Annotated in this window: 214 protein-coding genes, 1 tRNA gene and 1 pseudogene (2 of these 216 only partly in view); 84 read left to right on the forward strand and 132 right to left on the reverse strand. The window is 67.7% G+C overall.

Annotation, left to right across the window (positions count from 1 at the left end; all coding sequences use genetic code 11):
• Window positions 1-1,849, forward strand: the 3' portion of a protein-coding gene (locus tag V9K99_RS14140) for a serine/threonine-protein kinase (protein ID WP_337001462.1). It extends 227 nt beyond the left edge of the window; the window shows 1,849 of its 2,076 coding nt (coding positions 228-2,076); its start codon lies beyond the left edge, outside the window; the stop codon is at window positions 1,847-1,849.
• Window positions 1,850-1,876: 27 nt separating this feature from the next.
• Here the strand turns inward: V9K99_RS14140 and V9K99_RS14145 are convergent, their stop codons facing one another.
• From V9K99_RS14145 to V9K99_RS14160, 4 genes are all read right to left on the reverse strand, one after another.
• Window positions 1,877-2,284 carry a PIN domain-containing protein gene (locus V9K99_RS14145; RefSeq protein WP_337001460.1) on the reverse strand — a complete coding sequence of 136 codons (408 nt, stop codon included), beginning with the start codon at window positions 2,282-2,284 and terminating at the stop codon, window positions 1,877-1,879.
• On the reverse strand, window positions 2,281-2,553 hold the full coding sequence (locus tag V9K99_RS14150) for a hypothetical protein (protein WP_337001458.1): 273 nt from the start codon (window positions 2,551-2,553) through the stop codon (window positions 2,281-2,283). The genes V9K99_RS14145 and V9K99_RS14150 overlap by 4 nt, the downstream gene beginning before the upstream one ends.
• Before the next feature lie 76 nt (window positions 2,554-2,629).
• Window positions 2,630-3,910, reverse strand: coding sequence for an adenylosuccinate synthase (locus V9K99_RS14155; protein ID WP_337001456.1), 1,281 nt, complete (start codon window positions 3,908-3,910; stop codon window positions 2,630-2,632).
• Between the two features lie 322 nt (window positions 3,911-4,232).
• Complete coding sequence (locus tag V9K99_RS14160; RefSeq protein WP_337001454.1) at window positions 4,233-4,718, reverse strand: VOC family protein; 486 nt, start codon at window positions 4,716-4,718, stop codon at window positions 4,233-4,235.
• 57 nt (window positions 4,719-4,775) lie between these two features.
• Here V9K99_RS14160 and V9K99_RS14165 point away from each other — a divergent pair, with 57 nt between their 5' ends.
• Window positions 4,776-5,594: a helix-turn-helix transcriptional regulator gene (locus tag V9K99_RS14165; RefSeq protein ID WP_337001452.1), complete on the forward strand. Its 819-nt coding sequence runs from the start codon at window positions 4,776-4,778 to the stop codon at window positions 5,592-5,594.
• Between the two features lie 34 nt (window positions 5,595-5,628).
• Here the strand turns inward: V9K99_RS14165 and V9K99_RS14170 are convergent, their stop codons facing one another.
• From V9K99_RS14170 to V9K99_RS14185, 4 genes are all read right to left on the reverse strand, one after another.
• Window positions 5,629-9,930, reverse strand: coding sequence for a rhamnogalacturonan lyase family protein (locus V9K99_RS14170; protein ID WP_337001450.1), 4,302 nt, complete (start codon window positions 9,928-9,930; stop codon window positions 5,629-5,631).
• Between the two features lie 106 nt (window positions 9,931-10,036).
• Window positions 10,037-11,254, reverse strand: a complete 1,218-nt coding sequence (locus V9K99_RS14175) for an MFS transporter (RefSeq protein WP_337001448.1) — start codon at window positions 11,252-11,254, stop codon at window positions 10,037-10,039.
• Between the two features lie 151 nt (window positions 11,255-11,405).
• Window positions 11,406-12,152, reverse strand: coding sequence for a 2-phosphosulfolactate phosphatase (locus V9K99_RS14180; RefSeq protein WP_337001446.1), 747 nt, complete (start codon window positions 12,150-12,152; stop codon window positions 11,406-11,408).
• A gap of 42 nt (window positions 12,153-12,194) precedes the next feature.
• Window positions 12,195-12,602: a DUF3151 domain-containing protein gene (locus V9K99_RS14185; protein ID WP_337001444.1), complete on the reverse strand. Its 408-nt coding sequence runs from the start codon at window positions 12,600-12,602 to the stop codon at window positions 12,195-12,197.
• A 145-nt stretch (window positions 12,603-12,747) separates the two neighbouring features.
• Here V9K99_RS14185 and V9K99_RS14190 point away from each other — a divergent pair, with 145 nt between their 5' ends.
• Together V9K99_RS14190 and V9K99_RS14195 are read left to right on the forward strand one after the other, a co-directional pair.
• Window positions 12,748-13,197 carry an HNH endonuclease gene (locus V9K99_RS14190; RefSeq protein WP_337001442.1) on the forward strand — a complete coding sequence of 150 codons (450 nt, stop codon included), beginning with the start codon at window positions 12,748-12,750 and terminating at the stop codon, window positions 13,195-13,197.
• A 93-nt stretch (window positions 13,198-13,290) separates the two neighbouring features.
• Window positions 13,291-14,256, forward strand: coding sequence for a type IV toxin-antitoxin system AbiEi family antitoxin domain-containing protein (locus V9K99_RS14195; protein ID WP_337001440.1), 966 nt, complete (start codon window positions 13,291-13,293; stop codon window positions 14,254-14,256).
• Between the two features lie 67 nt (window positions 14,257-14,323).
• Here the strand turns inward: V9K99_RS14195 and fbaA are convergent, their stop codons facing one another.
• A complete protein-coding gene (fbaA, locus tag V9K99_RS14200; protein ID WP_337001438.1) occupies window positions 14,324-15,349 on the reverse strand; it encodes a class II fructose-bisphosphate aldolase in 1,026 nt (341 codons plus the stop codon).
• A gap of 183 nt (window positions 15,350-15,532) precedes the next feature.
• Window positions 15,533-16,252, reverse strand: a complete 720-nt coding sequence (locus V9K99_RS14205; protein WP_132156117.1) for a GntR family transcriptional regulator — start codon at window positions 16,250-16,252, stop codon at window positions 15,533-15,535.
• 139 nt (window positions 16,253-16,391) lie between these two features.
• Between V9K99_RS14205 and V9K99_RS14210 the strand changes: the two genes are divergently transcribed.
• The 3 genes from V9K99_RS14210 to V9K99_RS14220 all read left to right on the forward strand — a co-directional run bounded on the left by V9K99_RS14210 (window position 16,392) and on the right by V9K99_RS14220 (window position 18,281).
• Window positions 16,392-17,411: an SIS domain-containing protein gene (locus V9K99_RS14210; protein WP_337001432.1), complete on the forward strand. Its 1,020-nt coding sequence runs from the start codon at window positions 16,392-16,394 to the stop codon at window positions 17,409-17,411.
• Between the two features lie 114 nt (window positions 17,412-17,525).
• Window positions 17,526-17,942 carry a VOC family protein gene (locus tag V9K99_RS14215; protein WP_337001430.1) on the forward strand — a complete coding sequence of 139 codons (417 nt, stop codon included), beginning with the start codon at window positions 17,526-17,528 and terminating at the stop codon, window positions 17,940-17,942.
• Window positions 17,943-18,092: 150 nt separating this feature from the next.
• Window positions 18,093-18,281: a hypothetical protein gene (locus V9K99_RS14220; protein WP_337001428.1), complete on the forward strand. Its 189-nt coding sequence runs from the start codon at window positions 18,093-18,095 to the stop codon at window positions 18,279-18,281.
• 24 nt (window positions 18,282-18,305) lie between these two features.
• Here the strand turns inward: V9K99_RS14220 and V9K99_RS14225 are convergent, their stop codons facing one another.
• Both V9K99_RS14225 and V9K99_RS14230 read right to left on the reverse strand, forming a co-directional pair.
• The gene (locus V9K99_RS14225; protein ID WP_337001426.1) at window positions 18,306-19,559 is read right to left on the reverse strand and encodes an IS701 family transposase; all 1,254 of its coding nucleotides are present in this window, start codon (window positions 19,557-19,559) and stop codon (window positions 18,306-18,308) included.
• 161 nt (window positions 19,560-19,720) lie between these two features.
• Window positions 19,721-20,572, reverse strand: coding sequence for an alpha/beta fold hydrolase (locus V9K99_RS14230; RefSeq protein WP_337323581.1), 852 nt, complete (start codon window positions 20,570-20,572; stop codon window positions 19,721-19,723).
• Between the two features lie 222 nt (window positions 20,573-20,794).
• On the opposite strand from V9K99_RS14230, the gene V9K99_RS14235 reads away from it, so the two are divergent.
• Entirely contained in the window at window positions 20,795-20,971 is a 177-nt protein-coding gene (locus V9K99_RS14235) for an aldo/keto reductase (RefSeq protein WP_337001421.1), read from the forward strand.
• Between the two features lie 26 nt (window positions 20,972-20,997).
• Here V9K99_RS14235 and V9K99_RS14240 read toward each other — a convergent pair whose 3' ends face one another.
• Window positions 20,998-21,780, reverse strand: a complete 783-nt coding sequence (locus tag V9K99_RS14240; protein WP_337001419.1) for an IclR family transcriptional regulator domain-containing protein — start codon at window positions 21,778-21,780, stop codon at window positions 20,998-21,000.
• A gap of 61 nt (window positions 21,781-21,841) precedes the next feature.
• On the opposite strand from V9K99_RS14240, the gene V9K99_RS14245 reads away from it, so the two are divergent.
• From V9K99_RS14245 to V9K99_RS14265, 5 genes are read left to right on the forward strand one after another with little or no spacing between them, the layout of a single operon-like run.
• Complete coding sequence (locus V9K99_RS14245; protein WP_337001417.1) at window positions 21,842-22,672, forward strand: CoA transferase subunit A; 831 nt, start codon at window positions 21,842-21,844, stop codon at window positions 22,670-22,672.
• Window positions 22,665-23,420, forward strand: coding sequence for a CoA-transferase subunit beta (locus V9K99_RS14250; RefSeq protein WP_337001415.1), 756 nt, complete (start codon window positions 22,665-22,667; stop codon window positions 23,418-23,420). The genes V9K99_RS14245 and V9K99_RS14250 overlap by 8 nt, the downstream gene beginning before the upstream one ends.
• On the forward strand, window positions 23,413-24,441 hold the full coding sequence (locus tag V9K99_RS14255; protein ID WP_337001413.1) for a maleylacetate reductase: 1,029 nt from the start codon (window positions 23,413-23,415) through the stop codon (window positions 24,439-24,441). Before V9K99_RS14250 ends, V9K99_RS14255 begins: the two co-directional genes overlap by 8 nt.
• Complete coding sequence (locus V9K99_RS14260) at window positions 24,438-25,628, forward strand: thiolase family protein (protein ID WP_337001411.1); 1,191 nt, start codon at window positions 24,438-24,440, stop codon at window positions 25,626-25,628. The genes V9K99_RS14255 and V9K99_RS14260 overlap by 4 nt, the downstream gene beginning before the upstream one ends.
• Window positions 25,629-25,638: 10 nt before the next feature.
• Window positions 25,639-26,508, forward strand: a complete 870-nt coding sequence (locus V9K99_RS14265; RefSeq protein WP_337001409.1) for an intradiol ring-cleavage dioxygenase — start codon at window positions 25,639-25,641, stop codon at window positions 26,506-26,508.
• Between the two features lie 11 nt (window positions 26,509-26,519).
• Here the strand turns inward: V9K99_RS14265 and V9K99_RS14270 are convergent, their stop codons facing one another.
• The 3 genes from V9K99_RS14270 to V9K99_RS14280 all read right to left on the reverse strand — a co-directional run bounded on the left by V9K99_RS14270 (window position 26,520) and on the right by V9K99_RS14280 (window position 28,638).
• On the reverse strand, window positions 26,520-26,708 hold the full coding sequence (locus V9K99_RS14270; RefSeq protein ID WP_337001406.1) for a hypothetical protein: 189 nt from the start codon (window positions 26,706-26,708) through the stop codon (window positions 26,520-26,522).
• Between the two features lie 128 nt (window positions 26,709-26,836).
• Window positions 26,837-28,015 (reverse strand): alpha-amylase family protein, encoded by a 1,179-nt coding sequence (locus V9K99_RS14275; protein WP_337001404.1) that lies wholly within the window; start codon window positions 28,013-28,015, stop codon window positions 26,837-26,839.
• A 2-nt stretch (window positions 28,016-28,017) separates the two neighbouring features.
• The gene (locus V9K99_RS14280; protein WP_337002313.1) at window positions 28,018-28,638 is read right to left on the reverse strand and encodes a TrmH family RNA methyltransferase; all 621 of its coding nucleotides are present in this window, start codon (window positions 28,636-28,638) and stop codon (window positions 28,018-28,020) included.
• Between the two features lie 72 nt (window positions 28,639-28,710).
• Here V9K99_RS14280 and V9K99_RS14285 point away from each other — a divergent pair, with 72 nt between their 5' ends.
• The gene (locus tag V9K99_RS14285; protein WP_337001402.1) at window positions 28,711-29,436 is read left to right on the forward strand and encodes a DedA family protein; all 726 of its coding nucleotides are present in this window, start codon (window positions 28,711-28,713) and stop codon (window positions 29,434-29,436) included.
• An 11-nt stretch (window positions 29,437-29,447) separates the two neighbouring features.
• Here V9K99_RS14285 and V9K99_RS14290 read toward each other — a convergent pair whose 3' ends face one another.
• The 6 genes from V9K99_RS14290 to V9K99_RS14315 form a co-directional block, all read right to left on the reverse strand.
• The gene (locus V9K99_RS14290; protein ID WP_337001400.1) at window positions 29,448-29,837 is read right to left on the reverse strand and encodes a hypothetical protein; all 390 of its coding nucleotides are present in this window, start codon (window positions 29,835-29,837) and stop codon (window positions 29,448-29,450) included.
• Window positions 29,838-29,966: 129 nt separating this feature from the next.
• On the reverse strand, window positions 29,967-32,942 hold the full coding sequence (locus V9K99_RS14295) for an AfsR/SARP family transcriptional regulator (protein ID WP_337001398.1): 2,976 nt from the start codon (window positions 32,940-32,942) through the stop codon (window positions 29,967-29,969).
• A 215-nt stretch (window positions 32,943-33,157) separates the two neighbouring features.
• The gene (locus V9K99_RS14300; protein WP_337001396.1) at window positions 33,158-34,006 is read right to left on the reverse strand and encodes a LemA family protein; all 849 of its coding nucleotides are present in this window, start codon (window positions 34,004-34,006) and stop codon (window positions 33,158-33,160) included.
• Between the two features lie 56 nt (window positions 34,007-34,062).
• Window positions 34,063-34,800 carry a hypothetical protein gene (locus tag V9K99_RS14305; RefSeq protein ID WP_337001394.1) on the reverse strand — a complete coding sequence of 246 codons (738 nt, stop codon included), beginning with the start codon at window positions 34,798-34,800 and terminating at the stop codon, window positions 34,063-34,065.
• A complete protein-coding gene (gene pyrE / locus V9K99_RS14310; RefSeq protein ID WP_337001392.1) occupies window positions 34,800-35,345 on the reverse strand; it encodes an orotate phosphoribosyltransferase in 546 nt (181 codons plus the stop codon). The genes V9K99_RS14305 and pyrE overlap by 1 nt, the downstream gene beginning before the upstream one ends.
• 27 nt (window positions 35,346-35,372) lie before the next feature.
• Entirely contained in the window at window positions 35,373-35,999 is a 627-nt protein-coding gene (locus V9K99_RS14315) for a class E sortase (protein ID WP_337001390.1), read from the reverse strand.
• A 108-nt stretch (window positions 36,000-36,107) separates the two neighbouring features.
• On the opposite strand from V9K99_RS14315, the gene tdh reads away from it, so the two are divergent.
• The 5 genes from tdh to V9K99_RS14340 all read left to right on the forward strand — a co-directional run bounded on the left by tdh (window position 36,108) and on the right by V9K99_RS14340 (window position 39,760).
• A complete protein-coding gene (gene tdh / locus V9K99_RS14320) occupies window positions 36,108-37,157 on the forward strand; it encodes an L-threonine 3-dehydrogenase (protein ID WP_337001388.1) in 1,050 nt (349 codons plus the stop codon).
• Complete coding sequence (locus tag V9K99_RS14325) at window positions 37,157-38,338, forward strand: glycine C-acetyltransferase (protein WP_337001386.1); 1,182 nt, start codon at window positions 37,157-37,159, stop codon at window positions 38,336-38,338. Before tdh ends, V9K99_RS14325 begins: the two co-directional genes overlap by 1 nt.
• A gap of 50 nt (window positions 38,339-38,388) precedes the next feature.
• Window positions 38,389-38,664: a ribbon-helix-helix protein, CopG family gene (locus tag V9K99_RS14330; RefSeq protein WP_337001383.1), complete on the forward strand. Its 276-nt coding sequence runs from the start codon at window positions 38,389-38,391 to the stop codon at window positions 38,662-38,664.
• On the forward strand, window positions 38,664-39,074 hold the full coding sequence (locus tag V9K99_RS14335; RefSeq protein ID WP_337001381.1) for a type II toxin-antitoxin system VapC family toxin: 411 nt from the start codon (window positions 38,664-38,666) through the stop codon (window positions 39,072-39,074). Before V9K99_RS14330 ends, V9K99_RS14335 begins: the two co-directional genes overlap by 1 nt.
• 275 nt (window positions 39,075-39,349) lie before the next feature.
• Complete coding sequence (locus V9K99_RS14340; protein WP_337001379.1) at window positions 39,350-39,760, forward strand: hypothetical protein; 411 nt, start codon at window positions 39,350-39,352, stop codon at window positions 39,758-39,760.
• Here V9K99_RS14340 and V9K99_RS14345 read toward each other — a convergent pair.
• Entirely contained in the window at window positions 39,751-40,695 is a 945-nt protein-coding gene (locus tag V9K99_RS14345) for a hypothetical protein (RefSeq protein ID WP_337001377.1), read from the reverse strand. The two genes, V9K99_RS14340 and V9K99_RS14345, sit on opposite strands and share 10 nt — an antisense overlap.
• Window positions 40,696-40,766: 71 nt before the next feature.
• Between V9K99_RS14345 and V9K99_RS14350 the strand changes: the two genes are divergently transcribed.
• The gene (locus tag V9K99_RS14350) at window positions 40,767-41,852 is read left to right on the forward strand and encodes a winged helix DNA-binding domain-containing protein (protein ID WP_337001375.1); all 1,086 of its coding nucleotides are present in this window, start codon (window positions 40,767-40,769) and stop codon (window positions 41,850-41,852) included.
• Between the two features lie 62 nt (window positions 41,853-41,914).
• Complete coding sequence (locus V9K99_RS14355) at window positions 41,915-42,739, forward strand: aldo/keto reductase (RefSeq protein ID WP_337001373.1); 825 nt, start codon at window positions 41,915-41,917, stop codon at window positions 42,737-42,739.
• Window positions 42,740-42,890: 151 nt separating this feature from the next.
• Here the strand turns inward: V9K99_RS14355 and V9K99_RS14360 are convergent, their stop codons facing one another.
• Window positions 42,891-43,784 carry a LysR family transcriptional regulator gene (locus tag V9K99_RS14360; protein ID WP_337323580.1) on the reverse strand — a complete coding sequence of 298 codons (894 nt, stop codon included), beginning with the start codon at window positions 43,782-43,784 and terminating at the stop codon, window positions 42,891-42,893.
• A 101-nt stretch (window positions 43,785-43,885) separates the two neighbouring features.
• On the opposite strand from V9K99_RS14360, the gene V9K99_RS14365 reads away from it, so the two are divergent.
• Window positions 43,886-44,146, forward strand: a complete 261-nt coding sequence (locus V9K99_RS14365; protein ID WP_337323579.1) for a hypothetical protein — start codon at window positions 43,886-43,888, stop codon at window positions 44,144-44,146.
• The gene (locus V9K99_RS14370) at window positions 44,103-44,996 is read left to right on the forward strand and encodes a LysR family transcriptional regulator (RefSeq protein ID WP_337323578.1); all 894 of its coding nucleotides are present in this window, start codon (window positions 44,103-44,105) and stop codon (window positions 44,994-44,996) included. Before V9K99_RS14365 ends, V9K99_RS14370 begins: the two co-directional genes overlap by 44 nt.
• 12 nt (window positions 44,997-45,008) lie before the next feature.
• Here V9K99_RS14370 and V9K99_RS14375 read toward each other — a convergent pair whose 3' ends face one another.
• The 3 genes from V9K99_RS14375 to V9K99_RS14385 all read right to left on the reverse strand — a co-directional run bounded on the left by V9K99_RS14375 (window position 45,009) and on the right by V9K99_RS14385 (window position 46,755).
• Complete coding sequence (locus tag V9K99_RS14375) at window positions 45,009-45,137, reverse strand: hypothetical protein (protein WP_337323577.1); 129 nt, start codon at window positions 45,135-45,137, stop codon at window positions 45,009-45,011.
• Window positions 45,138-45,176: 39 nt separating this feature from the next.
• Window positions 45,177-45,917: a hypothetical protein gene (locus V9K99_RS14380; RefSeq protein WP_337323576.1), complete on the reverse strand. Its 741-nt coding sequence runs from the start codon at window positions 45,915-45,917 to the stop codon at window positions 45,177-45,179.
• A 70-nt stretch (window positions 45,918-45,987) separates the two neighbouring features.
• On the reverse strand, window positions 45,988-46,755 hold the full coding sequence (locus tag V9K99_RS14385; RefSeq protein ID WP_337323575.1) for an SDR family NAD(P)-dependent oxidoreductase: 768 nt from the start codon (window positions 46,753-46,755) through the stop codon (window positions 45,988-45,990).
• Between the two features lie 52 nt (window positions 46,756-46,807).
• Between V9K99_RS14385 and V9K99_RS14390 the strand changes: the two genes are divergently transcribed.
• Window positions 46,808-47,485: a pyrimidine 5'-nucleotidase gene (locus V9K99_RS14390; protein ID WP_337323574.1), complete on the forward strand. Its 678-nt coding sequence runs from the start codon at window positions 46,808-46,810 to the stop codon at window positions 47,483-47,485.
• Here V9K99_RS14390 and V9K99_RS14395 read toward each other — a convergent pair.
• The 3 genes from V9K99_RS14395 to V9K99_RS14405 are packed head-to-tail and all read right to left on the reverse strand — an operon-like array spanning window position 47,443 to window position 50,546.
• The gene (locus V9K99_RS14395) at window positions 47,443-48,279 is read right to left on the reverse strand and encodes a carbohydrate ABC transporter permease (protein WP_337323573.1); all 837 of its coding nucleotides are present in this window, start codon (window positions 48,277-48,279) and stop codon (window positions 47,443-47,445) included. The genes V9K99_RS14390 and V9K99_RS14395 overlap by 43 nt on opposite strands.
• The gene (locus V9K99_RS14400; RefSeq protein WP_337323572.1) at window positions 48,276-49,229 is read right to left on the reverse strand and encodes a carbohydrate ABC transporter permease; all 954 of its coding nucleotides are present in this window, start codon (window positions 49,227-49,229) and stop codon (window positions 48,276-48,278) included. The genes V9K99_RS14395 and V9K99_RS14400 overlap by 4 nt, the downstream gene beginning before the upstream one ends.
• Before the next feature lie 3 nt (window positions 49,230-49,232).
• Window positions 49,233-50,546 carry an ABC transporter substrate-binding protein gene (locus tag V9K99_RS14405; RefSeq protein ID WP_337323571.1) on the reverse strand — a complete coding sequence of 438 codons (1,314 nt, stop codon included), beginning with the start codon at window positions 50,544-50,546 and terminating at the stop codon, window positions 49,233-49,235.
• A gap of 195 nt (window positions 50,547-50,741) precedes the next feature.
• Between V9K99_RS14405 and V9K99_RS14410 the strand changes: the two genes are divergently transcribed.
• From V9K99_RS14410 to V9K99_RS14420, 3 genes are all read left to right on the forward strand, one after another.
• On the forward strand, window positions 50,742-51,446 hold the full coding sequence (locus V9K99_RS14410; protein ID WP_337323570.1) for a FadR/GntR family transcriptional regulator: 705 nt from the start codon (window positions 50,742-50,744) through the stop codon (window positions 51,444-51,446).
• Between the two features lie 82 nt (window positions 51,447-51,528).
• Window positions 51,529-52,332: a helix-turn-helix transcriptional regulator gene (locus V9K99_RS14415; protein ID WP_337323569.1), complete on the forward strand. Its 804-nt coding sequence runs from the start codon at window positions 51,529-51,531 to the stop codon at window positions 52,330-52,332.
• Window positions 52,333-52,362: 30 nt separating this feature from the next.
• Window positions 52,363-53,514 carry a pyridoxal phosphate-dependent aminotransferase gene (locus V9K99_RS14420; protein ID WP_337323568.1) on the forward strand — a complete coding sequence of 384 codons (1,152 nt, stop codon included), beginning with the start codon at window positions 52,363-52,365 and terminating at the stop codon, window positions 53,512-53,514.
• Window positions 53,515-53,646: 132 nt separating this feature from the next.
• Here V9K99_RS14420 and V9K99_RS14425 read toward each other — a convergent pair whose 3' ends face one another.
• From V9K99_RS14425 to V9K99_RS14460, 8 genes are all read right to left on the reverse strand, one after another.
• Window positions 53,647-53,913, reverse strand: coding sequence for a hypothetical protein (locus V9K99_RS14425; protein WP_337323567.1), 267 nt, complete (start codon window positions 53,911-53,913; stop codon window positions 53,647-53,649).
• A 70-nt stretch (window positions 53,914-53,983) separates the two neighbouring features.
• The gene (locus tag V9K99_RS14430; protein WP_337323566.1) at window positions 53,984-54,337 is read right to left on the reverse strand and encodes an ArsC/Spx/MgsR family protein; all 354 of its coding nucleotides are present in this window, start codon (window positions 54,335-54,337) and stop codon (window positions 53,984-53,986) included.
• A gap of 17 nt (window positions 54,338-54,354) precedes the next feature.
• On the reverse strand, window positions 54,355-54,957 hold the full coding sequence (locus V9K99_RS14435; RefSeq protein WP_337323565.1) for a proline-rich domain-containing protein: 603 nt from the start codon (window positions 54,955-54,957) through the stop codon (window positions 54,355-54,357).
• A 63-nt stretch (window positions 54,958-55,020) separates the two neighbouring features.
• Entirely contained in the window at window positions 55,021-55,638 is a 618-nt protein-coding gene (locus tag V9K99_RS14440; RefSeq protein WP_337323564.1) for a hypothetical protein, read from the reverse strand.
• Between the two features lie 60 nt (window positions 55,639-55,698).
• A complete protein-coding gene (clpB, locus tag V9K99_RS14445; RefSeq protein WP_337323563.1) occupies window positions 55,699-58,281 on the reverse strand; it encodes an ATP-dependent chaperone ClpB in 2,583 nt (860 codons plus the stop codon).
• A 218-nt stretch (window positions 58,282-58,499) separates the two neighbouring features.
• The gene (locus tag V9K99_RS14450; RefSeq protein ID WP_337323562.1) at window positions 58,500-59,720 is read right to left on the reverse strand and encodes a hypothetical protein; all 1,221 of its coding nucleotides are present in this window, start codon (window positions 59,718-59,720) and stop codon (window positions 58,500-58,502) included.
• Between the two features lie 121 nt (window positions 59,721-59,841).
• Window positions 59,842-60,516, reverse strand: coding sequence for a response regulator transcription factor (locus V9K99_RS14455; protein WP_337323561.1), 675 nt, complete (start codon window positions 60,514-60,516; stop codon window positions 59,842-59,844).
• Window positions 60,489-62,381: a sensor histidine kinase gene (locus V9K99_RS14460; RefSeq protein WP_337323560.1), complete on the reverse strand. Its 1,893-nt coding sequence runs from the start codon at window positions 62,379-62,381 to the stop codon at window positions 60,489-60,491. The genes V9K99_RS14455 and V9K99_RS14460 overlap by 28 nt, the downstream gene beginning before the upstream one ends.
• A 167-nt stretch (window positions 62,382-62,548) precedes the next feature.
• On the opposite strand from V9K99_RS14460, the gene V9K99_RS14465 reads away from it, so the two are divergent.
• Window positions 62,549-63,730 carry a glycosyltransferase 87 family protein gene (locus V9K99_RS14465; protein ID WP_337323559.1) on the forward strand — a complete coding sequence of 394 codons (1,182 nt, stop codon included), beginning with the start codon at window positions 62,549-62,551 and terminating at the stop codon, window positions 63,728-63,730.
• Window positions 63,731-63,830: 100 nt separating this feature from the next.
• On the opposite strand, the gene V9K99_RS14470 is transcribed toward V9K99_RS14465, so the two are convergent.
• The 4 genes from V9K99_RS14470 to dnaK are packed head-to-tail and all read right to left on the reverse strand — an operon-like array spanning window position 63,831 to window position 68,052.
• The gene (locus tag V9K99_RS14470; protein WP_337323558.1) at window positions 63,831-64,286 is read right to left on the reverse strand and encodes a heat shock protein transcriptional repressor HspR; all 456 of its coding nucleotides are present in this window, start codon (window positions 64,284-64,286) and stop codon (window positions 63,831-63,833) included.
• Entirely contained in the window at window positions 64,286-65,455 is a 1,170-nt protein-coding gene (gene dnaJ / locus V9K99_RS14475) for a molecular chaperone DnaJ (RefSeq protein ID WP_337323557.1), read from the reverse strand. The genes V9K99_RS14470 and dnaJ overlap by 1 nt, the downstream gene beginning before the upstream one ends.
• A gap of 27 nt (window positions 65,456-65,482) precedes the next feature.
• On the reverse strand, window positions 65,483-66,193 hold the full coding sequence (grpE, locus tag V9K99_RS14480; protein WP_337323556.1) for a nucleotide exchange factor GrpE: 711 nt from the start codon (window positions 66,191-66,193) through the stop codon (window positions 65,483-65,485).
• Window positions 66,190-68,052 carry a molecular chaperone DnaK gene (dnaK, locus tag V9K99_RS14485; RefSeq protein WP_337323555.1) on the reverse strand — a complete coding sequence of 621 codons (1,863 nt, stop codon included), beginning with the start codon at window positions 68,050-68,052 and terminating at the stop codon, window positions 66,190-66,192. Before dnaK ends, grpE begins: the two co-directional genes overlap by 4 nt.
• A 254-nt stretch (window positions 68,053-68,306) precedes the next feature.
• On the opposite strand from dnaK, the gene V9K99_RS14490 reads away from it, so the two are divergent.
• From V9K99_RS14490 to V9K99_RS14500, 3 genes are all read left to right on the forward strand, one after another.
• On the forward strand, window positions 68,307-68,777 hold the full coding sequence (locus V9K99_RS14490) for a GNAT family N-acetyltransferase (protein ID WP_337323554.1): 471 nt from the start codon (window positions 68,307-68,309) through the stop codon (window positions 68,775-68,777).
• A gap of 190 nt (window positions 68,778-68,967) precedes the next feature.
• Window positions 68,968-69,360 (forward strand): phosphoribosyltransferase family protein, encoded by a 393-nt coding sequence (locus V9K99_RS14495; RefSeq protein WP_337323553.1) that lies wholly within the window; start codon window positions 68,968-68,970, stop codon window positions 69,358-69,360.
• A 149-nt stretch (window positions 69,361-69,509) separates the two neighbouring features.
• Window positions 69,510-70,424 (forward strand): type IV toxin-antitoxin system AbiEi family antitoxin domain-containing protein, encoded by a 915-nt coding sequence (locus tag V9K99_RS14500; protein WP_337323552.1) that lies wholly within the window; start codon window positions 69,510-69,512, stop codon window positions 70,422-70,424.
• 21 nt (window positions 70,425-70,445) lie between these two features.
• Here V9K99_RS14500 and hutI read toward each other — a convergent pair whose 3' ends face one another.
• From hutI to hutH, 9 genes are all read right to left on the reverse strand, one after another.
• Complete coding sequence (gene hutI / locus V9K99_RS14505) at window positions 70,446-71,612, reverse strand: imidazolonepropionase (RefSeq protein WP_337323551.1); 1,167 nt, start codon at window positions 71,610-71,612, stop codon at window positions 70,446-70,448.
• Window positions 71,609-72,919 (reverse strand): formimidoylglutamate deiminase, encoded by a 1,311-nt coding sequence (locus V9K99_RS14510; protein ID WP_337323550.1) that lies wholly within the window; start codon window positions 72,917-72,919, stop codon window positions 71,609-71,611. The genes hutI and V9K99_RS14510 overlap by 4 nt, the downstream gene beginning before the upstream one ends.
• Window positions 72,916-74,088, reverse strand: coding sequence for an allantoate amidohydrolase (locus V9K99_RS14515; RefSeq protein ID WP_337323588.1), 1,173 nt, complete (start codon window positions 74,086-74,088; stop codon window positions 72,916-72,918). The genes V9K99_RS14510 and V9K99_RS14515 overlap by 4 nt, the downstream gene beginning before the upstream one ends.
• A gap of 11 nt (window positions 74,089-74,099) precedes the next feature.
• A complete protein-coding gene (locus V9K99_RS14520) occupies window positions 74,100-75,029 on the reverse strand; it encodes an ABC transporter substrate-binding protein (RefSeq protein WP_337323549.1) in 930 nt (309 codons plus the stop codon).
• Between the two features lie 99 nt (window positions 75,030-75,128).
• The gene (locus V9K99_RS14525) at window positions 75,129-75,779 is read right to left on the reverse strand and encodes an ABC transporter permease (RefSeq protein WP_337323548.1); all 651 of its coding nucleotides are present in this window, start codon (window positions 75,777-75,779) and stop codon (window positions 75,129-75,131) included.
• Window position 75,780: 1 nt separating this feature from the next.
• Complete coding sequence (locus V9K99_RS14530; protein WP_337323547.1) at window positions 75,781-76,440, reverse strand: ABC transporter permease; 660 nt, start codon at window positions 76,438-76,440, stop codon at window positions 75,781-75,783.
• The gene (locus tag V9K99_RS14535) at window positions 76,437-77,435 is read right to left on the reverse strand and encodes an ABC transporter ATP-binding protein (protein WP_337323546.1); all 999 of its coding nucleotides are present in this window, start codon (window positions 77,433-77,435) and stop codon (window positions 76,437-76,439) included. The genes V9K99_RS14530 and V9K99_RS14535 overlap by 4 nt, the downstream gene beginning before the upstream one ends.
• A gap of 137 nt (window positions 77,436-77,572) precedes the next feature.
• A complete protein-coding gene (gene hutU, locus V9K99_RS14540; protein WP_337323545.1) occupies window positions 77,573-79,228 on the reverse strand; it encodes a urocanate hydratase in 1,656 nt (551 codons plus the stop codon).
• 16 nt (window positions 79,229-79,244) lie between these two features.
• Window positions 79,245-80,837 (reverse strand): histidine ammonia-lyase, encoded by a 1,593-nt coding sequence (gene hutH / locus V9K99_RS14545; protein ID WP_337323587.1) that lies wholly within the window; start codon window positions 80,835-80,837, stop codon window positions 79,245-79,247.
• A gap of 60 nt (window positions 80,838-80,897) precedes the next feature.
• Between hutH and V9K99_RS14550 the strand changes: the two genes are divergently transcribed.
• From V9K99_RS14550 to V9K99_RS14570, 5 genes are all read left to right on the forward strand, one after another.
• Window positions 80,898-81,794 carry a GNAT family N-acetyltransferase gene (locus V9K99_RS14550; protein WP_337323544.1) on the forward strand — a complete coding sequence of 299 codons (897 nt, stop codon included), beginning with the start codon at window positions 80,898-80,900 and terminating at the stop codon, window positions 81,792-81,794.
• Entirely contained in the window at window positions 81,794-81,985 is a 192-nt protein-coding gene (locus V9K99_RS14555) for a hypothetical protein (RefSeq protein WP_337323543.1), read from the forward strand. The genes V9K99_RS14550 and V9K99_RS14555 overlap by 1 nt, the downstream gene beginning before the upstream one ends.
• A gap of 23 nt (window positions 81,986-82,008) precedes the next feature.
• Entirely contained in the window at window positions 82,009-82,767 is a 759-nt protein-coding gene (locus V9K99_RS14560) for an IclR family transcriptional regulator (protein WP_337323542.1), read from the forward strand.
• Between the two features lie 72 nt (window positions 82,768-82,839).
• On the forward strand, window positions 82,840-83,352 hold the full coding sequence (locus V9K99_RS14565; protein ID WP_337323541.1) for a DinB family protein: 513 nt from the start codon (window positions 82,840-82,842) through the stop codon (window positions 83,350-83,352).
• A 109-nt stretch (window positions 83,353-83,461) separates the two neighbouring features.
• Window positions 83,462-84,982, forward strand: coding sequence for a carboxylesterase/lipase family protein (locus V9K99_RS14570; RefSeq protein WP_337323540.1), 1,521 nt, complete (start codon window positions 83,462-83,464; stop codon window positions 84,980-84,982).
• Here the strand turns inward: V9K99_RS14570 and V9K99_RS14575 are convergent.
• Window positions 84,957-85,742: a helix-turn-helix domain-containing protein gene (locus V9K99_RS14575; protein WP_337323539.1), complete on the reverse strand. Its 786-nt coding sequence runs from the start codon at window positions 85,740-85,742 to the stop codon at window positions 84,957-84,959. The genes V9K99_RS14570 and V9K99_RS14575 overlap by 26 nt on opposite strands.
• A gap of 114 nt (window positions 85,743-85,856) precedes the next feature.
• Here V9K99_RS14575 and V9K99_RS14580 point away from each other — a divergent pair, with 114 nt between their 5' ends.
• From V9K99_RS14580 to V9K99_RS14590, 3 genes are all read left to right on the forward strand, one after another.
• A complete protein-coding gene (locus tag V9K99_RS14580; RefSeq protein ID WP_337323538.1) occupies window positions 85,857-86,216 on the forward strand; it encodes a VOC family protein in 360 nt (119 codons plus the stop codon).
• A gap of 45 nt (window positions 86,217-86,261) precedes the next feature.
• Complete coding sequence (locus V9K99_RS14585) at window positions 86,262-86,678, forward strand: SRPBCC family protein (protein ID WP_337323537.1); 417 nt, start codon at window positions 86,262-86,264, stop codon at window positions 86,676-86,678.
• Window positions 86,679-86,955: 277 nt separating this feature from the next.
• Window positions 86,956-88,161 carry an SGNH/GDSL hydrolase family protein gene (locus tag V9K99_RS14590; protein WP_337323536.1) on the forward strand — a complete coding sequence of 402 codons (1,206 nt, stop codon included), beginning with the start codon at window positions 86,956-86,958 and terminating at the stop codon, window positions 88,159-88,161.
• On the opposite strand, the gene V9K99_RS14595 is transcribed toward V9K99_RS14590, so the two are convergent.
• From V9K99_RS14595 to V9K99_RS14605, 3 genes are all read right to left on the reverse strand, one after another.
• Entirely contained in the window at window positions 88,162-89,583 is a 1,422-nt protein-coding gene (locus V9K99_RS14595) for an aromatic amino acid lyase (protein WP_337323535.1), read from the reverse strand. It abuts the gene before it with no gap.
• Window positions 89,584-89,822: 239 nt separating this feature from the next.
• Window positions 89,823-90,068 carry a type B 50S ribosomal protein L31 gene (locus V9K99_RS14600; RefSeq protein WP_337323534.1) on the reverse strand — a complete coding sequence of 82 codons (246 nt, stop codon included), beginning with the start codon at window positions 90,066-90,068 and terminating at the stop codon, window positions 89,823-89,825.
• Complete coding sequence (locus V9K99_RS14605; protein ID WP_337323533.1) at window positions 90,065-91,171, reverse strand: CobW family GTP-binding protein; 1,107 nt, start codon at window positions 91,169-91,171, stop codon at window positions 90,065-90,067. Before V9K99_RS14605 ends, V9K99_RS14600 begins: the two co-directional genes overlap by 4 nt.
• Window positions 91,172-91,246: 75 nt before the next feature.
• On the opposite strand from V9K99_RS14605, the gene rpmG reads away from it, so the two are divergent.
• Window positions 91,247-91,414: a 50S ribosomal protein L33 gene (gene rpmG, locus V9K99_RS14610; RefSeq protein WP_132156214.1), complete on the forward strand. Its 168-nt coding sequence runs from the start codon at window positions 91,247-91,249 to the stop codon at window positions 91,412-91,414.
• A 3-nt stretch (window positions 91,415-91,417) separates the two neighbouring features.
• A complete protein-coding gene (rpsN, locus tag V9K99_RS14615) occupies window positions 91,418-91,723 on the forward strand; it encodes a 30S ribosomal protein S14 (protein WP_337323532.1) in 306 nt (101 codons plus the stop codon).
• A gap of 93 nt (window positions 91,724-91,816) precedes the next feature.
• Here the strand turns inward: rpsN and V9K99_RS14620 are convergent, their stop codons facing one another.
• From V9K99_RS14620 to kdpF, 7 genes are all read right to left on the reverse strand, one after another.
• Window positions 91,817-92,659, reverse strand: coding sequence for a hypothetical protein (locus tag V9K99_RS14620; protein ID WP_337323531.1), 843 nt, complete (start codon window positions 92,657-92,659; stop codon window positions 91,817-91,819).
• A gap of 62 nt (window positions 92,660-92,721) precedes the next feature.
• Window positions 92,722-93,399 (reverse strand): response regulator, encoded by a 678-nt coding sequence (locus V9K99_RS14625; protein ID WP_337323530.1) that lies wholly within the window; start codon window positions 93,397-93,399, stop codon window positions 92,722-92,724.
• Entirely contained in the window at window positions 93,396-95,978 is a 2,583-nt protein-coding gene (locus V9K99_RS14630; RefSeq protein ID WP_337323529.1) for a sensor histidine kinase, read from the reverse strand. The genes V9K99_RS14625 and V9K99_RS14630 overlap by 4 nt, the downstream gene beginning before the upstream one ends.
• A 12-nt stretch (window positions 95,979-95,990) precedes the next feature.
• Window positions 95,991-96,620, reverse strand: a complete 630-nt coding sequence (kdpC, locus tag V9K99_RS14635) for a K(+)-transporting ATPase subunit C (RefSeq protein WP_337323528.1) — start codon at window positions 96,618-96,620, stop codon at window positions 95,991-95,993.
• Between the two features lie 14 nt (window positions 96,621-96,634).
• Complete coding sequence (gene kdpB, locus V9K99_RS14640) at window positions 96,635-98,713, reverse strand: potassium-transporting ATPase subunit KdpB (protein ID WP_443137102.1); 2,079 nt, start codon at window positions 98,711-98,713, stop codon at window positions 96,635-96,637.
• Complete coding sequence (gene kdpA, locus V9K99_RS14645) at window positions 98,710-100,371, reverse strand: potassium-transporting ATPase subunit KdpA (protein ID WP_337323527.1); 1,662 nt, start codon at window positions 100,369-100,371, stop codon at window positions 98,710-98,712. The genes kdpB and kdpA overlap by 4 nt, the downstream gene beginning before the upstream one ends.
• Window positions 100,371-100,460, reverse strand: coding sequence for a K(+)-transporting ATPase subunit F (kdpF, locus tag V9K99_RS14650; protein ID WP_130442715.1), 90 nt, complete (start codon window positions 100,458-100,460; stop codon window positions 100,371-100,373). Before kdpF ends, kdpA begins: the two co-directional genes overlap by 1 nt.
• 320 nt (window positions 100,461-100,780) lie before the next feature.
• Here kdpF and V9K99_RS14655 point away from each other — a divergent pair, with 320 nt between their 5' ends.
• Complete coding sequence (locus V9K99_RS14655; protein ID WP_337323526.1) at window positions 100,781-101,410, forward strand: hypothetical protein; 630 nt, start codon at window positions 100,781-100,783, stop codon at window positions 101,408-101,410.
• On the opposite strand, the gene V9K99_RS14660 is transcribed toward V9K99_RS14655, so the two are convergent.
• The 8 genes and pseudogenes from V9K99_RS14660 to V9K99_RS14695 form a co-directional block, all read right to left on the reverse strand.
• Window positions 101,407-102,216, reverse strand: coding sequence for a PhzF family phenazine biosynthesis protein (locus V9K99_RS14660; RefSeq protein ID WP_337323525.1), 810 nt, complete (start codon window positions 102,214-102,216; stop codon window positions 101,407-101,409). The two genes, V9K99_RS14655 and V9K99_RS14660, sit on opposite strands and share 4 nt — an antisense overlap.
• Window positions 102,217-102,275: 59 nt before the next feature.
• Window positions 102,276-102,671, reverse strand: a complete 396-nt coding sequence (locus V9K99_RS14665) for a RidA family protein (RefSeq protein WP_337323524.1) — start codon at window positions 102,669-102,671, stop codon at window positions 102,276-102,278.
• A gap of 184 nt (window positions 102,672-102,855) precedes the next feature.
• Window positions 102,856-103,452 carry a GNAT family N-acetyltransferase gene (locus V9K99_RS14670; RefSeq protein WP_337323585.1) on the reverse strand — a complete coding sequence of 199 codons (597 nt, stop codon included), beginning with the start codon at window positions 103,450-103,452 and terminating at the stop codon, window positions 102,856-102,858.
• Between the two features lie 27 nt (window positions 103,453-103,479).
• Window positions 103,480-103,746: pseudogene (locus V9K99_RS14675) on the reverse strand (MarR family transcriptional regulator); the annotation flags it as partial.
• Between the two features lie 13 nt (window positions 103,747-103,759).
• The gene (locus V9K99_RS14680; RefSeq protein ID WP_337323523.1) at window positions 103,760-104,275 is read right to left on the reverse strand and encodes a hypothetical protein; all 516 of its coding nucleotides are present in this window, start codon (window positions 104,273-104,275) and stop codon (window positions 103,760-103,762) included.
• Window positions 104,268-105,080, reverse strand: coding sequence for a class I SAM-dependent methyltransferase (locus V9K99_RS14685; RefSeq protein ID WP_337323522.1), 813 nt, complete (start codon window positions 105,078-105,080; stop codon window positions 104,268-104,270). Before V9K99_RS14685 ends, V9K99_RS14680 begins: the two co-directional genes overlap by 8 nt.
• A gap of 144 nt (window positions 105,081-105,224) precedes the next feature.
• Complete coding sequence (locus V9K99_RS14690; protein WP_337323521.1) at window positions 105,225-105,788, reverse strand: cysteine dioxygenase; 564 nt, start codon at window positions 105,786-105,788, stop codon at window positions 105,225-105,227.
• Window positions 105,785-106,690 carry an amidohydrolase family protein gene (locus V9K99_RS14695; protein WP_337323520.1) on the reverse strand — a complete coding sequence of 302 codons (906 nt, stop codon included), beginning with the start codon at window positions 106,688-106,690 and terminating at the stop codon, window positions 105,785-105,787. Before V9K99_RS14695 ends, V9K99_RS14690 begins: the two co-directional genes overlap by 4 nt.
• Window positions 106,691-106,797: 107 nt before the next feature.
• Here V9K99_RS14695 and V9K99_RS14700 point away from each other — a divergent pair, with 107 nt between their 5' ends.
• Window positions 106,798-107,808, forward strand: a complete 1,011-nt coding sequence (locus V9K99_RS14700; protein WP_337323519.1) for a LacI family DNA-binding transcriptional regulator — start codon at window positions 106,798-106,800, stop codon at window positions 107,806-107,808.
• Window positions 107,809-107,977: 169 nt separating this feature from the next.
• Here the strand turns inward: V9K99_RS14700 and V9K99_RS14705 are convergent, their stop codons facing one another.
• The 4 genes from V9K99_RS14705 to V9K99_RS14720 form a co-directional block, all read right to left on the reverse strand.
• A complete protein-coding gene (locus V9K99_RS14705) occupies window positions 107,978-110,881 on the reverse strand; it encodes a M36 family metallopeptidase (protein WP_337323518.1) in 2,904 nt (967 codons plus the stop codon).
• Window positions 110,882-110,974: 93 nt separating this feature from the next.
• Window positions 110,975-111,976, reverse strand: coding sequence for a hypothetical protein (locus tag V9K99_RS14710; RefSeq protein WP_337323517.1), 1,002 nt, complete (start codon window positions 111,974-111,976; stop codon window positions 110,975-110,977).
• A 148-nt stretch (window positions 111,977-112,124) separates the two neighbouring features.
• Window positions 112,125-113,327: a S53 family peptidase gene (locus tag V9K99_RS14715; RefSeq protein WP_337323516.1), complete on the reverse strand. Its 1,203-nt coding sequence runs from the start codon at window positions 113,325-113,327 to the stop codon at window positions 112,125-112,127.
• 285 nt (window positions 113,328-113,612) lie between these two features.
• Entirely contained in the window at window positions 113,613-114,833 is a 1,221-nt protein-coding gene (locus V9K99_RS14720; RefSeq protein ID WP_337323515.1) for a sialidase family protein, read from the reverse strand.
• A gap of 285 nt (window positions 114,834-115,118) precedes the next feature.
• On the opposite strand from V9K99_RS14720, the gene V9K99_RS14725 reads away from it, so the two are divergent.
• Window positions 115,119-115,604 carry a hypothetical protein gene (locus V9K99_RS14725; protein ID WP_337323514.1) on the forward strand — a complete coding sequence of 162 codons (486 nt, stop codon included), beginning with the start codon at window positions 115,119-115,121 and terminating at the stop codon, window positions 115,602-115,604.
• 46 nt (window positions 115,605-115,650) lie between these two features.
• On the opposite strand, the gene V9K99_RS14730 is transcribed toward V9K99_RS14725, so the two are convergent.
• Complete coding sequence (locus tag V9K99_RS14730) at window positions 115,651-116,031, reverse strand: DUF779 domain-containing protein (protein ID WP_443137101.1); 381 nt, start codon at window positions 116,029-116,031, stop codon at window positions 115,651-115,653.
• A 2-nt stretch (window positions 116,032-116,033) separates the two neighbouring features.
• A complete protein-coding gene (adh, locus tag V9K99_RS14735; RefSeq protein WP_337323513.1) occupies window positions 116,034-117,557 on the reverse strand; it encodes an aldehyde dehydrogenase in 1,524 nt (507 codons plus the stop codon).
• A gap of 83 nt (window positions 117,558-117,640) precedes the next feature.
• Here adh and V9K99_RS14740 point away from each other — a divergent pair, with 83 nt between their 5' ends.
• Window positions 117,641-119,092, forward strand: coding sequence for a GAF domain-containing protein (locus tag V9K99_RS14740; protein WP_337323512.1), 1,452 nt, complete (start codon window positions 117,641-117,643; stop codon window positions 119,090-119,092).
• A gap of 81 nt (window positions 119,093-119,173) precedes the next feature.
• On the opposite strand, the gene V9K99_RS14745 is transcribed toward V9K99_RS14740, so the two are convergent.
• Entirely contained in the window at window positions 119,174-119,722 is a 549-nt protein-coding gene (locus V9K99_RS14745; RefSeq protein ID WP_337323511.1) for a hypothetical protein, read from the reverse strand.
• Between the two features lie 186 nt (window positions 119,723-119,908).
• Between V9K99_RS14745 and V9K99_RS14750 the strand changes: the two genes are divergently transcribed.
• The 5 genes from V9K99_RS14750 (at window position 119,909) to V9K99_RS14770 (ending at window position 126,307) form a co-directional block, all read left to right on the forward strand.
• Window positions 119,909-122,062 carry a (Fe-S)-binding protein gene (locus V9K99_RS14750; protein ID WP_337323510.1) on the forward strand — a complete coding sequence of 718 codons (2,154 nt, stop codon included), beginning with the start codon at window positions 119,909-119,911 and terminating at the stop codon, window positions 122,060-122,062.
• A gap of 92 nt (window positions 122,063-122,154) precedes the next feature.
• Complete coding sequence (locus V9K99_RS14755; RefSeq protein ID WP_337323509.1) at window positions 122,155-122,961, forward strand: LppX_LprAFG lipoprotein; 807 nt, start codon at window positions 122,155-122,157, stop codon at window positions 122,959-122,961.
• Entirely contained in the window at window positions 122,958-123,737 is a 780-nt protein-coding gene (locus V9K99_RS14760; protein ID WP_337323508.1) for a hypothetical protein, read from the forward strand. The genes V9K99_RS14755 and V9K99_RS14760 overlap by 4 nt, the downstream gene beginning before the upstream one ends.
• A 120-nt stretch (window positions 123,738-123,857) precedes the next feature.
• On the forward strand, window positions 123,858-125,435 hold the full coding sequence (locus V9K99_RS14765) for an alkaline phosphatase D family protein (RefSeq protein WP_337323507.1): 1,578 nt from the start codon (window positions 123,858-123,860) through the stop codon (window positions 125,433-125,435).
• An 11-nt stretch (window positions 125,436-125,446) separates the two neighbouring features.
• Window positions 125,447-126,307, forward strand: coding sequence for a discoidin domain-containing protein (locus tag V9K99_RS14770; RefSeq protein WP_337323506.1), 861 nt, complete (start codon window positions 125,447-125,449; stop codon window positions 126,305-126,307).
• On the opposite strand, the gene V9K99_RS14775 is transcribed toward V9K99_RS14770, so the two are convergent.
• A complete protein-coding gene (locus tag V9K99_RS14775; RefSeq protein WP_337323505.1) occupies window positions 126,304-127,098 on the reverse strand; it encodes an SDR family NAD(P)-dependent oxidoreductase in 795 nt (264 codons plus the stop codon). The two genes, V9K99_RS14770 and V9K99_RS14775, sit on opposite strands and share 4 nt — an antisense overlap.
• A 100-nt stretch (window positions 127,099-127,198) precedes the next feature.
• On the opposite strand from V9K99_RS14775, the gene V9K99_RS14780 reads away from it, so the two are divergent.
• From V9K99_RS14780 to V9K99_RS14800, 5 genes are all read left to right on the forward strand, one after another.
• Window positions 127,199-127,960 carry a hypothetical protein gene (locus V9K99_RS14780; RefSeq protein ID WP_337323504.1) on the forward strand — a complete coding sequence of 254 codons (762 nt, stop codon included), beginning with the start codon at window positions 127,199-127,201 and terminating at the stop codon, window positions 127,958-127,960.
• Window positions 127,957-128,787: a DUF4097 family beta strand repeat-containing protein gene (locus V9K99_RS14785; protein WP_337323503.1), complete on the forward strand. Its 831-nt coding sequence runs from the start codon at window positions 127,957-127,959 to the stop codon at window positions 128,785-128,787. The genes V9K99_RS14780 and V9K99_RS14785 overlap by 4 nt, the downstream gene beginning before the upstream one ends.
• A 113-nt stretch (window positions 128,788-128,900) precedes the next feature.
• Window positions 128,901-129,116, forward strand: a complete 216-nt coding sequence (locus V9K99_RS14790) for a hypothetical protein (RefSeq protein ID WP_337323502.1) — start codon at window positions 128,901-128,903, stop codon at window positions 129,114-129,116.
• Between the two features lie 201 nt (window positions 129,117-129,317).
• Window positions 129,318-130,802 (forward strand): hypothetical protein, encoded by a 1,485-nt coding sequence (locus tag V9K99_RS14795; protein WP_337323501.1) that lies wholly within the window; start codon window positions 129,318-129,320, stop codon window positions 130,800-130,802.
• Between the two features lie 227 nt (window positions 130,803-131,029).
• On the forward strand, window positions 131,030-132,475 hold the full coding sequence (locus V9K99_RS14800) for a hypothetical protein (protein ID WP_337323500.1): 1,446 nt from the start codon (window positions 131,030-131,032) through the stop codon (window positions 132,473-132,475).
• A gap of 39 nt (window positions 132,476-132,514) precedes the next feature.
• Here the strand turns inward: V9K99_RS14800 and dcd are convergent, their stop codons facing one another.
• Together dcd and V9K99_RS14810 are read right to left on the reverse strand one after the other, a co-directional pair.
• The gene (dcd, locus tag V9K99_RS14805) at window positions 132,515-133,090 is read right to left on the reverse strand and encodes a dCTP deaminase (protein ID WP_337323499.1); all 576 of its coding nucleotides are present in this window, start codon (window positions 133,088-133,090) and stop codon (window positions 132,515-132,517) included.
• Between the two features lie 219 nt (window positions 133,091-133,309).
• On the reverse strand, window positions 133,310-133,750 hold the full coding sequence (locus V9K99_RS14810) for a MarR family winged helix-turn-helix transcriptional regulator (RefSeq protein WP_337323498.1): 441 nt from the start codon (window positions 133,748-133,750) through the stop codon (window positions 133,310-133,312).
• A gap of 380 nt (window positions 133,751-134,130) precedes the next feature.
• Between V9K99_RS14810 and V9K99_RS14815 the strand changes: the two genes are divergently transcribed.
• A tRNA-Gly gene (locus V9K99_RS14815) sits at window positions 134,131-134,204 on the forward strand.
• Window positions 134,205-134,369: 165 nt separating this feature from the next.
• Here the strand turns inward: V9K99_RS14815 and V9K99_RS14820 are convergent.
• Window positions 134,370-134,954, reverse strand: coding sequence for a TetR/AcrR family transcriptional regulator (locus V9K99_RS14820; protein ID WP_337323497.1), 585 nt, complete (start codon window positions 134,952-134,954; stop codon window positions 134,370-134,372).
• Window positions 134,955-135,136: 182 nt separating this feature from the next.
• Here V9K99_RS14820 and V9K99_RS14825 point away from each other — a divergent pair, with 182 nt between their 5' ends.
• Window positions 135,137-137,158, forward strand: coding sequence for a hypothetical protein (locus V9K99_RS14825; RefSeq protein ID WP_337323496.1), 2,022 nt, complete (start codon window positions 135,137-135,139; stop codon window positions 137,156-137,158).
• An 87-nt stretch (window positions 137,159-137,245) separates the two neighbouring features.
• Window positions 137,246-139,777, forward strand: coding sequence for a polysaccharide lyase family 8 super-sandwich domain-containing protein (locus V9K99_RS14830; RefSeq protein WP_337323495.1), 2,532 nt, complete (start codon window positions 137,246-137,248; stop codon window positions 139,775-139,777).
• Here the strand turns inward: V9K99_RS14830 and V9K99_RS14835 are convergent.
• A complete protein-coding gene (locus tag V9K99_RS14835; protein ID WP_337323494.1) occupies window positions 139,755-140,231 on the reverse strand; it encodes a MarR family winged helix-turn-helix transcriptional regulator in 477 nt (158 codons plus the stop codon). The genes V9K99_RS14830 and V9K99_RS14835 overlap by 23 nt on opposite strands.
• Window positions 140,231-140,833 (reverse strand): DJ-1/PfpI family protein, encoded by a 603-nt coding sequence (locus tag V9K99_RS14840; RefSeq protein ID WP_337323493.1) that lies wholly within the window; start codon window positions 140,831-140,833, stop codon window positions 140,231-140,233. Before V9K99_RS14840 ends, V9K99_RS14835 begins: the two co-directional genes overlap by 1 nt.
• A gap of 84 nt (window positions 140,834-140,917) precedes the next feature.
• Between V9K99_RS14840 and V9K99_RS14845 the strand changes: the two genes are divergently transcribed.
• Window positions 140,918-141,454, forward strand: a complete 537-nt coding sequence (locus V9K99_RS14845; RefSeq protein ID WP_337323492.1) for a GNAT family N-acetyltransferase — start codon at window positions 140,918-140,920, stop codon at window positions 141,452-141,454.
• 62 nt (window positions 141,455-141,516) lie between these two features.
• Here the strand turns inward: V9K99_RS14845 and V9K99_RS14850 are convergent, their stop codons facing one another.
• The 5 genes from V9K99_RS14850 to V9K99_RS14870 are packed head-to-tail and all read right to left on the reverse strand — an operon-like array spanning window position 141,517 to window position 145,732.
• Window positions 141,517-141,690: a hypothetical protein gene (locus tag V9K99_RS14850; RefSeq protein WP_337323491.1), complete on the reverse strand. Its 174-nt coding sequence runs from the start codon at window positions 141,688-141,690 to the stop codon at window positions 141,517-141,519.
• Window positions 141,687-142,706, reverse strand: a complete 1,020-nt coding sequence (locus V9K99_RS14855; RefSeq protein WP_337323490.1) for a DNA polymerase III subunit beta family protein — start codon at window positions 142,704-142,706, stop codon at window positions 141,687-141,689. The genes V9K99_RS14850 and V9K99_RS14855 overlap by 4 nt, the downstream gene beginning before the upstream one ends.
• Before the next feature lie 49 nt (window positions 142,707-142,755).
• Window positions 142,756-143,274, reverse strand: a complete 519-nt coding sequence (locus V9K99_RS14860) for an AAA family ATPase (protein ID WP_337323489.1) — start codon at window positions 143,272-143,274, stop codon at window positions 142,756-142,758.
• 15 nt (window positions 143,275-143,289) lie between these two features.
• Window positions 143,290-144,444 (reverse strand): anhydro-N-acetylmuramic acid kinase, encoded by a 1,155-nt coding sequence (locus V9K99_RS14865; RefSeq protein WP_337323488.1) that lies wholly within the window; start codon window positions 144,442-144,444, stop codon window positions 143,290-143,292.
• Window position 144,445: 1 nt separating this feature from the next.
• Window positions 144,446-145,732 carry an MFS transporter gene (locus tag V9K99_RS14870; protein WP_337323487.1) on the reverse strand — a complete coding sequence of 429 codons (1,287 nt, stop codon included), beginning with the start codon at window positions 145,730-145,732 and terminating at the stop codon, window positions 144,446-144,448.
• Between the two features lie 167 nt (window positions 145,733-145,899).
• Between V9K99_RS14870 and V9K99_RS14875 the strand changes: the two genes are divergently transcribed.
• On the forward strand, window positions 145,900-146,802 hold the full coding sequence (locus tag V9K99_RS14875; protein WP_337323486.1) for an endo-beta-N-acetylglucosaminidase H: 903 nt from the start codon (window positions 145,900-145,902) through the stop codon (window positions 146,800-146,802).
• On the opposite strand, the gene V9K99_RS14880 is transcribed toward V9K99_RS14875, so the two are convergent.
• Entirely contained in the window at window positions 146,799-147,320 is a 522-nt protein-coding gene (locus V9K99_RS14880) for a histidine phosphatase family protein (RefSeq protein WP_337323485.1), read from the reverse strand. The two genes, V9K99_RS14875 and V9K99_RS14880, sit on opposite strands and share 4 nt — an antisense overlap.
• 192 nt (window positions 147,321-147,512) lie before the next feature.
• Here V9K99_RS14880 and V9K99_RS14885 point away from each other — a divergent pair, with 192 nt between their 5' ends.
• The 6 genes from V9K99_RS14885 (at window position 147,513) to V9K99_RS14910 (ending at window position 154,013) form a co-directional block, all read left to right on the forward strand.
• The gene (locus V9K99_RS14885) at window positions 147,513-149,372 is read left to right on the forward strand and encodes an acyl-CoA dehydrogenase (RefSeq protein ID WP_337323484.1); all 1,860 of its coding nucleotides are present in this window, start codon (window positions 147,513-147,515) and stop codon (window positions 149,370-149,372) included.
• A 200-nt stretch (window positions 149,373-149,572) separates the two neighbouring features.
• A complete protein-coding gene (locus V9K99_RS14890; protein WP_337323483.1) occupies window positions 149,573-150,787 on the forward strand; it encodes a hypothetical protein in 1,215 nt (404 codons plus the stop codon).
• Complete coding sequence (locus V9K99_RS14895) at window positions 150,784-151,440, forward strand: hypothetical protein (RefSeq protein ID WP_337323482.1); 657 nt, start codon at window positions 150,784-150,786, stop codon at window positions 151,438-151,440. The genes V9K99_RS14890 and V9K99_RS14895 overlap by 4 nt, the downstream gene beginning before the upstream one ends.
• Complete coding sequence (locus V9K99_RS14900; protein WP_337323481.1) at window positions 151,437-152,663, forward strand: hypothetical protein; 1,227 nt, start codon at window positions 151,437-151,439, stop codon at window positions 152,661-152,663. The genes V9K99_RS14895 and V9K99_RS14900 overlap by 4 nt, the downstream gene beginning before the upstream one ends.
• A 109-nt stretch (window positions 152,664-152,772) precedes the next feature.
• On the forward strand, window positions 152,773-153,555 hold the full coding sequence (locus V9K99_RS14905; protein ID WP_337323480.1) for a DUF4097 family beta strand repeat-containing protein: 783 nt from the start codon (window positions 152,773-152,775) through the stop codon (window positions 153,553-153,555).
• Between the two features lie 209 nt (window positions 153,556-153,764).
• The gene (locus V9K99_RS14910; RefSeq protein WP_337323479.1) at window positions 153,765-154,013 is read left to right on the forward strand and encodes a DUF6458 family protein; all 249 of its coding nucleotides are present in this window, start codon (window positions 153,765-153,767) and stop codon (window positions 154,011-154,013) included.
• Here the strand turns inward: V9K99_RS14910 and V9K99_RS14915 are convergent.
• The 7 genes from V9K99_RS14915 to V9K99_RS14945 all read right to left on the reverse strand — a co-directional run bounded on the left by V9K99_RS14915 (window position 154,003) and on the right by V9K99_RS14945 (window position 163,011).
• The gene (locus V9K99_RS14915; protein WP_337336393.1) at window positions 154,003-155,823 is read right to left on the reverse strand and encodes an NHL domain-containing thioredoxin family protein; all 1,821 of its coding nucleotides are present in this window, start codon (window positions 155,821-155,823) and stop codon (window positions 154,003-154,005) included. The genes V9K99_RS14910 and V9K99_RS14915 overlap by 11 nt on opposite strands.
• Before the next feature lie 382 nt (window positions 155,824-156,205).
• Entirely contained in the window at window positions 156,206-157,840 is a 1,635-nt protein-coding gene (locus V9K99_RS14920) for a hypothetical protein (RefSeq protein ID WP_337323477.1), read from the reverse strand.
• Between the two features lie 237 nt (window positions 157,841-158,077).
• Complete coding sequence (locus V9K99_RS14925; RefSeq protein WP_337323476.1) at window positions 158,078-158,983, reverse strand: carbohydrate ABC transporter permease; 906 nt, start codon at window positions 158,981-158,983, stop codon at window positions 158,078-158,080.
• Window positions 158,984-159,098: 115 nt separating this feature from the next.
• Window positions 159,099-159,998 carry a carbohydrate ABC transporter permease gene (locus tag V9K99_RS14930; protein WP_337323475.1) on the reverse strand — a complete coding sequence of 300 codons (900 nt, stop codon included), beginning with the start codon at window positions 159,996-159,998 and terminating at the stop codon, window positions 159,099-159,101.
• A 43-nt stretch (window positions 159,999-160,041) separates the two neighbouring features.
• Window positions 160,042-161,316 carry an ABC transporter substrate-binding protein gene (locus V9K99_RS14935; RefSeq protein WP_337323474.1) on the reverse strand — a complete coding sequence of 425 codons (1,275 nt, stop codon included), beginning with the start codon at window positions 161,314-161,316 and terminating at the stop codon, window positions 160,042-160,044.
• Window positions 161,317-161,534: 218 nt separating this feature from the next.
• Window positions 161,535-162,566 (reverse strand): zinc-dependent alcohol dehydrogenase family protein, encoded by a 1,032-nt coding sequence (locus V9K99_RS14940; protein WP_337323473.1) that lies wholly within the window; start codon window positions 162,564-162,566, stop codon window positions 161,535-161,537.
• A 4-nt stretch (window positions 162,567-162,570) separates the two neighbouring features.
• Window positions 162,571-163,011 (reverse strand): deazaflavin-dependent nitroreductase, encoded by a 441-nt coding sequence (locus V9K99_RS14945; protein ID WP_337323472.1) that lies wholly within the window; start codon window positions 163,009-163,011, stop codon window positions 162,571-162,573.
• Between the two features lie 60 nt (window positions 163,012-163,071).
• Here V9K99_RS14945 and V9K99_RS14950 point away from each other — a divergent pair, with 60 nt between their 5' ends.
• On the forward strand, window positions 163,072-163,536 hold the full coding sequence (locus tag V9K99_RS14950; protein WP_337323471.1) for a MarR family winged helix-turn-helix transcriptional regulator: 465 nt from the start codon (window positions 163,072-163,074) through the stop codon (window positions 163,534-163,536).
• Here the strand turns inward: V9K99_RS14950 and V9K99_RS14955 are convergent.
• From V9K99_RS14955 to paaN, 3 genes are all read right to left on the reverse strand, one after another.
• Window positions 163,521-164,039, reverse strand: a complete 519-nt coding sequence (locus tag V9K99_RS14955; protein ID WP_337323470.1) for a flavin reductase family protein — start codon at window positions 164,037-164,039, stop codon at window positions 163,521-163,523. The genes V9K99_RS14950 and V9K99_RS14955 overlap by 16 nt on opposite strands.
• 135 nt (window positions 164,040-164,174) lie before the next feature.
• Window positions 164,175-165,551, reverse strand: coding sequence for a serine hydrolase domain-containing protein (locus V9K99_RS14960; protein WP_337323469.1), 1,377 nt, complete (start codon window positions 165,549-165,551; stop codon window positions 164,175-164,177).
• Window positions 165,544-167,211, reverse strand: a complete 1,668-nt coding sequence (gene paaN / locus V9K99_RS14965) for a phenylacetic acid degradation protein PaaN (protein WP_337323468.1) — start codon at window positions 167,209-167,211, stop codon at window positions 165,544-165,546. Before paaN ends, V9K99_RS14960 begins: the two co-directional genes overlap by 8 nt.
• Before the next feature lie 95 nt (window positions 167,212-167,306).
• Between paaN and paaI the strand changes: the two genes are divergently transcribed.
• The 3 genes from paaI to paaK are packed head-to-tail and all read left to right on the forward strand — an operon-like array spanning window position 167,307 to window position 170,254.
• Complete coding sequence (gene paaI, locus V9K99_RS14970) at window positions 167,307-167,735, forward strand: hydroxyphenylacetyl-CoA thioesterase PaaI (RefSeq protein ID WP_337323467.1); 429 nt, start codon at window positions 167,307-167,309, stop codon at window positions 167,733-167,735.
• Window positions 167,732-168,937, forward strand: a complete 1,206-nt coding sequence (gene pcaF, locus V9K99_RS14975; protein WP_337323466.1) for a 3-oxoadipyl-CoA thiolase — start codon at window positions 167,732-167,734, stop codon at window positions 168,935-168,937. Before paaI ends, pcaF begins: the two co-directional genes overlap by 4 nt.
• A 15-nt stretch (window positions 168,938-168,952) precedes the next feature.
• Complete coding sequence (gene paaK, locus V9K99_RS14980) at window positions 168,953-170,254, forward strand: phenylacetate--CoA ligase PaaK (protein ID WP_337323465.1); 1,302 nt, start codon at window positions 168,953-168,955, stop codon at window positions 170,252-170,254.
• An 83-nt stretch (window positions 170,255-170,337) separates the two neighbouring features.
• Here the strand turns inward: paaK and V9K99_RS14985 are convergent, their stop codons facing one another.
• Window positions 170,338-171,033 (reverse strand): DUF433 domain-containing protein, encoded by a 696-nt coding sequence (locus V9K99_RS14985; RefSeq protein ID WP_337323464.1) that lies wholly within the window; start codon window positions 171,031-171,033, stop codon window positions 170,338-170,340.
• A 236-nt stretch (window positions 171,034-171,269) separates the two neighbouring features.
• Here V9K99_RS14985 and V9K99_RS14990 point away from each other — a divergent pair, with 236 nt between their 5' ends.
• The 3 genes from V9K99_RS14990 (at window position 171,270) to V9K99_RS15000 (ending at window position 173,099) form a co-directional block, all read left to right on the forward strand.
• Window positions 171,270-171,806: a DinB family protein gene (locus V9K99_RS14990; protein ID WP_337323463.1), complete on the forward strand. Its 537-nt coding sequence runs from the start codon at window positions 171,270-171,272 to the stop codon at window positions 171,804-171,806.
• Complete coding sequence (locus V9K99_RS14995) at window positions 171,803-172,300, forward strand: DinB family protein (RefSeq protein WP_337323462.1); 498 nt, start codon at window positions 171,803-171,805, stop codon at window positions 172,298-172,300. Before V9K99_RS14990 ends, V9K99_RS14995 begins: the two co-directional genes overlap by 4 nt.
• Window positions 172,301-172,472: 172 nt before the next feature.
• The gene (locus V9K99_RS15000; protein ID WP_337323461.1) at window positions 172,473-173,099 is read left to right on the forward strand and encodes a TetR/AcrR family transcriptional regulator; all 627 of its coding nucleotides are present in this window, start codon (window positions 172,473-172,475) and stop codon (window positions 173,097-173,099) included.
• On the opposite strand, the gene V9K99_RS15005 is transcribed toward V9K99_RS15000, so the two are convergent.
• Window positions 173,086-176,334: an AfsR/SARP family transcriptional regulator gene (locus V9K99_RS15005; protein ID WP_337323460.1), complete on the reverse strand. Its 3,249-nt coding sequence runs from the start codon at window positions 176,332-176,334 to the stop codon at window positions 173,086-173,088. The genes V9K99_RS15000 and V9K99_RS15005 overlap by 14 nt on opposite strands.
• A gap of 73 nt (window positions 176,335-176,407) precedes the next feature.
• Between V9K99_RS15005 and V9K99_RS15010 the strand changes: the two genes are divergently transcribed.
• Window positions 176,408-177,757 carry a serine hydrolase domain-containing protein gene (locus V9K99_RS15010; protein ID WP_337323459.1) on the forward strand — a complete coding sequence of 450 codons (1,350 nt, stop codon included), beginning with the start codon at window positions 176,408-176,410 and terminating at the stop codon, window positions 177,755-177,757.
• A 39-nt stretch (window positions 177,758-177,796) separates the two neighbouring features.
• Here V9K99_RS15010 and V9K99_RS15015 read toward each other — a convergent pair whose 3' ends face one another.
• From V9K99_RS15015 to V9K99_RS15030, 4 genes are all read right to left on the reverse strand, one after another.
• On the reverse strand, window positions 177,797-178,606 hold the full coding sequence (locus tag V9K99_RS15015) for an ABC transporter permease (protein ID WP_337323458.1): 810 nt from the start codon (window positions 178,604-178,606) through the stop codon (window positions 177,797-177,799).
• Window positions 178,603-179,592 (reverse strand): ATP-binding cassette domain-containing protein, encoded by a 990-nt coding sequence (locus V9K99_RS15020; protein WP_337323457.1) that lies wholly within the window; start codon window positions 179,590-179,592, stop codon window positions 178,603-178,605. Before V9K99_RS15020 ends, V9K99_RS15015 begins: the two co-directional genes overlap by 4 nt.
• 99 nt (window positions 179,593-179,691) lie before the next feature.
• Window positions 179,692-181,008, reverse strand: coding sequence for an MFS transporter (locus tag V9K99_RS15025; RefSeq protein WP_337323456.1), 1,317 nt, complete (start codon window positions 181,006-181,008; stop codon window positions 179,692-179,694).
• On the reverse strand, window positions 181,005-181,727 hold the full coding sequence (locus tag V9K99_RS15030) for a GntR family transcriptional regulator (protein WP_337323455.1): 723 nt from the start codon (window positions 181,725-181,727) through the stop codon (window positions 181,005-181,007). Before V9K99_RS15030 ends, V9K99_RS15025 begins: the two co-directional genes overlap by 4 nt.
• 319 nt (window positions 181,728-182,046) lie before the next feature.
• Between V9K99_RS15030 and V9K99_RS15035 the strand changes: the two genes are divergently transcribed.
• The gene (locus V9K99_RS15035; protein ID WP_337323454.1) at window positions 182,047-183,462 is read left to right on the forward strand and encodes a S8 family peptidase; all 1,416 of its coding nucleotides are present in this window, start codon (window positions 182,047-182,049) and stop codon (window positions 183,460-183,462) included.
• 574 nt (window positions 183,463-184,036) lie between these two features.
• On the opposite strand, the gene V9K99_RS15040 is transcribed toward V9K99_RS15035, so the two are convergent.
• The 6 genes from V9K99_RS15040 to V9K99_RS15065 all read right to left on the reverse strand — a co-directional run bounded on the left by V9K99_RS15040 (window position 184,037) and on the right by V9K99_RS15065 (window position 196,436).
• The gene (locus V9K99_RS15040; RefSeq protein WP_337323453.1) at window positions 184,037-185,587 is read right to left on the reverse strand and encodes a serine/threonine-protein kinase; all 1,551 of its coding nucleotides are present in this window, start codon (window positions 185,585-185,587) and stop codon (window positions 184,037-184,039) included.
• Between the two features lie 91 nt (window positions 185,588-185,678).
• Complete coding sequence (locus V9K99_RS15045) at window positions 185,679-187,817, reverse strand: AIPR family protein (protein WP_337323452.1); 2,139 nt, start codon at window positions 187,815-187,817, stop codon at window positions 185,679-185,681.
• Window positions 187,814-191,035, reverse strand: coding sequence for a type I restriction endonuclease subunit R (locus tag V9K99_RS15050; RefSeq protein ID WP_337323451.1), 3,222 nt, complete (start codon window positions 191,033-191,035; stop codon window positions 187,814-187,816). Before V9K99_RS15050 ends, V9K99_RS15045 begins: the two co-directional genes overlap by 4 nt.
• Window positions 191,032-192,228, reverse strand: a complete 1,197-nt coding sequence (locus V9K99_RS15055) for a restriction endonuclease subunit S (protein WP_337336395.1) — start codon at window positions 192,226-192,228, stop codon at window positions 191,032-191,034. Before V9K99_RS15055 ends, V9K99_RS15050 begins: the two co-directional genes overlap by 4 nt.
• Before the next feature lie 77 nt (window positions 192,229-192,305).
• The gene (locus tag V9K99_RS15060; protein ID WP_337323449.1) at window positions 192,306-194,294 is read right to left on the reverse strand and encodes a type I restriction-modification system subunit M; all 1,989 of its coding nucleotides are present in this window, start codon (window positions 194,292-194,294) and stop codon (window positions 192,306-192,308) included.
• Between the two features lie 96 nt (window positions 194,295-194,390).
• Window positions 194,391-196,436, reverse strand: a complete 2,046-nt coding sequence (locus V9K99_RS15065) for an N-6 DNA methylase (protein WP_337323448.1) — start codon at window positions 196,434-196,436, stop codon at window positions 194,391-194,393.
• A gap of 155 nt (window positions 196,437-196,591) precedes the next feature.
• Here V9K99_RS15065 and V9K99_RS15070 point away from each other — a divergent pair, with 155 nt between their 5' ends.
• Both V9K99_RS15070 and V9K99_RS15075 read left to right on the forward strand, forming a co-directional pair.
• Window positions 196,592-199,081 (forward strand): AAA family ATPase, encoded by a 2,490-nt coding sequence (locus V9K99_RS15070; protein WP_337323447.1) that lies wholly within the window; start codon window positions 196,592-196,594, stop codon window positions 199,079-199,081.
• Window positions 199,078-199,449, forward strand: a complete 372-nt coding sequence (locus tag V9K99_RS15075) for a hypothetical protein (RefSeq protein WP_337323446.1) — start codon at window positions 199,078-199,080, stop codon at window positions 199,447-199,449. The genes V9K99_RS15070 and V9K99_RS15075 overlap by 4 nt, the downstream gene beginning before the upstream one ends.
• Before the next feature lie 84 nt (window positions 199,450-199,533).
• Here V9K99_RS15075 and V9K99_RS15080 read toward each other — a convergent pair whose 3' ends face one another.
• The 6 genes from V9K99_RS15080 to V9K99_RS15105 form a co-directional block, all read right to left on the reverse strand.
• A complete protein-coding gene (locus V9K99_RS15080; RefSeq protein ID WP_337323445.1) occupies window positions 199,534-200,364 on the reverse strand; it encodes a DMT family transporter in 831 nt (276 codons plus the stop codon).
• Window positions 200,365-200,594: 230 nt separating this feature from the next.
• Complete coding sequence (locus V9K99_RS15085; RefSeq protein WP_337323444.1) at window positions 200,595-202,058, reverse strand: dihydrolipoamide acetyltransferase family protein; 1,464 nt, start codon at window positions 202,056-202,058, stop codon at window positions 200,595-200,597.
• Window positions 202,058-203,035, reverse strand: coding sequence for an alpha-ketoacid dehydrogenase subunit beta (locus V9K99_RS15090; protein WP_337323443.1), 978 nt, complete (start codon window positions 203,033-203,035; stop codon window positions 202,058-202,060). Before V9K99_RS15090 ends, V9K99_RS15085 begins: the two co-directional genes overlap by 1 nt.
• Window positions 203,035-204,201, reverse strand: a complete 1,167-nt coding sequence (gene pdhA, locus V9K99_RS15095) for a pyruvate dehydrogenase (acetyl-transferring) E1 component subunit alpha (RefSeq protein WP_443137100.1) — start codon at window positions 204,199-204,201, stop codon at window positions 203,035-203,037. Before pdhA ends, V9K99_RS15090 begins: the two co-directional genes overlap by 1 nt.
• 341 nt (window positions 204,202-204,542) lie before the next feature.
• The gene (locus V9K99_RS15100) at window positions 204,543-204,725 is read right to left on the reverse strand and encodes a phytase (RefSeq protein ID WP_337323442.1); all 183 of its coding nucleotides are present in this window, start codon (window positions 204,723-204,725) and stop codon (window positions 204,543-204,545) included.
• Window positions 204,685-205,743 (reverse strand): phytase, encoded by a 1,059-nt coding sequence (locus tag V9K99_RS15105; protein ID WP_337323441.1) that lies wholly within the window; start codon window positions 205,741-205,743, stop codon window positions 204,685-204,687. Before V9K99_RS15105 ends, V9K99_RS15100 begins: the two co-directional genes overlap by 41 nt.
• Before the next feature lie 211 nt (window positions 205,744-205,954).
• Between V9K99_RS15105 and V9K99_RS15110 the strand changes: the two genes are divergently transcribed.
• Together V9K99_RS15110 and V9K99_RS15115 are read left to right on the forward strand one after the other, a co-directional pair.
• Entirely contained in the window at window positions 205,955-206,908 is a 954-nt protein-coding gene (locus V9K99_RS15110) for an EamA family transporter (RefSeq protein ID WP_337323440.1), read from the forward strand.
• Between the two features lie 493 nt (window positions 206,909-207,401).
• Window positions 207,402-207,998 (forward strand): hypothetical protein, encoded by a 597-nt coding sequence (locus V9K99_RS15115; protein WP_337323439.1) that lies wholly within the window; start codon window positions 207,402-207,404, stop codon window positions 207,996-207,998.
• A gap of 248 nt (window positions 207,999-208,246) precedes the next feature.
• On the opposite strand, the gene V9K99_RS15120 is transcribed toward V9K99_RS15115, so the two are convergent.
• Both V9K99_RS15120 and hisC read right to left on the reverse strand, forming a co-directional pair.
• Window positions 208,247-208,993, reverse strand: coding sequence for an SDR family NAD(P)-dependent oxidoreductase (locus V9K99_RS15120; protein WP_337323438.1), 747 nt, complete (start codon window positions 208,991-208,993; stop codon window positions 208,247-208,249).
• Window positions 208,990-210,069: a histidinol-phosphate transaminase gene (gene hisC, locus V9K99_RS15125; RefSeq protein ID WP_337323437.1), complete on the reverse strand. Its 1,080-nt coding sequence runs from the start codon at window positions 210,067-210,069 to the stop codon at window positions 208,990-208,992. Before hisC ends, V9K99_RS15120 begins: the two co-directional genes overlap by 4 nt.
• Before the next feature lie 274 nt (window positions 210,070-210,343).
• Between hisC and V9K99_RS15130 the strand changes: the two genes are divergently transcribed.
• The gene (locus V9K99_RS15130) at window positions 210,344-211,216 is read left to right on the forward strand and encodes a dimethylarginine dimethylaminohydrolase family protein (protein WP_337323436.1); all 873 of its coding nucleotides are present in this window, start codon (window positions 210,344-210,346) and stop codon (window positions 211,214-211,216) included.
• Between the two features lie 120 nt (window positions 211,217-211,336).
• On the opposite strand, the gene V9K99_RS15135 is transcribed toward V9K99_RS15130, so the two are convergent.
• Window positions 211,337-211,939, reverse strand: coding sequence for a PEGA domain-containing protein (locus V9K99_RS15135; protein WP_337323435.1), 603 nt, complete (start codon window positions 211,937-211,939; stop codon window positions 211,337-211,339).
• The gene (locus V9K99_RS15140; protein WP_337323434.1) at window positions 211,939-213,531 is read right to left on the reverse strand and encodes a phage tail tip lysozyme; all 1,593 of its coding nucleotides are present in this window, start codon (window positions 213,529-213,531) and stop codon (window positions 211,939-211,941) included. Before V9K99_RS15140 ends, V9K99_RS15135 begins: the two co-directional genes overlap by 1 nt.
• A gap of 194 nt (window positions 213,532-213,725) precedes the next feature.
• Here V9K99_RS15140 and V9K99_RS15145 point away from each other — a divergent pair, with 194 nt between their 5' ends.
• The gene (locus V9K99_RS15145) at window positions 213,726-214,394 is read left to right on the forward strand and encodes a GntR family transcriptional regulator (RefSeq protein WP_337323433.1); all 669 of its coding nucleotides are present in this window, start codon (window positions 213,726-213,728) and stop codon (window positions 214,392-214,394) included.
• Window positions 214,395-214,489: 95 nt separating this feature from the next.
• Here V9K99_RS15145 and V9K99_RS15150 read toward each other — a convergent pair whose 3' ends face one another.
• The 8 genes from V9K99_RS15150 to V9K99_RS15185 are packed head-to-tail and all read right to left on the reverse strand — an operon-like array spanning window position 214,490 to window position 223,437.
• Complete coding sequence (locus V9K99_RS15150; protein WP_337323432.1) at window positions 214,490-216,544, reverse strand: hypothetical protein; 2,055 nt, start codon at window positions 216,542-216,544, stop codon at window positions 214,490-214,492.
• On the reverse strand, window positions 216,541-217,755 hold the full coding sequence (locus V9K99_RS15155; RefSeq protein ID WP_337323431.1) for an enolase C-terminal domain-like protein: 1,215 nt from the start codon (window positions 217,753-217,755) through the stop codon (window positions 216,541-216,543). Before V9K99_RS15155 ends, V9K99_RS15150 begins: the two co-directional genes overlap by 4 nt.
• A 32-nt stretch (window positions 217,756-217,787) precedes the next feature.
• Window positions 217,788-218,546, reverse strand: coding sequence for an SDR family NAD(P)-dependent oxidoreductase (locus tag V9K99_RS15160; protein WP_337323430.1), 759 nt, complete (start codon window positions 218,544-218,546; stop codon window positions 217,788-217,790).
• Window positions 218,547-218,555: 9 nt separating this feature from the next.
• Entirely contained in the window at window positions 218,556-219,365 is an 810-nt protein-coding gene (locus tag V9K99_RS15165; protein ID WP_337323429.1) for a carbohydrate ABC transporter permease, read from the reverse strand.
• Window positions 219,352-220,281 (reverse strand): carbohydrate ABC transporter permease, encoded by a 930-nt coding sequence (locus V9K99_RS15170; RefSeq protein WP_337323428.1) that lies wholly within the window; start codon window positions 220,279-220,281, stop codon window positions 219,352-219,354. Before V9K99_RS15170 ends, V9K99_RS15165 begins: the two co-directional genes overlap by 14 nt.
• Entirely contained in the window at window positions 220,278-221,564 is a 1,287-nt protein-coding gene (locus V9K99_RS15175) for an ABC transporter substrate-binding protein (RefSeq protein WP_337323427.1), read from the reverse strand. Before V9K99_RS15175 ends, V9K99_RS15170 begins: the two co-directional genes overlap by 4 nt.
• A gap of 17 nt (window positions 221,565-221,581) precedes the next feature.
• Window positions 221,582-222,289 (reverse strand): FadR/GntR family transcriptional regulator, encoded by a 708-nt coding sequence (locus V9K99_RS15180; RefSeq protein ID WP_337323426.1) that lies wholly within the window; start codon window positions 222,287-222,289, stop codon window positions 221,582-221,584.
• Entirely contained in the window at window positions 222,286-223,437 is a 1,152-nt protein-coding gene (locus V9K99_RS15185) for a DUF4185 domain-containing protein (protein ID WP_337323425.1), read from the reverse strand. The genes V9K99_RS15180 and V9K99_RS15185 overlap by 4 nt, the downstream gene beginning before the upstream one ends.
• A gap of 150 nt (window positions 223,438-223,587) precedes the next feature.
• On the opposite strand from V9K99_RS15185, the gene V9K99_RS15190 reads away from it, so the two are divergent.
• Together V9K99_RS15190 and V9K99_RS15195 are read left to right on the forward strand one after the other, a co-directional pair.
• Window positions 223,588-223,971, forward strand: a complete 384-nt coding sequence (locus V9K99_RS15190) for a phage holin family protein (protein WP_337323424.1) — start codon at window positions 223,588-223,590, stop codon at window positions 223,969-223,971.
• A gap of 2 nt (window positions 223,972-223,973) precedes the next feature.
• Window positions 223,974-224,399, forward strand: coding sequence for a low molecular weight protein-tyrosine-phosphatase (locus tag V9K99_RS15195; protein WP_337323423.1), 426 nt, complete (start codon window positions 223,974-223,976; stop codon window positions 224,397-224,399).
• Window positions 224,400-224,403: 4 nt separating this feature from the next.
• Here V9K99_RS15195 and V9K99_RS15200 read toward each other — a convergent pair whose 3' ends face one another.
• From V9K99_RS15200 to V9K99_RS15210, 3 genes are all read right to left on the reverse strand, one after another.
• Window positions 224,404-225,615, reverse strand: coding sequence for a pyrophosphate--fructose-6-phosphate 1-phosphotransferase (locus V9K99_RS15200; protein ID WP_337323422.1), 1,212 nt, complete (start codon window positions 225,613-225,615; stop codon window positions 224,404-224,406).
• Window positions 225,616-225,736: 121 nt separating this feature from the next.
• Window positions 225,737-226,825 (reverse strand): serine hydrolase domain-containing protein, encoded by a 1,089-nt coding sequence (locus tag V9K99_RS15205; RefSeq protein ID WP_337323421.1) that lies wholly within the window; start codon window positions 226,823-226,825, stop codon window positions 225,737-225,739.
• Between the two features lie 30 nt (window positions 226,826-226,855).
• On the reverse strand, window positions 226,856-227,527 hold the full coding sequence (locus V9K99_RS15210) for a DUF4097 family beta strand repeat-containing protein (RefSeq protein WP_337323420.1): 672 nt from the start codon (window positions 227,525-227,527) through the stop codon (window positions 226,856-226,858).
• 222 nt (window positions 227,528-227,749) lie between these two features.
• Between V9K99_RS15210 and V9K99_RS15215 the strand changes: the two genes are divergently transcribed.
• Window positions 227,750-227,906, forward strand: partial view of a helix-turn-helix domain-containing protein gene (locus tag V9K99_RS15215; protein WP_337323419.1) — the 5' portion only. Its footprint extends 584 nt past the window's final position; only the first 157 of its 741 coding nucleotides appear in the window; the start codon lies at window positions 227,750-227,752; its stop codon lies off the right edge, out of view.

Raw genomic sequence — 227,906 nt, forward strand, 5'->3', positions numbered from 1 at the left:
GAGCCACCCTGGCGTGGCCGGCATTCTCGACCACGACCTGGAAGGCGACCAGCCATACCTGGTGACGCGGTTCGTACCGGGCCGGCCGCTGGACGAGCAGGTGGACGATCGCGGACCGCTGACGCCGCGCAAGTGGTTGCCGGTGGCCGGGTGCCTCGCGGAGTCGCTGCAGGCGATTCACCAGGCCGGAGTCATCCACCGGGACCTCAAGCCGGGCAACGTGATGATGTTCAACGGCAGACCGGTGATGATCGACTTCGGCATCGCTCAGGCCGCTGACGACCTGCGACTCACCCAGACCGGCCTGGTGATCGGTACACCGGGTTACCTGGCACCCGAGCTCATCGAGGGCGAGACGGTGTCGGAGTCGGCGGACTGGTGGGGCTGGGCGGCCACCGTGGCGTTCGCGGCGACCGGACGGCGTCCGTTCGGCAAAGGACCGTTCGAGGCCGTGCTGCACCGGGTGCACAGCGGCCAGGCCGACCTGGAGGGGCTGGACCCGCGGCTGAAGCCACTGCTCGCCGCGGCGCTCTCGCCAGACCGGCGCGACCGGCCGACCCAGGAAGAGATCATGACCGGCCTCAACCGGTACGCCGAGGGACGAGACGCCCTGCCACCCCGTGAGAAGCCCACGGTGCTGGTCGCTCCCCCGACCATTCAGCTCAACCCACCTACTGCGCAGATGACTCGGGTCATGCCGGAGGAGGACGGCTCGGGCTCTGATCCGTCGCCAACTGACGTTGCGCAGCTCATTCCGCCGGTGATCCCGCCACTGTCCGCCTTCGCACCGATCCGGGACAAGCTGCGCGACGCCGCAGCGGCACGGAAGGCTGCGGGTGCTGGTGCCGGCGCGGCGCTCGGTGGTGCGGCTGGTGCTGGTGCTGGTGGTGCCGTGCTGGGTGGTGCGGGGGCTGGTGGGGCTCTTGGCGGACCGGCGGCCAGTCATCCGGCGATCTACAGTCCGGCGCCGAATGCGGCTGCGCCGGCTGCGATGCCGCTGCCTTACCAGGGCTCGCCGGGCTACGCGGCTCCGCCGACTTCGCCGTACCAGCGTCCAGCGCCGTACCAGGGTCCGTCGCCGTACCAGGGTCAGCCTCCCGCGCCGTACCAGCAGCCCGGTCCGCCGCAGCCGCAGGAGCGTGGCGACGGCTCGCCGTACCAGGTGAATCCGTACCAGGGGAAGCCGCAGCGGGCTCCTGCCACCGGCAAGCGCACTGCTGTGGTCGTGGGCCTGATGGTCGCGCTGACCGGGCTTGTTGCGCTCTATCCGGGTCTCGGCTCGCTGGTGGCGATCGTGCTGTTCGTGATCGCGCGCACTGTCGACCGTTCCAGCACCGCCCTGATGCGCCGTCGTCAGATGCGCGGCCGCTCCGGTCGCTCCGACGGTGTGGTCGCCGCGGCCTCCACACCGCTGCAACTCGTCACCGCGGCACTCATCACCCTGCCGTGCCTGATCCTGCCGCTGCTCACCGGAGTCGTCGTCGGAGGCATCGTCACCGGAGTGGTCGCCACCGCGAACGGCCTCGACTGGCAGCCGCTCTCAGCGGTCGGCTTCGGCAGCGCGGCACTCACCGCACTCTTCTTCGCCTGGTGGGGCCCCGGCGGCAGCTCACTCCGCCGAGGAGCCCACATCGCCGCCCGCACAGCCTTCCGCCCCCACTGGCTCTCGGCCACGGTCGCCGCCGTACTCCTGGCCCTGGGCGCCGCGGCCTTCTACAGCGCCACCCAAGGCGACGGCTCTACCTGGGCCCGCACCCCCATCCAGACCCCCGACCTCAACAACCGCCCCACCCTCGACGACCTCCGCGACGCTCCCTTCATCCGAGACCTCCCCTTCATCGGCCGCTGAAGCAAGCAGAGACGCAGGTGCTTGCGGTCAGAGCGAGACGATCGGCACCTTCCACCGCGTGTTGCCGCGCCATGCACCGGTGCGCGCCGCCTCCGCCAGATGCGCGATGTCCCCTCGATCCGAGGTCACGCAGGTCGCTGCCGACGCGAAGCAACAAGCCACGACCTGGGCGTCGACCACATCGGCCCGATCGGCGACGGCCAGCAACTCACCGACCCTGGTCGCAAGGTCCTGAGTGAGCGGTACGACGTCGCATCCGTCGATGAGCCGCCGAAGACCACGTTGCTTGTGACCCCGCCAGACCTGGGCCAGCACTGCGGCGGGAACGCTGGGCTCAATGCCGCGCATCAGTGCTCGTAGGTGGATCGCCCACAGCCGAGGGTCGTCTCGCTCGGCGGCGATCAGCGCACCGGCGTCATAGACCAACTGCGTCACGCGTTCGGACTCCCCGCACCCTCATCGTCGGCAGCCTCGCGCTGAGCGTCCGCCAGCGCCCGGTCCGCCCAGTCGAGCTGGTCCGCGGACAGTGCGCCGTGCTCGGACTCCCAGTCCGACACTGCCTGCAGCCCCCGGTACAACCGCTCGCTCTTGGCCACCAACTCGTTGATGTAGGCCGAGGGTGTCGTCTCCGCCTCGCGAGCCCGCCGCTCGACGGCTGCCCACAGGTCCTCGTCGAACGACAGAGTCTTCTTCTTCACGGCCATACGCCGATGGTATGACCACGGTATGACCAAAGCCAACCACCCGGGCGTGACACCCGGGTGGTTGGCGTGAGTGCTGTCAGAGCATGACTATTTGGGTGCGTTCCCGGCCTACGCCGATGGCGGAGATGCGGGCGCCGCTGAGGGACTCGACGGCGCGGACGTAGGTCTGGGCTTCCTTCGGGAGGTCGTCGAAGGTGCGGCAGCCGGAGATGTCCTCGGACCAGCCGTCGAACTCCTCGTAGACCGGGACCGCGTGGTGGAAGTCGGTCTGGGTCATCGGCATCTCGTCGTGCCGGACGCCGCCGACGTCGTACGCGACACAGACCGGGATCGTCTCGCGGCCGGTCAGGGTGTCGAGCTTGGTGAGGACGAAGTCGGAGACGCCGTTCACGCGGGCGGCGTACCGGGCGATGACCGAGTCGTACCAGCCACACCGGCGCGGCCGGCCCGTCGTCGTACCGAACTCGGCGCCCTGCTGGCGCAGCCACTCGCCGTCGGCGTCCAGCAGCTCGGTCGGGAACGGACCTTCGCCGACGCGGGTCGTGTACGCCTTGACGACCGCCATCACGCGATCGATGCGCGTCGGCGGGATACCGGAGCCGGTGCACGCGCCCGCGGAGATCGCGTTCGAGGAGGTGACGAACGGATAGGTCCCGTGGTCGACGTCGAGCAGGGTCGCCTGACCGGCCTCCATCAGCACGGTCTTGCCCTCGTCCAGCGCCTTGTTCAGCAGCAGGCTGGTGTCGGCCACCATCGGCCGGAGGCGCTCGGCGTACCCGAGCAGCTCGTCCATCACCTCGGCGATCTCGACCGCGCGCCGGTTGTAGACCTTCACCAGCAGCTGGTTCTTCTGCTCCAGCGCGCCGGTGACCTTCTGCTCGAGGATCTTCTCGTCGTACAGGTCCTGGACCCGGATGCCGATCCGGTTCATCTTGTCCGCGTACGTCGGCCCGATGCCACGACCCGTGGTCCCGATCTTCCGGCTGCCGAGGAACCGCTCGGTCACCTTGTCGAGCGTCCGGTTGTACGGCGGGATCAGATGAGCGCTCGCACTGACCACGAGACGGGAGGTGTCCACCCCGCGGGCCTCCAGCGCGTCGAGCTCCACGAACAGCACACTGAGGTCGACCACGACCCCGTTGCCGATCACCGGGGTGACCCCGGGGGTGAGGATCCCGCTCGGCAGCAGGTGGAGTGCGTACGTCTCGGAGCCGATCACGACCGTGTGGCCGGCGTTGTTACCGCCGTTGAACTTCACCACATAGTCGATGACCTCGCCCGTGTTGCCGAGCAGATCGGTCGCCTTGCCTTTGCCCTCATCGCCCCACTGGGCGCCGACGAGCACGATTGCGGGCATCTCAGCCCTCCTCTTCACGCGCCGGCCGACGACCTCACGAGTCCGCGACAGCCCGACGCTGGAAACGGTGAAGCCCGGAGACGTTCACCGGACATTCATCCGGCAACGCATCCGAGCTCTTGCGACCAAAGCCTACCGGAACCGGGTCCACCGGTCCGCTCACCGTCCACAGGACTGAAACGATCACTTGAAGTATATGTTTCATCACCTAACGGGTTGCCATTTTCCGTGATCGCGTGCACACTCTTAGTCAGCGGCCCGCCGAAACTGCCGCAGGGGACGGTTCCGGCGGGCCGCTTCCTTGTTCTCAAGGAAACCGGGCCTACTGCAGGTCTGCGGGGTTCGAGGCCAGCCACTCCTTCACCCGGCGATCGGCCTCTTCACGCGAGACGTCCTCGACCTTCGTCAGGATCGCCCACCGGTGCCCGAACGGGTCGATCACCGTCCCGTACCGGTCGCCGGTCATGAACGTCTGCACCTCTTCCACCGGCGTCGCCCCCGCCTCCACTGCCTTCGCGAACGTCGCGTCCACGTCCGGCACGTAGTGCACCAGCGAGGAGTGCACCCACTCGCCGTTCGGGGCCCGCAGCCCGATCTGCGGCATCTGGTCGCTCAACTGCAGCATCGAGTTCCCGAACTTCAGCTCCGCCTGACCGACCCGCCCGTCCGGCATGTCCTGCCGGCTGATCACCTCGGCCCCGAACACCGACTGGTAGAACTCGATCGCCTTCGGGCCGTCCGGTACGGCGAGGTACGGGGTCAGCGAGTGATAACCGTCGGGGATGGGGTTTACCGTGTTCGTCGTCATACCCCTTAGTCAACGTGCAGACCGTCGTACTGGTCTTGTAAGAAAGCGACAGGCAGATTGAGCACGCCGTCGGAGAGCGAGAAGGGCATCCTGCATCCGCGGGAACAGGCCCGGCACCGGACGCTGAGCCGGCTCGCCGCCGGGCCCGAGGTCGGCCGGTTCGTCGAGTGGTACTGGATCGTCGAGTGGGATCTGGACGAGCCGTACACGGCCGAGGTGCTGCCGTTCCCGAGTGTCAACGTCACGTTCGAGCAACCGGGCGGCGCGTTCGTGAACGGGGTCTGCACCCGCAAGTTCGAGCGCGAGCTGGTCGGCCGGGGACGCGCGTTCGGGGTGAAGTTCTGGGCCGGCGGGTTCGGTGCGGTGACCGGGCTGGACGTCGCGTCGTTCCGCGACCAGGTGCTGCCGTTGACCGCGGTGTTCCCGGACGGCGATCGGCTCGCGGACCTGATGTTCGCGGCGGATTCCGACGTACGGCGTCGCGCCGTGTTCGAGGCCTTCTTGCGCGATCACCTCGCGCCGCCGGATCCGTCGTACGAGCTCGTCCGGGAGATCGTCACGACGATGGCGGCGGACCGTTCGGTGGCCCGAGTCGACCAGATCACCGAGCAGTTCGGCGTCCCGATCCGCACGCTGCAACGGCTCTTCCGGCGGTACGTCGGTGTCGGTCCGAAATGGGTCCTTCGCCGCTACCGCCTCCACGACGGCGCGGAACTGCTGGCAAACGGCGAGGCCGCCGAGCTGGCCGAGCTGTCGACATCGCTCGGGTACTTCGACCAGGCCCACTTCTCCAAGGAGTTCAAGCAGCAGATCGGCCTCACCCCAGCCGAATACGCCGCCCGCGCCGCCGCCGAACGCCAGATCACCTACCGGTGACGCGCCTCCCTTTCGAGAGGCGCGCCACCGGATATCAGCGTGCGTACACGATGTTTGGTGGCTTGGGCTGGGTCATGCCTTCGCCGATGAAGAAGCTCGTGTGCGGAGGCTGGTTGTAGGCGGTGTTCTGCCACGCGACGCCGAGGCGGTAGACCGGGTCGTGCATCAGTGTGTGGATACGCCGATCGGTCTGGTACGGCGTGCTGTAGATGCGCAGCTCCGAGCTGTCCGCACTGCGCCAGGCGATCTCCTCACGCCAGTCACCGAACAGATCGGCCTGGATGGCCGGCGTTCCCTTGGTGCCGTTGTTCGATCGTGCACCGACGTCCGACAGCAGCACTCCGACGGTCTGCGTCTGCCAGTCCCACTTGGCGATCGTCGGCGTACCTGTCGAGGTGGTGGGATTCCAGTCGTGGTCGACGATCTCGCGCAGCGGGTCGCCGTCCCACCAGGCCAGGAAGTTCGCCGCCGGGATGGTTGTCGACAGCAACTCACCGGTGGACGACTTCAGCTGTCCGACGCGCGAGTTCCAGGCCGCATCACCACCGACCGCCCAGCCTTCCGCACCTGGGTACCGCGAGTCGATGTCACCCGCCGCGGCCCGGCCGGTGTCGCGGTCAGCCGGGATGTCCCACAGGATCTCGCCGGTCCGGGCGTCCCGCATCGTCGCACCCCGGTTGCCACTGCGCCCCATGTCCTCATGGGCGGCGAACACCTCGAGACCTGGCCGTGCCGGGACCAGATCGGACACGTGCAACGCGTCGCCGTGCCCGAGACCGGTGCTGTAGAGCAACGACCCGTCGTCGTCGACCGCCATCGAGCCGAAGATGATCTCGTCCTTGCCGTCGGCATCGACATCGGCGACGGACAGGTTGTGGTTGCCCATCCCGTAGCCGCCCTCGCTGCCTTCGTCGTTGGAGTCGAAGACCCACCGCTGCTTCAGCTTCCCGTTGACCAGGTCGTACGCCGCCAGTACGGCGCGGGTGTAGTAGCCGCGTGAGAACACCACACTCGGGTGCTCGCCGTCCAGGTAGGCCACACCGGCCAGGAACCGGTCGACCCGGTTGCCGTAGGTGTCACCCCACGCCCCGACGTCACCACGCGGTGGGGTGTATTCGACGGTGTCCAACGCCTTGCCGGTGAGTCCTTCGAACACGGTGAGGTACTCCGGTCCGGTCAGCACGTAGCCGGAGCTGTTGCGGTAGTCGGCGTTCGGGTCGCCGATCACGGTGCCGGCGCCGTCCGCCGTACCGTCGGCCGTCTTCATCGTCACCTCGGCCCGGCCGTCGCCGTCCAGGTCGTACACCTGGACCTGCGTGTAATGAGCACCTGCCCGGATGTTCGGACCCAGGTTGATGCGCCACAGCCGCGTCCCGTCCAGTTTGTAGGCGTCGAGGTACACGATGCCGGTGTAGCCGGCCTGTGAGTTGTCCTTGGCGTTCGACGGCGACCAGAGCTGGATGATCTCGTACTTGCCGTCGCCGTCGACGTCACCCACGCTGGCGTCACCTGCGCTGTAGCTGTAGGGCTGACCGTCCTTCGTGTAGTCGTCGGCCGGCTTGTCCAGCGGCACGGAGAAGTAGTTCTTCGCCCACGTGCCGAACACGGTGGTGACAGGCCACTCGCGCTCGTCGTCGATCGCAGTCACCACGTACTTCGAGGTCGCCGTACCGCCCGCGTCGAGGAAGTTCGTCGACGTCTTGATCGGCTTGGGGTTGATCCGGACGCCGTTGCGGTACACGTTGAACCCGAGCTCCGGACGGTCCGTCCCCAGCAGCCGCCAGCCGAGGAGCACCTTGCCATCAGCAGTCGGTACGGCGGACGGCGCCCGGTCGAGGTACTCCGCCTGACGCTTCAGCACCGTCACCGCAGGAGTGACCAGTGTCGTGGACGGCGCCGAGACACCGCCCGCGTTGACCGCCGAGACACGGTAGTAGTACTTGATCGTGGTCAGGACGTCCTTGTCAGTGAAGGACTTCCCCGTGGTCAGGCCGATCACCTGGTACACGCCATCCGCGGTTTCGGAACGAGCGACCAGGTACGTCGATGCGGAGTCCACCAGCTGCCACTGCAGGGTGAGCTCGGTCTTGTCGATGTCGTGCAGCATCAGCAGCCTCGGCGCAGCCGGCACCGGTACCGCCTGGTCGATGACGGCTGCCGTCACCGTGGCCGAGGGCACTGACTCCAGGCCAGTGTTGTCGATGGCTGTGACGGAGTAGTCGTAGGTGAGACCTGCGACGACTGTGGTGTCCACGAATCCTGGTGTGGTCGTGTCTGCGATCTTGACCGGCTTGGGGTTCTCCGGGCCTTGGCGGTAGACCCGATAGCCGGCTGCGTCGTCGGCTGCGGTCCAGGAGATGGTCACGGCCTGGGGCGTCGCGTCCACCTTGACACCGGTCGGCGCGACCAGCAGTGGGGTGACCTCGATGCCGTTCAGCCGGGAGCCGGCGCCGCCGATGACCACGTTCAGCTGGCTGTCGCCGATGGAGACCGGTCCGTGCAGTCGCTCGGTGACGCTGGCCCGGCCGGCGTTGCCGTTGCCCGAGGCCCGGCCTTCGATGGTGAAGTCGGTCCGGGTGGTGCCGATCCAGTCGCCGCTGTAGGTCTTGACCATGTAGGTCCCGTTCGGCACGTCGAGCTTGAACTCGAACGGGCTGCCGGACAGCACGAAGTCGCGTTGCAGGTCGTTGGGGACTCCCGCCGTACTGCCGCGATCCCTGTCGCCCAGCGCCTCAGGGGCCTGCGTGAAGCCGAAGCCACGCTCGGATGTGTACGTCATGAACCGGGTGACCTCGGTATAGCCGGCTGCCACCGGTGAGCCGGCCGGACCGAAGTCGAACTTGTACTTGGCGCGCTTGGTGGTGAACGTGACTTCCGCCGAGGGTGCGGACTCGCCGCGGCCGTTGACGGCTGTCACGCGGTAGGAGTACGTCTGTCCCTCGGCGAGGCCCTGTACGACCGAACTGGCGGTTGTCGTCGTGCCGACCAAGGTCGAGTCGCGGTAGATGCGGTAGATGTCAGCACCCGCCGCGGCCGTCCACTTCAGCGTCGCGCCGGCGTTGGAGATGCTGGTGGCGATCAGTCCGGTCGGTGCGGCCGGCACGGTCGCGGGCGGCTGCACCTCGACCACCTGGTCGGCGATCGGGATGTCCAGCGCGGCAACGTCGGTCGCGACCAGTCTGGCCATCTGGATGGCGCCGTACTCCTGGAAGTGGGTGTCGTCGACGGTTCCGGCCGGGCGGCCCGGGTAGATGCCCGGATCGACGTGCAGGAAGACCGCCTTGGCGGCCTCGGGACCGATCTGGTCCAGGTAGGCGCGGCTCGAGGCGGACAGGTCGACCAGTGCGACGTTCTCCTCGGTGGCGAGCTCCTTCATCTTGTCGACGTACTCCGGGAAGCTCACGTTGAACTTCAGCGTCACCGGGTCGAAGCTGCGGCGGGACACCGGCGTCACCAGGACCGGGATCGCTCCTCGCTGCCTGGCGCCGTGGACGTACGTCCGCAGGTACTCCTTGTAGTCCGCGGGCGAGGCGTACCGGTCGTCGACACCCTGGGTCGCGTCGTTGTGGCCGAACTGGACGAACAGGTAGTCGTTCGGCCGGATCGCGCCGAGAATCTCGTCCAGACGGCCCTGGCTGATGAAGTTCTTCGAGCTGCGGCCGCCGATCGCCTTGTTCACGAACAGCACGTCGGTGTCGAAGAAGCGGTTGATCATCTGACCCCAGCCGGCCTGCGGCGCGAAACCGGGGTCGTACGTCTGCACGGTCGAGTCGCCGGCGATGAAGACGGTCGGCTTCGCGCCCGCAGTCCGGGCCGGCTGGCGACTGATCACGAGCGAGTTGAGTTTGGCCGCCGTACCGCTGAAGTCCAGGTTCAGCTGGCCGTCGACGAGCGAGATCGGGAACGTCATGGTGAGGTACTCGCCGGCCGGTTTGGCGGTCAACTGGACCTTGGCCATCTTCTCGGCGGTGATGGCGATCTCGCTGGCCTCAGCGGCATCGCCTGCGGTGAGGGAGACGGTGTAGTCGCCGTTCGGCAGGTCCACGAGGTACGACGTACTGCCGACGGTCACGAAGTCCTGCCGGATCGGGTCGCTGCCGCCGCGATCGGTCGTGGTCACCTTGGTCGGGTCGGCAAACCCGTAGCCGCGGGTGGCGTCGTACTGCAGCGCTCCGACTCCGGTGTAGCCCTCGGCCACCGGACTGTCCGGCGTACCGAAGTCGAACCGATGGACTGTCTCAGCAGCATGCGCTGGGACTGGCAGTAGCGTGGCCAGCGCTACTGAGACCAGTACGGCGACCAGTCGGCGCATGCGTCTGGGCGGTGGTGCGGTCATGGGGAACTCCTGGCGGGGACGTAGGCGGACGGGCCTGCGGAAAGCGTTCTCCAACAGCTGGACACCGAGTATCCAGATCACCCGTCAGGTGGAACAGACCTCGCGGTCAGTCGCGGTGGCCAGATCCGGACACCCTGACGACCAGTGCCATCCCCGTTGCGACCAGCGTGGCCAGCACGGCGACCGCGAAGCCGTAGTGCGGGTCGTTCGTGTCCACCACGCGGCCGGCGAAGGCGGCGCCGAGGGCGATGCCTGCGGCACTCCCCGAGTTCAGCCAGGTGAAGGCCTGCGTCAGTACGGCGGACTCCACCTCCGACTCGGCCAGTACGGCGGACAGAGTCTGGAACGGAGCGATGGCCAGGCCAGGCAGGGCTAGCGCAATCCCCATGGCCACAGGGGATTCGACGGCGAGGAGTGGGAGAGTCCCGATGGTCAGTGCGACCAGGATGACGACGAACTGGTTGCGGGCCGGCATTCGCCATCGCCTTGCACCGTAGGCGAATCCGGCGACCAGACCGACCAGACTGGTGATGCTGTAGAGCGGTCCGGCCAGTGAAGGGGTGCCTCGATCGACGGCGTACGCGGTGACCGCAACCTGCATGCTGCCGAAGAAGATCCCGATACCGATGTTCGTGGCAACCAATGCCAGGAAGCCCTTGTGTAGCAGTCGATCCGGGATCGCACTGCGATCACGCTTGGCCGGCGGTGGCGCCGTACTGCGTTGCAAGGCCAAGGAGAAGCCGCCGGCCAGTACCAAGCTGGTAGCGAGCGCGGATCCGAGCACTGGGCTTGCGAGTGAGCTGACCAGGCCGATGAGCCCGGGGCCGACCATGAAGGCGATTCCGACGCTCAAGGATTCCAGTGCGAACGCGGATGAGAGCAGTGGCGTGCCCCTGAGCGCCTGAGACCAGCGGGCCGCGGTCTGTGCACCTAGTTGCGGCAGTGACCCACCTGCCAAGACTCCTGCGGTGAGGAGCGACCACACCGGTGCGTGTGCCACCGCGAGGCCGATCAGGAGGGCAGCAGCCATCGCATGCGCCAGGAGGATGATCGGCAGCATGCGGGTCTGGCCGAAGCGGTCGATGAGTCGGGCGACTTGTGGGCCGGCCAGTGCCTCGGCGACTGCGAAGCCGCCGGTCACCGTGCCCGCCGCGGCGTAGGAGCCAGTGGATCCGTGGACCAGCCAGACGATGCCCAGGCTGGTCATTGCGATACCGACTTTGGCCGCAGCGGCGGCTAGGTAGAACTTCCACGCCCCGGGGGTACGCAGTACCGCCGCGTAGTTGGTTGTGGGCGTGCTGATCCGTCCGGTGAGTGCCGGCACGGTGAGACCTTCCGCTGCCCGCTGGGGCGGGGACCGACCGTGGGCGTCCAGCTTCACCGGTCTGTCGAGTCCGCCTGTAACCGTCCATGTTCGGCAGGAAGCGGGGACGCGCGCCGCCTGCCGGCTCTGTCAACGGGCAGAACCTCAGGGTTCAGGTTGACGCGATCAGCTTACCGTCCCGCAGGACAGGCACCGATCGGCTGCTGTCCAGCTCGGCCGCGATCGCCACATCCTGCGCGAAGCCGTACTGCGTCAGTTCGCGGCCGCCGGCGCAGTCGTGCAGCAGGGTCTGGAGGTCCTGTTCGGCGTCCTTGTAGGCCGCCGCGGCGGCTCGGGCCTCCGGGGAGAAGCCGTCGACGTCGAGTGCGGCGAGGAACCCGCCGGCACCCCACAGGTCCTCGACAGCAGGCCGGAGCGACCCGTCCTTCCAGCGCTCCCCCGCTGCGATCGCGACCACGGTGAGCTGCGGGTCTTCGGCCAGGCGCTTGCTGACCCACTCGGCGGCCGCAGCTCGGTTACGCAGTGAGACCGCGATGACAGTAGTTCCGGCGTCACTGAGTTGCTGGGAGATCGTCGACCCGTTGGGTGACGGCAGTACGAGTCGCTTGATCCCTCGGGCCTGACGGACGGTGACTGGCGACAGGCTCACCTGACCCGGGCCGGCCTCGGACCTTCCTACTGCGAGCGCAGCGTCGTACTGCTTCGCGTAGGCAACGGCGCTCTCGTCACGCCAGCGGTAGGGGTATACCTCGATGCCGAGGTCGGCTGCCACTGTCACGGCCGTTGTGAAGGACAGCACGTCGACGACAGCTGTGATGCTGCCGGGTACAGCAGCCGCTCCGGTGGTCGCCCAGTCGAAGCCGACCCGGAATCCGTCTTGCGCATAGGGGCTCGTCACCCGACGGATCATGCCGTCGGGTGGCCAGCCCCACAACCAGTTTCAGCTCAGCGCGTCGGCAGCGGTCGGTGAGGAGTCGCGCAGGAAGGTCGCGCAGCGCTCGGCCTCCTCCTTCTCCTCGATGATCGCGGCCGCCTTGCCCAGTGCGGCCAGGCAGCGCAGGAACCCGCGGTTCGGCTCGTGCTCCCACGGGACCGGGCCGTGGCCCTTCCAGCCGTTGCGGCGGAGCAGGTCGAGACCGCGGTGGTAGCCGGTCCGGGCGAAGGCGTACGCCTCGATCGTCCGGCCGTCCGCCAGCGCCGCCTCGGCCAGCTCACTCCAGGCCAGTGACGACGTCGGGAACTTGGCCGCGACGTCCACCGCAGCGGCCCCGGCGGCGAGTTCCGCCGCGGCGGGGTCTACGGGGAGTAGTGTCTCGGGTGGACCTGAGAGCAGATTGTTCAATTCCATAAGCACATCTTCGCCGATCACGCAGCCGAACCGGCACGTGACCGTCTGGCGAAATCCGTTGACCGTTCACCGATCGGCCACGGATGCTTGAGACCCTGCGTGATAGCCGCCGTGGTTCCCAGCTACGGCCGGAAGGAGGCACCGGATGAGCGTCATAGTCCTGAACGCGTCATACGAGCCGCTGCACACCGTGTCGATCCAGCACGCCATCCGGATGCTGGTCCGCGAGGTCGCAGTGGTGGAAGAGGCGCACGGCGAACGGACCATCGGCCCTTTTCCGGTTCCACGGGTGCTGCGCCTGGTCCGGTATGTGGTGACGCACTGGCGCTACGCGGCCGGCCGGATGAAGTACAGCAAGCACGGAGTGTTGCGGCGGGACAAGTTCCGGTGTGCGTACTGCGGTCTGGACAACGCCGACACCATGGACCATGTCCAACCCAGATCCAGGGGCGGCCGCACCGAGTGGCTGAATGCCGTGGCCGCCCATGCCTCCTGTAACGAGCGGAAAGGCAACCGCACCCCCAGCGAGGCCGGCATGCCGCTCCTCTGGCAACCCTGGGTTCCAACCCGCGCGGAGCTCGTCATACAAACATGACGGGCTTTTTTCATGCCCACTTTCCACAGCCTGGCTGTCCACAGGTTTGAAGTGACGGTCGGATCGAGGGTCTGATCACGGCACTTTCTAGGCATGAACCCTCAACTCGCTGTGATGGCCACCATCCGCGGCGGGGTGTTCACCCGTGCCGATGCGCGCGCCTGTGGCTACCCCGACCCGGACATCGACTCTCTGCTGGACACCGGCGGCTGGCGCCGGATCCGGCCGGGCACCTATGCCGCGCACCGGGCGCTCACGCTCGTCACCGATGAGGTCCTGCACCTGCGCAAGGTGTACCGCGTGCTCCGCACCGGCGGCCCGGCCGTCTTCGCGAGCCACCAGTCCGCGGCGGCGCTGCACGCTCTGCCGCTCTGGGGCCTCGACCTGTCCCGTGTGCACGTCACCGCGCCGCACGGCCGGGGCGGCTGCGTCGGCGGCGTGCACCGTCACATCCGCGATCCAGTCGGCCCCGGCATCCAGGTGTGGAACAAGCTGCGAATGGTGTCACCGGCGCGTGCCGTCGTCGAAGTGGCCGCGACCTCCCCAGCCGCGCCCGCGGTCGTCCTGACCGAGGCCGCTCTGTACGCCGGTCTCGTCACCAGCCGCTCGCTGAAACGCGCGGTGGCCGATCACGGCAACGAGCGGGCGATCGCCGCGATCTCCAGAGCCGGCGCGGAATCCGCCTCGGTCGCCGAGTCCCGCCTCCGCCTCATCCTCGCCGACCAGGGACTGCCTGCTCCGGCTCGACCTCCGGACGTGGATCCCTTGGAGCCGGCCGGGCCCGAGATCGCGTCCTTGTGGTTCCCCGACGAGCGGACCGTGGTGGAGTTCGAGCCGCGTTTCCCCTTCTGGTACGAGGATTCCGAGCCCGACGAGGAGCCGATCGCAGCCTCGGCGGTGCCCGATCCGGCCGCACCCGAGCCGCTCGAGCACTGCTGGATCTCCTGGCGTGACCTCGACGATCCACCCCTGGTCATCGACCGGATCCGCGCCAGCTTCACCCGAGCCGCCCGCCGTACCGGCGTCCGGCACTTCGACCTCGCCCGTGCCCGGATGTGAGTGAGGGGCCCACCGCAACCAGCGGTGAGCCCCTCGAAGTCCCCAGCTCTGTCAGGAGAAACAGATGTCAGGCGTTCAGCGACGTACCCGTGGAGCGGAGGCTCTCGCAGGCCTCGGCGACCCGCTCGGCCATGCCGGCCTCGGCCAGCTTGCCCCACGCCCGCGGGTCGTAGGCCTTCTTGTTGCCGACCTCGCCGTCCACCTTCAGCACACCGTCGTAGTTGGTGAACATGTGGGCCGCCGCCGGCCGGGTGAACGCGTACTGCGTGTCGGTGTCGACGTTCATCTTGATCACGCCGTTGTCGACCGCGGCCCGGATCTCCTCCAGGGTCGAGCCGGAGCCGCCGTGGAAGACCAGGTCGAACGGGCTCTCCTTGCCGACCTTGGCGCCGACCGCGTCCTGGATCTCCTTCAGGATCTCCGGCCGCAGCTTGACCGCACCCGGCTTGTAGACGCCGTGCACGTTGCCGAAGGTCAGCGCGGTGATGTAGCGGCCGTTCTCGCCGGTGCCGAGCGCCTCGACCGTGGCCAGGCCGTCCTCGACGGTGGTGTAGAGCTTCTCGTTGATCTCGTGGGCGACACCGTCCTCCTCACCGCCGACGACACCCACCTCGATCTCGAGCACGATCTTGGCCGCGGCCGTCTTGGCCAGCAGGTCCTTGGCGATCTCGAGGTTCTCCGCCAGCGGCACGGCCGAGCCGTCCCACATGTGCGACTGGAACAGCGGGTTCTCGCCGCGGGCGACCCGCTCGGCGGAGATCTCCAGCAGCGGCCGGACGAAGCCGTCCAGCTTGTCCTTCGGGCAGTGGTCGGTGTGCAGCGCGATGTTCACCGGGAAGTTCTTGGCGACCTCGTGCGCGTACGCGGCCAGCGCGACCGAACCGGTCACCATGTTCTTCACGGTCGACCCGGACAGGTACTCGGCGCCGCCGGTGGAGACCTGGACGATGCCGTCCGAGCCCGCTTCGGCGAAACCGCGGATCGCGGCGATCAGCGTCTGCGAGGAGCTGACGTTGATGGCCGGGTAGGCGAAGCGGTTCTGCTTGGCCTTGTCCAGCATCTCGGCGTAGACCTCAGGGGTGGCAATAGGCATGTCTCGCGGTACTCCTCACAACACAGTTCACGTGGGTTGAGCTCCAGTATCACCGCCGGGAACCTCGTCGTCCTCGGCGGCCCGCCTGCCGGACCGGCCAGGTGGCCGGGGAGCTGTCGGCAAGGATGCAGACCAGTTGATGAACAGGACCGGTCCAGTTCGTTGCGACCAGATGACGCCGGCTCAGGCCGATCCGGACCTCGGGCCGCGCGGGGTCAGGGCCATGTGCAGCCGGTAGCGATCGGCCCGGTAGGCCGACCAGGACAGTTCGACGACCTTGCGGCCGGCGAAGGTGGTGCGCTCGAGGACCAGCAGGGGTGCCCGCCTGGCCACGCCGAGAACCCGGGCGACATGACCGTCGGCGTTGTCCGCCCGGACGGTCTGCTCACCGGAGGTGACGACGACGTCGTACTCGCTCGCGAAGACGTCGTACAGGGTGCCGAGCTCACGGCCGAGCAGGCCGGGGAAGAGCGCGGACGGGTAGTAGCCGACCTCGTACGCCATCGGCGAGGCGTCGGCGGTGCGAAGCCGTTCGACCCGGATCACCTTGGTGCCCTTGGCGACCCGCAGTCCCTTCGCGGTCTCGTCGGACGCCTCGATCTCGGTGGCCGACAGCACCACCGTGCCGGGCTCCAGGCCGCGGGCCCGCATCTCCCGGGAGAACGAGGTGAGGTGCAACTGGGAGTCGACCTGTGGACCGGTGACGAACGTGCCCTTGCCGTGCACGCGTTCCAGCGCGCCGGACTCGACCAGGTCGCTGATCGCCTGCCGGACGGTCACCCGGGAGACGTTCAGCTTGTCCACCAGGGCGCGTTCGGAGGGGATCGGGTCCCCGGGGTGCAGCTCGACATCGATCAGCCGTTCCAGTACCGATCGGACCTGGGCCCGCTTGGTCGCCACCATCGAATCTCGATCCTCCAGACCTGGGCGGGTCTCGGGGGTGCCCCGGGACGCCGCTCACTGCTATCGTGCGCAGCATACCTGTTAAGACCAGATAGGACCAGTGATCGTAGTGGTGTCTGTCCCCGCCCCGGAAACCCAGATGGCGCGCGAGATCGCCGAGCAGCCGGCCGCGCTGGCGGCCACGTTCGAGCACGTTCTGCCACTACGGCACGACATCACGCGACTGGCCGCGGGGCGCCGGCACGTGATCTTCGTGGCGCGCGGATCGTCCGACAACGCGGGTGTCTACGGCCGCTACCTGACCGAGATCCACGCCGGCCGGCAGGCCTCCCTGGCCGCCCCCTCGGTAGCCACCCTGTACGGCGCGAACCTCGACCTCTCGAACTCGCTGGTCGTCGCGATCAGCCAGTCCGGCGCGACCCAGGAGATCGTGGACACCGCCGAATGGGCCAAGCGCAACGGCGCCGCGATCGTCGGCATCACGAACGACGGCAACAGCCCGCTGGCGTCGACGGCCGACGTCGCGCTGATCACGCAAGCGGGCCAGGAGCTCGCCGTACCGGCGACCAAGACCTACACCACGCAGCTCGCGGCGATCACGGTCGCGGTCGACGCGCTGGCGCAGAAGCCAGGCACGCTGGACGGCGACATCGCCCGCGTTCCGGACGCCGCTTCGCAGATGCTCGAGGGTTCGGTCGAGGAGGCCGCGGAGCTCCTCGCGGGCGCGCACGACGTGCTGGCGAGCGGTCGCGGCCTGACGTTCGGTACGACGCTGGAGGTCGCTCTCAAGCTGGAAGAGACCTGCCTGCAGCCGGTCCGCGGTCTCTCGTACGCCGACCTGAAGCACGGACCGATCGCGGTCGTCGACGCGGACCTCGTCACCATCCTGGTCGCGGCCGGCGAGGGTCCGGCCCTGCCCGGTATGACAGAGCTGGCCGGCATCGTCCGGGAGAAGGGCAGCAAGATTCTCGGCATCGGCGGCGACCCCGCCTTCGCGAGCCGCTGCGACGTCAACCTGGCCGGCCCGGACCTGCCCGAAACCCTCGCTCCCCTCGCGCTCGTCATCCCCGCCCAACGAGCCATCGAGGCCCTCGCCCGCAAACTCGGCCTGAACCCCGACGCGCCGCGGGGCCTCCGCAAGGTCACCCAGACCGACTGATCCGGGTCGGAACCTGCGGTGTCGAAAGTCGCCAGTCAAAGTGCTCATTTGGTGAGCACTTTGACTGGAATCGTGGTGGTCATCAACCGGGAACACCGAGAGAGGACCACCGACATGTTGCGAGGATTCGCCACCGTCAGCTTCTACGCCGCCGACCTGCACGCCGCCCGGGAGTGGTACACGGAACTGCTCGGCATGGAGCCGTACTTCGCCGTACCGACTCCGGAGGACCCGGCGTACATCGAGTTCCGCTTCGGCGACTTCCAGTGCGAACTGGGGATCATCGACGCGAAGTACGCGACCCATCCGGTCGGCAACGGACCGGCGGGCGCGGTGATGCAGTGGCACGTCGACGACCTGGAGGGAGAACTCGAGCGTCTGCTGTCCCTGGGCGCAACTCTGCTCGAGCAGATCACCGACCGCGGCGACACCGGCTTCCGGACCGCGCTGGTGGTCGACCCCTTCGGCAACATCATCGGCATCATGAACAACCCCCACTACCTGGAAATCCTGGCCGAGCTGAAGGGCTGATCGAGAAGCGCCTTGACCTGGAGTGCACTCCAGGGGGAAGTCTGGAGGACGTGAACGATCAATCACCGGGCGAGGAAACCTGCGGGGTCGACGAACTCGTTCCGGACGTCGACGAACCGCTCACCGTCGGGCAAGTCGTGGCCCAGTCCGTTGGCGCAGGACGGACTCCAACGTCTCGGCAGCCCGCATTTCCCGGACGCCGGGGTAGAGCATTTCGACTACCTCAACGAGCATCGCGACCTGACGCTGGTGGCGTACAGTCCGCTGCTGGCCGGCTCGTACAGCCACCCCGAGCGTCCGTTTCCGGCCGAGCGCGGGTATGCGCATCCGACCGCCTAGTACGGCAGCCGGACTTCGTGATCGTCATGTCGGGATGGCCTGTCGGCGGTGGTAGTGGCTGGTGCGGGCGCGGTGTTGGTGTCGGCGTCTGCGGATCGACCAGCGCAGCTGGTGTCGCAGGTCGCGCATCGGCTGGTTGATGAAGGTGTTGAACAGGCGCTTGATTTCGTTGCAGGTCAACGCGATCAGCGAGTGTTCTTGTGGGACTGGGTTGTCGGCCTTCTCGGTCACGGCGACGACGGCCAAGAAGGCGTAGGCGAGCATCGCGAGGAGAGTCCAGCGTCGCCAGCTGGTCCAGCGGCGGACCTGGTGCTGATCGAGACCGGCGAGAGTCTTGCTGGCCTGGAAGCTCTCTTCGATGGTCCAGCGACGCCCGGCCACGCGCACGAGCTGGCGTAGTGGCATGGGCGCGGGTGCCCAGCACCGGTAGTAGGCCAGCTCACCGGTGGTGTTGTTGCGGCGGATCAGTAGCCACCACTGCCCCTCGACCTTGGCACGCTCGGGTTGGATGCTGATCCAGGCCCAGTCGTAGTAGCGCGGGCCCTTCGACCCGTTGCCGGCGGACAGTCGTTGCCATGCCTTGCATGGCAGGCTCGCGGCGAGTTCGTCGGCACGGAACTTGCCGGCGTCAGTGCGGACCTGGTGGTTGCAGGCGACCGCGAGCACGTAGCCGACGTCGCGGTCTTCCAAGGTCTCGCGCAATGTTGGGTCGGCGCCGTAGACCTCATCACCTGCCACCCAGCCCGCCTTCACGCCGGCGTCCAGGGCGCGGGTGATCATCTCGGCCGCCAGCGCCGGCTTCGTAGCGAACTCCACCTCGGCCGGAACACCGGCCTGGCTGCGCCGGTCGGCATCGTCGGCCCAGACCTGTGGCAGGTAGAGCTCGCGGTCGATCAACGCGTGACCCGACAAGCTGGCATAGGTGAGGTAGACCGCAACCTGGGCGTTCTCGATCCGGCCCGCGGTGCCGGTGTACTGGCGCTGAACACCGACGGTATGCGTGCCCTTCTTCACGTCGCCGGTCTCATCCACGACCAGCAGCGCGTCCAGGCTGCCGAGCCGATCGACGACGTAATCGCGCAGGTCGTCACGCATCCCGTCATCGTCCCATTTCGCCTTGCACAGCAAGTGTTGCAGCCCATCCGGCGACTCATGGCCGGCATGCTCGGCCAGCGTCCAGCAGTTCTTCACCGCCACATCCGACATCGACCCCCGCACCGCATCACCCGCCAGCCGCCGCGGCTCCACCCGCGCGAACCGGCCCGCGAACCGCGTCATCAACGCATCGAACTCCGCCCGCCATCGACCCGGGTCTATGCTGTGCCCCGCGGCCACCGCCACATCATCTGGTTTCCACACAACTCCGGATCATCGAGCGGTGGCCGCCCTCACTCACGCCGCCGCGCGGTCGCCTACTCGTGAGAGATGTCGTCGGTGTCTCAGCGCAGGAACGTGAGCACGCGCCCCGCGAACTCCTCCGGAATCAGGTCGATCGCGATGTGCTGCTGGCCGTCCATGACGGTGACCCGCGCATCCGGAAGGGCGGCGGCGACGGTCTCGTAGTCGGCCTGCATCGCGGGCGGGCTGTCGCCGCCGACCATGAGCAACACCGGCACCGTGATCTTCTTCGCCTCCTCGGGATCGAAGGTTCGCTCGGCATGCCCCCAGTCCTCACGGGTGATCGTGTGCGCCGCGGCGATGCGCGCCTGCCAGGCGGGCAGGGCGCGATACCGCTCGAACTCGTGGTCGGGCATTCGCACGATCTCGCGGAAGAACACCTCCAGCGCGCGCTCGGGCTCGCCCTCGGCCAGCAACGCGTCCATCCGCTCCTGAAGCTCCGGTGCGATGGCCAGCACGTCCGGGGCCGGGGCGGGCCAACCCTCGTACAGCACCAGCTTGCGAATGTTCGAGGTCAGCGTCGCCGCGCCGAACGCGCAGAACCCGCCGAAGGAGTGGCCGAGCAGGTCGACCGCCGAACCGGAGGTATCGGCCACGGCGTCCACCACGGCGGCGACGTCCTCGAACTCGCGCACCACGTCGTACTCGGCCGCGTCGCCGCTGCCACCTCGGCCGCGGCGGTCCATGGTGTGCACCGTGACGTGCGGCTCCAGGTACTTCAACACGGGCGCCCAGCGAGTGTGGTCGGCCGTCGTGCCGTGCACCAGCACGAGCGGAGGCCCGTCGCCGCTCGTCCAGTAGGCGATCTCGGTGCCGTCGCGGGACACCACTCGCGCGCTTGTAAGTTCCTCCGTGCGTGTCATGGCAACCACCCCTTCGTCCAGTGCTGCCACGCTCCCGCGGCGGCGCCTAGGCCCGCATCGGTAGACCTACCCATCCTTGTTCGCAAGCAGGTTGCTGCACCGCCGCGAACAGCGCAGCCGCCGCAGTGCCGGACACGGCGATCTTGGTGCAGATCTGCTGGATCAGATCACGAGACCGCCGCCGCGGCTCCACACACGCGAACCGATCCCTCATCCGGCCCATCAGGTCACGAAGTCCGGCTGCCGAACTAGATGCGTTTCGAGGTTTTGCGCCAGGTCGCGCAGGAGCTGGGGGCGACACCTAACCAGGTCGTGCTGGCGTGGATGCTGCACCAGGATCCGGCCGTCATCCCACTGTTCGGAGCCTCGTCCCTGGGTCAGCTCGATGAGGCACTGGGCGCGTCGAGCTCCGCCCCGACGCCGACGTGATGGACCGGCTCAACAACGGTTAGTGGTCACAGGTGGCCGCGGTGGGTCAGGGCGGTGGTGATCTGGGCGGCGGCCGCGCGGAGGTGCGGGAGAACCTCGGAGCAGAGGGACGTGGGGGTGGAGCGGGATGCGTGGGCGGAGACGTTGAGGGCGGCGATGGTCCGGCCGCGCGAGTTGTGGATAGGCGCCGCGATCGAGCGGAGACCCAGTTCGAGTTCCTGGTCGACCAGCGCGTAGCCGTCGGAGCGGGCGCGGACGATGACCTCGCGGAGCTCGTCAGGTGACGTCACGGTGTGGTCGGTCAGCGGTTCAGCCTTGACCGACGACAGGTACGTGGTCAGTTCGTCGTCAGGCAGGTCGGCGAGGAGGACGCGGCCCATCGAGGTCGCGTACGCCGGTAGCCGGGCACCCACCCCGAGGGCGACGGTCATGATCCGGCTGGTCGGGACGCGGGCGACGTACACGATGTCCGGTAGGTCGAGGGTCGCGATGGAGCAGGACTCGCGGGTCTTCGCGCTGAGCTCCTCCATGAACGGTCCGGCGAGCTCACCGAAGTCCAACGACGACAGGTAGGCCCAGCCGAGCGCCAGCACCCGCGGCGTCAGCGAGAACCGGCGGCCATCGCTGCGGACGTACCCGAGCTCCGAAAGCGTGAGCAGGATCCGCCGCGCCGTCGCGGGAGTGATGCCGACGTCACGGGCCACCTCGCTGAGCGTCAGCGCCGGCGCGTCCGCCGAGAACGCACGGATCACCGCGAGCCCGCGATCGAGCCCCTGCAGGAACGTGCCTGTGGACGCCCCACCGGCCATCGGCTAGCCTTTTCGTTGAAAGAAGAAGTTTTCGCTCAGCGAAATCCTAGCGGAGCAGCGCATGCCAAGTCCAGTTCCCCTCGGCGAAGCGATCGCGGCGCACGTGCACGACGGCGACACCGTGGCGCTCGAAGGCTTCACTCACCTGATCCCGTTCGCCGCCGCCCACGAGATCGCCCGGCAAGGTCGCCGGCATCTGACCCTCGTCCGGATGACCCCCGACCTCGTCTACGACCAGCTGATCGGGCTGGGTGTCGCGGACGAGTTGGTGTTCTCGTACGGTGGCAATCCGGGCGTCGGCTCACTCCACCGGCTCCGGGACGCGGTGGAGAACCATTGGCCACACCGCCTCGTCGTCCACGAGCACAGCCATGCCGGGCTCGCCAACGCGTACGTCGCCGGTGCCGCTCGACTGCCGTTCGCCGTACTGCGGGGATATCGCGGGACGGATCTCGAAGAGCAGGAGGCCATCATCAGCCGGGTCACCTGCCCGTTCACGGGTGAGGAGCTGGCCGCGGTGAAGGCGGTGAACCCGGATGTGGCCGTGATCCACGCTCAGCTGACGGATCGCGAGGGCAACGTCATGCTCTGGGGGATCACCGGCGTGCAGCGGGAGGCGCTGCTGGCGGCGAAGCGGGCGATTGTCACGGTCGAAGAGGTCGTGGACGAGTTCCCCGAGCGGACCGGCGCGGTCGTGCTGCCGAACTGGGTGCTGTCGGCGGTGTGCGTCGTACCGGGTGGGGCGTGGCCGTCGTACGCGGCTGGGTACTCCGTGCGCGACAACGACTTCTACAAGCAGTGGGACACGGTGTCGCGAGATCGCTCCAAGTTCCTGGAATGGGCCCGCGAGAACGGGCTTCCGGCCGTGCAGGAGGTGAGCGCCAATGCCTGAGACCTGGGACAGCGCGGACATGATGAACGTCGCGGCGGCACGGGAACTGCATGACGGCGACGTGTGCTTGGTGGGCGTGGGACCGCCCAACCTGGCGGCGAACCTGGCGCGACGAACGCATGCGCCCGGCTGCCGGCTCGTCTACGAATCCGGTGCGATCGACGCGAAGCCACGCAGGCTGCCGCTGTCGATCGGGGACGACGATCTGGCCGCAACCGCGACCGCGGTGGTGTCGGTGCCGGAGATGTTCAACTACTGGGTCGGTGCAGGCCGGATCGATGTCGGGTTCCTCGGGGCCGCGCAGATCGATCGGTACGGGAACATCAACACGACCGTGATCGGCGATCACAGCGATCCCAAGACCCGCCTGCCAGGTGCGGGCGGCGCACCGGAGATCGCGGCCGCGGCCGGTCGGGTGATCGTTATCGTGAAGCAGTCACCGCGCACCTTCGTCGAGCAGGTCGACTTCGTCACGTCCGTCGGGTACGGCCCGACCGGCCGCGAGCGCGAGGCCCGCGGCGCCGGTCCGACCCTCGTCATCACCGACCACGGCGTACTCGAGCCAGACCCGGAGACCAACGAGCTGACCCTGACCAGACTGCATCCGGGTGTGACCGTCGAGCAGGCCCGGCAGGCCACGGGGTGGAAGCTGAAGGTCGCCGACACTCTCGAGCAGGTAGCAGAGCCGACCGAGGTCGAGCTCGCCGCCCTGCACCGACTGCGCAACCGGGAGCCGGCCGATGCCTGAGTTCGTTCACACGTTCCTGCCCGGCCGGGTCGTGTTCGGGGCAGGCAGCCTCGACCAGGTGGCAGCGGAAGCGGAGCTTCTCGGGGTACGACGAGTGTTGCTGATAGCAACCAACTCGGTCCGGGACGCGGCGGATGTGGTCGAGGTCGAGCTCAAGGATCGATTCGCCGGCCGGATCGACGGCGTCACACAGCACGTGCCGACCGAGGTCGCGGCTGCAGCACGCGCCAAGGCGCAGGAGACCAGCGCCGACGGCCTGGTGGCGATCGGCGGTGGATCCGCGATCGGGCTGGCGAAGGCAGTCGCGTTGACGAGTGGGCTTCCGATCATCGCCGTACCGACGACGTATGCGGGATCGGAGATGACACCGGTCTGGGGTGAGACGGCAGGCGGCAGCAAGTCGACGGGCACGGATCCGAACGTGCTGCCGAGGACGGTGGTCTACGACCCCGTGCTCAGCCAGCACCTCCCGATGAAGGTCACGGCGGCCAGTGTCGCCAACGCGATCGCCCATTGTGTAGAAGCGGTCTGGACCCCGAAGGCCGATCCGATCACCGAGACGACGGCGGTCGAAGGCGCACGGGCGCTCGCCACCGGACTGCGCCAAGTCCTCCAAGCCCCCACCGACTTGGATGCCCGGAGCAACCTTCTGTACGGCGCCTGCCTCGGCGGATCGGCCCTGGCCACTGCCGGGACAGACCTGCACCACAAGATCTGTCACCTGCTCGGCGGCACCTACAACCTCCCCCACGCGGAGACCCACGCCGCCGTACTCCCCCAGGTGACCCGGATCAAGGCACCCGCCGTACCGCAGGCCAAAGCCCGCCTGGAGGACGCGCTCCAGACCGACGACCTGGCGACCGGCCTGTACGACTTGTTCACCGAGGCCGGCATCCCGACCAATCTGAAGGATCTCGGCCTCACCCAGGAGCAGGCGCACGAAGCGGCCCGACCCTTCGACGCCGACGAGATCCTCGCCCGTGCCTGGGCCGGCACCAGGCCCGAAGGAGCGAACCGATGAGACCCGCCTACATCCTGGACGCGGTCCGGACCCCGGTCGGCAAGCTGGGCGGCGCATTGGCCTCCGCCCGTCCCGACGATCTCGCCGCCGCAACGCTCAAGGAACTCGCAAGCCGCACCAACGTCGATCCGGCAGAGCTCGACGACGTCTTCCTCGGCAACGCGAACGGCGCCGGCGAGGAGAACCGCGACGTCGCGAGGATGGCCGCACTGCTCGCCGGTTTCCCCACCAGCGTCCCCGGTACGACGGTCAATCGCCTCTGCGGATCCGGACTCGAAGCCGCGATCCAGGCGGCCCGGGCGATCGAGACGGACGACGCCGACCTGGTCATCGCCGGCGGTGTGGAGTCGATGAGCCGGGCACCGTGGGTGCTGCCGAAACCGGATCGCGCCTTCCCGCACGGCAGCCTGACCGCGGAGTCGACGTCACTGGGCTGGCGGCTGGTCAACCCGAAGATGCCGAAGGACTGGACGATCTCCCTCGGTGAGGCAACCGAGCGCCTGGCCGAGCTCCACAACATCACGCGGGAGGCCCAGGACCTGTTCGCACTCGAGAGCCACGAGAAGGCGGCGAAGGCCTGGGCGGCCGGCACGTTCGACGCAGAGCTCGTGCCTTGGGACCGTCTCGAGGTCGCGGGACCGCCGCTCACCAGGGACGAGTCGATCCGCGACGGCGGCACGCCCGCAACGATGGCACGACTCAAGCCGGCCTTCAGACCGGACGGCACCGTCACCGCAGGCAACGCGTCCACGCTGAATGACGGTGCATCCGCCGTACTGATCGGGTCAGCGGAGGCGGCCAACCTCCTGAACCTCACACCGATGGCGCGGATTGTCAGCCGGGCGGTTCATGCGGTGGATCCGCAGTACTTCGGCATCGGGCCGGTCGAGGCGTCACGAAAGGCTCTCGCCAAAGCCGGTATCGGCTGGGACGACCTGACTCTGGTCGAGCTCAACGAGGCGTACGCCGCCCAGAGCTTGGCGTGTCTCGGTCAGTGGCCGGAGCTCGACCGCGACAAGGTGAACGTGAACGGTGGAGCGATCGCCCTCGGACATCCGCTCGGCAGTTCCGGCACCCGCATTCTCACCACTCTCGTCCACGAGCTGAGGCGGCGCGGCGGTGGCTTCGGGCTGGCGACGCTCTGCATCGGCGTCGGCCAGGGCCTGGCGATGGTGATCGAGGCATAAGGAGCAACTGATGGACCTGCAGGGAGACGAACTCACCCAGGCCGTGGTGGCCAGTTTCGACACCAGCACGGATCCGCGCACCAAGACCCTCATGACCGCACTGGTTCGTCATCTGCACGCCTTCGCGCGCGAGGTGAACCTGACCGAGGACGAGTACTTCACCGCGATCGACTTCCTCACCCGGACCGGGCAGATCTCGACCGGGACCAGACAGGAGTTCGTGCTGCTGGCCGACGTACTCGGGCTGTCGATGCTCACCGTCGGCCTCGGCAACCCGAAACCGCCGGGCGCCACCGAGTCGACCGTCTTCGGGCCGTTCTTCGTCGAAGGATCTCCCGAGATCCAGCTGTACGGCGACATCGCGAACGGCGCGCCCGGACAGCCCTGCCTGGTGACAGGGCGGGTCCTGAACACCGAAGGCGAGCCGATCGCCGGAGCACTGGTCGAGACCTGGCAGGCCGACGACGAAGGTTTCTACGACGTCCAGAAGGATCTCGACGGACCGCAGAACCGCGGCCACCTGACGACCGATGCCGAGGGCAACTACGCGTTCTGGGCGGTGAAGCCGGTGGCCTATCCGATCCCGGACGACGGCCCGGTCGGTGAGCTGCTCCGAGCCGGCGGTCGGGGCTCGATGCGGCCGGCCCACGTGCATTTCATGGTCACCGCACCCGGGTACGCCCGGCTGATCACCCACGTGTTCGCGGCCGGCGACGAGCACCTCGCGGACGACGCGGTCTTCGGCGTCAAGGACTCCCTGATCGCCGACTTCACCGAGCACCCGGCCGGCACCCCTGCCGCCGACGGCACGACACCTGACCAGCCGTATTACACCGTCCACTACGACTTGGTGCTCGCCACGACCGACCAGATCCAGTGATCACCACGCTGCTAGGCCGCTGAGGACTGGTGTGCCTCCCTCAGGATCCGGTCCAGGATCGCCGAGATTTCGGCGGTCTCGGCGTCCAGCAGGGTGATCAGCGCGACCCGGGAGGTTTCCGTGCGCGCCTCCAGAGCCGCCGCGCTCAAGGCGCGCACGGTCCCCAGCTCGTAGATCAACTCGTCCCACAGAGAACTCATCAACTACCCCCTTTCCCGTCACAAACCCAGTACGACATGCACGATGCACGCCGCCCCGCCCGAGTTGGGGCTGACTTTGGTCGAGAAGCCTCACTTACATCTCAACAACGCGGGAGCAGCCGAAGAGGTTACGGACCTGTCAGCAATCTCCAGTTGTGCGCCGGCACGTCGACGCCCTGGAGCTGCTGAGCATCATCCGAAATGTTCAGCAGCAGGACCAGCTCCGAATCACCCCCGGTCGACCGGAGGACGACCGTCTCGTTGGTCAGGTCCTCGACCTTCGTCCGGGCCCGGGTGAGCCAGGCGTTCCGCCGCCGTACACCGATCAACTCCTGATGCAGCCGGTACGTCGGCCGGCCGGACGACGCCAGCCCGTCCGGCGTCTCCGGGAACTCCGGCCGGATCGCGTCGTCTCCACCGACCCGGTCCTCTTTCACGCCCTGGAACGCCTGCTCATCGCCGGAGTAGATGCTCGGCACGCCGCCGACCATGAACAGGATCGCCAGCGCGTGACCGAGATGCCGCTCGTCCTTCAGTTGAGTCGCGATCCGGGTCACATCGTGGTTGCCGACGAACGTCTGCGGCACGAACGTGTCCAGCAGCGCGTCATGCCGGCCGAGGGCGTAGGCGAGCTCGAAGAAGTTGCCGTCGTTCAGTGAGCTCCAGATCGCTTTCCACAGCTCGTACTGCGTGACGGAGTCGAGCCCGCTCTCGGCGACGTACCCCGCATAGTCACCGTGAATGACCTCGCCGAAGAACCAGGCCTCAGGGAACTGCTCGCGTGGCAGCACAGCCCGCCAGAACTCCGGCGGTACGGCGTACGCCACATCGAGCCGCCACGCGTCGACCCCACGATCCAGCCAATGACACAGCACATCCCGGACGTACTGCGCCACCGCCGGCTCACTGTGATCCAGCAACACCAGTTGGTCGTGTCCTTCGAACGTGTCGAGCGAACCGTCGTCGCGACGGCGGAACCACTCCGGCGGCGCGTCGAACGACCGGGCGACATGGTTGAACACCCCGTCGAGCGCGATCCGTAACCCGCGCTGCTTCGCTTGTGCGACGAGCCGGTCGAAGTCCTCGAGATCCCCGAGCCGCGGGTCGATGCGGAAGTGGTCCACGGTGTCGTAACCATGCGTCTCCGAGGCGAACACCGGGCCAAGTAGTAGCCCTGAGCAACCAAGTTCGACCGCGTAGTCCAGCCAGTTCTCCAGCCGGCCGAGTCGATGCACGAGCGCCGTACCCGAAGCACCGGTGAAGCCGAGCGGATACACCTGCCACCAGATCGCGTGATCAGCCCACATGACTAGGGCTTCTGACCGAAGGTGTGGCGGCGGATCCAGGCGTGCAGGGCGATCGCGGCCGCGGCGCTGGCGTTGATCGAGCGGGTGGAGCCGAACTGGGCGATGGACAGCACGTCGGTGCAGATCGCGTGCGCGTGGGCGGTCAGGCCCGGTCCCTCCTGACCGAACAGCAGGACGCAGGCCGCGGGCAGTTCGTACGTCTCCAGCGGGACCGAGCCGGGCAGATTGTCGATCCCGATCACGGGCAGTCCGTGCTCGGCGGCGTACGACGCCAAGTCCTCGAGGCGCGGGTGGTGGCGGACGTGCTGGTAACGGTCGGTGACCATCGCACCACGGCGGTTCCACTTCCGGTTGCCGACGATGTGGACCTCGGCGGCGAGGAACGCGTTCGCAGTCCGGACGACCGAGCCGATGTTCAGGTCGTGCTGCCAGTTCTCGATCGCGACGTGGAACGGGTTCCGCTGCTCGTCCAGGTCGGCGACGATCGCCTCGAGCCTCCAGTACCGGTACTTGTCGACCACGTTCCGTCGATCACCGTGCGCGAGCAGTTCCGGGTCCAGCCGCGGATCGTCCGGCCACTCGCCCTGCCACGGACCCACGCCGACCTCGTTCGGACCGACCATGTCGGCACCGATCAGGTCCCGTTTCTCCTCGCTGCTCAGCTCACGCACAGGTTGGGACGCTACCCTGTCCGCGTGCTCTCTCTTGTCGCGATGCTGATGCCGAACTGGATGGACCCCGAATACCTGCTGACCTGGCTGGGTGACTGGGCCCTCTGGGGTACGGCCGCGGTCGTGTTCATCGAGTGCGGGCTGCTGTTCCCGATCCTGCCCGGCGACTCGCTGCTGTTCGCCGTCGGCCTGTTCATCGCGCACGGCACGATCGACGTACCGCTGTGGCTGGCCTGCGTGATCCTGACCGTCGCGGCGTTCCTCGGCAACGTGTCCGGCTACTACATCGGCCGGGTGCTCGGGACCACGCTGTTCACCAACCCGAACGCGCGGTTCCTGAAACCGAAGTACATCGAGGAGACGCACGCGTTCTTCGAGAAGTACGGCCCGCGGGCGCTGGTGCTTGCCCGGTTCGTCCCGATCGTCCGCACCTTCATCACGATCGTGGCCGGCGCGGGCAAGATGGACCCGAAGAAGTTCTTCGTCTGGACCGGCGTCGGCGCGGTCCTGTGGGCCACCGGCCTGACCCTGCTCGGCCACGCCCTCGGCCAGGTGAAGTTCATCCATGAGCACCTCGAGTCGGCCATCCTGCTCATCGTGCTCATCTCGGTGGTGCCGATGTTCGTCGAGTGGTTCCTGGCCAAGCGCCGCAACCGCGCCGCCGCCCTCGCCACCCCGGCCGACACCGCCGAAGCGGACGCCCCGGCCGCCCCGAAGCACGCGGCCACCACGAATCACCTCAACGACTGACCTCGCGAGGGCTACTGGCCGAAGGGGAAGTGGGGGTTGGACCAGACCCAGTCGGTGGTGAGGTCGCTGAGGGGGGCTACTTCTACCGGGCCGCGGAGGAGCGGGCCGACCACCTGACCGGAGCCGAGTGAACAGGCCACCCGGATCCGGTCTGCCGCCTGGTACCAGACCAGCGCCCCCCGTGGCGCCGCCCCCTCCTGCAACAGGGCGTGATGGTCGAGCCAACGCACCGCGTCGGCCGGATCGTGCCAGCCGCTGTCCTGGGCATAGCCGAAGGCCATCCGCTGGAACTTCAGCGGCCATTCCTGCCAGGCCGTCGATCCCACCCGTTCCAGTTGCCAGTTCAGCGCCGCCTCGGTATCGCGCGGGTTCGCCACCCGCGCCGCGATCCGGCGCTCCACAACAACCTCCCCCCAGGCCATTAGCGTTTCTCTCCCCGTTTCCCCCGAAACCGCCAGGCCTGTTGCCGTGGCAGGACAAATCTTGTCCGACCGGAATACACCCGCCGTACATTCACAACCGGGACAGAATCAGCCTGCTGCTGTCGTGGTGTCGAAGGCGGCGAGTTCGCGGCGGCACTCGGCCGCGCGGACGTCGTTCCCGGCCTGCTGCCAGACTCGCGCGGCCCGGTCGAGGGTACGGCGGGCCGAGTCGAGGTTCCCGGTCGACAGGTAGAGCTGCCCGAGGTGCTGCGCGGCCTGACCCTCGACGCTGCGGTCGCCGAGCCGGTGGCCGATGTCGATCGAGTCGATCAGCATCTTCCGCGCCGCGGCCACCTCGCCGCGCTCCGCCAGCGCCTGTCCGAGGTCGGCCCGCGTGTACGCCGCACAGTGGTCGTCGCCGATGCCGTTGAAGATCGCCAGGGCCTTCCGCAACTGCCGGACGGCCTGGTCGTAGCGCCCTTGGTGGGCCCGGAGCGCCGCGATCCGGCGCCGTACCTTGGCCTCGCGGTGGCTGTCCACCCGCCGTACGGCGAGCAGGAAAGCCTCGGCCAGATAGCGGCCGGCGGTCACCGTGTCGTTGCGGGCCAGCCAGACGTTCGAGATCGCGGTCCGGGCCAGTGCTTCCGCGTTCGCGTTGCCGACCTCGACGAACGCCTCGACGGCCTTCTCGTACTGCTTCAGTCCTTCGTCCGGCCGGCCGCGTTCGCGCAGCCAGGTCCCGAGACCGACCGCCGCGATGCCCTCGCCAAGCCGCTCCCCGACCTCAGCCGACAGGTGCGCCGCCGCGTCCAGATGGCGCCAGGCCGCGTCCCAGTCGTCCTGGTACAACGCGAGCTGGCCGAGGTTCCGGTGCATGATCGCCTCGCCACGCCGGTCGCCGCAGGCCATCGCACTGAGCAGACCCTGCTGGTGCGAGCTGTTCCAGTCGTCGAAACCGGCCCGCATGTCCAGGTACGGCGCCCACGCGGAGGCGATCCGCCAGGCCTGGTCGTGCAACCCGTTCTGCGCGGCCGCCCGGATCGCGGGCACGAACGTACTGCGCTCACTGTCGAACCACGCGATCGCGTCGGTCTCGGTGAACGGCGCCGGATCGGGCTCGGTCAGCGGCCCGGTGTGCTCCATCACGCCGAAGTACTCGAAGGCGAGCGCGGCGTTGGCCCGGCGCATCTTGTTCAGGATCGCGTCCAGCACGGTGGTCACGTCCCGGACCGCCTGCGCCTTCTGCTCCTCGTCGCCGACCCCGAGCGCATGCAGCCGCAGCAGGTCGTGGACCCGGTAGCGCGCCGTACCGCGGTGGTCGACCGAGCTGATCCGGACCAGGTTGGCCTCGATCAGGCTGTCCAGACTGCGCCGTACGGCGGCCGGCGACGCGACCGCCTCGAGCGCACGAGCCGAGAACACCCCGACCGCGAAGTGGCCGATCAACCGGTAGAGCCGGGCCTCCTCCGGGCTGAGCGAGTCATAGCTGAGATCGGCACTCTTGCGTACGGCGAGCTCGCCGATGCTCAGCTCGTCCAGCCGCGAGGTCTCGTCGCGCAATCGCCGGGCCAGCTCACGGGGACTCAGGTCCGGCCGCTGGGCCAGCCGGCTGCCGACGATCCTGATCGCGAGCGGCAGGTTCCCACAGGCAGCCAGGATCTCCTGGGCCTCACGCGAGGCGGGGTCGACGCCCGCCACCTGCTTGAGGAGTGCGGCGGCCTCGGCATCACCGAAGGTGTCCAACGGCAGGCTGTCGGCCCCGCCGAGATCCATCAACCGGTTGCGGCTGGTGACGACGACCGCGGACGCGCCCGTACCTGGCATCAGCGGCGTCACCTGGCTCGCCGTGGCCACGTCGTCCAGGAGGATCAGCACCCGGCGGCTGGCCAGCTCGGACCGCAGCATCGCCGACCGCCGCTCAGGGTCGGTGGGGATCGCGTAGTCAGGCAGGTTGAGGCTGAGCAGCAGATCGGTGAGTGCCGCGGCCGGATCCCGGGGCTGCGTCGCGCCGTGCATGTCCAGATAGATCTGACCGTCCGGGAACGACTCCCTGACCAGATGCCCCAACCGGACCGCGAGCGACGTCTTCCCGGTGCCAGGCGCGCCCGAGATGACCGCGATCGGCGGACGGACCGGGTCGCGGCCGCAGACGAGGTCTCGCAGTTGCTCGAGGTGTTCCTGCCGACCGCTGAAGTCGGCCAGGTCCAGCGGTAGCTGGCTCGGCGGACGCAGGGGGTCCGTCAGCTCCGGCGCTGCCATCGGGCCTGGCGGTACGACGTCCGGCGCTTTGCGTTCCGTCGTACGCGCGGCTGGGATGCCCGGGTTCGGCCAGTTGGCTGAGCGGCCGTTCTCGGCGCGGGCACCGGCCGCCTCGAGCTCGGGGCCGGGCTTGATGTCGAGCTCGTCGGCGAGGGTCTGCACTGCCCTGGCGTACGCGGCCCGGGCTTCACCGACCCGTCCGGCGGCCAGGAGCGCGTCGACCAGTCGCCGCCAGAGCTGCTCGTCGTACGGGTCCTCGGTGAGGCGTGCACTGAGCAGGACCGCCGCACCACTCGCGTCTCCGTGCTCCAGCCGGAGGTCCAGGAGTACGTCGACCAGACCGCGGTGCTGGGCTTCCAGCCGGGCGAGAGAGCCCTCCCACGCGGCCGGGATCGGGAGGTCCTCCAGCGGGCGGCCACGCCAGAGCGAGTAGGCCCGGGATAGCACCTGCATCGCCTGGCGGCCGTCACCGGCGTCGCGGAGGTGACCGCCTTCCGCGAGCAGGGACTCGAACAGGCTGGCGTCGAGCTCGTCGACCCCGACCTCGATGCTGTAGCCGGCGGCCGACGTGTCGATCGGCGCCGGCAGCCCGGCCTCCTGCAGGACGCCGCGGAGGGCCCGGACGTAGGTGCGGATGTTTGCCGTCGCGGAGCGGGGCGGATTGTTCTCCCAGAGGGCGTCCGCGATCAGATCGGTCGAGACGAACCGGTTCGGGTGCAGCAGCAGGGTCGCCAGCAGCTGACGCGGTTTGGCGGCCCGGAGCGGCTGGCCCTGGACGTGGACGAGGCGCAGTGGTCCGAGGATTGCGTACCTCAGACTGTCCACTCGCCTGCCCTCCACTCTCGAACCGACCTATCGTGGCATCCCGCTGTACCCACCCGGAAGCCCGATGTACGCCGGATGTATCTCACTGCGGCACTGTTGACACCGGTACCGGGGGGAGGGCAGGTCCGGGCGTGGCGACTGACCGCCGTCGCACCCGGGCCTGGCACTGGAGGGAGTTCGGGGTCGGGGGGCCCGAGCCACGGGAATCCGGTGCCCTATTGGCCACCGGTGAACGGCGGCTGTCCGTCCTGCGGGCTGGGGGAACTCGCAGGCGGGCCGCCCACCGGTGGCTGGCCCTGGTACGGCGGCTGGCCCTGGTACTGACCCGGCTGGCCCTGGTACGGCGCCTGGCCCGGCTGCTGCTGGTAGCCCGGGAACTGCGGCTGGGCCTGATAGTTGCCCTGGTCACCCGGAATCTGCGGGTGGATCTGCCCCGACGAGTGCGGCCCGGCCTGCATCTGCGGCGGCGCCTGCTCACCGGCGACCGAGCCGATGGTGCCGAACGAGACCTGCGGGACCGAGCGCACCTGCTCGTCGTTGACCTCGAAGTAGCCGGCCTTCTCGAACTTGAACCCGTTCGCGATCAGGTTCGACGGGAACGCCTCGACCCGGGTGTTGTAGTCGCCCACGTTGGCGTTGAAGAACCGCCGGCCGGCCGCGATCCGGTCCTCGGTGTCGGTCAGCTCACGCTGCAGGTTGAGGAAGTTCTGGTTCGACTGCAGCTGCGGGTACGCCTCGACCGAGATCATCATCTGACGCAGCGCACCGGACAGCTCGCTCTCCGCTGCCGCCCGCTGCTCGGGCGGCGCGCTCTGCACGTTGACCGCCTGGGTCCGCAGCCGGGCGACCTCCTCGAACACGTGCCGCTCGTGCGCGGCGTACGCCCGGACGGTCTCGACCAGGTTCGGGATCAGGTCGTAGCGACGGTGCAGCTCCACGTCGATCTGGCGCCAGGACTCCTGGATCAGGTTCCGCTGCTTGACGAACCGGTTGTACGACACGATCAGCGCGATTCCCACAATCACGACGACCGCGACGACCGCGATGATGACGAAACTCAGCATTCCCCTGCTCCCGAGTGTTGGCGATGCTCAGGAGCGACTCTACGGGCCCTCGGGTCCTAGTAGTTCTGCGGCGGCTGCTGCGCCTGCTGCTGTGGCTGCTGCCGCGGGTCGACGCCGGCGTAGTCGCGCCAGACGTACGGCGGGACCTGCTCGACCACGTGTTGCAGCAGGGTCAGCCGGTTCATCACCTCGGCCGGGTTGTGCGCGCCCTTGTCCCAGCCGACCAGCGAGTTGCCCTCGATCCGCCAGCCGATCTCGCCCCGGGTCAGCAGCAGTTCCATCATCCGGGGCGTCACCACCGCGTGCCCGAACCGCTCGTCGTCCGCCTTCACCCGGAACTTCCGGTTGAACTGGTCGCTCTCGAACTGGATGTCGCGGAAGCCGAACGCGTTCGCCACCGCCCCGCCGAAGATCCCCTCGTGGGTGACCTCCAGGTGCGGCAGCGCCCCGGGCAGTTGCAGGACGACGACGCCGAACTTGTGCGTGGTCGTCGTACGACGGCCCTTCGAGTCGGTCGAGTGCGTCTGGTAGCTGTAGTCGAAGGCAACCATCTGGTGACCGTTGAACGCACCCGACAGCACGTTCACCGCCCGGCGGTTGTCACCGGTCTGGAACGGCGTACCACTCCACTGCCCGGCCAGCGAGTACCTGGCCTGCTCGTACGTCCAGCCGTTCTGGGCCGCGAAGCCGGCGAACATCTCCCGCCGCTTCTTCTGGGCCATGTAGTTGAAGTAGAAGATCCCGACGCCGACAACGATCGCGATCGGGATCATCACCGCGGGATTGAGATCCATCAGCCAAGCTCCAGGTCCTCGAGACCGAACACGGCCCGGTACTCCAAGCCCTCCGACTCCACCTTCTCCTTGGCGCCGGTCGCCCGATCCACGATCACCGCGACCGCGACCACCTCGGCCCCGGCCTCGCGGAGTGCCTCGACCGCGGTCAACACCGAGCCGCCGGTGGTGGAGGTGTCCTCGACCGCGAGCACGCGGCGGCCCTTCACGTCCGGCCCCTCGATCCGCCGCTGCAGACCGTGCGTCTTCTCGGCCTTGCGTACGACGAACGCGTCGAGCGTGCGGCCCTGTTGCGCGGCCGCGTGCAGCATCGACATCGCGACCGGATCCGCACCGAGAGTCAGTCCGCCGACCGCGTCGTACTCGAGATCCTTGGTCAGCTCGAGCATTGCGGGGCCGATCAGCGGAGCCGCCGCGGCGTCCAGCGTGATCCGGCGGAGGTCGACGTAGTAGTCGGCTTCCTTCCCCGACGCCAGCGTCACCCGGCCGTGCACGATGGCCTTGGATTTCACCTGCTCCAGCAGACCGTCCCGATCAAAGCTCATGGAGCACAAGCCTAGATCACGCGGCGTTCACGCCTTCTTGCTGACCTTGACCAAGTGGCCGAAAGCCACTGACCTGTCCGGGGAGCGGAACAGGTCCTGGCAGGTAGTGAGGGTGATGATCGACTTCGTCGGGGTCTCCTGGGTTTTGCCGGGGACGGGTTCCAGCACCCAGTTGTCGGTCGGCTTCACGGTCAGGTCGCGGGGAGACCCGTCCAGCTCGTAGGTGTAGACGGCGTCGCCCGTCTCGACGATGACCTGGTCGCCCTTGCGCAGCTCCAGCAGCTTGCGGAACGGCGAACCGTGCGTGACCCGGTGCCCGGCGATCGCGAAGTTCCCCGGCCGGCCCGGCATTTGGGTCTGCGGATAGTGCCCGATCCCGCGGGCCAGATCGTCCTTGCCGACCCCTTCCAGGACAGGTTTCTCCCAGTCCTTGCCGAACTTCGGGATCCGCAGCAGCACGATCGGCGTACCGGTCGAGGGCGCGGTCTCGGCCGGAACCGGCTTCTTCCACTGCTCGCGCAGCGCGTCCTCCGCCTCGCCCATCTTCTGGTTGGAGGTGATCCCGGTACCGAAGTACTGCCACCCGACCCACCCGAGCAGCCCGACCCCCGCCACCAGCAGGACGATCCCCAGCCCCCGCGCTACTCCTCGCATGCGGATCAGTATGCAGATGATCTGCAAAGGCTGTGTACGACGTGTCGATGGACGCCGGTGGTTGCCCGGGACGACGATGTGGACGATCGTCGAAGGTGGAGGTGTGCCGTGAAGGCACTCGTGAAGGCCGAGGCCAAGCCCGGCCTGTGGTTGCAGGACGTCCCGGAGCCGAAGATCGAGGCCGACGAGGTTCTGATCAAGGTGCTCCGCACGGGGTTGTGCGGCACCGATCTGCACATCCAGAGCTGGGACCACTGGGCGCAGAAGAACGTGCCGGTGCCAATGGTGACCGGGCACGAGTTCTGCGGTGAGGTGGTCGAGATCGGCGTCGGTGTCCGCGACATCGCGGTCGGTGACCTGGTCAGCGGCGAGGGTCACCTTGTCTGCGGCCGCTGCCGCAACTGCCGGGCCGGCCGCCGGCACCTGTGCATCAAGACCCGCGGACTCGGAGTCCACGTACCGGGCGCATTCGCCGAGTACGTCGCCCTGCCCTCGAGCAACGCGTGGGTGCACAAGGACCCGGTCGACCTGGATGTCGCCGCGATCTTCGATCCGTTCGGCAACGCCGTACACACCGCACTGTCGTTCCCGCTGGTCGGCGAGGACGTGCTGATCACCGGCGCCGGGCCGATCGGCGTGATGGCGGCGGCGGTCGCGCTGCACGCCGGCGCGCGGAACGTGGTGATCACCGACCTGTCGGAGTACCGGCTGGATCTGGCCCGCAAGATCGGCGTCACCCGCGCGGTGAACGTGGGCTCGGAGAGCATCGCGGAGGCGCAGCAGAGCCTCGGCATGCGCGAGGGGTTCGACGTCGGGATGGAGATGTCCGGGCAGCCGGCCGCGCTGCGGGACATGCTCGCGAACATGACCCACGGCGGCCGGATCGCGATGCTCGGGCTGCCGTCGGACGAGATCGCGATCGACTGGAGCACGGTGGTGCTCAACATGCTGACGATCAAGGGCATCTACGGCCGGGAGATGTTCGAGACCTGGTACTCGATGTCGGTGATGCTGGAACGCGGACTGGACCTGACCCCGGTGATCACCCACCGGTTCGGGTACGGCGATTTCGAGCGCGCCTTCGACGTGGCCCGGCAGGGGCAGTGCGGCAAGGTGATCATGGACTGGACGACGGAATCCCTGGAGGAGAAGCACTGATGTTCGGGCGGATGCGGGACGACCTGACGGCGACCATCGGCGAGATCAGGGGCGCCGGGCTGTACAAGTCCGAGCGGGTGATCACCTCACCGCAGCAGGCGCTGATCTCCGTTGCTTCAGGCAAGGAGGTGCTCAACTTCTGCGCCAACAACTACCTCGGTCTGGCCGACCACCCAGCGGTGATCGCAGCTGCGCGGGACGCACTCGACCAGTGGGGCTTCGGGATGGCGTCCGTCCGCTTCATCTGCGGGACCCAGCAGATCCACAAGGACCTGGAAGGTGCCTTGAGCAACTTCCTCGGCGCCGAGGACACCATCCTCTACAGCTCCTGCTTCGACGCGAACGGCGGCCTGTTCGAGACCCTGCTCGGCGCCGAGGACGCGGTCATCTCCGACGAGCTCAACCACGCGAGCATCATCGACGGCATCCGGCTGTCCAAGGCCCGTCGCTTCCGCTACAAGAACCGCGACATGGCCGACCTCGAGGCCCAACTCAAGGACGCCGCCGACGCCCGCTACCGGCTGATCGCCACCGACGGCGTCTTCTCGATGGACGGGTACGTCGCCCCACTCGACGAGATCTGCGACCTGGCCGACCGGTACGACGCCCTGGTCATGGTCGACGACTCCCACGCGGTCGGCTTCGTCGGCCCGGACGGAGCCGGCACCCCGTCGCTGTTCGGCGTGAAGGACCGGGTCGACGTACTCACCGGAACCCTCGGCAAGGCCCTCGGCGGCGCCTCCGGCGGCTACGTCTCGGGCCGCCGCGAGATCGTCGAACTGCTCCGGCAGCGCTCCCGCCCGTACCTCTTCTCGAACTCCCTGGCCCCGTCCGTCACCGCCGCGTCCCTGAAGGCGCTGGAGCTGATCGGCGGGTCGAGCGACCTGCGCGACAAGCTCAAGGCCAACACCACCCTCTTCCGCACCAAGATGACCGAGGCCGGCTTCGACGTCCTCCCCGGCGACCACCCCATCTCCCCCGTCATGATCGGCGACGCCGCCGAAGCCGGCCGCCTGGCCGACAAACTCCTCGACCTCGGCGTCTACGTCATCGGCTTCTCCTACCCGGTCGTCCCCCACGGCAAGGCCCGAATCCGAGTCCAACTCTCCGCCGCCCACTCCACCGACGACGTAGAACGCGCCATCGCCGCCTTCATAGAAGCCCGAGCCGCCCTCAGCTGACCTCTCAGGATTGGTGCCAACCGTGGTACCAATCGCGGTACCATAGGTTCATGGCCATGAATCTGAGACTCAGCCCCGAGACCGCGTCGGCGCTCCAGGCCGAGGCTGAGCGCACCGGCAGGTCACAGCAGGAGATCGTCCGGGAAGCTGTCACACGTCATCTCCACTTGGTCGAGGACGATTCCTCCGCAAGCGATCGCGAACGGGCCAGGGCAGCGCGAGAAGTACGTCCGGCGCGGGTCGCCTATCGGAAGGTGACGCCACGAATCCGCCTCCCGAAGGGCACCGACAGTCTCAGCCTGCTCGATCGGGACGACCGCTTCTGATGCGCGTCTACGTGGACAGCAGCGCCTTGATCAAGCGAGTGATCGTGGAGCAGGAATCCGCCAACCTGGTGGACTTCCTCGATACGCACTACCAGCAGGCCGACCTCTTGGCATCCTCTTCGCTCGCCTGGGTCGAGGTGTCCCGCGTCGTCCTGGCGCGGGCCAAGGCCCCGGCGAGCGCCGGAGAGCTGATCGACGGGGCAATGTCCGGTATCGACGAGCGGCCGATGACAGCCGAGGTCGTCAGCGTCGCTCGCCGGATCGAGCCGCTGGTGCTTCGGAGCCTCGATGCCATCCACCTTGCAACAGCAGTGCTGATCGACGCCGACCTGGTCGTCACCTACGACGACCGGCTGGCGGACGCCTGCCGCCGTAACTCCCTAGCCGTCGCGTCACCCGGCCGCGAGTAACGCCGCTGCGCCGGCCTGGCCGCGAGACGTGTGGAGAGCTCTGCAGTTCGTCCGCTGTAGCTGCGTGTCCAGCGGGGGCTAGGGTGATGCGTTTCGTCCGGGTGAGGAGTGTTATGCGTCGGGTGCTGATTTTGGTTGGAGTTGTGGGGTTGTTGGGCGTGGCGGGGTGTGGTGAGGAGGAGCCTGTTGCGGCTACCTCGCCTAGTCCGGCTACCGCGACGCCGAGTGCGGTGACGCCTGGTGTGGGGGCTCCCAGTGTGGAGCGGAGTGTTCCCGTGGTGACTCCGAAGCCGGTGCAGCTGAGTTTGGCTGCGGCGGGGAAGAAGTACCTGGAGGTGACTCGGCCGTACAACGTGGCGCTGGAGCGGTTCGAGAAGGCGGCCAACGGTGGCGCGTCGGTGGCGACGCTTCAGGCGCGAGCCCGGGCCGTGGCGGCGGCGAATCTGGCTGAGTCACGGCAACTGCTGACGATCGCGTGGCCGACCAAGGTCGCCACACAGATTCAGGCCCTGGCGAAAGCAGACGCCGCAGCCCGGCCCCACTGGCTGCAGGTCGCCGAGGCCGACAGCCTCTCGGCGATGGCAAAGCACATCCGCCTCGCCTCAGCCGAGAGCGGCAAAGCTCCAGCCGCCGAAATCCGCCGCCTCCTGGCCCTCCCGAAGTACGACGAGAAGGACTACAGCTGACTCAGGTCGGCGAGATCCACGCGGCACCACTGACGGTCGACGATCACGTGCACGCTCGATCCTCGACCCAGTACGGCGGTGGCTCCGAGCACCGGATCGCCGTTCGGGAGGGTCAGGCGATACTCGCGGTCGCGCTCCAACACGCTGTCGCCGAGCCTGCCGATCACCAGCCGATCGCGGTCGTCGCCGTACCCGCCGTACAGCGCGATCCGGCCTCGGTGGACAGCGAGCGCCTGAGCGCCCTTGACCGAGTTCTGCCACGAACGGACAGCGTCTGGGCTCACTTCGACGACCGGGAAGTCGGTGTAGTAGCAGGTCCAGGCAGTCTCGTCGGTGACGATGAGGGCATAGCAGTCGAGGATGTACGGCAGGCCGAGGTCGAAGAAGTTCCACTCCTGTTCGAGTTCGGGCGAGAAACGAACCAGGCCGGATGCGCCGATCGGCGTCGTACCCGGTCCCTGGCCCCAGCCGAGGTTGCCGACCACACCTTCGTCGAAGTAGCCGACCCAGACGGCACCCGAGGTCGTGGTCTGCAGGTGCTGGATGCCATCGCCGAGAAGCCCTTCGGCGGTCTGGTTCCCCTCGGCGTCGTAGATCGCGGCGTTGGGCGGCGCACTGTCGCCCCGGCGGTACACCCGAGGAGCGACGAGTAGGAAGCCGCCACCCGGCATTGGTTGCACTTGCGGGTAGGCGAGCCGGAAGTTGGAGATCGAGGCGACGTGCACCAGGTCGGGTGTGTGCCGCGTCGCCCGAACTGAGACCGGCCGGTCGAGCCCGTCCCAGCGAGCATCACCGAAGGCCGCGACGTCCTGGGCTGACGCCCACAGCGCGACGGCCTCTCCGTCGGGACCGATCGAGGCGGTCACGAGTTCGTCGTCCTGCTGTGGCCGCTCGAGATCGGCGTAGTGGTCCAGAGCGAGCGTGGGGCGCGTCATCACGGTCCAGGATGGCAGGGACTGCCTGGTGGTGCAGGTGGTTTGTCGGTGGGGTGCGCGAGGATGCGGGTATGGCGGTCTTGAGTGCGAGGGCTATCAACCGGGCGACGCTTGCTCGGCAGCTGTTGCTGGAGCGGAGCGACGCGTCCGTGGTGGAGGCTGTGGGGCGCCTGGTCGGGATGCAGGGGCAGGAGCCGAAGCATCCGTACGTCGGGCTGTGGTCGCGTCTCGCCGGGTTCGAGGAGCAGCAGCTCGATCAGGCGGTCGAGGATCGGGCGGTGGTGCGGGCGACGTTGTTTCGGGGGACGTTGCATTTGGTGACCGCTGAGGACTACCTGCGGTTCCGGACGACGTTGGCACCGGTGCTCGAGGCGGGGCTTCGGATGTTGAAGGAGCGGGGTGAGGGGCTCGAGCCGGCGAAGGTGGTGAAGGCGGCGCAGAAGTTGCTGGCGAAGGAGCCGTTGACGTTCACCGAGGTGCGGGACGCGTTGCAGAAGGAGTTCCCGGCGGTGAACGAGCGGGCGCTCGGGTTCTGCACCCGGATGATGGTGCCGCTGGTGATGTACCCGACCGGCACCCGCTGGGGCTGGCCGGCGAACGCGCGGTTCACCCCGGCCGAGACGTGGCTGGGCGGGAAGCTGCACGCGAAGGCGCTGCCCGAGGAGCTCGTCGTCCGCTATCTGGAGGCATTCGGTCCGGCGACCCCGGCCGACTTCCAGACCTGGTCCGGGTTGCCGAAGGCGAAGCCGGTGTTCGACGGGCTCGAGCTCGAGCAGTTCACCGATGAGGCCGGCAAGACGCTGTACGACGTACCGGATGCACCGCGGCCGGATCCGGACACCCCGGCGCCGGTGCGGTTCCTGCCCGAGTTCGACAACCTGCTGCTCGCGCACGCCAAACGCGAGCGGATCATCGCCGACGAGCACAAGCCGGCCGTGTTCACCAAGAACCTTCGTGTCAAAGCGACGTACACGGTCGACGGTCTGGTCGCGGGCCTGTGGACGGCGGAGAAGAAGCGCGGTGTGGCGACTCTCACGCTGACCCCGTTCGGGCGTACGACGAAGAAGACCGGGGCGGAGCTGGAGCGGGAGGGAGCGGGGCTGCTGCGGTTCCTGGAACCCGATGCGAAGACCTCTGCGGTGGTTACGGCGAGTTGATGAGGTTGTTGTCACACGTCGGATGACTGGGCCGGAACCCTTCGGCCCGGTGGAATAGACGAATGAGCACAGTCCCCACCATCACTCTGGACAACGGTGTCGAGATCCCGCAGCTGGGCCTGGGGGTCTGGCAGATCGAGGACGACATCGTCACCGACGTCGTGACGACCGCGTTCGAGGCCGGCTACCGGCACATCGACACCGCGGCCATCTACGGCAACGAGGCCGGCGTCGGGCGGGCGATCGCCGCGTCCGGCCTCCCCCGCGACGACCTCTTCATCACCACCAAGCTGTGGAACAGCGACCAGGGCTACGACACCACCCTGGCCGCGTTCGACGCGAGCCTGGAGCGGCTCGGGCTCGAGTACGTCGACCTGTACCTGATCCACTGGCAGTCGCTGAAGAAGGACAAGTACGTCGACACCTGGAGGGCGTTCGAGCAGTTGTACGCCGACAAGCGGGTCCGCGCGATCGGGGTGTCGAACTTCCACGAGCCGGCGCTGCGGCGGCTGTTCGAGGAGACCACGATCCGGCCGGCGGTGAACCAGATCGAGCTGCACCCGGCACTGCCGCAGGACGAACTGCGCGCGTTCAACGCGGAGAACGACATCGTCACGCAGGCGTGGAGCCCGCTGGCGCAGGGCGAGCTGCTGACTCAGCCCGCGCTGCAGACGCTGGCCGGGAAGCACGGCAAGACGCCCGCGCAGGTGGTCATCCGCTGGCACCTGCAGCTCGGCAACGTGGTGATCCCGAAGTCGAAGACGCCGAGCCGGATCCAGGAGAACTTCGAGGTCTTCGACTTCCAGCTGGACAACGACGACATGGCCGCCATCGCCGACCTCGAAACCGGCATCCGCACCAGCGGCGACCCCGACACCTTCGGCTGACCCCACCACCCTGCGCCGCCACGCCACCTGCCATTTGAGGGGTCAACCCCGCAGCTTGTGGGTTGCGGACCCAAAATTCGGCGGCCAAACCCACCACCTCAGGGGTTGACCCCTCAAATGGGGGTGGGCCGACGAGGTGGGTGGGGTGGGGTCAGAGGAGGTCTAGGAAGCGGGCCAGGACTGGGGAACGGTTGTCGGGGGACCAGGCTACGGAGAGTTGCCAGGGTGGTAGGTCGTCGGACAACTCGCGGTAGACGACCGCGTCCGGGTTCGACGGTGGGGTCGGGCCGATCAGCAGCGAGACGCCGAGTCCGGCGGCCACCAGCGACACGATCGTCTGGACGTCGGCCGCCTCCTGCTCGATCCGCGGTGTGAAACCGGCCGCCCGGCAGTAGGCCACGATCGTGTCGTGTACGACGGGCCCGCTGAGGCGCGTGTAGAACACGAACGGGTCCTCGGCGAGCTCCTCGAGCCGGATCCGCTTCCGCCGTACCAGCCGGTGTCGCGCCGGAAGCACCGCCACCAGCGGGTCGTTCGACACCACCCGGGTCAGCAACCCGTTCGTGCGGCCCACCGTGGTCCGCGCGCCCTCCGGGGTCGACGGGCGCATCAGGCCGACGTCGATCCGGCCGTCGCGCAACGCCTCCGTCTGCCGGATGGTCGTCACGCTCTCCAGATCGAGCACCACCTCCGGGTACGCCTGCCGAAAGGAACCCAGCAACCGCGGCAGCACCTCGAACGTCGCGGACTGGACGAAGCGCAACCGCAGCGTCCCGAGCTCGCCGCGCTGGGTCCGCTGCGCCGTGCGGACCGCCTCGTCGGATCGTCGCAACAGGTCCTGCGCGTCGGCCAGGAACGTCTCCCCGGCCGCGGTCAGCACGAACCGGCGTCGTACCCGGGCGAACAGTTCGACGCCCAGGTCGTGCTCGAGGGCGGCGATCTGCCGGCTGAGCGACGGCTGGGTGAGGTGCAGCCGGGTCGCGGCCCGGCCGACGTTCATCTCCTCGGCCACCACCACGAACGATCTGAGTTGGCGGAGTTCCATGACCTAGATCATGCACCAAACACATCAACTCTGCGAAGAACTTTCATTGGACGCATCAAGGTGCGAGTTCCTACTGTCGAAGGGTCGAAAGGAACCACCTGATGTACATCTTCCCGTTCACCGTGATCGACAAGGTCGCCCGCGAGTCCCGCTCCGGGATGGCCGACGCCCCGACCGTCCCGTACGAACCACCCCGCCACCGCCTCCGCGCCGTACGTCGCCTCCTCCGCGCGGAGGAGGCGCCGGAGCCGGCCGCCGCTCGTCCCACGCTGACGCTGCTGCCCGGCGCCGGTCGCGAGCTGTGCGAAGCTGAGGTTCGTGATCGAGGTACGACGGCTGCGAGTGCTGCGCGCGCTTGCTGATCACGGCACCGTGACCGCGGCCGCCGAGGTGCTGCATCTGACGCCCTCGGCGGTCTCGCAGCAACTGGCGGCCCTGGAGTCCGAGGTCGGCCAGGAACTGCTCGAACGCCGCGGCCGCCGGGTCGCCATCACCTCGGCCGGCCGCCTGCTGCTCGCCCACACCGACACGATCCTCACCGAGGTCGAACGCGCCGAAGACGCCATGCGGCTGCACGCGAACGGCGCAAACGGCGAGGTCCGGATCACCGCGTTCGCCACCGCGATCAGCCTGCTCGTCGCGCCGACTCTCGCTCGCCTCCGCGACACCAACCCGGGCCTCGACCTCGTCATCCGCGATGCCGAAGGCCACCAAGGCATCACCCAGCTGCTCGACGGCGACGCCGACATCGCGATCGCCGTCGAACACCGCGGTTCGCCTCGCCCGGACGACCAGCGCCTGATCCGAATCCCCTTGTACGCCGAGCCTTTCGTCGCCGTACTCCCGCCAACGCACCCAGCCGCCGCGACCGACACGATCGAGCTGCCGATGCTCGCGGCGGACGACTGGGTGATGCCGTCGCCCGGCAACCCGATCCGCGACGTCGTCCTGCTGGCCTGCGAACAAGCCGGTTTCCAGCCGCGAGTCGTCCATCAGTCCGACGACTTCCGCGCCGTCGCGGCGCTGGTCGCGGCCGGCGGCGGTGTCTCGCTCGTCCCGCGTCTCGCCGTACCGGCGCTCGCAGTGACCCGTCCGCTGACTGAGCCGGTCCCCACCCGACGCGTGTACGCCGCCGTCCGTCAGAGCCGGGCCGATCACCCGCTCGTCACCGCGACACTCGCCGTACTGACCGAGGTCGCCGAGAAGCTGTGATCAGCGGCTCCCTCAGTCGCCCCAGAGTTCCTGCCAGCGCTCCTGCAACAGCTCGGCGAGCGTGGCCGCATCGGACAGGTATTCCTCGGCCAGTCGCCGCGCCGGGGCCTGGTGTGCGTCGGTCAGTGCGCAAAGGATCACTGCAGAGACTTAACAAGAAGTCGGCGGAGCCGTCGATGATCAGCCCAGTCGGCCGGCGGCGGCGCGGGTGAGTTTCTCGAAGTTGGCCGGCGCCACGCCGTCGCCCATTTCGCGGAAGGCCAGGACGGAGACGACGTTGCCCTTGCGGGTAACGGCGTACGGGAAACCACCGGGCTCGCTACCGGGGTCGGACGGGAGCGGGTAGTCGTACCAGCGCAGGATCGTGGTCGCGTCACCGAGCGGCAGTGTGCGGTACTCGGTCAGCTTGCGCGCGTGGGTCGCCGCGGGATCGAGCGCCTTGCAGGACTTGATCGTCGCGACGATCTTGTCGTACGCCGTCTTGGCCGCGCGCGCGTCGTCGTACCGGGTCAGCCAGTGGCCGCCGGACGCGTCCAGTCCCGTGGTGAAGTTCCGGTTCAGGCTCCCGCGGGCACCGTTGCCGCGGGTCGACGACGGGCCGCAGATCGGGTCGGCGGAGCCGGTGGTCGCGTGCCATCCACGCTTCGGATCCGCCTTGGCCACGTCGGCCCCGGTCAGCAACATCGAAGTCGTCAGCCGCGCAGGCTTCGGCACCGGACTCGGCGTCTTCCGCTGCTCCGGAATCGACACCTGCACCGGGCTCGGCGTGGCATTCGGTCCGCCGGTCTGGGTCGAGCTCGGCGTCGTACTCGCGTTCCCCGCCGGCGTCCCCCCGCCAGTTTCGTTGCCACAAGCCACCAAAAACGTGCCGGCCAGCAGCAGCCCCACTGTGACCGACAGCTTCCGCCCCCGTGTGTTCATGTCCCCCCACTTTCTCGTTGTGATGTGCCCCCTTGGACGCACGCCACAGCGAATTGGTTGGGTTCTGATGTCAGGCGCGGCGGCGGCCGTCGAGGCCGATGGTGGAGACGCGGGCGATCAGGGTGCGGGGGGTGTAGCGGGCCGCGGCGGTGAGGAGTTTGTAGCGGCGGGACGGGATCGAGATCGCCTTGCCGCGCATCAGGTCCTTCCAGGCGGCGTCGACCATGTCGGCCGCGTCCAGCCACATGAACGACGGGATGATCGTCTTGTCCATCCCCATCCGCTCGTGGAACTCGGTATGCACGAACCCCGGGCACAACGCCATCACCGCAACGCCCTTGGCGTGCAGCTCGACCGCGAGCCCGGCAGAGAAGTTCGTCACCCAGGACTTGTGCGCGCTGTAGCTCCCGCGCTGCAGGAACCCCGCCACCGAGGACACGTTGATCACCGCACCCGAACCGCGTTCGATCATCGGCAGTACGGCGGCATGGGTCAGCCGAAGCACGACCCGGACCAGCAGGTCGAGCTGCTTCTCCTCGACCTCGACCGGGTTCGCCCAGAACGGCTTCTTCTGCCCGAAGCCGGCGTTGTTCACCAGCACCTCGATCGGCCCGGTCCGGAACCGTTCCTCCACCCGGGCGAGGTCGTCGGGGTCGGTCAGGTCCGCCGCGAGGACCTCGCAGGCGACCCCGTGCACGCGGGTGATCTCGGTCGCGGTCTCCTTCAGCGCCGCCTCGTCCCGCGACACCAGCACCAGGTCGTAGCCCTCCAGCGCCAGCTTGTCCGCGAACGCCCGTCCGATCCCGGTCGCCGGCCCGGTGATGAGCGCAGTCGCCACGTTTCCGTCCTCCCGTAGATTCCCAGCCCCAGTCTGTCATTACTCTGGACGGGTGCTGGCGGACATCGACACTTGGGTGCTGGATCTCGACAACACGCTCTACCCGGCCGGCTCGGCGCTGGCCGAGCAGGTCACGCACGGCATCTTGTCGTCGGTGGCCGAGTTGTACGGCACCGATGTCGTCGGCGCCCGGCAGATCCAGGCCGAGCTGGTCGCGCAGTACGGCACCTCGCTGCGCGGTGCGATGACGACGCGGAACATCGACCCGCACGACTTCCTCAGCTTCGAGCGGCGGATCGACTACTCGGTGCTCAGCCCGGACCCCGGCCTCGCCACCGCTCTCAGTGCCCTCCCGGGTCGTCGCTTCGTCTACACGAACGGGTCGGAGTACCACGCCGAACAGGCGCTCCGGCAGCTCGGCCTGACCGCCTGCTTCGACGGCATCTTCGACATCCTCGCCGGCGACCTGATCCCGAAGCCGTACGAGGAGAGCCTCGACGCGTTCCTGACCCGCTTCAGCGTCGACCCCGGCCGCGCGGCCATGTTCGACGATCTCCCGGTGAACCTCGAGGTACCACGGGCGCGCGGCATGGCGACCGTTCTGGTCGGTGGATCGCCTGGCGACGGAACGCCGTACCAGGAGATCGGGAAGCGGCACTGGCAGGTCTGGGATCTGCCCGCTTTCCTTCACTCCTTGACGGCGCCGGCGGTCAATCCCTCAACGATGTAGCGGCTGGCGACGGCGAACAGGATCATCGTCGGCACGATGCTGAGCACCGCAGCGGCCGACATCGAGCCCCAGTCGATGTTGTAGCTGCTGATGAAACCGTTCAGTGCGGCTGGGATGGTCTTGTTGCTGTCGCTGTTCAGCAGCGTCACCGACAGGAACAACTCGTTCCAGCAGTTGACGAAGTTGAAGATGTACGACGCCGCGATCCCCGGCGTCATCACCGGCACCAGCACCCGGAACAACGCGGACAGCCGCGAACAGCCGTCCACCATCGCGGCCTCCTCGAGCGAGGCCGGCACGTTCTCGAAGAATCCGCGCAGCATCACTGTGCACAGTGGAATCGACATCGCGACGTACACCAGGACCAGGCCCCAGCGATTGTCGACCAGGTACATCCGGGTCATCAGGATGTAGAGCGAGCCGAGCGCGATGAACCCGGGGATCATCTGCGTCACCAGGAACGCGCCCATCACCGCGCCCTTGGAGACGAATTCGAACCGGGCCAGCACGTACGCCGACAGCAGTGAGACGACCGTGGCCAACGCCGCGGCGACGGTCGACACGATCAGGCTGTTGCCGAGGAAGACGGCGAAGTTCGACTGGTCGAACAGGCCGCGATAGTTCTCCAGCGACCAGGTGCCGGGCCAGTACTTCAACGGATACGCGAAGATCGTGCCCGGATCCTTGAAGGACGTGATCAGGATCCAGTACAGCGGGAACACGGTGACGAGCAGGCAGATCCCGAGCCCGCCGAACTTCACGATCCGGCCGGCCAGGGTTTCGGAGCGGATCATGCGAGTCCCTTCCGGGGCCGGATCGCCAGCAGGTAGAAGACCGCGAACAGCATCAGCACGAACACGACCATCAGGCCCATCGCCGAGGCACGGCCGTAGTCGCCCTCCTGGGTCACCTGGATCATGTACGACGTGACGATGTGCGTCTCGTTCGCCGGGCCGCCACCGGTCATACCGAAGATCAGTTCGGGCGAGTTGAAGATCCAGATCACCCGGAGCAGCACGGTCAGCGCCAGCGTGGTCCGGATCGACGGGATGGTGATGCTGAACAGGGTCCGGACCTTGCCGGCACCGTCGATCGCGGCCGCCTCGTACAACTCCTCCGGCACCCCCTGCAGGGCAGCGAGGATCATGATCGCGAAGAACGTCACGCCGTACCAGACGTTCGCGATGATGACCGAGACCATCGCGTAGCGGGCATCGGCCAGCCACGGCACCGGGGTGTCGATCAGGTGCGTCTTCATCAGGAGGTCGTTGACCACGCCGAACTCGCCGTTGAACATCCAGCGGAACAGGATGCCGATCAGGAACCCGGACACCGCCCAGGGGAAGAAGACCAGCGCCTGATAGGCCCCGCGGAAGCGGAACTTCCGGCGCAGCCACATCGCCATCGTGAAACCGATCAGGAACTGCGGGACGAGCGAGCCGACCACCCAGACGATCGAGTTCCACACCGTGCCGCGGAACATCTGGTCGTCCAGCAGGGTGCGGAAGTTGTCCAGGCCGACCCACGAGGTGTCCGTCAGGTCGTTCAGGTTGTAGTTCCGGAACGCCATCGAGATCCCGTTGAGCAACGGGTAGTACGTGAACAATCCGACGAAGACGATCGCCGGCAACATGAAGGCCAACAGGACCAGGGCCGTTCGTCCGGACCACCGTCGCCTGCCGGTGACCGGCCGCCTCATCGCGGGTGGCCGCTGAGCCGGCCGGTCCGTTTCAGTCAAAGCCATGGATCAGTTCCCGGCCCACTTCTTCGTCCAGTACTCGTCCCAGCTCTTCAGGATCTCGGCCGGTTGCGCCTTGCCGGTGATGAGTTTCTGTACGTCGGCATCGGCCTTGTTGCCCCACTCGGTCGACCACGGGACACCGCGCGGCTGGGTCACCACGATGTAGGTGTCGGGCGACTCGTTCATCGCCACGTACGACGCCCACGGGCCGTCCTTGAAGAACGGGTCGTCGGCGGCCGACTTCAGGATCGGGACCAGGCTGTTCTCCTTGGAGAACGTCATCGCGGCGTCACCGGAGGTCAGGAACTTGACCAGCTTCACGGCCTCGGGCTTGTGCGTGCTGCCTTGTGCCACACCCCAGCCCGCGTTCGCCAACGGTTGAGCGGCCTTGCCGGTCGGTCCGACGGGCAGAGGCGCCGTACCCCACTGGTCTTCCTTGATCGTCTTGGACTGCTTGACGGTCGCGATCACCTCGGGGTCCTGGAGCAGGAAGCCCGTCGTGCCGGAGGTGAAGCCCTGCACCATCTCCGGGTAGCCCCAGCTGACCGACGACGGCGGCGAGGCGGTCTTGAACAGGTCGACGTACTCGTTCAGCGCGTCGACCGCCTTCGGTGACGAGAAGATCGTCTTGCCGTTGGTCAGCTTGAACGCGTTGTCCCGGTTGATCTCGTCGATCACGTAGCCGGAGATGATCGCGATCGCGTTGCCGCCGGCGCCGAGGCCGCCGCGGAACGAGTAGCCGTAGACGTTCTTTGACGGGTTGTTGATCTTCTTCGCCTGCTCGATCATCTCCGACCAGCTCTTCGGCGGGCCGCTGAAGCCGGCCTGCTGGACCAGGTCCTTGCGGTAGAACAGCGACAGGCCGTAGAAGCCGTACGGGACCATGTACGACTTGCCGCCCTCCTGGGCGACCTTGAGCGCGTTCGGAGTGAGCGCCTGCAGTCCGTCCCAGCCCTTCAGGTCGGGCGCCATGTCGTAGATCCACTTGTTGGTCGAGAACGGGCCGACGGTGGTGTCCCGCACCTCCAGTACGTCGACGCCCTTGCCGGACTGCAGCATCTGCTGAATCTTCTGGTCCGCCTGGTTGGTCGGCGGCGAGATCAGCTGCACCTTGATACCGGAGTTCTGGCCCTCGAAGTCGGCGATCAGCTTCTTCAGCAGCGTGGTCCGGGTCGGGTTGGTCAGGCTCTCGACCATCTGCAGCGTGACCTGCCCGTCAGCCTTCTCGGCCGGGCCGGGGCCGCAGGCCGACAGCAGCAGCGCGGCGGCCGTCGCAGCGGCGGCGAGAGATGCGAACATCGTGCGTGGTCGGTGGGGCATGGCGCTTTCTCCTCAGCGGATGTAGGCCCAGGGGATGGCATCAGAGGTGGGCGCGGACATCTGATGACTCGGTCAACCGCTCCCCGCACCCTAGTGACCGACGCGCGGGAATGACAAGGTTTCGGCGACAATGTGACCACAAGAGGTCTGAGGACTTACTCTTCCACTGAGTGGTCCGCCGACGAGGAGGTACTGATGGCAGCCACGGACAAGGCGCTGGCCGGCCTGCGCCAGATGATCGCGTCCGGCGAGCTCGGACCGGGTGCGAAGTTCCCGCCCGAGCCCGAGCTGTGCGACCACCTCGGCGTGTCCCGCAGCTCCCTGCGGGAGGCGGCCCGCTCGCTGGCGGCGCTCGGCGTGATCGAGTCGCGGCACGGCTCCGGCACGTACGTCTCGGCGCTCGACCCGGCCGAGATCATCAGCCGGTTCTCGTTGTCGGTCGAGCTGATCCCACTCGAAGGCGTCCTCGAACTGATGGAGGTACGGCGGGTGCTCGAGGCGCACGCGACCGCCGGAGCCGCCGCCCGGCAGGATCCGGACCTGCAGAAACGGCTCAGCGAGATCCTCGACCGGCTGGAGGAAACCACCGACGCGACGGAGATCCAGCAACTGGACGCGGAGTTCCACGGCGCCATCTGCACGGCCGGCGGAAACCCGACCGTCACCGCGCTCACCGGAGTCATCCGCGGCCGCGGCGGTCACTACCGCATCTTCGAGCCGGGTGACGACTTCAACGCCATCAAACAGACCAGCGACCGCGGCCATCGCGCCATCCTGGCCGCCATCGCCCGCCGCGACCCGGCCGCGGCCGCCACCGCCGCCTCCGCCCACATCGCCCAAACCGAACTCTGGCTCCGGGCCCTCCGCCCCGAACCCCAGGTCGACCTACCGGCCGAGTGAAAGCTGATCGTGTCGCTGCGGTGACCCGCCGTACATGAGAGGATCCGCTTCTGAGGATCTGAGCCACGGGGGGGTGGTGGGGATGCGCGAAATCGTTCATGTCCCGAGTCGGCAGGTGGTGCTGGATGCTTCGCTCCGGCTCCAGGTGGTGCGGGCGCGGCACTGCGATGAGTGGCTGGCGGGCAGGGGTACGGCGGAGGTGCGCGTCTTCGGCACCGACGACGAGGCGCTGCGCGACTGGTTGCAGGCTTTGTGCTGGAGCTCCGAGGAACTGATCGCCGTCACGTCGACGCGGTGTCAGACTCTGGAGGGGTTCGCGGCCAGTCACCGGTTCAACCAGTCGCTGGTCGAGCGCGGCGTACGGATGACCAGCTACTTCGATCCCAGCGGCGGCGCGGATCAGGTCACCGATTTCATCATCGCCGCAGACGACATGCCGTACTACCTGGCCTGCGGCGCCCTGCAGGTCAAGCTGCTGGACGGCGAACGTGTCGTGGTCGAAGGGCCGGTCGTCGACGGCCGGCGGAGCCTGATGCTGCTGCGTGGCATCGAGGTGGTGAACGCGACGCGCCAGTACCTGAAGGCCGTCCGGGACACCGCTGTCCGCGCGTGCGAGTTCCGCGACCGCACGATCGAGCTGACCGCGCGCCAGCACGTGATCGCCCAGCAACTCGAAGCGGGCCACACCGACGAGGAGATCGCGGCGCGGCTCGGGCTGAGCGTGCGTACGGTGCGCTACGAGGTCGCCCGCCTGATGGAGGTACTCGACGTCGGCACACGGTTCGCCGCCGGCGTCCGGTACGCACGGGTCAAGGCCTCGAGCGACCGCTCACTGGCCGGAACGTGCACCGTCTTCGCGCCCTCCTCCGGCTCCCGCCGACGCTGAGCCCGACCGGGCGGGCGTTAGGGTCGGGTCATGCGCGAACACGCAGAGCGGTTGAACGGACTCGGGACGACGATCTTCGCCGAGATGTCCGCCCTCGCGGTGGCGACCAACTCGGTCAACCTCGGCCAAGGGTTCCCGGATCAGGACGGGCCCGACTCGCTGCTCGAGGACGCGATCACCGCGATCCGCGCCGGCGCCAACCAGTACCCGCCGGCCCGCGGCGTCCCCGCCCTGCGCCAGGCGATCGCCGACCACCAGAAGCGCTTCTACGACCTGTCGTACGACCCCGACACCCAGGTCCTCGTCACCACCGGAGCGACCGAGGCGATCGCCGCCGCACTGCTCGCGTACGTCGAGCCCGGCGACGAGGTGATCGCGCTGGAGCCGTACTACGACTCGTACTCGGCCGGCATCGCGTTCGCCGGCGGCCGCCGCGTCCCGGTCACCCTCCGCGCCCCTGACTACCGCCTCGACCTCGACGAACTCCGCGCCGCCGTCACCCCGCGCACCAAGGTGCTGCTGATCAACTCCCCGCACAACCCGACCGGCACCGTCCTCACCGACGACGAACTCCGCGGCATCACCGCCGTCGCCGTCGAACACGACCTGATCGTCATCACCGACGAGGTCTACGAACACCTCGTGTACGACGGACGCCAGCACAAGCCACTCGCGTCGTACGACGGAATGGCCGAACGCACCGTGTCGATCAGCAGCGCCGGCAAGACCTTCTCCGTCACCGGCTGGAAGATCGGCTGGGTCACCGGCACCCCCGCGATGGTCACCGCGGTGACCACCGCCAAACAGTTCCTCACCTTCACCTCCGGCGCCCCGTTCCAGCCCGCCGTCGCCGGAGCACTTGCCCTGGGCAACGACTACTTCGACGCCCTGCGCGCCGACCTGCAGGCCCGCCGCGACCTCCTCTGCGACGGCCTCGAGGACCTCGGCTTCGGCGTCCACCGCCCGCAGGGCACCTACTTCGTCACCACCGACATCCGCCCCCTCGGCCACACCGACGGCATCGACTTCTGCCGCCTGCTCCCCGAACGCACCGGCGTCGTCGCCATCCCCCACCAGGTCTTCTACGACAACCCCGAAGCCGGCCGCCCCCTGGTCCGCTGGGCCTTCTGCAAACAACCCCCCATCCTCCAAGAAGCCCTGACCCGCCTCCAAAAACTCTGACCCCTGAGCGTGTGGAGAGCGCACGACAGCCGTCGGTTGCTTGTGGCATACTCGAGGTAGCTCGCCACGCGCTGCTTGGTGAGAAGTGAGGCTGGGATTCCCACCGGATGATGGGGCCCAGCTTTCGCGCTTCTAGCGGACTGTCACGTGATGAACGACGACCATCTCGGACAACCCCAGCAACCACCGCGACTCTCCGAGGTTCGCCGCCGTCACGGCGCCTGCCACCGCATCCGGCAACCACAGCATCGGTTCCTGAAGTGGCCGCGCGAACTCGATCGATGTCCGGTACGACAACAGACCTTTGCGTCGCGCACTGTCGACCAGACTGCGGTCCCGCTTGTCCTGTGACGGCGCGCGCGACTCGAGCCAGGCCTGGCTGACGCCAAGCTGATCCACCTCGTACAGCAGGTGCTCAAGGCAACAACGCCTGGCCCGTTCCTGCTTCTGCCAGCAGATTGTTGGGTGGTCAGCTGGGAAGGAAGCGGGCGAGGGTTTCGGGGTCTCTGGCTATTGCTGTGGTGTTGTCGTCGGCGGTGAGGATGGGGCGTTGGATGAGGATGGGGGTGGTCACCATGGCCTCGATCCAGGTGTCGCGGTGGGCCGGGTCGCGGGGGACGTCGCGGAGGGGTTTGGCGGCGGGTTCGTTGTGGCGGACGAGGTCCCAGGGTTCGAGGTTGAGGCGGGCGAGGACGGCGCGTAGTTCTTCCGCGGTGGGTGGGTCGTCCAGGTAGCGGCGGACGGTGTACGTGAGGCCGGCTTCGTCCAGGGCCTTGGTGGCGGTGCGGCATTTGGAGCAGGCGGGGTTGATCCAGATCTCCACGGGTGAGGTCCTTCGGGTCAGCGGTGGTAGAACCAGAGCTTGGTCGGTTGCTGGAGCATCAGGAACATCAGCGTGCTGTGGATGGCGAGGCCGAGGATGCTGTTCGGCAGCGCCATCAGACCGCCGGCGATACCGACCGCGGCGACGCCGATCAGCAGGTAGCGGGCCCAGGCGCGGCGTTTGCGCAGGTAGATCGCCGGGACGATGTACGCGACGGCGCAGGCGAGGATGACGGCGACGACCATGCCTTGTTCGTCCTTGGAGCCGGTGACGATCTCGGCGATCTGTTCGCCGGCGGAGGTGAACGCGAGGCCGGCGAGCAGGATGCACATCGCGCCGAGGCCGAACGAGATCATCGCGGCGATGGTGACCTGCTTGGGCGGGCGCGCGTACGGATCCCGCTGGGCGCCGAACGGACCGCCGTACGCACCGGGAAGGTCGCCGTACGGATTCCGCCGATCACCGTACGGCGGTGTGCCATGCGGCTGTGAACCCGGCGGCAGTGAACCCGGTGCCGGGGCGCCGGGTCGGGAGCCGGGAGGTCCGCCGGCCGAGCCGAAGACGCCCTGGTACGGCCCGGGACGGTCCTCGCCGGAATTGTTGCCCTGCTGCTCGGTCATGCCCTCACGTGTTCCTTCCACCAGCTCACCCCCGATCCTCCCAGATCCCCCAAACCGGACCGTTCAGGCGCTGATGACCCGAATGTCGAGGTTGGGGAAGCTCAGGAAGGGGCTGAGGTCGTCGGCGGTGAGCTTGCTACCGGGGAAGGAGACGGCGTCGGGCCGGAAGTGGACGGTGGTGCCGGTGGACGGGGTGCTCTCGATCGGTTCCAGATCCGTGACCGGAAGGCCGTGTTCATAACGTTGGGTCCAGGAGCCGTTGAGGCGGCGGTTGGTGTGGACAAGCCAGCCGCTGAGAGCAGCGACGACGGACATCCCCCGCCGAGAGTGGCCGTCGGGTAGCAGCGGGCTCGCCGGGTTCGCGAAGAACCGGAGATCCTGGGTCGCCATGACCGGCTTCTTGATCAGCCGACCATGTTCGTCGACCCGGGTGTCTGTACCGCGGCCGTCGTCCTTGATCGCGATGGAGCCGTCGGCGTACAAAGTGACCGTGCAGGCGCCGCGTCGCCCGGCCGATTCAGCCTCGTCCTCGGGGTAGGCGATCACTTCCAGCACCAGGTGAATCAGGCCGCCCGGGGAATACCTACCAGGCTCGGAACGGATCTGTTCCAGGTGCCCCTGATCAACCGTGCCAGCCCAGTCGTGCGTGGTGTTCACCCAGTCAGCGCGAGGATTCGTCACCCACCCATTCTCCCGGCGAAGCGGGCCGTCGATCGGGTGACCGGCGGCCCGCTGTCGCATTCAGGCAGGAGTGACTTCGAGGGTGTCCTTGGCCTCGCTGAGGGTGACTTTGACGGTGTCGCCGTCGCGGACGTCTCCGGACAGGAGGGCTCGGGCCAGTTCGTCGCCGATGGCGGACTGGACCAGGCGGCGGAGGGGGCGGGCGCCGTAGACCGGGTCGTAGCCGGTCAGGGCGAGCCATTCCATCGCGTCGTCGCCGACGTCCAGGGTGATCCGGCGGTCGGACAGCCGGCGCTGCAGGGCGGTGATCTGGAGGGCGACGATCTGGGTCAGTTCCTCGCTGCCCAGGGCGTCGAACAGCACGATCTCGTCCAGCCGGTTGATGAACTCCGGCTTGAACGACTGCCGCACCACCGCCATCACCTGGTCGCGCTTCGCCTGGTCGTCCAGCGTGAGGTCGGCCAGGTACGCCGAGCCCAGGTTGCTGGTCAGGATCAGGATGACGTTGCGGAAGTCGACCGTACGACCCTGGCCGTCGGTCAGCCGGCCGTCGTCCAGCACCTGCAGCAGGATGTCGAAGACCTCGGGGTGCGCCTTCTCCACCTCGTCGAGCAGGATCACCGAGTACGGGCGCCGGCGCACGGCCTCCGTGAGCTGGCCACCCTCCTCGTACCCGACGTAGCCGGGCGGGGCGCCGACCAGCCGCGCGACGCTGTGCTTCTCGCTGTACTCCGACATGTCGATCCGGACCATGGCGCGTTCGTCGTCGAACAGGAAGTCCGCGAGCGCCTTGGCCAGCTCGGTCTTGCCGACACCGGTCGGGCCGAGGAACAGGAAGCTGCCGGTCGGGCGGTCCGGGTCGGAGATGCCGGCCCGGGCCCGGCGGACGGCGTCGCTGACGGCCTTGACCGCCTCGCGCTGGCCGATCAGCCGGTGACCCAGCTCGTCCTCCATCCGGAGCAGCTTGCCGGTCTCACCCTCGAGCAGGCGGCCGGTCGGGATGCCGGTCCACATCGCGATCACCTCGGCGATCTCGGTCGGGCCGACCTCCTCGTTGACCATCGCGTCCGGTCCGTCGGTGACCTCGGGCTCAGCGTCGGCCGCCTCCAGCTCCTTGGTGAGCTCGGGGATCTCGCCGTACAGGATCCGGGCGGCGGTCTCCAGGTCGCCGTCGCGCTGGGCGCGCTCGGCCTGGCCGCGGAGCTCGTCGATCCGCTCCTTGATCTCGCCGACCCGGTTCAGGCCGGACTTCTCCCGCTCCCAGCGGGACTCCAGTGCGCGCAGCTCCTCCTCGCGGTCGGCGAGGTCGGCGCGCAGCCGCTCGAGCCGCTCCTGGCTGGACGGATCCTCCTCGCGGGACAGCGCGAGCTCCTCCATCTTGAGCCGGTCGACGGTCCGGCGGAGCGAGTCGATCTCGACCGGGGACGAGTCGATCTCCATCCGCAGCCGGGACGCGGCCTCGTCGACCAGGTCGATCGCCTTGTCCGGCAGCTGGCGGCCGGTGATGTAGCGGTGGGACAGCGTCGCGGCGGCGACCAGCGCGCTGTCGGAGATGGCGACCTTGTGGTGCGCCTCGTAGCGCTCCTTCAGGCCGCGCAGGATCGCGATCGAGTCCTCGACCGAAGGCTCGCCGACGAACACCTGCTGGAAGCGGCGCTCCAGCGCCGGGTCCTTCTCAATGCGGGTCCGGTACTCGTCGAGGGTGGTGGCGCCGATCATCCGCAGCTCACCGCGGGCCAGCATCGGCTTCAGCATGTTGCCGGCGTCCATCGAGCTGTCTCCGGTCGCGCCGGCGCCGACGACGGTGTGCAGCTCGTCGATGAAGGTGATGACCTGGCCGTCGGACTCCTTGATCTCGGTCAGCACCGCCTTGAGCCGCTCCTCGAACTCACCGCGGTACTTCGCCCCGGCGACCATCGCGCTGAGGTCGAGACTGATCAGCCGTCGGCCGCGCAGCGACTCGGGCACGTCACCGGCCACGATCCGCTGGGCCAGCCCCTCGACGACGGCGGTCTTGCCGACGCCGGGCTCACCGATCAGGACAGGGTTGTTCTTGGTACGGCGGGACAGCACCTGGACCACCCGGCGGATCTCGGAGTCACGCCCGATCACCGGGTCGAGCTTGCCGCTCCTGGCCCCCTCGGTCAGATCGACGCCGTACTTCTCCAAGGTCTTGGTGGTGCCCTCCGCCTCCGGTGAGGTGATCCGGCGGTTGCCGCGCATCTGGTCGAACGCCTGCAGCAGCGCGTCCGCGGTCACGCCGAGCGCGGTCTTCGCGTTGCCCTCGACGGTCGCGAGCGAGATCAGCAGGTGCTCGGTGGAGACGTACTCGTCGCCGAGCCCGAGGGCCCGCTGCTCCGCCTGGCTCAGCACGTCGCTCGTCTTCGGCGACAGGCTCGGCGCCTGCACGCTGCCGCCGCTCGCCTTCGGCAGGCGGCGCAGGAAGTCGGCAGTACGACGGCGTACGGCGTCGACGTCAGCGCCGGCGGCCTCGAGGAGACCGACGGTGGTGCCCTCCGGCTGCGCCAGCAGCGCGGACAGCAGGTGAACGGGTTCCACGGTCGGGTTGCCCGCCGCGGAGGTCTGACGGATCGCGACCGACAGGGTTTCCCGGGCCAGCGTCGTCAACCGCTGAACGTCCATCTGGTTCCAGCCTTTCAAGCTCAACTAACAGCAGTCACTGGATACAACCTATCCAAAGTTGAGTCCATTCCACTCAACTCTGGAAAATTCTGGGGAGATCTCAGGGTTCCCCAGGGGTCTCACTACAAGTTGTATCCGTTTGACGACTGCCGGCTGAGCATGAATTCGCCGGCTGTGGACAACCGGCTGGGGCGGCAGCCGCCCCAGCCGTAAAGCCGTCAGTACTGGTACGCGCCGGCGTCCCAGTGGGTGGCGGCGGAGATGTCCTTGCCGGCCAGGTCGTAGTCGTAGCCGCTGTCCACGCCGCGGCCGATGGCGGGGCTGCCGGCCTTGAGGCGGAGGTCGGTGGCGCTGGTGTAGAGCGGGTCGGCTTTCACCGAGTTCGCGCCAAGGGTGAACTGGTAGACACTCCCCTGGTAGACACCGCGGGCCTCGTCGGCGGCGTCGGCCGGGTTGCCGGTGTCGAAGGAATCGTCGTACCCGACCTTCTTGCCGACCTTGACGATGTTGTTGCGCAGCTTGAGGATGTCCGGTCCGCAGCCGGCGTCACAGCTCCAGCCGTTGCCGTTCGGGATGTTGACGGAATTGTTCACCGCCACCGTCCGCATCACCGGGCCGATGTTGCTCTGCGCGCCCCGGGTCACCAGGAACGAGCCCTGCGGCTTCGACGAGGTGATGCTGTTGTACGCGAACACGTTGTCGTCCGCGGTCTTGCCCTCCTCGTGCCCCAGCTCGGTGAAGGTCTCGTTGTCCACCGTCTTGTTGAACTCGATCCGGTTCCGGTTGCCGTTGAAGATCTCCACCGCGGCACCGTCGTACACATAGTCGTAGCTGGGTGCGAAATGCCCGCTGATCGTGTTCCGGCTGATCAGGTTGTCGTCGCCGTGGACCAGGAAACCGAACGCGCCGGAGTCGTCGTCCGGGTTGACCTCCTTCGGCGTGTTCACGCTCATCTTGTTGTTGTCGACGATCGTGCTCCAGCGGACCGTGTTCCAGTCCGCGCCGTCGACGATCGAGACACCGACCACGTTGGCGTCGGCCTGGACCGTGTCCATCACGATGCTGTCGCCGACCAGTTCGAACCCGGCCCAGTTGCAGCCGCTGGCCCGGAGGTCGCCGATGAAGATGTCCGAGCCAGTGACGTTCACACAGTTCAGCACCGGCCCGCCGACCTTCGGCAGGGCACCGGATCCGTAGGCCCCGATCACGATCGGCGCATCCGACGTACCGGACCGGGACAACTCCAGCGTGCCGGTCCAGGAACCGCCGCGCTTGAACAGCACCTGGTCGCCGGGCTGGAGCGCACGCCCGTTGACCTTGGCCAGGCTCTTCCACGCGGTGGACGTGCTCGTGCCCGCGGCGGAGTCGTTGCCTGCGGCAGAGTCGACGTAATAGGTCACAGCGGTCGGCGCCGCATGTGCGACACCAGGTGCAGTCATGAGAAGGGCGGTTGTCAGTACTGCGGTTAGCTTGTGCACATGGTCCTCGTTCTGAACGGGGGCACTGTCCACAGCGGCGTCGCAGATATCTTTCAGCCAGACACCCCCTGTAGTCAACCACTCACCGCTGCCCGGCCGACACCAGCCCCGCGTCGTACGCCAGGATCACCGCCTGCACCCGGTCGCGCAGTCCGGTCTTGGCCAGCATCCGGCTGACATGTGTCTTGACCGTGTGCTCGGTCAGGTGCAGCTCGGCCGCGATCTCCGCATTCGAGTTGCCCCTGGCAACCAACACGAGCACCTCCCGCTCCCGAGCCGTCAGTACGTCGAGCCGCGCCGCCACCTCGGGATCCAGCCGGGTCTCCGCGAACCGGTCGATCAGCCGTCGCGTCACCGGCGGCGCCAGCAGCGCGTCCCCGGCCGCGATCACCCGGACCGCGTTGATCAACTCGTCCCGCGAGGACCGCTTCAGCAGGAACCCGCTCGCCCCCGCGCGCAACGCGTCGTACACGTACTCGTCCAGATCGAACGTGGTCAGGATCAGCACCCGCGGCCCGCCGGCCAGTCGCCGGGTCGCCTCGATCCCGTCCATCACCGGCATCCGCACATCCATCAGTACGACGGCCAGATCCAGTACGGCGGCCGCCTTCCGCAGCGCGTCCGCACCGTCGACCGCCTGTGCCACCACCTCGATGTCCGGCTGCCCGTCGAGGATCATCGCGATCCCGTCCCGGACCAGATCCTGGTCGTCGACCACCATCACCTTGATCACCGGGCGGCTCCGACCGGGATCCACGCACCGACCGTCGTACCGCCTCCAGGAGTACTGCGGACGTCGAGCAACCCACCGTGGATCCGGACCCGCTCCCGCATCCCGGCCAGCCCGTGCCGGCCCCGATCGTGCGCGGTGGCGACATCGAACCCGACCCCGTCGTCGGTCACGTCCACCCGGATCCCCGCCTCCTCGACCTCGACCAGCACCTGCACCGACGACGCCTGCGCGTGCCGCACCGCATTCGTCAGCGCCTCCTGCACCAACCGGTACGCCGTCAACTGGTGTCCAACCGGCGGCCGGTCCCGATCACCGCGAAGATCCAGCTCCACGGTCAGCCGCTCGTTCGACACATCGGCCACCAACTGCGGCAACTCGGCCAGACCCGGCTGCGGCGTCAGTTGTGGATCCGGCACCCCGTCAGCATCCCGCAGCGCCGACAGCAGCCGGTCCAACTCACCCAATGCCTTCCGCCCCGCATCACCAATCCGCTGGAACCCTTCGAGTACGTCGGCGTCCCCGCGACGTACCAGGTCCGGCCCGGTCTCCGCCTGGATCACCATCAGATTGACCGCGTGCGCCACCACATCGTGCAGGTCCCGCGCGATGTGCGACCGCTCGGTCAGCACCACCTGCTCGGCCTCGCGCTCCACCGCCTGCCGCTCCAGCTCGCGCTCCCGCCCGGCGGCCTCGCGGTTCCGCCGGTACAACCGGATCGCGACGCCCGCGACGACAGGAACCAGCAGACTGAGCGACAGGCTGATCGGCCACTGCCGATCCACCATCTCGTCGTAGATGGTGTTCCGCAGCCGGCCGTCGAGGTCCGCGATGAGCGGCTGGTCGGCGAGCTCGGGAAAGATCAGCACCATCTGCGGATACCGGATCAGCTCGGCGATCGTGGGCAGCGCGGCGAGCACCACGACTGCCGTCGGCACCGACCAGGCCAGGGACGGGCGTGCGGTCCCCAGCGAGTACAGGGCGACAGCCAACGCGAGCAGGAGCGTCCAGACCTCGTCGGTCTGCCAGTACGACACCAGAGCGGCCACACCGAGCATCACGGCCGGTAGAGCCGGCCACAGCCGGCGGACCGTCAGTGTCAGTGGTGTGAACGCCACCGCATACGGCATCCATTCGGGCGCGGACCACCAGTTCCCGTGGACCTGATCCCACCACAGCTCGACCAGGACGAGCGACGTCAGTGCCGCACCGATCACCGCACCGATGGGCAGGGCGTCGGCGCTCCGCCGGAAGGCACCGAGCAGGTCTTCCACATGCTCACCGGTCGTACGACGGACCGGCACGACCCCGCGTCGCCGCTGGGTGATCAGAACCAGGACGCAGCACAGCGCCAGCGCGACGGACCCCGACCACGGCCAACTGGCTGCCTCCACGCGGTTGGAGGCCGCCTGGGCGAGCCCGAGCTGGGTCTGGATCGTTCCGTCGTCCAGCCGGAAGCGGTGGTAGGTGTACGGGTACACCCGCGCCAGCAGGGTCTCCCGCTCCTGGTCGACGAGCAACGGAAGAGCTACGAGCACACCGGTGAGCACCAGGCCCGGACCGGTGCTCCAACGCGTGGGCAGAGACCACATCGCCAGCACACAGCCCACCAGAAGTGGCCAGGGGACCCCGCCGGCCAGCAGCGTCCACGAGTAGGCACCCGCGATCAGGCCGCCCAGCGCCAGCGCAGGGTCGACCCGGCGGATCACGACCAGCAGTGGGGACAAGACGACGAAGGCAGCGAGCCACAGTGAGCCCCAGGCCCAGTAGTCGGCCCGCTGAACGAGCCAGTACTGCGTCACCGCCGTACATCCGAGAGCCAGCACGACATCGGGCCAGCCGATCCGCGCCTCGGGACCACCCGCCGGCCACCCCCGTAGTCGTCCCGTCACAGCTCCCATTCTGCTGGCTGGAGGGTCGCCTGCCGTCACTCTCAGGAGTGACACCCAGGTCAACCGAAAGTGCCTCAGCCCCGGGTACGACGTCCCTCGCAGCACCGACCCGGCTTGGCTCCTGCTGGCGATGTGGCACGCCGGGGTCCGCCGGGAGGGTCGAAGGCATGACCATCGACCTTGTTCCACCGCGGGTCCGGCGACCACTGCCACCGGCCGTATTGGTGCTGGCAGCAACGATTCTTCCGGTGCTCTGCCTGCTGATCTGGAGCCCGTCGGACTCGATGTCGGACCTGCGGGTGTACTACGCGGCGGCCCGCGGACTGATCGACGGCGAGGACATCTACACCGTGCACCGGAACTATCCCGGGATGGGCCTCGGGTTCACCTATCCCCCGTTCGCCGCGATCGTGATGGCGCCGCTGGCGATCGGAGAGGAGTTCGGCCGCTTGCTGATGACGTTGCTGTCCGCAACATCTCTGCTGGTGATCGGCTGGGCCACGATGCGCCACAGCCTCGCCGCCGGTGCGGCGCTGGCCTTCGCCGGGCTGCTGTTCGAGCCGGTGCGGTCCACGTTCGGGCTCGGCCAGATCAACCTCATCCTGATGGCCTTGCTGCTGGTCGATCTGCTCGGTCACCTGCCCCGGCGGTACCGCGGCATCCTCGTCGGTGTCGCGACCGGCATCAAGCTGACGCCGGGCATCTTCATCGTGTTCCTGCTGGTCACCCGGCGCTTCCGGGAAGCGGCGATGGCCTGCGCCGCGACCGCGGCCACGATCGCGATCGGCTGGCTGGTGCTGCCCGGATCCGCGACTGCCTTCTGGACGCGGTACATCTTCGATCCAGGCCGGCCGGGACCGGCGCACTACATCAGCAACCAGTCCCTGCGGGGCGCGATCACCAGGATCACCGAGACCCCGACGAGTCCACTCTGGTTGCTGACAGCAATGATCGTCGGTGCGGTGGGTCTGCTGACCGCCAAGCGGCTGCACGAGCGAGGACTGCGGCTCGACGCGGTCGTCGTAACCGCGTTCACCGGCCTGCTGGTCTCGCCGATCTCGTGGTCGAACCACTGGGTCTGGGCCCTGCCCGCGGCCGTGGCGCTCTGGTCGCACCGCCGTACCTTTGCCGCGGTCTGGATCGCGGTCTTCGCAGTCGGTCTGCCCTGGTGGATGCCGTTCAGCGACGACCGCGAGTTCGACCTGACGTTCCTGCAGTCGCTGGCCGGAAACGCCTACGCGATCTGCGCCGTACTGCTGCTAATGCGAGCCGCAGGGCGGTCCTGGAATCGGACCACCCTGCGGGGGCCGAAGGGCGCCTGGGGGGTGAGGCGCACCTTCAGCAGGTGAAGACGTCGGGGGGACGACATCTCCACCAGCCGGAGGGTCCGAGGGGGATCGGACGCCTCCGGGTCAGTGGGCTCAGCACGGTTGGCCTGAACCCAGGCTTTCAGCGGGGACCCAGCTCCAAGGGCTGGGTCCGGATCCAGCGCGTGGTCGTCTGCTGCCGGCCCATGGCGATCACATCGCCGGCCGGGCCGGCCGAGAAGACCCGGCTGCCGGTGGTCTGGCGGGACGCACCGACACCGCGCTGGACTTCTGCCAGTAGTTGGTTGACCCGCTTGCGCAGATCCTCTACTTCGGACTGTAGCGCGAGGATGTGCCGAATTCCCGCCAGGTTCACACCTTCGTCCTGGGACAGGTGCTGCACGTACCTCAGCTTCGCCACGTCGTACGCCGAGTACCGCCGGCCGCGGCCGGACGCCCGGCTCGGCGTGACCAATCCGAGCCGGTCGTACTGGCGCAGTGTCTGCGGATGCATGCCGGCCAGCTGGGCCGCCACCGAGATCACGTAGATCGGGGTGCGGTCGTCCCAGGTCGGCACCTGGCTGAACGGGATACCCATCACGAACTCCCGAACAACCCGGCCCGCAGATCAGGCTGGTCCGACGCCGTGCTGAACTCCAGCAGCTTGGCACGCTGCTCCTCGCTCAGCTCGTGCGGAACCTGCACCTCGAGGGTGAGCAGGATGTCGCCCTTGGTGCCGTCCCGCCGGACCGACCCCTTGCCGCGGACGCGCAGCTTGCTGCCGTTCGCCGTACCGGCCGGGATCCGGACCGTGACGGGCAGACCGTCCAGGGTCGGCACCTTGATCTCGGCACCCAGCGCCGCCTCGGTGAAACTCACCGGGACGTTCAGCGTCAGGTGCTCGCCCTGCCGGCCGAAGATCCGGTGCGGCTTGACGTGCACGGTGACGTAGAGGTCGCCCGCGGGGCCACCCCGTTCGCCGGCCGCGCCCTTGCCCTTGAGCCGGATCCGCTGACCGTCCTGCACACCCGCCGGGATGCGGACCTGCATGGTCTTGCTCGACTGGCCGCGGCCGGAGCCGTGGCAGGTCTCGCACGGCTGGTCGACGACCAGGCCGCGACCCCTGCACTCGGTGCACGGCTCGGTCATGGCGAACACGCCGCCCTGGACCGAGGTCTGCATCCCCGTGCCCTCGCACTTCAGGCAGACCTTGGGCACCGTGCCGTACTTCGCGCCGGTGCCCCGGCAGGTCTTGCACGGCTCGTCGCTGGTCATCCGGAGCGCGACAGTGACACCGTTGACGGCCTCGGCGAACTCGATCGTCGCCTCGGTCTCGATGTCCGCACCGCGCCGCGGCCGGGCCGTCGACGAGGTGGTCGTGGTCCGGCCGCCACCGCCGAACATGCCGCCCAGGATGTCGCCGAGACCGCCGCCCCCGCCACCGGCACCACCGCGGTTGAACAGGTCGCCGACATCGAAGTTGAAGCCGCCCTGTCCACCGCTGCTGCCCGGCATCCGGAAGCCGCCGGCTCCGAACAGCCGGCGCGCCTCGTCGTACTCCTTGCGCTTCTTCGGGTCGCCGACGACGTCGTACGCCTCGGAGACCTCCTTGAACTTCGCCTCCGCGCTGGCGTCCCCGGCGTTGGAGTCCGGGTGGTACTTGCGCGCCAGCTTTCGGTAGGCCTTCTTGATCTCGTCGGCCTCGGCGGTCTTGGTGACGCCGAGAACCTTGTAGAAGTCCTTCTCGAGCCAGTCCTTCGTGCTCATCCGACGCCTCCCCTCCCGCCGTCTGTGTTACTCCGCAGACTTGTCTGCGGGCTGGTCGTCATCTGTACTCTCCACCGGTACGTCGGCAGTCACGGCCTCGTCCGGCAGTTGCTCGGTCGGTTCCGAGACGGCCACCCGGGCCGGCCGCAGGACGCGCTCGCCGTGGCGGTACCCCGGCTGCATCACCATCGTCGCGGTCGGGCCGTCCACCTCGTCGGAGTAGTTGTGCAGCAGGGCCTCGTGGATCCGCGGGTCGAAGGGGTCGCCCTTCTCGCCGAACTTCACCAGGCCGAGCTTCTCGGTGACCCGCTCGAGCGACTCGGAGACCGCCTTGAACGCACCCTCCAGCTCACCCGCCTCGCGGGCCCGGCCGATGTCGTCCAGGATCCCGAGCAGCTCGGTCAGCACCGAGCCGATCACCAGCTCCCTGGACGCCTCGCGGTCCCGGTCCACCCGGCGCTTGTAGTTGACGTACTCGGCCTGCAGTCGCTGCAGGTCCGCCGTACGTTCGGCCAGCGCCTCGGTCAACAGAGCCTCCTGGGCAGACGGGCCGATCAGATCCGACGGGTCTCGCGGCGGCTGCGCGCCCGGGGTGCCCGGCATACCCGGTGCGGCGCCGGCCGCGGGAGCCTCCGACAGGGGCTCCCGCAGCTCGCCGGTGTCCGGGTCGATCCGGCGCTTGTCCCGGACGACGGGGTCACCGTCGCCGAACTCGCTGCCAGTCGGTCGATCCGTCACTTGTCCTCCGTCTTGTCCTGCGGCCGGTCCTCGTCCACGATCTCGGCGTCGACGACATCGTCGTCGTTGCTCGAGCTCGAGTCACTGTCGGACGACGCGCTCTCCTCGGATCCGCCGGCGGCCTGGGCGTTCGCGTACATCGCGGCACCCATCTTCTGGCTGGACTGGGCGAGCTTCTCCGACGCGGCCTTGATCGCGTCGGCGTCGTCACCCTCGAGCGCCTTCTTCAGCTCGGCGACGCCGTCCTTGACCTCGGTCTTGACGTCGTCGGGAATCTTGTCCTCGTTCTCCTGCAGGAACTTCTCGGTCTGGTAGACCAAGCCCTCCGCCTGGTTGCGGGACTCGACCGCCTCGCGGCGCTTGCGGTCCTCCTCGGCGTACTGCTCGGCGTCGCGGACCATCTTGTCGATGTCGTCCTTCGGCAGCGCGGAGCCGCCGGTGACGGTCATCCGCTGCTCCTTGCCGGTGGCCAGGTCCTTGGCGTTGACGTGCACGATGCCGTTCGCGTCGATGTCGAAGGTGACCTCGATCTGGGGCACGTTGCGCGGCGCCGGCGGCAGGCCGGTCAGCTCGAAGTTGCCGAGCGACTTGTTGTCGCGCGCCATCTCCCGCTCGCCCTGGTAGACCTGGATCATCACCGACGGCTGGTTGTCCTCGGCCGTGGTGAAGATCTCCGAACCCTTGGTCGGGATGGTGGTGTTGCGCTCGATGATCTTGGTGAACACGCCGCCCTTGGTCTCGATGCCCAGGCTCAGCGGGGTCACGTCGAGCAGCAGGACGTCCTTGACCTCACCCTTCAGCACACCGGCCTGCAGGGAGGCGCCGACCGCGACGACCTCGTCCGGGTTCACGCCCTTGTTCGGGTCCTTGCCACCGGTCAGCTCCTTGACCAGCTCGGCCACCGCGGGCATCCGGGTGGAACCGCCGACCAGGATCACGTGGTCGATCTTCGACACGTCGATCCCGGCGTCCTTGATGACCGCCTTGAACGGGGCGCGGGCGCGCTCCAGCAGATCGTTGGTCATCTTCTGGAACTCGGCCCGGGAGAGCTTCTCCTCCAGGTGCAGCGGACCGGACTCGGTCAGGCTCAGGTACGGCAGGTGGATGGTCGTCTCGGCCGCGGCGGACAGCTCGATCTTGGCCTTCTCGGCGGCTTCCTGCAGCCGCTGCATGGCCATCTTGTCGCCGGACAGGTCGGTGCCGTTCTTGTTCTTGAACTGGGTCACCAGCCAGTTGACGATCCGCTGGTCCCAGTCGTCACCACCGAGGTGGTTGTCACCGCTGGTCGCCTTCACCTCGAAGACGCCGTCGCCGATCTCCAGCAGCGACACGTCGAACGTGCCACCACCGAGGTCGAAGACCAGGATGGTCTGCTCGGTGCCCTTGTCCAGGCCGTACGCGAGCGCGGCCGCGGTCGGCTCGTTGACGATCCGGTGCACCTTCAGGCCGGCGATCTCGCCGGCCTCCTTGGTCGCCTGGCGCTGCGCGTCGGAGAAGTAGGCCGGCACGGTGATGACCGCGTCCGTGACCTGCTCCCCGAGGTACGCCTCGGCGTCCCGCTTCAGCTTCTGCAGCACGAACGCGCTGATCTGCTGCGGGGTGAACTTCTTGCCGTCGATCGTGGTGTTCCAGTCCTCGCCCATGTGGCGCTTGATGGACCGGATCGTGCGGTCGACGTTCGTGGTGGCCTGGCGCTTCGCCACCTCGCCGACCAGGACCTCGCCGTTCTTGGCGAAGGCCACCACCGAGGGCGTCGTGCGCGCTCCCTCGGCGTTGGGGATGACGGTGGGCTCGCCACCTTCCAGTACGGCGATGACGGAGTTCGTCGTACCGAGATCGATACCGACCGCGCGGGCCATGTGCTTACCTCCACGAAGTTGAGTGATGCAGACTCAATGTTGCCGTCCTGTCGCCCGGGTTTCAAATCCGTGACTGAACAAACTTGAGTTCACCTGACTCAACATGGCATACGGCCGGGCCATTCCCAACTCCACCCCCGGATTCCCAGGGATCACCCAGGGTCCTCCCGGCCGGTTCACGGACTGCGGGCCCGCTGGACCCCTGCCGCGGCAAAGGCTTTCCGTGGGATGGTGTCACAGTGAAGCTCCGCCCCATGACCTCCGCTGACGATGCCGCGGTACTCACCCTGAATGCCGCTGCGGAAGGTCTGGTCGAGCCCCTCGGACCGGACCGGCTGGACTGGCTCCGACTGATCGCCGCACACGCCGCCGTGGTCGACCTGGACGGAGAGGTGGCCGCCTTCGTCCTCACCTTCGCGCCCGGGTCGGCGCACGACTCCCTCGACTTCCAATGGTTCGCCGCCACCTACGCCGACCGCTTCCTCCACCTGGACCGCATCGTGGTCGCCGAACAGCACCGGCGCAAGGGCATCGCGACCGCCGTGTACCGCGCAGTCGAACGGTCCGCCAAACCCTTCGACCGCCTGGTCTGCGGCATCCGCTCCGACCCACCGGACGTCGCCGGCCTCGCCTTCCACGCCGGCCGCGACTTCGTCGAGGTCGGCAAACTCCGCCGCCCCGACGGCACCACCACAGCCCTCTGCTCCAAGGAACTCACCGACTAAATCGGGTGCGCGGCCGACGACTTCCCGTCACCCTGGAGCCATGACCGGACAGCTGCAGGAGCGACTGCGCAACGCCTTCGTCTGGCGCACGGACCGCGGCGCCTGAAGCAACTACGCCGACGTCACCGGCTGGTGGCGCGACGCCGAGCTGCTGCGTGACCTGGGACCTGCGCTGGGTCGCCTGTACGACGTGACGCCGACGGTCGTGGTCGGTCCGGTATCCCGTGGATCGCTGCTCGGTGCGCTGACGGCGGCGGCACTGGGTGTCGGCTTCGTCGAGATCCGCAAGAACATCGGTCAGGCAACCGACAGCGATCGGTGGATACGGCGCACCACCGGCCCCGACTACCAGGACCGGCACGTCGTCTTCGGCTTCCGCCACGGCCTGATCAAGTCCGGCGACCGAGTCCTGATGGTCGACGACTGGGCCGACACCGGCGCGACCGCGCTGGTAGCCCGTGCCCTGGTCCAAGACTCCGGCGCCCACTGGATCGGCGCAGCCTGCGTGGTCGACGGCCTAGGCAACGCCCACCTACGCCACGACCTCCCCCTCCGATCCCTGATCGATGTCCGCCGGCTCTAGGTCGGGTTGCGGTCCGCCAGGCCATCACAATCGCGCCTCGTTCCAGCTCCGCCGCGTCAGCCGCGCGCTGGACCGCGAATGTGATGGGCTGGCGGTCCGCCTGTGGACAACCTCGTCCGGCTCCGCCGCTGGTGGGCCACCATCGTGGGGTGTCCGAGGTCATCGAGGTCGTCCGACGACGCGGAGGAACGGCGACCTTCGCGGAGCTGCGGGCGTCCGTATCCGGCCGCGCCATTCGCCGGGCGCTGGCAATCGGAGCGATCCGCCGGATCGCCAAGGGCGTCTACGCGATGCCTCCGGCGGCCGATCCACTCGCCGCAGCCAGGGCACAGGCTGGGATCGTGTCGCACCTGAGCGCCGCTGTCCTGCACGGGTTCTCGGTGCTCGACCTGCCGGCCAAGCCGCAGATCACGGTGCCGCGTGGGCAGCATCGCCGGTTGAGTCCGGTGGACTGCGAGTTGCACTGGGCCGACGACGTTCCCTCGGACGGGCGCCTGACCGGCAAACTCCGCACGGTCCTGGACTGTGCTCGCACCTTGCCGTTCACCGCGGGTCTCACCGTCGCGGACTCGGCTCTCCGGCTCGACGCGTTCGATCGCTCGCAACTGCTGGTCGGGGCCGCCGAGCTCCGCGGCCCCGGCTGCCGTCGAGCGCGGCGGGTGGCTGCGGCCGCGGACGGCCGGGCGGAGTCGCCACTGGAGTCCGTCCTGCGTGCTCTCCTGATCGAGGCAGGCATCGAGGGCTTCGAACCTCAGGTCGTGGTTCAGGACCACGACTTTTCCGCCCGGATCGATCTGGGGCACCGAGGATTGCTGATCGCCGTGGAGGCCGACAGTTTCGCCCACCACGGCACGCGGCGCGGCCTCACCCGAGACTGCCGCCGGCACGTCAATCTCACCATCCGCGGCTGGCGCCTGCTCCGCTTCTCCTGGGAGGACGTGATGTTCGACCCCGCGTGGGTGGTGGACGCCATCCGGCAGGCGATGGCCGGATCTCCAGGCCATCACAATGCACGCGAAATCGTCGACGCAAGCCGTGGCCGGCGTCTGTCGCGGCAGTCGTGATGGCCTGGGCGTCCGCCACCCCTACACCGGTCGCCCACCCACGAACGTCTGGGTCACGAGGGGGACGCCGGGGCGGTAGGCGAGGTGGATGTAGGAGGGGGCGTCTAGGACGGTTAGGTCGGCGCGGGAGCCCGGGGTTAGGTGGCCTATGTCGGTGCGGCGGAGCGAGGCGGCGCCGCCGGCGGTAGCGGACCAGAGGGCCTCGGCTGGGGTCATGTGCATCTCGCGGACGGCCAGGGCGATGCAGAGCGGGATGGAGGAGGAGTAGCCGGAGCCGGGGTTGCAGTCGGTGGCGAGGGCGACTGTGACGCCGGCGTCGAGCAGGCGGCGAGCGTCGGGGTACGGCGAACGGGTCGAGAACTCGACGGCGGGGAGGAGACCCGCGACTACGCCGGTCGAGGCGAGGGCATCGATGTCGGCGTCGGTGAGGTAGGTGCAGTGATCGGCCGCCGCGGCGCCGACCTCGCAGGCCAACTGGACCCCCGGCCCTTCACCGAGCTGGTTGGCGTGGACCCGGGCCTGCATGCCCTTGCCTTGACCAGCCTTCAGGATCGAACGGGCCTGATCCTCGTCGAAGGCGCCGCGTTCGACGAAGACGTCGACCCACTTCGCGTATGCTGCCGTTGCCTCGAGCATCGGACCGGTCACGAGCGCCACGTATCCGGCCGGATCGTCGGCGAACTCCGCCGGTACGACGTGCGCACCCAGGTACGTCGTCTCGTCGGTGAACTGCCCCGCGATCCGCAGCGCACGCGCCTCGTCCGCGACCGTCAACCCGTAACCGGACTTGATCTCGACCGTCGTGGTGCCCTGTCGACGCATCTCCGTCACCAGGCGGGCCACGTTCGCGGTCAGCACCTCGTCCGTGGCCTGCCGGGTCGCCGCGACCGTGGTCCGGATCCCGCCCGCGGAGTACGGCGTACCGCTCATCCGGGCCGCGAACTCCTCAGCCCGGTCACCGGCGAACACCAAGTGCGAATGCGAATCCACGAACCCGGGGACGACCGCCCGCCCACCAAGATCCACTGCACCATCGGCCGAGGGCGCATCGCGACGCTGCCCTACCCACGCGACGCGACTGCCCTCGATCACCAGCGCCGCGTCCCGCACTTCGCCGAGCAGGCCGCCATGCGCCGGATCGTTGGTCACCAGCGAACCGATGCCGGTCAGCAACAACGACGCGGTCACGAAGTCACCGCCTCGATCGAGGCCGCCAGCTCAGCCGCCACGTCCAGCTTCACATGATTGCCACCAGCAACCACCTGCCGCCCGCCGACGACCACGTCCGTGACGTCGGCAGCCGAGGCCGCGAAGGCGATGGTCTCCACAGTTCCTCCGGTCCCCGCCGTACGCATACTGTCGAGCCGTACGGCGACCAGATCCGCGCGCGCACCCACCTCGATCACCCCGGCGTCGTCGAACCCGAGTGACCGGTGCCCGTCGACCGTCGCCGCCTTGAGCAACTCGCCCGCGGACCAGTGGCCGCGCTCGTGGGACGCGAGCCGCTCGTCCAGCTCCACCGCGCGCATCTCCTCGAATAGATCGATCACCGCGTGACTGTCCGACCCGAGCGTCAACGGCGACCCGGCATCGCGCAGCGCCACCGACGGTCCGATGCCGTCCGCCAGGTCCCGCTCGGTCGTCGGGCAGAAGCATGAGTACGTCGCTGAACTGCCAAGCAACCCCACGTCGACATCGGTGAGATGGGTCGCATGTACGGCGCTCGTCCGCCCGCTGAGGAACCCGGTCTCGTCCAGGACCTGGGCCGGCGTACGACCGTAGGCATCCAGGCACGCGGCGTTCTCGCCGACCTGCTCGGACAGGTGAATGTGCAACGGCGCGTTCGGCATCGCCGAGGCGACCGCGCCGAGTTGATCCTGGGGTACGCCGCGCACCGAATGCGCCGCCGCACCGATCACGACATCGTCCGACCCCGTCAGCGACGAGACCCGGGCGGCCCAACTCGCGGCGTCACCGTCGCTGAACCGGACCTGCACCGAGTTCAGCGGCTGGTCGATCCCGCCGGCGACGTAACACGTGTCCAGCAAGGCGATCCGGATCCCGGCATCCCGGGCGGCCGCGATCAGCGCCGTACCCATCGCGTTCGGGTCGTCGTAGTGCCGCCCGCCCGGCGCGTGATGCAGGTAGTGGAACTCGCCGACCGCGGTGATCCCGGCCAGCACCATCTCGCCGTACACGGCCCGGGCGAGCTGGTAGTACGTGTCCGGGGTAAGCATCGAGGCGACGGCGTACATCTGCTCGCGCCAGGTCCAGAACGTGCCCCGCTCGGTCTGCGTCCGGCCGCGCAACGCCCGGTGGAACGCGTGGCTGTGGCAGTTCGCCAACCCCGGCAGCACGAGCCCTTCCAGCCGGACGGCGTCGCCCGGGTCCGCGTCGACCGAGACCGAGGTGAAACGCCCGTCGGCGATCGTCACCAGCACTCCCGCGGCGATCCCGGTCGGGAGGAGGGCGCTCGAGCACCAGTACGACGTCACTTCGCGAGATCCTTCAGTACGGCGGCCAACGCGTCCACGCCGGCCAGGCAGTCGTCCATCTCCGCGTACTCGGCCGGCGAGTGCGAGACTCCGGTCGGGTTCCGGACGAACAGCATCGCGGTCGGGATCCCGGCCGCCGAGAACACGCCGGCGTCGTGCCCGGCGCCGGTCGGCAGCACCGGCGCACCGTTCAGTACGTCGACCAACCGGTCCCGCAACCCGGCCGGGAAGTCGACCACCGGCGACACTGACTCCGGTACGACGTCGAGCGTCGTACCGTCCCGCTCAGCTCGTTCCGTGGCTTGCTTGGTGATTGCCGTTAGCAACGAACCCAACGTCGCGTCGTCGGCGGCCCGGGCGTCCAGCCAAGCGGTCACCTGCGACGGTACGGCGTTCGTGCCGTTGGGCTCGACCGAGACACGGCCGAAGGTCGCGCGGGCGCCGGCGAGACGAGCCTGTTTGTTCGCGGCCAGCGCGGTCATCGCGTAGGTGAGCATGGGGTCGTGCCGGTCTTCCATCAGCGTCGTACCGGCGTGGTTGGCCTCACCGCCGAAGGTGAACCGGTACCGCCCGTGCGGCCAGATCGAGCTGGCCACACCGACCGGTGCGGTCAGGCCGCGGCCCTGCTCGACATGCAACTCGACGAACGTGCCCATCCGCTCCAGCAACGGCGAGGGTCCGATACCCGCCGGATCCGTCCCCGCCGCCTCCAACGCCGCGGCCAGTGAGACGCCCGAGCGATCCGTCAAGGCCAGTGCACGCGAGGCCGGTAACACCCCGGTCGCCACCCGAGACCCCAAACAAGGCATCCCGAACCGCGACCCCTCTTCCTCCACAAACGCACCCACACCGATCGGCACCGAAGGCTCAAACCCCTCAGCCCGCAACAAATCCACAGCCGCCAAAGCAGAAACCACCCCAAGCGGCCCATCAAAAGCCCCACCATCAATCACCGAATCCAAATGACTCCCGGTGACCACGCCAGGTCCACCCGACGGTCCCCACCAGGCGACGAGGTTTCCTATGCCGTCGGATTCCAGGGTGAGGCCGCGCAGTGCGCATTGGTCGAGGAACCAGGCGGTTGCCTCGCGTTCGGTTGGCGTCCAGCCGCCGCGGCGGTAGGCCCCGGTGTCGGGGTCACGGCCGACGGCGGCCAGCGCCGCCCACATGTCCTCGAAGCTCAAGACAGCGGGTTCTTCGACAGCCAGTCCTTGGCGACCGCGCTCGGCGACTCCTTGCCGACGTCGATCCGCTTGACCAAGTCGGTCAGCGCTTCCGTGGTCAGCTTGGCCGAGACCGCGTTCAGCGCGGCCGCGACGTCATCGGACTTGTGGTCGGTCCGGATCAGCGGAACGATGTTGTTCGGCGGCAGGATGTTCTTCGGGTCCTCCAGCATGACCAGGTTGTTGTCCTTGATCAGCGACTGGGTGGTGAAGAAGTTCGACACCTGGATCTGGTTGTCCAGCAGGGCCTTCAGGCTCAGCGGGCCACCCGCGTCCAGCGTCTTGTAGTTCTTGAACTCGACGTCGTACTTCTCCTTCAGGCCCTTGAGCCCGGCGTCGCGCACCTTGAACTCGGAGCTGCCGCCCGCGACCATGTCCTTCGACACCGGCTTCAGGTCGGCCAGCGACTTCAGGCTGTACTTGTCCGCGGTCGCCTTGGTCACCACGATGGTGTCCTCGTCGGCGGCCGGCGACTTGTCCAGGACCTCGAGCCCGGACGGCAGCGACGCCTTCAGCGCGTCGTACGTCGCCTGGTCCTCGGTCTCGGTGGCGTCCTTCTTGAAGTAGTGCAGTGCGGCGCCGGTGTACTCCGGCAGCAGGTCCACCGAGCCGTCCTTGATCGCGGCCATGTAGGTCTCGCGGTTGCCGATGTTCGGCTTCTGCTTGACCTCGATGCCCTTGGCCGCCAGCGCTTGGCCGTAGATCTCCGCCAGCAGCTGGCTCTCGGAGAAGTCGGCCGATCCGACGGTCAGGCTGCTCACCTTCGACGGTGCCGGTGAGGAACCCGCGTCGCTGTCGCCCAGCTGGTCTCCCCCACCCCCACAGCCGGCCAGGCCGAGCACCGCCACCCCGGCGATCGCAGTACGGATGAGTGTGGATCTCAACACGAGAGCCTCCATTGTCTCGTCAGCCACCGGCCGTTGCCGATGGATCCTTCGGTGGGGCGGTTCAGATAGGTCACAAGTTCATCAGGTACGTCGGACAGTTCAGTCGACCTTGAGTCCGTTGGAGACGACGACCCGGCCGAGGACGGCGAAGAGGACGTCGAGCACGATGGCGAGCAGGGCTACCAGCAGGGCGCCGGTGAACATCTGCGGGAAGTCGCGGAGCTTCAGTCCGTCGACCACATAGCGGCCGAGACCGCCGAGCGAGACGAGCGCGGCGATCGTCGCCGTGGAGACGATCTGCAGGGTCGCGCCGCGCAGACCGGAGATGATCAGCGGCATCGCGATCGGGATCTCCACCTTGGTCAGGATCTCGCGTCCGGTCATCCCCATCCCCCGGGCCGCGTCGATCGTGGCCGGATCGACACCGGACAGACCGGCGTACGTCGAGGCCAGGATCGGCGGGACACCGAGCGCGACCAGCGCGATCAGCACCGGCAGGAACCCGATCTGGTCGGTCAGCAGCACCGCGAGCATCAGCAGGCCGAGGCTCGGCAGGGCCCGGGCCGCGTTGCCCAGGTTGATCGCCAGGAACGCGCCCCGCCGGGTGTGGCCGATCCGCAGCCCGACCGGCAGCGCGATCGCGGCGGAGATCCCGAGGGCGGCGAACGTGTACCAGATGTGCTCGATGATCCTGGCCCAGATCCCTTCCGGGCCGGACCAGTTGAAGGAGTCGGTCAGGTATTCCCACATGTCAGGCCACCTCCACCGGCGGAGTGTGGATGACGCGCGCCCAGGGCGTCAGGACCCGCTGCAGACCGACCAGAACCAGGTCCGCCACCAGCGCCAGCAGCAGCGAGAACACCACGCCCACCACGACGGGCGTGAGGAAGTCCCGCTGGAAGCCGAGAGTGAACAGCTCGCCCAGGCCGCCGATCCCGATCACCGCGCCGACGCTCACCATCGAGATGTTCGCGACGGTGACGACGCGCAGACCGGCGAAGATCACCGGTACGGCGATCGGCAGGTCGACCGCGATCAGCCGGTGCAGGGAGCCGTACCCGACTGCGACCGCCGACTGCCGGACATCGGGCGGTACGGAGCGCAGCCCGTCGATCACGTTCCGGATCAGCAGCGAGACCGTATAGATGGTCAGCGCCACGACGATGTTGACCGTGGACAGCACCTTGGTGCCGAGGATCGCCGGCAGCACGATGAACAGCGCGATCGAGGGCAGTGAGTACAGCACACCGCCGAGCGCGATCAGCGGGTTCGCCAGCCAGGAGAATCGCGTGGCCACGTATCCGAGCGGCACCGAGATCAACAGGCCGAGAATGACCGGGAGAATCGCCAGATAGAGATGCTCGCCCAGCTGTTCCCAGATCAGCCCGAGGTTGTCGCCTATCCAGGTCATGACCGGAGTGCCTCTGCAACGATCGACTGGTCGACCACCCCGACGGCCTTGCCTTTGTCGTCCACGCAGACGCCCCAACCGCTCGGAGAGGTCAGTACGGCGTCCATCGCGGCACGCAGCGAATCACCCTGCCGGAAGACAGCGCCGACCGGCAGCATCTCGTGGTCGGTGCGCCAGCCGACCGCCACACCGTCGTCGTCGAGCACCAGCTCGGGCGGCAGCGGCTTGAGCGCCAACTCGTCGGGGTGCACGAAGGTGAGCGCCCGATAGCCGCGGTCCTGCCCGACGAATCCGCGGACGAAGTCGTCGACCGGGTTCGCCAGCAGCTCGGACGGCGGGGAGAACTGGGCGAGCTTGCCGCCGACTCGCAGTACCGCGACGTTGTCGCCGAGTTTGATCGCCTCGTCGATGTCGTGGGTGACGAAGACGATCGTCTTGCCGATGTCGCGTTGCAGCCGGAGCAGCTCCTCCTGCAACTGGTGCCGGACGATCGGGTCGACGGCGCTGAACGGCTCGTCCATCAGCATGATCGCCGGGTCGGCCGCGAGTGCTCGCGCGACGCCGACTCGTTGCTGCTGGCCACCGGACAGCTGGGCCGGATACCGCTCGGCCAGCTTGAGGTCGAGGCCCACTCGTTCGAGCAGCTCGAGCGCGGTGGCGCGGGTCTTGCGCTTGTCCCAGCCGAGCAGCTTGGGCACGGTGGCGACGTTGTCGACCACCGTCTTGTGCGGGAACAACCCGGCATGCTGGATCACGTACCCGATCCCGCGGCGAAGCGCCACCGGGTCCTTGCCGGTGATGTCCTCGCCGTCGATCGAGATCGTCCCGCTGGTCCGCTCGATGGTGCGGTTGATCATCCGCAGCGACGTGGTCTTGCCACAGCCCGACGGCCCGACGAACACGGTGATCTGACCGCTCGGGATCCGCAGGGACAGGTTGTCGACGGCGACGGTGCCGTCCGGATACCGCTTGGTGACGTCCTCGAACTCGATCATGGCGCCCCTTCGCGCTCGTCGTCGGTCGCCCGATCGACCCTAGCGGAACGAGAGACCGAAGCCACGCGATCGCACGGATTCTCGCTCCCCGGAAAGTGCACCATAGCGGTGAAGAATGCCACGGTCGCACTCAGTCGTCAGGATTCCTGCATCGGAACCCTGACGCCCCGTTCCGCGGCCACCTCGGCCGCCTTGTCGTAACCGGCGTCGACGTGCCGGATGACACCCATCGCCGGGTCGTTGCTCAGTACCCGCTCCAGCTTCCGCCGGGCCAAATCGGTGCCGTCGGCAACCGATACCTGGCCGGCATGGATGGACCGGCCGATGCCGACGCCACCGCCGTGGTGGATCGACACCCAGGACGCGCCGCTGGCCACGTTCACCATCGCGTTCAGCAACGGCCAGTCCGCGATCGCGTCCGAGCCGTCCAGCATTCCTTCGGTCTCCCGGTACGGCGACGCGACGCTACCGGTGTCCAGGTGATCCCGCCCGATCACGATCGGAGCCTCGAGCTCGCCGGAGGCAACCATCTCGTTGAACCGGACGCCGGCCTTGTCCCGCTCGCCCTGACCGAGCCAGCAGATCCGGGCCGGCAGACCCTGGAACGCGACCCGCTCGCCGGCCAGCTTGATCCAGCGGCTCAGGTGCTCGTTGTCCGGGAACAGGTCGAGAATGGCCTGGTCGGTCTTGGCGATGTCGGCCGGGTTACCGGACAACGCCGCCCACCGGAACGGGCCCTTACCCTCGCAGAACAAGGGCCGGATGTACGCCGGTACGAACCCGGGGAACTCAAACGCCCGGGCGTATCCGGCCTTGCGAGCCTCGTCGCGGATCGAGTTGCCGTAGTCGAATACCTCGGCACCCGCATCCTGGAAGCCCACCATCGCCTCCACGTGCTTGGCCATCGACTCCTGCGCCCGCTGGGTGAACCCGGCCGGGTCCTTCTCCCGCGCGGTCGTCCAGTCCTCGAACTCGACACCGATCGGCAGGTACATCAACGGGTCGTGCGCCGACGTCTGATCGGTGACGATGTCGATCGGCGCACCACGCTGCAGCAGATCGGGGACGATCGTGGCCGCGTTGCCCAGGACACCGATCGACAGCGGCTTCCGCGCCGCCTTCGCCTCTTCGGCCAGCCGCAGCGCCTCGTCGACCGACGACGCACGGACGTCGAGGTAGCGGTGCTCGATACGACGCTGGATCCGCGACTCGTCCACGTCGATGCAGATCGCGACGCCGTCGTTCATCGTCACGGCCAGCGGCTGCGCACCACCCATACCGCCGAGCCCGGCGGTCAGTGTGATCGTGCCGGCCAGCGAGCCGCCGAATTTCTTCTCGGCGACCGCGCCGAAGGTCTCGTAGGTGCCCTGCAGGATGCCTTGGGTGCCGATGTAGATCCACGAGCCGGCCGTCATCTGGCCGTACATCGTCAGCCCCATCGCCTCCAGCTTGCGGAACTCCTCCCAGGTGGCCCAATCGCCGACCAGGTTCGAGTTCGCGATCAGCACCCGCGGTGCCCACTCGTGCGTCTGCATCACGCCGACCGGGCGGCCCGACTGCACGAGCATCGTCTCGTCGTCCTTCAGCGTGGTCAGCGTGCGCACCATCGCGTCGAACGAGTTCCAGTCCCGGGCCGCCTTGCCGGAGCCGCCGTACACGACCAACTCGTCAGGGTGCTCGGCGACCTCGGGGTCGAGGTTGTTCTGCAGCATCCGCAGTGCGGCTTCCTGCTGCCAGCCGCGGGCGGTGAGGGTGGTACCGCGGGGCGCGCGCACGGGACGGGGTCCGGACATGGGTGATCCAGCCTTTCTAGGACAGTGGGCCGGTGACGGCCTCGGCAGCGGACAGGTAGGTGCCGTCAGCAACAAGGCGGACGGAGTGCTCGATCTCGGGCGCGAGATGCCGGTCGGTTCCCGGCCCCTCGACGTATTCCCGCAGGGCGTCCCGGACGGCGGCGGTGGCCGGCGCCGGGGCTAGTGGCGCGCGCAGGTCGAGCGCCCGCGCGGCGGTCAGGATCTCGACGGCGAGGACGCGCTGCAGCCCGTCGATCGCCTTCCGCAGCTTGCGCGCGGCCGACCAGCCCATCGAGACGTGGTCCTCCTGCATCGCACTGCTCGGGATGGAGTCCACACTGGCCGGTACGGCGAGCCGCTTGAGCTCGGACACGATCGCGGCCTGCGTGTACTGCGCGATCATGTGACCGCTGTCCACCCCGGGATCGTCGGCCAGGAACGCGTTCAGCCCGTGGTTCCGGGCGACGTCGAGGAAACGGTCGGTACGACGTTCGCTGATGCTGGCCAGGTCCGCGACGGCGATCGCGAGGAAGTCGAGCACGTAGCCGACCGGGGCGCCGTGGAAGTTGCCGTTCGACTCGACCCGGCCATCGGGGAGGACGACCGGGTTGTCGATCGCGGCGGCGAGCTCGCGGTCGGCGACCGTGGCCGCGTGCGCCGCGGTGTCGCGGGCTGCACCGTGGACCTGCGGCGAACAGCGCAGGGAGTAGGCGTCCTGGACGCGGTTGCACTCGGGACCGCGGTGGCTGGCGACGATCGCGCTGTCGGCGAGGATCGCGCGCAGGTTCGCGGCGGCGGATCGCTGACCGGGATGCGGCCGCAGGGCCTGCAGGTCGTCGGCGAACACCCGGTCGGTTCCGAGTTGGCCTTCGACGCTCATCGCGGCGGCGAGGTCGGCGGTCTTGAACAGGCGATCGAGGTCGGCGAGAGCGAGCACCAGCATGCCGAGCATGCCGTCGGTGCCGTTGATCAGCGCGAGGCCTTCCTTCTCGGCCAGCACGACCGGCGTCAGTCCATGCGCCGCCAGTGCCTCGCCGGCGTCCAGGAGGTTGCCGTCGGCATCACGAACGGTGCCCTCGCCCATCACCGCGAGAGCGACATGCGACAGCGGCGCGAGGTCACCGGAACAGCCGAGGCTGCCGTACTCGTGCACCACCGGAGCCAGGCCGGCGTTGAGCAGACCGGCGTACGCCTGGGCCGTTTCGACCTTCACACCGGTGCGGCCGGTCGCCAGCGTCGACAGCCGGAGCAGGGTGAGTGCCCGGACGACCTCGGTCTCCACCTCGGGGCCGGAGCCGGCCGCGTGCGATCGGACCAGGCTGCGCTGCAGCTGGGCGCGCAGTTCCGGTGCGATGTGCCGGGTCGCGAGGGCGCCGAAGCCGGTCGAGACGCCGTAGTGCGGAGTGTCCGCGTGGGCGAGTGCCTCGATCGCAGCTCGCGACTTCGCGATCTCCTCGAGCGCCAGGTCGTCGATCCGGACCCGGGCGCCGTACCGCGCCACCGCCACGACCTCGGCCGCACTCAGCGGGCCGACGCCGACGATCACCTCGTTCTGCTCATCCACGCGTTCATTCCACCGCGCGGCACGAGCATCCGACAGCAGCGCCATGCACTTTCTGTCTCGCATCTGAGACATATGGATGGACCGCCCGCCACCTAGAGTGAAGGAATGGTGTTCGAGATCCGGACGGCGGAGCCGGATGATGCGGTCGGAATCGCTCGGGTCTGGGCGGCCGCGATGCCGCACCTGGTGCGAACGGCCCGCGGAATCGAGAACGGACTCCGCAACAGCAAGCGCCGGGTCGCGCTGGTCGCGGTCGATGGTTCCGACGTGGTCGGCTACGGGAACGTGTTCCTGCCCGACCCCGGCGTGCAGGCGCCGCGGGTGCGGATCTCCGTGTCGGTGCCGCCCGAGCTCCGCCGGCGCGGTATCGGCAGCCTGCTGTCCGCGGCCATCTGCTCGGAAGCCGAGAGGGTCGGAGCGGCCGGTCTCCTGGTCGTGGTCGAGGACAGCGACGAGTCCAAGGAGTTCGCGATCCGGCGAGGGTTCACCATCGGTCGCCGGATGAGCCATTCCCGTGCGGACCTGAGCGCCGTACCGTCGCCGGTTCCCGCACCCGAAGGTCTGCGCGTGGCCGATTTCGAGCAGGTGGGTCCGGAGCAGGTCTGGCGCGCGGTCGTGGGCGTCGTCGAGGGTGATCCGAGCGGCTTGTCGTTCGCAGCGCCGTACGACGAATGGCTGGCGACCGACTGGGCCGACCCGGACCTGCGCCGCGACCTCAGCATCGCGGTGCTCGACGGTGACACCGTGCTCTCGTTCGTGATCACGACGGCCGATCCGGAGCGGCGGGTGATCTGGTCCAACCTGACCGGGACGATCCCGGCCGCCCGCGGTCGAGGGCTGGCGAAAGTGGTCAAGTCCGCGGCTCTGACGCGCGCCCGGGATGCCGGGTTCGTCACCGCTTACACCGGCAACGACGCGGCGAACGCCCCAATGCTCGCAGTGAACACATGGCTCGGCTACAAGGTGTCGTCGGCTGCCTGGACCGCGGAGAAGGCTCTCTGATGCGTTTGTTCCTCTCGCTCACGTTCTTCGGCGTGCTCTCGCTCGGCGTCGGGTTCCTGATGTCCGGTGATGACCAGATCGTCGACTGGTTGATCGCCGGCGGCCTGTTCGGGCTGGCGCTGGCCGGTGAGGGTGCCCGGCTCTGGTTGCGCCGCGACCGGGCCAAGTCCCGCGAATCGTCCGGAATCTGAGACTTCGCGGTTACGCTGCCGTTGTGAGCGGCAACGTTCCCGCCTCGACCCGCACTCTGCGGGTGCTGACGTTCCTGGCCACCCAGCCCGGTCCCGTGCCGATGGAGCGCATCGCCTCCGCGGTCGGCCTGCCGCGCTCGTCGACGTACCACTTGCTGCGAGCAATGATCGACGAGGGTTTCGTGGTCCATCTGCCGGAGGAGAAGCGGTTCGGGCTCGGGGTGGCCGCGTTCGAGATCGGCTCGGCGTATCTGCGCCACGACCCGCTCGAGCGGCTCGCCCGCCCGCTGCTCGTCCAACTGGTCGCGGAGGTCGGCCAGACCGCGCATCTCGGCGTACTGCATGGTCGTGAGCTCGTCTACCTGCTGAAGGAACAGCCGCCCCGGCCGGTCACCCTCGTCACGGACGTCGGCGTACGCCTCCCCGCCACCCTGACCGCCTCCGGCCGCGCCCTACTCGCCGAACTCCCGCCGGCCCAGGTCCGCGCGCTGTTCCCGAGCCCGGATACTTTCGTACGGCGTACCGACTACGGACCGCAGACCTTGACCCAACTGCGTCGCCTACTGGCCGACGAGAAACGCCAGGGCTACGCGGTCGAGGACTCCTTCATCAGCCCAGGCCTCTCGTCGGTGGCGAGCGCCGCCGTCGACCACGCCGGCCACCCGGTCGCCGCGATCAGCGTCACCTTCCGCACCGACGCCGTACCTCCCGCCGACCGCCACATCCTCGCCCACAGAATCCGCCAAGCCGCCACCGCCCTAACCCGCCGCCTCCACGGCTGACCCACCCACACGCGCCACGCAGTCTCTGGTTGGGCAGCAGGTGTTGTCTTTCGGCGATCGTATTGTCGGCGCATGACATTTACGTCGCCGGTGGAGCGGGCCACGCCGGATCGGCTGGCTGATGAGCGTGGCGCGCTGACGCAGCAGCTCGACTTTCACCGGGCCACTCTGCTTCGCAAGCTGGAAGGGCTCGAAGGCGAGGCGCTGCGCCGGCCGATGACGGCGTCTGGGCTCAGCCTGCTGGGGTTGGTGAAGCACCTGGCCGAGACGGAGCATGGCTGGTTCCTCAAGATCTACGCAGGGTTGCCCGAGCCGGATCTGTTCCCGACCGATGGTGACCCAGATGCGGAGTTTCGCGTCGGTCCCGACGAGACGGCCGACGAGGTGGTCGGGCAGTACCTACGGACCTGCGAGCGGGCCCGGGCCGTGGTGGCCGCCGGTGGGCTCGACGACGTGGTCACGACGCCGTGGGGCGCCGAGGTCAACCTGCGGGCGATCCTGATCCACATGGTCCAGGAGACCGCGCGGCACAACGGTCACGCCGACATCATCCGAGAGGCGATCGACGGCACAACAGGCCATTGAACGCAGCCGAGTGGGCCTAGCACTACCTCCGGTGGGGAGGTGGGCTGACTGCGGGATCCGCCTGCGACGGCGAGGGTTGAGGCTCCGTCGTTGATCCAGGAGGAGCATCGTGATTCGCGGTCTGGCTGCTGTTGTCGGGGCTGTTGCACTTGGTGCTGTCGGAGTGGTTCCCGCGGTTGCTGATGATGAGGTCGTCCGGACGGAAGGTGGGCTACTACGTGGCATCGTCCAGGACGATGTACGGACTTTCCGGGGCATCCCGTACGCCGCTCCACCCGAGCGCTGGCGGTCACCACGGCCGGCCGCGCCCTGGTCGGGGGTGCGTGACGCGAAGGAGTACGCCAAGAGTTGTGCACAGGGTGAGCATCCGGTCGGTGTCGCGAGCACGAACGAGGACTGCCTCTACCTGGACGTGACCACGCCGGCCCGGGCTGGGAAGAACCGTCCGGTCGTGGTGTGGATCCACGGCGGCAGCTTCACGAACGGCGCGACGAGCGTCTACGGACCGAACCGGTTCGCGGACCGTGGCGATGTGGTCGTGGTCCAGGCGCAGTACCGGCTCGGTGCGTTCGGATTTCTCGCCAGCCCGTTGCTCGGCAGCGGCTCGGGGAACTACGGCCTGGAGGACCAGCAGGCCGCACTGCGCTGGGTCCGGAGGAACGCGGCGGCCTTCGGCGGCGATCCCCGGAACGTGACCCTGATGGGTGAATCCGCCGGCGCGTACAGCGTGTGCGACCACCTGGCCTCTCCGACCGCGGCCGGACTGTTCGATCGCGCGATCATCCAGAGCGGTCCGTGCGCGCAGGAGTACTCCAAGCTCAACTACGCGGCACCAAGGCCGCGGACAGTCGCCTACGAATACAGCCGCCAACTCGCGGCCGACCTCAACTGCACCACAGCAGCCTACTTACGGGCGATCCCAGCTGACCGTTTGCTGGCAGCCACCGAAGCCGACGAGTTCGGCCCGGTGCTCGGCGGGCCAGTGCTTCCACTCCATCCGGCAAAAAGCATGGTCAACCAGGTCCCAGTCCTGCACGCCGTCAACCACGACGAGGAGTCCGGTCGCTACGCCGCCCAGGAGATCTTCTCCGGCGCACCGATCACTCAGACGGAGTACGAGACAGCCGTCCGCGACACCTTCGGCACGGACGCCGACAAGATCCTGACCGAGTACGCCGACGTCCGGCCGGCCGGACGCGCGCTCGCAACCGTGATGACCGACTCGCACTGGTCGACGCCCGCCGCGAAGACCAACCGCCTGCTGTCCGGACGAATGCCGACGTACGCCGTCGAGTTCGCGGGCGACGCCCCCTGGTACGCCGGAGCACCGAAGCCCGAGTGGCCGGTCGGTACTCACCACCTCAGCGAGGTCGCCTACTTCTTCGACCTGAAGATCTTCGACCCGCCTCAGCAGCAGTACGCCGACGAACTCATCACCCACTGGGCGAACTTCGCCCGCACCGGCACCACCCCCTGGCCGCGCACCGCGCCACGCGACCACAGAGTCCAGTCCCTCAACCAGACCGGCACCAGCCGAACGAACTTCGCCGAAGACCACCGCGTCGCCTTCTGGTACTCGCTCGCCAGTACGGCGCCCTCCACGGTCAGTCAGGTGGTGTCGCCGGGGTGAGTAGGCGGCGCAACGCGGTCGGCGTGTGCCCCAGGTGCTCCCGGACGGTGCGGGTGAGATGTGCCTGGTCGGCGAAGCCGAGCTCGGCGGCCAATTGGGCAAGGCCGGTCCCACCTTCCGCGAGCCGATCCATAGCCCGGCCGACCCGGACACGGTTGCGGTAGCGGGTCAGCGACACACCCGTCTGCTGGGAGAACGCCCGGCTCAGCCGGTACGGCGAGACGTCAAGCACTGTGGCCAGCGAGCACAGCCCCGCCGCCTCCGGCACTCCAGCGGTGATTGCTTCCCGGGCCGCCGCAGCCAGGGCCCGGTCGGCGGGCCCCAGCCGCGCGAACGGTCGCCGACTTGCCAGCGCGACAAGACGAAGCATCTCCTCTGTCAGTGCGAAGTCGATGTCGCCTCCGCCGGCGGCGGCGAGGACCCGACGATGAGCCAGATCGACGCGGGCATCCACGTACACGGCCCCCTTGCGCGTATGCCCTTCCCACAGCGCGTCCGCGAAGCTCACCGAGGTGCACACGTCGCCGCCGGCCGGATGGGCGAACCGCTCCTCCTCACCTGGCAGCCCCAGATAGCCGATCGTGGGATCCAGATCGGCCTCGGCGCCGTCGGCACACCGCCGGAACCGGCCACGCCGGACGAGAACCAACCGGCGGTCGTCACCGGCTTCCGGCTCCGACCATCGGGTGTGGTCGGCACGGCAGGCCACCGCACTCACGGTGAACTCGGGCCGGGCTGCGAGGGTCACGGCTGACAGCACGCCGATGACGTTATCCGGCAGGTCCGACAAAACGGCCCGCAAGGATCTTCAAGACTCCGCGGTGCTCGGGAACGGATGCTTGGCGCCGAACGACGACACAAAGGAGAGATCGACATGACAATCCGCGCGGAGCTCACCACGATCACCATCGACTGCGCCGCCCCCAAGGCGCTGGCGCAGTTCTATCAGGACCTCACCGGCTGGCAGATCACGCACAGCGACGACGAATCCGCCTCCGTGGGCGAGGGGCCGATCCAGCTCGCCTTCCAGCGGATCGACGGCTACCAGGGACCGGGCTGGCCGGACTCCGCCAAGCACGCCCACCTCGATTTCAAGGTCGCCGACGTCGAGCACACCGTCAAGGAACTGCTCACCCTCGGCGCGACCAAGCCCGAGTTCCAGCCCGGCGGTGCGGAGTGGGTGGTCCTCGCCGACCCCGAGGGACACCTGTTCTGCCTCGTCCCGAGCGAGTGAAGCAAGCATCCGCCGCCCAGCGGATATCCACCACAGGTAGGAGACATGGCAACAATCAGCAAGGAAACCCTGATCAACTCCAGCGCTGACGACGCCTGGAAGGTGATCGGCGACTTCGCCGCGGGTCCATCCCTGATGGCACCCGGCTACGTCGTCGACACCCGCGTCGACGGAGACTGCCGAATCGTCACCTTCGCCGACGGCACCGTGGCACGAGAACGGTTCGTCGCCGTCGACGACGAGGCTCGTCGAATCGTCTACACGGTGGTGGGCGAGAGTTTCCACCCCGTTCACGACAACGCCTCGATGCAAATCGTCGCCGAGGACGCGCACACGTGCCGGCTGATCTGGATCCACGATGTACTGCCCGACGACCTTGTCCTGCCCATCGAAACGGGCATGACTCAAGGCCTCGGCGTGATCAAGCAGACGCTCGAATCCCACGCCTCGTCGCCTTCCTGATCACGGACAACGGCTCTCCGCGGAATCACCCGAGTTCTGCCCGTCGAGCTGTGAGGTGCGGACGTCCGCCACTCACCAAGTCGCCCCGTCGCTTCGGCGGTACGCTCATCGTCCGCTCGAGCGGCGCCGGAACGGGCGCTTGGTGAGTGGGGGAGATCCGGTAGACCGTCCGCCCACCGCAGCGGATCGACCGCTCGGCGCTGACTGGTTGCGAGGGGTAGGCGACCGAGGGTGAGATCGAGGTGACCCCCGTTTCCGCCCAGACGAAGGTGGTCTTATGCGTCGTCTCAAACAGGTCGTTGCCGCTCTGGCTCTGCTGGTTATTCCGCTCACTCCGACGGCCTCGGCCTCGCCGTCTGCCGATTGGATCGGGAGCTGGGCGGTCGCCGTCACTCCGCCGGGTACGTCGGGACTGTCGGCGACCGGTGTCACGGACGCGACCCTCCGGCAGGTCGCCCATGTCTCGGTTGGTGGGTCCGAGCTCAGGCTGCGATTGTCGAATGTCTACGGCACATCCCCGCTCCGCGTCGGCAAGGTGACGGTGACACCGCGGGCCGCTGACCTCGCCGGTACGCCGACAGTCCAGCCGGCCAAGCTGGTCCCGGTGCTGTTCGGCGGCAGGCCGTCGGTCACGATCCCAGTCGGTGCTGAGTGGGTGTCCGACCCGGTGCGAATCGTCGTGCCGGAGGACACCGACCTGGTGATCAGCACCTACTTCCCGGGTCCGACCGGTCCGCTGACCCAGCACCCGGCCGGATACGCGACGAGCTTCCTGGCCACTGGTGACCAGACCGGCGGCGATGGATCGCAGTACCAGGCGAACCCCGGTATGGCCCGCTACATCATCGAGGGCGTCGACGTGAAGAGCCGGGTGCGCGGCTCGGTCGTGCTGTTCGGCGACTCGATCACGGACGGCGTGGTCTCGCCGATCGACCAGAACCTGCGCTACCCGGATCAGTTGGCCGACCGGTTGCTGGCCTCACCTCGCGAACTCGGCGTACTCAATGCCGGCATCAGTGGCAACCGGCTGCTCAACAATGCCGGTACGGCGGGAGACTCGACGCTGGCGCGGTTCGACCGGGACGTGATCGGGCAGGCCGGCGTGCGGACCGTCGTACTGCTCGAAGGCATCAATGACATCGGTGGCAGCCGCGGTGCGACTGACCCGGCTGATCTAATCGCGGTGCATCGCCAGTTCATCCAGCGCGCGCATCAGGCGGGGTTGAAGGTGATCGGCGCGACGCTGACGCCGTATGAGGGAGCCGGTTACTACACGCCCGAAGGTGAGGCGGACCGGCAGGCGCTCAACCACTGGATCCGGACGTCCGGTGAGTACGACGCGGTCGTCGACTTCGACAAGGCGGTGCGCGATCCGGCCAACCCGTCGAAGATGCTTCCGGCGTACGACGTGGGCGACCACCTGCACCCGAACGCCGTGGGCTTCAAGGCGATGGCCGCCGCCTTCGACCTGAAGGAGCTCTGACTAGCCGGATTCGGCGGGATGCTCGACCTGGCGGTCGCCCCACTGCGTCATCAGACCGCGGGCGATCTCCAGGTCCTCCCGCAACGACCGGTCGGCGAGGTCACCTGGCAACGCGGTCAGCGCGTCGGCCAGCCACGGCCCGGCCGCAGCCGGCGTGAGATCGTCAGGCGTCAAACCTGCAAGGCGAATCGCCCGCACGGCCGTGACCAACTCACAAGCCAGGACTTCACGCAGTGCGTCGAGGAGTTGAGCCGTCAGTACGGCGGCTTGTGGCGCGAAGCTGGCGTGGTGCTCGGCTCCGCGCGACAGCGTCGCCGTACCGAGTGTCGCGGGTTGCGCCGACGACCGAACCCCGGATAGCGCGTCATGAGCGACGTACTCGATCATCATCACGCCCGAACTCGCCTCCGCGCCGCTGGCCAGGAACCGGCTCAGTCCGGAGAAGTCCGGATCGACCAGGTTCGCGACGCGTGACGTCGACAGGGTCGCCACGCTGTGCAGGCTCAGCCGGAGCGAGTCGAGCGCGAGTGCGATCGGCATCGCGTGCCAGTTGCCGTTGTGCAGCACGGTGTCACCGGCCACGAGCGGGTTCTCCGCGGACGCGTTGATGTCGATCCGCAGGCTGTTGCCCAGAGCATCCACATGGTCGACAGCCGGTCCGAGTACCTGCGCGAAAGCCCTGAGCCCGAACGGATCCTGGACCCGGGCCGGCCGGATCGGCAGACCGTCCAGCAGTCCGCGCATCCGGCGCGCCACCCGGACCTGTCCCGGTTGTGGCCGGGCCTCGTGGACGCGGACGTCGTACACCTCGGCGTTGCCGCGGAGCGCGACATGCGACAGGGCCCCGACGAGCGGTACGACGTTGATCAGCGTGGCGGCCTCGACGTACGCAAGACAGCACTCGGCCAGGGTGATCGCGTTGCTGGAGAGCAACGGCAACGCGCTGGTCCCGTCGATGACGTCGCCCAGGGCGAGCCCGAGCTCGGCCAGCGGCCCGAGATCCCCGGTCCCGATCGCGCCACCCCGGTGCAGGTCGGGCAGTTCGTCATCGTTGAGCAGGGCAACGATCGCATCGGCGACCTCGGGGTCGAGGCCAGATCCGCCGACCGCCAGTTGGTTGACCCGGATCAGCAGGCCGAGCCGGACCACATCCTTCGGGTACGACGTCGTCCCGGTGGTGGAATGCGATCCGAGCAGCCGCGCCCCGTGCTCCGGGTCCGACGTGAGCACATCCCGGTTGGCGCCCACCCCGGTCGTCCGCCCGTAGACCGGCCGGTGACGCGCCACCTCGGCAACCGCCGCGGCCGACTCCGCCATCCGCTTCCGCGCGTCGTCACTCAACCGCACCGCGGTCCGCCGCTGCCCGAGCGCCACCGCTTCCAGCGGGGTCAGCCCAACCCCAGAGATCTCCACCGGCTCCATGCGCACAGTGTGATCCCCAGCACCCCCAGCACCTAGCGCTTCCAAGCGCCCACCATCTCGGATCCGAGACAGTGAGTCACGTGCAGACGGACAGGAGGTCAGCGAGCAGCGGGCGCACGACTGTGCTCGTAATCCCCCTCGGCATGCGCTTTCCGACGGACACCTCCTGTCCGTCTGCACCCCATCTCACAAAGGAACAGCCCGCCGCCAGCAGGCGACGGGCTGTGGAAAGCCAGGGGTTAGTTCTGGCCGTAGCGCTTCTTGAACTTCTCGACCCGGCCCTGGGTGTCCATCACGCGCTGCTGGCCCGTGTAGAACGGGTGGCTGGCGGACGAGATCTCGACGTCAACGACCGGGTAGCTGTTCCCGTCGTGCCACTCGATGGTCTCGTTGCTCTCGCGCGTCGAACCGGTCAGGAAGCTGAAATCGCCGGACTTGTCCCGGAAGACGACCCGGCGGTAGTCGGGGTGGATGTCCTTCTTCATGCAGCCGTACTTCCTTCCAGATAAGGGGCGAACGGATCGGTCAATGGGTGAACCGCTTCGTCCGCACGCAGGACACAACCATCCAGGCGCTTCCGTAATTCCCGAACGTCCAGATCGACCCCGGTGATGGACAGGTACGACGCCCGGTCGCCGTACTCGGGATGCCACTCGAGTGCCGAGCGGGCCTGGTGCTGCTGACCGACCCCGGACCACCGGTCGGCGGGCAGGTCGGCCAGCCACGGTCCGAGCACGCCGATCGAGATGTTGGTGCCGAAGCTGTCCCAGCTCAGCCGGTTGCGGTGCTGGGTCGCGATCCAGACGGTCCCCCGGCCCCGCGCCGTACCGGCGACCAGATCCTCCAGGGCGTCGTACAGCCGCTCGGGGTGGAACGGTCGAGCCGACTGCCAGACCAGCGTCCGCACCGGGCCGGTCTCCACGGGCGCACTGATCGAGCCAGGCTCCGTCCAGGTCTCGGCCGCGTCCGGATCATGCAGTCGTACGCCGAGCAGCCCGGCCGGCGTGGTCCGGATGAGCAGCTGCGGATTGATCGCCTGAACCAGCGCCCGGACGGTCTCGTCATCACTGCTCAGCACCGCCGCGTTCGCGTACTCGAGCTGGCGGGCGATCACCTCCGCGATCGCGCGACCGTCCTCGGCTGCGGTCGGAATACCGCGGTCCTGGATCAACTGGTCGCCGGTGAGGTCGTCGACCACGCTGGCGGTGTCGACCGTGGTGACGATCGCGTCCACGCGGAGCTCGTCGGCGGCGTCGCGGGCGATCTCCTCGGCGATTGCCTGCGTGTCCCCGGCGCCGGGGACCGACACGATCGCGACGTCGTACCGCTCGACCGCCGCGATGCTGACCAGCAGGGCGACGAGCGATCCGCGCATCGCGCAGGAGACGCACGGGTGGCCCATCCGGATCACCTCGCGGTCGATCACCCCGCCGGCCGTCCGGGCGATCCGTACGACGGACCCGCCGGCCAGACCACTGACGTCGTACTCGACGAGGACGCCGGCCGATCCGGCGGCGGCCAGCAGATTCCCCGCGACGGCGGCGCGGAACGGCTCGTCGATCCCCGTGAGCAAGGTCACCGGCAGCATCCACACTCCTGCGTTATTGAAAATGATTACCAGTACAACGTACACTGTCCAGCGGAGTACAGGAAAGGAACCAGTATGGCCAAGCGCAACGACCTTCGCCCGATCGTCAAGCTCCGCAGTACGGCGGGCACCGGCTTCACCTATGTAACGCGCAAGAACCGGCGGAACAATCCCGACCGGCTGGTGATGCGCAAGTACGACCCCTCGATCCGGCAGCACGTCGACTTCCGCGAAGAGCGGTAGGACGTGGCGAAGACCAGCAAGATCGCCAAGAACGAGCAGCGCAAGCGGACCGTCGCGCTCTACGCCGAGCGCCGGGCCGAGCTGAAGCGGATCATCGCCGACCCGCGGTCGACCTTCGAGGAGCGCGGCGTGGCCCAGCTCAAACTGCAGAAACTCCCGCGGGACGCCAGCCCGATCCGGGTCCGGAACCGTGACGTCGCCGACGGCCGCCCGCGCGGGTACCTGCGCAAGGCCGGCATCTCCCGCGTCCGCTTCCGCACGATGGCCCACCGCGGCGAGCTCCCCGGTATCACCAAGTCTTCCTGGTAGTGCCCGCGCCGCGACGTGGATGCCGCGGCCGCGGGCAGCAACACGACGGCCCTCCCCGAAGTCAGGTGGCTTCGAGGAGGGCCGTCGTACGTGTCAGAGGCGGTTGTAGGCCTTGAGGGTTTTGAGGGCGGAGACGGTGACGATGCCTCGGTACTCGAGGGTGGCCGCGGTGCTCGGGGGTTCCCAGGTGAGGGCCCAGCCGCCGTCGGGTTGTTGGTCGGCGATCAGGCGGTCGAGGTGCGCCTCGAGCTGGGCGTCGTCGAAGAGCGGGCGCCAAAAGCTGTCCGGGGTCGGAGCGAAGTGCAGTGGTGTCACGCCGTACGACGGATCAGCGGCGTCGGCGCGGTACCAGCTGAGCTTGGGCAGCCAGTCGCGGATCTTGTCGAGGTCGACGTCCTCGGTGTGCTCCAAGTACTCCATCGAGACGTGCATCGCGTGGGCGTCCTCGGGGAAGCCCTTGGCCAGCTCGGCGGCGCACCAGGCGGCGGCCTTCTCCCGCCACGGGTGCTCGAAGCCGAACCGGTAGAGCTGCCCGACCAGAGCAGCCGTCGGGTTGAGGCTGGGCTCGTAGGTCCATTCGCTGATGTGCTCAGCCCGCGGGTAGCCCTCGACGGCCGGACCGCAGAGCGGGACGGCGCCATCGGGGGTCGCGATCGACTGCAGCCAGTCGACTGCCCGGCCGATCATCTGGTCGTCCCGTGCACCCGCGGTCAGCAGAGTCTCGAACGCGACCTGCACATCGAGAGCAAGACTGTCCGGGCAGCGCTTGTCCGGCTCCAGCCCGTGCCCGAACCCGCCGTCCGCGTTCTGGTAACCGCGCAGCGCGTCCACGACCCCGGCCGGATCGGCGCCCTCGAACTCCGCGGCGAACAGCCGGTTCTCGACCAGCCGCGCCTCCCGCCGTACAAAATCCCGACCTGCACTGAAGATGTCCATGCCCCCACCTTGGCGCAGCCCCCCGACAAAGTCTTGAACGAAACAGACATCACTCCGCCTGCTCACGGTTCGAAGCGGTAGCCCATTCCTGGTTCGGTGAGGAGGTGTTTGGGGCGGGCTGGGTCGGGCTCCAGTTTGCGGCGGAGTTGGCCCATGTAGAAGCGCAGGTTGCCGCTCGCGGTCTCGTAGCCGGGGCCCCAGACCTCGGTGAGGAGCTGGCGCTGGGACATGAGCTTGCCCGGGTGCCGGACCAGGACTTCGAGCAGGTGCCACTCGGTCGGAGTGAGGCGGATGTCCTCACCCGTCTCCAGGGTGACCCGCTTGGCGGCCAGGTCGACGGACGCGCCGCCGACCGTCACCACCGGCTGGTCCTGGGCGAGGTTGCTGCGACGCAGTACGGCGCGCATCCGGGCCAGCAACTCGTCGATCCCGAACGGCTTGGTCACGTAGTCGTCCGCGCCGGCGTCCAGCGCCTCGACCTTGTCCGTCTGATCGGTCCGGCCGGACAACACCAGGATCGGCGCCTCGGTCCAGCCGCGCAGTCCACGGATCACCTCGACACCGTCGAAGTCCGGCAACCCCAGGTCGAGGATCACCAGCTCCGGCGGGTGCTGCGCCGCCACCTTCAACGCCGCCGTACCCGAGCCTGCCAGATGCACCTCATACCCACGGGCCTTCAGATTGATCTGCAAGGCCCGCACGATCTGCGGTTCGTCGTCGACCACCAAGACCCTGGTCATAATTCCTCCGACGATGGCGCGGACCGTTCGCGGGCTCCCGGGACGGGTACGTCGGCCGGGCGTAGTGACGCGGTCGGGATCGCGATCACCATGGTCAGCCCACCACCCGGGGTGTCCTCCGGCTGCAGGGTGCCCTGCATCGCCTCGGCCAGACCACGCGCCAAAGCCAGACCCAGCCCGACGCCGACCGTGTTGTCGGTGTCGCCGAGCCGCTGGAACGGCGCGAACACCCGGTCCCGGTCCGCGCGCGGAATCCCCGGTCCCCGATCGATCACCCGGATCTCCACGGTGTCGCCGAGCGCGCTGCCCGTTACGATCGGCGGACGGCCGGGCGGCGAGTAGCGGATCGCGTTCCCGAGCAGGTTCGCGATCACTCGCTCGAGCAGGGCCGGGTCGGCCTCGACCAACGGCAGCGTGTGCGGGATGTCCACGGTCACCTTGTCGCCGTCGTCACCGAGCTCAGCCAGTACGCCGGGAATCACCTCGTCCAGCGCCATCGGTCGAGTGAAGACCGGCAGTACGCCGGCCTGCAGGCGACTCAGGTCGAGCAGGTTGTCCACGAGCCGCGACAACCGGTCCAACGACTCGTCCGCGGTCTCCAGCAACTCCGCCCGCTCGGACTCGCTCCAGTCGACGTCGTCGCTGCGCAGGCTGGTCACGGACGCCTTCGCCGACGCCAGCGGCGACCGGAGATCATGGCCGACCGCCCGGAGAAGCGCCGTACGGAGTTTGTCGGCTTCTGCCAACGGCTTCGCTTCCGCGGCGGCCTCGCTCAGCCGGGCCTTGTCCACCAGGGCGGCCGCGTGTGCGGCGAACGCTCCGACCAGGCGGCGTTCGTCCGCGGCCAGGCGGCGACCCTGCAGTACGAGCACCAGGTTGTCCCGGCCGGGGATCTCCGCATCGCCGTCCTCGGGCCTGCGGCAGGTCGGCGTACCGGCGGAGGCTAGTGGTCGCCAGATCTCGGTCAGCTCGTCGTCGTCCACCCGCTCCATCAAGCAGGCGCTTGTCATCCCGAAGGCCTCCCGAACACGTTCGAGGAGTGCGGGCAGCGCGGTCTCGCCACGCAGCACGGAGCCGGCCAGGGTGGCCAGCGTCTCGGACTCGGCGGCCGCCCGGGCCGCCTGTCTCGTGCGCCTGGCCGCCCGGTCGACGACGGAGCTCACCATCGCCGCGACCAGCACGAAGATCGCCAGTGCCAGCGCGTTGTTCAACTCGGCGATCGTGAAGGTCCGCGTCGGTGGCGTGAAGAAGTAGTTCAGGACGACGGACCCGGCGATCGCGGTCACCAGCGCGGGCCACAGGCCGCCGACCAGAGCGACAACGACCACGGCGAACAGGAAGGCGAGCACGTTACTGGTCAGGTTGAGGTGGTCGCCGCCGAGTCCGAGCAGGAGCGCGAGCACCGGCGGCAGGACGACGGACAGCACGAAACCCTGGATCTTGCGCCGCCGGGACAGGCTGCCGCGCAACCGGGGCAACCGGCCGCGGCCCATCAGCGAGTGGGTGACGATGTGTACGTCGATATCGCCGGAGTCGCGGATCGTGTTGGAGCCGATCCCGGGACCGGTGAGCAGCGAGGACAGCCGGGACCGGCGGGATCCGCCGAGCACCAGCTGGGTCGCGTTCTCGGCGCGGGCGAACGTCAGCAAGGCGGCCGGGACGTCGTCACCGACCACCTGGTGGTAGGTCCCACCGAGGCTTTCGACCAGGTTGCGCTGTTCGGCCAGGCGTTTCGGGTCGGCCCCGGTCAGGCCGTCGGAGCGCGCGACGTGGACTGCGAGCAGGTCCCCACCGGAGGACCTGGCGGCGATGCGGGCGGCACGCCGGATCAGTGTCTCGCCCTCGGGGCCGCCGGTGAGGGCGACCACCACCCGTTCCCTGGCTTCCCAGGTCGAGTCGATGTCATGTTGAGCACGGTACTGCTGCAGGCCGGCGTCGACCCGGTCGGCGAGCCAGAGCAACGCGAGTTCGCGCAGGGCGGACAGGTTTCCGACCCGGAAATAGTTGCCCAGGGCAGCGTCGATCTTGTCCGCCGCGTAGACGTTGCCGTGCGCCATCCGGCGGCGCAGCGCCTCCGGGGTCATGTCGACCAGCTCGATCTGGTCGGCGGAGCGGACCACCCGATCCGGAATCTTCTCCTGCTGCGGTACGCCGGTGATCTTCTCGACCACGTCGTTGATCGACTCGAGGTGCTGGATGTTGACCGTGGAGATCACGTCGATCCCGGCCGCCAGCACCTCCTCGATGTCCTGCCAGCGCTTCTCGTTCCGGCTGCCCGGCACGTTGGTGTGCGCCATCTCGTCGATCAGCGCGACCTCGGGCCGGCGGGCCACGACGGCGTCCACGTCCATCTCGGTGAAGCTGGCACCGCGGTGATTCATGATCTTCCGCGGCACCAACTCCAAGCCTTCGAGCATCTCAGCGGTGTGCTCCCGGCCGTGGGTTTCGACGAACCCGACCACCACATCGGTACCTCGGGACAGCCGTCGCTGACCCTCGCCCAGCATCTTGTAGGTCTTCCCCACGCCGGGCGCGGCACCCAGGTAGATCCGCAGATGCCCGCGGCCGCCACTGCTCATGGTTCCACTCTCTCAGAGTGCGGCGAGAGCGTTGTTGAGCTTGACCACGTTCACCCGCGGCTCACCGAGAAAGCCCAGCGTGCGACCCTCCGTGTTCTCCTTCACCAGCTCCTGGACCTGGGCCACCGACAACCCTCGCTCCCGCGCGACCCGGTTCACCTGCAGAGCGGCGTACGCCGGACTGATGTCCGGGTCAAGCCCGCTGCCGCTCGCCGTCACCGCGTCCGGCGGGACCTGCGACGGGTCGACGCCCTCAAGCGCCGCGACCGCGGCACGCCGCTCGTCGATCAGCTTGACCAGGTCGGGGTTGTTCGGCCCGTACTGCGACGCCGCGCTACCCATCGCGTCGTAGTCGACCGCGGACGGACGGGTCTGGAACCACTTCGGGTCCGCCACCATGATCGGCTTGCCGTCGGCGTCCTTCTTCCCACTGTCCTGCGTGTAGGCCTGACCGATCAGGTCGGAGGCGGTGTCCTTGCCGTTCACCTGGACGATCGAGCCGTTCGCGTTGCCGTGGAACAGCGCCTGCGCCGCGCCGGTCATGACCAGCGGATAGATGATGCCGAGGGCAACGGTGAAGAAGAGCAGAGCCCGGATCGCGACCCCGAACTGCCGGATCGAGCCGGGGAGATTGCTTGCCATGATGTAACTACCTTTCAACGGATCCCGGGGATCAATGAGATCACCAGGTCCAGAAGTTTGATCCCGACGAACGGGGTGATCAGGCCGCCGACGCCGTACACCAGCAGGTTGCGGCGCAGCATCGCCGAGGCCGAGGACGGCTTGTACCGGACCCCGCGCAGCGCCAGCGGCACCAGCGCCACGATGACGAGTGCGTTGAACACGATGGCCGACACGATCGCCGACTCCGGCGAGTGCAGGTGCATCACGTTCAGCTTGTCCAGCCCCGGGTACGCCGCCGCGAACAACGCCGGCAGGATCGCGAAGTACTTGGCCACGTCGTTCGCGATCGAGAACGTGGTCAGCGATCCGCGGGTGATCAGCAACTGCTTGCCGATCTCGACGATCTCGATCAGCTTGGTCGGGTTGGAGTCGAGGTCGACCATGTTGCCGGCCTCCTTGGCGGCCGACGTACCGGAGTTCATCGCCACCCCGACATCGGCCTGAGCCAGCGCCGGCGCGTCGTTGGTGCCGTCACCGGTCATCGCGACCAGCCGGCCGCCCTCCTGCTCCTTCTTGATCAGCGCCATCTTGTCTTCGGGTGTCGCCTCGGCCAGGAAGTCGTCGACCCCGGCCTCCTCGGCGATCGCCTTCGCGGTCAACTGGTTGTCACCGGTGATCATCACGGTCCGGATGCCCATCGCGCGCATCTGGTCGAACCGCTCCCGCATGCCTTCCTTGACCACGTCCTTGAGGTGGATCACCCCGAGTGCCCGCGCCGTACCGTTGATGCTCTCGGCAACGACCAGCGGCGTACCGCCGGAGGCCGAGATACCGTCGACGATCTCACCGAGCCGGTGATCGGTGCTGCCGCCCTGACCGTGGATCCAGGAGTTCACCGCACCGGCCGCGCCCTTGCGGACCTGCCGGCCGTCCACGTCCACACCACTCATCCGGGTCTGCGCGGTGAACTCGACGAACGTTGCGTGCGGCAACTCTCCGGTGTGCCGTTCGCGCAACCCGTACCCGTTCTTCGCCAGTACGACGATCGACCGTCCCTCCGGTGTCTCGTCGGCGAGGCTGGACAACTGCGCCGCGTCCGCCAGCTCGGTGTCGGTGACTCCCTGGACCGGGATGAACTCCGACGCCTGCCGGTTGCCCAGCGTGATGGTGCCGGTCTTGTCCAGCAGCAGGGTGTTCACGTCACCCGCGGCCTCGACCGCGCGGCCGGACATCGCCAGGACGTTGCGCTGGACCAGCCGGTCCATGCCGGCGATACCGATCGCGGACAGCAGCGCGCCGATCGTGGTCGGGATCAGGCAGACCAGCAGCGCGACCAGCACCACGATGCTCAGATCGGTCTTCGCGTACGTCGCGAAGGTCGGCAAAGTGACCGTGGCGATCATGAAGACGATGGTCAGGCTGGCCAGCAGGATGTTCAGCGCGATCTCGTTCGGTGTCTTCTGCCGGGACGCGCCCTCGACCAGGGCGATCATCCGGTCGATGAAGCTCTCACCGGGCTTGGTGGTGATCTTCACGACGATCCGGTCCGACAGCACCTTGGTGCCCCCGGTGACCGCGCTGCGGTCGCCGCCAGACTCACGGATGACCGGGGCGGACTCGCCCGTGATCGCCGACTCGTCGACGCTGGCCACACCCTCGACGACGTCACCGTCGCCGGGGATGATCTGGCCGGCCTCGACCACGACCAGGTCGCCGAGCTTCAACTGGGTGGCAGGGATCTCCTCCTCACCGTCGTCGGTCAGCCGGCGGGCCGTGGTCTCGGTCTTCGCCCGCCGCAGGGTCTCCGCCTGGGCCTTGCCGCGTCCCTCGGCGACCGCCTCGGCCAGGTTGGCGAAGACGACGGTCAGCCAGAGCCAGACCACGATCCACCACACGAACACGCTGGAGTTGGTGAACGCCAGGATCGTGGAGGCGACCGCACCGACCTCGACCACGAACATCACCGGGTTCTTCACCATCACCCGCGGATCGAGCTTGCGCAGCGCGTCCGGCAGCGAGGTGAGCAGCATCTTCGGGTCGAACAGGCCCGATGAGGCCCGCTTGGGAACAGCCGCTTCCTTGGGTGCGGGCGGCTTCAATAGCGTGGTCACAGTCCCTCCGCGAGGGGTCCGAGAGTGAGTGCGGGGAAGTAGGTCAGACCGGTGACGATGATCACGACGCCGATCAACATCGTCACGAACAGGGCCTTGTGGGTGGGCAGCGTGCCCTGGGTCACCGGGACCGGCTGCTGCTTGGCGAACGACCCGGCCAAGGCCAGCACCAGCACGATCGGCACGAACCGGCCGAGCAGCATCACCAGCCCGAGGGCGGTGTTGTAGAACGGGATGTTCGCGCTGATCCCGCCGAACGCGCTGCCGTTGTTGTTACCGGCCGAGGTGAAGGCGTACAGCACCTCGGAGAACCCGTGCGGGCTCTCGGTGTTGAAGATCGACGCGCGGGCCACCGCCAGCCCCATCGCGATCGAGGCGCCGGCCAGGACGAGCGTCGGCGTGGTCAGGATGTACAGCGAGACCAGCTTCATCTCGCGGGCGGTGATCTTCTTCTTCAGGTACTCCGGCGTCCGCCCGACCATCAGGCCCGCGATGAACACCGTCAGTACGGCGAGCACGAGCATGCCGTAGAGACCGGTACCGACTCCACCTGGCGACACTTCGCCGAGCATCATGTGGAAGAGCGCCGTACCGCCGCCGAGTGGGGTGAACGAGTCGTGCGCCGAGTTCACTGCGCCTGTCGACGTACCCGTGGTGGAGGACGCGAAGAGTGCGGACGCCCATTCGCCGAAGCGGGTCTCCTTGCCCTCCATGGCCGCGCCGGCCGCCTGGGTCGCCGTACCCGCGCCCTGGTTCTCGAAGAACGTGGCAGCGAAGGTGAAGGCGGCCCAGAGGGTGCCCATCACACCGAGGATCGCGTAGCCCTGCCGCTTGTCGCCGACCATCAGGCCGAAGGTGCGGGTGATGCAGACCGGGATCAAGAGCAGCAGGAAGATCTCGAACAGGTTCGACAGCGGGTTCGGGTTCTCGAACGGGTGACCCGAGTTCGCGTTGTAGTAGCCGCCGCCGTTGGTGCCGAGCTCCTTGATCACCTCCTGGCTGGCCACCGGGCCGCCAGGGATGGTCTGCGTCTGGCCGACCACCGAGGTGACCTCGTGCCCGCCGGAGAAGTTCTGTACGACGCCCATCGCGACCAGCACCAGCGTGCCCACGATCGCGATCGGCAACAGGATCCGCAGCGTGGTCCGGGTCAGGTCGACCCAGAAGTTGCCCAGCCGGTCGGTCTTGGCGCGGGCGAAGCCACGGATCACCGCGACCGCGACCGCGATCCCGACTGCCGCGGAGAGGAAGTTCTGCACCGCGAGACCGGCGAACTGGACCAGGTGGCCCATCGTCTGCTCGGGCGAGTACGACTGCCAGTTGGTGTTCGAGACGAACGACGCGGCAGTGTTGAACGCCAGCCCCGACTCGACATTCGGCAGCCCGAGCGACAACGGCAGGTAGGACTGCAGCCGCTGGAGCAGATACAGCAGTACGACGCTGACGGCGGAGAACGCGATCAGCGACCGGGCGTAGACGGCCCAGGTCTGGTCGGCCTTCGAGTCGACGCCGAGCAACCGGTAGGTACCCCGCTCGATCCGCAGGTCCTTGTCGGACGTGAAGACCCGGGCCATGTACCCGCCCAGCGGCCGGTACGCGGCGGCCAGGAGCGCGACCAGGAGGCCGACCTGTAACAGGCCGGCGGCGGTGTCGGACATCAGAACCTCTCGGGGAAGATCAGGGCGGCGACGAGGTAGAGGACCAGGGCCGCCGCGACCACCAGGCCGGCGATGTTCTCGGCGCTCACAACTTCTCCACTCCACGCAGCGCGAACCAGACGGCCGCGAAGACGACGACGGTGACGGCGAGATAGACCACGTCAGACATCGCGGCACCACCGCACGACAAGATTGCTCATGAGCCCACTGCACACCGCTGGCTGCCGGGTCAGGAGTGTTCTCACAGGCCTCTCACACCGGCGCGCGGAACCTCTGACGGACTTCTCACAGGCGTGTCTGGTGGGTCTCATCCACCTGATTCCGGACAGGACTTCGTCTCAGCCCGTCCAGTCCGCATACTTACGCCTGGCAATCACAGCCCCACAGACAGACGAGGGAAGAACACCTAGTGACCGAATTGGACATCGCTGCCCCCACCGAGCAGTTCTTCTCCGCGGAGACGCGGGAGGCGCTGGCCGAGGCGAGCCGCCGGCTGGCGGAGCGTCTCCAGGCCCACACCGAGGCCCTGCTGGCGATGACCGGCGACGAGGAGCAGGCCGCGCTCTACGAGCAGAACGCGGCGCTCGAGGAGATCGTCGAGGGCTGGAACGACGCCGTCTTCGAGCACACCGGTACGGCGCCGCTGCTGCTGGAGGACAGCGCCGACGAGGAGGACGACGACGACGACGAGGTCGAGCAGGACCACGTGATCAGCGTGGTGTCCCGGTTCGACCTGCGTGTGGTCGATCTGGACGCGCTGCTCGAGGCCGGCCGGGCCGCGCAGGAACGGCACCCGGCCGAGCTGGACGAGGGCGGCGACCCGGAGCCGGTGGACTCGGCCGAGCAGGCGATCTACGAGATCAGCCGTGAGGTCGGCGAGGCGTGGTTCGAGCTCCCCGGGATCGAGATGGTGGCCGGCGCCCGCGCGTACGTCGTACCGGAGAACCCGTTCGAGCCGCTCGACGCGGACGCCGAGGACGTTGTCACCGAACTCATCGCCCCGAACGGCGTCGCCACCCACGCCGAAACCTGGGCCTAGAGCAGCAGTTGACCGTCCAGCACGGTGACCGCCTGGCCCGTGAGGTAGACGCGGTCACCGGCTGAGACGACGCGGACGACACCGCCTCGGGCGGACGCCTGGTACCCGACCAGCTCGTCCCGCCCGAGGCGCTCGGCCCAGTACGGCGCCAGCCCGGTGTGCGCGCTCCCGGTCACCGGATCCTCCGGGATGCCGTGGGCAGGCGCGAAGAACCGCGACACGAAGTCGTGGTCAGCGGCCGCGGCCGTGATGATGGTCCCGCGGAACCCATCTCGCTCGGTGATCTCCGCCAGCATTCCGAGATCGGGTACGGCGGCCCGGACGGTCGCCTCATCCGCCAGCTCGACCAGCAGATCGCCGAGCGGATGGGTGCGATGGACGGCGACCGGCTCGGTGCCCAGCGCGGCTACCAGGCCCTCCGGTGCCTCGATGCGGACCGGCTCTGACACCGGAAAGTCCAGCGTGATCGCCTGGTCCTCCCTGACCTCGGCGACCAGGATCCCGGACAGGCTGGTGAACCGCACCTTGCCACTCAGCAGCCCGTCAGCGGCCATCGCATGCGTGGTGGCGAGGGTGGCATGCCCGCACATCCGCGACTCGACCTTCGGCGTGAACCAGCGCAGATCCCAGTCGGCGTCCGGGTCGTCCGACGGCCGAGTGAAGGCGGTCTCCGACAGATTCATCTCCGCCGCCACTGCCCGCATCCAGCCCTCGTCCGGCCACGGGCCCGCCGGGAGTACACAGACAGCCGCCGGATTCCCGGCGAACGGACGATCGGTGAACGCGTCAACCACTCTGATCCTCATGCGTTGACGCTATGTATTCGGAGCCGCCCGTTCCATAGCCACTTCCACACCGAGTGGCCTCATGCCATGGCGACGGCCTCGATCTCGAGGAGCCAGTTCTCCGCGTAGATGTCGCAGATGATGACGGTCAGGGCGGGCGCGTGGTCGCCGAGCACCTCCTCGCGGATCTTCGAGTTGATCGCGCGGTACTGCCGGTCGGACAGGTACGTCGTCACCTTCACCAGGTTCCGCACTCCCATCCCCGCTTCGGACAGCACCGCGAGCACGTTCCGCCAGACCATCCGGCACTGCGCCTCGAAACTCTCCGGCACCCGCCCGTGCTCGTTGCCCCAGGGCACCTGGCCGCTGACGAACACCATCCGCTGGGCCCCGTCCACCTGCACGCCGTGCGTGTAGTTGCCCACAGCCGCCGGCAGGATCGCCGGGTTCAACGGCTCGATCGCAAGCTCCGCCATACGTCGCTCCCCCTCCACTCCAACTAGATCCCCGCCCCCGGGTGTCAGTACTCCACATGTCTACCCTGCCCACCCCCAACCGCCCACCCGAGCCCCCCGATCGATAACGAACCGACAAACAAGTGACATGCCCGCCGCTAAGGTCGCCGGGCCGTCAGGCGTCGCACGCAGACAGTGCGGACACTCAGGCTCGCCAACCGCCGCGCGGGGTCTTCAGGGACTTCTCGAACCAGTGATGGGCGTACGGCTCGGCGTTGAACGCGGGAACCTCGGTGTAGCCAGCCGCGCGATAGAGCCCGATCGCCTCGACCAAGCTCCGATTGGTTTCCAGTCGTACGACGCTCGCACCCTTCGCAGCCGCCTCACGCTCGAGCTCGGCCAACAGCCGGCGGCCGAGTCCCAGACCACGCGCATCGGGTGAGACCCACATCCGCTTGATCTCGGCGGGCTCGTCACCGTGGAGCTTCAACGCCCCGCAACCGACCGGGGTCGAGTGCAGGGTCGCAACCAGCAGCAACCCGGCCGGCAACGTCAGCTCGGCGTTGTCGGCCGAGATGCTCCGCGTGTGATCGAAGTCGAACCGCTCGCCCAGCTCGTCCAAGTACGACCGCAAGCAGTACTGCGCATCCGGCTGCCGCGGATCGACGATGCTGACCTCCACCATCGACGCGGTCAGCAACCGCGTCACGTCCCCCATCGCCGCCACCAACCGCTCCCGCTGCCGCTCACTCAACGGCGCCAGGATCGAAGCGGCCAACTCGTCCGACCGCTCATCCAGCACCCGCCGCTCCGCCACCCCCTTCGGAGTCAACCGCGCGACCCGAACCCGCCCGTCATCCCCACTAGCCTCAACCCGAACCAACCCGTCCTTCTCCAGCGACCGCAACAACCGACTCAAATACCCCGAATCAAGATCAAGCCGAGCCCGCAACGACCGCACATCACACCCATCCCCGATCTCCCACAAAACCCGAGCCTGCCCCAACGACCGATCCCGAGCCATATACGCATCCCGCAACGCCCCCACCCGCTGCGTAACCACCCGATTGAACTCCCGAACCTCCCCAACACCCATCCTCTGACCATAGTCAGAGAAATAGCCCGAGCACAGTGTCTATCGCATCTTGGCGACGGTACGGCTGCCAGCGCGTCTGGTACGGATGCACCAGCCACCGAATCAGCCCCGTGGAGTCCAGTCGCGTCCCCGGCGCCGGCACCCAGTCACGATGCAACGCGCCGCCCACCAGGGCGACCCGCTCCGCAGCGATCGATCCGGATTCGAGGAAGAACCACCAATGCCGCTGCGCCGGCGCCATCGCCGTGGGGCACGACGTCTTCAACTGCTGGTTGAGCAGGGCGCCGAACTCGGGTGGGAGCTCCATGACCTCGAAGTGGTCGGCGATCAGCGCGATGTCCCAGCCATGCTCGCCCCAGACCTCGTCGACCTCCTGCCTCGTGCTGACAACCTCGCCTGCCAGTTGCGGGTCGCCACCCTGCTCATCCGGTACGGCGAGCGGAGCGACCGGCCAACCGTTGACGGCGTACCGGATCGCCCGCTCCCGCAACCGCTTCGCACGCGCACGGCGGGACCACTCGTCAAGCAACTTGCCCGACCCCGAACAGCAGCGAACTTGCCTGCACCAGCTCCGGATAGCTGTCAGCGAGCCGCGAACACTCCAGCGCGGTGCGCAGCGGATCCGGCTCCTGCAGGCTGTCCGGCAGCGCTCGGCCGTTGTAGTGAGCGTCGATCATCACGGTCAGCCAACCGCCCGGGCCGGTCAGACCGTGGATCGTCACGCCCCGCAGCCCGACGTTGGTCAGCTCGGACCGCAACTGGGCGACGGTGTGGTACGTGGTGTGCGCCATCCGGTCGTTGCGCGGACTGAACCCGTCGCGGAGGATCTCCGTGACCACCCCTTGGCGCTCGATCAGCGTATTCGCCAGCGTCGAGCCGATCAGGTTGGCGGCACGGTTGATCGCGACCACCGCGACGAACCCGCCGAGCTTGGTCACCCGGGCCGCCTCGCGGAGTGCGAGCCGTCGCTCGGACGCCTCCGCCAGGTGATACATCGGCCCGGCGAGGAAGGCGGCGTCGAACTCCTCGTTGTCCCAAGGCAGCCTCCGCGCATCCCCCAGTACGGCGCTGATGCCCGCGGCAGCCGCCTGGTCGACGTGCCGCTCAACGGGGTCGAGCAGCTCTACGTCGTACCCACGACCCTTCAGCCAGCTCGCGTGGATCCCGGGACCGCCGCCGACGTCCGCGACCGTCGCCGGTGGTGGCGGCAGGTACCGGCAGAGCAGGTCCTGTACTCGCGCGAGTTCCAGTCGTCCCTTGATCGTCGAGCTCAGCCGGCTCGCTTCGTCATAGCGCTCGGTGTAGTGCTTCTCGAGCTCCAGATGCGTCGTCATGACACGCCAGTCTGGACACGATGCACCACCCACAGCAGGGCAGATCACGGGGCAACCCGGGGCAGATCCCACTGCCCCAACCCGTTGCGTCCGAAGAAGTGTGGCTTCTAGCCCTCACTTCTTCGGACGCACGGAGGATTTGGGTCAGTCGAGGGGGCGGAGTTCGTCGGCGTAGGAGACGGAGACTCGGCGGAGGACGCCGTCTTTGACGGAGTACTGGCCCATTCGCCACAGGGGTGGGCTGTAGGCGTGGACGGTGACGCTGCCCTTGTCGAGGCCAGTGAGGCGGTGGATGTGGTCCGGGCCGAAGCCGTAGACGTCGCCGGCCTCCACCTCGGTTTCGATCGACGCGGTGCCGATGGCGAGGTTGTGTTCGACCAGCTTGCCGCGGGCGACCGCGACGGCACCCGAGGAGACGTCGTGGTCGTGCCAGCCGGTGTCGTTGACCGGCGTCCAGCAGATCAGCCAGACGTCGACGTTGGCGTCACGGTGCAGCGAGGCGAAGACGCGCTCCTCGTCGCTGTAGGCGACCTTGTCCTCCCACAGGTGCGGCTGCGCGGCGATCGACGCGGCCAACTCGGACAACTCGGCGGGATCGAGGTCGCGGCCCGGAAGGTTGTCCAGCGACAGACAGTTGTTGAGCTCCACGAGCCGGCTGGCCTGGCGCGCTGGTACGACTGGAACGTCGGTGATGGGCTGAGCAGTCACTGCACTCCCCTCTCAGGAGATGGTTGCCCGGCCCCGTACAGGAGCCGGTGTGGATTGTCGTGGCGGATCACCGCGGTCGCGGCGGCGCCTTGGCGGTGGTCGGTGATTCCGGCGTACGGCCGGTCGGTGCCGTGCACGACCTGGTCGATGCCGAGGACCCGGGCGACCGCGTCGATCCCCTGCGGGCCGTAGCTCGAGGTGTCGACGTACAGGTTGGGGTCGATGGTGCCGAGCCGGCCGCCGCGGGCGGCGAGCCGTTCGTGGTGCACGGGTGCGAGCCCAGCCGCGGCGACGAAGCACAGCCGCAACCGCGGGAACTCGCGGCGGCCGCCGTACGCGTGCCAGGCCCACCATGCGGCCTGCAGCTGGTTCGCGTAGTCGACGACCGGTGCCCACCAGCCGGGGGCGTCCTCGACCGGCTGGGCGATGCCGGGGTGGACGAGGATCGGCTTGTTCAGCCGCTCGGCCGCGGCGAGCAGCGCGCCCTGCGCGGCCCAGCCGGCAGGCGTTCCGAGGACATGCGCGGGCAACTGCAGTCCCAGGAAACCGTTGCCCAGCAGGGATTCAACACCTTGAACATCAGGCTCGCGCAGATCAACTGACGCCCACGCTTTGAAGGGCTCCGGCAACCCGGCGGCTCCGGTGTGCCACGCATCCAGCAGCGCGAGATCGCCCAGGTGCTCGATGCCGAGCGGACTCGACAGTGACACGACGGCGAGCGTCGTACCGGTGTCCTGTTCCAAAGCGACCCGCTTGTCGATCGCATGCGCCGCCGGATCGATCTCGTACGGCGCCTCGGTCGCGGTGTGCAGCGTCCAGCCGTCGAGGTACGGCGCGGTGTTGCGAGCCCGGAGCCGGTCGACGAACTCGGCCGGCCACAGGTGCTGGTGGACGTCGATCACGGCCCCTCCTCCCGATCAGATTGAAGCGCTTCAGGATGATTAGAGTGAAGCGCTTCAAAGCCTCGTCTGTCAAGTTTCTGTCCGAGCCTCGGTCTAGGCTGCTGACCATGTCCGGAAACGGCCGCAGGCCAACCCTCAAGGACATCGCCGCCGAGACTGGTTTGTCGATGGCGGCCGTGTCCTACGCACTGCGCGGCCTGCACGGAACGCCCGAGACCAGGCAGCGGGTCCAGGACGCCGCCGAGCGGCTCGGTTACCAGGCCGACCCGGTCGCCCGGGCCCTCGCCTCGGGTCGCAGCGGCTCGATCGGCGTGCTGTGCGCATCCCTGGAAGACCTGTGGCAGCAGCGGCTCGCGGCCGCGCTCGGCCGGGAGCTGCTGGCCCCGGACCGGAACGCCTGGATCATCGACTCGGCCGGCGACGCCGACCGGCAGCTCGAGCTGGCCCAGCACCTGGTCGACCACCGCGCCGACGCCATCGTGGTGATCCCGATCAACCCGGCCGCGAAGGGCTGGGCCAAGATCGCCCAGCAGGCGCCGGTGATCGCGATCGGTGACGCACTCCCGGGCGCGAAGGCGAAGTCCGAGGTCATTTTCGACAACGAGAGCGGCGTCAGTACGGCGTTGCGCAGGCTGGCCGACGCGGGTCACCGGACCGTGGCGGTGCTCAGCCCGTCGCACCGACTGGCGACCGACCGCCCGGCCGAGGAGATCGCGCAGCGGGTCGCGGCCGGGCTGAAGCTGAAGATCCGCATCATCCCCTGCCCACACGATCTGGCCGGCGCCACCGAGGTCGCCCGCGAACTGCTCAGCAGCACGCCACGCCCGACTGGCATCCTGGCCCTGGCCGACTCGATGGCCTTCGGGGTGTACGCCGCCAGCCGCGAGCTCGGCCTCCGCGTCCCGGAGGACCTGTCCCTGCTCGGGTACGACGACCAGCCGATGTCCCAGCTGCTCACGCCGCCGCTGTCCACCTTCCACTGGCCGCTCGAGGAGCTGGTCGCCGACGTCGTCGCGCGGGTCGTCTCCGCCGTGGACACCAACCGCCGCGTCCGCCGTACGACGGTCGCGCCGACCCTGATCGAGCGCGGCTCGGTCGCCGCCCCGCCCAGTACCTGAGCGCGACGACGACCGCTGAGCCACAACATCCACACCCGCGAAACTAGACTAATTCGGTGGACTTACTTCCCACTGTCCACCATGCGGAAACCCTGACAGCGATCGTCCGATAGACGCCGGAAGGCCGGTCGAGCGGGGTGCTCGGCCGGCCTTCGCGGGTGGTACGGCGTTACTTGGTACCGAAGACCTGGAGTTCGGTCATGTCGGTGAAGGTGCAACCGCCGAAGGCGCCGGCGGGGCAGTTCGTGGCGAAGTCGGGCACCTGCGGGCTGAGCATCCAGAACCGCACGTACTGGACCCCGGTGGCGTTGCCGGTCGGGGTGACCAGGGTGTACTTGCCGCGGTTCGCCGCGGTGAACTCACCCTCCTGAGCGGTCGCCCAGGTGGTGCCGTCGGCCGAGGTCTCGATCCGGTACTTGCCGGTCGAGGAGCTGCCCGGGTCACCGCAGGTGTTCGACGGGTCCACGTTGAACCCGCTGATGTTCACCTTCTCCGGCAGTTTGATGTCGATGTGCTTCGGGATCATCACGTTGGTCGGCGTAGCGGCGTCGTCGCCGGTGGTGCTGCCCCAACCGGTGCCCTGGGCGTTGTCGATCGCGTAGTCCGGACCGCATTGCGGGGTGTAGTCCGGGCCGTTGAAGTCGACCACTGAACCGCCGCCGGACGAGGCCGCCCAGTTGCGGCGCGGTGCGAAGTCGGCCTTGGAGCCGGCGCTGACGGTCACCTTCTGGACGATCAGCTCGTAGCCCGGAGCGGACACGACGACCTTCGGGTAGGTGCCCGGGGCAACACCGGTGATGCTGAACTTGCCGGTCGCGTCGGTGGCGTCGGCGTAGTCACCCGCGTAGCCGGAGGCGTGACCGCCGATGTAGACCAGCGCGCCGGCCACCGGAGCACCGGTGTCCTTGTCGGTCACGGTCCCGGTCAGGGTCGTGGTCGCACCCTTCGGCGGCTTGTGGAAGTCCTCTGCCGGGAAGGCGTCACCGCCGTCGACTACACCGGCGTACCAGCCCATGCCGCGGTTGGCGAAGACGGTCCAGATGATGTCGGCGTTCTTGCCGCCGCTGGCGACCAGGTCGGCCTGCACGATCGCGTTCCGCATGTCGAGCATGGTCGGGTCGTTCGGCGCCAGCTCCATCGCGCGGGTGATGATGCTGACCGCGTAGCTGCGGCCGAACCGCTCCCGCAGGTCCCACAGGGTCTGCGCCCAGACCTCACCGGACGCGTGCACCTCGGGCGTACCGCCGATGGTCGGGAAGTCGCCGTAGGTGTAGCCGCCCTTCGAGCCGTCCAGCCCGACGCAGTTCGGGCTGATCGCCTTCACCCGGCAGTCGTTCGCCTGGGTCCGGATCGACCCGCCGCCGGTGACGTACTTGCCCTCCATGACCTCGCCCGGCGCCGTGGTGTCCTTCTCCAGGCCGTGCGCGACCAGGTAGTCGAGTGCGTAGAAGTCGCTCCAGGCCTCACCCATCGAGCCGGCCTGGATGCTGTTCAGCGTCGAGTTGCCGGTGGCGTCGACGACCAGGCGGTTGGACAGACCGTGGACGTACTCGTGGTACAGGATGTCGGCCGCGTTGGACGAGCTGGTGGCGACCGTCGTGTTGTCGCCGGCCGTGCCGAACAGGTACATCTGCATCGTCGGCGGGATGCCGTCCGGCGGCGTGTTCATGTTCGCGTTGTTGACGTGGTTGGCGTCCGGTCCGCCGTCGGCGCCGGTGGCCGCGCCGTCCAGCGCGTTCAGCAGGACCGGGTCGCCGCCCGCGGCGTCGAATGAGCCGGCCGCCGGGGTGAAGCTGATCGGCGGCTTGGCCAGCCAGTCGTGGAAGTTGCTGGCCAGGTAGAACCCGTTGGTGACGTCCTGGTTCATGTTCGTCTTCCAGGAGTCCGGCTTGGCCGGGTCCCAGGAGCAGATGAACGTCGCCGAGCAGATCGACGAGGCGTTGAACGGCGTCAGCTTGTACTCGGCCGTGGTCTTGGTGCCGGGCACCTTGACCGTCTCGCCGGCGTTCGGCTGGTTGTCGTCGTTCACGTCGGCCCAGGCGGCGACCGACGTACCCTCGAGCAGGGTCTTGGCGTTCTTCGGCAGCCACTTGTTGTAGATCAGGTTCTCGACCCGCTGCGTCCCGCCCTTGGCGGCGCCCGGGTAGTTGTCCGTCACCAGCGCGTCGCCCAGGCCCTCGCTGGACAGGTTCCGGCGGTAGAGCAGTCCGCCGGTCTGGGCGTCGATGACGTGGGTGTAGATCTTGGTGCCGCCGGTGTTGACGTAGGTCATCCAGCCCTTGCGCAGCCCGTCGGCGGTGTGGAACCACACCTGCTTGACGACGTCGCCGTTGCTGAACTTCGTCTCGGCGCCGGCGGTCTTCGCCGTCGCGGACTTCGCCGTACCGCCGATGTCCTCGGCCGCGGCGCTGCGAGCCGCCGCCGCGGTCAGTTTCGGCGCGGCCGCGGCGGACCGGGACTGGGCCTGGGAGGTGAGGCCGGCCACCGGAGCGCCCATGACCGAGATCAGCTGGCCGTTCTTGGTGACGTTGGCCTTCAGGCCGTTGCCGAACACCTCGATGCCGTCGACCACCTGGGACCAGAAGATGTGGTGGGTACCGAGGTCGTCGACGTAGTCCTTGCGCAGCTTCAGCGTGGCCAGGTCGGCCTCGGAGAGCTTGAAGACCTCGGGGTGCGCCTTCACGTAGTTCAGCGCGACGTCCTGGGCCTTCTTGGCGCTCCTCCCGGTCAGGAAACCGTCCAGCTTGGTCACCTGGGCCGGGGTGCCGGTGTTCGGGTCCACCTCGACGACGCCCTGGGTGCCGAGCGAGTTGCGGAACTTCTCCGAGGCCGCGGTCTCCTTGCCGGCCACCTTGGCGGCGCGGGAGTAGGTGGTCTTGGCACTCGGGGTGCGGGCGTCGTAGTTGCCCTTCTGCTCCCGGCCCCCGAGATTCTCGCCCTGGGCCGCCTTGCCCTGGTCGGGGCCGGCGTTCTGCGCGGCCGTGGCGCCGCCGGCGGCGGTCACGACCAGCACAGTAGCGGCGGAGACGGCGGTGGCCGCGAAGAGCCCCCGCCCTCTGCGTGATGAGATCACAGCAACGCTCCATGGAGTTGTGTGCGCGGATCGCCCTCCACGACCCGTCCGCGGGAGACCTTAGGCCGGACCGAGGTTCCCGCGGAAGGGAAATCACCGGAATGACGTGGAGACGAGGGTTGTCCTTCGTGCCCGGAAGAGTACTAGGAGCGACAGCAGAACGGTTGCACCCAGCCACGAACCGGCTGCTGCGAGTGTCGCACCGCCCGGGTGGACGATCGACTCTCCCCGCTGCGCCTGCCAGGTGACGAGCCAGATCAGCCCTGCGTACGACGCCGTACCGACGAAGACCAAGGCGGTCCGCGGACTCTCGGGACGCAGCGCCGGGAAGCGGCGGGCGAGCAGAACGAGGCCGAGGGCAAGCAACGGGATCGCCTGCAGTGCGTGCACGCCGAGGAAGTGACCGATCCTCAGGTCCCCGCCTTCGGTGCTCCAGCCAGTGATCGGCAGGCCGGCGCCGCCGTCCTCGACACCGACGGAGTGCGAACCGAAGTGCAGTTGGCGACCCGCCTCGGCCGTCTCCAGTTCCTGGGCCGGCGTGGCCCGGAACATCAGGTTGCCGAGCAGCATGCCGCCAAGCGTCGTACCGAGGGCGAGCCGGATGCTCCAGCGCAGCGCCCGGTCGCCGGGCTTGTCGAACAGCAACTGGATCGCGATCACCAGTACGGCGGCCCAGACCAGGTAGATCGTGGTCGCCATGATGTTGTGGATCAGCTGGTCGGTCGGGGTCGACATGTTGAAGTGCAACTGCCGCCCGCGCACCACGACCTGCCCGGCGATGAGGACCATCTCGGCCGCGACGCCGACGGCCACGACCGTGCCCATCCACCAGCCGAGCCGCCGGGCCTTCCGCTGCAGCGACAGCATCCAGGCGAGCGTGACGCAGTAGATCCCCAGGCTGACGGCGAACTTCAGCGGCTTCATCCAGATCGGGTGACCGAGCAGATCCCGGTCGTCGAACAGGGCACCGATGATCGCGACCGGGACCAGTGCGGCCAGGGCGATCGAGACCCACAGCAGGGGCCGGTGCAGGCGGGCCGGCTTGTCGGGAAGTTGGGGTACGGCGTCCGGCCGGGCGGTGCTCGTGGTGGTCATGAATTGATCCTCGGCACTGCCATGCCGAGGATCAGGAGCCCCAGCTCCACCGCTGGGGTGGACCTGGGCCTACCTCATGAACGGGCGGACCCCAATCGCGGCGGGGTCCGCCCGTTCGCTCAGCAGCCGCGTTCCCTGCTGCGGCTGATCAGAAGGCGCCGGCGCCGTTCGGCGTACCGAGGCCGGTCGGGCCGTCCCAGCCGGTGCGGGCGTTGCACCACTGGGTCGTCGGGCAGGATCCGTTGCTGCCACTCGTCACGTCGAACAGCGCGCCCGGGTTGGCGTACGGCAGCGCGTTCGCGTAGCCGCTGGTGTTGCCGGACAGCGCGTAGACCGCGGCGATGATCGGCGCGGCCTCACTGGTGCCGCCGAACTGCGCCCAGGTCGACGCCGTCTTGGTGGTCGGGTAGTAGATCGCCATCCCGCCCTTGGCCGGGTCGGCGGCGGCGGAGACGTCCGCCATCGCCCGCTTCGAGCAGCCGGTGCCGAAGGATGCGGCCGCGCTCAGCGCGGTGTTGTACGTCGAGCAGCCCGAACCCGTACCGTCCCACACTGTCTCGCTCCAGCCCCGGCTGTTGCTCGCGGCAACGAGCGACGTACCGCCGACAGCGGTCGTGTACGACGACGAGGCAGGGTAGCTGCCGCCCTGGTAGCCGTTGTCACCGGTCGATGCGGTGACCGCCATACCCGGGTGGTTGTAGTAGCTGCCGTACGTCGCGTCGGACGCGTCGCCACCGCCGTAGCTGTTGGAGATCGCCACCACGCCCGGCTGCTTGGATGCCGTCACGACCGCGGTGCCGAGGTCGGCGAAGCTCGCCGAGTTGGCCTGGACGACGACGATCTTCGCATCGGGTGCGGCGGCCGATACCGCGTCGACGTCGAGCGCCTGCTCACCGGCCCAGCCCGCGTCGAACCGGGGCAACGTGGTGCCGCCGGTCTGGTTGATGATCCGCAGGCAGCCGTTGGCCGTCGTACACGCGGACAGGCCGAACTGGGAGCGGTAGACGCCGAGGTCGCGTTCCAGGTTCGGGTAGCCGTAGGCGTCGACGATGGCGACCGTGCGGCCGCCGGCGCTCAGGCCGTTGAGTTTGTACGCATCCCGCAGGCCGGCCGGGGTCAGACCGGTCGCCGGCGGTGTGGTCGAGGCCGGTGCGACACCCTTGTCGTTCACCAACTTCTCCGCGCTGCAGGTCGCGGTGTCCGCGGCCTTGGTCGCCGAGCAGACCTTCGCGGCGTGCTTCCCAGCGGTGTAGGGCGTGGGGGCGCCCTGTGCCGTCAATCCTTGTGTTGTCAGTCCCGCGACGGCTAGTGCGCCGACGCCCAGGGCGGACACGAGAATCCGTTGCCTCAACAGAACTCCTCGAGCTGGGCAGGTCTCCGCCCACGATCCTCAACGAGGTCGGGGGCGGAGACCGGCATGGGTGGGGTGCCGAAATCGTCCGCCCGCGCGGGACCTCGAATCCAGCGATCGGATCCACGACAAATGTCATGGGTTTGAACCGGACCCCGGCCGATTTTCCCCGTCCTGACGGGGATTCCGGATCGCCGCGGGCCGCGAAGGATTCCCCCCGACTTTCCCGCAACCCCCCTTGACACTGCGCCCCACGCCCGAGCGGTTCCGTTCCTGGTGTCCGTGTCAGGCGGGGACGATCCAGCTCGGGTCGAACCGTCGGAGTACCACAGCACATGGCGAGTCGTAGTTCAGCTCATCCTGCGACGGGTTGTCGTTCAGGACCCTGCGGGCCTCGACCAGCGAAAGAATGATGCCGCTACCGGTCGAGGTCAACGCCGAGTAGCCGCCCTCGCGCAGGTTCCCGGCCAGATTTCCTTCGTTCGCCAACGGGTCTGCGCTCAGCGGTCGCTGATATGTCCACGTCTCGCCGTCGTCGGCACTCGCGCGCAGCGTCATCGCGTAGCGATCGTCCAGTGTCCGGCTGGCGGAGTTGAGATGGACCAGGAAGAGATCGCCGTTGATCGAGTGCGAGATCTGCGCAGCGTGGCAGCCGGGATCGATGATCTGGGCACGCCAGTACTCCTCGCCGAACATCTGCCAGCTGCCCGGATTCCCGATGGCGATGCGGCGGGTATGGGGGTAGTCCACCTCCCCCTTGATTTCGTGGTTCAGGGCGCGGTAGTTCAAGATCAGCTGCCCATCCGAGCGCTCTGCGACGGTTCCCTCGCCGTACGGCAGGCCGGCCAGTCCGTTGGGGACGCGGTGACCGGCCCAGTCCCCGCCGGGCTCCTTGATGATCAGGCGCCCGCGCGCGGGGACCACCAGGGTGCCGTCGGCACGCTGGATCCCGTTGCCGGGCCCGATGAAGTCGTTGGCCGGGCTGCCGTCTTCGGATCGCCGGTTCAGGTCGTTGCGCACCACCGGGTCCGTCCAGGTGGCCCCGTTGTCGTTCGACGTCGCAATGTAGACCTTCGGGTCCTGGTCGTGCAGGTCTCCGGGTTGCCGGCGCAGCATGAAGCAGTGCAGTCGCCCCGTGGTCCGGTCGTGGACCATGGTGGCGTTTGTCCAGCTGTAGAGGGTCGCCCCGGCGAGAGAGGTCGCGACGCTCCAGGTCAGTCCGGAGTCGGTTGACCGGCGCATCAGCAGGTTGAAGTTCCCGCTGGCATCGGCAACGCCGTCCGGTCGGCCCTCCACGACCGCCACGACGACGCTCGTCCCCGGGATCGCGAAGATCGAGGGGATGCGGCATGAGTGGTAGCTGCCGTCGCCGCTCGGCTTGGGAATGGCCGCGGCTCCCGCTCGGGCATCGCCGAAGAGCATCTTGCTCTCCATCCCGTCGGCATCGAGAGCGAATGCCCGCCGTGGGAACGCCAGCCTCGACCCCGTGAGCCCGAGCGCAGCCACACCGGCCACCCCACCTAACAACCTTCGACGCGATAGCTTCATGGTCGATCCCTCACAGACCTCGTTGGCAGACGCCGGGCCGGAACGACCCCGTACAGTGGACGAGCAGAGTAAGGATCAGCGGGAACAGCCCGCTGCCCGTACTCCGCCCGTACCGAAGAGGTCTGCCCGGCGTGCGTCATCGACTGTGAGCACCGTGCCGCCGGTAATCGCTTGCCGACGGCCATCTCCCCACAGTCGATAACCCTTGGTGATCAACAGGACCTGACCCTTACCGTCAACACCATGTCGTTGCTCGATGAAGCACAGGTCCTCCAGGCCGAGGCCCACGCCCTGCTCGGCCAACTCGCCCTCGACACGGCCTTTCCGTGGTCTCCCCAAGTGATCGGCAGCGCCCTCTCCGGCCTGATGGTCGTCCGCGACCTCGACGTCATGTTCGACGCCCCCGACGCCACCCCAACGAGGGTTTTGGAAGGCCTGGCCACCCTCGCCCGACGCGTCGACCTGCGCAGTGTCGACTTCCGGGACGAGCGCGGCGATCGCCGTCCGACGCCGGCGATCACGGACGAACGTTTGTACGCCGTCCTGCACACCCCCACCTGGAAGATCGACCTCACCTTCTGGCTGCACGTCGTCGATCGACCGCATGTCGCCGACGCTCTGCGGCTGCGGGACGCACCTGCCGACAAGCGCCTCACCATCCTGCGGTTGAAGGAGCTCGGCACCGACCTCAGCAGCTCCGCCATCTATGCGGCAGTGCTCGGGACATGAAGAGTGCCGGCCGTCCGGCAACGCCACCGGACGGTCGGCACTCGCTTCAGGAGAGTCCCAGTTCCACGGACTCCTGGTCGGTGAAGAGACGGGAGCGGATCAGGAAGCGGACCCCTTCGGGCGCCTCCACCGAGAAGCCGCTGCCACGGCCCTTCACCACGTCGACGGTGAGCTGGGTGTGCTTCCAGTACTCGTACTGGTTCGCGGACATCCAGAACGCGATCGGCCGGTCCAGACCGTCGACGACCAGATCACCGAGATGCACGTCCGCCGACCCCGTCTTGAATTCCCCGTCCGGGTAGCACATCGGCGAGCTGCCGTCGCAGCACCCACCGGACTGGTGGAACATCAGCGGACCGTGCATCGCGGTGAGACGGCGAAGCAGCTCCGCCGCCGAGTCCGTGAGCGACACCTTCTCAACCACCATGGCTAGAAGAACCCGAGCTTCCGCGGGCTGTAGCTGACCAGCAGGTTCTTGGTCTGCGAGTAGTGGTCGAGCATCATCTTGTGGTTCTCCCGGCCGATGCCGGAGCTCTTGTACCCGCCGAACGCCGCGTGCGCCGGGTAGGCGTGGTAGCAGTTCGTCCAGACCCGGCCGGCCTGGATCTCGCGGCCGGCCCGGTAGGCCGTGTTGATGTCCCGCGACCAGACGCCGGCACCGAGTCCGTAGAGGGTGTCGTTCGCGATCTTCAGCGCATCGGCGTAGTCGTCGAACTTCGTCACCGCGACGACCGGGCCGAAGATCTCCTCCTGGAAGATCCGCATCTTGTTGTCGCCCTCGAAGATGGTCGGCTGGATGTAGTACCCGCCGGCCAGGTCGCCGCCGAGCTCGGCCCGAGCGCCGCCGGTGACGACGCGAGCGCCTTCTTCCTTGCCGATCTCGATGTAGGCCAGGATCTTCTCGTACTGGTCGTTGCTCGCCTGCGCACCCATCATCGTGTCGGTGTCGAGCGGGTTGCCCTGCTTGATCGCCTGCGTGCGGCCGGTCGCGTCGGCCAGGAAGTCGTCGTAGATCGACGACTGGATCAGCGCACGGGACGGGCAGGTGCAGACCTCACCCTGGTTCAGCGCGAACAGCGTGAAGCCCTCCAGCGCCTTGTCGTAGAAGTCGTCCCGGGCGGACGCGACATCGGCGAAGAAGATGTTCGGGCTCTTGCCGCCGAGCTCGAGGGTGACCGGGATGATGTTCTCCGACGCGTACTGCATGATCAGCCGCCCGGTCGTGGTCTCACCAGTGAACGCGACCTTGGCAACTCTGTTGCTGGAGGCAAGCGGTTTGCCGGCCTCGACGCCGAACCCGTTGACCACGTTCAGCACGCCGGGCGGCAGCAGGTCGTGGATCAGCTCGAGCAGCACGTGGATCGACGCCGGTGTCTGCTCGGCCGGCTTCAGTACGACGGCGTTACCGGCGGCCAGCGCGGGGGCCAGTTTCCAGACCGCCATCAGGATCGGGAAGTTCCACGGGATGATCTGCCCGACCACCCCGAGCGGCTCGTGGAAGTGGTACGCGATGGTGTCGTCGTCGATGACCGAGACCGACCCCTCCTGGGCCCGCAGCGCACCGGCGAAGTAGCGGAAGTGGTCGATCGCCAACGGCATGTCGGCCGCCAGCGTCTCCCGCACCGCCTTGCCGTTGTCCCAGGTCTCGGCCACCGCGAGGGCCTCGAGGTTCGCCTCGATCCGGTCCGCGATCTTGTTCAGGATGTTGGCGCGGTCGGCCGGCGACGTGCGTCCCCAGCCCGGCGCGGCACCGTGGGCGGCGTCGAGGGCGCGCTCGACGTCGTCCGCCGTACCGCGGGCGATCTCGGTGAAGACCTCACCGGTGACGGGAGTCGGATTCTCGAAGTATCCGCCCTTGACCGGCGGAACCCATTCGCCGCCGATGTAGTGCTCGTAGCGCGATTTGTACGCGACCGGGCTGCCATCGCTCCCGGGAACTGCGAAGATCGTCATAGGTCCTCCTTCGGACACCTGGACGGTGGACCGAACCTAGGTGGCGTGACGTTGCACGGACGTTGCAACACGGAGTGAGGCTGATGGACGCACCGGAGCAGGCACGCCGGTTGAGCGCGTTGTACGACGAGGTCCTCGGTGGCGGCCGGGTGCCCGGCGCACCGCGCCCCCTCGTCGCGGCGTCGTGGGAGCGATCTCTCGCCGCCTCGGTCGATCCCGGGCTGGACGCGCCGCCGGTGATCGTCGACCCCGATGTGGTCGAGGGCATCCGCGAGAACCACCCGCTCCGCGCCGTCCTGCCGGTGCTGCGCCAGACGCTGACCTCGATCGCCGACGAGGCGTCGCACATCATGATCATCACCGACGCCCAGGGGATGATCCTCTGGCGCGAAGGTGCGGTCGACGTACGACGTCAGGCCGACCGGATCGCACTGTCGGAAGGCGCGGTGTGGTCGGAGGACAACATCGGCACCAACGGCATGGGTACGTCGCTCGCCGTCGGGCAACCGGTGCAGATCCACTCGGCCGAGCATCTGGTCCGCCGCATCCACGAGTGGACCTGCGCCGCCGCACCCGTGCACGATCCTGACACCGGCAAGCTGCTCGGCGCGGTCGACGTCTCAGGCCCGTTGCGCACCGTTCATCCCGCGATGGTCGCGTTGGTGACGGCCGCGGCGCAGCTCGCGGAAGGACAACTGAAGGTCCGGATGGCCGCGGCCGACGAGATGCTGCGCGCCCGAAACATGAGGCACCTGATGGCCCTCGGCGATGCACCCGGCGCACTGCTCACGCCGACCGGCCGTGTGCTCGCCGTACAACCGATCGAATGGTTGCCCGACCGCCTCGTCGTACCGGACGGTGCCGACCGCATCGATCTCGGCGACGGACGCGAAGCCTTGATCGAGCAGCTCGACGAGGGCTACCTGCTACGCATGCCCGGTACGCCGGTCCGCCGCAGCAGACCGTCATTCCGGTTGAAACTGCTCGGGACCGCCCAGCCGATCGCGGTCGTCGGCGGTCGTGAGATCGCGTTGACTCTGCGACGAGCCGAAGTACTCGCGCTGCTCCTGCTGCATCCGGCCGGCCTCACCGCCGAGCAGTTGATGCTCCAGTTGTACGGCGACGAAGGCAACCCGACCACGGTCCGCGCCGAGATGCACCGGCTGCGGAACCTGCTCGGCGGCGGAGTCCTCGACACCAAGCCGTACCGGATCATCGCCGATGTCTCCGGCGACGTCACCGACGTACAGGCGGCCCTTCGCAACGGCGACCTGACCACGGCTCTCGACCTCTACGACGGACCGTTGCTCGCCCGCTCCGACGCCCCGGCGCTGCGAGCCGAACGGGACGAGCTCGACGCCACCCTCCGCCGCGCGGTCCTCGACAGCGGCGACACCGATCTGCTGTGGCGATTCGCCCAAACTCCAACAGGCGCAGAGGATCTGGAGATCTTCGAGACGCTGGACATGTCCCTCCCACCCACCGACCGCCGCCGCCCCGCAGCAGCCGCCCGCCTGCACCGCCTCGCCGACTGAGTACCGCGGGCCGGGCGCAACCTGATTCGGCCGGCCCGCGGTACGGGCGTACGGCGACACCCGTGATGCCGCCGTACGGACTCACTCGCGGCCGATCAGGATCCACATGTAGTCGCGGTTCTTGACCGGGAAGGTGGCGGTCTTGCTGCTGATTTCCTTGGTCTTCTTGCAGTCGGTGGTGGTGTAGCGCCAGCGGACCACCTGGACACGCCAGGACTGCTTGAGTTGGTGCAGGCGGCGGATCTTGCCGGCCGGGACCTCGGCGGTGTACGACCAGGTCTGCGAGACCGAGTGCGACTTGCCGACGGTCTTGGAGTACTTGTTCTGGATCTCCGCGATCACCAGCGGGATGCTCACGCCGAGGTCGCCGGACCAGGCCGAGTTCGACTCCGAGGTCGCCGTCTTCTGGTAGGTGATCCGGCCCGGGCCCTCCAGCCATTCGCTGTACAGGTTCGTACCGACGTACACCTCCTTGCCGCCCCGGGTGTACCAGTGGACCGCTTTCGTGTCGCACTTCTTCGCGACTCGCGTATCCGGGTCCACCGGAGCCGCACTCGCCGTACCCGCTCCCTGCACCAGCAACCCACTGGCCAGCACCGCGCCTGCGACCGCTGCACTCTGAAAACGCATCGCACACTCCCGTGAAATCATTTCCATCACTGCATTCGCAGTAGTAGGAAACTTACGGATTGGTCTAGCGCGTGGGCAACGGATGTCGTGTAACGCTCTGTGTCGGTTTGTTCAAGGTCACATCTCGGGCGTGACGAGCCCTACACCGACATGACTCACGGGTAACCAACCAATAACATCGCTGGTATGCAGATCCTCGCCATCGTCGTCTCGCTCGCGATCGCCGCTGTCGGCATCGCGTTGTTCGGCAAGACGATCGGGCACATCGTGTCCGTCATCAAGCTCGGTCAGCCGATCAGCCGGACCGACAAACCCGGGCAGCGCACCGTCACGCTGGCCAAGGAGACGCTCGGCCACACCCGGATGCTGCAGTGGAGCCATATCGGCGTCCTGCACTGGTTCGTCGCGTTCGGCTTCATCGGGTTGTTCCTCAGCCTGGTGACGGCGTTCGGGCAGCTGTTCAACGCGCACTACGCACTGCCGATCATCGGGCACTGGTTCGTCTTCGAGTGGGTGACCGAGTTCCTCACCTGGACCGGGCTGGTCTCGATCGTCGGATTGATGGTGATCCGGCTGCTGAATCTGCCGAAGGGTCACCTGGCCCGGTACAGCCGGTTCTTCGGCTCGCGGGCCTGGCAGGCCTACTACGTCGAGTACACGATCCTCGGCGTACTGATCTGCATCCTGCTGCTGCGCGGACTCGAGTACGCACTGGGCGCCGGGGACAAGTTCCACTTCCCGGGCACGTTCTTCATCGGCGACGCGCTGTTCGGCGGGCTGAGCGAGCACGGGCTGGAGAACGCGATCTACCTGGTCGCGATGATCAAGATCGTGATCTCGTTCGCCTGGATGATCACCATCTCGCTGAACGCGACCATGGGGGTCGCCTGGCACCGGTTCACCGCCTGGCCGAACATCTGGTTCAAGCGCAAGGCCGACGGAGGTACGGCGCTCGGCGCGCTGCAGCCGATCATGGTCAAGGGCGAGCCGATCGACTTCGAGAACATCGAGGAGCTCGACGAGGACGCGGCCCTCGGCGTCGGCAAGGTCGAGGACTTCACCTGGAAGGGTCTGCTCGACTTCACCACCTGCACCGAGTGCGGCCGGTGCCAGTCCCAGTGCCCGGCCTGGAACACCGACAAGCCGTTGTCGCCCAAGCTGGTGATGATGAACCTGCGCGAGCACGCGTACGCCAAGGCGCCGTACCTGCTGGCCAGTGACGACGACACCCGCAAGTCGCTGCCCGAGCTGGTGCTCGCCGAGCAGGACAAGCCGCTGGTCGGCCCGGCCGATGTCGCGGTCATCGACGAGGAAGCGCTGTGGGCGTGCACGTCGTGCGGCGCGTGTGTGCAGCAGTGCCCGGTCGACATCGAGCACGTCGACGCGATCATGGACATGCGCCGCTACCAGGTGCTGATCGAGTCCTCGTTCCCGTCCGAGCTCAACGGGCTCTTCAAGGGCCTGGAGAACAAGGGCAACCCGTGGAACATGAACCCGTCCGGCCGGATGGACTGGGCCAAGGACCTCCCCTTCGAGGTCAAGCAGGTCGGCACCGATGTGGAGACGCTGGCCGAGGTCGAGTACCTGTTCTGGGTCGGTTGCGCCGGCGCCTTCGAGGACCGCGCGAAGAAGACCACCCAGGCCGTCGCCGAACTGCTCAACATCGCCGGCGTCAGCTTCGCCGTCCTGGGTGACGGCGAGACCTGCACCGGCGACCCGGCCCGGCGATCCGGTAACGAGTTCGTCTTCCAGCAGCTGGCGATGCAGAACGCCGAGGTCTTCAAGGAGACCGGCGCCAAGAAGGTCGTCTCCACCTGCGCGCACTGCTTCAACACCCTGAAGAACGAGTACTCCCAGCTCGGCGTCGAGCTCGACGTCATCCACCACACCCAGCTGCTGAACCGCCTGGTCCGCGACGGCAAGCTCACCCCGGTCGCCCCGGCCGACAGCTCACTCAACGGCCAGAAGATCACCTACCACGACCCGTGCTACCTCGGCCGACACAACCAGGTGTACGACGCCCCCCGCGAACTGCTCGACATCATCCCCGGCGCCGAGTACGCCGAAATGCCACGGAACCAGACCAAGTCGTTCTGCTGCGGCGCGGGCGGTGCCCGGATGTGGATGGAAGAGAAGATCGGCAGCCGGATCAACCTGAACCGGACCACCGAGGCGGTCGAGACCGGAGCGGACAAGATCGCCACCGGCTGCCCGTTCTGCCGGGTGATGCTGTCCGACGGCCTGACCGCGAAACAAGCCGACGGCACGGCCCGTGAATCCGTCGAGGTCGCCGACGTCGCCCAGCTCCTGCTCGCCTCGGTCAAGCGCGGCGAAGGCTGATTGCATCAAGTTGCAGCGGTAAACCCCTTCCTCCTCAGGCGGTCCAGACCATAAGATCCTGCGTCTGCATCACCTGGGGAGGGAAACGCACCATGAAGCTCCGCTTCGCCATGTCCACAGCAGTGGCAACCGCCGCCACGTTGCCGCTCGTTGTAGGCCTCGCCGCATGCGGCACCGAAAAGCCGGCGGCCACCGGCTACAAGCCTTCGGCGCCCACATCGACACCGGTCGTGACGACCACTACCGCCGTACCGCAGAAGGTCGCGCCGCCGGTCGCCCACCTCAACCGCGTCACCTTCGTTCCGGCGATGAACACGGCGCTGACCAAGCAGAAATCCTGGCGGATCAAGGCCACGATGACCGCCGGCGGCAGCACGGTGATGACGATCGACGGCATCCAGACCGCCAAGCCGCTGGCGATGTCGATCACGATGACCGGCGAGGCGTTCGAGGGCAAGAGCGCGAAGGTCGTCCTGGTCGACGGTACCGGCTACGCCTCGATCCCGGGCATGACGCCGGCTGGCAAGTACGTCAAGTTCGAGGGCGGCGAGGCCCCCGAGCTCGACCAACTGCTCCAGGGCGGCGACCCGACCAAGATCTTCAAGTCGTTCGGCGGCACGGTGAAGAGCGTGAAGTTCGTCCGGACCGAGACCGTCGGCGGCCAGAAGCTGAGCCGGTACGACGTCACCGTCGACACCGCGAAGGCACTGAAGGCACAGGGCAAGGCGGTCCCGCCGGGCGTGCCGTCGACGCTGACCTACTCGATGTGGATGGACAAGTCCAACCTGGTCCGCAAGCTGACCTTCGACCTGGGCGGTGTCGCGATGGTGATGACGATGTCCGACTTCAACAAGCCCGTCACCATCACCGCACCGCCGGCCGGCAAGATCGTTCGATGAGGTTCTCGACGCGGGTCGCGGCTACGGTAGCGACCCTGCCGTTCGTGCTGGGCACCGCTGCCTGTGGCGGTGAGAAGCCGGTCAGCTCGGCGATCACGCCGGCTACCACGACCACCACCGCCGTCGAGCCGCAGAAGGTGGTTCCGGTGGTCATTCTCAACCGGAAGACCTTTGTCCCGGCGATGACCGCGGCGCAGGCCGAGCTGAAGTCGTGGCGGCTTGTCGGCAGGATGATGGTCAATGGCTCGCAGATGCTGGTGATGAGCGGACTGCAGACCTCGGATCCGGCGGCGATGGCGCTGGTGATGAAGGGCCGGGCGCTGGACGGCAAGACAGCCCGAGTCGTGATGGTCAAGAACACGGTCTACCTGTCGGTGCCTGGCGTCTCGCCGGCCGGCAAGTTCGTGAAGCTGGCAACGGGAGAGGGCAGTGAGCTCCGTGCGCTGGTCGACACCAACAATCCGACGAAGAACTTCGAGGCGCTAGGCCCGGCGCTGCGCGGCGTCACGCACACAGGTTCGCAGCGGTTCAACGGCGAGAAGCTGCAGGTGTACGAGGTCACCGTCGACGTGCCCAAGCTGCTCAAGGCGCAGGGAAAGAAGGTCCCGGCCGGCTCGCCGCGGACGGCGAAGTACACCCTGTGGATGGACTCGGCTCACCGGGTCCGGGAGCTGACCTTCGAGTTCGCCCAGGTAAGCGTGTCGATGAGCCTGACCGACTTCGACAAGCCGGTCTCGATCAAAGCGCCGCCGGCCGGCCAGGTCGTCCGTCGCTGAGACCGGATCCGGTCACATCACATCTTCTGGTGAGAACTTCTCGTAATGTGACGTTAGGCAGGTAGAAACCTACCTGTTCGGGAAGTGATCACCTGCGGATGATCGGGTGGGCTGGTGCCGATGAGCGTGCGTGTTGGTAGTACTCGACGAAGCTTTCTGACTGTCACCGGGGCGGCGGCCGCACTGGCGCTGACCGGCAACCTGCCCGAAGTGGGCCAGGCGCTGGCCGGGGCAACCGGCCGCGGCGACCGCCGGGATCCGTTCACCCTCGGCATCGCGTCCGGCGATCCACTGCCAAACGCGGTGGTGATCTGGACCCGGCTGGCCCCGGAGCCGCTCGCGCCGTTCGGCGGTATGGACCGCCGGCCGGTCGAGGTCGAGTGGCAGGTCGCCGAGGACCCGTCGTTCCGCCGGATCGTCCGCGAGGGCACGGCCCAGGCCCGGCCGGAGTCGAGTCACTCGGTGCACGTCGACGTACAAGGGCTGCGTCCGTGGCGGCACTACTGGTATCGCTTCCGCGCGAACGGACTGCTCAGCCCGGTCGGCCGGACCCGGACCGCGCCTCCGGCCGATGCCGTCGTACCCGAGATGTCGCTGGCGTTCGCGTCCTGCCAGGCGTGGTGGGAGGGCTGGTACACCGCGTACGCAGACATGGCCAAGCGCGACCACGACGTGGTGTTCTTCCTCGGCGACTACATCTACGAGTTCGGCATCGACCGTGGCATCCGGCCGAACTCGAACGAGCCCTGGATGACCCAGCAGACGGTGACGCTGGACGAGTACCGCGTCCGCTATGCGTCGTACAAGATGGATCCCGATCTCCAGGCGGCCCACGCGGCCGCGCCCTGGGTGGTCACGCTCGACGACCACGAGGTGGTCGACAACTGGGCCGACGAGGCGCATCCAAGTGCACCGCCCGCGCAGTTCCTGGTACGGCGAGCCAACGCCTTCCGCGCCTACTGGGAACACATGCCGCTGCGGCTCGCGCAGTTGCCGAAAGGCCCGGACATGCAGCTCTACCGGCGGATCCGGTACGGCCGGCTGGCCGAGTTCAGCGTGCTCGACACCCGGCAGTACCGCTCGGACCAGGCGTACGGCGACGGCACCAAGGCGCCCGGCCCGGAGACCAAGGACCCGGCCCGCACGATCACCGGCGCCGCCCAGGAGAAGTGGCTGCTCGACGGCTGGTCCGCCTCGCGGTCGCAGTGGAACGTGCTCGCCCACCAGACCGCGATCGCCCGGCTCGACACCAAGGCCGGTCCCGACGTCCTGGTCCCGATGGACACCTGGGACGGCTACGAGGCGTCCCGCGACCGGGTCCTCGGCGGCGCCGTCCAGCGCAACATCCGCAACCTCGTCTCGATCGCCGGCGACCTGCACCGCAGCGTCGCATCGGACCTGAAGCTGGACTTCACCAATCCGGACTCCCCGACCGTCGGCACCGAGTTCGTCGGTACGTCGATCTCGTCCGGGATCGACGGGATGGACCTCGATCCCGGTGGCCAGACGCTGCTCGACGAGAACCCGCACATCAAGTTCGGCAACTTCCAGCGCGGTTACGTGAGCTGCAGCATCACGCCGCAGCGGTGGATCTCCGACTACCGCGTGGTCGACAAGGTCAGCGTCCAGAACGGCACCGTCAGCACCCGCGCCAAACTCCTCGTCGAGGACGGGCGCCCGGGCATCCAGACCACCTGAGGAGACCAGCGATGACCATGAGATGGCAGTCGGCGGTCGCCGTCGGTACCGCGGTCACGGCGACGGTGATCGCGTTGCCCCAGGCAACCAACAGCCCGCCGCGGACCGACGTACAGATCTCGGTCCAGCCCGAGCAGCTGAGCCTCGTCGGTCTGCCCTGCCTGCCGGGCAACCTGACGCTCACCATGACCAACACCGGTAGCGAGGACAGGTACGCCGACCTGACCTTGGACCCGAGTGGTCCGCTGAAGCTGTCTCGCGAAGTGTTCTCGTCCTGGCTGCCCGCCGTCGACCCCGATCAGCCGGTCTCCGCACCGGTCGAGGTTCGGGTTCCGCGCGACACCCAGCCGGGCAACTACTCGATCGATCTCGAGGTCGACAGATCGACGGTGACCGTTCCGGTCACGGTGAATCCCCTGCCGCCGAAGGGCCCTGGCAGCAACGTGGCCCTCGGCGAACAGGCCGCGGCTTCGTCGACGCACGGCAACTTCGCGCTTTGCGGTGCGGTCGATGGCGACAACGACTCCGAGCACTGGGACACCCTGACCGGCTGGAACGACGGAACCCGGGCGGTCTTCCCGGACAACTACGACGTCGCCCTGGCCGAGGCGACCACGATCAACCGCGTCGAGCTCTACACGCTCGACTCGGTCAGGTACCCGGCCGCGACCAACGGGCTGCGCGACTGGGACGTCCAGGTCCGCAGCGGGACCGGCGACTGGCGGACCGTGTCCCAGGTCCGCGGCAACACCCTCGGCCACGTGACGTCGACCTTCGATCCGGTCGAGGCGAACGCCGTACGCATCCTCTGCCTGGCCGGCAACGGCAACACCTACTCCCGCATCGTCGAACTGGAGGTCTACGGGAGTTAGTGAAGGTAGGAGGCGCCGTTGAAGTCGAGGACGGCGCCGCTCGACCAACCGGCTTTCGGCGACGCCAGCCAGTAGATCGCTTCGGCGACCTCCTCGGCGGTAGCAGCCCGGTTGAACGGGCTCTGCGCCCGGATCGAGTCGCCTTCCGGCCCGGCCAGCCAGGCCTCGGTCATGTCGGTGGCGATGAATCCGGGCGCGATTGACGTCACGGTGATGTCATGTGGCGCCAGCGATACCGCCAACGACTGGCCCAGAGCGTGCAAACCAGCCTTCGACGCACCGTACGCCGGCACATCAGGCTCGCCGCGGAACGCCCCGCGCGACCCCACGTTGACCACCGCGCCACGCCGTACGCCCTCGGCAGGGTCCTTGTCGAGCATCTGCCGGGCCACGCACCAGGTCAGGTGCGCCGCGCCTTCCAGATTCACCGCGAGCGTACGACGCCACGCCGACACCCATTCGTCGTACGACGTCTCCGCGAGCGGATGCCCGATCCGCCGGGAACCCGAGACCGGCTCGTCGACGAACAGTGCGGCATTGTTCACGAGTACGTCGATCCGGCCGAGCACGGCGGCCGATTCCTCAACCAGGGCAGGGATTGCGGCCGAATCTCCGAGGTCGGCGGCGACCACCGCGTGACCGGCACCGGGGAGTCCGGCGCGCACCTCCTCGGCCCGGTCGACCGCGCCGCGGCAGTGCAGCACGACCCGGTCGCCGGACTCTGCGAACGCCCTCGCGACCGCGGCTCCGACACCCCTGGACGCACCTGTGACGAGTACTCCTCTGGACACGCTTCCTCCTGTCGCCGACTGCGGCCCATTCTGCCCGTGCTGCCATCATGACATCAGATGGGGTTGACAGTGACGTCACGATGACGTCATAGTTGCAGTCATGGAACTTGATCACTATCTCGAATCGGTCCGGCGGAGCGTGGAGAACGCCACCGCCCTGGCCGACGATCAGACTCGTTCCGTGGCGCAGCGCCTCGGAGCCACGCTGGATGACGCGGGCCGGCTGGCCCTCATCTCAGCCCTGTCCGACGCCGCCGGGGAGATCAGCCGCGAGCTGTCTCCCGGTTCGGTCGAGCTCCGGATGGCCGGCGGCCGTCCCGAGTTCGTGGTCACGCCGGCCCCGAGCCAGCTGACCGGCCACGACGACGTGGACGAAGACATTGACGACGAGACCGACGAAGAGCCCGCCGAGGCGCTCGCGCCGGAGGCCGACGAGCCGACCGCACGGATCACGCTGCGGCTACCCATGTCGGTGAAGAACAAGGTGGACGAGGCCGCCGCGGCCGACGGCATCTCCTCGAACGCGTGGCTGATGCGCACCGTGATGACCGAGCTGAGCGACCGCGGCCGAGGCCGCGGCCCGCGTCCGCCCCGGCCCCCGCGGGCACCGCGCGGCGGCGGCTTCTTCGGACCCGACGGACCGCTCGGCCCGAACGGCCCGCTCGGACCCGACGGAGTCTTCGGCCCGGACGGCGTGTTCGGACCCAACGGACCCTTCGGCGAGGAAGGTGTCTACGGCCCCGAGCGCGGCCGGCGTGACCGGGACCGCGACCGCGGCGGCCGTGGCCGGCGCGACCGCGACCGCGGGCACCGCGGTGGCCACAGCGGTCCGGGACAACGGATGACGGGGTGGGTCGAATGAGCGGCTTCAGCAGCCAACTGGTCGCGGAACCGGGCGAGATCGACCGGATCCGGATCGACATCGGCTCCGGCCGGGTCGAGATCATCCCGAACGACGGCGACCAGACCGCGGTCTCGTTGGAGGTCGACAGCGGCAGCGAGGAGGACGTCGTCTTCAAGGTGCACGACGGCGAACTGATCGTCGAAGGCCCGCGCAACGTCCGCCGCGGCCCGGACATCCAGGTCCGGATCGCCACGCCGACGACCTTGGACGCCCGGATCAAGACCGGCTCCGGCGACATCAGCTCGCGGATGCCGCTGGGCACCGCGCGGCTGTCGACCGGGTCGGGCGACGTCCGGATCGAGCGGGTCGAGGGTGACCTGGGCATCAGCACCGGCAGCGGTGACGTCCGGGTGGAGCACGCCGCGGGCGTGGTCCGGGCCAGCACCGGCTCCGGCGCGATCGACATCAACGAGGCCGCCGACGCGCTCGGGCTGAGCACCGGTTCCGGTGATGTCCGAGTCGGCGACGCGGCCGGCCCGACGACAATCAAGGTCGGCTCGGGTGACATCACCATCGAGCGGATCCGGGACCACTCGGTCGCCACCTCTGGGTCCGGCGACGTCCGGGTCGAGATCGCCGACGGACCGAGTGTCCAGGCGGAGACGGCTCGCGGTGACGTCCAGATCGGGGTCCCCGACGGCCTCCCGACGTACCTGGACCTGAAGACCGTCACCGGGCGGATCCGGTGCGACCTGCAGCCCGGCGAGAAGCCGGCCGAGGGCGAGCGCGCGCTGATGCTGCGGGCCCGCACGGTCTCCGGCGACATCAGCGTCGTCAAGGTCTGATCCACAACACCTGATCCACACCAGCCAGGAGGTTCCGCCGGCGACGGTCCGGCGGGACCTGGGCGAAGCACTGCCAAAAACAGCACGGGGACAACACTGAGGGGAGCAAGGACATGATCACCGAACACCAAGAGGTAGCCCGCTACCGCGTCGCCGAGCAGCTCCGCGCCGCCGAGGCCCGAGCCCAACGCCACGACCGACGAACAGCCACAAAGGCACACCGAACCGGCGGTCCACGCCACGAACTGGCCGTCGCACTCCGCCGCCTGGCCGACCGCCTCGAGCCCCACCCGCAACCCCGCCGCACCCACCTATCGGCCATCCGATGAACGGCCAGGCGTCCGCCCTGTACGGCATTCTGCAACGCCTGGGCCTGGTGACGGTGAGAAGCGGAACTCGCGGCTAGCGGTGGGTCCGGTCGACACCCTCTGCACCTTGCTGCAATGCCTGTGGATAACTGCGATGGGGACCCGCGAACACTGCTAGCGTTCAGGCGATCATTCTCTGTCAAGCTGGGGGAGTAACCAACGATGCCGCGTACGACGACCGCCAAAGCAGTCGCCACCGCCGCTACCGCCCTCGTCCTACTGACCGCCTGCGGCGGCAGCGACGACAAGAACACCGACTCGAAGCCTCAGGGTGGCGGCGACACTCCCGCGAGTACGCCGTCGGCCCCGGCAGTCGCCTCGTTCGACCCACCCAAGACTTTCGTCGCCGCCTCGGCGTTCGCCGTCGAGGGCGCTGGCAAGGACAACTCGTTCACGCTCCAGGCCGGCATGGTGGGTCAGACCTCGCTGCTCGCAGGCCGCTTCGGCGTCACCGGACGGAACATCGCCGCCCAGGGGGATCCGTGGACCGTCCCGTCGACGGCGGCGAGCACCACCGAGACTGTGGACGCAACCGCGCCGATGGGTGTCCAACTGGACGGCAAGGACGTCGTCGCGATCGCCTACATCCAGAACGACAAGGGCAACGGCACCCAGAAGGCCAAGGGCCAGGTGCTGTTCCAGTGGCTGGATGCGACCGACGGCAAGAAGGTCGCCGAGGTCACGGCCGACCTCACCCCGATCCTCGGCCCCGGTGAAGGCGGCGAGAACGTGATGAGACAGGCGTACGACGCCGCCACCGGCCAGATCGCGGTCGGGGTCCACCCCGCCCACCCAACCGCAAAGTCCGGCGCGATCTTCACCGTCTTCGCCGACCCGAAGACCCAGAAGTCCACCGTGATCCCCTCCCTCGAGCCGGCCGGCGTGCTCAACGGAGTGGTCGCCGGAGCGAACGGCGGCAATGCGGCGGGGGAGGGCGAGACCACGATCGTGATCGCCGACGCCGGCACCGGCAAGGTCACCAAGCAGATCCCGACCAACCACGGCAGCCTGCGGGTTGCGGGCCGCGGCGTGAAGCGTGCGTACCTCTCCGCCAACACGTATGTGAAGCCGAAGCCAGGGACCTTCGCCGGCACCTACAAGAACGCTTTGTACTCGGTCGACATCGCAACCGGCACGGTGGTGCAGACCGCGTCGCAGTACGTCGAGGACTCGGTTGACTACACCTGTCTGGGCGACCAAGCCAACGCAGTCGTGTGCACAGGCGCCGACAACGGATCGAAGGTCGAGATCCTCGGCGTGGACGACTCGACGGGGAAGAAGACCTGGGGCTACACCAAGGACTCGGCGAGCCGGATCATCCCCGACGTCACCGCCGCCTTCCACGGCATCGTCTACGCGCAGACCGAAGTGCAGCCGGTCTTGGTGGATGCTGCCACCGGCAACGATGTGAAGAGTGCTTCGCCGACGCCCTCGGACAGTACGACACCGACGAATGGCGCGACGCCGACCTCGACCCCCTCCGATGGCTCCGGATCGCAGGGCAAGGATCCCAGCACCACGAACGGGTCGGACATGTCGCTGTACGACGGCACGATGCGATCGCCGCGGGCGGTCACTCAGTACGGCGGAAGCTACCTCCAAGGCGTTGGCAAGCCGGTCCTGATCGCGCTGGCACCTACCTCCTGATCAGCCGAATGCGACGAAGGCCCCGGTCGAGTTGACCGGGGTCTTCGTGCGTGTGGAACCGGCGCGCTGGGCTGTCCGTCGAACGGGCGCCGGACCCCGGTCGATGCGCTCTGAGTAGTGCCGCGGCCGGGGTCTGGGACGGCTGGGCATGGTGACGTGCGGGACCCGGAGTCACTGTTAACGTTCAGCCGATCGTTCCGGGTCTGACCTCTGGAGAGTAACCAAAGATGCTGCGTCCGACGGCCGCCAAAGCAGTCGCCACCGCCGCCACCGCGCTCGTCCTGCTGACCGCCTGTGGTGGCAGCGACGGCACCAACTCCGGCTCCGACGCGAAGGGCGGCGGTGAGACACCGAGCACCCCGTCGGTGCCGTCGGTCGCGTCGTTCGATCCGCCGAAGGCCTTCGTCGCCAGCTCCGCCTTCGGCGTCGAGGCGACCAAGAGCGACACCCGGTTCACCTTCACCGCCGGGATGGTCGGCCAGACCACTCTGATCGCCGGGCTGGAGGGTGTCAGCGGGCGCAACATCGCCGCGCAAGGACAGGCCTGGTTCTACCCCGCCACCGAACTGGACACCACCGAGACCGAGGACCTGAGCGCACCGATGGGTGTCCAGGTGGACGGCAAGGAGGTGATGGCGATCGCCTACGTCCAAACGGACAAGGGCAACGGCACTCAGAAGGCCAAGGCCCAGGTCGTGTTCCAGTGGATCGACGCCGCCGAGGGCAAGAAGGTCGCCGAGGTGGTTGCCGACCTCACTCCGGCGTTCGGGCCTGGCGGCGAGGCCGACAACGTGGTGAGCCAGGCGTACGACGCCGCTACCGGGCAGATCGTGGTCGGCGTATCGCCGTACGACGGCACCGGGCACGGCAAGACCGTCACCGTCTACGCCGACCCGAAGACACAGAAGTCGACCATCATCCCGGAGCTCACTCCGGCCGGCGTACTCAACGGTGTGATCGTCGGCGCGAAGTCGGCCGAAAGAGAGGGCAGCAACCTCGGCGCGATCGTGGTCGCGAACGCCGTCACCGGCAAGATCACCAAGGAGACCCCGGTCGGCAAGGACTACCTGCACCCGGCGGGTAGCGGTGCCAAGCACGCCTTCCTGTCCGGGAGCGAGTACGAGAAGCCGGATCCCCAGACGGGCATGTCCCGCTACTCCAACGTGCTGTACTCGATCGACATCGCGTCCGGTGCCGTCGTACCGATCAAGTCGTCGATCATCGGCGGCTCGCTCGACTACACCTGCCTGGGTGACCGGGCGAACGCGGTGGTGTGCACGGGCAAGGCCAACCAGGACAAGGCCGAGATCCTCGGCGTCGACGACTCGACCGGCAAGAAGACCTGGGGCTACACCAAGGAGTCGGCCAGCCGGATCATCCCCGACGTCACCGCGGCCTTCCACGGCATCGTCTACGCGCAGGCGGAGGTCCAGCCGGTGCTGATGGACGCCGCCACCGGCGAGGACGTGAAGGCTCCGTCGGAGGTCGCCACGCCGACCGCGGGTACTTCGCAGGGCGCCGACCCGGGGAGCGCGAACGGTTCGGACATGTCGCTGTTCAACGGCGAGCTGCGGTCGCCGGTCGCGGTCACCCAGTACGGCGGCACCTACCTGCAGGAGAAGCTCGGCAGCGGTTTCTACACGAACCTGATCGCGCTGACGCCGATCGCCTGACCACAGCAGAAGGGGCCCTGGTGATCCGGGGCCCCTTGTCTAGATGTCGGTGCGGTGGAAGTTCTTGTACGAGCGGGACGGCGTCGGGCCGCGCTGGCCCTGGTAGCGGGAGCCGTACTTCGCCGAGCCGTACGGGTGCTCGGCCGGCGAGGACAGCCGGAAGAAGCACAGCTGGCCGATCTTCATCCCGGGCCAGAGCTTGATCGGCAGCGTCGCCACGTTGGACAGCTCCAGCGTCACGTGCCCGGAGAACCCGGGGTCGATGAACCCCGCGGTGGAGTGGGTGAGCAATCCGAGCCGGCCCAGCGAGGACTTGCCCTCCAGCCGCGCCGCCACGTCGTCGGGCAGCGTCACCAGCTCGTACGTCGACCCCAGCACGAACTCACCGGGGTGCAGGATGAACGGCTCCTCCCCCTCCGGTTCGACCATCCGGGTCAGGTCGGGCTGTTCCTCGGCCGGGTCGATATGCGGGTATCGGTGGTTCTCGAACACCCGGAAGAACCGGTCCAGCCGTACGTCGACACTCGACGGCTGCACCATCGCAGCATCGAACGGATCCAGCTGGACCCGCTTCGCGTCGAGCTCGGCCAAGATGTCACGGTCGGAGAGCAGCACGGTCGCACGTTAGCAGCGTGCCGCTCCTCCGCCCAGTTCCAGCCTCGGTCCGGGAGGTGATCCCGGTGCCCGGTGACCGATCGTCCGGAGCCCTCAGCTCTCCGGCGAGACCACGTCCCCGGGCTTGCCCGAGTCATCCTCCGTCCGGCCGTCGTACCCCGATCCTGGTCCGGCACCGTTGCGGCGCACCGGCGATCTCGGGGCCTGAGGCAACGAACGTCAGGCCAGCTTGTTGAACCGCGACACCTGGGTGGCGAAGGTCTTCACCTGCGCCGGCGACCAGTCCTTGAGCAGGTCCTCGATCACCTTGTGCCGCTTCTTCCGGGCCGCCGCCAGCTTGCGCTTGCCGGCCGCGGTCAGCGTCAGCAGCGTCGCCCGGGCGTCCGACTTGTCGGCCGCACGCTTCAGCAGACCCTCTTCCTCCAGCCGTGCGCAGGCCCGGCTGACCGGACCCTTGTCCACCTCGAGAGCTGCCACCAGGTCGGCCATCCGCACCGGCGCCAGTTCCTCGACGTGGTTCAGCAACGCGTACTGCGCCGGCTCCAGATCCGGATGCGCCTCGTCGGACAGCGTCCGCTGCAGACCACGCAGCCGGCGCGCCAACGTGACGAGCTCCTTCTCCAGGTTGTCCAGCGCGTCACTCGTGTCTGTTGCCACCATTCACCCCTTCATCCAGTTGCCCCGCAACCATCTTGTCCGGTCCAGGCGAGGACCGCATCCTCACGTTGCGTCGAATGTTGCCCCCGGCAACGCGTTCTAATCTGCCAGAAGATGACGGACAAGCCCAGTCCTGAGCGTGCCCTTTGTGGAAAACTGCCCAAGAACCCCCCTCGCAAACCGCCGCACACCCCCTTTTCGATGCATCCGGCATCAGTCCGCTTTGTGCACCGGAGTTCCATCCGGCGCGCGCCGGCGTACTCAGCTGGTGCACAAGGACGAGACATCGGCCCGATCGGCCGCGGCGCGCCGGACCCGCCGTGCCGCCGACCCCACCGATCGGCTATGCTCTTCTCCGCCTGCTGGTCCCACCGCCAGGCATCGCGGGTGTAGTTCAATGGCAGAACATCAGCTTCCCAAGCTGACAGTGCGGGTTCGATTCCCGTCACCCGCTCCATTTGTCAGGACATAGTCGAGCCCAGGCCACCGGCCTGGGCTTTCCGTTTGGTTGCCTCGACACCCTTTCCGACAATCCAGGTTTTCGCTCGATCAAACGGTTGACCCACTGGTCGTTGCCTCGAGCACCCTTAGTGCACACGGGGTGACGCAGACGGTTCGGTGGTCACTCCTGAACGAGGTACGGCGCGATCATCAGGTCGAGTTGCTCGGTCAGGAACTCGGGGAGCGAGCCCCAGCCATTGACGGCCCAGACCTGGAGGGTGCCGTTGAAGCAGACCAAGGTGTGCCGGGCGAGTGCCGGTACGTCGGTGGTCGGCAGCAACTCGCCGGCTTCCTGAGCAGCTCGGTAGAGCCGGGCACAGCTGTCGACGATGGCGGCGGAGTGGGCCAGCGCGTACTGCCGGAACTCGGGATCGGCGACGTCCAGCTGGACGAGACTGTTGCCGAGCTCCTCGCGGTGCTTGATGTGGGCAACCGCCGACAGCGCGAAGTCCCGCAGGGTCGCCAGGGGCGAGGTGTTCCGCGCCTCCGCTTCCTCGACCGCGCGGAGCACCATCAGCGGCGATCGGGCCGCCGACGCCAGCAACAGGCCGCGCTTGTTGCCGAAGCGCTGCATCAGTGTCGGCGGAGCAAGTCCGACCTGCGCGCCGACCGCGGCCAGGGTCAGTTTCACCGGCCCCAGCTCGGCCAGCACCTGCCTGGTCGCGTCCAGGATCGCGTCGTCGCTGACCAGTCGCGGCCGAACCACCGCGGCACCTCCGAGTTTGTGAACAGCCATTCGTTAACTCGGGAGACAGTAACAGATCTTTGTTCGCTCAGTTATTCACGGCAACGGGTGAACGACGGGACCCCGAAACGGGCCCGCGCGGGAAGCCCGTTGCCCGGTCCACCCGCCGCGGCCCGGGCTCGTCGTACCAACGGGAGCTCTTCATGCGTTTCGCCCGCACCGCCCTGGGCCTGTTGCTGACTCTGGCCGGCCTGGTGGTCACGCTTGCCGGAGCGGTCGCCGCCTTCTGGCTGGTCGGCCCGGACAACACCATCACCACCGGCAGCCGGCAGTTCACCAGCCAAGGCCTGGCCGTCATCACCGCGCCCGACCTGCTCGACCGGCACGGACCGACCCTGCACGTGACCGCGACCGGCGACAGACCGCTCTTCGTCGGCGTCGGCCAGGACCTGGACGTCGCGAACTACCTCGCCGGTACGGCGCACACGCGGCTGATCCGGTTCGACCCGCCGGCGTCGTACGGCACGCAGGAGATGCGCGGCCGCAGCGCCAAACTGATGCCACCCGGCGAGCTCGACTGGTGGGTCGCGCAGGCCGGTGGGTCCGGTCAGCAGTCCGTCGCCTGGCCGATCCAGGACGGTCGGTACGACGTGGTCGTGATGAACGCGGACGGGACGCCGGCCGTCGGTGCGGACGTGCGGTTCGGCGTCGAGGTCGACCGGGCGTTCGGGATCTGCCTGCTGGTGCTCGGTGCCGGGATCCTGGTGCTCACCCTCGGCCTGCTGCTGACCTTCCGCCGCCGCTCCCCAGCGGCCGCCCCAGCCCCCGTCCGGGTAGCCCCCGCCCCAGTCGCCCCCGCCCCGGCTGCTCCTACCCCGGCTGCTCCTGCTTTTGCTGGCCCGAGTCCGTTCGCGCCGGCTGCGACGGAGGCTGTCAGAGAGGATGTCCCGGCCTACCGGGCGCCGGTGATCAAGCCCGTCGAGCAGCGGGAGCCGATCACCACGGCGCCGATGCTGATGTCACCCGTCGCGGTGGCGAAGGCGAAGTCCCCGGCCTTCCTGATCGCGGTCGGCGCGGTCGCCGACGACGAGGAGCCCCGGTGCGACGAGACGACGTACGCGGAAGAAGCACAGCAGGTCGAGGACACGGTGGAGCTGGAGCCGGTGCGGCTGCGCGTGGTCGAGCCGGAGACCGTGAGCCTCGAGGAGTCGCCGGAGTTCGAGCGGAGCGACGAGGCCGTGCGGAAGACCGCGGCGCTTCTGGCCAGCGGCGCTTTGTTGCTCACGACAACGAGTTGCGGACTGCTGCCGGCCAAGAACAGCGCGGCCGCGCCGGAGACCCGGCCGGCTGTCACGCTCGCGGACGCACAGGCCGTCGTCCAGCGGTACAACCAGCTCAACAACCAGGCGAACCAGGCCCGCGACGCCAAGGTGGCCGAGACCATCGAGGCGAACCCGACACTGGCCCAGACGCGGGCCGGTTACCTGATCGGCCGCAAACTCGACGCTGCCGGCAAGGCCAAGAGCAAGCCGTTCACCTTCACCGACCCGCAGATCGGCGCGCCGGAGTTCGGGTCGTACCCGATGCGGTTCGTGGTCAGCTCCGGCATGTCGACCGACCCCGGCAGCCGTCAACTCGGCGTCTGGCAACGGCAGAGCGCCGGCACGCCGTGGCTGCTGACGAACTCGGTCTACCCGCTGAAGACGGTGAAGCTCCCGTCGATGGAGGGCCTGCGGACGCCGACCCAGGCCGACCTGGACGCGCTCCACAGCCTGCCCTCGTCGGCCGCGACCAACCTCGCGGCGTACCTGTCCGAGGGCGTGGCGTCGGCCAAGGCCAAGCTGTTCGTCCCGTCTCCGGGCACGACGAGCCTCCTCGAGCGCCGGGCCAAGTCGAAGGTGGCGGACACCAAGGAGACGTACATCGCGAGCGTCGCCGACACCTTCGCGCCGGACGGCGAGCCACTCACTTTCATCACCTCGACCGGCGAGGCACTGGTCTTCCTCAGCCTCACCGAGCAGTACCTGCAGCGGGTGGAGCCGGGCTCGAACGCGTACTGGACCAGCGGCGAGGCGACCGCGTTCAGCAGCATGGTCAAGTACACCCAGACCATCCACCAGGACTACCTCTACCAGGCCGCCCTCGTGATCCCGGCCAAATCCGCCGGCGGCAGCATCCGCATCCTCTCCATCGACGGCCAGCTCGTCGGTGCCGGAGGTTCCTGAACTAACAACTTGTAAGCGGTTGCCGAAAGATAGTTCCGGCTGATTGACTCCCGGGGTGAGGTTTTTCCCTTTCGCCCGGGAGTACCAGTGGACATCACCCGCCGCCGCCTGCTGTCGTTCGTGCCCGCCACCGCGCTGCTGACCGCGATCAACCCTGCCCCGGCCGCCCGCGCTGCGACCATGACTACTGCGACCATGACTGCCGTGGACGTCGACGCGAGTCAGTTGCTCGCCAACGCGGTCGCGATCCACGCCGGTACGGCGGAGTCCAACGCCCGCCCCGAGGTCGCCGCCAAACTCGCCACCCTGGACGCGACCGCCCGGACCTGGCTCGACGCGATGGATCGGGCCGGAGCGGGTGAGCTCTTCGCCGGGCTCCCCCTCGGCACGAGCGATCCGAACCTCAATGCGTCGTACCAGCACCTCTACGAGATCGCGCTCGCGACCAAGCGCCCCGGCCCGGCCTCGGACCTGCAGGGCAACGAGCAGGTCCGCGCCCGCGTCGCCGAGAAGCTCGTCTGGCTGCACGAGAACTACTACGGCGACCAGTCGAAGGGGTACTACGGCAACTGGTTCAACTGGGAGATCGGCATCTCGACGCATGTCTCGAAGACGCTGGCCCTGCTCGACGCACCCGCCGCACTCGTCGCGCTGTACGTCCCGTCGATGGACGCGTACCTGCGCAACGGCAAGGACGGCGACGTCGACCTCGACTCCCGCTTCCACACCGGCGCCAACCTGGTCGACATCACCGCCAACCGTGTCCTGCAGGGCGCGTTGATGGGTGACGACGCGCGGATCCGGAAGGCCTTGCAGGACCAGTTCACCGTGTTCGCGACGGTTGATCCGTACAACCTCCAGCACGGCGTCACCGACGGGTACTACGCCGACGGCTCGTTCATCCAGCACTCGTCGGTCGCCTACACCGGCTCGTACGGGAAGGGCCTGCTCAGCCGGGTCGTCCAGACCATCAAGGTGCTCGCCGGCACGGAGTACGCGCAGAGCGACGAGCTCGTCGGCGTGGTCCAGGGCTGGGTCGAGCACGGGTTCGCGCCGCTGATCTTCGAGGGCTGGATGATGGAGATCGTCAAGGGCCGGGCGGTGTCCCGGACCACCACCGGGTACGCCGACGTGGCGGTCGTGGTGGAGGCGATCGTCGACTTGGCCGACTACGCGACCGGCGACGACGCGGCCCGACTCAAGTCGTTCGCGAAGTTCACGGCCCAGCCGACGATCAACCCGAACAGCTTCGTCTCCCCGGTCAGCATCGCCCGGTTCGCCGACATCAAGGCCGATCCCGCGATCGTGCCGGCCGACCTCAACCCGGCCGCGAGTACGACGGCGTTCAACGCGATGGACCGCACCGTGCACCGGCGGCCCGGGTACGTCTTCGCATTGGCCCGCAACTCGGACCGCATCAGCAAGTACGAGTACATGAGCGGCGAGAACCTGCTCCCCTGGTTCCAGGGCGACGGCGCGCACTATCTCTACCTGGCCGGCCAGGACCAGACCCTGTCGTACGGCGTGGACTACTTCACGACCGTGTCGCCGTACGCGCTGGCCGGTGTCACCGCGCCGGTCGAGGCCCGCAAGACGATCCCCGAGCTGTACGGGACGCCGTACTACAACAACCCGAGTCACCCGCTGAACTTCACGTCGTCCAGTGAGTCGCAGAACACCTACGTCTACTTCCCGACCGGGACCAACCCGCACTCCGGTGGCGCGACCCTCGATGCGTACGGCGCGGTCGGCTGGGTCCAGTCGAGTGACTTCGCCTACGCGTCGCGCGACATCCTGCCCGACGATTTCGTCGTCTACCGCAACGCCGAGGCGACCAAGTCGTGGTTCATGCTCGACGACGAGATCGTCGTACTGGCTGCCGGCGTCGGCGACGACAGCCGCGCGGTGACGACCACGCTCGACACCCGGATCGCCGCACCTGGTGATGCCGTTTCGATCACCGGCGTACGACGGGATGGTCGCGATTGGAGCGGGACGGGTACGACTGACCCGCGGTGGTTGCGGTATGCGAACGGCTCGGTGTCGCTTGGCTACTACTTCCTGCAGCCGACTCAGGTGTCGGTGGAGCTCCAGCAGGTGACGCGGAGCCGGCGAGTGGTGCGGACCGCGAACCCGGACACGGCGGTGACCAAGCAGGTCTTCGGACTGACCGTCGCACAGCCGGCCGGGTCCAGGCGATCCCTCGCCTACGCATTGGTGCCTAACGCAACAGAATCCGGGATCCGGTCGTACGGTCATGGCCGGATCGCGGTGCTGTCGAACACTCCACGTATGCAGGCGATCCAGCATCTCGGGCTGGGGCTGACCGGTCTGAACAGCTTTGGTCCTGGTCGTCACAACGTGCCCGGGTTGACCGTCGACGGGCCGGCGTCGGTGCTGCTGCAACGGCATCGGGATCGCACGATCACGGTCGCCGCGTCCGACCCGACCACGGCGCGCGACACGATCACGGTGAACCTGTGGGCGCAGTACCTGCGGTCGGTCTCCGCGGATCCCGGCGTACAGGTGGTACGGACCGTGACCGGGACGCGGCTGACGTTCACGACTCACCACAGCTATGGGCGGAGCCTGACGGTCAAGCTTGCTCCAGCCGGGTGATCAGGGTCTGCATGGTGGCGAGCGTCGTACTCAGATCGTCGAGGTCGACGCCGTCACTGAGCTTGTCGGCCCACGGGTGCTGGGCGACGGAGATCTGCCGGATCGCCCAGTAGCCGGCCTCGGTGCAGGCGAGCAGTTTGGCGCGGCGGTGGGCCGGGTTCGGCCGGTACTCCGCCAGGCCGCGGTCGACCAGGAGGTCGGCGACGCGCTGCACGCCCTGACGGCTGACGCCCATGATCCGGCCGACCTCGGCGACCGACCGCGGTTCGTCCAGGACGCCGCCGAGGACCTGCCACCACGCGGCGGTCAGCCCGCCGTGGGCGGCGAGGTCCTGGGCGGCCTCCATCAGCCGGGCGTTCAGCCGGAAGGTGGCGATGATGACGTCGGTCAACAGCGCACCACCTTCCGACGCGGGCCCCGGCTCCGGCCAGTCCTTGCGTGGTGGAACAGTCATCAGCCGACGAGCGCCGGGTAAGCGGACGGGTCGGCGCGGTGGAACACCGCCTCGTACGCGTCCAGCCTCTCGTCCGACGCGAGCCCGAGCCGCTGCAGCGTCGCCCGCGCGAACTGCACCGGCGAGTCCGGGCCGGCCGTGATCAGATCGCCGTCGACCACCGCGCGCTCGTCCACGTAGTTGTCACCGCCCTGGTAGCCGGTGGCCAGCAGGTACTCCTTCACCGCGCTGGTGTGCTTGCGGTCGTCGAGCAGACCCGCCCTCGCAAGCCCCGCCGTCGCGCCACAGATGGCCGCAACCGGCTTCCCGGCCTCGAGGAACCGCTGCGCCACCTTCGTGAACGCCTCCCCCTCACCTTCATCCCATTTCGCCGACCCGGCCAGCACCAGCAGATCGCCATCCTCAGGCTCGACATCCGCCAGCACCATGTCCGGCACGATCCGCAACCCACCCATAGTCGTCACCGCCCCAGCCGACTCAGCCACCGTCACGACATTCCACTGCTCCCCGGTAAACCGCCCAGTCCGCAACTCAACCAGCAGATACCCGATCTCCCAGTCCGCCCACGTCTCGTAAACACCCACATAAGCCGTCTTGTTCATAGACAACATACTGTCATCACGACAACATGTTGTCAATAGCTAAATAGGGTGCGCTAGCCCTTTCGTGCTGGAACGCTGACCGGCATGTCCGTACGACGCCTGACCCTCGACGACTGGCCCGCTCTCTGGCCCCTCCTCCAGGGCTTCGGAACCGGCCTGACCGAAGGGGAGACCCGCTCGCTGTACGCCGAACTCGTCGATGACCCGCGCTGGGTCGCCCTCGGGTACGAGGACCACGGCCTGCACGGCTACGCAGTCGTCCAGGACTACGGCCCACACCTCCGCGCCGGCCGCCGCCACCAGGGACGCCTCCACGATCTCTACGTCCACCCCGATCACCGCCGTACCGGAGTCGGCCGAGCCCTCATGTCCGCCGTCACCGACTGGGCGTCCACCCGAGTCCACTACCTCGAATGGCAGGCCCACCACGAACGAGCCGCCCCCTTCTACGAACACCTAGGCCACCCCGGCACCCCCTGCCCCCAACCCGACTACCCCACCTTCGAACTCGAATTCACCACCGCGGGAGCGCGCCGTGCAGTCCTGCGGCAGCCACTTGGGCAACCCGATGGCGTTGACGTCGCTGCGGAAATCTCACGCAGCCGCGCGGACGAACGGTGAGCCCTGCCTGGTCGTGGGGAAACAAACTTGCACCAGGTGGCGAAAGGTTTCCCCTCGACTCGTCATCCACCGAGTGGCAGGAGTACGGCGCGCGGCAGGGTGAACGCGGTCAGCACGAGCCCCGCGACGTGCGGGGCGATCCCGGTCGCCGCCCAGCCGAGCGCGGAGAACAGCGCGCTGTCGCCGAACGCCGAGAGTGTGGACCCTGCCAGCCAGCCGGAGTAGCCGCGCTTCACCCGTCCAGCCGGACAGGCATCACCAGTGTGGTGAACGTGCCTTGGTCGGCCGAGCGTACGACGACCGGCCGGTCGGGAGCGCAGATCTCGAGGAGTACGTCGGGTCCGACACTCGCCTCCAACGCCGCGGCCAGCAGCGACGCGGTGAACCCGATCCGGATCGACCCCGACCCGATCACCTCGAGCTTGACCTCACCGTCGATCCGCAACTCCCCCGAATCGATGTCAAAGGCAACAACCTCGCGCCCCTCCAGCGCAGCCCGCAACGCCGCCCGATCCACCACCACCCGGCACCCGGGCGGCGTCAGCCCGTCCAGAATCACCTGGTACGCCGGATAGTCCGCCGAAACCACCGCGAGTTCGCGCGCTTCCCCATCCCGCACGATCACCGCCGTACCCGGCCCGGCCTCAAGCCGCACGACGTCACCTGCGGCGACCCACCGGCTCAACCCGCTCAACTCCGCCGCCGGCACCAGCAACCGCGCCGCCACCCCACTGAACTCGACCGGCTGCACCGTGCGCACCGACAGCCGATACCGATCACTCGCCACAAATGTCACCTCGTCGGGCGCGAGCTCGATCAGCACACACTCGAGCACAGCCAGTTCTGTGTCCGGCGCGGAGGCCGCAGCGGGGGTTACTTGGCGGAGGGCGCTGGCTAGTTCTGGGCCGCCTAGGACTGCGACGGTGCGGTCGGCCAGGAGGCCGGTGAGGAGGTGGTCGGCGGCGGCTCGGGCGGCAGCGGTTTTCGCCTCGACCGTGCGCAGGTGGGCGCGTACGACGGCCGCGAGCTCGGCCGGGTCCGCGTCGAGGGCAACGCGTACTTCCGCGAGCGGGAGGTCGATCTCGCGGAGGTCCCGCAGCAGCCGGGCCCGGGGTTGCTGCGAGAGGGCGTAGTACCGGTAGCCGTTGGTCTCGTCGACCGAGGCGGGCGGGAGTACGCCGCAGTCGTCGTAAAAGCGCAATGCACTAGGCGCCAGCCCCACCAACCGGGCGAACTCACTGATTGTCAGCATCCCCCGACCCTCCGCCCTGAACCAACTCGAAGGTCAAGCCGAAGGAACCTCACCCGCGCAGCCGGCCCCAGAGGGAGAGGGTTTTGCCCAGGCGCTCCGTGCGGATCCACTCGAGGATGCTCTTGGCGGACCGCTCCGGCGAGACGTCACCGCGCACCGAGCGAGGAACGAATTTGCGGAGCTCCGCCGCGTCCGCCAGCGCCTCCTCGATCTGCGCCTCCGGCCAACCCCGCCGGGCCAGCCGTTTCCGTCGTACCGCGTCCGCGCAGTCCAGATGCAGCCACCTCCCCTCGGGCAGCTCCGACGGCAGCCCCGGGGTCAGCAGCAGGACCGGGATCCCGGACCGCCGGATCAGCTCGGTGATCCGTAACCACAGCGCGTTGTACGCCGGCCAGATCGGTGCCGCGGTCGGACTCGCGATATCGATCCCGAGCAACCGTCCGTGATCGTCCAGCAACTCGTCCATGTCCATCACGACCATGTTCCCGGGACTCAGCCGTACCAGTTCAGGTACGACGGTCGACTTCCCGGAACCGGGTGCACCCGTCACCACGAAGAGCCTCGTCACAGAGACCAGTGTCGGTCACTCGATCACGAGACTCGCAGGAGGCCGCGCGTCTCCCCCGGCAACCGGCAGTCCACCGGCTCCTGGAGTGATCGAACCGAGCACACTCGAGTGCCGCGCACCCGTGCAACTCGGCACCGTCCCACCCAGTCCGTTCACGGTCAGAAACCCGAGTACGGCGAACGCGTACGCCTCCTTGGCCGCCGACGGCAACCCCAGCTCGTCGGTACTGCGCAGTGGCACCGTCCCCAACTCCGACGCCAGCAGATGCATCAGCACCGGATTGCGGATGCCACCGCCCGACGCGATCACCTCGGTCCCGCCGTACCGCCGTACGGCGTCAGCGACCGTCCGCGCGGTCAGCGTCGTCACCGTGGCGACCAGGTCATCGGGCGGGATGTCCGGCAGACCCTCGAGGGCCTGGGCGAGATAGGCGAGGTTGAACAGCTCCTTGCCCGTGCTCTTCGGCGCCGGCCGGCCGTAGTACGGCTCGGCCAGCAACCGCTTGAGCAGCTCCCCGTGGACCTGCCCGCGGCCGGCCATCGCCCCGTCCGGGTCGAACGGCCGGCCGGTCAGGTCAGTGACGACCGCGTCGATCAGCGCGTTCGCCGGCCCGGTGTCGAACGCGACCGGCTCGCCGTTCACCACGGTGATGTTCGCGATCCCACCGAGGTTCAGCGCGATCGGTACGCCGGGCCGTCCGCGCAACCAGAGCACGTCGAGGATGCTCACCAGCGGTGCGCCCTGACCACCGGCCGCGACGTCACGAGTCCGCAGATCCGACACCACAGTCGTCCCCGTCGCCTCCGCGATCCAGGCCGGCTGGCCCAGCTGCAGCGTCCCCCGGACCGCACCGCCGTCGACCCAGTGGAACACCGTCTGACCATGAGACACGATCAGATCGGCGTACCCACCGCACAGTTGCTCGACCGCCCGCCGCGCGACCTCGGCGAACGCCTGCCCGATCCCGGTGTCCAGCCGGCACACCTGCTCCATCGACGTACTTGCCGGGGGCAATGATTCGGCAATCGAGGCCCGCAGCCCAGCCGGATACGGCTGGCTCAGCATTCCCAGCGGCGTCAGCACCAGCCGGTCGCCGTCCAATCGCAGGTCAGCTGCTGCGGCGTCGATGGCGTCGTACGACGTCCCGGACATCAGACCGATGACGCGCATGTCAGTCCCGCAACTCCCGTCGATGGTCGTCGCCGCGCAAGGTCAGCAGCGCGACCACACTCACCGCACAGGTCGCGACCACGTAGTACGCCGGGATGTCGATGTTCTTGGTCCGCTTGATCAGCTCGGTGATGATCAGCCCGGCCGACCCGGAGAACACCGCGTTGGACAGCGAGTACGCCAGCCCGAGACCGGTATAGCGGGCCCGGGTCGGGAACATCTCCGCCAGCATCGCCGGACCGGGCCCGGCCATCAGCCCGACGACCAGACCGGCGGCGAACACCGCGAACCCCTTGGCCGCGTTCCCGGCCTCCTTGTCCTGCAGCAGGTTCATCAACGGGAACGCCAGTACGACGACCAACGCGGCGCCGGCCACCATCACCGGCCGCCGCCCGATCCGGTCGCTCAGCCAACCGGCCGGAAGGATCGACGCGGCGAACCCGGCGTTCGCCAGCACGGTCGCGACCAGCGCCTGCTGGAACGTCGCGTTCAACGTGGCCTGCAGGTACGACGGCATCACCACGAGGAAGGTGTAGCCGGCCGCCGACCAGCCCATCAGCCGGCCGATCCCCAGAGCGATCGCCTTGGCCACCTCACCGGCGCCGGCCGGTCGCGGTTCCTCCTGCTGTACCCGGGAGAAGCTCGGCGTCTCATCCAGCCGGAGCCGCAACCACAGTGCGACCAGACCGAGCGGTAACGCGAGCAGGAACGGCACCCGCCAGCCCCAGTCGGTCAGCGCCTCCTTGCTCAGCACCGTGGCCAGGGTCGCCGCCAGCCCCGCACCCGCGAGCAGCCCGAGTGCGACCGTGAATGACTGCCAAGCGCCGTACAGACCGCGCTTCGTCTTCGGCGCGAACTCGGTCATGATCGACACCGCTCCGCCGAACTCGCCACCCGCCGACAACCCCTGCAGCGCCCGCACCAGCGTCAGCAACCACGGCGCCGCCGCACCGACGGTCGCGTACGTCGGCAGCAGACCGATCAGCGTGGTCGACAGGGTCATCAGCAGCAGGACCAGGATCAGCGTCGGGCGCCGGCCGATCCGGTCGCCGACCCGGCCGAAGAGAGCGGCGCCGATCGGCCGGAAGAAGAAGGCCAGCGCGAACGAGGCGTACGTCTTGATCAGGCTCTCGGCGTCGCTGGTCGACGTACTGCTGAAGAAGTTCGCCGCGATCACGGTCGCGAAGAAACCGTAGGCACCGAACTCGTACCACTCGACGAAGTTGCCGACCGTCCCCGCGACCAGCGACCGCCGGGTCCGGGTGTCCGTCTGTGCGGTGGTGCTCATCGGGGTCCTCTCCTCGATGTCGTAAGTTTTTCCCACCCCGGATACACATCTTCGTCCATTAGTTCCGACAGCGCGACCTCCGCTTGACAGCGTGTCCCGGAGCACCGAAGATCGGGCTGCTATACCGGTTTAGTGTTTGCCCCGCCCAGCAGACCAGGAGTTCACCGATGAGCCATCGCCCCATGCGCAGAAGAACCCTCTTGTCAGCCATCGCCGCGACGTCCGCCGGCGTCGCACTACCCGCCCAGGCGCACGCGAAACCGCGCCCGCGCGCGAAGACCGGACCGATCTCGGTTGTCTATGTCGAGGTCAACAACGAGAGCATGACGAACGCGGCCAAGTACACCCTCGCCAAGGGGGGTGCGCAGGTGTTCGACATCGCGGTCATCTTCGCGGCGAACATCAACTACGACGGCACGAACGCCTACCTGCACGTCAACGAGAACGTGCAGAACGTGCTCGACAACGTGGCGACCGAGGTCCGGCCGCTGCAACAGAAGGGCATCAAGGTCCTGCTGTCCATCCTCGGCAACCACCAGGGCGCCGGGTTCGCCAACTTCCCGTCCCAGCAGGCCGCCGACGCGTTCGCCCAGGAGCTTGCCGACGCGGTGACGACGTACGGGCTCGACGGGATCGACTTCGACGACGAGTACGCCGAATACGGCAACAACGGCACCGGCCAGCCGAACGACAGCTCGTTCGTCTACCTCGTCTCGGCCCTGCGCGCGAAGCTGCCGAACAAGCTCATCACGCTGTACGACATCGGCCCGGCCTCAGACCGGCTGACCTACAACGGCGTGAGCATCGCGAACACCTTCGACTACGCCTGGAACCCGTACTACGGCACCTGGTCCGTCCCGAGTGGCCCGAGCGACAAGTCCCGCCTCTCGCCGGCCGCCGTGTCGTTCACCGGCACCAGCTCGTCCACCGCCGCAACGCTCGCCCAGCGCACGGTCGCCGACGGGTACGGCGTCTTCCTCACCTACAACCTGACCTCGGCGAACACGGCCACCTACATCTCCGCCTTCACCAACAAGCTCTACGGAAGCGCCGCCGTCTACACCCCCTAGAGGTGGTACTCCCAGCCTGGTCGCCACTCGAAGGGGGCGGCGACCAGGTCCTCGAGGGAGGCGCGACTGTCCAGGAGGTGGTCGAGGGACCAGCGGTTCGCCGAGTGCGCGACCACGAGCACCACCTGGCCGTCGTGCCAGCGCTTGAGATCTTCGAGGAACGAGCGAGTCAGCTCCATCACCTCCCAGTAGCTCTGCCCGCCGGGGAACGGTGCGTGCACCCGTTCCGCCCGCGGCTCGAGCGCGCTCCGGGGCGATCCGTTCAGCGAGCCGTAGTTGCACTCGCGCAGGCGCCAGTCCTGGAAGTGCGGCACCGTCAGGCCAGCCGCCTCCACGGTCTGGACCGCGCGACGCAGGTCGGAACTGAACACGACGTCGACCCGCTGGCGCCGCGCACCCAGCTCCGCGGCCTCCCGCCGCCCCTTCTCGGAGAGCTCGCCGGGCAGCCATCCCGTCGCGATTCCTTGCTCGTTGTCGAGCGTGGTCGAGTGCGTCTCGTAGATCAGCGTGACCGTCACCTGGACAAGTCTCCTGGATCACCTTCCAGACAAACGCCTTTGCCTTCGTTACTCGTGGGTATATACTTAAGTTACTCGTGAGTACCATGCTGCGAAGAGGTAGGGGAACACCTGTGAGAGAGCGTAGCGATCGAACAAATATGCACAGCAGCCTCTGGCTCACGCCGAAGCCGAGCGGAGCGAGGTGAAGGCGTGAGCCACTACAAGTCGAATCTGCGGGACATCGAGTTCAACCTGCTCGAGGTCCTGGGCCGGGACTCGGTGCTCGGGCAGGGCCCGTACGCCGAGATGGACGTCGACACCGCCCGTGAGGTGCTGGCCGAGATCGACCGGCTGGCCAAGCACGAGCTGGCCGAGTCGTTCGCCGAGGCCGACCGCAACCCGCCGGTGTTCGACGCCGAGGCGCACGAGGTGCGGATGCCGGAGGCGTTCAAGAAGAGCTACCACGCCTACATGGACGCCGAGTGGTTCAAGCTCGAGCTGCCGGCCGAGCTGGGCGGTCAGCCCACGCCGCCGTCGCTGCGCTGGGCCGCCGCCGAGCTGGTGCTCGGCGCCAACCCGCCGGTGCACATGTACGCCGCCGGCCCCAACTTCGCGCACGTGCTCTGGCGCAACGGCACCGAGCGGGACCAGAAGATCGCGCACCACATCATCGAGCGCGGCTGGGGCGCCACCATGGTGCTGACCGAGCCGGACGCCGGTTCCGACGTGGGCGCCGGCCGGACCAAGGCCACCCTGCAGGACGACGGCAGCTGGCACATCGAGGGCGTCAAGCGGTTCATCACCTCGGGTGAGCACGACATGACCGAGAACATCGTCCACCTGGTGCTGGCCCGGCCGCAGGGCATCGAGGGTGTCGGCGGTCCCGGTACGAAGGGGCTGAGCCTGTTCGTCGTACCGAAGCACCACTTCGACCTGGAGACCGGCGAGCTGACCGGGGAGCGCAACGGCGCCTTCGTCACGAACGTCGAGAAGAAGATGGGCATCAAGGTGTCCACCACCTGCGAGATCACCTTCGGCGACGGGACGCCGGCCAAGGGCTGGCTGCTCGGCGAGGTGCACGACGGCATCGCGCAGATGTTCCAGGTGATCGAGTACGCCCGGATGATGGTCGGGACGAAGGCGATCGCGACCCTGTCCACCGGCTACCTGAACGCACTCGAGTACGCCAAGGAGCGGGTCCAGGGCGCCGACCTGACCCAGCCGGCCAAGGACGCGCCGCGGGTCACCATCACCCACCACCCCGACGTCCGCCGTTCGCTGCTGACGCAGAAGGCGTACGCCGAGGCGCTGCGGGCGCTGGTCCTGTTCACCGCGACGTACCAGGACCGGGCCGAGCAGGCGCGGTACGCCGGTGAGCACGACGTGGTCGCCGAGGGTGTGAACGACCTGCTGCTCCCGCTGGTCAAGGGCTACGGCTCGGAGAAGTCGTGGACGCTGCTCGGCACCGAGTCGCTGCAGACCTTCGGCGGCTCCGGCTTCCTGCAGGACTACCCGATCGAGCAGTACGTCCGGGATGCCAAGATCGACACCCTGTACGAGGGCACCACCGCGATCCAGGGCCAGGACCTGTTCTTCCGCAAGATCATCAAAGACCAGGGCAAGGCACTGGGCCACCTGGCCGAGCAGATCCAGGGCTTCGTCGCCTCCGAGGCCGGCAACGGCCGGCTGAAGGAGGAGCGGGCGCTGCTGGCGAAGGGCCTGGAGGACACCCAGAAGATCCTCGGGGTGATGGGCCAGGCGCTGATGGCGAGCAACCCGCAGGCGGAGAACGGCGACCCGCGCAACATCTACAAGGTCGGGCTGAACACCTCGCGGCTGCTGTTCGTGCTGGGTGACGTGGTCTGCTCCTGGCTGATGCTGCGGCAGGCCGAGGTCGCGCTGAACAAGCTCGGCGGCGAGCTGTCCCCATCCGAGCAGGACTTCTACACCGGCAAGGTCGCGGCGGCCCAGTGGTTCGTCCGGTCCACGATGCCGTCGGTCCGGGCCGAGCGGGTCAAGGCCGAGCTCACCGACCTCGACGTGATGGACCTGCCCGAGTCCGCCTTCTGATTCCCCTGCCCTCCGGCTCGGTCACTTGCGCGGATCGAGCCGGAGGTCGGGGCAGTTTGGATCTGCCCCGGGTTGCCCCGCGATCTGCCCTGGTGAGGAACAGCTGCACAGAGGAACGTTTCTGCCCGTGGCACCCCTGCGACCCTGGCTCGGCTTCCCCTGTCCGAGCCAGGGCCGTGCCATTACGTAGGCTGTCCGCGATGTTCTTCCGTGTGCTCCGCCTCGCCGCTCTGCTCGGCGTCCTGGCGTTCCTCCCAGTCCTCCCCGCGCGGGCCGCGACGCCGGAGCTGCCGGACCGGATCGCGGCCAGCTGGCAGAGCGACCGGATCTACGTCGACGAGCGGCTGCGCCCGGTCCCGGAACTGGACCGGATCCGCGCGGAGGCCGGGACCGTCGACTTCGCTGTGTACGTCGCTCTCGTGCCACGGACGCCGTACACGCGGGAGAAACTGAGCGATCTGGTCACGTTGCTGCAGGCTCGGGTCGGGCAGCCTGGGCTGTACGTGGTGGCCGTGGTCTCCGACAACTACTGGTCCGAGATGGCGGAGCTGTACCGGCCGGCCGGGCTGAGGGGCCGGGATCTCAGCAGCGTCCGGCGAGACGACGAGCAGTACCGGGACATCATCGACGACCGGCCGGCGCCTCAGGTCGTACGGATGATTCAGCAGGCCGCGACGGCGTACGACGGTCGCCCGCTGCCCGCGATCCCGGCCGGCGATCTGGAGCCGGAGACCGGGCCGAGCGGTCCGTCGGTCACGGATCTGGAGGATCGGTCCGTGTTCATCGGCCTGGCGATCGGTGCGCTGGCTGGTTTCGGGCTGACGCTCTGGCTCGCACTGCGTCGCCGGACTCGGCCCGCCAAGCAGGTGCCCGCCGGTGGGTCACCCGTCAAGGTCGAGGTGATGCAGGCCCAGGCGGACGACTGGATCGAGCGGGCGCAGACAGCACTCGACCGGTTGGACAAACGGCGCGGGAAGTCGGTCAAGGACCTCGATCGACGCGACGACGCCTACCGTCGCCTGGACGCGGCCCGCAAGCTGCGGGACGGGCAGCCGGAGGATCTGCTCGCGGTGACGGGTGCCTTCGTGCTGGCCCGCCAGGCCGAGGCCGGCGCGAGTCGAGGTCAGGTTCTGAGGCCGTGTTTCTTCGATCCGACCCACCGGTCCGGGACGACACCGGTCACCTGGTCGGACGACATCGAGGTGCCGGCCTGCCGTCAGTGTGCGCGAATCCTTCGCAAGGGTGAGACGCCGTACGGTCTGCAGGTCTGGAAGCGGTCCGGCCTGATCGGTCGCGAGCACGTCGCTTACTGGACGCTGGATCCGGAGGACAGCCTGATGGTGGAGACCGGGTTCGGAGCGCTCTCGGACGACCTGCCCGAGCGGGTGGCGCAGCTCCAGGACGAGGTCCGATGAGACGACTCTTGCTGTTGCTCCTAGCAACCATGTTGTGCCTCGTGCCGAGTGCTGCGTGGGCCGCGGTTCCGTCGGATCCGCGAGTGACCGCTGCGGCTGCGGCCTGGGCGACACAGCCCTTGTCCGTCGACCCGGACTACACGTCCCTGATCGACGCTGAGCAGTCCGCCGAGCTGCTCCGCGAGATCGAGGCCGCACCGGTTCCGGTGTACGTCGCCGTCGTACCGACCGGGGAATGGTTCCCGGAGAAGGGCGACACGGCGCTGTTGGCCGGCTGGCTCGCTGCCGCTCATCAGAAACCTGGGTTGTACGTCGTGATGGACGGTGACATGACGTACGGCGTTGAGCACGACATTGCGGCGTGGACGGTCGACAGGATGGTGGCAGAGGCCCGGGAGTCGATGAGCAGCCAGCTCTCGGCATTCCTCGGCAAGGTCAAGGTCGGGGACCAGTACAGCGCCAAGCCGGCGCGCACGGAGCCGTACGCGCCGCAGCCAGAGCCGTCGTACCCCGAGGAGCGGTTCACCGTGGGCAAGGCCATCGGCAATGGGGCAGGCGGCGGCGTACTCGGGTTGGTGGGCGGCTCGCTGCTCGCTGGAGTCGTGCTCGGAGTGGCAGCGCTGGTTGCCCGACGACGTGGAGGAACGCGGTGAAGACCCGGTTGGCCCTGACTGTCCTGCTGACGCTGCTGGTGTCGCTGACCGCCGTACCCGCTCAGGCGCAGACGCCGGCCGAGCGCGCTCGGGAGATCGCGGCGGCGCTGGCCAAGGATCCGTTGTACGTCGATCCGGCGTACAAGTCGGCGCTGCCGGAGAACCTGCGGGCCGACGTCCGGGCGAAGGCGAAGGCGCTCGGGTACCCGGTCTACTCGATCGTGCTCCCGTTGACGCCGAGCGACGCGTTCCAGGGCGCGGAGAGCAACGTGCTCACCCTGGTCATCGATGCGCTCGGGAAGCCCGGTGTGTACGTCGTGGTCGACGGCGGCAGCCAGTTCCCCTGGTACGAGGCACACGACGTACCGCAAGTGGGCGAGGACAAGTTGCGGGCGGCCCGGAAGCAGGCGCTCGAGGACACCGGGTACGACGCCGGGCCGACCGAGGTGTTGGCCCGGATGTACGAGCTGCTGGCGGCTCCCGGACTGCCTGCGACGACGCCGACCTCGACCGCTCCGCGGTCCGGGGACGAGGAGGACCCTGAGTCCTCGGGTGGTGGATCGATCGCGCTGATCGTCGGACTGGGTATCGCCGCGCTGGTCGGACTGGGGCTGATCATCGGACTGCGGAAACCCAGGGCTGATCGTCCACGGCGGGAGAAGCCGTTCAGCATTCCGCCGCATGTCGCCGCGTCTGTCGCCGCCGAGCGGCGTCGTCGCCTGACTCACGAGACGAACGCCGAGCTCACCACGTTGGGCTCGGCGCTGGCCGCGTTGCCTGATGCCAAGGGTGAGGGCTTGCGGCATCAGCAGGCCGCTCTCGACGCTCATCACGCCGCCGGCAAGGTGCTCGACTCGTCGGAGGATCTCGTCGACGTGGTCGGTGCGATGGTGCTGCTGGACAAGGCGCGGCGCGAGTACGACGCTGCCCTCGCGGCGGCGGCTGGTCGAAAGCTGGACGTCGTACCGGAGTTGTGTGCTTTCAATCCCTTGCACGGAAGGTCCTCCGGGCGGCCGACCCAGGTCGAGGCTGACGGGACGACGTTGACGCTGCCGTTGTGTGCCGAGTGCCGGCAGGCGCTCAAGCGCGGCAAGGCGCCGGCTTCGCTGCCGGGTGAGGACGGGCCTTACTGGCATGGCGACGATCTCTGGGCGCGAACCTTCTTCGGCAACCTCGACGACGATCTCGCCGCCGCCGTGTCCCGGGGCGAGTACCGGTCCTGACCTCAGGCGTCCCTGGGGTGTGGCTCAGGGGTGCCTCGGGGGATCTGCCTGATCCTGCCTCAGCATCACCCGGCCTACTGTCGAGCGACAGGCTGGGCGGGGTTTCGAGATGAGGCGGATGATGGCGGAGAGCAAGCAGCTCGGGGCGGTGCTTCTGGTGGCCGGGGCGGCACTGGCGTTCTGGCAGTTCGGGGACCGGGACTCCACCGACGACCACGAGATCGGCGAGAAGATCACCACGGTCCAGCTGGCCGCCAAGAGCGCCGACGTCACCATCAAGGTGTCCGACGACGACAAGACCACGGTCCAGGAGAAGCGCACGTTCTGGCTGTGGAAGAAGGGCGACGCCTACTCGGTCGACGACGGGGTGCTGAAGCTCGACGGCGACTGCGGGTGGCAGTGCAGCGCCGACTTCGTCGTCACCGTTCCACGCGGCACCAAGGTGACCGGTGAGAACGGCAGCGGCGACATCTCGATTGCCGGGGTCAGCGGGGTGGACGCCCAGTCGCGGTCCGGCACGATCGAGATCAGCGACGTCACCGGTGACGTGAAGCTCGACCTGACGTCCGGCGACGTGGTGGTAAAGGACCTGACCGGGAAGCTCGACGTGACGGCGACCTCGGGAGACATCGAGGCGTCCGGTCTCAAGGGCGGTGCGGTGAACGCACAGACCACCTCCGGCGACCTCGAACTCGAGTTGGCCGAGGCGAACGACGTACGCGCCAAAGGCACCAGCAGCGACATCAAGGTGACCGCACCGGCCGGCAGCTGGAACGTCAGCACCGAGACCCGCAGCGGCGAGGTCGAGAACGAACTGGGCGACGAGTCGAACGGCAGCCACACTCTTGAGGCCACCACGACCAGCGGCGACATCGAACTGCACACCAGCTGAGTAGCCGGGTTTGCCGGTGGGTACTTGAGTCCTCGTTCGGTGGTGTAACAGACACGCGCTGTGCATGGATTACGCCGCGTGAGCGGAGTAGCGTCGACTGTGTAAGGCGAACTTCACGAGGAGGCTCGCATGAGCGAGCGGAGCGAGCTCATCATCAGGCGCTGCGCATGTCGTGCCTCATGCGCGCCCGGAGCGAAGCGAGGACGTGCATGAGTATCGGTGTGGGGATCTTTCTGATGGTCGTGGGTGCCGTGCTGGCGTTCGCCGTCCAGGACTCGTGGGACGCCGTGAACCTGACGGCCGTCGGCTACATCCTGATCCTCGCCGGACTGGCTGGGATCGCACTCTCCTTCTACATCACCAATCGGCGCCGTCGGGTCGAGACCGACGCGATCGATCCGGCGATCGAGGAGGAGTACCGGGTGGTCGAGGAGCACCACCGCGACGTCAAGGAGTAGACGCTCCGGACAGCACCAACTCGAGCCGCGTGGCGCCGTCCGGCGTCACGCGGATTGGCACGCCCCAGTCCTGCCGGTGCATGTGACACGCGGGGAACTCGACCTCGGCGGAGTCATCACACGAAGCAGCCTGTACGGCGACGTGCAGCACCCCGTCTCCGACCCGCTCATCGAGGACGAGCCGGCGGGTGAGGTCGGTCGAGTCGCCGGCACCTTCGCGCAACAGTGACTCAGGCGTCGATGACACCAGCAGCCTCGTCGACGGGCCGTAGCGATCGTCCAGCTTCTGACCCGGCGGCGGCGTGAACACGACCTCGAGCGTGACCTCGCCGCCGGCCACGTCCATCGGCGGCCGCTGCGTCCTGGTGCTGAACTCGTCCGCGGTCGCCGATGCGCCCAGCGGGACGCGGGCCAGCCGGTGGGCGGCCGACTCGACCACGAGCAGCTCGTTGCCTACGACAACAGCACCGCTGGGCTCGGCGAGTCCGGTCGCCATCGTGTCGACCACCTCGGTGCGCGGGTCGTACCGTCGTACGGCGCCGTTGTAGGTGTCGGCGATGGCGATCGAACCATCGGGCAGGACGGTCACACCGAGCGGATGCTGCAGTAGGGCCTCACTCGCCTTGCCGTCGCGCAGGCCGAAGTCGAACAGGCCCGTGCCGACGGCCGTGTGCACCTCGGTGTCGATCCAGCGCAGCGCGGAGATCTCGGAGTCGGCCAGCCAAAGGCGATCGCCGTCGACGGCCAGACCGCTCGTCTGCGCGAACCACGCGTCCGTCAGCGCACCGTCCTTCAACCCCTCATTGGTGGTGCCTGCGGCAACTTCGGTGATCTTCGTGAACGGGTCGAACGTCCATAGCTGGTGTACGCCGGCCATCGCGATCCAGATCTTGTCCTGCCACCAGGCGACATCCCACGGCGAGCTCAGGACGTCGGTGCCGTCGCCGTCCATCCATTGCTTGCCGGTGCCGACCAAGGTGGTGACCTGGCCGGTCTCCAGGGTGATCCCGCGCAGTGCGTGGTTCACCGTGTCGGCGACGACGACGTCGTACCCGAGCTTGCCGGCGACATCCGCGGGCAGGACGGTGAGCCCGTTCGGCTCCGAGAAGGCCGCCTGGTCCCCGTCGGTGAAACCACGTTGGCCGGTGCCGAAGCGTCGTACGACGGTGGTCGCGTCCTCGGCCAGCTGGACGATGCTGTGGTTCCCCGCGTCGGCGACCAGGAATCCCTTGTCCAGGGCAACCACCTTCGCCGGGAAGCGGAGATCGGTCGGCTCGGGTTTCGGAGCGACGTACGGCGACTTGCCGCGCGTCAGCGTACCGGCTTGCTCGTGCTCGGCGATGAGCTCGGCCAGTTGGGCGTCGAGGGCGTGCGCGTGGCCTTCACCGGAGTACTGCGCGACGATGTACCCGTTCGGATCCACCAGCACCAGCGTCGGCCAGGCGCGGGCCGTGTAGTTCTGCCAGGTCACCAGCTCGGGATCGTCCAGCACCGGATGCCCCACCTCGTACCGCTCCACCGCGGCCCGGACCGCGGCCTCCTCCCCTTCATGCGCGAACTTCGGCGAATGCACCCCGACAATCACCAGGGCATCCCCGTACTTCTCCTCCAACGGCCGCAACTCATCCAACACATGCAGACAGTTGATGCAGCAAAAGGTCCAGAAATCCAGAAGTAAGAACCGTCCCCGGAAGTCCGAGAGCGACAACTCCCGCCCACCCGTGTTCAACCACCCACGACCCCTGAGCTCCGGCGCGCGCACATGCATGGCTCCATTCTCCGCCCCCGCCCAACCGCCCAGGTCAGCCATCCGGCCAGCGGACCCCCACGCCATCACAATCCCCCCGGCCCAAGGCCCTCCTGCGGGGGCACAGCCCAGACCCGCAGTTGTGATGGCCTGGCGATCCGCCACTGCCACGGGTTCCCAGTGGAGCTGAACCTGCGGCACTCACCAAGTCCCACTCCCGGGCGGAGCACGGTCAGTCGCCGGAGCGGCACAGTCAGCCGCGGGCCGAACCGCTGAGGTTGGTGAGTGCCAAAGGTCCGCGAGCGCGCCCCCGACCCGCCACGTGTCGGGACCTTGGACAGGAAGGGGTGGGCTGGGACGTGCTATTTCGTGTTGCCGGTCCCCGGTTGGGGTCCCAGGTCCCGACGACTGATCGCAGCCGATGCGCGCGGGTCGGGCGTGGACGTCAGCGGGGGAGGATGAGGGTGTCGGTGAGGAGTTTGGCGGTTTTGCGGAGGGTGGCTGGGGAGGAGGAGAGGTCGGCGGCGAGGGTGTAGGGGGTGAGGGGTTCGCCGGGGCCGACGAGGCGGTGGCGGTGGGCGAGGAGCCAGACGATGGCTCGGGGCCAGGTGGAGAGACGGGCTTTGGCGAGCAGGTCGGGGGCGTCGCGGACCAGGCGTTCGGCGATGTCGAAGGCGTCGGGTGCGTACGTCGTACCGAGGGTTTCGCCGGCCATCAGCCAGGCGTGCGGGGCCAGGACGGACAGCGTCGCGGCCTGGGACTTGTCGAGGCCTTGCAGGTCCGGTTGCGGCGGCGAACCGAGGCCGGACAACGCCCGGTAGGCGTCCTCGAGGTCGTTGGTGGTGTCGTCGAGGAAGACGCGTTCACCCGGTTTGGAGCCGACCGGGTCGATCATCGCCGCGGCCTCGAGCGCCGGGGTCCAGACGTCCACCGCGTCGACCGCCTCGTCGATCACGTCGAGCGCCAGGGCCGTCCGCTCCCCGGCGAACTCCAGCCACGCCTTCACCGCCGTCGGAACCGCCTCGAAGTAGGTGCTGTCGGCAAGCACCTTCCGCGGCAGCCAGTGCGCCAGGAAGAGTTCGACCAGTACGGCGCTGACCCGCAGCGGACCGCCCACGGTGTGATCGACCGCGTGGTCGATCCACAACCGGACGATGTCGGCCGCGTCGTCGGGCAGGTCTATCGCGTACTGCGACTCGAGGAACTCGTCGACCAGCTGGTCCCGCTGCCTCGGTGACAGCAACGGCCGGATCGGTGGCCGGATGGGGCGCTCGGGCAGCTGGGTCAGCCGGTTCACCAGCAGTCCGGAGAAGAACTCGAAGTCCTCGGTCACCGGTGGATCGTCGAAGTCGTTGGTCTCGCCGAGCGCCTGCAGGATGATGCCGGCCGCGGTCGACGGCCGGACCGTCCGAATGGTCACCCGGCCGCCGCGCTGATAAGCCTCCAGCACCTGGTCAACCGGCGGCCCGACGAACACGTCCTTGACGATCGCGCCGAGGTTGTTGTCGATGAACACCACCAGCGTGTGCGGATGCCGCTCGTCGTCATAGTCCAGTACGACGCTCAGCCCGTCGCCGGTGATGTCCTCCGACACGATCGCGCTGGTCAGCCGGAACCCGGCGATCCGGGTCACCCACTCGGGCACCTCGGCCTCGGTCCGCAGCCGGGACAGATGGGCGCGCTGCAGCGGCAGCCGCCCGGCCGGACCGACCGTGCGGGCCAGACTCGTCAACAGGACAAAGGATTCCGGGTCGCGGCGCTCGCCGAGCACGCGGGCGGCGTCGGCCCAGAAGAACCGCTCCACCTCGCCGATCTCGTCCGGTCTTCCGGCCGGCCAGAGCTGGTCGGCGAGCATCGCAGCGGACCGCGCGACCGAGGCCTCGGCGATCACCGGGTGCAGCGCCCGGGGAGCGGCGGCCAGATCGAGGGTCAGCGTTTCCAGCAGGGTTTCCAGCACGGCGACACTCGGCGTGGTGTCGACGTCGACACCCGCCGTGGGCCGGTGGGTTGGGCCTGGCGTCGAACCGACCAGCCGCAAGTGGCTTGGTCGGCCGTCCCGGCCTCGTGGTGACTTGGTCACGTCCGCGACATTACCTTCCAGCCCCAGTCCGCCGCAGGCCCCTGCGCGCGTCCTGTGGATAAGTACGTCGACACGCCGTCACCACACGACTGCGGCCCGTGCTGTGCTTTTGGCCGGGCCTCCGGCACCGGCAGGGTCATGGGGCCTTGGCTCCCGGCCTTTCCTCGTCGCTCCAGTCGCTTCGCTCCTTTCGCTCCTCAGTCCAGGCCGGGAGGCCCCATGACCAGATGGGACCGATCAGCCCTTGAGGGCGCCAGCCATCAGGCCGCCGATGAACCAGCGGCCGAGCAGGATGTAGACCAGCAGGGTCGGGAACGAGGTGATCAGCGCGCCCGCCATGCTGGCCGCGTAGTCGACCTTCTGGCCGCCGGACAGCGCCGCCAGGCCCAGGGTCACCGGGCCGTTCTGCTGCTGGGTGAGGAACAGCGCGAACAGGAAGTCGTTCCAGACCGAGGTGAACTGCCAGATCAGCGTCACCACGAACCCGGAGATCGAGATCGGCAGGATGATCCGGACGTAGGTCTGGATCAGTCCGGCGCCGTCCACCCGGGCCGACTCGATGATCTCGTTCGGCACGATGGTGGCGTAGTAGTTGCGGAAGATCAGCGTGCAGATCGGCAGACCGTAGATCACGTGCGCGATGATCAGCGTCGGTACGCCGCGGGTGACGTCCAGCTCGGTGAACGTCGTCCGCAGCGGCAGCATCACCGCCTGGTAGGGGATGAACATCCCGAACAGGATGAACGCGAACACCAGGTTCGCGCCCGGGAACCGCCAGCGGGCCAGCACGAACCCGTTCGCGGACCCGATCATCGAGGAGATGATCGCGGCCGGGATCGCCAGCGACAGCGACCGGATCATGTACGGCTGCAGCACGTCCCACGCCTTGCGCCACGGCTCCAGCGTCCAGGTCTCCGGCAGCGACCACTGCGCGGCGGCGGTGGTGTCACTGGCGGTCTTGAAGCTGGTGATCAGTACGACGTACACCGGGGTCAGCACGAACAGCAGGAAGAACAGCAGCAGCAGGTACTTCACGGTCCGGCTGGTCCGCGTCGTACCGTCCGCGAGGCCACCGCGGCGGGGCTGCTGACGGATCGCGGCGGCGGCCCTGCCGGTGGCCGCCTCGGCCTCTGCGGCGGTCATGGGGCCTCCCGGCCTGGACTGAGGAGCGTAGGGAGCGAAGCGACTGGAGAGACGAGGGAAGGCCGGGAGTTACAGCCCCATGACCCGCCGCGCCGGAGGCGTGGCATCAGTAGAGTCATTCGTTGCTCTCCTGCCGGACGGTGTACGCGACGTACGGGATGACGAGTACGGCGACCACCGCGAGCATCACAATCGCGATCGCGGCCGCCTTGGCCTGGTCACTGCGCAACAGCGTGTTCCACATGTAGATGGCCGGCACCTCGGTGCGGAACTGGTTCGGCCCGGTGATGGCGTAGATCAGGTCGAACAGTTTCAGCGACATGTGGCCGAGGATGATCAGCGCCGACAGCGCGATCGGCGACAGCTGCGGGAACAGCACGTGCCGGTAGAGCTTGAACTCGCTCGCGCCATCGACGCGGGCGGCCTCCCGTAGCTCCGGCGGGATGCCCCGGAAACCGGCCAGGAACAGCGCCATGATGTAGCCGGACAACTGCCAGACCGCGGGTAGGGCAATGGACGCCATCGTCGTCCATCTACTCCCCGCGGTCCACCAGGAGTTCTCCAGGAAATTCATCCCGACGATCGAGAACAGCCGGTTCAGGCCGCGCGCGTCGTCACCCTGGGACGGGTTCAGCAGCCAACTCCAGACCACCCCGGAGGCGATCATCGAGATCGCCATCGGGAACAGGAAGATCGACCGGAAGATGCTCTCGCCGGTGACCCCCTTCTCCAGCAGCAGGGCCCAGAGCAGGCCGAAGACCAGCGTGCCCACGATGAACGCCACCGTGAGCACGCCGAGGTTCTTCAGCGAGTTGAGGAACCGGTCCTCGCCGAACAGGTTCGCGTAGTTCTCGAACCCGACGTACTCGGCCGGGCCCTTGCGAGCCGTGTGCCGGTCGGTCAGCGAGGTGTTGAAGGACCACGCGATCAACCCGTAGACGAAGTACCCGAGCAGCAGCACCGTCGGCAGCAGCACCAGGGCACCGGGGCCCCAGGTACGGATTCTTCCGTGCATGCTCAGACCTCCGACCCGGATCCGGTCCCCCACTCGCTCGGCATCAGCTCTTCTTCATCGCGGCGCCGAGCGCCGACTGCAGCTTGGCGACGTCCTGGCTACCGCTGAACTGGCTGATCGCGGACAGGATGTCGTTGTTCTGGCCCAGGGTGCAGGCCGCACCGTGCGCGCAGGACGGGACGATCTTGTCCTTCTTCCAGTCCGCCATCGCGGACTGCTGGTACTTCGGGTAGTCCGCCGGCACGGCGTCCGAACGGGCCGGGATCGAGCCCTTCTTGGTGTTGAACGCCTTCTGGCCCTCGGCCGAGCCGGTGACCTTCAGCCAGCACTTCGCACCGTCCGGGGTCTGCCCGTTGGTCGGCAGGGTGAAGGAGTCCGACAGGTACTGGAAGTTGCCCGCCGTACCCGGGGACGGCCAGTAGGTGTACGCCGTGTCCGGCACCTTGTCGGCCAACTGCTGAGCGGCGACCCAGTCACCCATCACGAAGTAGCCGGCCTGGCCCTTGTTCAGGTACTGCAGCGCGTCCGGCCAGTCGACCGCCTCGCGGTCGGCGTTGGTGTAGGACAGCAGCTTCTTGTACTTGTCCAGCGCCGCCTTCACGTCGGCGCCGTCCCAGCCCTCGCCCTTCCAGAGCGCGGTGAACTTGTCCGGGCCGAGCTCGGCGAGCAGCACGACCTCGACCAGCATCTCCTGGGCGAAGCCCTTGGAGATGGCCAGCGGCGCCTTCACCCCGGCGGCCTTCAGCTTGTCCATGTCGGCCATCCACGCGTCCACGCTGGCCGGCGCGGTGGCGGCGTCGAGGTTCGCCTTCTTCAGCACGGTCGGGTTCGTCCAGGTCACGTTCGCGCGGTGCACGTTGGCCGGGATCGAGTAGATCTTGCCGTCGACGGTCAGGTTGTCGATCAGGCTCTGCGGGAAGGCCTTGTCCAGGCCGAACTCCTTGTACAGACCGCTGACGTCGTCGACCTGCCCCGCGTTGATGTAGTCGCTCAGCTCGGCGCCTGCGTGCGCCTGGAAGGTGGACGGCGGCTTGCCGGCCTGCAAGTCGTTCGCGAGCACCTGCTTGGCGTTCGAGCCGGCGCCACCCGCGACCGCGGAGTTGACGAACTTGTAGTCCTTGCACTCGGTGTTGAACACCGAGACCATGCCGTCCAGACCGGCCTTCTCACCACCGTCGGCCCACCAGGTGAAGACGGTGACGTCCTTGCTGGCCGCCGAGTCGCCACCCCCGCCGTCGTCGCTGTTTCCGCAGGCACTGACCGCGAGAAGACCCGCCGCACCCAGCACCGCGACGGTCTTGCTCAGACCACCACGCATGATTTCACTCTCCGATCAGTTCATGGAAGCCGCCTGTGACAACGATGCCCCCTTGACGGGCCAACTCTGGGCACGCCGCGCACCGGGTGTCAACGATCTGCGCACGCGCGTTGCGCAGCCGTGACCCCCGGCGGGGGTGGCGTGTGAGAGCGCGCACATTCGGCGCCCGATCGGGCACCTTGCGCAGCGAGCCTGCGCGTTTGTGACGGGTTCGCAAACTAAGGCGTGAGCAACACCTTGATCGCCCGCCGCTCGTGCATGGCTTTGTAGCCCTCGGCCACATCCGCCAGCGGCAGCTCGGAGTCGAACACCAGCCCGGGGTTGATCTCCCCCGCCAGCACGTCGGCCATCAGCTGGGGCAGGTACGCCCGGGTCGGCGCCATCCCACCAGCCAGTCCAACGTTGCGGCCGAACATCGTCCCGATCGGCACCTCGACCCCATGCGGCACACCGACGAAGCCGACCGTGGCCCCCGCCCGGGCGACATCAAAGGCGGTCGTCATCGCCTGCCCGGTCCCGACACACTCCAGTACGGCGTCCGCCCCGACCCCACCGGTCAACTCGAGTACGGCGTCCCGCGCGTCGTCACCGCGTTCGGCAATGATGTCCGTGGCACCGAACCCGGTCGCAAGCTTCTGCCGTGGTTCGTGCCGGGACATGGCCACTACCCGCTCGGCACCCATCCGCGAGGCAGCCAGTACGCCGCACAGACCCACAGCCCCATCACCGACCACGACGACGGTGTCGCCCGCCTTCACCCGTGCGGACCGAGCAGCATGCCAGCCGGTGCCCATCACGTCCGAGAGCGTGAGCAACGACGGGACGAGCGAGTCGTCGGGAGGCTCAGGTGTGGCGACCAGCGTGCCATCGGCGTACGGGAGCTTGACGTACTCTCCCTGGCCGCCGTCGGCCCGTTTGCTGCCGTAGCCGACCAGGTTCTGGCACGCGGTCTGGTAGCCGGCGAGGCAGTGCGGACAGGTCCCGTCGCTCACCACGAACGGCGCGATCACGAAGTCGCCCGGCTTGACCGTGCGGACGTCGCTGCCGACCTCCTCGACGATGCCGACGAACTCGTGCCCGATCCGGCTGCCCGGCCTGATCTTGTTCTCCCCGCGATACGGCCACAGGTCCGAACCACAGATGCACGAGGCAACGACCTTGACCACCGCATCCGTCGGCCCGTCGATCTTCGGGTCGGGTACGTCGCTCAGCCGCACGTCGTACGGCGCATGAATCGTGGTGGCTCGCATGAGCTCACACTACGAGAAACACCACGCATCCCGGTGCGGCCGTGGCGAACTCGTCCGGGTCCGCACTCGTGACCGCGCCGACGCGAACGAAGAAGGAAACACCAGCCGGAACCTCGGTCGGGAAGGCACGGAGTACCGCTGCCTTCTCCGCCGGATCCGCCACCTCCTCCAACCGGACCCGCTCAGACTTCCGGCCCGCAGCCAGCACGCCCCAGCCGGCGGCCTGGGCGTTCCGCACCCAGTCCGAGGTCGGGACCGGGCTGATGACGTACCGCTTGCCGTCGACGGTCAGGGGCGAGACGGGCGTCGTACGCATCGCGCCGGTCGAGCGGCCGGGGACGGACACGATGTGGATGGTCCCGAGCGGCAAGCCGGTACGGGACAGGAGTTTGACCAGCCGGTTCACCGGCTTGAGCCAGCCGGGCAGCGGGGTGGTGACGGTCATCGAGAGCCTCCGATTTATTTCGAGCGTCGAAAGATTTTTCTCGATGGTAGATTATTTCGAGTGTCGAAACAAACGTTGATCGCGGAGATCACCGAGGCCGTGGTGCGGTTCCAGAACGCGACCGACCGGGTGGACGCGGCGGCGGCCGGCCTACTCGGCGTGAACCGGACCGACCTGCTCTGCATCGGCTTGCTGCTGCGCAACAGCGGCATGACCGCCGGGCGGCTCGCGGCCGAGGCGGGGCTGAGCCCGGCCGCGACGACGGCCGCGATCGAGCGACTGGAGAATTCCGGGTACGCCGCCCGCACCAAGGACGAGGCCGACCGTCGCCGGGTCCTGGTCACCGCGACCCCGCTCGCGGAGGAACGGGTCGACCAGATCTACGGCCCGGTCAGGCCTGCCGGTACGGCGGTGCTGTCCCGCTACACGCGGACGGAGTTGGAGACGATCCACCGCTTCCTGGTCCAGGGCGAAGAGCTCCAGGACCAGCAGGCGGAGCGGATCCGGGGTCAGAGGGTGAAGTAGCGACCGCGGCGGTGGACCAGCGCAGGAGTCTCGTCCGGCGCTAGCTCGACGTGGACGATCTCCAGCTGGACCTGGAGCGCCCAACCGACCTCCGGCGGATCGGTGGAGGTCAGCGTGCATCCGGCCCAGGTGCTGACACCGACCGGAGCCGGGCCCCAGGACGTGTCGGTCCAGTCGATCATCCGGAACGGGCCGCCGGGGGCCGGTGCGACGTATCCGAAGGCGTCGGCGAGTTGCTGGTGTGGCTCGCCGAGCAGGGACACCACCGCGGTTCTTGCCTGACGCAACGTTTCCCAGAGATCCGATTCCGCGTCGATCAGGCCGATCACCGACCCCGGTTCGCCGTCGGCCACGAGCATCGACGACACCGTGAGGCCGGCGCGCTTCCCGTCGTACTCGGTGGTCCACAACCCGACCGGTGACGGCAGCCGCCCGCGCAACCGCCGTACCGGACTCCGCTCGGACTCAGGCGGCAAGAACGGGTGATCACCGTGGATCGTCATGGGGCCTCCCGGCCTGGACTGAGGAGTGCAGGGAGCGAAGCGACCGGAGTGACGAGGGAAGGGCGGGAGTCAAAGCCCCATGACCCAGCCGGCGCCGGAGGCCCAGCCAAAAGCACTGTCATACCCGCACGGTACTTAGGCCACGGTGAGGCGAGGCGGGAGGGTGAAGCGGTCGATGGGGTGGGCGAGGAGGCCGCTGGAGCCGCGGACCGACTCGACTCGGCCGTCGGCGTCGAAGGTGAAGCGGTAGGACTCGCCGTACGAGCCGTAGCCGGAGCCGCCCGCGACGCGGAGGCAGTCGCCGTCCGGCTCGAGCGGGGTGGGTTCGGCGGCGGGGTCCGCGGCGGTCGGGTCGAGCGCGTACAGGCGGCCGCCGAGCAGGGCGATGTCGGTGACACCCCACAGGTTCGCGTACCGACCGGCGAAGCGTGGATCAGCCGACCCGCGTTCCTTCGACTCGGCGAGGTCGAGCAGCTTCAGCGCCGCCTCGGCGAACTGGGCGGCCGGGCCGTCGATCGCGTTGGTCAGGACCGACACGACCAGCCGGTCCTCGCCGTCGACGAATGTCTTGGTGATGTGGCCCGGGTACCCGCCGGCGTGCCCGAACACCTCCCGCTTGCCGACCTTCGTCACCTGCAGGCCGAGCGCGTACCGCGGCGCGTCCTCCTCGCCGGTTTTCCACAACGGGTGCTGCATCTCCCGCTTCGACTTGTCCGTCAGCAGCCGGTCGTCGCCGGGCAGGTGGGCGGAGAAGTAGGTGACCAGGTCTCGCGCGTTCCCGAAGAACCCGGTCGCGGCCGCCAGCGCCCGGGTGTCGACGTGCTCGATCGGGATCCGCTCGGCAGCGTACGACAGCGCGCTGTACCCGGCGGCATACTCACCGCTGCGCGCCGGATCCAGCTCCGGACCGAGCCCGGACAGCCCGAGCTTGTCCACGATCGCGGTCTGCACATAGGAGTTGTACGACGTCCCGGCCGCCGCCTCGACCACGAGCCCGAGCAGGCCGTAGCCGATGTTCGAGTACTTGAAGCGGTCGTTCTCCGGCAGTACGGCGGACGACTCGTGCCGCAGTACCGCCAGCAACTGATCCCGGTCCGGGAAGTTCTTCGCGAGCTGCCACCAGTCCGCGTCCAGGCTGTCCCGGGTGATCCCGCCGGCGTGCGCCAGCAGGTCGCGCACGGTCCGCTCGCCCAGCGGCGTACCGACGATCTCGGTGACGTGCTGCCCCGCCTTGTCGTCCAGCCGGAGCCGGCCCTGCTCGACCAACTGGAACACGGCCGTCGCGGTGAACGTCTTCGAGTGCGACGCGATCCGGAACAGGTGGTGTTCGGTCAGCGGTACGGCGTTCTCGACGTCGGCCAGCCCGTACGCCGCGGAGTACGCGATCGCATCCGCGGCGAACACGGCCGCTTGGACCCCGGGCACGCGCTGGTAGCGCTGGTTGAACGCCAGCCAGCTGTCGTAGTAGGTGAGAACGTCGCGCAGGTTGTCCGGGTTCGCAGCGTCAGGCATGACGCCTAGATTGAATGACGCGGAAGCGACTCGCAACGTAAGCGCCGTCGGTGTATGTCGCATTGGCGGCCGGATTCGCGCCGGTGCCGTGGAAATCGCTGAAAGCAGCCGATTGATTGACGAACACCTGACCGGTCAGGTTCTCGGACAGCGCAACGCCTGCGTCGAGGGCCGCGTCGCGCGCCTCGTCCAGGATCTTCGGGTCGGTGGAGTAGATCCCGGCCGTCATCGCACCACCGTCGGTGACCGTCTTGCGGAACAGGTCGATCGACTCCGTGGTGTCGGCCGTCTTGACCAGGAAGGACACCGGCCCGAAGCACTCGCGTCCGTACACCTCCGCGTCCTCGGCGCCGATCGCGACCAGCAGCGGCGTCCGCACCACCGCATCCGGGAACGCCGGGTGCTGGATCGCCCGCGACTCCAGTACGACGTCGCCGTACTCCGGGGCGAGCTCGAGCCGGCTGATCACGGCCTGGTTCACGATGCCGCCGAGGATCTCCACCGCGCGGGCGTCGTCGCCGAGCAGCTTGCCCATCGCGCCGGCGATCCCCGCGCCGACCTCTTCGAAGGACTTGTGGCCCTCGTCGGTCTCGATTCCGCCGGCCGGGATGAAGAGGTTCTGGGTGGTCGTGCACATCTGGCCCGAGTACAGCGACAGGGTGAAGGCGAGGTTCCCGGTCAATGCCTTGAACGCGTCCGTCGAGTCGATGATGACCGCGTTCACACCCGCCTTCTCGGTGAACACGGTCGCCTGGGTCGCGTTCTGCTCCAGCCACTCACCGAACTCGCTGCCGCCGGTGAAGTCGATCAGCTTCACCTCGGGCCGGGTCGCCAGCGGCTTGGCCAGGCCGTCACCGGCCCGCTCGGCGGCCAGGGTGACCAGGTTCGGGTCGAAGCCGGCCTCGGCGAGCACCTCGCGGCACACCTCGACGGTGATCGCGAGCGGCAGGACGGCGAGCGGGTGCGGCTTCACCACCACGGCGTTACCGGTGACCAGGGACGCGAAAAGGCCGGGCCAGGAGTTCCAGGTCGGGAACGTGTTGCAGCCGATCACCAGCGCGACCCCGCGGCCGGTGACGGTGAACGTCTTCTCCATCCGGATCGGGTCGCCCTTGGCCGGCTTCTCCCAGGTCGCCTCGGCCGGGTAGCGGTTCATCTCCTCGTAGGCGTACGCGATCGCCTCCAGCGCCCGGTCCAGCGCGTGCGCGCCACCGGCCTGGAACGCCATCACAAACGCTTGACCGCTGGTGTGCTGAACCGCGTTGGCCAGCTCGAACACCCGCTTGTGCAGCCGGTCGAGAATCTCCAGGCCGACCCCGGTCCGGGTGTCGATCCCGGCGTTGCGCCAGTCCTTGAGGCCTGCTTGTGCGGCCGTGAGCAGGTCGTCGAGGCCGTCCTCGACCGTCCGCGGGTAGGAGATGTCCAGAGTGATCCCGTACGGCGAGTGCTCGGTGACGACCGTGCCGCGTGACCCGGGGGTCTCGAGGGCGAACGTCGTACCCAGGTAGCGCTCGAAGGCGGCCTTGCCGTCTGCTGCCGCGGTCTCGCCGTACACCCGCGGGCTGGGCGACTCCGGGAAGGCGGAGTAGTAGCCGCGGCCACGGATCGCCTTCAAGGCGTCGTCGAGGCGCTCGCGGTGGGTCGCCAGCCAGTCGGTCATTGGTCCTCCAAGCTCGGGGTCTGCGTCTGTGATGTTACAGTCGATGGCGCGACCGGGGATAGAGTGTCACAAGCTTCTTCTCGATAGGGCAGAACATGGGTGATGAACTGGCAGCCCGGGTGGCGGCCGCGATGTGGGCGGAGGACACCGCCAGCGCCGGCCTGGGGATGCGGCTGGTCGAGGTCGGCGAGGGCACCGCCCGGATCGAGATGCCGGTACGCGAAGACATGGTGAACGGGCACGGTATCGCGCATGGTGGATTCGTGTTCTGTCTGGCCGACTCCGCGTTCGCGTTCGCGTGCAACTCGCGCAATCAGGTCACCGTCGCGCAGACCTGCGACATCGTCTTCGTCGCCCCGGCCAAGCACGGCGACCTGCTCGTCGCCGAGGCCCGGGAGCGGACGTCGTACGGCCGGAACGCGATCTACGACGTGACGGTCCGGCGCGGTGACGACGTGATCGCCGAGTTCCGCGGCCGCAGCCGCCAGTTGTCCGGCACGATCATTCCTTCGGAGGCCTCATGACCCGCCAGGCGTTTCTCGTGGACGGTGTGCGGACGCCGATCGGGCGGTACGGCGGTGCGCTCGCCACCGTGCGACCCGACGACCTGGCCGCGCGCGTCGTCTCCGCCTTGCTGGCCCGGCACCCGTCACTCGATCCGCGGCTGATCGACGACGTGATCCTCGGCTGCGCGAACCAGGCCGGCGAGGACAACCGGAACGTGGCCCGAATGGCGGTGCTGCTGGCCGGACTGCCTTCGGAGGTCCCGGGTACGACGATCAACCGGCTGTGCGGATCGGGATTGGACGCGGTCGCGTCGGCGGCCCGCTCGATCATTGGCGGGGACAACGAGGTCGTCCTGGCCGGCGGGGTCGAGTCGATGTCGCGGGCACCATTTGTGATGCCCAAGGCAACGACTGCGTTCGCCCGGCAGGCCGAGATCTACGACACCACGATCGGCTGGCGGTTCGTGAACCCGGTGCTGCAGAAGCAGTACGGGATCGACTCGATGCCGGAGACGGCCGAGAACGTGGCGGAGACGTTTGGTGTTTCGCGCGAGGACCAGGACCTGTTCGCACTTCGCAGTCAGCAACGCGCGGCCAAGGCCCAGGCGAACGGCCGGCTGGCCGAAGAGATCGTGCCCGTGGACGTCCCGGGCAAGCGCGGCGCGGTCACCGTGGTCGACGTCGACGAGCACCCGCGGGAGACCTCGCTCGAAGCCCTCGCCGGTTTGAAGACGCCATTCCGCTCCCCCGGCACCGTCACCGCGGGCAACGCGTCCGGGGTCAACGACGGTGCGGCCGCACTGTTGGTGATGAGCGGCGAGGCGGTCGAGCGGCTCGGGGTGACACCGCTGGCCCGGATCGTCGGTACGGCGGCGGCCGGCGTACCGCCGCGGATCATGGGCATCGGTCCGGCGCCCGCCACGCGCAAGCTTCTCGACCGGACCGGCGTCGCGCTCTCCGACGTCGGCGTGATCGAGTTGAACGAGGCGTTCGCTTCGCAGTCGCTGGCGGTCCTGCGCGAACTCGGCCTGCCCGACGACGCCGAGCACGTGAACCCGAACGGCGGCGCCATCGCCCTCGGCCACCCACTGGGGATGTCCGGCGCGCGCCTCGCTCTCACCGCCGCCCTGGAGCTTCGCCACCGCGACGCCGGGTACGCGCTGGCCACGATGTGCATCGGAGTGGGTCAGGGCATCGCGACCCTGTTCGCCCGCCCCTGATCGGAAGGTGTTGTGATGCTCGGCGAACCCTGTCCCGACGAGCTTCGTGACGACGGGGAGCGGCTGTCCGTCGACGAACTCCGGTCGCGTCAGTTGTCGTTGCTGCAGTCAACGATCGCGTCGGCGTACCAGAACGTCCCGCATTACCGTGCGGCCTTGGACGGTGTCGGCTTCGCCCCCGGAGACCTTCGGGAGCTGGCTGATCTGAGCCGGTTGCCGTTCACCGCGAAGAACGATTTGCGGGAGAACTACCCGTTCGGGATGTTCGCCGTACCGCGCACCGAGGTGGTCCGGGTGCATGCGTCCTCGGGTACGACGGGTCGGCCGACGGTGGTCGGGTACACACGCCGGGATCTCGACACCTGGGCGGATCTGATGGCCCGATCGATCCGTGCGGCCGGTGGCCGGGCGGGCGATGTGTGTCATGTTGCCTACGGCTACGGGTTGTTCACCGGCGGGCTGGGCGCGCACTACGGAGCCGAGCGGCTCGGGTGCACCGTCGTACCCGTATCTGGCGGGATGACCGAGCGGCAGGTCGACCTGATCCGCGACTTCGGTGCCCGGATCATCATGGTCACGCCGTCGTACTTCCTCGCCATCGTGGACGAACTCGAGGCGCGCGGGCTCGATCCGCGCGACACCTCGTTGCGGATCGGCATCTTCGGCGCCGAACCGTGGACCGAGCAGATGCGGACCGAGGTGGAACAGCGGACCGGGATGCACGCGGTCGACATCTACGGACTGTCCGAGGTGATGGGTCCGGGCGTCGCACAGGAATGTGTCGAGACCAAGGACGGACTGCACATCTGGGAGGACCACTTCTACCCGGAGATCATCGACCCGGTCACCGGCGAGGTCCTGCCGGACGGCTCGATCGGCGAACTCGTCTTCACCACCCTGACCAAAGAAGCCTTTCCGGTACTGCGTTATCGCACGCGGGACCTCACCCGGTTGCTCCCGGGCACCGCGCGACCCGGGATGCGCCGGATGGAGAAGATCACCGGACGCACCGACGACATGATGATCGTCCGCGGCGTCAACGTCTTCCCGACCCAGATCGAAGAACAGATCCTCCTCGTCGAAGGCCTGACCCCGCACTACCTCTGCGTCCTCACCCGCCCCGGCCGCCTCGACGAACTGACCGTCCAGGTCGAAGCCGCCCCAGACCTCGCCGACCGCTCCACCGCCGCAGCCCACCTCTCCCGCCGCATCAAAGACCGCGTAGGCGTCACCGCCACCGTCGAAGTCGTCGCCCCCCACGCCCTAGAACGCTCCCTAGGCAAAGCCAAACGAATCAAAGACAACCGCACCCGCTAACCCACGCGTGCTACGCAGCCGCTCCACCGTCGCGCCCACTCCGCCAGCTCCCACCCGCCCGAGCGTTCCTTGCGGGCTGCCGGCTAGTTCTGGAGTAGGGCGTCGGGTTGGGGTTGGGGGCGGCGGGTTCGGTGGAAGGTTGGGGGGCGGATGTGGGGGCGAACCAGGGCCTCGACTTCGAAGTCTTCTAGGGCGAACTTGGTGGCTATGTCGCGGTACGACGTACCTGAACGGACGCTGTCCACGATCTCTTCGACGTGGACGTCGGAGTCGGCGACGAGGGGTTGGCCGGCAGAGCGGGTGGGGTCCACGATGACGTCGATGTCGTGGTAGATGACGAGCCGGAGGGTGGCGGCGTAGCCATCTTCGGACCAGCCGATGGCGGCCGAACCGCGGCGGAGTACGCCGAGTAGGCCGCCTTGGCTGTCGCGGATGCGTTCCCAGCCGGGTTCCCGACCTTCGGCGGCGATCTCGACGAGGAGGTCGCGTCCGTCGTGCGCCAGACCGGACCAGGCCAGTGGGTAGTGCCGACCGGCTCGGGATCGCAACGCGACGGCGGCTTCGCCGATCGCTTGGAGGGACAGACCGGCGTACCGCAGCTGGCGGAGCATGTGGGTTTCGACCAGGCCGGCGAAGGTGATGGTCGGTTCACCTCGTCCGCCGGTGCCGGCTTCGAGCGCACCCGATCGGAGCCAGTCGCCGAGCGTGGTGGCGGGTAGACCGAGGTGAAGGGCCACGTCGGCACGGGTGTACAGCGGCAGGTCGAACCGTGGATCCACGTCTCACCTCTTCGCGCGGTGCGGGCGCTGTGCTGATCAAGAGCATGCCATTCCGAGGGTCGCAAAATCGGCTGTTCGCCCGGCGTTGTGCCTGTAGGGTTCTGGTTGCCGGGTGGATCGACACCCCCGGCGGCGGAGGGGAGGTGAGCGCGATGTCGAGTCTGACCGTCGTGCTGCCCGTCCGCCGTACCCGCGGTTGAGACCGGGCGGCTCCAGTATCCACAGGAGCTTGAGAGATGACTGAAGTACACCGTCCGCCGCTGACCGCCGACGAGCGCACCCAGCTGACCGGATGGCTTGACCTGCAACGTTCCTTCGTCCGGATGAAGTGCGCCGGACTGACCGAAGAAGATGCCCACCGCAAGGTTCTGCCGACCTCGCCGCTGATGACGATGGCCGGGCTGGTGGCGCACCTGCGCTGGAACGAGTACTCGTGGTTCCAGCTCAACCTGGCCGGCGTCCCCGACACCGGTCAGACCCCGTGGACCGAGAGTGGGCATCCGGACGCGGAGATGTTCGTGGACTACGTATCACTGGCCCAATTGCTCGACGAGTACGACGCCGAGTGCGCGAGATCCAACGAGACCATCGCGCCGTTGTCACTCGACGCGGTGGAGCAGGGACCGTACGCCGTCAAAGGCGAAGCGGCATCACTGCGCTATGTCCTCTGCCACCTGATCGAAGAGACCGCACGCCACGTCGGTCACCTGGACATCATCCGGGAGATCCTCGACGGCAGGACCGGCTACGAACGCATGGAGGAATCCGTATGAGGCCGCCGTTGACCGCCGACGAACGCACCCAGTTGATCGGCTGGCTCGATCACCAACGCTCGCTGGTCCGGCCGAAATGCGAGGGTCTCAGCGAGATCGATGCCCACCGCAAGTTGCTGCCCACCTCACCGCTGACGACAGTGGCGGGGTTGGTCGCCCATCTGCGCTGGGTCGAGTACTCGTGGTTCAGCCAGAACCTTCTCGGTACGCCGGACCACGGCGAGACCCCGTGGACGGAAGGCGGGCATCCGGACGCCGAGATGTTCGTCGACGACGTACCGCTGGCCAAGCTTCTCGACGAGTACGACGCCGAGTGCGCGAGGTCCAACGAGATCGTCGCCGGGTTCTCCCTCGACGATGTGGAACGCGCGGTTTTCCGAGACGCCGGCGCGGCCTCGGTGCGCTACATCCTCTGTCACATGATCGAGGAAACCGCCCGCCACCTGGGGCATCTGGACATCATCCGGGAACTGCTGGACGGCAAGACCGGCTGACCGGTCCGGACCGCCAGGCCATCACGATCGCGACCACGAGAGCCGGGCGACGCTCAACCCGTCTCCGGTCCGCCACCTGTGATGGCCTGGCGATCCGGAAAGACTGGCGACAGTGACGCCGAGTGATGGATAGGATGTCCGGATCTGGCACGGGGTAGCGACAAGAGGTGTGATGAGGGAACCCTCCGTACGCCGTTATTCCGGGCGGTCAGTCGAGGAGTGGAAGGCTGCGCGGCGCGAGCGATTGCTGGCCGCTGCGCTCGAGTTGTTCGGGACCGAAGGCTACCCGGCGACATCCGTGGAACGCCTGTGTACACAGGCGAAAGTGTCCACCCGGCACTTCTACCACGAGTTCCAGAACAAGGAAGCCGTGCTGCTCGCGGTGCACGCGCAGGTGATCGAGCTCGCCGTCCGCAGCACCGGCGACGCGCTGCGCCAGACCGCCGGCCGGCCGGTGCGGGAGCGGATCGAGGCGGCGGTCGACAGCTACCTGCGCACGATCATGGAGGACCTGCGCCGGGCCCGGATCTCGTTCGTCGAAGTGGTCGGTACCAGTCCGGCGGTCGAGGAGCAGCGGATCGCGTTCCGGGAGCTGCTGATCTCCAGTGTGCGGGAGATCGGCGACACCGCGGTCGCGGGTGGCGAGATCAAGAGCAAGGACTTCCGGTTCCTCGGACTGTGCTTCTTCGGTGCGGTGAACACCGTCGTCTACGACTGGATGCTGGCCGACCCACGGCCGCCCGAGGAGAACGTGCAGCAGGCGTTGCGTGAGCTGGCCGTCCAGCTCATGACGAGCTGAACCGCTTGCGCAGCTCGGCGATCGCCTCGTCCCGAGTCAGCGCGGCACCAGCGCCGTACGCCGTCTCGAACGCGTCCTCACCCAGTACGGCGCGCAGGCGCTCGAAGGTACTGCGGACATCGGCGTCCGGGATACTGCGCATCCCGCGCAGGGCGGCCGCGAGTCCCAGTGTCCGCGCGGCTGACTCGGCTTCACCGGACAGCCGGTCGACGTCCGCCGCGACCTCGACGATGATCGAGGCCAGCGGCATGTCCTCGGTGGTGAGGCCGAGCTCCATCGCCTGCCGGCTCTTGCCGACCGCGTCGTCGAGCTCGCCCCGGGCGACGCTCACCCGGCTCAGGTAGGCCAGCATCATCGCCTGACCGTGTGGCGCCATTCGCTCGGCTCTGAGGTCGAGCATCGAGTACGCGAGCTCGGCCCGTTCCTTGGCCTCGTCGAGCCGGCCGGACCGGAGGGCGATCTTCGCCAATCCCATGTGCGACATCGCCTGGCCATCACGTGATCCGGTCTCCTCGGCCAACTGCAGAGCCCGTTGCAGATCCGCTCGGGCGCCGTCGAAGTCGCCGAGCTCGATCCGGCTGGTCGCGCACCCGCCGAGCAACTGCGGCAGACCTTCGGTGGTACCGAGCTCCTCGATCAGGTGGAGAGCTTCCTCCAGCGACGCCAGCGCGGCCTCGTGATCGCCCAGGTTGCCCTGGTAGCTGGCCAGTCCGCGCAGTGCCATCGACGTACCCCAGCGGTCGCCGAGCGTCCGGAAGCCGTCGATCGCGATGGCCAGGTCGGCCGCCATCTGCTCGACCAGGCCGTCGTTCTCGCGGAACATCGCGGTCATCATCACGCCCATGTTCCGGACCCACGGATCGCGGTGCTCGCGGGCCGCCTCGAGGTGGCGGAAGCACTCGGCCTTGTCCCGCCGGATCGCCGCCCAGACCGCGTTCGTGAACAGGCCGACGCCGGACTCCGCGACCTGTTCGTGATGCCGGCTCAGCCAACGGACCTCGGCCAGTCCGCGGACCGCGCGGGTGAAGTTCTTGGTCGGCTCGTCGTCGCCGCTGGACAACGTGCCGAGCGACAGCAGCATCAGCGTCGAGGCGCGGTCGAGCGGAGTACTCGGTCCAGGTACGGCGAGCGCCGCCTGCATCCAGCCGACTGCCTCGGCGGGACGGCCGCTCATGTTCCAGTACTCGCCGAGCACCGAGACGAGCTGCACAGCCGTCCGGGCCGAGCCGGTGTCGATCGCCCACCGCAAGGCGTCGAGCAGGTTGTCGTTGTCCGCGGTCAGCCGGGCGATCCACTGGATCTGCTCGCCGGTGCGCAGCTTCGGCCGGGCCTGCCGAAGGAGTCGACTGAAGTACACCGTGTGCGCGTGCCGGAAGGCGTCGTGTTCACCCGATTCCTTCAGCTGCTCGGCGCCGTACGCGCGGACCGTCTCGAGCATGCGGTAGCGCACCGACCTGTCGTCGGCCGCGGCCTCGACGAGCGATTTGTCGACAAGCGACGCCAGTACGCCGAGCACGGACTCGGACGGAAGGTTGTCGTCACTGCAGACCTGCTCGGCCGCTTCCAGCGTGGCACCGCCGGAGAACAGCGACAGCCGCCGCGCGACCGCCTGCTCGTCCGGATCGAGCAGCTCCCAGCTCCACTCCACGACAGCGCGCAACGTCTGGTGCCGGGGCAGTGCGGTCCGCGAACCGCTGGTCAGCAAGCGGAACCGGTCCGCCAGCTTGTCGACGATCTGCGACGGTGTGAGCGCCCGCAGGCGGGCAGCCGCGAGCTCGATCGCCAACGGCATCCCGTCCAGTCGCCGGCAGATCTCGGCGACCGACTCTCGGTTGGCGTCGGTGAGCATGAAGTCAGGGCGTACGGCGCGGGCCCGGTCGACGAACAGCTGCATCGCCGGGTACTCGTCGTCGATGCTGTCCTCGGGCGGCAACCCCAGCGGCCCGACCGGATGCAGGTGCTCGCCGGGAATACTCAGCGGCTCGCGGCTGGTCGTCAGCACCCGGAGCCGCGGGCAGGCCGCGAGCAGGGAGTCGACCAGGCCGGCCACCTCGTGCACCAGGTGCTCGCAGTTGTCGAGGACGAGCAGGACCCGGCGGTCCGCGATCACCTCGACCAGGCGCTCCGTCGCGGCCCGGCTGGTCGGGAAGTGCTTCGCGATCGTCGTCGGCGGCAGGTCGACGTACTCACTCGCCCCCAATGCCGACAGCACCGCGGGCGCGACATCGGTCGCGTCGCCGAGTGGCGCGAGTTCGACGAACCAGATCCCGTCACCGCTCTGCTCCACCAGCGACCGTCCGGTCTCCGTGGCCAGACGGGTCTTCCCAGCGCCGCCCGGGCCGACCATCGTCACCAGGCGGGTCCCGTCGCCCAGCAGCCGCGCCAGCTCAGTCACGTCCTCCCGCCGACCGACGAAGCTGGTCAGCGGGGCTCGCAGGTTGCTCCGCGGCATGGGTGCGGCCGGTGCTGGTACGACGGTCGTGACCGCCGGCGGATCCACCGAGTCACCCCGCAGTACGGCGACGTGCAGGTCACGCAGTCGGGTCCCCGGATCCGCGCCGAGCTCGTCGGCCAGGGTGCCGCGGACACGCTCGTACGCCGCCAATGCCTCGGCTTGGCGGCCGTCGGCGTACAGGGCTCTGATCAGGAGCTCATGGAGTCGCTCGCGGAGTGGGTGCACGGTGGCGAGGCGTTCGAGCTCTGGGGTCAGTTCGCGGGCGTGACCACAGCTGACCGCGGCCTCGGCGAGATGCTCGGTCGACGCGAGTCTGAGCTCGGCCAAACGGTCGGCCTCGATCGCGGCGAACGGCAGGTCGCGCAGGTCGGTGAGGGCGTCGCCACGCCATAGCTTGTCGGCCTGGGTGAGCAGGGTCCACGCCTTCTCCGGATCGGAGCCGATCAGCCCGCGTCCCCGCCGTACCAGGTCCTCGAACTGGAGAGCGTCGACGCAGTCAGGGCCGATGGTCAGCGTGTAGCCGGCCGGACCAGACTGGACGGAGATGCTCGACTCGGTCGCTGGGAGGCCGGCGCGCAGGCGGGAGACGAGGGATTGCAGAGCGTTCGCGCTCGGGGCCTCACTGCCCCACAGACCGTCGACCAGGGTCTCGACGCTCACCGGCCGGCCGGCGCTCAACGCGAGTCTGGCGAGGAGTCCGCGCAGCCGGACGCCGCGGACGTCCAGCGGAGTCCCGTCGGCCGCCCACATCGCGAGAGGCCCAAGCACCGCTATGCGCACTGGTCCAGCCTCGCACATCGCTCCGACCAAAACCCGTGCCTTTTGTCATCCCGTTGACTTAAGGTCGGCAGTCGTGACCCCCATCGCCGCGCACACGCAGACAGCCCTCACTCGTATCGTCGCCGAACGTCAGATCAAGGGGCGCGTCCCCGGAGTGGTGGGCGCCGTCGCCCGCGCCGGGTCGCTCGCGTGGTCGACCGGTGCCGGCTCGGCCGACCTGGAGGTCCCCGGCGTACCGCCGACCGCGGACTCGCAGTTCCTGATCGCCTCGCAGAGCAAGACACTGACCGCGGTCGCGATCATGGCGTTGCGCGACGAGGGCAAGCTCAGCCTTGACGACACGGTCGAGCGGCTGATCCCGGAGAGCAAGCACGAGGGCATCACCGTGCGGCAGATGCTCAGCCACGCCAGCGGGATGCAACGCGAACCGGTCGGCGACGTCTGGGACGTGATGAAGTTCCCGGACCGCGCCGAGTTGGTGGCCGGCTGGAACGAGGCAGAGCGGGTCGGGAAGCCGCACCACCGGTTCCACTACTCGAACCTGGTCTTCTCGATGCTCGGCGAGATCGTCGCCCGGCTGGACGGACGGCCCTGGTACGACGCGATCAAGGCCCGGATCCTGGACCCGCTGGAGATGCGCCGTACGACGGTCGGCATGGACGGTGGACCGGCCGCCACCGGGTATTACGTGCCGCCGTTCTCCGACGTACCGGTGAAGGAGCAGTTGCTCGCGCTCGGCTCGATGGACGCCTGCGGCGGTCTCGCGAGTACGGCGGAAGACCTGGCAAAATGGGCGATGTTCGTCGCGAACCCTGTGGACGAGGTGCTGTCGAAGGACACGCTGGACGAGATGTGCCAGGTCCAGATCATGGCTGACCTGGACCGTTGGCAACTCGCCTTCGGCCTCGGCTTCATGCTGCTTCGACGGGGCGACCGCGTCTTCGTCGGCCACGACGGCGGCATGCCCGGCCACATCACCTCGACCTTCGTTCACCGCGATTCCGGGACGGCGGGCATCGCCCTGCAGAGCTCCACCTCGGCGCCGGCACCGGGCCTATTGGCCACCGACCTGATCATCAAGGTCCTCGAGGACGACCCGCTCCCGGACGAGGCCTGGGTCCCCGGCTCCACGATCCCGGAGGAGCTCGCAGCCGTCCTCGGCACCTGGTTCACCGAAGGTTCGCCGTTCGTCTTCTCCATCAAGAACGGCACTCTGCAGGCCAAGTCGCCGGCTGCGGCCGAGTACCTGGCGCCGGCCGTCTTCGAACGCATCTCCGAGGACGTGTACCGCACCGTCTCCGGCCGCGAGACCGGCGAACTCCTCCGCATCACCCGCGACGCGGACGGCGTACCCGTGAAGTTGCACTGGGCAACATACCTCTGTACCCGCGAACCGTTGGCCTTCGGCGAACACTTGCGCTGAGAAAGGGGCCGGGGAAGTCCCCGGCCCCTTCCTTTTACCTCAGGTACGGCGGCGGTAGGCGCGGATCGCCAGTGGGGCGAAGACCGCGACCAGGCCGACCATCCAGGCCAGCGTGATCAGCAGCGGCTTCTGGATGTCGCCGCCCAGCATCAGGCCGCGCATGGTGTCGACCAGGTACTTGACCGGGTTGACGTTCACGAACGCCCGCAGGAAACCCGGCAGGGTGTCGGTCTGGACGAACACGTTGCTGCCGAAGGTGAGCGGGAACATCACCAGGAAGGCGATGCCCTGCACCCCCTGCGCGGTGCGCAACTTCAGCCCGAGCCATACCCAGATCCAGCACATCGACAGGGCGAACAGCAACACGATCACCAGCGCGAGCAGGCCGTAGCCGACCCCGTTCTGGAACCGGAACCCGAGTGCGAAGCCGGTCCCCATCAGGATCACGATCGACAGCGAGTACCGGACCGCATCACCGAGAACGGCACCGATCAGCGGCGCCACCCGGGCGATCGGCAGGCTGCGGAACCGGTCGAACACTCCCTTGGCGAAGTCGTCGTTCAGCCCCACCCCGGTGCCCATCGTGGAGAACACGACGGTCTGCACCAGCAGACCCGGCAGCAGGTACGGCAGGTAGTCGCGCCACGTCCCGCCCTGGGCGATCGCGCCGCCGAAGACGAACAGGAACAGCACCAGGAAGATGATCGGCTGGAACGTCACGTCCGCCAGCGCTTCCGGGTTCTGCCGGATCCGGACGATGTTGCGCCAGGCAAGCGTCAGGCTCTGCTCGATCCAGGCGAACGGGCGGCTCCGACGGCCCACATGGGCCTCAAGAGTTGCGGTGCTCATCGGCCCGCTCCTTCCAGTACGACGTCCTGCTTCTTCTCTTCCGCGGTGTGCCCGGTCAGCGCGAGGAACACCTCGTCCAGGCTGGGCAGCCGCAGCGACAACTCGGTGACCGCGATCCCCTCTTCGTCGAGGCGGCGTACCACGACTGGCATCGGCGTGCCGTCGCTCACCGGAGCGCTGACGAGGGTGTTCACCACGTCGACATTCGGTCGTACGCCGACGGATTCGGCCACGATCGCGGCGACGCGTTCGAGGTGCGCGGGCTCGGCCGGACGGACGTCCAGCGACTGCTTGCCGGCCTGCGCCTTGAGCTCGGCCGGCCGCCCGGAGGCGACCACCCGGCCCTTGTCGAACACCATGATCGAGTCGGCCAGCGCATCGGCCTCCTCCAGGTACTGCGTGGTGAGCAGCACCGTGGTTCCGTCGAGCACCAGGTTGCGGACCGTCTCCCAGACGCCGTTGCGGGCGTGCGGGTCGAGACCGGTGGTGGGCTCGTCGAGGTAGAGGATGCTCGGGTCGCCGACCAGGCTGGCGGCCAGGTCGAGGCGCCGGCGCATACCGCCGGAGTACGTCTTGGCGATCCGCTCACCGGCGTCGGTGAGCTCGAACCGCTCCAGCAACTGGTCCGCCTTGGCCCTGGCCTGGTCCCGCGAGTACCCGAGCAGCCGGCCGATCATGATCAGGTTCCGGCGGCCGGACATGTCCTCGTCGACCGAGGCGTACTGCCCGGTCAGGCCGATGATCTCGCGGACCCGGCCGGCGTCGCGGACGACGTCGTACCCGCCGACCGTGGCGTGCCCGGCATCCGGTTGGAGCAGGGTGCCGAGGATGCGGACCGCGGTGGTCTTGCCGGCGCCGTTCGGGCCGAGGACGCCGAGGACGGTGCCGGTCGGCACGCTCAGGTCGACACCGTCCAGGGCCGTGGTGCTGCCATATTTCTTGACCAAGCCAACAGCCTCGATGGCGACCTGGTTCGTTGTGGTCATCGGTTCCTCCCAGTGGGCTCACTTCACTGGGATTACCTTCCGACGGCGCACTGGCACCGCTCTGGCGTTCAGCTGGCAGCCCGTGCCAGCCCGCTGGTATCAGCCTTTCAGCGGGACGACCTGGTTGGCCAGGAGGGCCTGGTAGGCCTCCGGGTTGTACCGGGCCAGGTTGCCGCGGGCCTTGCGGCGGTACTTGAGGATCTGGCGGGTGCCGATCGCCCACAGCACGTACTGGAAGGCGAGCGCCCACTTGAAGTCGGTGATGGTCTGCGGCGCCCCGCCCGACGACGCGTCGAGCAGGATGCCGACCATGCCGATGCAGATCAGCGTGGCGATGAAGCCGCCGGTGTTGACCATCCCGTTGGCCGCGCCGAACCGGGTCGCGGGGTTGAACGTCCGGGCGTAGTCCAGCCCGAGCATCGACCCCGGCCCGCCGGCCGCCTGTACGACGATCAGCAGCAGAAGCACCGGCATCGGCGCCTGACCAGGCCACAGCAGTACGACGGTCCACATCAGCACCGAGCTGCCGATCACGGCCAGGACGATCCACGACCGGTAGAACGGGAACTTGGCGGCGTACCGGCCGACCAGAGGCCCGTAGCAAAGACCTGCCAGCACCGGCAGGACCAGCATCGCCGCAGCCGTGGTCGGAGCGATCCCCTGGCCCTGCACGAGGAACGGGTAGCCCCACAGCAGGCCGAACGTGCTACCGGAGAAGTTGGTGGTGAAATGCGTCCACAGCCCGAGCCGAGTGCCCGGCTCCTGCCAGGCGCGACGCAGGTTGCTCCGCACCTCGCTCAGCGACTGCTTCGTCCTTCGCAGTGGCTCGTCGTACGGCGTGTCCTTGACCAGGAACAGTACGGCGACACCGGTCACCAGACTGAGCACACTGGCACCGGCGAACGTGCCGGTCCAGCCGAACGAGTGGAACGCGGCAGCCATCGGCACGGTCGAGATGATCGCGCCGACACCACCGAGCATCCCGGTTGCCTGCGACATCACCGGCTGCCGCAGCGCGGGGAACCAGGACATGACGACCCGCAGCACGCTGATGAACACCAGTGCGTCACCGACACCCAGCACCGCACGTGCGGCGAGGGCAGCCGGGTACGAGTCGACCAGACTGAACGCGGACTGCGCTACGAACAGCAGTCCGGACGCAGCGATCAGCAGCCGCTTGGAGCCGTACCTGTCCAGCAGTACGCCGACCGGCACCTGCATGGCGGCGTACACAGTCAGCTGTACGACGGTGAAGCTGGCCAGCGCGGATGCGGAGATGTCGAAGCGCTCAGCGGCCTGCAGACCGGCCACGCTCATGGAACCGCGGTGCAGCACCGTCACGAGGTAGGTGAGGACAGCAGTCGCCCACACCGCCCAGGCGCGACGACCGCCCAGGGGGAAGAGTAGTTCGGTCAACGGGTGCTCCGCAGATCCGTCGCGGCCTCGTTGATGTGCGTGACGACCAGCTCGCGGAAGCGCTTGACGCTGTTGCCGCCGAGGGCGTCGATCATCTCCTGGTGCGCGGCGATGGACTTGTCCATCCGGGCCGGCTGCACCTCGATCCCGGGTACACCCATCCGGACCTGGCGGTCGCGGAGGCTGTTGTAGAGCTTGGCCAGGATCTCGTTGCCTGCGGCACCGACGATCGCCTCGTGGAAGGCGCGGTCCGCCTCCAGGAAGCTCTTCGCGTCACCGGCCCTGCGATGCGCGCGCATCTCCTCGACGCGTTCGGTGAGGCTCTCGACCAGCTGCCTGCGCCGCGGCCAGACCTTGGCGGCCGCGTGCGTCTCGATCAGCTCGCGGGCCTCGAGGACGTCGTCGATCTCCTGCGGCAGCACCGGGAGGACGAGGGCACCCTTCTTCGGGTACAGCTTCACCAGGCCGGACTCCTCCAGCCGGAGCAGCGCCTCGCGCACCGGGGTGCGGGACACTCCGACAGCGGTGGCCAGCTCGCCCTCGGTGAGCAGCTCGCCGCCCGGGTACGTCCGGTCCAGGATCGCGGCCTTCACGTAGGCGTAGACCCGCTCGGCGGCCGGGATCTTCTCCACCCCCGGCGCCGCCTCGACCACCACGCGGGCGATCTCTGCGGTCTCGTCCCCTAGATGAATGTCTGCTGTCGCCGGTCGCTCCGGCACCCCGCCTGTCACTGAACCCCTCACCCATACGACTCGTATCTCTGTTGTATCTATCTTACACACACAGGAAATCCGCTGCGCTCTCTCTTCCCCGCCCCACCGCCCCGGTCAGGTCATCCCCACCTTGTCCACCAGTTATCCACAGGGCAATCCACAGATGTGGGCAACTCCCTGTGAACAACCGGACACTGCGTAGTGACCGGAGGAGGGTTTCCCCTGCGTTGTGGATGAAGAATCACGCCGGTCCGGAATCCGCTCTAAAGTCTCGGGTTACCAAGCTCTTGGGCCATTCCCCGGCCCCCGCCCTGGAGGAGTCAGCGTGACCCGAAGCTCCCGCCCCCGCCGGCTGACCGCCAGTCTGGCTGTCGCCGCTCTGGCCCTGACCACACTCGGAGCCGCCACGGCGAACGCCGTACCGGCCTCCGACACGAATTCGGCGGCCGCGCCTGGGCCGCTGATGAACTACGTGGTCAACAGCAAGGCCTCGCCCGGGCACGTCCGCAAGGTCGAGAAGGCGGTGACCGAGGCCGGTGGCAAGGTCCTCCAGTCGTACGCCCAGCTCGGGGTGGTGGTCGCGCAGTCGACCAACCCCGACTTCAAGGCCGATCTCCGCGCCGGCCGCTACGGGCGTGAGGTGCAGTCCGTCGGCGCCACCCGGACGGCCGCGGTCAGCGAAGGTCCAGGGCTGAAGTCGCTCGGGGACGTGGAGGCGGCGCCGGTGCCGGATCCGCGCGAGGGCGAGCAGTGGGACATGACCCAGATCAAGGCTGACCAGGCGCATGCGGTCACCGACGGCTCCCGACGGGTCCTGGTCGGCATCAACGACAGCGGTGTCGACGACACCCACCCGGACCTCGCGCCGAACTTCGACAAGGCTGACTCGGTCAGCTGTGTGGACAACGGCGTACCGGACCAGACCGAGGGTGCGTGGCGGCCGACCACGAGCTCGCACGGCACCCACGTCGCCGGGACCGTCGCGGCCGCCCGCAACGGCGTCGGCATCGTGGGCGTGGCGCCCGGCGTCCGGATCGCCTCGGTGAAGGTGGTGAACGACGACGGCTTCATCTACCCGGAGTACGCGATCTGCGGGTTCGTCTGGGCCGCCGAGCACCACATGGACGTGACCAACCACAGCTACTTCATCGACCCGTACATGTTCTGGTGCGACGACAACGGCGACCAGGGTGCGGTCCAGGAGGCCGTCCGGCGGGCCGTCGACTACTCGACGCACCGCGGGGTGCTCTCCGTCGCCGCGGCCGGGAACTCGAACTACGACCTGGCCAACAAGACCACCGACTCGAGCAGCCCGAACGACTCGACCCCGGTGGCGCGGACGATCAACAACGACTGCCTCGACATGCCGACCGAGCTGCCGGGCGTGATCACCGTCGCCAGCACCACCAAGACCGGCGCGCGCAGCGGCTTCTCGAACTTCGGCCTGAACAAGATCGACGTCGCCGCACCGGGCAGCTCGATCCTGTCCACCCTGCCGGGCGGCGGCTACGGAAACATGAGCGGTACGTCGATGGCCTCGCCGCACGTGGCCGGCGTGGCCGCACTGATGAAGTCGGTCCACCCGTGGTGGAGCCCGCGTCAGCTCGAGACAGCCCTCCGCGCCCAGGCCGACGACACCGCCTGCCCGACCACCCCGGACGCCCGCTGCACCGGCACCACCGCCAACAACTCCTTCTACGGCGAAGGTCTGGCCGACTCCCTCGACGCCGTCCACCGCTAACCCAGACCGAGAGGGGGTCCTCCGCCCAGGACCCCCTCTCCTTTCCCTGCAGAGAAACGTCTTCGGGCAGCCGTGGTCGACCCACGCGTCCGCTACGCGCGCTCCTCCGTCGCGTGCTACGCAGCCGCTCCCACCCACCCATCGCTGCGCGCTATCGCGCTTCATCGACTACCGAGCGAAGTCGTCGGCACGCAGTCATCGAACCGACCGTGGACCCGGCTGTGTGGCGGCGTGCATACCGACGTACAACCATTGGCGATGCCGCCTCCCAGAAACGCCCGGGTGTCTATCAGGCAGCGCCACCGGTCAAGCATGACGGCGTCGGTTGAGTTCGGTCTGTACGCGATCGAGGCTTCAGCCACCAATCCGTCCGTGCCTCGTCTGCCGGCTGGAAAACTCGAGCAACTCGGGACTCGGCTCCGGCTTGATCGACAGGACTGTGATGACGCCGTCAGCCGGGCGCAGCGCTTGGGTGTCGGCGACGACATCTCCGTTGAGCAGAGAGTGACACGAGGCTGACAATGCCTGAGCTATCAGAGGCTGGCCTCTTGCGATCTGCAGGCTCTTGGCGGCCTTACCGCTCCCTGGTCGCACGGAGACGGCGGAAGAGCTCGTCGATCTCAACGGAAAGCTCATCGCTTGGAGTCAGGATACGCACGGCCTCCTCGTAGAGAGGCCAGAGTTCCTCCACCGCCTGCTCGTGATCGCCTGCACTGATGCGAAGGCGCGCGAGCTCCAATCGAAGGGACAGGTAGTCGCGACCGTAGGCGTCGATGTGGTACTGCGCCTGGACGATCGACTCAAGCTCCGGAATCGCCGCATCGAGCTCTCCGAGCGCAACGCGACAGGCGACCGCCTGGCGGCGGTAATCCAGACTCTCCTCTGTGTGGCGACCATCGAGCGTGTAGATCTCGGCGAGAGCCTCGAACTCAGGGGCAGCCTTGCGATAGTCGCCACCCAGATAGAGGGCAGCGGCGTAGCTGATCCGCAAGTCGAGAGTCTGCTCGCTCTCCGGGCCGAACGTCGCCGATGCCCTCGGCAACAACTCTCCGAGCATCTCGGATGCTTGCGTAAACCTTTCGTCGTCCACCAGACTCGCAGCCTCTGACAGCGCCTCGTCAACTTCGTCGATGTCGATCTCAGGCACCGCCCGTGGCGCCGCGACAACGCGGGGAGTGACTGAGGGACGCGGACGCGGTGCGGCGGGCCTCCGATACGGGCGAGTGGGGTCAGGGATCACTCCGGCCGGCTGCTCGTCGTCCGATCCACCGTTGTCCACTGGCGGCAGTAGCGGTACCAACCGGTCATACACGACCCAGGCGCTTTCCGGCCGCTCGCCAGCACTCTTTGCCAGAAGCTCGAGCACCAATCGCTCCAGGTCGGCGGGGATGTCAGGATCTAGCTCTCGCAGAGGTGTTGGAGACTTCTCGAGGTGTTGGTACATCAGAGCAATCTCTTCGTCGGCGTCGAAAACCCGCCGACCACTGAGCATCTCGTGGAGCAGACAGCCGAGCGCGTAGAGATCAGTCTGCGGTGTGACCGGCAGGTTGTGGATCTGTTCGGGTGACATGTACGGCTTCGTACCGACGATCTTGCCGGTCGACGTGAGTTTGGTGATGTCACTGCGCAGAAGCGCGGCGATCCCGAAGTCCAGCACCCTAACCACCCCATCGCGGGCGATCATGATGTTGCCCGGCTTGAGGTCGCGATGCACGATTGGCACAGCATGAGCGTGAGTCAGCACAGAACAGATCTGCGCCGCCACGGACGCGGCCCACCCCACGGACATCGCGCCCCGCTCAGCGAGTACGTCGGACAGCGACACACCATCGATCAGCTGCATGACGATGAACAGTTGGTCAGACCCGCCGTCGAAGGCCGCGTCATACACGGCTGGGACACCGGGATGCTCGACTCTCGCGGTGACGCGAGCCTCGCGGCGGAAACGCCCCATGAGCTCTTCACGCTCAGCTTCGAGTGTCAGGAGCCGAGGCCGGATCAGCTTCACTGCGATGTCCCTATCCAGCACGGTGTCATACCCACGCCAGACTTCCCCCATGCCGCCATGACTGATCGGCGCGGTCAGCTCATAGCGGCCAGCAATGACTGCCGGCTGTTCGTGCACGCTCGTCCTCCAAAGCCTCGCCGAGTTCTGGCAGCGACCCTCTGCATGCTTGACGATCGATCACCTCGAGATGAACTGGCTCACCCCAATCTCATTGCCCGCTCGACTCGTCAACCACACCATCTTGCAGGTCCCGCCAAACTCCCTCAGCGAGCCCGACCAACGTTCCCTCACCAGGAACAGCCCATTGCTTCGGCCCTTGGACTGACACCCACGCGTCCTGCCATTGCGCCAACTTCCACATATGTGTGATCAAGCCGGAAGGCGAATACCGCTTACCGTCGAACTCCCAGAGCAGTGGCTTCGATCTATCATTAACCCATGTCGCTCTTGCGCGTGACGCATCCTCGCCGATCCACGGTTGAATTGCATCGCGCTCGACATCGCTTCCATATTGATAAGTCAGCTGCGTGCCATCAGCGATGCGCTCGGCGTCAACGAGAAGCGCAACGGAATTGGGGCGGCGCGACAGTCTCGACGGTCTCGAGCGCTCAATGTATCCGACCACCCCGTCTTTTCCTTGTCGTATCGCAGCAATGAGCGCACCCACCAGATCCGCGCAGCGTTCTTCACTACTGAAGGTCGCAGTAACGTACGACCCTGCACCAAAAAGGCGATCGACTGACTCGACCACAAGCGACAGATACGGAACAATTCTGCCGATTACGTCCACACGCAGCGCGGCGAAGTCGGCTTCGACGAACGGCTGATCAAATCCATCTCTATCGATCACTTGGAAGAGAACATGTACGATAAGAAGATCAGCCCGCTCCGCAATCGCTGACGCGCGAGGAGTCAGTGTTCCGCGGACATTTGAAAGCACGTTGCGAACGTCACGCAGGATCAACACCAGGCGCCAGATCTCATCTGCAGTCGGCTGCTGCCCAAACAGCAGCTCGTATGCTCCCCGAGAACCTCTTTCCCAGAGCAGGTTTGTAGATCTCTTCGCGCGGACAACGATACTTGGATTCGGATGAGCGCATGCCAAGGCAGTCGCCGCCTCAATCACCGAGCATCCACCATCGGGCGATGGATCGAGCTCGCCTCGACGAAGAACATATTCTTTATCCAGAGCGAGTTTGAAGTCCTCGCGGATCGCGATCTGAATTGGGTCGAGCGCCACGTAGTCACGCAACTCGATGCTGTTCTGCGTATTTGTATTCGTTGTGATATCTCGCGCAAAACCTTCCGGGCTATCCTTGATTGAAATGATACGCACGCTCACGAGTGCATCTGCAAGCATCTCTGGATTGAGTTGAGATGCCCTGTGCGCTGACGCTACCGTCTGCGCACCGTTCACGACGCTCGCGTCGAGCAGATCCAGCGCGACCGGCTCACCAGTTGCCCTCCTTCCCAGGAAACGTTTTACAATCTGATTGCATAGAACCGTGATCCCATTATGGAAATACCAGAAATCTTGCGGGTTCGCAATAAATGACCTTGTCAACGAATCGTTGACATCGGTTCGGCTCAGAGATGTTCGAACGTTGTGGTGAAATAGTCGATCACCATGGTTGGCATACCACCCGGCCAATTGCTCAGCAGTCACGAGTCCATACAGCGCCTCGTAGGGAAGCTCAAGACTGTGCCAGCCGTCCATCATCGTCGATTGGAGATTCACGGGCTCGGGCGCTATATCGTCACGAACGGCTTGGTGGAACAGCGCACCATTGATCACCCTGTACGACATTGCCCGGCCAAGAACACTGAAGTCTCTGTCAGCGTCCTCCAAAATCTCCAGCACCTCCCGCGAGATGTCACCGGGACCCATTAGGGCAATTACAAATATGACCCTGCACCGCGGATCGGCAAGAACTTCTCGAACCCGGTCGACCAGTGGCGCGAACCGCATGTTGAATCGGTCGAATTCTTGCTCATCCATCTGCCGAAATCCGCGGACAAGCTTGTTGGCCGCCTGCGTATCGAAGCCGGCCCTGTGTTTATCGCTCCACTTGGACTGTATGAGCCATAACTCTGGCTCACCCTCCGAGAAGGCAACAGCATCAATACCGTAGTCATCGCGCCCATCGATGACTGCCGCAGCTGCATCCTCGGAACTGCAATGAGTAACCATACGCACGGCCTTTGCAGCTAAGGCTCGTGAAAAGAAGGCCGTGTCTTGCTCGGCAACAACCTGAGTCGTCAGGTCGGAGATATCTATTAGACCTCTGAATTCTTTATCAAGAGCATCCCGCACATGCCGGATCTGCCGATCAAGGATGCCGCTCATCCGTCCCCCTGGACCGAAGTGTCGCCATGCTTACTCGAATTGGACGCGTCCGCGGTCTCTGGGAGGTTATGGCGACGTCGGATCATGCGGTACGCCGCTTTGCGGGCCTCCCGGGTCAGGCGGCTCTGGAACTCGCTGTCGGAGAAGTACTTCTCCGTGAACTTCGTGTCGGCCTCGGCGCGCTCGACCATGATGTCCTGGAACCGCTTGTTGAACGGCATCTCGAAGTCGCCCTCGTTGCGACTCGCGATCGCTGCTTGCTGAAGGTCAGGGTCCTCGATGGCTGCAGTGACGCGCTCTTCGTACATGAGCTTGTCGGCGTCGCTCAGGCCGAGGCCGTAGCGGTTGTTGAAGTCTTCGATCAGCTCGGACAGCAGTGCTGTCTTGGGATCGCGAGCGATCGCTCCGCCGCCATCATCGAATCCCGGTAGCAATTGTTCGCCCTCGGGCTCAAGTCCAACGTCGTGCTCGCCCGTCTTGCTTACGCGCAGATGAGTGAGGTCAATCTCGCCGATGTCGAGCCCCGGATTGCGGCGCGTTGGCAGTCGGTTCAGCAGGTGTCTGCCATAGAGATAGAGCCGCTCGAGATCCGCGTCGGTGAACTGGAGAACCTGGGCGAGGAACCCGTACTTCCGTACATAGTCGGACAAGTCACCGCGGAACAGCTCAGCCGCTTCGCGATCCTCTGCAGTGAGCCGCTCGAAGCGCTCGACGGCCGGATCGATGTGGCGATAGAGGCCGGCGTGCTTGCGTTCCCAGCTGCGCCCACCGCTCTCGGCCACCGAGGCCGGCTGCGACGCAAGGTACGCCTCGGCGAAGGACTGCATCTCAGACTCGAGGATCAGTTGGTGATCCATGACCGCTCGGTGCTTCTGGTAGAGCAGGTTCGGGTCAACCGGCGTCGTGACGGCTTCCTCGTAGTACGGCTTGAACGCGTCCTGAATGTCCTCAGCCTCGTTCGCGAAGTCCAGGACGAAGAGGTCCTCCTGGCTCTTCAGCGGATGCGTCCGGTTCAACCGCGACAATGTCTGCACGGCGGCGACACTGGCCAGCGGCTTCTCGACGTACATAGTCGTCAACAGCGGCTGGTCGAAGCCAGTCTGGTACTTGTCAGCGACGACCAGAATCCGGAACTCCTTCCGCGCCGGCGCGGAGTCCTCGCCACCAGTGCGGGCTTTGGCGTTCGGGTCGTCGGCTCGGGTGTACGCGAACGCCTTCGGCAGCTCGTTTTCGGACATCGCATTGAGAGCCGGCTCGGTGTACTCGATGCCGTCGACGCTGAGCTTGCCAGAGAACGCAACCAATACCCCGGGGTCGGTCATACTCAGGTCGTCAAGCTTCTGATGCAGCGCCTGATACATCCGTACGGCGCTCTCCCGCGAACGCGTGACGACCATCGCCTTGGCCCGGCCGCCCAATTGCCGGCGAGTGTTGGCGTGGAAGTGACGCAGGATCACCTCGGCATGCGCGAGCATCGTCGCCGGGTCGAGGTACACGAGCCGGGCGAGCTCGGAGCCGGCCTTGTCCGGGTTGACCTCGGTGTCCTCGGCGCCGTCCTTGGCGATCCGCCAGAAGGTCTTGTACGTCGTGTAGTTGCGCAGCACATCGAGAATGAAGCCCTCTTCGATCGCCTGCCGCATCGAGTAGATGTGGAACGCACGTTTGTTGCCCGCGGCATCGTCGACCCCGAACAGCTGCAGGGTCTTGTTCTTCGGCGTTGCGGTGAACGCAAAGTACGACAGGTTGGGATGCCTTCCACGCGACAATGCCGACGACGTGAGCGGATCATCCTCGTCTCCGATGTCGTCAGCGCCGAGACCTCGTAGCACGTTCTTGAGCTTCGTCACGGACTCGCCGGACTGTCCGGAGTGCGCCTCGTCGACGACGATCGCGATGCGCTTGTCAGACAGACCGGAGACACCTTCGAGCACATACGGAAAGGTCTGCACCGTGACGATGACGATCTTGGTCGCGGTGTTCGCCAATGCCCTCGCGACCTCGGCTGACTTCGAGCCGCCGGTGCCGGTGATCCGCTCGACCACGCCGGGTGTGTGGTCGAACTGGTAAATCGTGTCCTGTAACTGTTTGTCCAACACTGACCGGTCTGTGACCACGACGACCTTGTGGAACACCGGTTCGTTGACGGCGATCCGTCCATCGCGCACAGCGGCCTCGTCTAGCGCATCCGGTTCAGCCGAGCCGTGCAGCGTGGACAGGCGGTGCGCGAGCCAGGCGATCGTGTTCGACTTGCCCGAGCCGGCCGAGTGCATCACCAGGTAGTTGTTGCCAGAGCCGTTTCGCGCGGTGTGCTCCGTCAGCCGTCGTACCGCATGCCACTGGTGGTAACGGGGGAAGATCATCGGTCTGTCGTGAACGCTGCTCCGCCCGTTCGAACGACCCTTGGTCCGCAAGGTCTTCGGGTCCTCAACGTGCAGGAATCGCTTCAGGAGGTCGAGCCAGTTGTCGGGCTGCCAGACCTCTTCCCACAGGTACGACGTGCGGTACGCGGCACCATCCTCGCGCACGGCGGGATTACCCGCACCGCCGGTGTTGCCCGGCCCGCCCGTCCCCTGATTGAACGGCAGGAACGTCGTGTCCCTGCCGCGCAGCCGCGTGGTCAGGAACACCAACTCCGGATCGACCGCAAAGTGGACCAGCGCCCGCCGCGCGAACAGGAGATCCTTCGGGTCGCGGTCGTTGCGGTACTGCTCTTTGGCGTCCTCCACCGTCTGACCGGTCAGGTGATTCTTGAGCTCCGCCGTGGCGACCGGGATCCCGTTCACGAACAGCGTCAGGTCGAGAGTGTTCGTCGTACTGTCGCTGTAGCGGAGCTGGCGGGTTACCGAGAGCCGGTTCTGGCGATACTCGTCGAGCGCATCCTCAGCAACCGTGTGAGCCGGCCGGAAGTACGCCAGCCGAATCCGCACCCCGCGGTCCTTCACGCCGTTACGCAGTACGTCGAGCACACCGCGCTGGTCGATCTCCTTCGCCACAAACCGCATGAAGTCCCGCTCAGCCACGTCGAGCTCGTTCCCGGCGTACTGCACCAACTTGTCCCACTCATCGCGCTGAACTGTCTGAACGAATGGCATCAACTGCCCCGCATCAAGCCCAAGCTCCCAGTCGTAGGTGTCGACTCGTCCCTTGATCCATCCCGACGCGACGAGCGCCTCTTCGACCGCATCCTCGAACGCTCGCTCGGTATACGCCCGACTCACGGCACCTCCACCCCCCTCGCCGTTGTCACGTCAATCTGCCCGGTCACAGCAGCCGTAATCAGCGCGTGGCGTCGCTCCGCCAATCCAGCAGTAAAGCGAGCAATGCTGTCTCGAAGCGTCGTCAGTTTGCCTGCTTCTATGTCGAGTTCCTTGCGAACCGCCACCTGCACGAGCCGAGGCGGTGCCGCAACCGGGAAAGCAAGCAAATCACCTCCATTGATGATGCGCACCCGCGTATACGGCGACGAATCGCGGATTTCTTGAGAGGCACCCCAGAGTTGCCAAGCAAGAAACTTTCCGTCAACTCGATCGCTAGGCTTTACAGCGGTCAACTGCTGGTTCCCACTGGCCGCGTGATCGAGGAACACTGTCTTGCCGATCGACTCACCAACACACACCACCAGGACCGCACCGGACTCGAACCTTGTTGTGCCACGTTCGCCTCCTCCTCCGCTATCCACGAATCTTTCTGGCGGAGCCAGGTTCATCCACTCATCCATCTCAGATGGCGTGTACCACGGCAGTGCCCCCGGGTCGTCGGGCGTAGCCCATGTGCCGTCGGCTCCTCCCGACGGAGTTGAGCCAGTTTTGATCGAGGCAACTACACGCCTCAATGGCAGCCGCTGCCATTCTTGACTCGCAGCCACTCCACGAACTGTCAGTCGGCCGGTCACCTCCATCACTCGCGCGCTGAGGCGCTCGCCGAGCAGGATCAACTGCCGCCGTCGGCTCGCGAGAAGACGGTCCACAGTGGACGTCTCGGCGTCGAGGAAGTCGGCGATGCGCCGCTGCTCAGTTGGCTCCGGCAGCGGGATCGGCAGATCAGCCAACTTTTCGGAGGTCAGGTGTCGAATCGTGGCCTTGTTGCACAGGACATCGAACCACTCGGTGCCGTGCACTGCCTCAAGCACGTAGCGGAAATAGCGGAGATCGTTCCCGCTAGCCGATCGCACTCTATGCACGGAGTTCTGGAAGATGAATCCGTCCGGTCCCGCATAAATCGCCGCGCGCCCAACGTCACCTCCTTCACAGATCAGCAAGTCGCCATTCGACACTGCGAACCGCTTCAGCTCCCTCGGAGACGCCCACATAGTGGTCTCCGTGTCAGTAACAACTCCAGACCACTGGACAGACGCCGACTTAACGTAGGGAGTCTCTAGATCAGTTGAATTCGCAGGAGCGGTCTGAAGCATCTTCCCAAGAACAATGTCATACGCACGCCCAGCGGCCACAACCGTGTACCGGGCTGGGCCGCACCACGGAGCAGTCGTCACGCTGTCACCTCGCTAAGTAGTTTCTGAATCTCCGCTTCGAGCTCGCGCATCTCGGCGTCGATCTCGGAGAGCGGGCGTGGTGGCGTGTACACGTAGAAGTGGCGGGTGAACGGGATCTCGTAGCCGACCTTTGTCTTGTCGTGGTCGACCCAGGCGTCGGGAACATGCGGTAAGATCTCGCGCTCGACGTATGCGTCGATGTCTTCGTAGAGCGGTACGTTCTCGAAGTCGCGCAGCTCTGGATCCGGTTCAGGCGCACCCCTCTTGAGCTGGACCTCGCCTTCAGGGTCACGGACTGACGCCATGCTCCACACCGCCTTGTCGACCGCAGACGGCAACTTGCTGATACTCGCAGTCGCACGGCGTAGGGAAGAGGCGAACTCAGTCTTCTTGAACGATGACGGCTGTCCGACCAGTGATCGCAGGGCAGCGAGCAGCTCGTCGCGCCGCTCGTATTTCGATACGGTCTTGCCGGACTTCAGTGTTGCCTCGAGATCGTCGAGGGCCTCGTCGGTTACCTCGAAGCGGAGCTTTAGTGGGCGTTCTACCGTGATCCGGTGGTAGCCGAAGTCTTCGTTGCGGAAGACCTTCACCTTGCCGTGCAGCTTGTGCTCCGGGTCGGCCGCCACGGAGAGCGCGTCGGCGTACAGGCGCTGGATCTCGTCGATCTGCTCGTCGGTGATGTGCTTTCGCTTGTCGCCCAGCGACTTGCGCATCTTCGCCCAGAAGTCGCGGGCGTCGAGTAGCACGACCTTGCCCCGATGAGCCGGGGCCTTGCGGTTGGTGAGGATCCAGAAGTACGTCGAGATGCCGGTGTTGTAGAAGAGTTGGTCTGGCAGCGCGACGATCGCCTCCAGCCAGTCGTTCTCCAGGATCCACTGGCGGATCTTGGACTCGCCGGACTCAGCTGCGCCGGTGAAGAGAGGTGAGCCGTTGAAGACGATCGCAAGACGACTGCCTCCCTCACCAACCGGGCGCATCTTCGAGATCATGTGCTGCAGGAACAGAAGCGAGCCATCGTTGATGCGCGGCAATCCGGCCCCGAACCGTCCTCGCATCCCGAGCTCGTTAGCCTCGTCGAGAATCTCGGCCTGCGCCTTCTTCCACTCGACGCCGAACGGTGGGTTGGACAGCATGTAGTCGAACTTCTCGTGCTCCAGTTGGTCGTCGGTGAACGAGTTGCCCAGCTTGATGTTGTCGGGGTCCTGGTTCTTGATCATCAGGTCAGACCGGCAGATCGCCCACGACTCAGGGTTGACCTCCTGGCCGAACGAGAACACCTGACCCTGCGCGTTGTGCGACAGGATGAAGTCCTCAGCCGCGGTGAGCATGCCGCCAGTCCCGCACGCGGGGTCGTAGACCTTTCGGCTCATCCCGGGGACCTGGAGGTCCGCGAGGTCGGGGGCGATCAGAAGGCCTGCCATCAGCTTGATGACCTCGCGCGGTGTGAAGTGCTCACCGGCGGTCTCGTTCGACGCCTCTGCGAACTTCCGAATCAGTTCCTCGAAGACATACCCCATCTCGTGGTTGGAGACGGTCTTTGGGTGCAGGTCGAAGTCTGCGAATCTCGACACCACGAGATGGAGAAGCTTCGCCTCGGCGAGGTTTGCGATCTGTTCGGCGAAGCGGAACTTCTCAAACGCCTCCTGCGCGTTGGGAGAGAGACCGCGGAGGTACGAGTTGAGGTTCTTGGCCGCATCGTCCGGTGCGTTCGCCACCGAGGCCAGCGTGTGCCTCGTGGTGTTGTAGAAACGCTGCTTCGATTGCTTCGTCAGGAAGGGCGCAGCATCGACCTTACGACCCGCCAACTTCTTCGCCTCCGCCAGGACCGCATCCCGGGTCGGCTCGAGCACGCACTCGAGCCGGCGCAGCACAGTGAACGGAAGGATCACCTTGCCGTAATCGGACCGCTTGTAGTCCCCCCGCAGCAGATCTGCGACCTGCCAGATGAAGTTCGCCAGATTCTTCGGCGCTGTGTCGCTCAACGGATGCCCTCTCCCCTGTCGTTCGTTCCATGGTGTCGATCGATCCAACGCTCCAGAGCGTTACGTCGCAGCCCGGATCGATTACTAATTGTCATCTCATGCGCCGTGGTCCGGCGCAAGGGTTCCTCTCGACAACGCCTCCGACAGACTCTTCGCGAGTCGATGCGTGTCGTCGGCCGCCTTGGCCAACATCGTGTCGAACTCGGCTATGCGCCGGAACGCTTCGGCGTACGGTCGTTGCTCCTCGAGCGGCAGCAGCGGCACTTGGAGTCGCTTGAGGTTCACCCGTACAGAGTCGCGGGTCGCCGACGAATGGCGCACCGCCTCGCGGAGGCTCGCCGGCGCCGTGAGCATCCCAGCGACAAACCACGGGTCCAGAATCTGGGGGTTTACACGTACGGCGCTCACGTTCGGACCAAGACGGGCACCAAGTTGTTCGCCCGTTGCGACAGTTGCTACAACCGACGACGCGATGGTCGGTATCAGTACGTCGCCCCGCTCGATTCGTACGGCGGCACCTGACGCCCGTCCACTCGGAGCGGATCGCCGTACGACATCGCCGCCTGTTACCGCTGGCTCGGGCGACTCCTGCGGGTCGTGGCCGATCCTCGAAACACCCCTGAGGATCTCGACACCGCCACTCCGCGAGAGCTCCTCCAGGGAGACACGGCGTACGGTCGCCAAGCGTGCATCACTGTCGACAACTAGCGTCGGCAGGCTCTGCCTTAGGGAGCTCAACTGGTCAAACACTTCGGTGCCGGTGGCTAGGAGCGCGGCTGGGTCGGGGCCCACCTCGTCGAAGCTGGCGAGATGGCGGGCAGGCGACACATCGACCTCCTCGTCGAGCAGATCGATAACAGGTACCGCCTTGCAAACGCCGGCCTGCTCCTCGAACGTCTCGGATTCGAAGGTCTGCCACGCATGGACGGTCAAGTCCGCGATCGCGGCGGGCGTGCCGTCGCCCGCGTGAGAAGCATCGACGAGGAGCACCTGACCAGCACCCCTTCCCTCGATGGGACGCCGCAGGATCCAGAGGTGCAGGCCGACCGCAGTCACTGGCAGAAGACGAGGCGGAAGCGCAATCACCGCACGCAGCGCGCCCCGGCGGAGAAGTTCCGCACGGATTCTCCGACCTGGTGAGCGCCAAGCCGCGACAGGCGGCATGAGCACCACGGCCAATCCGCCCGGCCGCAGATGAGCCAGCGCATCCTCGACCCACGCGAGCTCGGGCTCAGTTCTTGGCGGCAAACCACCAAACTCCCAGCGCGGGTCGAAAGCCATCTGGTCATCCGCCCAGTCATGCAGGCCGAACGGCGGATTGCAAACAACCAGATCGACGCGCTCTCCAGGAAAGGCGTCGACGCGTAAGGAATCACCCACTCGAACCTGACCCGACGGGTTGCTCCCACCGGCCCCGCGGCCCGCGAAGAGAAGCCGCACCTGCGTGATGCGAGCCGCAGTCGCATCAATATCCTGGCCAAGGCACCGCATTCCACCATTCGCTCGCGCTGCCTCGACCAGCAGGGTCCCAGTGCCGCAAGCGGTATCCATGACGCTTTCGGCGGGCCCGGCCAGCGAGAGCATCAATCGAGCGACGCCCTCCGGCGTGACGTAGTCGGAAGTCGCACCGCGAGCCGAGAGATAGCGCGCGTAGAACTGCTCGAAGGCCATCGCCGCATCGACCTCGTCGTCCAGTTCCGCTGCGGCAGACAGTACAGCGTGCTGCCGCGGCAGCCACTCGTCGGGAAGACCACGGGCCAGGAGAGCCGCCGCCTCCGCATCAAAGCGACGTATGGGCTCGATCAGCGACACAGGCGTCCGCAGCTCAGCCGTCAGGCCGTCACGCTGGGTGCGGTTGAGGAGCGCTAGGCCCGCCAGCCACAGAGCCTCCCCCAAGTCCGGGCCTCCCGACGCGGTCTCGATCGCCCGCCAGGCTCGCTCGGTCGCGCTCGTCGACTGAAGTTTGCCCTGAGCGGACAGCCACTTCTCGACTGCGATGAGATCGAACGCTGGACTGGTCGGGGTGCCACCGACAGGCTGCGGAAAGTCGGCATAGCGCCGGCGCCAGTTGCTCACCGCCGCGCGACCGACACCTGCCAAGCGCGCGATGCCGATCGAGGACACCGTGCCCGGCTGATCCATGACTTCCCTCCAAGGGCCTAGCTCTCGCCATACCTTACACATTCTAGATCGCCGTGTACACAGTCACTTCATATTTGCATGTTGGCATAGTTCACAGGCACATGCTCTCATAATCCCGTTCACGGGCGAGGGATCACAAACAGAGGGGCGGAGCAGTGACAAGCAACGAGGAATTCGACGAGCCGGCTGGCGCACAGGTCCAGCCGCACGACCTGCCGGTCTTCGACACAGTTCTGGTGCTGGCAACAGAGGACCCCAACCTGACTGAACGCCAGCGGATGCTGGTCCTGGCCTCATTGGAGAGCGATGGCGCGATCTCCGACGAACTCGCTGTCGAAGCCGGTACGGATTCGGGGCCGGCCACCCCTGCCTCCGCGACCGAGAAGGCAGCGGTCGAGCCGGTAGGTGCCTTTCTGAAGTCGATTGCCGTGTCTGGATTTCGAGGCATCGGCGCGCCGGCGCGGCTGGACCTCCACCCGGGACCCGGATTGACAGTTGTCGCCGGGAGGAACGGCTCCGGGAAGTCGAGTTTCGCGGAGGCTCTTGAGTACGCGCTCACCGGCGAGAGCTACCGCTGGAAGGGAAAGGCGCCGTTCTGGAAGGACTCGTGGCGCAACCTGCACCAGGTTCAGAGCACCCAGGTTCGCATCGAACTTGCCGAGGAGGGCGTCGGCCGGACCGAGATCGGTGTCGACTGGCTCGCTGACTGCGAGCTCGTCGACAACAAGACCTGGACACAGCGTCACGGCAAGCCGCGGAGCCCCGGGGTCGACTCGCTCGGTTGGGGCAAGGCGCTGGAGCTCTACCGCCCGATCCTTTCGTACGACGAACTCGGCCAGCGGCTGGATGGGACTCCCACCGAGCTCTACCGGTCGCTCGAGGGCATCCTCGGACTGGACCAGATCGCTGACGCCATCAGCCGGCTCGGCGAGGCGGTGAAGCGGCTGAAGGTGCCGGCCGACGACGCAACCGCAGCGAAGAGCAGGCTGAAACCACTCCTCGAATCGGCGACTGACGAGCGGGCAAACGCAGTCCTGGCGCAGCTCAGGAAGCACAAGCCGGATCTTGATCTGGTCGGAAGGATCGCGACCGGAGGTTCGGCCCCCGACGAGGTTGGATCCCAGCTTCGCGCCCTGAGCGAGCTGGCTGTCCCGGACAAGACGGCGGTCAAGGACACCGCTCAGAAGCTCCTGAGCGCGGTACAGAAACTCGCCGAAGCCGGTGGTGCGACATCAACCCAGGCTGATACTCGCAGCCAGCTTCTGGCGATCGCGCTGACGTTCCACGCGGCGCAGGGTGATCAGAGCTGCCCGGTGTGCGACGTCGGCGTACTTGATGATGCATGGCATGAGCGCGTCGCTGCCGCATTGGCTGACGAGAAGGCCGAGCTGGCAGTCGTTCGGGCAGCCCAACAGGAGCTCGGAGAACGGCGTGAGGCGGCGCGCGCCCTCGTCGGCGCGCCGAGTCTTCGGTCGTTCGACGACGGGCTCGAGCTGACCAATCTGGCCGAGGCTGTGACGGCGCTGAAGGACTGGCGGGAGGCTCCCTCGGCAGACGTTGACTTGGCTCAGCACCTCAGTTCAAAGGTCGACCCGCTCGTGGACGTACTGACACGACTGCGCGACGAGGCAGCCACGCGGCTAAGCCAGCGGGATGACAGCTGGCGGCAGCTCGCTGAAAAGATCGCGACCTGGTTGGACCTCAGGCGTTCGGCGGACGCGGCCGATGCAGACCTTGGCGACGCGAAGGCAGCGCTGGGCTGGCTGAAGGCCAACGCCGAGGATCTGCGGAACAAGCGGCTGGAGCCGCTCGCGGACGAGGCACGGAGGATCTGGTCGAAGCTCCGCCAGGAGAGCAGCATCGACCTGGACGAGATCACGTTGTCAGGTCAGCCGACCCGCGGGCGAGTGAATCTGACGGCCAAGGTGGACGGCGTACACACCGCGGCTTTGCCTGTGATGAGTCAGGGCGAGCTCAACGCCATCGCGCTGGCCTTGTTTTTGCCGCGGGCAACGATGGCGGCTAGCCCGCTCCGGTTCGTCGTACTCGATGATCCTGTCCAGGCGATGGATCCGGCGAAGGTGGACGGGCTGACCGAAGTACTTGTCGAGTACGCAAAGGACCGCCAGGTCGTCGTCTTCACACATGACGATCGGCTAGCTGAGTCCGTACGGCGTACTGCGCCGACCACGCGCATCGTCCAGGTCGAGCGCGGCATCAACTCGAAGGTCGAGGTTATCGAATGCCAGTCGCCCGCGCGACGGTACGTGGCGGACGCTCGCGAACTGTTGCACGACGACAATCTTCCCGTTGATGTCCTGAAGAAGGCGATCCCTGGATACGCCCGATTGGCGGTCGAGGCGGCAGCGCACGAGCTGTACTTCCGCCGGCAGTTGACCGGCGGCGCTAAACGGCACGAGGTAGAGGTCGCCTGGACACACACCCGCACGACACGCCAGCGCGTCGCGCTCGCGGTACATGACGACAAGGCGGCCAACCTCAACAAGTGGAGCGCATCCGGATACCGCAAGCGTGCGCTGTTGCTCTGCGGATCTGACGCACACAACGGCATGAACGGCAGCCCGAAGTCTGCCTTGGATGATCTGCGCCGGACGGTCGACGACCTGCTGGATGGACGGCCATGAACACGGAGCAGCTTCTCGAGCACGCCAAGGCAATCCTCGATGGCCTGCTCACCAGTTCACCGCGGACAACCAGAATCGCTGCCTTCCTGATCAGGCAGGCACTCGAGACCGAGGTCGACGCGTACTGCGAGTTCCTGGTCATGCCGATAGGGCACCCGGTCAGGATGCGGTCTCGGCTCGCCGTACTGCATGTGCTTGACCAGCACGGCTTGGCTCGGATCGCGGAGTACACCTGGAATGCGCTGAGCCGGGCCTGCCACCACCACGCGTACGAGCTCTCGCCGACCATTTCCGAACTGAGACACCTGCACGCGGAGGTTGCGCGGCTGGCCAGCCTGCGTGCCGTGATCGCAGTAGATGCCGCTTGACTGCTGGCTGCGGTATCTGAAGAAGTGCGGGGCTTGTAGGTGGGGGTGCCCCGCACTTCCTCAGATACCGCAGCAGGTTGTGGGCTAACTTGTGCTGATTAGGACGATGCCGGTGACTACGACGGCGGCGGCGATTGCACGGCGCGGGCCGAAGCGTTCGCCGAAGAAGATTGACCCGATGATCGCGCCGAAGATGATGCTGGTCTCCCGGAGGGCCGCGATTGCCGCCAGCGTGCCGCGGGTCTGTGCCCACAGGACCAGGCCGTACGCGATCATCGACACCACGCCGCCGCCGAGTCCCGACAGCACAGCTGATCGGGGCAGCTTGAGTACGCCGGGGCCACGCCACGCGAGCACGACCAAGGGCATCGCGAACCCCTGGAGCATGAACACCCAGCCCATGTACGTCAGCACCGGCATCTTGTGCACCGCCAGCCCGTCGACCACGGTGTAGGCAGCGATCGTCAGCCCGGTCCCGACCGCCGCCAGCAACGCCGGCAGTTGCCGCCGTCCCGGCCGCCCGATGAACACGAGCGCGATCAACCCCGCCGAGATCAGCAGCACACCGGCCAGTTCGACAACCGCCAGCGACTGATGCAGCACCACGATCGACACCAGCGCCACCACCCAGGGCGACGTACCCCGAGCCAACGGGTACATCTGGCTGAACTGCCCCAGCCGGTACGACGCGAGCAGCCCAGCCAGATACGCAAGGTGCAGCAGTGCAGACGCGACGATGCACCCCCAGGTGCCGGCCGGCGGCAACCCCATCACCAGCACCGCGACCAGCCCGATGACACCAGCCGCCAACTCGAACAACGCCAGCCCGGCGACCCGATCCGGCGCCCCATGAGCCATCGCGTTCCAGGTCGCATGCAGCACAGCCGCACCGAGCACCACCATCAGGACCAGCACCGCTCCACCCTCTCATCGGGCGAATGACCGGTCAGGCGGATTTAGCCGAGCGCAGAGACGGCGCCCCGGTTGCGGCGGACCGCCAGCACTCACCAAGCACTCCGGACGGTGCACTCGCGCGGTCGCGTGAGCGTGCGGGAGGCAGATGCCGGGAGGTTGGTGAGTGCTGGCGGTCCGCCAAAGGCAACAGCCCGGACGGTCGGCTGACTGTCCGGGCTGTTGTGAGGTTGTCAGAACATCAGGGCGCGGGCTGGGTCCTCGAGGATGCTGGCGACGTCGGCGAGGAAGGTGGAGCCCTTCTCGCCGTCGATCATGCGGTGGTCGAAGGACAGCGCGAGCGTGGTGATCCAGCGCGGCACGATCTCGTCGTCCACCACCCACGGCTGCTTGCGGACCGCACCGAAGGCGAGGATAGCGGCCTCACCCGGGTTGATGATCGGCGTTCCGGCGTCGACCCCGAACACGCCCACGTTGGTGATCGTGAACGAACCACCCGCCTGGTCGGCCGGCTGGGTCTTGCCCTCGCGGGCGGTCGCGACCAGCCCGTTCAGCGCCGCACAGAGGTCGGGCAGCGTGAGCGAGTCGGCGTTCTTGATGTTCGGCACGATCAGGCCACGCGGGGTGGCCGCGGCGATCCCGAGGTTCATCGAACCCTTGTAGACGATCTCCTGCGCCTGCTCGTCCCAGGCCGCGTTGACGATCGGCGTACGGCGGGCCGCCAGAGTGACCGCCTTGGCGACGATCAGCAACGGGGACACCTTGAGATCGCGGAACGCCTTGTCGCCCTTCAACCGGTCGACCAGGTCCATCGTCTCGGTGACGTCGACGGTGATCCACTCGGTCACATGCGGTGCGGTGAACGCGCTGGCCACCATCGCCTGCGCCATCACCTTCTGCACACCCTTGATCGGCACCCGGGTGTCACCCTGCCCGCTCACCACCGGCGCCGCCCCAACGGCAGGAGCCACCGGAGCAACCTCAGCCGGAGCCGGAGCCGCCGCATAAGCCTCGACATCAGCCCTGGTGATGATCCCACCCGGCCCACTAGCCGTCACAGCCCCCAGGTCGATCCCGAGGTCCTTCGCCAGCTTCCGCACCGGCGGCTTCGCCAGTACATGCACGGAGCCCTGGGGCTCATTGCTCTTGGCAACAACAGGCTCTACGTCAGGCGTCCGCGCCGCACCTACGGCAGTAGTCGCCAGGGCGCCTGGGGCCGTGCCGGGTTGAGCACCGACGGGTTCCGGTAGCTCGGCCGACGCCGCAGGAGCACCCTTGCGGGGGCGGCGCTTGGCTTCTGTGGTCCTGGGGCCGTAGCCGACCAGGACCGCCGTACGGCCGCCGGGGGCCTCGCCGCCGATCTTGCCGGCTTCGGGCTCGTCGGGAATGGATGGGACGAGGTCTTCCTTGGGAGTGCCCTCGCCGGCCGGTGGGGTGAGGTCGCCTGGAGTCGCGGACTCGGTTTCGACGGCGATGATCGGCGTACCGACCGGGACCGTCTCGCCTTCCGGCACCAGCAACTCGGTGACCGTGCCGGCGAACGGCACCGGCAGCTCGACGAGCGACTTCGCCGTCTCGATCTCCACCACGGTGTCGTTCAGTTTGACCGTGTCGCCCGGCTTGACCTTCCAGCTGACGATCTCGGCCTCGACCAGGCCTTCACCCACGTCGGGGAGGCGGAACTGCTGGATGCCCATCAGTACTCCATCACGCGGTCGACCCCGTCGAGCACCCGGTCCAGGTCGGGCAGGTACTCCTCCTCCATCCGCGACGGCGGGTAGGGGGTGTCGTACCCGGCAACGCGGAGCACCGGTGCCTCGAGGTGGTAGAAGAGCTCCTCGGTGATCCGGGCCGCGATCTCCGACCCCGGGCCGAGCGAGAACGGCGCCTCGTGAACGACGACTGCACGGCGGGTCTTGCGAACGGACGCGAAGATCGCCTGCAGGTCCAGCGGCGAGATCGTGCGCAGGTCGACGACCTCCAATTGCCGGCCGTCCTCGACCGCAGCCTCGGCCGCCTGGACACAGGTCTTCACCATCGGGCCGTAGCAGAACAGCGTCGCGTCGGTGCCCTCGCGGACCACCTTCGCCTGGTGCAACGGGAGCGCCGCCGGCACGGACTCGTCCAGCTCGGCCTTCTCGTGGTACCGGCGCTTCGGCTCGAAGAACACCACCGGGTCATCCGAGGCGATCGCCTGCTGGATCATCCAGTACGCGTCCACCGGGTCACCACAGGCGACCACCTTGAGGCCGGCCACATGCGCGAACAGCGACTCCGGCGACTCCGAGTGATGCTCGACCGCGCCGATGCCGCCGCCGAACGGAATCCGGATCACCACTGGCATCCGGATCTTGCCGAGCGACCGGTAGTGCATCTTGGCGACCTGGTTGATGATCTGGTCGTACGCCGGGAAGACGAACCCGTCGAACTGGATCTCACAGACCGGCCGGTACCCGCGCAGCGCCAGGCCGACCGCGGTCCCGATGATGCCGGACTCGGCCAGCGGGGTGTCGATCACCCGGTCCTCGCCGAAGTCCTTCTGCAGGCCCTCGGTGACCCGGAAGACACCGCCGAGCTTGCCGATGTCCTCACCCATCACGACGACCTTCGGGTCGGCTTCCATCGCCGCCCGCAGGCCCATGTTGATGCCCTTGCCGAGGCTGATCTTCGCCATCAGTGACCCTCACCTTCGAACGAGGCGGCGTACGCGGCGTACTGCTGCTTCTGCTCGGCCAGCTGCGCGGTCTGCTCGACGTACACGTGGTCGAAGAAGTCGGTCAGGGTCGGATCCGGCATCGACAGGCAGCCGGCCCGCAGTTCGGCGGCGACCTTGTCGGCCTCGGCGTCGATCTCGTCGAAGTAGTCGTGCTCAACACCGAGAGAGCGGGTCAGATAGGCCCGGACCCGCTGGATCGGGTCCTTGAGCTTCCAGTGCTCGAGGTCCTCGTTCAGCCGGTACTTCGTCGGGTCGTCGGAGGTGGTGTGCGCGCCCATCCGGTACGTGTACGCCTCGACCAGGGTCGGGCCGCTGCCTTCGCGGGCCCGCTTCAGCGCCTGCTGGGTGACCGCGTACGTCGCGAGGACGTCGTTGCCGTCGACCCGGACGCCGGGGAACCCGAAGCCGGCCGCGCGCTGGTAGAGCGGGATCCGGGTCTGCCGGTCGATCGGCTCGGAGATCGCCCACTGGTTGTTCTGGCAGAAGAACACCACCGGCGCGTTGAACACCGAGGCCCAGATGAACGCCTCGTTCACGTCACCCTGGCTGCTGGCGCCGTCACCGAAGTAGGCGACCGTCGCCTCGCCGCTCTCGGAGTCGCCGATCGCGTGGTCGCGCTGCTGACCCATCGCGTACCCGGTCGCGTGCAGCGTCTGGGCGCCGATCACGATCGTGTACAGGTGGAAGTTGTTGTCGCGCGGGTCCCAGGCACCCTGGTCGACGCCGCGGAACAGGCCGAGCAGCCGCAGCGGGTCGACGCCCTGGCACCAGGCGACGCCGTGCTCGCGGTAGGTCGGGAAGACCATGTCCTTGCTGTTGAGCGCACGGCCGGAGCCGATCTGTGCGGCCTCCTGGCCGAGCAGCGACGCCCAGATACCGAGCTCACCCTGCCGCTGCAGGGCGGTCGCCTCGGTGTCGATCCGGCGGACCAGGACCATGTCCCGGTAGAAACCCTTGATCGCCTCGTCGTCGAGGTCGAACGAGTAGTCCGGATGCTCGACGCGCTCACCTTCGGGCGTCAGCAGCTGGACGAACTCGACCTCTTCGGAGGCCTGGGGCGGACTGACCGGCGCCTTGTGGGGCGCGAACACTTCCGGGGCATTGCCCGGCACCGACTCACTCACATGCACTCCTCGGGTTCGAGCGCGGGATCGCCGCGACCGCAACGTTGCACGGGGCCGGCCCTTCAGCCGGGTGAGGCTTCGCAGGCGGGACCACGTGGATCCAGGGGTTGATGCACTGTCTCTCTACCAGTAGACCTCCTCACCGGCCTGCCTGGCTGCACTACTTGCCGGACACCGTACCCAGCAGTTGCCTGATCCGCTAACTGTCTGGACGCTCGCGGGTACGGCGGTACCGAAACCGGTCCTCGGGTGAGACACCAGTCCATGCAGTGGTCATATCTTCCCGCTCATGTGACAGGCAATCGCCAAGTCGTGCGACAAGTGTCACAGATGAGTACCGATTACGGCAGTTTCTCGAGCCGGACCAGCTTGAAGTTGGTGCCCTCCCGGTCGCCGTCACCAGGCGTGTTCTCACCGTCATGCACAGCGAACAGACCCTGGGGGAACAGCGGCCCGAGCGGCTGCGTCGTCACCGCCGCACCGTCACTGTGCTGTACGCCGTCCGCCGCCGGACCGTCGATCACCTGGAACCCGGCCCGGTAGACCAAACCGGCCCCCGTCGATGCGGTAGCTCGCGAACGTCGAGTCGCCCTGGCTGGACGCGTACAGGGTCCGTACGCCGTTCTTGTAAGCGATCGTCAGACCCTCGGCGTCCGCACTCAGGTGCTTCCCGGCGTCAGCGCTCACCGGCCCGGTCGGCTCGCATTCCTCGGTCTCCTCGTTGTAGGCGGCCGGCTGACCGAACTCGCGCACCTTCTCGAGCAACTCGGGCTTGCCGTGCAGTGGGATACGCCACACGCCGACGTCCTCTTGGGCGGCGTACAGGTCGTTCGTCGTGCGGTCGAACACCATGCCTTCGAGCTGCGGCCGGTCGCCGGGCTCCTCGCACGGGCTCCATGTGCTGCCGTCGGTCAGCTTGAAGTTGCTCGGCAGGTCGACCTTGCCGATCGGGCGGTACGTGACCTTGCCCGTGCCGTCCGGGACCAGCCGGAAGAAGCCGACCCGGGTCTCGCTGCGCCGCGTCACCGCGACGATCGGCTGACCCTGTACGACGGTCGCCGCCAGACCGTAGGCGGTCCGCTGCTCCTGGACCTCCTCGGTGTCCTTGCTGAACACGAGCGGCGCGTCGGGACTGCTGACATCGGTCAACCGGCCGGCCTTCACGGCGTACGTCCGGAGCTGGTCCCGGCCGCGGTCCGTCACGATCGCGAGGTTGCCGACCAGGTCGACGTTGTTGAACCGGCCGGATTCCTGGCCGGGCTCGGGCGCCGGCGGAGTGGCGAACCGCTGCACCTCTTTACCGCTGAGGTCGAAGACGGTCAGACCGCCGTTCTTCAGCGTTCCGAGTACGACGCTGCGCTCGGGGTGCTGGGTGTCGATCCAGATGGCCGGGTCGTCGGCGTTGGCGTTGCCGCCCGCGTCGTCGTCCCAGTTCGGGGCCGTCTCCGCAGCGGCGGTCACCCCTGGAAGTTCACTCGAATACGCCGGCTGGATGCCCAGCGTGACGACTAGCGCACCAACCGCGAAACCGGCGACCCGCATCCCACTCTCCTCACTGTCAGCAGTGGCTGAAGACTGCACCGCGCCGGTTGCCGCCACCTGTCTGCCCGGTGAATCCCACTCGCCGGCCTCGGCGGCCGTCGGAGTGGCTGGATCGCGCGGATCGCTGGCCGGAAATCACCTTGCGCCGGACCCACCGCACGCTTAGCGTAATGACTGTTCTTGCATTACACCCCTGACAGTGAGGACGAGCATGGCCGCCGCTTCCCCCGCCGTACTGCCTGAGGCCGGTGGCCGTGGGGCGTCCGCGGCGATGATCTGGTCCGCGCTCGCGGTGGTGTACGTCGTCTGGGGTTCGACGTACCTCGCCATCCGGGTGGTCGTCGAGGCAGAGATCCCGCCGATGCTCGGCATGTCGGCCCGGTTCCTGGCGGCCGGCGTACTGCTGGCGGCGTTCCTGGCACTGAAGTCGGGCTGGCGGCGACTGCGGATCACTCGGCAGGAGGCATTCGGCGCGGCCGTCGTCGGTCTGTTGCTACTTGCCTTCGGCAACGGTGCGGTCGCGATCGCGGAGCAGACCGTGCCGTCGGGGCTGGCCGCGCTGCTGGTGGCCGCGATCCCGCTGTGGGTGATGCTGCTGCGCGTCGGCGGTGGCGATCGACCGCGCGCGCTCACGTGGATCGGCGTACTGATCGGATTCGCCGGCGTGGCACTGCTCGCGCTGTCCGGCGGGAACACGAGCGCGAAGCCGTTGTCGGTTGCGATCCTGGTGGTGGGCACGATCTGCTGGGCGACCGGCTCACGGTTCTCCCCGCGCCTCGGCCTGCCGCGCGACCCGCTGGTGGCGGCGCTCTACGAGATGGTCTTCGGCGGTACGGCGATGCTGCTGCTCGGCGTACTGCGGGGAGAGCCCGGGCGGCTCCACCTCGACCGGATCGACACGTCGGGCTGGATCGCGCTGCTCTACCTGATCGCTTTCGGGTCGCTGCTCGCGTACACGGCGTACAGCTATCTGCTCGCGAACGCGCCGATCTCGTTGATCAGCACCTATGCGTACGTGAACCCCGGGGTCGCCGTACTGCTGGGCTGGCTGATCCTCAACGAGCACGTGACGTGGCAGATCCTGGTCGGTGGTGCCGTCATCATCATCGGGGTGGCCGTCGTGGTGACGGCCGAACGCCGGCCGCGGGCTGCTGCCGGTTCCTGATCTCCACCGGGTGCTGAAAAGGAAGAACCCGGGCCCCTAGAGGACCCGGGTCTCCCACCGCTGCCGATGCGCGCGGCAGCGGGACCTTGTCGCCAGGTGGGCGCCCTGCCCCGAAAAAACACGGCGCGAAACTCCGGCAATGGTTCCAACGATATTCCGATTCATCATGGTATTGCCAATTCGGCGACCACCGAGCCCACCGAAAACAATCTTCCGAATCACCGGGTTCATCCGTCACCCGCGCTCACTCAACGACGAACTGCGGCATCGGTTACGGGCCGCCGCCGACAAAAGTGAGGATCACTCCAACCCCGCCTGCTACCGGCAAGTTGCCTGGTCAGGGCGGATTCGTTGCCTCGTCAGCAAACCCATCACGCGCCGGCTATGGGGCCCCGCGTGGATCAAATAGTTGACGAAAAAGTCTGTAACCGCCCCACCCAGGTGTCGTTACCACTAAGACGAATCCGTCAAACCCGAAAGGAAACCTGGCATAATGCAGGTAACTCGCAAGATCGCCGCTGCCGCGGCCGTGGCGACCGTCGCCACGCTGGGCCTGGCCACCGTCGTGAGCGCCAACGTTCTCGACGACACCCAGAAGAAGGCTGCCGGCACCGGCCTGGCCGACGCCGCGTCGCTGGCCAGCAAGGGCTACGGCAAGGGTGGCAAGCAGTGGTACTGGGTGAAGGGTAACGGCTCGCTCGTAGCCGTCGACCACAACACCGTCGGCCCGTTCCAGGCCTGCCACAACTTCGTGCCGGTCAACGCCGTCGGCGGCCAGGTGCCGGTCACCGACATCGTCGGTGTTGTCGGTCTGTGGAACGACGGCAACAGCGCCACCGCCGTCAAGACCTGCGAGCAGGACACGAAGCAGAACAACGACAAGTACTACCGCATGGGCAACGACGGCCTGCTGTCGGTCAGCGACAACGTTGTTGGTCCGTTCCAGGTCTGCCACAACGAGGTCCCGGTCAACGCCGTTGGCGGGCAGGTCCCGGTCAGCGACCTGACCGGCATCCTGGGCCTGGGCAACGACGGCAACTCCGTCGACTCGCTCAAGACCTGCGAGCAGGACACCGTCCAGAGCAACTGACCCCTCCCTGGTCAGTGATGCAGGACCCGAAAGAGTCACCTCGGTGGGGTGACTGATTCGGTAGCACCACCAGCGGCGCCGGGAGCAAGCCTCACTCCTCCCGGCGCCGCATCACGCCCGGCCCCCGTCCCAGCGCGGGCCGGGCGTCTCGCTGTCGTGGGCCCGGCGCATCGAGTCGTGGAAATCTGCTGTGAGATCGCCTCGCCAGGACGTAGATCCCCGACTCGGCGCCTTGGGCTGACAGGGGACTACAGGTGTCTGAGGTCGATGGTGGAGCCGTTGGGGAGGTTGCGGGTCAGGAGTGACCAGATGCCGGTGGCGGCTTCGGTGGGGGTGGTGAGGGCGCCGGTTTGCTTGAGTTCGTGGAAGCGCTGGACCGCAGGGAAGTGTTGCTCGTCGGTGGCGCGGATCTCCGTCTGCATGCCGGTGTCGACGACCCCCGGGGCGACTGCGATCACCCGGCATCCCCCGCCGGCCCGACCGGCCTGCTCGGCGCCGACTGTGCGGACCCAGTGCTCGACGGCTGCCTTTCCCGCGTTGTACGACGACCAACCGGCGTACGCCGTCTTGGCGGCACCCGACGACAGCATCACCAGGTGACGCTCGCACGTCAGGCCGGCGGTCGCCTCCAGGAACGCCCGCCCAAGGATCTGCGGTGCCGCCGAGTTCAGCAGCACCGCGCTGGCGTACGAGTCCCCGTCGACCCCGTCCGCCGGCCCGACCGGCGTGATCGTGCCGGCGTTGTGGATGAACACGACCCGCTCACCGTCGTACCCGGCCAGCTCTTCCCGGAAATGCTGCTCCACGCGCGTCCAGTCAGCCGGATCCGACAGGTCGGCCTTGAAGTGTTCCGCCGGCCCACCGCCGCGCCGCGACAGGTCGATCACCCGCGCATCGCCGTACGGCACGGTCTCGGCCAGCGCCGCCCCGATCCCGGCCGACGCTCCCGAGATCCAGATCAGCGATCTGGCCGCCGTACCTGCGCCTGAGCTCACTTGCGCCAGGCGCGGGCGACGGACAGGAAGATGTCGTTCGCCTCGCGCTCGCCGATGCTGACCCGGGCACCGTCACCCGGGAACGGGCGGACCGACACACCCTCCGCCTGCACCGCCTCGGCGAATGCGACGGTGTCGTCACCGAGCGGCATCCAGACGAAGTTCGCGTGCGTCTCCGGTACATCCCAGCCGGCCGCGCGCAGCTCGTCGACCACGCGCGTCCGCTCGGTCACCAGCGCCTCGACCCGCTCCAGCAGCTCTTCCTCCGCGGCCAGCGACGCGATCGCGGCCGCCTGCGCGACGTGGCTGACCCCGAACGGCAACGCGCACTTGCGGATCGCCGCGACCACCGGCCCGTGGCCGACGGCGTACCCGACCCGGAAGCCGGCCAGGCCGTACGCCTTCGAGAAGGTCCGCAGTACGACGACATTCGGCCGGTCCCGGTAGACGTCGACCCCGTCGACGACGTCGGGCTCGCGGATGAACTCCCGGTACGCCTCGTCGATCACGACCAGCACGTTCGCCGGTACGACGTCCAGGAACGCCAGCAACTCGTCTCGTCGTACCACCGGCCCGGTCGGGTTGTTCGGCGTACACACGAGGACGACCTTGGTCCGCTCGGTGAGCGCGGCCTCCATCGCCTTGAAGTCGTGCCGCGCGTCGTCGGTCAGCGGCACCTGGACCGAGGTCGCCCCGGTCAGCTGGACCGCGATCGGGTACGCCTCGAACGAGCGCCAGGCGTAGACGACCTCGTCGCCCTCGGTGCACGCGGCCTGCAGCAGGTGGTACAGCAGCGCGACGGACCCGGTGGCGACGGCGAGGTCGCTCGTCGGTACGCCGAATCGCGCCGAGAGCGCCTCGAGCAGGTCGGCCGCGCCCATGTCCGGGTAGCGGTTCATCTGCGCCGCGGCCTCGGTGGCGGCGGCGAGGACACCGGGCAGCGGCGGGTAGGGGTTCTCGTTGCTGGACAACTTGTACGTCGGCCGGCCGTCGGTGCGCGCGGGCGGACGACCGGGCTTGTACGCCGGCACATCGTCCAGGCACGCGCGAAACCGAACCACATCCTCTGCACTCATGCCCGCAGGCTAACTCCAACCCCACCCCCGAACCACCCTCCCCCAAGCGACCTCCATCACTCCGGGCCTGTCGTACCGGAGCCCGTCGAGTCGTGGAAATCTGCTCGGGACCGCGCCGTTCACCGACGTTTCTGCACGACTCGGCGAGCCCCGTGAAGCCTGTTCGCGAAGGGTTTCCCGCCGGTGGGTTGGATCGTTTGACTCCGGACACTGTGGGCTGCAAACTGACTGATTGTCGGACAATCAGGGGATCTGTCAATGCGAGGGAGTGTTCATGGGTCAGTCGCTGGAGTGGGGTCGCCGGTATCTGATGGTCCGCCCGGACCACTTCCGGATCGACTACGTGATCAACCCGTACATGTCGACCCAGGACCAGCCCGACCCCGAGCTGACGCTGAAGCAGTGGGACTCGCTGCGGCAGGCGATCGTCGACGCCGGCGGTGAGGTCGACGTACTCGCGCAGCGGCAGGATTCCCCGGACATGGTGTACGCGATGAACCTCGGGCTGGCGACCGCGGACGGCCGGGCGATGCTCTCGCACATGCGGTTCGAGCCGCGGCGGAAGGAGTCGCTCACCGCAAGCGACTGGTTCACCGGGAACGGCTTCACGTTGGGCCGGACCGGATCCGACGGGATGGGGCCGCACTTCGAGTCCGGGGACGCGTTCGTGTTCGGCGACAGCCTGGTCGTCGGGTACGGGCCGCGCACCGAGGCGGAGGCGCTCAAGCACCTGGCGATCGAGTGGGGTATCCGGGTCCGCGGGCTGCGGATCACGCATGAGGGGATGTACCACCTCGACCTGCCGTTCTGCCCGGTCGACAGCACGCACGCGATGGTCTACCCGGCGGCGTTCGACGCAGCCAGTCAGGCCGAGCTGTTCGGCATCGTGCCGGACCCGATCGTGCTCACCGACGAAGAGGCGTTCGCGTTCAGCGGCAACTCGATCGTCGTGAACGAGACGATCATCATGCCGGCCTGCTCCCCGCGCCTGCACGAGATCCTCACCGGCCTCGGCCTCCGCGTGGTCGTCCTCGACCTCACCGAGTTCCACAAAGCCGGCGGCTCCGCCCGCTGCCTCACCAACCCCCTGGACTTCAACCTCACCCCAGCCACCACCCCAGGCGGCGAACTCATCCTCCCCGCCTGAGCGGGATTCGTACGGCGTGAGTCAGACGGGGCGGGCGGTGCCTTTGCTCGCCCCCTGTTCTTCCTCTTCGAGTTTACTGGTCGAGGCCGCATCGACCGGCGGGTTATCCACAGCCCTGCGCTACTTGGTGTAGATGAGTTCTAGGGTTTCGGGGTTGTAGCCGTGGCCGGTTAGCCATTCGAGGGCTTTTTTCTTGCCTTCGGAGTCGGTGATCTTGATGTAGAAGGCCAGGTACTCGGGGTCGCCGGGGTGGGCTTGGGAGACGCCTTGGTTGACGGTGAAGCCGGGGCCGATGTACGGGAGTTCCTGGAGGATCGGGTACTTCGCCTCGAGCCGGCGGTTGAGTTCGTCGAAGCGGCGGCCGGCTTCACCTTCGGCCTCCAACTGCTCCTCCGGGTGTGACTGCTCCCAGGCGCGGCCCTCGGCGCTGTTGGAGAACAGGAACATCTTGTAGCTGGAGTCCTGCTTGACCTGAACCGTCTGGGTGTAGCTCTCGAAGCCGCGCCGCTCACCGGTCAGGGTGTGCTCGCCTTCCTTCACCTTGATCTCGCCGTTGGCCGGGATCTGCTTGCCGTCCAGGGTGAGGGTGAGGTCGTTCGGGATCGACTTCACGGTCAGCGTGTGCTCGGGGTTGCCGCGGAACGCCAGGTACCCACCGAGCACGATCAGCGCGACCACGATGACCGTGCCGCTGAGGAGGAACAGCCGGCGGTTCTCATCCATCAGTCTGAAGCTCCTGATTGCCTGATCCGGGCCACGGTGTAGTGGCCGCGCGAGTCGGAGAAGTACACGTGCGTCGCCTCCGGCACGTGGCCGTTGAGCGAGGCGGAGGCCGCGTTGTAGGTCTTCCCGTCGCCACCCTTGTAGTTACCGGTGTAGATGAAGGTGTGCCCGCTGTGCACGAAGATGTCGCCGGGCTTGAGCTGACCCTCGTTGGTGAGGTTCTCGAACACCTGGTACTTCGAGGAGTTTCGCACGTACTCCCGTTGGATGGTCGTCCCGCGCCGGGCGTAGTCCTTGTCCACACCGCTCATCACCATCACGGTCGCCACGAACACGCCGCAGTCGGTGAGCTCGTTGTACCCAGTGGATCCGTTGTACTCCTTCTGTGCCTCGCGGTACCCGGGCTTCGGGTCGAATCCGTGATTCGGGGTGTCCCAGGCCAGCTGGAGCGCCGTCTTGACGATGTCGCCGTTGCCGGCGCCGCAACCGCCGCCGGTGCCGTCGGTCGTCGCGCCGCCGCCGAAGGTGGACAGCACCTCGGTGGCCGCGGTCTTGCGCTGGGTGTAGCGCGGATTGCTCAGGTCCTCGGAGCCGGCGAAGCGTTCGTAGTACCGGCCGAAGGCGACCGCGGCATCCGCGGCGCTGGTCGTGCCCTTGACCATGTCGCCGGCGTTCTTCTCCGGGATCGCCGTCTCACCGGCCAGCTGTTTCTTGAGGAACTCCAGCTGGTACTCCAGCGACCCGATGACGGCGTCGTCGACACCGGCCTCGCGGGACGGTCTGATCATCTTGCCGGCCGGGGTCCATTGCACGATGCCCCAGCCGAGTGAGCTGTCGACTGCGTCGGACGGGTTGGTGACCTTGCCGGGCGGGGTGTTCTGCAGCCGGCCGGGCTCGACGCCGGACTCGTGGATCATGTTGCCGACGATCCCGGCGGACTGCTCCTTGGAGTACCCGTTCGAGACGAAGTAGTTGAAGGCTTTCTGCTGGTTGTTCGACCCGACCAGGTCGCTGCAGCCACAGCTGCCGCTGCCGGTCTCCTCGGTGTCCTCGCCGAAGGAGTCGTTCTTCGGGTCGACCGCCTCGAGCGGCTTCCCGTCCTCCTTCTCGATCCACAGCTCGAAGTGCAGGTGATCGCCGCTCAGGCCCGGGGTGGCCTCGTTGCCGGAGCCGACGGTGCCGATCTGCTGGCCGCGCTTGACCTGCTGGCCGACGTTGACCTTGATGTCCTGGAAGTACTTGTACCGGGTCTCGACACCGGCGTCGTGCTTGATCCGGACCTGGTTGTCGGAGGTGGAGACGACCTCGCCGTCCTCGGCCGCGTAGACGTTCTTGCCCGCTTCGATCTCGAAGTCGATGCCGTGGTGCGGGCTCTGTCCCCGGCCGCCGCCCTCGGACCAGCCCTGGTCGACCTCGTGCCGGTCGGTCGGCCAGGCGAACGCCTTGCCCTCGGTCTGGGTGGGTGTGCAGTCGGCCGCGGCGGTCTCCAGGCCGGCCAGGCCGCCGGCGATCAGCGCGAGCACGATCAGCAGCGGCAGGAACAGCACCAGCATGACGCCGCCGGCGATCGGCAGTGCTTTGCTGTCACCCACAATCGGCTCCTCGCTGGCTCAGTGGTCCTCCGCGGCGGATCGCGGAGAGGGGCGGCCACTGGGGAAAATGCTGCCCGAAAACCAGGTCATCATGTCGGGAGTTATCCACAGGCCGGGCGTCCGGTGGAGGTCCAACTGTGGCCCAGGACCGGGTCGCGCGCGACAACGGACCTTGACTGGACGAGAATCCTCCCATGTACGAACGGCTGCGGGTGGACCGCTCGACCACGGTGGACCGGGTGGTCGACGCGCTGCGCGCCGCCCTCTTCGCCGGCGACCTCGAACCTGGTACGCCGTTACGCGAACAGCCACTCGCCGAGGCGCTGGGAGTTGCCCGCAGCACCGTTCGCGAGGCGATGACGATGCTGGTCACCGAGGGGCTGGCGATCCGGGAGCCGAACAAGGGCGTCAGTGTCGCGATCCTGCACCCCGCGGCGGTGGCGGACATCTGCCGGGCCCGGTTCGTACTGGAGTCGGCCGGCATCCGGGCGTGGTTCGACGCCGACGAGGCCGCGCGCGAGCGGGTCCGGGAGGCGATGCGGACGTTCGCCGCGACCGCCAAGGACGGCGCCGACCCGGAGGCGATGACGGAGACGCATCTGGCCATCCACCGCAGCCTGGTCGCCCTGACCGGAAGCGAGCGGCTGATCGCGACCGCGGACGCGATCACCGGTGAGGCGAGGTTGGCGCTGGCCCGCGTGGACGCCCTTCGTCAGGACGCCCGTCAGCAGGTCGCCTCACACCGCAAGCTCGTCCGCCTGCTGGAACGCGGCGAGCTCGACGAGTGCGTCGAAGAACTCCGCCACCACCTAGCCGGCGCCCAGGAGTCTCTCCTCGAAGCCATCACCATGCCTCACAGCTGATCCCGAGCCCCTCCCGTCAGCCCTGTGGTGGGCTGACCCATCGGAGAGCGGGTTGGCGACCGAGAATCCGGGGTGCGAACCCACACTCTCGTGGGTCAGCCCACCAAAGGGGGACGGGGGATCAGGCCGTTGGCGGTGACGTCGTACATGTTGGAGCCGACGCGGAGGCCGGTGAGGCGGGCGTCGGGGTCGAGGGCGGTGACCTGGGGGTTGGCGGTGACTGTGCCGTCCAAGCCGACCTCGATGCCGAAGACGCCTTCCAGGATCAGGCTGACCCAGGAACCGGACGACGAGCAGGACCAGTCGATCAGGTAGGGGAACTGCGGCGGCGACTTCCGCGCACCGCCCGCCATCGCGGGCGCTGCCTCTTCGACGAAGTGCGCCTGTCCGCACGGCCCCTGATTGGCAGAGCGCGCCAGCCCTGGCAACCAGTCCAGTACGACGTCGCCTCGCCCCAGCGCGAACAACGCGCGCCCAGCATCCGCCGGCCAAGCCGGGTAGGCACCGTTCCACTGGTGATCCGGCCGCACACTGAAGGCAGCATCCGCGTCGTACGGCGACAAGGCGCGCATCCACGTCGGTGTCTGCAGCTCCCGCTGGAAGAACGACACCATCTCAGTGCGCTGCTCCGACGAGAGGTCCGACGCCATCGTCGTACCCACGATGTTGAAGTCGTAGCAGTGCCGCACCGGGACCAGTGAGCCGTCCGGCTGCCGTGCGTGCCAGAAGCCGGCGCCCTCGATGTACAGCTCGTTGACATGACCGGCCTGCTCGTCGGCCTCCTTGCGCAACAGCGAAGCACGGTCTGAGTCACCGGAACGCTCGGCGACCTCGGCCGCCACTCGCAGACACCACACGTTGGCGGCGTTGAAGCTGGCCACCTCGTGCACGTAGCTGCTCACGCACTCCAGCAGGTTGTCGATGCCGCCGTAGTCCGCGAGCGCGTGCTCACCGCGCAGCCCGCGCCATGCAGTCGCCCAGTCGTACAGGTGCTCGGCCATCGGCTTGTCGCCCACCGCTGCATCCAGGAACTCGGCGTCACCGGTGAAACGGACGTAATCCCGCACCAGCCGCGTCATGGCGAAGTCGTTGACCGAGTACCAGTAGCCGACCGGCCCACCGGTCAGCCACTCGGTCCCGAAGTGCTTGTGGATGTCCAGGTCGACCCAGTGCTCGATGTGCTTCCGCATCGGCTCCGGATCCAGCAGTGCATGTGTCAGCGAGGACAGGCTGTAGTCCCAGATGAAGGTGGTCGTCTGCCAGTAGCGCGGCATCAACGTGTCGTACGTCCGCCCGATCACACTCGCCGGGTTGTCCCGCCGAAACCACACGACCCCGAGAACGCCCCACCAGTAGAGCTTCCGCAACGCCTCGTTCGACGTCTCCAGAATCGGCAGCGACCCACTGAACCCGTCTTCCGCCGGATCGAACGCATCCGCCAGCGCCTTGTCCCACGCCTCCGTGGCGGCGGCATACACAGCCGGTACGTCGGCCACACACGCGTCGAAATGCGTCGTCGCCTCAGCCAGATCCCCAGCCAGCGCGTGCACATAGCCGACCCGCGCACGTCCGTCACCATCCAGCACAACAGTTGCCTCAAGCATCGACCGGTCAACAGTCGCCGGTACGTCGAGACCCTGCACACTCACCGCGGACCCGGAGGCGCCAGTGCCGACAACCCGATTGTCGACAATCCTCAAGTCGTTCGGCTCCGACGGCGGCTCCGGCTTCAGCCAGCCACTCGGCGAGCGAGTCGCCGTGCTGTCCAACGCAAACCCCAGGCGCAGCGAGCGTCCCGGCTCGCCAATTACCTCCAGCTGTACGACGACAGCCGGCCGGCCCGGCGCACACGCGGTCACCGACCGCAGCGTCAGCCCGTCCACCACCGTCGACCGCACCACGTGGTCCGGACGCCAGACGACCTCGACCGAGCCGCCGTACGAGCGGCCCAACCGCCCGTCGACGTACAGCTGCCCGGTGATGCAGTCGCCGTGCGAGTACGGCGGGAAGTTCACGCTGCGAATCGCGAACACGTCCAGATCGACCTGCGCCGTACCCAGGAAGTTGGTCAACCCGGGCGGGTTGAACATGTCGTCGTACGTATGGGTCAGGACGTCGCTGGCCAGATCGGCGCTGCGCGGGATGGTCATGAAGGGTCGGCCCAATCAGTGTTCGGCAACAGCGGGTACCAGTCCGGTCTGGCCGGGTCGCGGTCGTAGGGGTAGGGGCCGAGTTCGCGGAAGAGTTCGGCGTACTCGGCCAGCTTGTCGCGGTCCAGCTCGACGCCGAGCCCGGGCCCGTCGGGTACGGCGATCGTGCCGCCGTCGTACGGAAGCTTGCCGCTGGCAATGATGTCGTCGCGCAGGTGGTGGTAGTGCGCGTCGGCGGCGAAGGACAGGTTGGGTACGACGGCGCCCAGGTGCAGCATCGTCGCCAGCTGGATGCCGAGTTCGCCGGAGGAGTGCACGGCGACGCCGAGTTGGAAGGTCTCGCAGACGCCGGCGGCCTTGATACACGGCCGGATGCCGCCCCAGAACGTGGTGTCGAGCAGGATCACGTCGACGGCAGGGTCGCGGATGTTCGCGGCGAGCTGCTCGAAGTTCACCACCACCGTGTTCGTGGCGAGCGGGATCGAGGTCTTCTCGCGGACGCGGCGCATCCCGTTCAGGCCCCAGGTCGGGTCCTCGAGGTAGTCGTTGTCGAGGTCCTCGATGCCACGGGCGAACCGGATCGCCTCCTCGACCCCGAAGGCGCCGTTCGGATCGAACCGCACCCGGTGCCCGGGGAACGCCTCGGCGAGCGCGCGGAAGCAATCACGCTCGTAGTCCGGCGGGAAGACGCCACCTTTCAGCTTGTGCACGCTGAACCCGTGCTCGTCGACGAGCGCACGCGCGTGCTTCACCAACTGCTCGGCCGTGCGGATCTCGCCGCTGCCGTCGTCCGCCGGATGCCGGAAGAACAGGTAGCTGGCAAAGGGGACCCGTGAGCGAACCTTGCCGCCGAGGAGCTGGTGCACAGGTACACCGAGATGCTTGCCCTGCAGGTCAAGACAGGCGAACTCGACCGCGGCCAGCAGCTGGGTCCGGTTGTTGTACAGGCTCGCAGTCGGGTTGGCGAGCATCCAGCGCAACGCCTCGGTGCGGGCCGGGTCATGGCCGACCAGATACTGCTTGAGCCCGGCCACCGCGGCCTCAGCGCTCTGTCCGCCGCCGCCCATCTCACCCAAGCCAATCAGCCCGTTGTCGGCCTCGATCTCGACGACCGTTCGGACGAACCGTCCCCAGTGTGCGCCGTTGCTGTGCCGCAACGGCGCCTCGAGCGGCATCGTCACGGTCGTTGCCCGGATGTCGACGATTTTCATTGCTTGCCCCACCCCACCGCCCCGGTCTGGCTTCACTTCTGATCCTCCGGCAGTACGACGGCCAACCCGGCGGTCAGCCCACCATCGACCTTCACGTCCGCTCCGGTGACGAAGGCCGCTGCGGGAGAGGCGAGGAAGTGGATGACCTCGGCAACTTCTCCCGGGGTCGCGACCCGGCCGAGCGGATGCGATCGGCCCCACTCCGCGACCACGTCATCCGTCGACCGCCCACCGCCGAACTGGGCGGCCGACGTACGCAGCATCGGTGTGTCCACCGAACCCGGGCAGACCGCGTTCACCCGGATCCCGTCGGGAGCGTGGTCGACCGCCATCGCCCGGACGAGGGACAGCAGTGCGCCCTTCCCCATCGAGTACGCCGCCACACTCTTCTGAGCCGCGTACGCCTGCACGGACGCGACCACCACGACACTCCCACCTCGTGGCAGTAACGGGACGAACGCCTGGCAAGCAAAGAACACGCCACCGACGTTGACCGCCATCACCTCGTCATAGACCGACGCCGGTGTGTCGACGACCGTGCCATAACGCTGAATACCCGCAGCACAGACCAGTGCATCGACACTTTCGATATCCGCGGCCGCCGCGGCGAGAGCATCTCGGTCGCCGACATCGACGGCGATACCGCGAATACCCAGCTCACTCGAGAGAGCAACCAAGGCGTCGGCGTCCCGGTCGAGCACGAACACCTGGTCGCCGCCGGCAACGAAGCGTTCGACTGCGCCGCGGCCGATGCCGGCAGCTCCCCCGGTGACTACAACTGTGCGACTCATATCCGCCTTTCAGAACTGACCGAGGGCCAGGCCCCGGGAGAAGAAGCGTTGTGCGGCAAGGAACAAGATGACTGTCGGCAGCGACACCAGCAGGCCGCCCGCGAGCACGGTCGGCAGGGCGGCACCGCCGTACGTGCTCTGGAGACCGGTGAGGGCGGGCATGATCGGGCGGACCGATTCGGACTGGCTCAGGGTCAGGCCGAGCAGCAGGTCGTTCCAGACGAAGGTGGCCTGCAGGATGAAGATCGCGGCCAGCGCCGCCCCGGCCATCGGCAGATAGATGCTGCGGAAGATCCGGAACATGCCACCACCGTCGACGATCGCGGCCTCGAAGACGCTGCGCGCGATCCCGGTGAAGAAGTTCCGCATCACGAACGCCGAGAACGGCACGCTGATCGCGGTGTACACGATGATCATCCCGACCCGGGTGTCGTAGAGGCCCGAGTCGGCGTACCCGGAGAAGAGCGGCATCAGCACCATCTGCAGCGGGAAGATCGTGCCGCCGAAGATGAAGATGAACCACAGGAACCCGTACCGCAGCCGCAGTACGACGATCGCGTAGCCGGCCGCCGCGCCGATCAGCACCGCGAGCACCGGCGACACCACGCTGTACAACGTGGTCGCCACCAGGGTGTCGCCGAGAGCGGCCTTGTCCCACGCCTCCGCGAAGTTGCCGAACAGCGCGAACCCGGCCGGCTTCCACACCGTCGCGGCGTCATACCCGTCGACGGGCTTGGACGCGTTCACGATCAGCAGGTAGACGGGCGCGAGCCAGATCAGCCCCAGTACGACGAGGAACGCGGTCTTAACCTTGCTCACGCGACTCCCCCAGTTGGTATCGCAGGTACAGGATCGACGCAGCAAAGGTGACCAGGCTCAGGAACAACGCGATTGCCGAGCCCTGGCCGTAGTCGTTCAGCACGAACGTCTCCTTGTACATCGAGAGCGCCAGAGTCTCCGACGACGTACCAGGACCGCCCTGCGTCATCACCCAGACCACGTCGAACGTCTTGAGGCTGCCGACAATCGACAGCCCGATCACCACGGTCGTGATCGGCCGGAGCTGCGGCCACAGGTGATGCAAGAACAGCCGGAACCCCTCCGCGCCGTCCAACCGGGCAGCCTCGAGCGGCTCGGCCGGGATCGACTGCAGCCCGACCACAAACAGAAGTGCGTTCACACCGGCCGCCTGCCAGGTCACAGCCACGATCATCATCAGTGTGTTGCCCGGACCGGCCTGCAGCCAGCCGGTGTGCTCACCAGGCAGCCCGAAGAACCCAAGCGCCTGCCCGAGCGCCCCATCCGGCTGCAGCACGAACCCCCAGATGACACCAACGGCCACACCGGAGATCGCATACGGCAACAGGAACGGCAACCGCAGCCACGTGCCCCACTTGTGCCCATACGTCAGTACGGCGACCAGTAGCCCGAGCACCACCGGGAGCGTCACCATGCCGGCGACCCACAGCAGTGTGTTGACCAGCGCCCCCACCAGGTCCGGGTCGCTGAACATCGCCTTGTAGTTGGCCAGCCCGGTCCACACCGGCGACGCGAGGCCGTCGTACTCGGTGAAACTGACGTACGTCGTCCACAGGAAGGGCAGGTAGAGCAGCAGAGCGACCACGGCCGCGGCCGGCAGCCCGAACAGCGGCGCGGACCGGCCACCGGTCCGCAACGAGCGCTGGGTGCGCTCCCGTTGCTTGACCGGCGCCGGCCGCTCGATCAGCGAAGTCACTTCTGCTTGGCCCAGTACGCGTCCGCCTCGGCCTGGATCTTCTGCAGGCCCGGCATCGGGTCGCCCGGCTTGGTCACGAAGGCACCGAACACCTCGAGCGCCTTGTTCGCGACCGGTACCGGCGTCGCCTCGAACCAGCGGTTGATCAGCCGGTAGCCGTCACCACCGACGTCCTTGTTCAGCGCGGCCAGGCCCGGATCCTTCACCTCGGCCTTGGGGTTGAAGGACAGGTCGCCTCGGGAGTTCGCCCAAGCGGTCTGCGCCTGCGGCGTCACCCACCAGTCGGTCCACTTCTTCACCGTGGAGGAGTGCTCGCTCTGAGCCGCCGAGCACACCGGGCCGGTCTCGAAAATCATCGAGGTCTTCGGCAGTGACGCGTTCACGTTCGGGATGATGAAGAAGTCGTAGTCGGTGCCCGGCTTCATCTTCAGCGTGTTGAGGTTGCCGCTGAACCAGGTGCCGAAGTTGATCATCGCCACGCTGCCGTTCTTCAGCTGCGCCTGCGGCTCGGTCTTCGAGCCCGGGTCGCTGAAGTAGCCGGCCTCGATCATCTTCCTCCAGTCGTTCATCACCTCGACCACGCCCGGGTCGGTGTACTTCGCCTTGCCGGTGGCGAGGGCGTCGTACAGGTCCGGGTCCTTGCCCGCCAGCAGGGTCTCGAACCAGACGAAGCTGAACAGGATGTTGGTCTGGTAGAACGGCTTCACCCCGGCCGCCTTGACCTTGTCGGCGACCGCGAGCAGCTCCGGCCAGGTCTTCGGGGTCTGGGTGATCCCGGCCTTCTTGAAGACGGCCTTGTTGTAGTACATCACCCAGTAACCCGCCAGCAGCGGCAGGCAGTACTGCTTGTCGTCGTAGGTGAAGTACGGCTTCAGCTGCTCCGGGATGTTGCCGTCAGCAACCGCCTTGGTCCACTGGTCGGTGGTGTCGGCGACCAGCTTCTGGTCGACCAGGTCCTCCAATTCCTTGCCGGTGTGCCAGGTGAACAGGTCCGCCTTCTCCTTGGTCCGGAACGACGACCGGATGAACGCGGTGTAGGTGTTGGAGTCGGAGTACCCGACCGGTTCCATCCCGACCCCGATGTCCTTCTTGCTGGCCGCGCCGACCTGGGTGAAGGCGTCCTTCCAGCCCCCCTTGTCGTTGTAGAACTTCAGCGAGTCGACCGGCTTGTCCTCGCCCTTGGCGGCGTTCGGGTCGCCACCACCGCCCCCGCAGGCGGACAGCACGAGCGCGCCGGCCACCGCCAGAGCGGTCAGCGCTTTCCGGTTGGTGATGCGTGACATGGTGCGTCCTCTCAGCTTCAGGGGTGCTGAAGTCGGTTGTTGATGACGGCAAGGACTCCGTCGAGGTGCTCGCGGGTGAGCCGCTCGGCCAGCTCCGGGTCGCCGGCCACTACGGCGGCGTAGATGGCCCGGTGTTCGTCCAGGTCGGTCTGCCGGTCGCCGTGGATGTGCAGGATCTCCAGCTGTTCGCGGACGTTGACGACGGTGACGGACTCGACCACCTCGGCCAGCGTCGCGTTGCCGGACGCCTGCGCGAGGGAGCGGTGGAAGTCCATGTTGACCTCGGCCAGCTGGGCGTGGTCGCCGGATTCGACCAGCTCGGCCGCAGTGGCCAGGTCGCTGTCCATCCGTTCCAGCGCCGCCTCGGTGCGGACCCGTGCGGCCAGGGCGGCGACCGGCGGTTCGATCAGGGCTCGCGCCTGCAGCAACTCGATCAGGCGGTCGGATGACGGCGTCGGTGCCAGCGGGTTGGCGAGAACCAGCCGGCCGATGTGCTGACCGACGTACACACCGGACCCGTGCCGCAACTCGACAGCACCCGTAGCCTCCAACCGCCTGAGTGCTTCCCGCACTGTCGGTACGGCGACCTTGAACCGGTCGGCCAACGACCGGACGGACTCGAACTGGTCACCGGACGACAACTTGCGATCGGCGATCAACGCCAGCATCGACGTCGCGAGATCGTCGAGCAGACTCCGCCGTACGACGCCACCCGACGTACTCATCGAGAGGCCGCCAGGGTGATGGCGACGAAGCGGGGTCGGTAGATGCTCACATCGGCGTACAGGTCGTTGTTGGCGTCGAGGCTGTTGACGTTGTAGCTGACCAGGAGCTGGTTGCCGACCCGCCGGTCCGGGTGGTCGTGGGAGTTGTACGTGATGATGTTGGCGTTCTCGTAGCTGCCGTCCGCACCGGTCTCGGGGGTCTGGTAGAGCTCGACCGGCTTGACGAACGGTCCGGTCGGCGAGCAGGAGAAGTACCCGAGGACTCGCTTGCTGAACAGCTCGGTGGTGTCGTGCGTGACCAGCACATAGCCGTCACGCCACCGCGTCACGCTGTGCTCGTTGGCGACGCCCTCCAGCACGCGTGCCGACGCTGACTCGTCCGTCGACCAGTCGCTGCCGGTCCAGTACTCCCACGGCTTCGCGGTCAGGTCGTCACCGCGGACTCGAGCCACATGCTGGTACTTCGAAGCACCCAGGTCCTCGACGCCGTAGATGTAGGTGTAGCCACCGTCCTGCTGCAGCCACGCGGACCACTGCACGTTGGCGGCGGACGGGATGGGGGTGAGCTTCTGGAGCTTCAGTGTCTTGCTGTCGAACCTGGCGAGGTAGTTGCTGGCCCAGCGCCAGTCCCACTGACCCGGACCGGTCTTCTCGAACCGCAGTGCGACGACATCGAGGTTGCGACCCGCGTTGCTCGTCTGCGCCGCGCCGAACCAGTACCAGCCGTTGGCCGGCGGTGTGACGAGTGCTGTCGGGTTGGCCGCCGTACCGCCGGTGACTGTCTTCAGTGAGTCACCGCGCTGGACGACGAAGGAGTTGTTGATGAACGGCGTCGTGGTCGGCCGACTGCCGTCGGGGTTGACCGGGCCGAGGAACGTGTCGGAGAAGATCCACACGGTCCGGCCGCCGGAGAGCTTGACCGAGTTGGTGGTGTCCCCGCCGGTCCAGCCCTTGCCGGTGTCGCTGTAGGCGTTGAGCAGGTTCTCCGGGTCGGCCTGCGGCTGCGCCTGAGCCGTCCAGCCGGTCCGGACCGCGTCACACTCAGCCGCGCCGCCGTCGGGCTCGGCCGCTCGGGCGGCGGGCACGCCAACTGCCGCCGCTGTCAGCGACAGCACGGCTACTGCAGACCCCCAACGACGTGGTGACATCTTGGCTCCCACCCTCGACTTCGCGGCAATCATTCACCGGCACGAATGAAAATGATCAGATCACTTGGTCATTAGCCTGTCAAGACTCAGGGATCGTTCAGGGCGCGTACGGGGCCGCCGCGCTACCGGTGGGGTGGGAGGATCGACGGCATGTGGAACTTGATCATCAGGTTGTTCGCCAACGCGGTCGCCCTCGCGGTGGCGGCCTGGATCGTCAGCGGCATCACCCTCGAGGGCGCGACCGCCGGCCGGCGGGTGCTCACGCTGCTGATCGTCGCCGCGATCTTCGGCATCGTGAACGCGGTGGTGAAGCCGATCCTGGAATGGCTGTCGTGCCTGGCCATCGCGCTGACGCTGGGGCTGTTCCTGTTCGTCATCAACGCGGCGATGCTGCTGCTCACCTCGTGGATCACCGGCAAGCTGGACGTGCAGTTCCACGTCGACGGCTTCTGGTCCGCGCTGTTCGGCGCCGTCATCATCTCCGTCGTCGGCATCCTGCTGAACATCGTTCTGCCGGACAAGTCCAAGGACTGACGATGCGCAAGGTGGAGATCGTCTGCTCGGGCAACATCTGCCGGTCGCCGATCGGCGAGGTGGTGCTGCGCGCGAAACTGGCCGAGGCCGGGATCAACGACGTGGTCGTGACCAGTTCAGGCACCGGCGGGTGGCATGTGGGTGACCCGATGGATCCGCGGGCCGCGGCGGCGTTGCGCAGACGCGGGTACGACGGCAGCGCGCACCGGGCGCAGCAGTTCCAGACCGGCTGGTTCGCCGAGCGGGATCTCGTCCTGGCGATGGACTCCGGCCACCTGTCGGACCTGACCCGGCGCGGCGGGACGGTCCAGTTGTTCGCCGAGGTCGACGTACCGGACCCGTATTACGGCGAGGACGAAGGCTTCGACGACGTACTCGACCAGATCGAGAAGGCGGCCGACAAGTGGGTCGACCGCCTTCGCGAGTGAGGTATTACGACTGGCCGATGTCGGCCTTCAGGGCGACGAACCAGTCGACGCCCGGGTCGAACTCCTTGCCGCCGGCGATCCGCGGGAACTCGATCGCGCGCAGCTCGTCGCCCCGCTCCTCGTCGTGGCCGACCACACCGCTCTCACCGCGCAGCGCGGCGTCGACCGCGTAGTCGGTGCACTCCTTGATCAGCGCGAGGTCGCGGTCGTTGGCCGCGGCCGAGCGGCTGAAATACCCGCTCTTCTGCACCATCGTCTTCTCCGCGCCGATCCGCTCGGCGAACTGCTTGGCGAACCAGGCACCCGGGTTGATGGTGTCCAGCTTCACGTGACCGAACGGGTCCCGGCCGACCTCTTCGCCGCGGGCCTCCATCTCGGCCACGATCGACGGTACGCCGGCACCCTCGGACAGGAAGATGTTGACGCAGTCGGTCTCTTCCATCACCTTGCGCAGCCGGTCCGCCTCGGCATCCAGGTCGATCGTTGCCTCCGGCACGTAGACCGCGTGCACGTCCCAGCCGGCCTTGGTCAGGCCGATGCCCGGGTTCCACTCCTGCTCGTCGACCCACTGCTGGTACACCTGAGCCGTTGCCGCGGTCAACCAACCGCAGTTGCGCCCCATCACCTCGTGGACGATCAGCATCCGGGGGTTCGAGGAGTGCTCGGCGATGATGTTGCGGGCGTACAGCGCACCCTGCTCGGCCGCGGTCCAGGCACCCAGGCTCTGCCGGATCGGGATCACGTCGTTGTCGATCGTCTTCGGCAGGCCGACCACGGTCAGGTCGTAGTCGTGCTCGTGCAGGTACGCCGCGAGGTCCGCGGCGGTGGTGTTGGTGTCGTCACCGCCGATGGTGTGCAGTACGTCGACACCGTCGGCGACCAGCCGCTCGGCGGCGACCTGCAGCGCGTTCTGGCCGTCGGCGATCAGACCGCGCTTCACCAGGTCCGCGGTGTTGGTCAGTTTGACCCGGCTGTTCCCGATCGGGCTGCCGCCGAACTTGTGCAGCAGCGCGGCCTTCTCCCGGACCTCGGGGGTGACGTCGAGGTACCGGCCGCTGAGCAGACCGTGGTACCCGTTCAGGTAGGCGATGATCTCCACGTCGGGCGCTACTTCGGTGTAGCGCTCGATCAGCCCGCCGACGGCGGACGACAGGCAGGGCGCGAGCCCGCCGGCGGTGAGCAGGGCAACTCTGCGGACAGACTTGTCGGCAGCCATGGGTCAGGGTCCTTCCGAACGTCGCTGAAGTCGCCACCAGACTAGTGATGCAGACCACTCTCAGGACTGGTTGGGGCCCACCCTTCGGACAGCTTGCCTGGGGTGGGCCCCGTGGACCGGACTACCCGGCGCAGAACACCTCGTTCACCAGCCGCTGCGTCGCCTGCTGGAACGTCCCGGCCAGGGACAGGTCGGCGTCGTCCACATAGTTCAGCGCGGCCGTGAGGGTCTTCTTGCCGTCGGGCGTGCTGTACATCAGGGCCGCGTGGCCGCCGTGGCCGCCGTTGTGGGTGATGATCGTGCCGCTGTCCGTCTCCTGCACGAACACCCCCAGGCCGTAGCCCATCTTGGGAAGGGGCGTCGGGTGCGGTGTGCACATCTCGGCCAGCAGCTCGGCGGGCAGGAGCCTGCCGCCCACGAGCGCGGAGATGAACGTGTGCAGGTCCTGGGTGGTCGAGATCATGTCACCGCCGCTGGAGACCCACGAGGGATCCTGGTTGGTGACGTCGACCGTCTTCTCCTGGCCGGCATCGTCGTACCGGTAATACGCGTGGGCGTGCGGCTCGGCGATCTCCTGGGTATCCGGCACCACGGTGCCGGACAGCCCGAGCGGTCCCACGATCAGCCGCTGCATCTCCTCGGCTAACGAGTGGCCGGTGACCTTCTCGATCACCAACCTGGCCAGCACGTAGTTGGTGTTGGAGTAGCTCCAACCGGTCCCCGGCTCGAACCGCGGCGGCTTGGACAACGCCAGCCGTACCAGCTCCTCCGGGCGGTAGGTCTTGAATCGGCCTTCCACCCACTCCTGGCCCTGCCAGGGGATTCCCGGTACGAATGTCCCGTCCTCGTAGTACTCGCCGGTGTGGTTGAACACCCCGCTGGTGTGCTGCAGCAGCATCCGCACCGTGATCCGCGGGTCCAGCCCGAACTCGGGCAGATAGTCGGCGGCCGGGGTGTCCAGCTCGATCTTGCCTTCGGCCACCAGCTGCAGCACCACGGTCGCGGTGAAGGTCTTGGTGTTGCTGCCGATCCGGACGTGCCCGTCGATCGGCGGCGGGGCGGTCTCGCCCAGCTTGCTCACCCCGGCGCTGCCGACCCACTCGCCGCGCTCATCGTTCACGCGCAGCTGCAATCCGACGAAACCGGTCTCGACGAGCTCCTCGATGGTCTTCTGCAACTCCGGGCGGGCCATCTCGGGGGTGACGGACATAGCGGTGCTCTCCTTACGGGTTGGGTGGGCTCAGAGGCTGCGGGCGACGATGTCGCCGTACGAGGTGGTCGCGTGGATGGCGAGCTGGGCGACCGCGCCTTCGGTGTTCTTCAGCGTGTTCTGGATCCGGCCGTAGGAGGTGCCGGCGTCCAGGGAGGCCGAGACTCCGTCGGCGGCACCGACCGAGATGTTGCCGTGCTCGGTGCGCAGTGTGACCGTGCCGCCCACTGCCTCGGCGATCTGTAGGTCGCCCTTCTGGGTGCTGATCTCCGCGGCGCCGCCGAGGCGGCCGACCGAGATGTCGCCGGCCTGGAGGGTGAGGCGAACGCCTTCGGTCTCGTCGAGCTTGACCGTGCCGTGGGCGGCCTCGATGGTGACGTCACCGAGCCGTCCGACGCCCCGGAATTCGGCGCTGGCCGCCTTCGCCTCGACGCGGGAGCCGGCCGGCAGCTGGACGGTCACCTCGAGGGTTCCGGGGTGGCCGAGGACCCGGTTCTCCGCCGGCGGGGCCACGATCCGCAGGACCCCGTCGACGTACTCGACCTTGGTCTGCTCCGCTGCCTTCACATCGCGACCCTTCGAGGAGTCCGCGGGCAGCACCTCGACCGTGGTGTCGGTCCGGTCGGCGGCGATGAACTGGATGCGTCCGGCGGGGATGTCGAGGACGGCGAAAATCGGGCTGAGGGTGTCGAACTTCTGCATCGTGCACTCCTTGAAGACGTGGTTTCCAATGACGGAAACGCTACGTTGTGTTCAAGGACTCGGCAACACATTCGTTGCGTACGAGGGACATATTCGCAGGTCAGAGCCATGAAATCGTTGCACTGGGTCAGAATTCAACGCAACGGAGATTCGCTGTTCGTTGCAATAGACCGACTATGAACGCTACAGTCGGGGCACTCGAGGAGAACGAAGGAGATCGCGATGCCGGGAGGCAGGCTGACCCAGCAGGAACGCCAGCAGATCGCGCTCGGCCTGGCCGACGGCCTCGCCTACGCGGAGATCGCCAGGCGTCTCGACCGCCCCACCTCGACGATCACCCGAGAGGTGATGCGGAACGGCGGACCCAGCGGCTACCGCG

Origin of the sequence: Kribbella sp. CCNWLW201, from assembly GCF_037203805.1 — a bacterium.
Lineage (GTDB): Bacteria > Actinomycetota > Actinomycetes > Propionibacteriales > Kribbellaceae > Kribbella.

Excerpts from the sequence above, each read along its gene's own strand:
- V9K99_RS14150 (WP_337001458.1), bottom strand. The coding sequence starts at position 2,553 with ATGGCCGTGAAGAAGAAGACTCTGTCGTTCGACGAGGACCTGTGGGCA.
- V9K99_RS14155 (WP_337001456.1), bottom strand. The coding sequence starts at position 3,910 with ATGCCCGCAATCGTGCTCGTCGGCGCCCAGTGGGGCGATGAGGGCAAA.
- V9K99_RS14160 (WP_337001454.1), bottom strand. The coding sequence starts at position 4,718 with ATGACGACGAACACGGTAAACCCCATCCCCGACGGTTATCACTCGCTG.
- V9K99_RS14170 (WP_337001450.1), bottom strand. The coding sequence starts at position 9,930 with ATGACCGCACCACCGCCCAGACGCATGCGCCGACTGGTCGCCGTACTG.
- V9K99_RS14185 (WP_337001444.1), bottom strand. The coding sequence starts at position 12,602 with ATGGAATTGAACAATCTGCTCTCAGGTCCACCCGAGACACTACTCCCC.
- V9K99_RS14190 (WP_337001442.1), top strand. The coding sequence starts at position 12,748 with ATGAGCGTCATAGTCCTGAACGCGTCATACGAGCCGCTGCACACCGTG.
- V9K99_RS14195 (WP_337001440.1), top strand. The coding sequence starts at position 13,291 with ATGAACCCTCAACTCGCTGTGATGGCCACCATCCGCGGCGGGGTGTTC.
- fbaA (WP_337001438.1), bottom strand. The coding sequence starts at position 15,349 with ATGCCTATTGCCACCCCTGAGGTCTACGCCGAGATGCTGGACAAGGCC.
- V9K99_RS14205 (WP_132156117.1), bottom strand. The coding sequence starts at position 16,252 with ATGGTGGCGACCAAGCGGGCCCAGGTCCGATCGGTACTGGAACGGCTG.
- V9K99_RS14210 (WP_337001432.1), top strand. The coding sequence starts at position 16,392 with ATGGCGCGCGAGATCGCCGAGCAGCCGGCCGCGCTGGCGGCCACGTTC.
- V9K99_RS14215 (WP_337001430.1), top strand. The coding sequence starts at position 17,526 with ATGTTGCGAGGATTCGCCACCGTCAGCTTCTACGCCGCCGACCTGCAC.
- V9K99_RS14225 (WP_337001426.1), bottom strand. The coding sequence starts at position 19,559 with ATGACGCGGTTCGCGGGCCGGTTCGCGCGGGTGGAGCCGCGGCGGCTG.
- V9K99_RS14235 (WP_337001421.1), top strand. The coding sequence starts at position 20,795 with ATGCGTTTCGAGGTTTTGCGCCAGGTCGCGCAGGAGCTGGGGGCGACA.
- V9K99_RS14240 (WP_337001419.1), bottom strand. The coding sequence starts at position 21,780 with ATGGCCGGTGGGGCGTCCACAGGCACGTTCCTGCAGGGGCTCGATCGC.
- V9K99_RS14245 (WP_337001417.1), top strand. The coding sequence starts at position 21,842 with ATGCCAAGTCCAGTTCCCCTCGGCGAAGCGATCGCGGCGCACGTGCAC.
- V9K99_RS14250 (WP_337001415.1), top strand. The coding sequence starts at position 22,665 with ATGCCTGAGACCTGGGACAGCGCGGACATGATGAACGTCGCGGCGGCA.
- V9K99_RS14255 (WP_337001413.1), top strand. The coding sequence starts at position 23,413 with ATGCCTGAGTTCGTTCACACGTTCCTGCCCGGCCGGGTCGTGTTCGGG.
- V9K99_RS14260 (WP_337001411.1), top strand. The coding sequence starts at position 24,438 with ATGAGACCCGCCTACATCCTGGACGCGGTCCGGACCCCGGTCGGCAAG.
- V9K99_RS14265 (WP_337001409.1), top strand. The coding sequence starts at position 25,639 with ATGGACCTGCAGGGAGACGAACTCACCCAGGCCGTGGTGGCCAGTTTC.
- V9K99_RS14270 (WP_337001406.1), bottom strand. The coding sequence starts at position 26,708 with ATGAGTTCTCTGTGGGACGAGTTGATCTACGAGCTGGGGACCGTGCGC.
- V9K99_RS14275 (WP_337001404.1), bottom strand. The coding sequence starts at position 28,015 with ATGTGGGCTGATCACGCGATCTGGTGGCAGGTGTATCCGCTCGGCTTC.
- V9K99_RS14280 (WP_337002313.1), bottom strand. The coding sequence starts at position 28,638 with ATGGTCGGTCCGAACGAGGTCGGCGTGGGTCCGTGGCAGGGCGAGTGG.
- V9K99_RS14300 (WP_337001396.1), bottom strand. The coding sequence starts at position 34,006 with ATGCTGAGTTTCGTCATCATCGCGGTCGTCGCGGTCGTCGTGATTGTG.
- V9K99_RS14305 (WP_337001394.1), bottom strand. The coding sequence starts at position 34,800 with ATGGATCTCAATCCCGCGGTGATGATCCCGATCGCGATCGTTGTCGGC.
- pyrE (WP_337001392.1), bottom strand. The coding sequence starts at position 35,345 with ATGAGCTTTGATCGGGACGGTCTGCTGGAGCAGGTGAAATCCAAGGCC.
- V9K99_RS14315 (WP_337001390.1), bottom strand. The coding sequence starts at position 35,999 with ATGCGAGGAGTAGCGCGGGGGCTGGGGATCGTCCTGCTGGTGGCGGGG.
- V9K99_RS14325 (WP_337001386.1), top strand. The coding sequence starts at position 37,157 with ATGTTCGGGCGGATGCGGGACGACCTGACGGCGACCATCGGCGAGATC.
- V9K99_RS14330 (WP_337001383.1), top strand. The coding sequence starts at position 38,389 with ATGGCCATGAATCTGAGACTCAGCCCCGAGACCGCGTCGGCGCTCCAG.
- V9K99_RS14335 (WP_337001381.1), top strand. The coding sequence starts at position 38,664 with ATGCGCGTCTACGTGGACAGCAGCGCCTTGATCAAGCGAGTGATCGTG.
- V9K99_RS14345 (WP_337001377.1), bottom strand. The coding sequence starts at position 40,695 with ATGACGCGCCCCACGCTCGCTCTGGACCACTACGCCGATCTCGAGCGG.
- V9K99_RS14350 (WP_337001375.1), top strand. The coding sequence starts at position 40,767 with ATGGCGGTCTTGAGTGCGAGGGCTATCAACCGGGCGACGCTTGCTCGG.
- V9K99_RS14355 (WP_337001373.1), top strand. The coding sequence starts at position 41,915 with ATGAGCACAGTCCCCACCATCACTCTGGACAACGGTGTCGAGATCCCG.
- V9K99_RS14360 (WP_337323580.1), bottom strand. The coding sequence starts at position 43,784 with ATGGAACTCCGCCAACTCAGATCGTTCGTGGTGGTGGCCGAGGAGATG.
- V9K99_RS14365 (WP_337323579.1), top strand. The coding sequence starts at position 43,886 with ATGTACATCTTCCCGTTCACCGTGATCGACAAGGTCGCCCGCGAGTCC.
- V9K99_RS14380 (WP_337323576.1), bottom strand. The coding sequence starts at position 45,917 with ATGAACACACGGGGGCGGAAGCTGTCGGTCACAGTGGGGCTGCTGCTG.
- V9K99_RS14395 (WP_337323573.1), bottom strand. The coding sequence starts at position 48,279 with ATGATCCGCTCCGAAACCCTGGCCGGCCGGATCGTGAAGTTCGGCGGG.
- V9K99_RS14400 (WP_337323572.1), bottom strand. The coding sequence starts at position 49,229 with ATGGCTTTGACTGAAACGGACCGGCCGGCTCAGCGGCCACCCGCGATG.
- V9K99_RS14405 (WP_337323571.1), bottom strand. The coding sequence starts at position 50,546 with ATGCCCCACCGACCACGCACGATGTTCGCATCTCTCGCCGCCGCTGCG.
- V9K99_RS14410 (WP_337323570.1), top strand. The coding sequence starts at position 50,742 with ATGGCAGCCACGGACAAGGCGCTGGCCGGCCTGCGCCAGATGATCGCG.
- V9K99_RS14415 (WP_337323569.1), top strand. The coding sequence starts at position 51,529 with ATGCGCGAAATCGTTCATGTCCCGAGTCGGCAGGTGGTGCTGGATGCT.
- V9K99_RS14420 (WP_337323568.1), top strand. The coding sequence starts at position 52,363 with ATGCGCGAACACGCAGAGCGGTTGAACGGACTCGGGACGACGATCTTC.
- V9K99_RS14435 (WP_337323565.1), bottom strand. The coding sequence starts at position 54,957 with ATGACCGAGCAGCAGGGCAACAATTCCGGCGAGGACCGTCCCGGGCCG.
- clpB (WP_337323563.1), bottom strand. The coding sequence starts at position 58,281 with ATGGACGTTCAGCGGTTGACGACGCTGGCCCGGGAAACCCTGTCGGTC.
- V9K99_RS14450 (WP_337323562.1), bottom strand. The coding sequence starts at position 59,720 with ATGACTGCACCTGGTGTCGCACATGCGGCGCCGACCGCTGTGACCTAT.
- V9K99_RS14465 (WP_337323559.1), top strand. The coding sequence starts at position 62,549 with ATGACCATCGACCTTGTTCCACCGCGGGTCCGGCGACCACTGCCACCG.
- V9K99_RS14470 (WP_337323558.1), bottom strand. The coding sequence starts at position 64,286 with ATGGGTATCCCGTTCAGCCAGGTGCCGACCTGGGACGACCGCACCCCG.
- dnaJ (WP_337323557.1), bottom strand. The coding sequence starts at position 65,455 with ATGAGCACGAAGGACTGGCTCGAGAAGGACTTCTACAAGGTTCTCGGC.
- dnaK (WP_337323555.1), bottom strand. The coding sequence starts at position 68,052 with ATGGCCCGCGCGGTCGGTATCGATCTCGGTACGACGAACTCCGTCATC.
- V9K99_RS14490 (WP_337323554.1), top strand. The coding sequence starts at position 68,307 with ATGACCTCCGCTGACGATGCCGCGGTACTCACCCTGAATGCCGCTGCG.
- V9K99_RS14515 (WP_337323588.1), bottom strand. The coding sequence starts at position 74,088 with ATGTGGGCGGCGCTGGCCGCCGTCGGCCGTGACCCCGACACCGGGGCC.
- V9K99_RS14525 (WP_337323548.1), bottom strand. The coding sequence starts at position 75,779 with ATGTGGGAATACCTGACCGACTCCTTCAACTGGTCCGGCCCGGAAGGG.
- V9K99_RS14530 (WP_337323547.1), bottom strand. The coding sequence starts at position 76,440 with ATGACCTGGATAGGCGACAACCTCGGGCTGATCTGGGAACAGCTGGGC.
- V9K99_RS14535 (WP_337323546.1), bottom strand. The coding sequence starts at position 77,435 with ATGATCGAGTTCGAGGACGTCACCAAGCGGTATCCGGACGGCACCGTC.
- hutU (WP_337323545.1), bottom strand. The coding sequence starts at position 79,228 with ATGTCCGGACCCCGTCCCGTGCGCGCGCCCCGCGGTACCACCCTCACC.
- hutH (WP_337323587.1), bottom strand. The coding sequence starts at position 80,837 with ATGGCGCTGCTGTCGGATGCTCGTGCCGCGCGGTGGAATGAACGCGTG.
- V9K99_RS14550 (WP_337323544.1), top strand. The coding sequence starts at position 80,898 with ATGGTGTTCGAGATCCGGACGGCGGAGCCGGATGATGCGGTCGGAATC.
- V9K99_RS14555 (WP_337323543.1), top strand. The coding sequence starts at position 81,794 with ATGCGTTTGTTCCTCTCGCTCACGTTCTTCGGCGTGCTCTCGCTCGGC.
- V9K99_RS14565 (WP_337323541.1), top strand. The coding sequence starts at position 82,840 with ATGACATTTACGTCGCCGGTGGAGCGGGCCACGCCGGATCGGCTGGCT.
- V9K99_RS14580 (WP_337323538.1), top strand. The coding sequence starts at position 85,857 with ATGACAATCCGCGCGGAGCTCACCACGATCACCATCGACTGCGCCGCC.
- V9K99_RS14585 (WP_337323537.1), top strand. The coding sequence starts at position 86,262 with ATGGCAACAATCAGCAAGGAAACCCTGATCAACTCCAGCGCTGACGAC.
- V9K99_RS14590 (WP_337323536.1), top strand. The coding sequence starts at position 86,956 with ATGCGTCGTCTCAAACAGGTCGTTGCCGCTCTGGCTCTGCTGGTTATT.
- V9K99_RS14595 (WP_337323535.1), bottom strand. The coding sequence starts at position 89,583 with ATGGAGCCGGTGGAGATCTCTGGGGTTGGGCTGACCCCGCTGGAAGCG.
- V9K99_RS14600 (WP_337323534.1), bottom strand. The coding sequence starts at position 90,068 with ATGAAGAAGGACATCCACCCCGACTACCGCCGGGTCGTCTTCCGGGAC.
- V9K99_RS14605 (WP_337323533.1), bottom strand. The coding sequence starts at position 91,171 with ATGCTGCCGGTGACCTTGCTCACGGGGATCGACGAGCCGTTCCGCGCC.
- rpmG (WP_132156214.1), top strand. The coding sequence starts at position 91,247 with ATGGCCAAGCGCAACGACCTTCGCCCGATCGTCAAGCTCCGCAGTACG.
- V9K99_RS14620 (WP_337323531.1), bottom strand. The coding sequence starts at position 92,659 with ATGGACATCTTCAGTGCAGGTCGGGATTTTGTACGGCGGGAGGCGCGG.
- V9K99_RS14625 (WP_337323530.1), bottom strand. The coding sequence starts at position 93,399 with ATGACCAGGGTCTTGGTGGTCGACGACGAACCGCAGATCGTGCGGGCC.
- V9K99_RS14630 (WP_337323529.1), bottom strand. The coding sequence starts at position 95,978 with ATGAGCAGTGGCGGCCGCGGGCATCTGCGGATCTACCTGGGTGCCGCG.
- kdpC (WP_337323528.1), bottom strand. The coding sequence starts at position 96,620 with ATGGCAAGCAATCTCCCCGGCTCGATCCGGCAGTTCGGGGTCGCGATC.
- kdpA (WP_337323527.1), bottom strand. The coding sequence starts at position 100,371 with ATGTCCGACACCGCCGCCGGCCTGTTACAGGTCGGCCTCCTGGTCGCG.
- V9K99_RS14660 (WP_337323525.1), bottom strand. The coding sequence starts at position 102,216 with ATGAGGATCAGAGTGGTTGACGCGTTCACCGATCGTCCGTTCGCCGGG.
- V9K99_RS14665 (WP_337323524.1), bottom strand. The coding sequence starts at position 102,671 with ATGGCGGAGCTTGCGATCGAGCCGTTGAACCCGGCGATCCTGCCGGCG.
- V9K99_RS14685 (WP_337323522.1), bottom strand. The coding sequence starts at position 105,080 with ATGACGACGCATCTGGAGCTCGAGAAGCACTACACCGAGCGCTATGAC.
- V9K99_RS14700 (WP_337323519.1), top strand. The coding sequence starts at position 106,798 with ATGTCCGGAAACGGCCGCAGGCCAACCCTCAAGGACATCGCCGCCGAG.
- V9K99_RS14710 (WP_337323517.1), bottom strand. The coding sequence starts at position 111,976 with ATGACCACCACGAGCACCGCCCGGCCGGACGCCGTACCCCAACTTCCC.
- V9K99_RS14725 (WP_337323514.1), top strand. The coding sequence starts at position 115,119 with ATGTCGTTGCTCGATGAAGCACAGGTCCTCCAGGCCGAGGCCCACGCC.
- V9K99_RS14730 (WP_443137101.1), bottom strand. The coding sequence starts at position 116,031 with ATGGTGGTTGAGAAGGTGTCGCTCACGGACTCGGCGGCGGAGCTGCTT.
- adh (WP_337323513.1), bottom strand. The coding sequence starts at position 117,557 with ATGACGATCTTCGCAGTTCCCGGGAGCGATGGCAGCCCGGTCGCGTAC.
- V9K99_RS14740 (WP_337323512.1), top strand. The coding sequence starts at position 117,641 with ATGGACGCACCGGAGCAGGCACGCCGGTTGAGCGCGTTGTACGACGAG.
- V9K99_RS14745 (WP_337323511.1), bottom strand. The coding sequence starts at position 119,722 with ATGCGTTTTCAGAGTGCAGCGGTCGCAGGCGCGGTGCTGGCCAGTGGG.
- V9K99_RS14750 (WP_337323510.1), top strand. The coding sequence starts at position 119,909 with ATGCAGATCCTCGCCATCGTCGTCTCGCTCGCGATCGCCGCTGTCGGC.
- V9K99_RS14755 (WP_337323509.1), top strand. The coding sequence starts at position 122,155 with ATGAAGCTCCGCTTCGCCATGTCCACAGCAGTGGCAACCGCCGCCACG.
- V9K99_RS14760 (WP_337323508.1), top strand. The coding sequence starts at position 122,958 with ATGAGGTTCTCGACGCGGGTCGCGGCTACGGTAGCGACCCTGCCGTTC.
- V9K99_RS14765 (WP_337323507.1), top strand. The coding sequence starts at position 123,858 with ATGAGCGTGCGTGTTGGTAGTACTCGACGAAGCTTTCTGACTGTCACC.
- V9K99_RS14770 (WP_337323506.1), top strand. The coding sequence starts at position 125,447 with ATGACCATGAGATGGCAGTCGGCGGTCGCCGTCGGTACCGCGGTCACG.
- V9K99_RS14780 (WP_337323504.1), top strand. The coding sequence starts at position 127,199 with ATGGAACTTGATCACTATCTCGAATCGGTCCGGCGGAGCGTGGAGAAC.
- V9K99_RS14785 (WP_337323503.1), top strand. The coding sequence starts at position 127,957 with ATGAGCGGCTTCAGCAGCCAACTGGTCGCGGAACCGGGCGAGATCGAC.
- V9K99_RS14790 (WP_337323502.1), top strand. The coding sequence starts at position 128,901 with ATGATCACCGAACACCAAGAGGTAGCCCGCTACCGCGTCGCCGAGCAG.
- V9K99_RS14795 (WP_337323501.1), top strand. The coding sequence starts at position 129,318 with ATGCCGCGTACGACGACCGCCAAAGCAGTCGCCACCGCCGCTACCGCC.
- V9K99_RS14800 (WP_337323500.1), top strand. The coding sequence starts at position 131,030 with ATGCTGCGTCCGACGGCCGCCAAAGCAGTCGCCACCGCCGCCACCGCG.
- V9K99_RS14810 (WP_337323498.1), bottom strand. The coding sequence starts at position 133,750 with ATGGTGGCAACAGACACGAGTGACGCGCTGGACAACCTGGAGAAGGAG.
- V9K99_RS14825 (WP_337323496.1), top strand. The coding sequence starts at position 135,137 with ATGCGTTTCGCCCGCACCGCCCTGGGCCTGTTGCTGACTCTGGCCGGC.
- V9K99_RS14835 (WP_337323494.1), bottom strand. The coding sequence starts at position 140,231 with ATGACTGTTCCACCACGCAAGGACTGGCCGGAGCCGGGGCCCGCGTCG.
- V9K99_RS14840 (WP_337323493.1), bottom strand. The coding sequence starts at position 140,833 with ATGAACAAGACGGCTTATGTGGGTGTTTACGAGACGTGGGCGGACTGG.
- V9K99_RS14845 (WP_337323492.1), top strand. The coding sequence starts at position 140,918 with ATGTCCGTACGACGCCTGACCCTCGACGACTGGCCCGCTCTCTGGCCC.
- V9K99_RS14855 (WP_337323490.1), bottom strand. The coding sequence starts at position 142,706 with ATGCTGACAATCAGTGAGTTCGCCCGGTTGGTGGGGCTGGCGCCTAGT.
- V9K99_RS14865 (WP_337323488.1), bottom strand. The coding sequence starts at position 144,444 with ATGCGCGTCATCGGTCTGATGTCCGGGACGTCGTACGACGCCATCGAC.
- V9K99_RS14870 (WP_337323487.1), bottom strand. The coding sequence starts at position 145,732 with ATGAGCACCACCGCACAGACGGACACCCGGACCCGGCGGTCGCTGGTC.
- V9K99_RS14875 (WP_337323486.1), top strand. The coding sequence starts at position 145,900 with ATGAGCCATCGCCCCATGCGCAGAAGAACCCTCTTGTCAGCCATCGCC.
- V9K99_RS14890 (WP_337323483.1), top strand. The coding sequence starts at position 149,573 with ATGTTCTTCCGTGTGCTCCGCCTCGCCGCTCTGCTCGGCGTCCTGGCG.
- V9K99_RS14895 (WP_337323482.1), top strand. The coding sequence starts at position 150,784 with ATGAGACGACTCTTGCTGTTGCTCCTAGCAACCATGTTGTGCCTCGTG.
- V9K99_RS14905 (WP_337323480.1), top strand. The coding sequence starts at position 152,773 with ATGAGGCGGATGATGGCGGAGAGCAAGCAGCTCGGGGCGGTGCTTCTG.
- V9K99_RS14910 (WP_337323479.1), top strand. The coding sequence starts at position 153,765 with ATGAGTATCGGTGTGGGGATCTTTCTGATGGTCGTGGGTGCCGTGCTG.
- V9K99_RS14915 (WP_337336393.1), bottom strand. The coding sequence starts at position 155,823 with ATGGCTGACCTGGGCGGTTGGGCGGGGGCGGAGAATGGAGCCATGCAT.
- V9K99_RS14925 (WP_337323476.1), bottom strand. The coding sequence starts at position 158,983 with ATGACCGCCGCAGAGGCCGAGGCGGCCACCGGCAGGGCCGCCGCCGCG.
- V9K99_RS14930 (WP_337323475.1), bottom strand. The coding sequence starts at position 159,998 with ATGCACGGAAGAATCCGTACCTGGGGCCCCGGTGCCCTGGTGCTGCTG.
- V9K99_RS14935 (WP_337323474.1), bottom strand. The coding sequence starts at position 161,316 with ATGCGTGGTGGTCTGAGCAAGACCGTCGCGGTGCTGGGTGCGGCGGGT.
- V9K99_RS14940 (WP_337323473.1), bottom strand. The coding sequence starts at position 162,566 with ATGCGAGCCACCACGATTCATGCGCCGTACGACGTGCGGCTGAGCGAC.
- V9K99_RS14945 (WP_337323472.1), bottom strand. The coding sequence starts at position 163,011 with ATGACCGTCACCACCCCGCTGCCCGGCTGGCTCAAGCCGGTGAACCGG.
- V9K99_RS14955 (WP_337323470.1), bottom strand. The coding sequence starts at position 164,039 with ATGACGATCCACGGTGATCACCCGTTCTTGCCGCCTGAGTCCGAGCGG.
- V9K99_RS14960 (WP_337323469.1), bottom strand. The coding sequence starts at position 165,551 with ATGCCTGACGCTGCGAACCCGGACAACCTGCGCGACGTTCTCACCTAC.
- paaN (WP_337323468.1), bottom strand. The coding sequence starts at position 167,211 with ATGACCGACTGGCTGGCGACCCACCGCGAGCGCCTCGACGACGCCTTG.
- paaI (WP_337323467.1), top strand. The coding sequence starts at position 167,307 with ATGGGTGATGAACTGGCAGCCCGGGTGGCGGCCGCGATGTGGGCGGAG.
- pcaF (WP_337323466.1), top strand. The coding sequence starts at position 167,732 with ATGACCCGCCAGGCGTTTCTCGTGGACGGTGTGCGGACGCCGATCGGG.
- paaK (WP_337323465.1), top strand. The coding sequence starts at position 168,953 with ATGCTCGGCGAACCCTGTCCCGACGAGCTTCGTGACGACGGGGAGCGG.
- V9K99_RS14990 (WP_337323463.1), top strand. The coding sequence starts at position 171,270 with ATGACTGAAGTACACCGTCCGCCGCTGACCGCCGACGAGCGCACCCAG.
- V9K99_RS14995 (WP_337323462.1), top strand. The coding sequence starts at position 171,803 with ATGAGGCCGCCGTTGACCGCCGACGAACGCACCCAGTTGATCGGCTGG.
- V9K99_RS15000 (WP_337323461.1), top strand. The coding sequence starts at position 172,473 with ATGAGGGAACCCTCCGTACGCCGTTATTCCGGGCGGTCAGTCGAGGAG.
- V9K99_RS15015 (WP_337323458.1), bottom strand. The coding sequence starts at position 178,606 with ATGAGCACCGCAACTCTTGAGGCCCATGTGGGCCGTCGGAGCCGCCCG.
- V9K99_RS15020 (WP_337323457.1), bottom strand. The coding sequence starts at position 179,592 with ATGACCACAACGAACCAGGTCGCCATCGAGGCTGTTGGCTTGGTCAAG.
- V9K99_RS15045 (WP_337323452.1), bottom strand. The coding sequence starts at position 187,817 with ATGAGCGGCATCCTTGATCGGCAGATCCGGCATGTGCGGGATGCTCTT.
- V9K99_RS15055 (WP_337336395.1), bottom strand. The coding sequence starts at position 192,228 with ATGCTTCAGACCGCTCCTGCGAATTCAACTGATCTAGAGACTCCCTAC.
- V9K99_RS15065 (WP_337323448.1), bottom strand. The coding sequence starts at position 196,436 with ATGGATCAGCCGGGCACGGTGTCCTCGATCGGCATCGCGCGCTTGGCA.
- V9K99_RS15075 (WP_337323446.1), top strand. The coding sequence starts at position 199,078 with ATGAACACGGAGCAGCTTCTCGAGCACGCCAAGGCAATCCTCGATGGC.
- V9K99_RS15085 (WP_337323444.1), bottom strand. The coding sequence starts at position 202,058 with ATGGGCATCCAGCAGTTCCGCCTCCCCGACGTGGGTGAAGGCCTGGTC.
- V9K99_RS15090 (WP_337323443.1), bottom strand. The coding sequence starts at position 203,035 with ATGGCGAAGATCAGCCTCGGCAAGGGCATCAACATGGGCCTGCGGGCG.
- V9K99_RS15105 (WP_337323441.1), bottom strand. The coding sequence starts at position 205,743 with ATGCGGGTCGCCGGTTTCGCGGTTGGTGCGCTAGTCGTCACGCTGGGC.
- V9K99_RS15110 (WP_337323440.1), top strand. The coding sequence starts at position 205,955 with ATGGCCGCCGCTTCCCCCGCCGTACTGCCTGAGGCCGGTGGCCGTGGG.
- V9K99_RS15115 (WP_337323439.1), top strand. The coding sequence starts at position 207,402 with ATGCAGGTAACTCGCAAGATCGCCGCTGCCGCGGCCGTGGCGACCGTC.
- hisC (WP_337323437.1), bottom strand. The coding sequence starts at position 210,069 with ATGAGTGCAGAGGATGTGGTTCGGTTTCGCGCGTGCCTGGACGATGTG.
- V9K99_RS15130 (WP_337323436.1), top strand. The coding sequence starts at position 210,344 with ATGGGTCAGTCGCTGGAGTGGGGTCGCCGGTATCTGATGGTCCGCCCG.
- V9K99_RS15135 (WP_337323435.1), bottom strand. The coding sequence starts at position 211,939 with ATGGATGAGAACCGCCGGCTGTTCCTCCTCAGCGGCACGGTCATCGTG.
- V9K99_RS15145 (WP_337323433.1), top strand. The coding sequence starts at position 213,726 with ATGTACGAACGGCTGCGGGTGGACCGCTCGACCACGGTGGACCGGGTG.
- V9K99_RS15150 (WP_337323432.1), bottom strand. The coding sequence starts at position 216,544 with ATGACCATCCCGCGCAGCGCCGATCTGGCCAGCGACGTCCTGACCCAT.
- V9K99_RS15155 (WP_337323431.1), bottom strand. The coding sequence starts at position 217,755 with ATGAAAATCGTCGACATCCGGGCAACGACCGTGACGATGCCGCTCGAG.
- V9K99_RS15160 (WP_337323430.1), bottom strand. The coding sequence starts at position 218,546 with ATGAGTCGCACAGTTGTAGTCACCGGGGGAGCTGCCGGCATCGGCCGC.
- V9K99_RS15175 (WP_337323427.1), bottom strand. The coding sequence starts at position 221,564 with ATGTCACGCATCACCAACCGGAAAGCGCTGACCGCTCTGGCGGTGGCC.
- V9K99_RS15180 (WP_337323426.1), bottom strand. The coding sequence starts at position 222,289 with ATGAGTACGTCGGGTGGCGTCGTACGGCGGAGTCTGCTCGACGATCTC.
- V9K99_RS15185 (WP_337323425.1), bottom strand. The coding sequence starts at position 223,437 with ATGTCACCACGTCGTTGGGGGTCTGCAGTAGCCGTGCTGTCGCTGACA.
- V9K99_RS15190 (WP_337323424.1), top strand. The coding sequence starts at position 223,588 with ATGTGGAACTTGATCATCAGGTTGTTCGCCAACGCGGTCGCCCTCGCG.
- V9K99_RS15195 (WP_337323423.1), top strand. The coding sequence starts at position 223,974 with ATGCGCAAGGTGGAGATCGTCTGCTCGGGCAACATCTGCCGGTCGCCG.
- V9K99_RS15200 (WP_337323422.1), bottom strand. The coding sequence starts at position 225,615 with ATGGCTGCCGACAAGTCTGTCCGCAGAGTTGCCCTGCTCACCGCCGGC.
- V9K99_RS15205 (WP_337323421.1), bottom strand. The coding sequence starts at position 226,825 with ATGTCCGTCACCCCCGAGATGGCCCGCCCGGAGTTGCAGAAGACCATC.
- V9K99_RS15210 (WP_337323420.1), bottom strand. The coding sequence starts at position 227,527 with ATGCAGAAGTTCGACACCCTCAGCCCGATTTTCGCCGTCCTCGACATC.